Below are 230,686 nucleotides of genomic sequence, written 5' to 3'. Positions count from 1 at the left end.
ACCCTTCTTATTGACTCAGCGTTGAAAATTAAAGAGATAAACCTACCCAACGCCACCAGGTGTAGTAAAACACCAGAATTAAAGCAAAGTGAACAACAATCATCACTGAACTTAGCCGGAGTAAATCTGTTGGTTTAAAGCCTTCGTCTGCATCTTGGTAAACCATGAGTGCTTTAGAACTGACAGGGAAAGTGAGGCAATAGTCCATACCCAAGGTACTGAGAAACAATACTGCAACAGGATTGACATTTAAACTACTAGCGAGGTAAAGCAGCGGCGGAACTAAAGCAGCGGCTCTAGCGGTGTGAGAAGTCATATAAATATGAGAAGTTAGAGAAATAATTGCAATCAGTAGCAAAATCAAAAAATGCGATTTGGCACTGTTGATATCACTAAATCGAAAAATATTATTAATCAACCATCCTGAAGCACCAGAACTGATTAAAGCTCGACCTAAAACTAAAGTTGCACCGACAAAAATAATCAGATTCCACGAAACAGCTTTTACAGCATCTTTCCATTGAATCACTCCAAACTTTGGCGCAGTGAGAATCATTGCACCAATGACGGTGACAGTAGCAATTTCTAAACCATGCCATTGTTCAGTTATCCAAAGTGCTAACATCAACAAAACAATTAACAATGTTTTGCGTTCTGACGCAGATAAAGGTTCTGTTTGTAAATATTCAACATTTAACTTTTGTTGCAAGCGTCTTTTATCTAAAAACATCTGCATAATTACCCAGCAAGACGCATAACTAGCAACAACTCCAAAAGGTAAGCCATAAAGCAACCACTGGCTAAAAGATATATCTTTGTCAGAAATTTCTTGTAGTAAATCTTGAGCGACTAAATGTGAGCCTGCACCAGTTAAAGAAACAATCGTAGAAACTAAAATAACAGTGGGCATCAACAACGCTAGAGCGCGACGAGTCCTTTGATCTTCTGTAACATTGGCAATGCTGCGAAAAATTGGATGAGTAACAGCAGCCCGTCCAGAAGTGGAAGGAATTAAAAATGAAAGGGGAATTAAAACTGTAGTCAGAAGCCAAAATAAACTGCTGACATTATGTGCTTTTGCAGCAACGATTTGAGTTAGCCGTGTGGCTAAACCTGTTTGCTTAACTGCACTGCCTAAAATAAATGCACCTATCATTAACCAGACAACATCCGAACCCAAAGACTCAAAAAATTGTTCTTGAGAAATGCTTCCAGTTAACAGCAACAACAGCACTGAAACCATTGCAACATAACCAGCATTAATTGAGGTCGTTGACCACAAAATTACTGCTAGGAGAAACAGAAATATTGTCAACCGTCCTTGTATAGATAAGCCTTTCGGTAAAAATACTACTGCTCCAGATAGAGAAGTTAAAAATATTGCTAATAGTGTTTTAATCTGCCAACGGTTTGAACCCCGGAAAAATGCCAGAAATCTTTCTAGTAATGTATTTATAGAGTTATCCTTGTCTTTATCTACAGATAGTTTCATTTTCTAGTTTTTTGTTTGATTTTGCTTAGACAGGCTTTTTTTGGTTAGTGCCTCCTCAATGAAACTCCAGCCTGAACCAGTAGTGTTTAACTTTGACTTAATCTAAATTTAATTAGGGCTTTATGAGAAGATAATTAAGGAAATATGAGAAAAATCTCATGAAATGCTCAAATCCCCGACTTTTAAAAGAAGTCGGGGATCTAACTCCTGCCCATTTAACATTTAGTAGTTATTGATGAGTTGGGTGTAACGTATATAAATATTTTCTAAGTCTTCAGAATGCAAAAGTAAAGTTTAGTATCAAAGCCAATTCTTCTTATTTAGTTGTGATAATTTAGTAATTGAAGCTGAAAAGCTTCCCTGGCAGATTAACAGCCAATGTTCAAGCTAGTTAAGAGGTAAAAACGCTGTTTGATTTCAATCTGTCTCGTTCTAACAACAACACCCAACTCGAAAACTAATATTTCCTCTTCTTAGTAAACTGAGGCGTTCTAACTGATTGCTAAACATAAATCAGTACAAGCCTAAGATAAATGATGAATGTGAGGAAATCACTAAGTTAGTAGAAGCTTGGGTGTTGTTGTTTTAAGTATTTATAGTAGGGAACAGGTGACAGGTGACAGGTGACAGGTAACAGTAACAAAAACGTTGAATTTACTATCTTTCAACTTAGCAATTTACCATCCCCAAGTACCAGGCCCACCTTTAAATGGCCCGACAATATCACTAGTAACCCAACCACCATAAAAGTTTCCTGGTTGTGGTTGTACTTTTTCTTCATCTACATAACAAGCATCCATAAGATGGGCATAGAAAGCTACATGATCTTTAATGGATGCAAAACCTGGTGTTGGGTTGGTGTAATACCAAGCAGCATTTTGGGCTTCTTTATCGCCCACACGAATTGTATAGTAGCCAGCGCTGCCTTTCCACTCACAAAAACTAGATTTTGGTACTGCTATGAGATATTGCATTTTGATATCTGCTGGGGGGATGTAGTAAGAAGGCGGATGACTGGTTTCTAAAACACGTTTGGCGTTGTGGGTGTCTGCAATGGTTACGCCATTAAAAATAATCTGTATATGTTTGTTGGTAGGTTCTAAGCGCGGGGGACGAGGATAATCCCATACTGATTCTTGTCCGGGTGCAGGTTCGATGCGTTGAGGAAAAACCATACAAGTAGGTAAAAATAAATATGCGATCGCCTTTACTTTAGCGTAAAGTTACACTTTATGAAAATTCGATTGTTTCAGCCGCAAGATGCAGAACAAATAGCCCAATTATTCCACGAAACAGTACGCCAAGTTAATATTAATGACTATTCAAACAAGCAAGTCGCAGCTTGGGCTCCAGATGATATTTATTTTAGAAACTGGGCAAAAATTTGTTCAGAACGATTCACATACGTTGCTGATGATCAAGCCATAATAGCAGGCTTTGGTGAATTAGAGTTAAATGGACATATAGACTGCTTCTACTGCCATAAAAATTATCAACGGATGGGTATTGGTAGTAAAATTTATTCTGCAATTGAGGCAAAAGCTGAAGAATTAGGGCTGAATCGCTTGTATGTTGAAGCAAGTATTACCGCCAAGCCGTTTTTCTTGCACAAAGGATTCTCTGTCATTAAAGAACAACAGGTAGAACGTAGAGGAGAAACTTTTATTAATTATGCAATGGAAAAGTTTTTAATTGCCCGTTGATTTATATTAATGGGTTTTGCAAAAATAGGATGGGTTATGCGATCGCATAACCCATCCAAACAATAATTATGTCGAGTTAATTCAAAGTTCAAAAGCTGTACTTCTAGCGTACTTCTTTCAAACTTTCAACTTGTTTGGTAAACAATTCAGTAAACAGACTCATCACTGTTCTTTCTTCGCGCACCTTAATATTAGCTGTAATTGACATCCCTGATTGCAATGATAATTGTTTACCATTCATCTCTAGTGCTTGCTTATCTAAAGCTATTTTGGCTGGGAATCGGTAAAATTTATGAGTTTCATCTGGCGGTAAAGCATCAGAACCAATAGAAATTAATTGTCCTTTAATATCACCAAATTCACTAAAAGGAAAGGAATCAATTCTCACATCAGCCTTCATACCTTCCCGCACAAAACCAATATCTTTATTAGTAATGAATACTTCAGCAATATATTTTTCGTTAGGGACAATTTGTAGTAATTTTTGTGTAGAATTAGCTACAAAACCAGGATTTTTTGCCTGCATATCAAAAACTGTACCGCTTACAGGAGCGCGTAGTTCTTGATATCTTAAATTCAATTGAGATTGGGAAATTTTGCTGTTGATATCTGCTAAACGCTGTTCATTTTCTAGCACAATTCTGATAAATTGACTATCAATATCAGCGATGCGTTGTTTATTATCCGATATTTTTTCTAAAACATTTTTACCAGAAACAGCAACAGTATTAGTCAATTCTTGCCGTCCCTTTTCTATGTCATATTTGAGACGTTTGTCTTCTTCTTGTAATTGGGCGACTTCTGCTTGAAGCGTTTGTACTTGTTGTTGCTGATTAAGATATTGTAGCTGTGAAACTCCACCTTCTTCGGCTAAGATTTTTAGCTTATCTAGTATCTGCTGCTGAATAGCTAAACTAGATTGGGTATCAGCTATTTTGACTTGATTTTGTGTCAGTTGTTTTTTGATTTTTTCAACTTCTAATTGTGCCGCATTTGCACGGGTTGCTAATTCTAATTTAGAAATTTGCAGACGTTGTTGTTCATCTACTCCCAGTCCTTGAGTAGCTGTAGAATTTCTTAATTCTTTGCGCAACAATTCATTTTCGCCGACTAAAGCTGCTCGACTTTTTAAAAGAAAGACTGCATCTGTTGGTAGTTTACTCCGCAAAAATTCTAGTTCTGAGCCTACAGTATAGCTAGAACTCATCAATCGGCGATAAATTTGATTTTCTCTAAGTAAACTATTACGAACTTTAATTAAGGAATTTAATTCAGCTACGGTAGCAACAGTTTCAAAAGTTAGTAGTAAGTCTCCTTTATTGACTGTTTGTCCATCTTTGACATAAACTTCTTTAACTACGCCATTAACTGGTGCTTGCACATCTTTGACTGTTCCTTGGGGTTTTAATTGACCTGTAGCAGGTACAACTTGTTCTATTTTGGCAATACAAGCCCAAACAATACCAAAGCAAGCTAAAGCCATTAAGGTCAACATAATTGTTCGTGACCAAACTGGAGATTGGCGCAATACAACAGATTGCTCAAAATTATCAAATTTCTGATTAATTAAAGGCTGTTGAGAAACCTGAGATGGTGATGTTAATACAGGTGATTCGGTAGTGATTTCAGGATGATATTTACCATTACCATTATTGCCATTGAGCCGGTTACCATTAACTTGAGTCATAGTAGTTTTACCCTTTATTAATAAATAGCTATTGACCGTGCCAATTTTAGATTTTAAATTTTGAATTTTGGATTGTTTTTGGTAAAATTCCCGCCTCTTGTAGGCAAAACGAATCTAAAATCAAAAACTATTTGACTATTGACAATTGACGAATTACAAATTAACTTCTTGCTGTTGATAAAGGTAATAATAATGACCTTTAGCAGCCATTAATTCTTGATGACTACCTTGTTCTATGACTCTGCTTGCATCCATGACAACGATGGTATCTGCATGGCTGACAGTGTTAAGACGGTGAGTAATGAAAAATACTGTGCTACCTTGAAAGGCTTTGGCTAAGTTAAGACAAACTTGGCGTTCTGTGGGGTAATCTAAGGCACTAGTAGCTTCATCTAAGACTAACAGTTTTGGTCTTTGGAGTACAGAACGAGCGATCGCAATTCTTTGGCGTTGTCCCCCCGAAAGTCCTGCACCTCGTTCGCCGACGCGGGTATTGTAACCGTTGGGTAAGTTCATAATAAACTCATGGGCGCAGGCAACACGCGCGGCTTCGATAATTTCTTCGGTAGTTGCTTCGGGGTTAGTCAAAGCAATATTTTCTTGCACTGTACCGTCAAACAACAGTGTTTCTTGGGGTACTACTCCTATCTGTCTTCTTAAGGAGTAAAGTTCGACTTTGGCAATATCATAACCATCAATTAAAATTCTGCCGGACTCCACATCGTAAAGTCTCAGCAGTAATTTCATCATCGTACTTTTACCGGAACCACTTTGTCCGACAATGCCAACAAATTGTCCGGCTGTAAATTCAATATTGATATTAGAAAGTTGCAGTGGCCCACCAGCCGTAAAGCGGAAGGAAACGTTTTCAAATTTAACAGCACCGTTAATTGCTGGTAAAGGAATATTATCTCGGTCAGCTTCGCCTTCTTCTGGTGTATCCACAATGTCACTCAACCGTTCTAAAGATAAGGCGGTTTCTTGGAAGCTTTGCCAGAGTTGTGCTAAACGTAAAATTGGGCTAGTAACGTAACCTGAGATAATCCGAAAAGCGATTAATTCACCTAGGGTTAATTGTCCTTGTAATACCAGATAAGCACCAACCCATAAAACTAGTAAGCTACTCAGTTTATTAAGAAAATTACTAGTAGAATTAGCCAAGGTAGAAGTAACAACAGTTTTAAATCCAGCCCCGACATATCGAGCATAACGCTCTTGCCAAGAAAAGCGCGATCGCAATTCGATATTTTGTGCTTTGACTGTTTGAATACCCGACATCACCTCAACTAAATAAGACTGAGTATCGGAGTTGCGTTCGGCTTTGCTGCGTAACTGTTTACTAATCGTTGGTGATGCAATTAAAGTAATAACAATAAATATGGGTATTGTCCCTAAACCGACTAAGGTGAGTTGCCAACTGTAAAACAGCATGACAACAATATAAACTACAGAAAATACGGCATCTAGCCCTACAGTTAAAGCTGTACCTGTGAGGAACTGGCGAATATTTTCTAACTCGTTTATCCGTGTTGACAATTCCCCCACTGGTCGGCGTTCAAAATAGCGGAGTGGTAGCCTAAGTAAATGGTCAATAATTTGCGAACCCAAACCCATATCAATACGGTTTGTCGTATCAACAAACAGGTAAGTCCGCAAGGTACTAATGACAGCTTCAAATAACCCAACTACTAACAGTAATATTCCTAAAACATTCAGCGTGCTAATACTATTTTGGACAATAACTTTGTCGATAATCAACTGAATGACGAGGGGGTTAGCTAGTTGTGCTAACTGTACAAAGAAAGAAGCAATAAAGACTTCAATCAGAACTCGGCGGTAGCGAGATATATAAGGTAAAAACCACGATACACCAAACCTCTCTTGAGGTGTTTCTTTGGTAGCACTCAACAGCAATACCCGCATTTGTGGCGGATACTTGCTTTCGTCAATTTCTAAATTCTTGAGTAATTCTCCTGGTTTACAGCGTACCAAGCCTTGGGACGGCACACCAACAACCACATGATGTGCATCTGCTGCATATAACACGGCGTAAGTTTCCCGATAGCGAATTAGTGCTGGTGTGGGAATACGTGCAATAGTCGCAGTCGGTAAATCTACTAACTGTGCTTTTAAACCAATTAATTCTGCGAGATAAGCACAAGCTGGAAAAGATACACTACCTTGACGTTTAATTTGCTCAGATAAAATGCGGCGTACCACTTCCCGACGCAAGGGAATTTGCAAATGCTTCGACAGCATTTGAAAACATGCAAAGGTAGCATTTAACTCTCCTTTACCACGCACGAAGGGGAATTTTAGCTGTTTTTTTTGTGCTGGAGAGTCTACTAAAGTAACTTCGTCAGGTGCATAAGGAATATCTAACTCGTCTGTAAAACTTGGTTGAGTATCATTAATAGACACTTCCTCAGGCTGAGAATAGTTATCTAAAAATGATAAATCTGCTGGGTCAAAACCAATTAAGCGTGCAGGAGCTTTACCCGCAACTTCAATCGCTTCCTCATTGAATTCTACACGAGAACCAGGAGCAAAATTCTTGACTGCGCCGCCACTCACAAACCAAATACTGCTGCTATCTAGCTGATTATATGCAGTTTTTCCAGGGAGTAAGTAATGTATTTTTGCTTTTGCTAAAGCTTGCTCTGATACTTCTTGGAAATTTGCAACAGCGTTAGCTTGCTTGGCTACTTGGACACCCAAAACATCAAAAACTTCTGATATGTTGCTGCGATTTTTGCGGGTGTTGGCAAATTGAGGATATTCCGATAATAGGCGGAAATATTCTTCAACATCCAACGCTAAACATATCACTTCTGTAGAAGCGATCGCAATCTCACAGGCTACCTGACGCAAACAACTAATTTCCCCAATAATTGTTCCTGGTTTGAGCAATTGTAAAGTAATTGCTGTTTTTGTTTGGGGTTCGTATCCTAAAAGGCGAACTTGCCCTTCATAAAGCAGGATAATTTTTTGGGGTATGCTTTCGTTGCCAATAATTTTCTGTCCGATGCGGTAACGCCAAGCTTCTAATTTTTCCCCAAGATTGATGATTACTTCAGCAGGTAATTGTTCAAATCCCTCTAGTGTCGCAATAAATTCTTGAAATTTGCTTTTAATATATGTCATACTTTAAAACTCATGTTATTATAGTCAGTCTTTATTCATATTGGTTGCTACTTGAGCCTTGATATTCATCAATAATAATTAACAAAAAATTAATTTATATTATGATTAGGTTAAAAAGTAATATTTAGATGTTTCATAATCTTATTTTTTAATTTCAACTGAGAGTTGAATGGCTATTAATATTTTTTTACAAAGAAATCATAAACTTGCTAAAAATACGCAAATGGTTACTACTTTTATAGAATAAAAGTATCACAACCTTATATATAGAAATCGTAAATTATTGGTAAAAAATCTTATGTGTCAATCGGGTGGGCATTGACGCACCAGGACACATCCGAAAGGAACTAGATAAGGTCGAAGGAAAAGTATTATATTTTACTCAGTAAATAGCGGTAATTGAGTAACTTGTTCTAAAACTTTTAAACCTTGCAAGGAACCACGAATTAAGCGAGTAGCAGCTAGGGGTTGACTAATGAATCTCCATACTAAGGGTAAAGGTTGCAGTGAACCATTGGCACTAATAGCTGCGGTGAGGTCAGGAATATCGTGTTGACAGTCATCACTCACAACTCGCAACACTGCAACGGCTACCCCCATTTGCTGAAAAAACTTGATAGCGGCGAAACTTTCCATATCGACAACATCGCTGTCGGAAGTTTCACCTAAATAAGATTTTTCTGTAGCTGACCAGATAACGCGATCGCTTGTCAAGCCTTTGGCCAGAGATACTTTTTGGTGCAAGCGAGAATATAACTGCGTCGTGAAGGTGCGATCGCATTCTTGCACCTCTCCCTGATAAGTACAATGTTGATATAGCACTACATCCCCAACCGCATAACGCTGACGCAGGCTTCCACATAAACCCATCACCAGCACCCTTGATAACGACTGCGGCTTGTCCCATTTTTGTAAGTACTCAGTGAAAGGCTGCATTCCGACGGGTATTGACAAAACCTTTGGTATCGCTTCCTTCGTTGGACGTAAGCCACGACACACAGCTTTATACTCTGCACCCTGCGGCACTAAAATAATCGTGTTGAGCATGAATTGTATATTCGCTACGAAGAAGTCAAAAGTAAAAATCCAAAAGCAAAAACAAATACTTTTGACTTTTTACTTTTGACCTTTGACTTTAATTTATTTTCCAATCGACAACTTGAGGTTTGCGTTTTGGTAGTAACTGAAAAGTACCCAAAGCCATACTGGCGAGTCTTGGCAAAAGTTGCGGTTGCAGTATCCGCGAGTCAAACTTGCTCATCCGTCGTTGATTTTCTTGAATGCACACTTTGAGGAATTTTTCAATAGTTAAATCTTGGCTAAAAACACCGGCTCCGCTGGCGGTGAAGCCAGCACCATTGGGGTCAGCATCACCAAAGGCCTTGATTACAATACTGAGTGCTTTACCGTAATACCAGAGAGTTTTAGCACTCCGCAGAGGTAAAAATCCATCACCACGTTGAATTTGCAGATACGTAAACCAGTTGACAAAAAACACAATATGCCGGACTTCTTCATCTAAAATCGGGTCAAAGATTGTGAAGATTTGCTCAGGAAAAACTCTGGCTTCACGGGCAATTTCAAATAAACCAAAGGCAAAGAAAGAATCTAGGCACTCTTCAAAACCAAATTCGATGAAGGTTTGCTCCAGGTTTTTGGGAACTTCTATGGGTGGACAGGGAGGCATCGTGATACCGTAACGCTCAATGAGGATTTTCAGCAACCGCGCGTGACGAGATTCTTCTTCACCTTGGAGAGCGATCGCTGCTTGTAGAATGCGATCGTCTACAGTTTTGGCATATTCACTAACAATAACTCCAGCTTGACGCTCTTTATTCAAAGCTTGATCCCAGAAAGGTATGCCTCGCATCCGTGCCAAGGCAGCATCATCTAGATCAGGCCACGGGAGATGCTCAGGCTCATATTCCCTGTAACTCTCCATAAAACTACGACAGAATAATTCCTTATGGTCAACAGAACCAATTTTCATAAGTAAAGTTATGTGTCCTTAAAATTGCTGTCAGATCCAGGATGATGTAGTGAGTAATACAAGTTTGCTATCAGCCTACCGCAATCGAGTGCTAAGTACTGAGTGCTAAGTAATAATTATTAAGTGTTTGCGTAGAAGAAAATTTTTTACCCTTTATCCTTTATGCTTTTTTAAGAAACTTCTTAAGTAAAATTGCCCATTATCAGGAAACTAAACCAGCCAAACTTTAGACGATTAATGTAGCATGACAATTAATTGGGACACCAGCAAAATTTTCCAAGATGGTAAAGCTTAGTAGCGCAAAATCTGCACGAGAACGCTTCAATATTTCCAAATTGGCAATTGACTTCTCGTGGTTGACAGTCAGTTTCTGGATTGCTGTAACGGTAGCTGGGCTTTTAGCTTTCAGTTCCCTCAAGTATGCTTTGTTTCCAGATATTACATTTCCGGTGGTGGTAGTAAACGCAACAGCACCACTGACAACGGCAATAGATACAGAAGCAAAGCTCACTAAACCAATCGAAGAGCGCCTCCGCTCTCTGGAAGGACTAGATAATCTTCGTTCATCTGCCTATCCTGGTCAAACGGCTGTTAGCTTATCTTTTGCAGTTGGTACTGATTTAGAAAAATCCACTAGTCAGGTAGAAACTGCGCTCAAGCAGTTAAACCTGCCTCAAGGTGCAAATTATAAAATTATTCCTTTAAACCTGAACGAATCCGCAGCTGTTAGCTACACCTTAGAGAGTTCCTCGCAGAATCTCACAGATTTGGCAAAAATGGCGGAAGACAAAATTATCCCAGCCATTGAGAAAGTGCCAGGAGTTCTGAAAGTCAATTTGTTGGGAAAACCTAGCCCTACGCCAGCATTGCCGACAGCCCAAAATGCAGCAACAGATCTCCCCCAAGGCGGAGCCACATTAGTCCGGTTTAATGGACAAGATGTACTGGCATTTCAAGTGATCAAGCGTGGTAGCGCCAACACCTTAGAAGTGGTGAGTCGGGTTGAAAAAGAAGTTGAAAAGCTCAAAGCCAACTTGAAAGATGTCAAGCTCACCTTAGCTGCTACCCAAGCAGAGTATATCCACGACGCGACGCAATCAACCATAGATGCGTTGATGGAAGCGATCGTGCTGGCAATCGTCGTCATCTTTCCTTTCCTGCGTAACTGGCGAGCTACCTTAATTTCCGCCCTGGCGATTCCGACATCTTTGTTGGCGACGTTTATCGTCATGGCGATTTTCGGCTTCAACTTAGAGACGATTACGTTGCTGGCCTTGGCATTAGTTATTGGTAGCGTCATTGATGATGCCATCATCGATGTCGAAAACATCATGCGGCATATTGAAGAAGGAAAAAGTCCTCGTCAAGCCGCGTTCTCAGCCACCAGCGAAATAGGATTAACTGTTGTTGCTACCACGGCTACTGCTGTCGCGGTTTTTTTACCCATTGGTTTGATGGGTGGAGTAGTTGGACAGTTCTTCAAGCCATTCGGAATTACAGTTTCCGCTGCTTATATTGCTTCTACCTTAGTAGCCCGTACACTATCGCCAGTGTTGGCTACCTACTGGCTCAAACCTATGTCTGCAAATTCTCCTCAACGAGAAGGAAGGCTTTGGTCAGGCTTTGCGCAATCGTACCGTAACTTGCTGTATTGGTCATTAAATCACCGCAAAACCGTGATTTCCTTAGCCATTCTCAGCTTTGTTGCAGGTATTGCCCTGGTTCCATTCATCCCCAAAGGATTTATCCCTAAACTAGATCGGGGTGAATTTAATATTACCTATGTCACTCCCTTACCGAAAATACCTGATTTAGCAGCTTTACAAAAACAAGCAGCACAGGCAGCACAAGCAGGAATTGCCCTGCCATCTCAACCGCCAGTTTCTCTTCCCAATCCCCTCAATGAATCTTTGGAAGTTGCCAAGAAACTAGAAGCGGTGGTGAGAAAATCCCCAGCAGTAGAAACAGTATTTACTACTGTTGGTTCCCGCGAAGGCGAACCAAATAAAGGTACGCTTTACGTGAAGTTGAAGGATGACCGAGACATCAAAACGGCGGAATTACAAGACCAGTTACGCGCCCAGTTACCTAAGCTACCTGGTGTGACAACGAGTGTCGAAGACATTCAATTTGTTGATACTGGTGGGCAAAAACCGCTACAAGTATCGTTACGCGGCGATGACCTGCAAGCTCTCAACAAAGCTGCTCAAGCGATTAAAGAGCGCATCGAAAAAATACCAGGAATTGCTGATGTGACAGTAACAGGTGGCACGAAAAACCAGGGGACGATTTTTCAAATTGAGCGACTGAACAATCAAAGAGTAGCCTATGTCAGCGCCAATTTAGAAAAGGATTCGTCTTTAGGAAATGCCACAGACAAAATAGTCGCAGAAGCCAAAGAAATTTTACCTGCTGGTGTAACTTTAGACTTGGGAGGAGATTCTGCCCGCCAAAACGAAGTATTTAGCAGTTTTGCTTCTACTTTGGTGCTATCAGCACTTTGCATCATTGTGGTACTAATTTTATTGTTCAGAAGTTGGATAGACCCAGTAGTTATTGGGGTTTCTCTGCCTTTATCTATTGTTGGAGCTATGCTGGCTTTACTCTTTACCAAGAGTGATTTTGGCATGATTTCATTAATTGGCTTTGTATTTTTGTTGGGACAAGCAAACAAAAATGCGATCGTTTTAGTAGATTACATCAACCAACTGCGTCAAGCCGGTTTAAGTCGCAAAGAAGCAATCCTCAAAGCCGGGCCAGTGCGTCTTCGTCCCATTATGATGACAACTGCTTCCACAATTTTAGGGATGCTACCCATTGCCTTGGGTTTAGGTGCTGGTTCCGAATTGCGATCGCCTATGGCTGTGGCAATTGCTGGCGGACTCGTCACCTCAACAATTCTCAGCTTAATTGTTGTGCCAGTAGTTTACGCCATCTTAGATGACTGGTTCCCGCGCTTTCGTCAGGGGGCGAAAATTTAATGCAGGCTTTTGTCACAGGGGGAACTGGCTTTGTCGGTTCCCACTTGGTGCGGTTATTACTGCAACAAGGATACACAGTTAAAGCATTGGTACGTCCTAGCAGCAATCTAGCCAATTTACGCGGCTTGGATGTAGAACTTGTCAAAGGAGATTTGACTGACCCTGAGATTTGGCAACAAATGCAGGGTTGTCAATATTTATTTCATGTTGCCGCCCATTATTCGCTGTGGCAAGTAGATAAACAACTACTGTATCGCTACAACGTTATCGGCACGCGCAATATCCTAGAAGCCGCCTGCAAAGCTGGAATTGAACGTACTGTTTACACCAGTTCTGTATCAGCAATTGGAGTCGGGCCTGGTGGTAAAGTTGTCGATGAAACTTATCAAAGCCCCGTAGAAAAACTGATTGGCAGTTACAAAAAATCGAAATTTCTCGCTGAACAAGAAGCCAAACAAGCGGCTGCTAGAGGACAAGATGTCGTAATTGTCAACCCTAGTAGCCCGATTGGGCCATTAGATATTAAGCCCACACCCACAGGAGATATTATTCTGCGGTTTTTGCAGCGAGAAATGCCTTTTTATTTGGACACTGGGCTAAATTTTATCGATGTGCGGGATGTGGCTTGGGGACATTTACTAGCATTGCACAAGGGAAAGTCTGGCGATCGCTATATCTTAGGACACCAAAACCTCAGCCTCAAGCAACTACTCGAACAACTTGCCGAAATCACAGGTTTACCTGCACCCCAACGCACCATCCCTGCTTGGATACCCTTGAGTGTCGCTTGGATTGATGAGACAATTCTGGCACCTTTAGGAAAAACGCCCTCAGTACCTATAGATGGTGTGCGCATGGCTCAACAACATATGTACTATGATGCTGCCAAAGCCGTCCGAGAGTTGGGACTGCCTCAGTCTCCCTTGAAAACAGCACTTAAAGATGCTGTGGATTGGTTTATCGCCGAGGGCTACGTCAACTGAAAGGATAGAGGCTAGGGACTAGAGGCTAGTGTTTTTACTCAGCACTCAGCACTCAGCACTTTTTACTTATAAAAGAGGAGTGATAGGAAAGTGGGAATTAATCTACAACAAGCTATGGATATCGGGAAGTATCTTGTGACTCAGCGCTTATTAGGGCGCAAACGCTTCCCCTTGGTATTGATGTTAGAACCGCTATTTCGCTGTAATTTGGCTTGTTCTGGTTGTGGCAAAATTCAGCATCCCGTGGAAATTCTCAAACGCAATCTCACACCCCAAGAGTGCTTTGCCGCTGTGGAAGAATGTGGCGCACCTGTGGTTTCCATTCCTGGGGGAGAACCGCTACTCCATCCCCAAATTGATGAGATTGTTCGGGGATTAGTAGAACGCAAGAAGTATGTTTACTTGTGTACCAATGGTTTGTTATTAGAAAAAAGCCTCGACAAGTTTCAACCTTCGCCTTACTTTACTTTCAGTGTCCACTTAGATGGAATGCGCGAATGGCATGATAAATGCGTTGATCGCAAAGGTGTGTTTGATACTGCCGTACAAGCGATTCGTGCTGCCAAAGCCAAAGGTTTTCGCGTCACCACCAACACCACTATCTTTGAAGGTGTAGAAATCAAAGAAATGCAGGAATTCTTTGATTTCTTGGACAGCCTGAATATTGATGGGATGATGATTTCCCCTGGTTACAGCTATGAGTGGGCCCCAGATCAAGATCATTTCCTGAAACGGGAACAAACCCGCGCCCTTTTCCGGGAAATTCTCGCACCCCACACATCAGGTAAGAAAAACTGGAATTTCAATCACAATCCTTTGTTCCTAGACTTTTTGATTGGTGAAAAAGACTACGAATGTACACCTTGGGGAAGTCCCAGTTATAGCGTCCTCGGTTGGCAAAAACCCTGTTATTTGTTGAATGAAGGGCATTACAGCAGCTTCAAAGAATTGCTAGACAACACAGACTGGAGTAAGTACGGCCGCGCCAGTGGTAATCCCCAGTGTGCTGATTGTATGGTTCACTGTGGCTACGAACCAACGGCTGCAATGGATGCGATGCAACCACAAAACATCGCCCGTTCTTTAGGAACTGTATTTGGTAAGAGTTAGCAAGAATTATCTGCTTGTCAGTTGGCTTTAGTCCTGCTCGTCCATTAGCAACCGTTAGTCAGAAATACAATGTTACAAAATACAAAACGGCGCTCATTGTGGCAATTAGCACTCCAAGGATTGCGAGATGGTGGCCCTTCTACCTGTCAATTTGCCATTACCAGTGTATGTAATGCCCGTTGTGGTTTTTGTAACTTTGCTGTAGATCGGATGCCGATGGATGAGAGGCATTCTGTAACTCTGGAACAAGCCAAGCAGGCAGCAGAAATTCTCTACCGCAACGGGGTATATTTCATGATTTATGTGGGTGGTGAACCAATGGCTCACCCCCATTTAAATGAAATGATTGCTCATGCCTCTAGCATCGGTATGGCTCCGATGTTGGTAACTAATGGCTCTCTGCTTACACCAAAGCGAATTGATGAATTAGCTGATGCCGGACTAGTCAGCGTGATTATCTCGATTGATGCGGCTGATGTCCAGAAACACGAACAAAATCGTGGGCTGAAGGGAGTGTGCGATCGCATCCACCAAGCCAATGCTCATTTCCAAAGTCGGCAAATCAGTACAACTGCTTCAGTGACGATGAGCCGACTGATAGATGATTATCATCAACTACCCTCTTTCTTAAAATCATTAGGGTTTGATAGTGTTACCTTTTCCTATCCCCTAACAACTTTGGCATCTTCCTATCTTGGTTATGCAGAATCTAACTTAGTAGACTACACTGCTCAAGAGTTAGATCAGCGTTTCAACACTATCAAGCAACTGAAAAAAGAGTTTCCCGTTGTGAATCCAACTGCCTCAATTGAAGATATGCAGCGGCATTTACAAGGTAAACCAGAGCAATTTGGCTGTCTTGGTGGTTGGAAATTATTTTATCTAGACTGGCATCTCAATCTTTATCGTTGCCACAACTGGGACAAACCTATGTGCCACATCACCGAGTTTAATGGTTCGCAACGAGTGCGTGATGGTTGTACTGCTTGTATGATTGATTGCTACCGCGACTCTAGTGTGATGCAGCATATTGGTGTGGCTATTAGTGATGGGGTACAAGCAGCCGCGCAAGGAAACTTGAAACAAGCTTGGCAGCATTGGTTTAATCGTCAGAACTGGATATCTCTCCAAGCTGTCTTAGAACAGGCTACTTGGTTACGTCGCCTTTAATTTTGTATTTCTTCGACAGGGGTAAGAAATACTGTGGAAGAATCTTGTTCTAGGGCTACTAACTTACCTTCTTTAGTCAATTTTAGTTGCTGTCCGTGCCACTCAATAGTTCCACCGAAGCAGCCAAAACACCAGACAACAAAGTGAAGTAAATCCCACAAAGGAATCAACCACAGATACTTTTTGATCACCACATCATTCAATACAATCGCCCCAACTACCCAACCCATAACTAACCGCATTGTCCAAACTATTGCTAGACTAATCCAACTTAATGTGGAACCTTTTGTAGCCATCAACAATAGCAAACTACTAACTGTACCCTGGGTAAAAATCAGTCCTAAATATCCCCAAGGACGAGAAAATCTAATAGCACGCGCCCAGCGAATCTGGCGTTGTAAAGAATTTACAATACTGCTGCTGCCTAAAACATGTTCAACTACATAATCAGATAGGACAACTTTGTATCCTGCTTTCGCTGGTAAATTACCAAGTTGAAAATCGTCTGCTAAATAATCTGCGATCGCTTCAAATCCACCAATTTTTTCGAGGACTGATTGGCGAATGACAATTGTCGAACCAAAAGCGAATTTTATCCCTTCGATTTGATTGCTAACTAACACGCCTGCATGAAAATCTGTAGCTATCCAAATTGCTTCTAAGATTGCTACCCATCCTTTAGCTAGGGAACGATACAAGCAAGTCACAACCCCCACATTCTCATCTTGCAATGGTTGGATAACTTTTTGCAGGTAATCTGAGTTGACGCGAATATCACTATCAGCAATTACTAAAATTTCGTGTTTAGCTTGAGCTAAAGCATTGGCTAAATTACTGACTTTGAGGTTAGCCCCAATGATGCGATCGCTCACTACTAAATTAATATCGACATCAGGAAACTGCTGAATAATTTTGTCAACAACTTTGATAATTGGATCTTGGCGATCGCGCACAGCAAAAATAATTTGAAACTGCGGATAATCTTGCTGGCAAAAAGATACGAGGTTATCGTCAGCCTCACTATCTAGTCCACACAATGGTTTTAAGATAGTTACAGGTGGGTGAAATTCAGGATTACTTGTTTGGGGCTGATCCAAAAAAGCGATCGCTGCATAAATTCCATAACAGTAAAACAGCACCGCTGACAAGCACAAGCACCACAGCAGTAACAACATATTTATCCTTAATCACATTAAGTATTAATTTCAGCCACAATCAATCTGCTTTTTTGTATTTGCTTTAGTCTAACTAGTTATTATCTATACTTTTTTCATGTTGCTAATTGATATCAATTATTTTTTGCTGAAAACACATATATACTAAAAATAATATATAAAATACTTTTAGCTAATCTCTATAGTAGTTTAGATATTTTTCATAAAATAATTATGACTTTTAGATGACAAACTTATGACTTTGGTAGGATATAGGCAAATTTAATTATTATTAAATATTTTGGCTGTCTCTAGGAAAGAAAACTTAATTATTAGTTCAACAATTGTTATGTATCTGATTTACTTTCTGCTACGTTCTTCCTGGAAGATGGTGGCGATCGCAATTGTCACAGGATTTTTAAGTGGCGGTAGTAGCGCTGGACTCATTGCTTTAATCAGTAGTGCAGGTACTAATAGTACGCACCCATCATTGACAAACATTGCTTGGGGTTTTTTAGGATTGGTAATCGTCGCGCTGATTACTAGTATTATTTCTCAAGTAATGTTAATTCGCCTATCTCAAGATGCAATTTTGCAATTACGAATGCGTTTAAGTCGCCAAATCTTAACTTCTGAATTAAGCCATTTAGAACAGCTTGGTAATCCCCGACTACTAGCAATTTTGACAGAGGATGTTCAAGCAGTAGCTAATGCAGTGTATGTCATTCCTTTTCTTTGTATTGATTTGGCAATTGTTTTAGGATGCTTGGTATATATTACCTGGCTATCTTGGTTAATATTATTGATTCTTTGTGGTTTGATTGTAGTCGGAGTAGGTAGTTGTCAATGGTTAATGACCAGAGGTGGAAAATTTTTGGCGTTAGCTCGTGATGACCAAGATTTACTATTTAAAGAGTTTCAAACTATTACTGAAGGCGTGAAAGAACTCAAACTCAATTATCAACGCCGTCAATCCTTCATAGAAAGCAGTTTACAACCAACAGCCGTCAAGTTTCGTCGTCATAATGTTGAGGGTTTAACGTTATTTGCTGCCACAACTAGCTGGGGAAAACTGCTGTTTTTTTTCGCAATGGGTTTTTTACTATTTGCACTGCCAAAATTACTGACTATTACGCCTCAAACCATCTCTGGCTATATTCTGACTTTTACTTATTTGATGTTGCCAATGGACAATATTATTAGTAATCTTCCTCAAATTAGTAAAGCCAATGTCGCCTTAAAAAAGATAGAATCTTTAGGTTTGTCTCTTGCTAGTCGTGCCGAAGTCTCAACAGTGCCACCTGCATTAAAGACTTCATGGCATACCCTAGATTTTGAGAAAGTGACCCATAGCTACTATAGAGAGCAGGAAGATAAAGGCTTTATCCTCGGCCCCATCAGCTTGAGATTATATCCTCAAGAATTAGTATTTATTGTAGGTGGTAATGGCAGTGGCAAATCAACATTAGCTAAGTTAATTACTGGACTTTATATTCCTGAAAATGGGGAAATTGTGTTTGATGGAGAATTAATCACCGACCAAAATCGTGAGTGGTATCGGCAACATTTTGCAGTAGTATTTTCGGACTTTTATTTATTTGATGAACTTTTAGGATTAGGCAGTCCTGATTTAGATACTTTAGCTGAAGGCTACTTAGAGCAACTTCAGTTAGAGCATAAAGTGAAAATTCACAATGGTAAACTTTCTACTACTGCTCTTTCTCAAGGACAACGTAAACGTCTGGCTTTACTGACAGCGTATTTAGAAGACCGACCAATTTATTTATTTGATGAGTGGGCAGCTGACCAAGACCCATATTTTAAAGATTTATTTTATACCCAGTTATTACCACAACTGCGGAATAAAGGTAAAACAGTGCTAGTAATTAGCCATGATGACCGCTATTTTCATCTAGCAGACCGCATTATCAAACTAGACTACGGCAAAATTGAGGAAATCAAAGATGGCAGAAGCTAAAAACGTCCTAGGCACAGACTTGCAACTTTGCTGTACTTCGCCCATGACTGGATTTTATCGTGATGGTTTTTGTAGTACAGGTGGTCAAGATATTGGAATGCACGTTGTCTGCGCCCAAGTTACAGCCGAATTTTTGGAATTTACCAAATCTCAAGGTAATGACCTGAGTACACCAATGCCACAATATCATTTTCCGGGATTACGGCCTGGCGATCGCTGGTGTTTGTGTGCAGCACGTTGGCAAGAAGCCCTAGAAGCGGGTGTAGCACCGCCTGTAGTATTAGAAGCGACCCACGCCAGAGCCTTAGAAGTCTGTTCTTTGGCAGATTTAAAAAAATACGCCCTTACTGCGTCCTAAAGCATCTAATTGTCGATAGTTAGTCAACTCAAAATTATTTGCAATCAATAGTTTGCGTACTCGCTGGCTCAACAGGGCAGCTAGTTCAGCTTTCCCTGACCCTGGTGGGCCATTCAGTGCTTCTCCCGCCTGCACTTGGGCGGGATGACAATAGATTTCTATCAAATTTGACTGAATTTGAGGTATCAGTCCCAGCAAGTATTCCTCAGTTACATTACCAGTTTGCAATAACCCATAGACTTTATCAGCAAAATTAATGCTGTGAGATGTTAGCAAATTTTCACCATAACGGCGCAGTCCTGCAAACACACCTGACCAAATTAATTTAGTCAGTAATGCTTGACGATTGAGTTTGAGAGTTTTCGTCAGTTCTTCTGATGGTAGACGGATAAAACGGATATCAAACTCTGGCGCTAATTCAACCAAAATTTGCAACACAACTGGATGAACGTGCAGGTGTAAATGTCCATCTACATGAGAAAGTGGCAACCCAGAGGCTTGGAATTTGGTTAACTGGGCGCGAATTTCTTGACGCAGTTCCTCACGGGCGGCGCTTTGGAATTGGTAACGCAACCCAGCTAATAAAGAACTGTTGGGGAAGTTACCTTGAGAGTCAACCAAATGGGGAATTTGTTCTGGGGGAAGTACGGAACGACCACAAACTAAAACTAGATGTAAACCAACGGCTAAGTCGGGGTGAGTGCGGCCGAGAGCGATCGCTTCTTGGGCAGCATCACCAGTTACCATTAAGCTGGTGCTAGTGAGTATGCCTTGCTCATGGGCTTTAATAATGGCTTGATTTACACCGCGAGAAAAGCCAAAATCATCACCGTTAATAATGGCGAAACGACGAGGTGATTTGAAGGTTTCTGGAGGGTTCATGAAGTATGAAGTCTGAAATCTGAAGTCTGAAGTCTGAAAAGGCATAGACAAAACCAACTACACCATTTCATTAATTCAGAGTAATTAAGCCGCCCACAAGGGGCGGGGCTTTTAAACTTTTACCTCTAAATATTTAAAGCAAAATCACTTGATTAACTAGACTGCGCGTGGGCAATTGCTTGAGTCCGGCGTTCTTTGAGGTAGGAGAAGAATTCTGCACCCTCACGTAGACGACGCACCAGCATTTGGCGGTCAGTAATCATTTCCCGCACAATGGGGATGATAGCTTTAGGACGGAAGTAGAATTTGCGATACATTTGTTCAACTGCATCTTCAATTTCGGCACTGGAAAGGGTGGGATATTGCAATGTCGAGGTTTGAATACCAGAGTTAGCAACTAAAGATTGGTTGGTAAACCAGTTGTTCGCCTTGGCTTGTTCATAAAGTTCTGTCCCTGGATAAGGTGCAGCGATGGAAACTTGAATTGTATGGGGACTCAGTTCGCAAGCAAACCGGATAGTTTCTTCCACAGTTTCTTGAGTTTCAATTGGTAGCCCAATAATAAATGTACCGTGGACAGTAATTCCTAGTTTGTGGCAATTTTTCATAAATTCCCGCGCCACTTCTAACTTGATACCCTTTTTAATGCGGTTGAGAATGTCTTGATTACCTGATTCAAAACCAACTAAGAGTAAACGTAAACCGTTGTCCCGCAGTTGTTTGAGAGTATCGTAATCTAAGTTAGCACGGGCATTGCAACTCCAAGTCAACTTGAGTCGTTTCAAATGTTCACTAATTGCGATCGCCCGATGTTTATCAATGGTAAAGGTGTCATCATCAAACATATACTCCCGCACCTTGTCACCAAAGATAGCTTTGGCTTCGGCCATTTCCCGTCCAACAGCTTCCGGGCTTTTATGGCGGTAGAGATGACCACCAATAGTTTGCGGCCAAAGACAAAAAGTACATTTTGCCGGACAGCCGCGCCCAGTGTAAAAAGAAATATAAGGATGTTGGAGATAACCGATGAAATATTTAGTAATATCTAAGTCGCGGGCATAAACTGGTAGGACGCTAGGCATAGCATCCCAATCATGAATTAATGGTCGCTCTTCATTATGATGGATTTGCCCAAAGCGATCGCGGTAACTCAATCCTTTGATTTCTTCCCAAGGTTTACCTTCTGCTAGTTCTTTACAGGTATAATCGAATTCATTCCGACACACAAAGTCAATAACTTGGTTATCCCGTAAAGTCTCCTCTGGTAAGACTGCCACATGAGCGCCAACAAAACCAATCTCCACACTGGGATTTTTTGCTTTAATCGCTTCAGCACACTTTACATCATTCGCCAGTGATGGCGTACTAGTGTGCATAATAATTAACTCGTAATCTTGAGCAATTTGCAGCACATCATCCACAGTCTGGCTATGGGGTGGCGCATCTACCAATTTGCTACCAGGAACCAGCGCCGCCGGTTGCGCTAACCATGTCGGATACCAAAACGATGTAATTTCGCGCTTGGCTTGGTAGCGAGAACCAGCACCACCATCAAACCCATCGAAAGAAGGAGGATTAAGGAACAGAGTTTTCTTCACTGATATCTCTCCTTAATATTTATTTCAGCCAGATAGTTATCTATCTCACATATTGTTTAATTTACAGCAGTAGATTTCCTACAGTGGTTTATCAGTTAGTCATTAATTCTGACTTTCAACACTGCTGTAATTGATTTGGCATACTTAATTTTGGGCTTTGGTTGAAATACAGACGTGCATTAATCACGTCTGTACTCTATGGTTACTTGCTTTTTAGACTTACGATGTAGTTAAAAATTTGGGTTAATAACCAAAATACACCACTATCTAAAATCAGCACTATTAAACTTGAAATTACTTTATCAATCGTACTGATCAAAGTTATTAACTGGCTTTGACATTTACCGCATTTAATTTTTCCAGCAGGGCAATGACATCACTGCGGCTGAGTTTTTCTTTACCATTGGCTAGAGCATCAATCGTACCATGCGCCAAAGTTAAGGGAATTTGGCAAAAGTGTAAAGCAGGGCCAGCAGGCAAAGCTTGAGTGTAAGCATCCGCTAACGCTAAGTTGCGTAGGGCATACTCTTGCATTTCTGTTACAGTCCAGCCTTCAGGAAAGAAGCTGACACCCCGCCCCATATCTTCAATATGGTTGCGGAGAATGTTTACAGCTTGTAAGCCACGACCAAAGCCAATTGCTAGAGTTCGGTTGGTTTGTGTACCATCGTACCAAGTCCATAAATCAGAAAGTAACAATCCAACTGCACCTGCAACCCCAAAGGTGTAACGATCTAAATCAGACTCTGTTTCAATTTTCCAATTTTTTTCTGCCCAATAAGCCATCCGGTCAGCCATTGCTGCGGTTGCATCCCAAATTCGTGGTGCTATAGTCTCAGGGGCTAATAACGACCATTCCCTTACTCTCAGAGTTACTTCTGCTAAAACATTTTCGTAGCCGCTAAATCCTACGGAGAAAGCATCAACTGCAAAGCCATCAACTCCTGCCTGTAATGTCAGACTAATCTGGTGTAACAGTTGTGCTTTTGTAGAATTATCCAGTTCTGGATGATCTTCAATTTCATCAATGGCACGCATACATAAGTATGCTGATGCGACGGCTTCTTGCAATCCTGACGGTAAAATACTAATTGGAATATAAAAAGTTCGACTAGTTTCTTTGAGGATTTGCAAGGCATCACCACGTAAATCCATGTTTTCACTCCCCTCTGAGTTTTTACACCACATGCAGTTGAAAGTTTCTTGATGATACGGGATACAGTTTTTACTCAATCTGAAAATCTTTAGATGGGCTAGTTTTTCATCGAAAGATTAATAGTCTTTGTATCATAGTTGACGAAAAATTCAAACCTATCAAAGTCATGTCTAGTATATAGGACTTTGGTTACTGAAATTTGTTCTGTGTGATTTGATATATTGAGTCAGCATAATTTTTTGCTGTAAATATCAACAACTATGTTAAAATTTTGCCGTTTATATACCTTAGTTGTTCAGTAGCGATGAGCTAATTGATACGGGCAGATGTCTTTTAATTCTGAGGACATCACAAAACGCTAGACAAGATTTCTATATTGTAAAAATATTATGAAAAAACTAATAAAAGTTGTCTGGAAATGAGTATGCCTGTAGATACCAACAGGTAGCTTATTATAAACGATAGAAAAATTTTAGCTATTGACCAAATAGCTTTGTAGATACGATTTTAGACTAAATAAACAATTATTTAATCAAATTGCGAAGCTTAATTTAAGTACCTATGTTCCTTAAATTCGGAACATAGGTACTTAAAAAAGTGCTGAAGCTAATCCTTCACTATAGTTGAGTGGAGTCTTTGATAATTAAAATCTCATGTCACTTATTAAAGTGGCACAGAAACTAATGTTTCAGATTGATATGAGATACCAGCTTGCTTAAAGCGATGTAAAGCTTCACCCAAGCGATCGCAATCGGCAATCAAACTGATCCGCACATAGCCTTCACCTGCAACTCCAAAGGCATTACCAGGAGTTACTACAACGCCTGTTTGCTGTAATACATTCAAGGCAAAGTCGGTGGAACTAACACCCACAGGGCATTTCACCCAAAGATACATGGTGGCTTTGGTTTTGGGAATATCCCAACCCAACTCTCCCAACCCTTGAATCAAAAAGTCGCGGCGAGTGCGGTAACGCTGTTGCACTTCATGCAAATATACATCTGGCAATTGTAGGGCAGTTTCAGCAGCGGTTTGTAATGCGGCAAAAATCCCGTAATCCAAGTTTGTTTTCAGCGTCCGCAAACCTTGGATAATTTGACTGTTCCCAACGACAAAACCTACTCGCCAACCAGCCATGTTGTAAGTTTTGGATAAGGTATGAAACTCTACGCCAATTTCTTTTGCACCTGGAATTTCTAATAAACTGGTGGGTTGATAGCCATCAAAAGCTAACTCGGCATAACACAAATCATGTACCAAGAGAATTTCATATTTACGGGCGAAGGCAACAATTTCTTCAAAAAATTCTCGTGGCGCAGTGGCAGCAGTGGGGTTACTGGGATAATTGAAATACAGAATTTTGGCTTTTTGGGCAACTTCTTCAGGAATTGCCGCTAAATCAATCAACCAGCCATTCTCTGGTTTGAGAATCAAGTTGTGGACTTGCGCCCCAGCAATTACAGGCCCGCGAAAATGCGCTGGATACGCTGGTGAAGGCACTAACACTACATCACCGGGGTTAATATAGGCCATTGCCAAATGTCCCAAACCCTCTTTAGAACCGAGTAGTGGTAAGGCTTCGCTATCAGGATCAAGCACTACACCATAGCGGCGATTGTACCAATTGGTAATAGCACGGCGGAAACTAGCAGTTCCTTCAAACGGCGGATAACCATGATTTGCGGGATTTTGCAAAGCGGCGATCGCGGCTTCTACTACTGGCTGTGGTGTGGGGCCATCCGGGTTCCCCATACCCAAATCAATTAAATCCAGTCCTTGTTCCCGTGCTTTAGCTTTCAGTTCATCCAGACGGGCAAATACATAAGCAGGCAGTTTCTGTATGCGTTCTGCTGGGGCAATCCAATTCAGTGTCATTGATGTACCACTTCTTGATACAGTTGATTTGTGAATGAAATATTTCCAATACACCACAGTTGGCGGCTGTGGATAACTTTGAGAAAACAATGAGTTAGCAAAGAATCAAGTTTCATATTGCAAGCTGGAAGTATTTCATTCCTCAATTTCATCAATTGTCTTGACAGAAACTCGATGACTTGATTCTCTGCTATCTGTTGGTGCAGTGGTAGAAACCATTGCGGCCATCAGTTGTTCCAGCCCTACCTTGAACGGTAGGCGATGAATGTCAGAATTTGGTGCTAGAGAAATTTCTGCTGCGGTTTTTAATTCGCTTAATTTGATGTTGCCTAATCCCAAATCATCTAATTTTTGGGGTAAGCCAATCTCTGCGTAAAACTTCAACAACTGTTGCCTTGCAGTAGTTGCTAACTGATTACCCAGAATCATTTCTTCTAAACGCAGTTGCACCAAGATACCGAATGCGACTTTTTCGCCGTGAATGCTGCTGTGTCCAGCAATGTGAGTTAAACCGTTGTGTACAGCGTGGGCTGCAACGGTACGACACTGCGCCCCACCCAGTCCGCCAATGACTCCCGCTAGTAAAACGGTAGCATCGACAACTTCTTGCCAAACTTCACTGCCTGGTTTTTGTAGCGCTGCGGCTGACTTTTGGAATAAAATATCGCGCAAAACTCTGGCTTGTTGAACTGCGGCAATGATTAAAGTTTGCTGTAAGTGTCCACTACTCACTGAGGCTTCGTACCATTTAGCGATCGCATCACCAATGCCGGCTACTAATGTGCGTTGCGGTGCTGTTTGAATTAAGTCGTAGTCCAGAATTAATAAATCAGGACAGCGAGACAGCGCCACATCATACAAAAAAGCCCCTGCCTCAGAATACACGTTGGAAAGGGCTGTCCAAGCTGCACAAGTAGCTGCGGAAGTGGGAATTGTCACCACTGGTAACTGCAATTGATGGGCAACTAGTTTGGCTGTATCTAATGCTTTACCGCCACCAACACCGATAATGATATCGGCTTTGTGTTCCTTGGCTGCCTTCCTTAAAGATTTCAAACTAGCTTCTGAACAATCTGCACCATAGGAAGCTTGGGCAGTGTGCAACTGTTGTTTTTCTAAAATTGGTTGTAAAGTATTCTGGGTAATCGCCAGAGTGCGATCGCCAACAACTATCAACGGACGACTGCCCAAAAGTGCAATCTCCGCTGCTGCTGCTGGCAACACTTTAGATCCACGAATGACTTTTGCCGGGGCGATCGCCAGTGCTAGTAATGAACTAGATGTTTGAGTAGATAAATTAGTAGTGGATTGATCAGGCATATAACTAGTTAGGCAAGACCTTGATTTTTATCGATGCTAGTAGAATTACATATATTTACAAAAGGCAGCTACCTATCAACAAAACTCTCTATCACTTGCGACCAGCACCTACTAAGCTGTTAAACATTTAATTTGCACATTGAGACCGCAGGGGTGGCAGGAGGTTACTGAGCGTAGCCGAAGTGGGGCAGGGAGCCAGGGAGAGGGTTTGCAGCTTTTACTACCATGAAAATCGTGCAATTTAAATGACGATTAGCTGAAAAATTTTTCCATTGATGGAATTAGTAAGTAATATCTTAATCTAAAAATAATTTTTATTGTATAGTCAAATACAAAAAAAATTAATGTCTTTTCAAACACAAATTTTATAACGTTGCTTGTATGGGAATATACTTATAAATTAGACTAAATTGACTACAAAAAAACTGAAACAATCAGGAAAAAGCGATCGCCACACAGTAACCGACATAACACAATTAGTCTTGGCGCAGTGATCTTAATGTTAGAAGTGTATGGGTGCAAGTCAGCAAAACCCTTACACCCAATCTCAACAATTAAACTTTTTGCGTCAGTCCTAACCCTTAAGCAGTAGGTTTTGGCAATTGGGCAAATTTATCTGTATAAATCTCAATTGCCATCTCTTCATCTTCCCGTGAAGTCAGAGTGCGTTTGATTTGACCAAGATACAGAGGTACAGAAACCCCAGGTTCTGGATGTAAAAGAGTACGGGCGCGAATTGTCAGATAATTATCGCCTCGCTTACCCAAACGACCATAGGAATATAAATTACTCGCTGCTTGACGTAGGGTAGCCTCTACCTCTGAAGGTGAAATTTTTGGTGAAATAGCAATTACTGCTTGTGTAGAACCATTATCATAAACCAGAGTAAATTTTCCGGCTCCGGGAATCACTGTACGACTCAACGGTACTAAAGAAAGCGCAAATAACCCGCCTGTTAGCACCAGCATAAAGCCAGTTGTACCTACCAGCCGAAAGCGAATGCCCCATTTAAGAATAAAAGCCAGTACTGCTAAGGCAGCAAATACTAATGTGGCAATACCCGACCATTGGGTGTATTGAAGAAAATCAGCTGTTGAGAACATACAAATTGGCTACTTGGGTGTCTTCACATTTTTACAGACACACCTATTTTACCGAGTGCTTACACTTATGCTGTTATTTCTTCTCTCACGAACTACCCTTAGACAAGACGGGGACAAATCAAAATTTAACATTAAGCGATCGCGCTCATGACAGTTCCGGCGATCGCGGCTGATTGATTCTGCTACTTAACGCTTTCTAAATAAGCATCCAAGTTAGGGACATCCACCCAACTGCTAGTTTTATGGGATTGATGAGATAAATCCATCAACAACTGAGAATAAACACCTTCGCGCAAGGATGGAACTACTGATTGGTTTTGGTCAATTCCTTGTAGCCATTGGTCTACTACCCGAATGAATGCAGAAATGCGACCATCGGTAAAGTTTTGGGTAAACATTAACTGCTGTGGGATTTCAATTTCTGTGAGTGGTTGTCCTGCTTGAGAACCCCAAACACGAAAACCGTGAATGTAGTCTTTTTGATTTTCGCTGCCTAACACTAAAGTACCGCGATCGCCATACACTTCTACCCAATGAGTTCTCGGTGCATGAACTACAGCACTAATATTAAGTTGGCAAGGTGTACCATCAGCTAATTCCAGCGACAGCAAACAATTATCATCTGTATCCACTGGTTTTAATGCACCAGTGCTAGGATCAATACGATTCGGAATGGCTGTACTTAAATAAGCACTTAATCTGCGGACTGGGCCAAATAACCAATAAATATAATCAAAGGCGTGAGAACCTAAAGATCCCAATGCACCACCACCTTTTTCTTGAGAAGAATACCAATTCCAAGGACGGGAAGTATCAGCGCGAGAAGAACCCAACCAATCAATTCTAATTAAGCGTTTGTTTCCGACATACTCTGAAGCTAAAAGTTCAGCAAATAACTGCCATCCAGGAACAAAGCGAAATTCAAAATCTACCACAGCAGTCACACCATTTACCTTTGCTAATTGATATAATTTTTTAGCTTCGGTTGCATTTAAAGTTGTAGGTTTTTCTAACAATAAATGTTTGCCTGCTTGTAGCACAGTTTTTGCCATTTCATAGTGCAGAAATGGTGGTGTAGAAATACTAACTGCTTGGACTTCTGGTAATTTGACAATATCATCAACACTGTTACAAGCGTGAGGAATATTATTAGCATCTGCAATTGCTTGGGCTTTCTTAATATCTCGGTGATAAACCGCTACCACCTCAGTTCGGTGATGTGCTTTAAATCCAGGAATATGTACTTTTTGACCAAATCCAGTACCGACTACAGCAACACCAATTACATTTTGATTCATGGTTAATTCCGCACCCTTAAATTAATTGACTGCAAAAATCGAATTGTGGAAAAATGCAGTATTACAGCCGCAATACTGCATTCTATGTGATTTTGGGTAAACGAAGTTACGTGTCACTAAAATTCTTGAGGTTGAGAGCAACTGCTCCTAGTAAAAGCATCAATCCAGACAATTGAGTTGGCAGAATAGATTCATGCAGAATTAGTACATTTAGCATGACAGAGAATAGCGGAGTTAGCCAGGCGATCGCCGAACATATTGCGGTTGAACACAGATGCAATGCTTGATTCCACAGCAAAAAAGCGATCGCAGTAGGAAACCCTGCTAATCATCGCCATTCATAGCAAACATCTTTTAGTAATCACCCTGATTATCACCGATTTTGGCGAACAGCGCACCCTTCTATCATTGTACGTTCCCAGCGAATCGGAAAATTGCTGTATCAACAACTAGGAGCGAATCTGAAAAGTTTGCCATCAAAGATAAACTGAGATATTAACTCTAAAAATTTGCTCATATCAAGTTTTGTTCAAGATTTTTATTGATAATTTATCTCAAAATTCGCATTGTTAAAGGATAACGATAATGTTCTCCATGATAAGCTTTTATAGCTGCAAAACTGACCAGAAACAATTGTAATAAAAGTAATCCAATACTCAAAAACATCCAGACTAAAAGTAAACCATCTAAAACAGATTTAACTTCATTAACTGCACCATTGCTTGTGATAGCAATGCCACAGCTACCCATTACAAGTAGCAAGGAAAAAATAATCACAACTAAAGTATACAAAGTCAATGAGATTTGAAAGTTTAAAGATTCTCTACCTTGAAAGTCAATCCAAGGATATTTAGATTTTTTCAGTCGCCAAATTGCTAAAGGTAATAAAATATTCAACGGTAAATATAAAGGAATACCCAAAAAGACTAATCCAAATAACAGTAGCCATGCTAATAAAGCCGAAAGATGACATAACATTGCCCATGTACGCATTTGTTTTTGGACTTGTTTTCTCATGGCTTGTTAATTAGGATGTGGATGAATGAAATTCCTATTTACCACACTACCTTTAAACCAGCAGGACAAAAGTTTAAAATTTGAGTATTTCTCGCTCATAATTTTCTGGTAAAGCTTTTATTTCCTCAGTGTTACCCAACTCAAACCGCCAATAGGGTACGTCTGCTTCAGCTTGGGGTATTGTCCGATCATCAGGCCGAGATAATTGCCATGAGTTACTCGCTTTTGTGGGGACAGACAAAATGTAGGTAGGTGCGAATGAATTGTCCCAGATGATCAACCAGCGTTTTGCAAAAATTCTTCCAAAAGCTTGTGGTTGCTTTTGCGTAACTAACTTTAGTCGTTACGAATATCAATTTTTTGATACTGATGCAAAGTCTCGCAGATAGAAATTACTTCCCCAGTTACCTTGGTGAATCGTGACTATATGATTAAGCTTATTCACTGTCTACTTAACAAAAAGGCATTTATGTATCAAAATGGGTAGTACTGGACTCGAACCAGTGACATCCTGCTTGTAAGGCAGGCGCTCTACCAACTGAGCTAACCACCCGTTCGCGCTTTCCGTTTGCGCTCACAATTAAACAATATAGCAAAATATTTTTAATCGCGCTAGTATTTTTGAGAAAATTTTTTTGATAATTTTTGAGAACCTTTAAATGCCCTCTGGTCGAACGCACGATCGCATTACTTTGTGGGCTTTGCCGTTTGTGGCGGGTGTGACTTTTTGGCAGACTCGCAGTAGCAGCGTGACGTTGCTGGTGGCTGGTGGATTTATGTTTGGCGGGTTGATGTTTGGCCCCGACTTAGATATTTACTCTCGCCAATACCAACGCTGGGGCTATTTGCGCTGGATTTGGCTACCTTATCAAAAAAGCCTGCGCCATCGTTCTTTTTTATCACACGGGCCGATTATTGGGACAACGCTGCGGGTGATCTACCTTTGCTGCTTAATAGCGATCGCTGCATTTATCATTTTGGTAATTGTGGAAAAGCTGGGTAACACCACATTTAATTGGCAAGCTTTGGGTAAAAATATCGAGCGATCGCTTGTTGGTTATGGAACAGAATATCTTGCCTTATTTTTCGGTTTGGAACTCGGCGCGATGAGTCATTCTCTCAGCGATTGGGGCGGTTCGGCATACAAGCGTGTGCAGAAGCAGGGAATTCGGGGTTTATTTCCCACTAGCAAAGTCAAGAAACGTAAAGTCTCCAGTCGTGTTCGTCGGTCTAAACCCAAACCCAGCAGCAAAAAACCGAAGTTGTGAGGGTGTTGGCTGTTGACTGTTAACGGTTAACCGTCAATAAACCTTTGTGCTTAGTCCTAATATTGTTGCTTTCCCTCACAAGTTCCTCAAATTGTTCTTCTAAATTAAAAGTGTCAGCAGAATTAGCGATCGCTAATCTTGATTGCTTGACTCAATTTTGCACTAGCTAAAAGCAGACTTCAGCAAAAATCGGTCTGATGTTTGTTTATACTCACAGGATTTACAGGAGTTCGTTATGAAAACGCAACGCAACTATCCAGTATATCGAGAAGCGATCGCAGGTTTTGCACTAGTTACATTAGCAGTATCTGGAGGAACCGCTTGGTGGACTTGGCAAGCAACTAAACCGACATCAATCAATCAGCAAACTTCACCGACACAAGTGAATAAATCGCCAGTTGCTTCACTTCCACAAACAACTATTCCGCCAATAGTTGTTCCTCAAAGAGTAGAGGCAATTACACCCAAACCTATAGCACCAGCAGTACAACTAAAACCACAAACTTACTGGTTAAAGGTGGACAATAACCAAATTCACCTAGTACCCCAACCTGTGACTGTGAAAGCGGGAGTAACATCAGAAGAGGCTTTAAAAGTAGCATTTACTAATCTCTTAAATAGCCCTAAAACTTCTGAGTTGAGTACAACAATTCCGGCAGACACAAAGTTACTAGATGTCCGAGTTACTAAAGCAGGAATTTATGTAAATCTCTCACCAGAATTTAGTCAAGGTGGTGGTAGTACTTCAATGGCTTATCGTGTAGCACAAGTTATTTACACTGCTACTAGTATTGACCCAACAGCTAAAGTTTTTGTCTCAGTTGCAGGCAAACCAATTGATACTGATCATCCACTCGGTGGTGAAGGACTAATTTTGCGGCAACCAATAACGAGGCGACAATTTGTAGAAGATTTTTCTCTTTCATGATTTTTCTCTTTCAGGGTCTTTTTCTCAATATCTTAAGATGCACTACTATGTCTAAAAATAATCATTATATAATCAACAATTTTCTGATTTTATGGCATTTTATTAATCAGCCACTCTTCAATAATAAAAACACGATATTTTTAAATCCTTTCAAGTTTTGGCGGATTTACTATATGCGTGAAAAATTAGAAAAAAGCTGGAACTATGACACGATTAAGCTCCTAGAAAGATGTTGTAACTGTGACACAATTACCCTATTGGAGAGATGTTTGGAAATAAAAAATGAGGCTAACTAATATTAAAGAATAATCCAGAAAACAGAATTCAAAATTAATGGGGTAAGTACCTGAATTATCTATCATGGAAAATCACTAAATTTCTGATTTATTCGCTGGCAGACAGAAATTATGCGTAATTTTGAATTTCAAATCCTGCATTTTATTTAGATAAAGCCGTCGATATTTTTTTCAAAACACACATAAATTAGGAGAAGAATTTATGTCTATTTCCAAAATAATCAAATCAATTACAGATGGCGTAGGGCAAGTTATCACATATATCTCAAGTGCCGCTAGTAGAATTTTTAGCCCTAGAGATGATGACTATCCAGCAACGGGAGTGCAACCTTTTGAAGGTGATATTGCTGATGATAAACATAGGCATTAAGTTGTTATATGGGCGGCTAAATCAGTCGCCCTATTAAAGTAAGGCGGCAAAAATGGTCACTGTTAGGAAAATTAACGATGAGTTAGCGATCGCAGGACAAATTACCTTAGATCAGTTAAAACAATTGGCTGATGAGGGTTATAAGTCTGTACTCAACTTGCGATCGCCAGATGAAAAAAGCTTGCTAGATAACGAACAAGAAAAAGTTGAGTCGTTAGGATTACAGTATATTAATTTTCCAACAAACCTGGAAGAAATTAATCATCAAGCTGCACTCAATATCTTTCAAATTATCAATCAATCATCTAAACCTACTTTAGTTCATTGTGATGATTCCATCCGTTCAGCAGCAATAATACTTTTATATATTGCCACTAAACAAGGAATGGATTTTGAACAAGCACTGCAACAAACTATAAATTTAGGATTAATTTCGTGCCATTCATAAAAAATCCATTTTTATCAGCCAGTTATTTATGGTGAGCATGGATATCTATAAAAAATTATAATTTGGTGCATTTTCATAAAAACCTACAAATTTATAAAGGTATTTCATATGACTAAAACTCTCGTCAATCTTACAATATCCGTAGTTGTTAAAAAGCTCGAAAACATTTTAGAAACTTATCCGCATCATCCTTATCAGGAAGCTTATGCTAATCCTGATATTAGGCAAACTCTCATTGCTTATATTCTCAGCAGAATTCCTAATCAATATATCACTGTTGATGAAGAAGAAAAACTAGAATTAATTTGTTCAGACTCTCTAATTCGTTCTTTAGAGCGCACTCTGTACATAGAATCAATCATTCGCCAAGGAATTGAAAAAGTTTTGCGTGAACAGATAGAAGATGTTCATCGCTACATTCCAGAAGTAGTCGATCCCAATTTAGTTGCATCTCATTGGTTTGGCTAAGATGACAGTGGCTCTCATTTCTGCGTCGGAGAGAGGTTGGATGAGAACTCACCTTGAACTAGTAATTTTTTAGTTGTCAAAATTATCAACTCTACAAACCCGATTTTTAAGAAAAAATCGGGTTTTTCCTTTCTGGTACAGCATTGAAAAATACAGCAGAATTCAGGAGTCAGAATAAAAATAGGTTCTGTACCTAGCTTTGAAATTTAAATTGTATACTTCACGTAGTTGACATATACTGTATCAAGTATCGCAAAAAATAAAATTTATAGCAGTCAAAAGTTATACAAATAAAATTTTTGTTGATAAAGATAAGTCAGATAGTATGAAATACTAAAAGCAAACATTGTAAAAATTACAGGAATTAATTGCTTGAGTTCTAATTTACGTTTTTTGAGGATTTCCAGACAAGATATAGGTATAAGAAACGGCCAAAAAATAATTGTAATTAAAGACATAATAAAAGACAAAAATTTATCTTCTGGAGAAGATGTGGGATGACGAAGGGAAAATCTCAGCCAGTTGATAAAAAAATAGCAAGTCATTATTAGATAACCAATGACTAAAGTCAGTTGTATTTGATTCACTGTCAATCCTCCTGAAAGTTACAGTATTTTTCTGTTGAGTAAAGTAGTTTTTGTCAAGGGCGATAAGCGCTTAGACTAGAGGCTAGTTTAGTTGACATCATGGAGATGAAAAGTACTTTGTGAAATGCTCTATTCAATAGATACTGCATAAAATTATTTATTGAATTAGTAGTTCTTCTGAGGTCACGATAATATTGTGCAGCCAGCTAAATACTATGCTAAGGGTAAAAGCAGGTAAAACAGTAGTTATACTTAATGTGAAAAAAAATTGAGCAAGCTGATGATATGTAAATATCAATATCAGCTTGCTATTGATTAGGATTATGATACTTGTTCTCAAATTTACAAAAGGTTATTCTGTTTTGATTTTTTCAACAATTGTTGAGTGTAATTAAATTTACAATAATTCCAAGATATTTCCGAAACTTTAAAGCGGTTTTCATCAATTCAGATGATAGTTATTTATTGTTTGAGAGCAGCTCTAAGGAGCTACTCCATTTAGGGTGCTATAAAATCAAAGATGCAAGACAGATGTGTAGACACAAAATAGCTGAATACTAGACATCGCCTCAACTTATCACATCTTTCACTCCTATCCACCCAGTTATTTTTCTGTGTTGACTGCTATAACTTGTGACTTGAATATTTTCTCGAAGCTCAGGTTTACTAGGTATTTCTTCTCTAACAACTTCTGCTAACAAACCAGAACGCTTACAACTTAATACAGGCATATCTTGCCAGCAATGGCGACAAAACCAAGCAATTTCAGAACCACGCACATGTTGTAAAAGTACTTCGGAACAGCAAGGACAGTAATTCATATTGTTCTACAATTAACTAATATAAAGGTGGTTTTAAAAATCTAGGCAGTCACTTGATCAAACTGTTGTCATTCAAATAACTGTCTATACTTACGAGGATAGTTATGAAATATGAGAAAGTTGTGAAGAAAATAATATTAATAAATCATTCGTAATATTTATACAATATTGCTTAAGTATTAACCTCAGTTATCCTTGAATAAAATTTACAATTACAGATAGTAAAGTCTTTAATCTTACATAAATATATACGTACAAATGTGTGATGAAATAAAGTAGAAAGTAGATTACTAAAGCATTTACGACTGCTAGACAGTTTTCAATCAAAAAAAATGGCGATCGCATTTGTTCTAATCTTGGAGAACAAACGCGATCGCCTAATGCGGGTAATTCAATTGCGCTATTTTCTCGTATCAGGACGATTTTCTTCAGGCGGATGCGGTGGAACACCGAGTGCATCTTTTAACTGTTGTTCTGTAACACCTAACTTCGTCGCCGCAGCGGCAAAATCGGGGCGGGGAGGGCGTTGATTGCGATCGCCAGGAGGATTACCAGGAACACCGAGTGCATCTTTTAACCGTTGTTCCGTCACACCTAACTTCGTCGCCGCAGCGGCAAAATCGGGGCGGGGAGGGCGTTGATTGCGATCGCCAGGAGGATTAGCGGGAACACCGAGTGCATCTTTTAACCGTTGTTCTGTCACACCTAACTTCGTCGCTGCTGCGGCAAAATCGGGGCGGGGAGGGCGTTGATTGCGATCGCCAGGAGGATTAGCAGGAACACCGAGTGCATCTTTTAACCGTTGTTCCGTCACACCTAACTTCGTCGCTGCTGCGGCAAAATCGGGGCGGGGTGGTCTTTGCCTTTGTCCTTGGGGTGGTTCTGAAGCTTGGGCAATTTTCTGAACTTGATTAGCAGCATTTGCTTGATTGAAGGAAATAAAACCAACTGTGCTAACCAAAACAGGAATTGCAGTTATAACTAGTACTTTACGAACTTTCATGATCAATCACCAAACATTAGGTTGCTTACATTTCTGATTAAGCCAACCCAAAATTACAGGTCACTGTGCTGATTAATTACAATTTTGTAATTTGAGCTACAGAGTAATGAATTTAAAATAAAGCAATAAATAAAGTAATTAAGGCTTGTGAACGTTCTGTTTGTCGAAGATGAAGCAAAAATTGCTAACTTCGTCCGGGCTGGACTGAAGGAGCAGGGATTTGTCGTAGATTATTGCGACAACGGTGATGAAGGATATCTGCGGGCATTAGATAACGAATATGATGTGATTATTCTTGACATCATGGTTCCGGGAAAAGATGGGCTATCGATTCTCAAACAACTGCGACGAGAAGGGCGAAATGCACCGGTGATTTTGTTAACGGCTCGCAATGAACTAGACGATCGCTTACAAGGATTAAACTTGGGAGCCGATGATTACATTGCTAAACCCTTTTTTGTCGAAGAATTAGTAGCGCGGCTTCATGCGGTGGTGCGTCGGAGTGTAGGCGATCGCCAAAATTTGCTGGCGGTTGGGGCGCTGAAGCTTGATCGCATCACGCGAGAAGTCACTTGCAATCAACGAGCGATAGAACTCACCAGCCGCGAGTTTAATCTCTTGGAATATCTTATGCGCTCTCCCGGACGGGTTTTTACTCGTACCCAAATTCTTGAACATGTTTGGGGCTATGATTTTAACCCCAACACTAACGTTGTGGATGTGTGTATTCAGCGCATTCGCAAAAAAATTGACCCGATTGACGAAACAAATTGGATTGAAAGTATTCGCGGTGTGGGCTATCGGTTTCGCAAACCAGAATCTCAATCGTGAAACAACTGCGATCGTTTCGACTCCGCATTGCCTTATTATCGGCGACTCTAGCTGGCAGTACATTGGTAGGTTTTGGTGCAGTATCTTGGTTTCAGATTTACAATGCCAAAATCAGCCGCTTGGATGCCGAACTGTTAAATCAGTTGCTGCGGGCAAACCGTCCCCCAGTGGGAGGCGAAAGACCTCTCCAGCCAGAACTAAAACCTAGCTTTAGCACAAATACAAAAACCCCCATAGCCTTACTAATACTTGATGCTGACGGTAAGACACTCTATGAATTTAACTCCTTACCCACCGACATTGAGGTGAAGCGTCTACTGGTTCAACGTCTGGAGTTGACACCCGCACCTCCCCCTCCTCCAAGACAACTACCGCCATTTCCTTCCAGCACAAATCCATCAGTCAAACCACCACCCCGTCTTATCCCACCTGAATTCGTCACTGCACAAACAGCAACAGCAGCTTGGCGGATAGGTGCAGCTAAATTTCCTAATGCTCAGGTTGCTTTAGCGGTAAGTTTACAAGTTGTCAATCAAGAAATGGCAAGTATTCGGAATATCTTCTTGGTATCGATTCCGGGAGCGCTACTCCTAGTTGCCGTTGGGGCTTGGTTCGTTTCTGGTGGGGCTTTGCGTCCTATCCAGCAATTAACAGGCGTAATTCAACAAGTGACAGTCAAAGGGTTAGATCAGCGCATTCCGATTGAGACGACGGATGTGGAATTTGTCGAACTGATTCGCGTGTTTAACCAAATGTTAGAACGTCTAGAACGCAGTTTTACCCAAGCTTCGCGCTTCAGTGCTGATGCAGCCCATGAACTCAAAACACCACTAACTATTTTGCAAGGTGAATTAGAGCGATCGCTACAACAAGTTGAACCTGGAAGTGAAGTGCAGCAACGCTTAAGCAATCTGTTAGATGAAGTGCATCGCTTGAGTGGAATTATGCGCAAACTCTTGCTGCTGTCTTTGGCAGATGCAGGACAAATGAGCTTGTATCTGGTTGATGTGAATATGTCTGAGTTACTACTGGAGATGGTAGAAGATGCAGAATTGCTGGCTCCCCATTTAAGTGTGCAAACTGATATTCCTAATGGTATGAAAGTCAAAGGCGATCGCGATTTGCTCATGCAAGTTTTACAAAACCTGCTCAGTAATGCTATCAAATATAATCTTGCCGACGGTTGGATTAAGATTCAGGCTCGGCAAACCTCAACAACGCTCAAAGTTACAATCACTAATGCATCAAAAGATATTTTAGCCAGCGATCGCGATCGGCTTTTTGACCGCTTTTATCGCGGTGATCCTGCTCACACTCGCAAAATAGAAGGTATTGGACTGGGACTCAGCCTCGCCCGTGAAATTGTGCGGGCGCACCGTGGCGACTTGACGCTTGATTCGATAATTTCTGGTCAAACCGGCTTTACTCTCACTTTACCAATTGCATGACAGACTGACAGATTCAAACCTCAGAGGATGTCTGAAAAGTTGAAAATTATACTAATAACCCCTCTCCAAACCTCTCCCCGAAACGGAGAGAGGCTTTGAAACCCCCATTCCCTTGTAGGGAAGGGGGGCTAGGGGGTTAGGTTTCTAAGGCTTTGATGTTAACAAGAATACTTCTCAGACATCCTCTGATACCGTTTCACTTTAAGTTTGATACAAATACTGGAAAGCGTACTAATACAACAAAATGATCGATATCCAATTTTTGTCTAAGTTCTAATCCATAAGACACTACTTTATTGACTTATTCAAATGTTTGTTATTAATTAGAAAATCATTTTTATCATTTTTAGTTAAAATACCGTGTCAATTTTTGCTGACACTACCAGTAGTTAAACATTTCATTAAAAATCAGGGTAATTCTGCGAGGTAACAGAATTACCCTGATTTTTGATTAATAAGTCATCTAGATGCACTTTTGAGAGACCCTCCATTGCTAGAAAAACGTTCTACCTCGGAAGCATTTATCAGCTTGACAAAATCAGCGACCAATTAAACAAAGTGTTTGATAGCAACTTTTTTTGATTATTCTGCATGGAACAGGTCTTACACTCTGGATGTGGGCTTTAAAAATAGCCACGCCACAAAGAAAGTAGCTGCTGTAAATAGTTGCGTTAAATCTAAAGCTGAGAGATAGCCATCTGCAAATGATGCAATACTGCGATCGGTAATCCCAAATAACCAAGATGAGAGTCCAAACAGCCAAATCCCATTCTTGAGATTGCCTACGAACTCCTTAGACTCGGATGTTTGCTGGTCTTTCATGTCTTCTACTCCGATGGTGAAAAATCCAGTGTCTAAAAATAAGTAATTTTTGACTTTTGACACTGATTTACACCTATATTAATAAATATTTCATGGTATTGACTAAACTACCAAAAGATACATATAAAGATTCTGACAATCCATCTTGAGTAGTCTTACCAACAGATCTATCCAAAACGAGTATGTTAGGAGATCGCTTTGTACTACAATTTTTTTCGGTTCAGAATCCAAGGCAAAAGTTTGGCAATATTTCTAGCATCGTCAATGCCACGATGATGCGTTCCTGCCAATTTTATGTTTGCCAGTTGCAGTGCTTCTGCCATACCGTATCGCTTGGATAAGTTTTGGTTGTCACTAAACTGTTGCTTGAAATTGACATGAGGATAGGCAATAGGAAATGGAACGTTGTAAAACTTGCTATCTTGTGTAAATTGGTTACGATCATAGTCTCCCCATGAACCAAATACGGCATTCTGATAATTAGATAGCCATTGTTTGAGCATAGCGATCGCTTCCACATATCCAGGAGCCAGATCAATCTGCGTCTGAGTAATCGATGTCAATAATTGGCAGAATTCGGTAAGTATGGGGTGGCGAACAGGTTTGATAAAAGTTTGGAACTCATCAACCGTTGTTAGAGTTTTTGCCTCAACCATGACGGCTCCAATTTCGATGATTTCCATTTCATGTCTTTTGATAGTTCCTTTGTCACAACAAGTTGCTTCTAAATCGACTACTAAAAAGTAGTCACATTGACTCAAGTTCATCATGTTAATTAACATCCGCTCCAGCTAAAATTATTGTAGTATAATATTACATAAATTACAAATTCGAGAACAAGTTTAGTCACATTACCCAGCAGTGGCAAAAAGAATTTTATTGCCTATTTTCAGAACTCCTGAATTCTTTCTCAACAAACAAGCTTGCTGTAAGTCACAATAAGATTAGGCAATCATAGAGGGTGCTGCTATGGATCGTCTAATTCAAATTGTTCGCAACTTGTTTATTCGTCTAGAAGGCTATTTTTCGGTTGTTTTCAAAGCTTTTTTGAATTTTTTCAGCAGTATTTTTGGCTTTTTTGCTAAAGTTTTCGGTTTTACTAACTCCGGCTATTACTTGGAATCTGATACGGCGCAAAGTATCAAGCGAGGTTCCGAGGAACCACCAAAAAAAACAGAGCAAAATACAACTTTGGAAACTCCCACATTTACACGTCGTCGTTCTAAAACCAAAGTAGAGGATTATTACCTCAACATGGCGCGTGATGTTGGTAAGAAATAAAAAATTAATTTCCAATATCTGCTTTGTAGTGAACTGACACAGCTAATTTTGTTTTGTGTATAAATATAAATCTTGCGGTGTGGGCATATTGTCTGCACCGTAAGGTCTACAGAACTTAATTTCCGGGTTTTACTAATTCACGCACCACCACCAAGATTTTCGTATAAAAAAGCACTATGTAAGATGAATCGGTATGTTCATGGTATTGAATAACTGATTCACAAAGAAACCTCAACGAATTCAAAATTTTCCGCTAACTGCATCAAGGTCTGCCATTCTTATCGGAATATAAAGATTGATTAAGATAATGGCGTACTGAAAAATATGATAAAGATGTTAGCGGAAAGCTGGACTGAAATTGAAGCAAATTTACAGATTAATTGGCTGCTGGTAAATACCTGTTTGCAGTTTGCAGTTTGGGGAATTGTTTCTCTATTGCTGGCTGAGGTACTCAGAGACAGCTATCATGCTTTGTGTCACCAAGTCAGTTGGTTGGCTAAATGGCATAACAAGCATCATGCGGCATATCGCCGAGATTTATCAATAGTCTCTCTGAAACTTTATCAAGATTCCCAGCTTTACCACGACATTGTAGAGTCGATTCTTTTAGTAGTCATCTTGACAATAGTTGCTTTATTGGGACACCAATGGGGGTTATGGTTAGGAGTCACCTATGCCGGCACTTTCTTGTATGGTGCATCCTTGCGATATTTCCAAGGTAAAATTGATACCGACTACAACCACTTACCTGGCCCTTTAGAAATAATCCCTTCCATTTGGTGGGTGAATCGTGCTTACCATTGGCGGCATCATTTTGATGATGTTAACGCCTACTATAGTGGGGTTTTTCCGCTTGTGGATAAAATTCTTGGTACAGGACTTTCCCTCAAAGGTAAAACCATTGGAATTACTGGTGCATCTGGAACTTTGGGACAAGCATTAACAGCGGAACTTCTCAAACGCAATGCTAAGGTTTTAGCCTTCACTACAAATCCAGAGAAATTAGTCAGCCAACCAGGAGTTATGGTGCTTCCTTGGGAATTGGGCAATGAGGTGCAACTGCGGGATAGTTTACAAAAAGTAGATATTTTGATTATCAATCATGGTGTGAATGTCTATGGCGATCGCACAGCCCAAGCCATCAATTCTTCCTATGAAGTTAATACCTTTTCGGCATTACGCTTGATGGATGTATTTTTGACAACGGTGACAGGGCCACAAGACAAAGCCACTAAAGAAATCTGGGTGAATACTTCTGAAGCTGAGGTATCACCAGCCCTCAGTCCACTGTATGAACTGAGTAAACGCACATTGGGCAATATCGTTACTCTCAAGCGCTTAGAAGGGCATTGCATTATTCGCAAGTTAATTCTCGGCCCGTTTAAAAGTCAACTTAATCCTTATGGTGTGATGTCAGCAACACAAGTAGCGCAAGTCATTTTATTTTTAGCAGTCAGGGATTTCCGTAATATTGTTGTGACAATTAATCCTCTGACTTATTTGCTGTTTCCGATTAAGGAGACTAGTACATGGTTGTATTACCGAGTTTTTAGTAAAGCAAATCGGTAGAATTAGTGCGATCGCTTGACAAAGTTGGTTGGCGATCGCAAAATTCATTATTCTGTCTAATGTTCAGAAGTGGCGCACTATTTTTATCTCCTCGTAGTCATAAAAGAGGAATTACTTTCAAGAAACGCATCACTTACCTTTAGTGCAGAAAAATTGCATCTAACTAAAGTTAGATGTTTTTTACGTACTTAGAGAAGATTAATATACAAATTTATTTTTTACTTTAGATAGATGACTAGATTTGTAAATAAAATTTACTAATATTACAGCCATTAAAGTAATGGGAATTTTTACTTGTAAAGGCAGAATAAGTCTGAACAATACTTAAAAAGTCATTGAACCATGACAATATAGCAAAAATACATATTTATTAAGTATTTTTTTTAACTTTATTGCTTAATAAATTGCTGGTTTTAGCTGAAAGATGAATCAATACATACAATTAAAGTCAACACCAGTATATTTACTGTTTTAGTCATAGTTGACCAAGACTGTCTATGCTGTTATAAAGAGCATAAATCAGCTTTTTTGCGTAATTATTCTGAGGTTATTTTTGACAAAGTAGCATTTATTGGATAAAACATAAATTAATTAAGTGTATTTACTCTAAGTTTTTTTTAATATTTAATTAACAATTGTTCCAGGTACAGAGTTTATGACTCATATTACGTAGGTAGACAAAAAGGTTCGATATTCATTAATCTCTATTTGGCAAGACTTTTGGGTATATATTTGCTAAAAGTGATCGCATCTGAAAAAAGTGCAATCATAAATTTGTCGCCGACTCATAGATGTTTTAACTATCACAACAGCAATGTCTAACAGCAAGCTTCTGTGTATTTAGACATCCAATCTTTTAAGCATTAATCTGGGTAAAACTTCTGTTAAATCCTTACAGGATAAAGATTCTGGCATTAGAAATATCAAACTATCCTTCATTCTGCGGTATCTGGATTGAACTAAATACTGTGTAGCTTTAATCGCCACAAAAACAAATGTGGTGAAATTCAAGTTTGTCTAAAAATTATTATTTCAAACAAGTGGAGTCATGAATAAGAGTTTACGTGAGCGTCGCGTGTTAGTAACCGGGGCTTCTGGTTTCATGGGTTCGTGGCTCAGCAAGTATCTACTAGAGCAAGAAGCAACAGTCTTCACAATACTAGCTGACTGGAATCCTAAGAGTTATTTTGTGCAGAGTGGCCTTTTTCATCGTGTGCAGAATGTTATCGGCTCTATCGAAGACTACAACTTGCTGGAAAAGGTAATAGGTGACTACGGTATTGATACAGTGTTTCACCTAGCAGCAGTATCAGTTGAAGGTTTAGCCTTTGAGAAACCCCGACTAGCTTTTGAAATCAATATTCGCGGCACATATAACGTTTTAGAAGCTTGCCGTATACATTCTGATCTAGTACAGCAGGTAGTAGTAGCATCAAGTGACAAAGCCTACGGTGATAGCCCAATTTTGCCCTACACAGAAGATTTACCCACTATCGGGAAAAATCCCTATGATGCTTCTAAAAGCTGTGCTGACATGATTGCTCGCAGCTATCATCATAGCTATAAATTGCCAGTTGCTATAGGAAGGTTTGGCAACATTTACGGTGGTGGAGATTTAAACTTAAATCGATTAATTCCAAACACTATTCGCCGTCTTTTGAAAAATGAACCACCTATAGTACGGATGCCTGCACAAGGCAGTTTTAAGCGAGACTTTTTATTTGTTAAAGACGCTGTAAACTCCTACATAGCAATGTTTGAAGGTTTGCATAATCCCAATGTGCATGGAGAAGCATTCAACTTTGCAATGGGCGGAAGTTGGACAGTGCTAGAGATAGTCCAAAAGATTCAGCAAATTATGAACCGCCAGGATATAAAGCCGATGCTTGTGCCTCAAAGTCATGGAGAAATTTGGCATCAGCATGTCTCAACCCAGAAAGCACAAAACATTCTTGGTTGGACTCCTCGTTATTCCTTTGATGAGGGACTGAGAGAAACTGTCGAATGGTATTTAGAGTTTTTCTCCAGTCCAGCCCTTGCTAATGGTAAAACTCCATTAATAGCAGGTGTTTAAGGCAAAATTCATCTCATCAATCAGCAACGCAGACATATTTAAATCCATTCCCCGACATTTATCAGGATTTTCATTCATGTCAAAACACAATCAAACAATGAATTTGCCCATACCTACTTGTGATGACCGACTACTTTGGGATACATGGATGTCCATGTTCCATTTTCCGACTCTAACAGTAGCAGATGAACTAGGGTTGTTTCCGCTTTTAGAAAAATCTCCAGCCACAGCAGCAGAAGTAGCCCAAAACTTAGATTTAGGAAACCGTTCGACAGAAGCACTGTTAGGAGTTATGACATCGCTTGGTTATCTAGTGCAACAAAATGGGAAGTTTTCAATTACCGAAGTGTCTCGGAATTTCCTTTTACCTCAAAGTCCCTTCTATTGGGGTGGAATTCTGCATTTAATGCGAAGCACTCCTCTATCTCACTCATCTTTACTTGCAGCATTACGCAACGATAAATCTACCATCTACGAAGAAAAAGACATTTGGGAAACTCATGAGCTAGAACCAGAACAAGCCAAAGCCTTTACTCGCCACATGCACAGCCAAACAGTCTCTCCGGCTGTAGGTGCTGCTATGAGAGGAGACTTTACAGGAGTCAAACGCCTTTTGGATGTGGGCGGTGGTTCTGGTGCTTTTTGTTTTGCTTTGGCTCAACACCACCCAGAACTACGTTGCACAATCTTTGAACTACCAGTCGTGTGTAAGATAGCAGACGAATATATCGCGGCGGCTGGACTGCAAGCACGAATAGATACTAAAGCAGGAAACTTCTTCCAAGATCCTTTTCCTGCTGGTTACGACGCAATTTTATTCGGTAATATCTTTCATGACTGGGGACGGGAAAAATGTCTGCATCTAGCACGTAACAGCTTTGCAGCTTTGCCAAAAAAAGGCAAGATTTACCTCCATGAAATTTTATTATCTGATACCAAAGATAGTCCTTTGGTTGCCACTGCATTTTCAATGTGTATGGTTTGGGTAACTGAAGGTAAGCAATTCGCAGCCAATGAAGTTCAGCAACTGCTGACAGAGTGTGGATTTGAAGATATATCAATAACTCCAACCTACGGTTACTATTCCCTAATTAGTGGTACAAAGCCTTGATTTTTACTAGCTAATTATCTCTGCGAAATCGCTTCAAGTATTTTTTTGTTAATTCTCTTTTCTTAATAGAGGAAAAAAATGGTTCAACAACTCAGTAAACCCACATTTAGCCCGATTCAGCAACCACAAACAAACGGTCAGCAAGTTTGGGATGTCATCATTGGGTTGCACGCTTTTCCGACTGTCTTGGTTGCTCATGAGTTAAAATTATTTCCACTTTTAGCGGAAAATCCTCATACTCTTCAGGAAATTTGTCAAAGTCTTAACCTTGCGAGTCGGTCAGCTAGTGCGGTTTTATCTATATGTACATCTTTAGGCTTAGTGCAGTTTCAAGATAATTATTACAGCCTTACCATTGTAGCCCGCGAGTATTTATTAGAAAATAGCCCAACTTCTTTTTGTGGTTATTTCGATTTAATGATTGCTAATGCTAGTTCCTATTCTTATGAGGGCATTAGAAAATCAATTTTGACAGATGCAACACAAGTTTATGAGGGCGAAGATGTCTTTGAAGTTCATGAACAAAAAGATGAAATTGCCCGGAATTTTACACGAGCAATGCACTCTGCTAGTATCTCTGCTGCTTTGGCATGGCCGGAAAAAATCAATCTTACTAACTATCAACAAATGTTAGATATTGGTGGTGGTTCTGGCGCTCATGCTATTGGTGCAACGTTAAAATGTCCTAGTTTAAAAGCTACGGTTTTTGACTTAGCGCCTATATGTGATGTCGCACAAGAATTTATTAACCAACATGGGTTACAAAATCAAATCAATACTTATGCTGGTAATATGTGGCAAGATGATTTGCCTTCAGCAGATTTACACTTTTATTCTCTGATATATCATGATTGGAAACCAGAACAATGCCAATTCCTCACCAAAAAAAGCTTTGACAGTTTAGAGCCTGGTGGACGCTTAATTGTTCATGAATGGTTGTTTAATGATGATCGAACAGCGCCCCTTTCAACAGCTGCTTACAACCTGATTATGCTGCTTTGGTGTGCTGGTGGACAGCAATATTCAGGGTTAGAATTATCTACTATGATGGCAGAAGTTGGTTTTGTAGACATTCAAGTTATACCAACTTTCGGCTATTGGAGTATTGTGACTGGACAAAAGCCAAGGTAAACTTAAAGCAGGGAACGGGGAACAGCTTTGAAAGCCTCTTACTATATAGCTTTGTCGTTCAAATTTATACCTCATTCACTTGCAACCTGCTGTAAATCCACAGCCAACCAAGTGGTTTATCGTCATCGCCTGAAGAAATTAGCTAATTGGTAGTGTAAACCAAAATGTTGCGCCTGTTTCCAATCCACTTTGTACGCCGATTTCGCCACCATGAGCCTGGATGATTTGTTTGCACAAATATAACCCCAAACCTAAACCTAAAGAATAAGGGTTATTCTTGCCTCGGAAATATAAATCAAACAATCGTTGGCTTTGTTCGGGACTAATACCAACACCGTTATCACTGACGGTACAATAAATTGTCTCACTTTCCAGTATGGCGTTGATAGTAATTTGCAATCCTGGCAGATTATGTTTGATAGCATTGCCAATTAAGTTAGAAAATACGCGCCATAGTTGCGTTGAGTCGGCGTTGATTAATGGCAAATCTGCGGTGACTAAATTGATCAGATTGGTTTGATTTTTGCGCAGCATCGGTTCTAAATCTGCGATCGCATCTGCCACAATCGTATCTAACTGCACAGGTTGACGTTGTAAAACTAACCCTTGCGCATCATTGACATGGGCTTCCATCAACGAATTAATCAAATTCAATTGGCGATCGCCACTTTGTACCATCCGTTCTAAAATCGAGCGTGGTACTGGAATGAGATAACTTTCCCCTTCCTCTTGATTCAGCAAATTCGTCAATACCATTAAAGTACCCAACACTGGGTTACGTAAGTCGTGCGAAACTGCATGGAAAAAGACTCGCAATGCTTCTTCTGTACGCTGGCGATCGCGCAGTGCAGCTTGAAGTTCGCTAATATCTAAAATTACGCCTACTAACCCGCCCAAGGAACCATCTGCTTTAGAAAAAGTTGCTTTGTAAAATATGACATCATGTTTGGTTTGATCAGCAAACACCAAAAAACTTTCATAAGTTTGCACTTGTTGTTGCTCAAACAGTGCCATGTCGGCGTGATAGTATTGGTCAGCGAGTTCTTTAGGGGCTAGTTCATAATCAGACTTGCCTAAAATCTGTTCTTTTCGCAATCCTAAAACTGCTTCAAAAGCCGTGTTACAGCCAAGATATAAACCTTGGGGATTCTTATAAAAAATTGGCGTGGGTATTGTATCAATTAAAACTTGTAAAAAATCTAATTGTTCTTGTAATGCTTCCTCGGCTTTTTTGCGTTGGGTAATGTCTTCAATTAACCCTTCATAATAAAGTACTTTTCCTTCTGAATTACGCACTGCATAAGCTTTTTCCGAAATCCACACAATACTGCCATCTCGGCGATAAATTTGCGATTCAAATTCGGAAACCATGCCGTACTTTTCAATTAAAAGCACAAACTCAGCCCGACGGGTTGGATCTACATATAATTGATTTTCAATATCTGTGAAGTTGGCTGTTACCTCGTCTGGAGATGAATAACCATAAATCTTTGCTAGTGCGGGATTTGCTGTGATATATCTGCCATCAGTACTACTTTGGAAAATCCCTTCAATAGCATTTTCAAAAATACTACGATATTTCGCTTCTGCGATGACTAATTTTTTATTAGCTAATTCTAATTCTTTGCGGGCATGAAATTCAGAACGTTGGAGGCGATCGTATAAATAAACTCCCAAATCACAGATAACACAAAACCAGAATATATACAAAATAAATGTCACATTATATATTTCTGGATGTTCTGGCTCTAGTGTTTGTAACCCTAATGCTGTATTTACAACAAAATAATAAACTAAGATACTTACCTGAGACAGCAAATGGAGAGGCCAGCGTACTGGCATAAATATGGCTTGACTGAGAAATAGCAACGACCAACCGATGGTATCCGGTAAGGCAAAACCTTTAATGGTGGCAAACAACTGTGATGCAAAGCTAACTGACCAAGATGTGCCTAAAAATAATCTGCCTGGGTGACGATGACCAAAGGGAGTTTTATGTAAAGTAAAACAAACAAATAAACTCAGCAACATGGAAGCGTTAATCGCCAGTCCCTGAATTCGGAAGTTTCTTGGTAGCTGTGCTAATTCCTTTAAAGAAAAGAATAAGTCATAAATATCTCGGATAGTAAAAGTTAATAAACAAATAAAAGCCAGCCATAACCATAGGCGCAATCTCTGCCATAAAAAGTGATTACGCCAAGATTGATATTCCGCAGTGATTACATCTATTTTGGGTGCAGAAAAAACTTGTTTCCACCAGGTTCCGCATTTTTGCAATAAGTTAGCCATTAGTGTCTTACCAAGTTTGACCATACCATCGCAGGTGTTTTTCTATTTTCCAGCTGTAATCACACCCTCGTAATTATTATGGTGATTTATGGGGACATTTGGACGACTAATCGGCTACAGATAATGTGAACCAAAATGTTAAACCTTGTTTGCGGTTACTAATTACACCTATTTCACCACCGTGTGCTTGAATAATTTGGCGACACAGATACATCTTTAACCCTAGGATTGTAGAACAAGGTGCTTGCGGATCACGCACGTATAAATCAAAAAGGCGATCGCAATCTGCTTTACTAATACTTACACCGTTATGTTCAATTTGAATCCGCATCATGTTTTCGACAACGGTGGCTTTCAAAGATAACTTCAATCCTGGGGGATTTTGTTGCAAACTATAAATAAACAAAGTCAGCAACACGGTTTGTAACTGCGTGGGATCTGTCATTACCAATGGCAAATCTTTGCTGACTAAGTTCTCAAGTGTTGCCTGATTATCTCTTAGCAGTGGTTTTAACTCAGGAATAGTTCTCTCTATGAGTGTGTTTAAGTTTACTGGCTGAGGATGCAAGACAACACCTTGCTCCATACAGCAATGAATATCCAGCAAGGAGTTAATCATTGCCAATTGGCGATCATTTCCTTGAATCATCCGCTCGATAATCGAGCTAGGTACAGGAATTGACTGGGAAAAGGAACTGGGGCAGGGTGCAGGAGGTAAGGGGGAAATGTTATCCCCAACTCCCAACTCCCGACTCCCAATTCCCGCACTCTGGAGTAAATTCTTGAGTACCATCAAGTTACCCATAACTGTAGTGCGTAAATCATGGGCAACAGTGTGCAGCACCACGTCTTTGACTTGTTGCAGTTTTTCTAACTCCTGCATTTTTTGTTGCAATTGCGCGGTACGTTCTTCTACTTGGCGTTCTAAATTAGTGTTAAGTTCTGCGAGTTCTTGGTAGAGTTGAGCTTGTTGAATGGCGATCGCTAATTGCTCTGATAATCGCTGGAGTAAATCTATTTCTATAGGTAGCCAAGGACGAGTACCAGAACATTGATTGGCAACCAAAGCACCAAATAATTCTTCGCCTAACATAATTGGTACAGCCAATGTCGCCTTGGTCTGAAATTGTTGATAATGTGCTTGTAATTTAGGAGATACTGTTATTTTAGTAACATCTTCAACTACACGCACGCGATGAGTTGAAAAGATAGTTTTTAATTCTTGAATATAACTTTTATCATCGGTTGACCAACCTAATACCGATGGATATTTGGGGTCTACTGATTCAGCTACAGTTTTGGCTTTTACCTCGCAATCATTTAACCCAATAAAAACTCTATCGGCTTGCAAAAATTGCCGGACTTCCGACACAGTAGTTTGCAAAATTTGTTCTAAATTTAGCGAAGACCGAATTCTGACTAGACTTTCTGTCAACAAGCGATCGCGCTGTGCAGCCAAGCGCATTTGAGCTTCTGCTTGCTTGCGGGCGGTAATATCGTGATTGATGGCTAAAATACATGGTACGCCATCTAAATCAATCACATCGGCAGAAAGCAAAGTTGTGAGTATTTCCCCAGACTTACGCCGAAAAGCAAATTCTAAGTTGCGAATTGCGCCCTTGGTTTGTAAATGTTCTAATAATTGCGAGCGATCGCCTTCATTTACCCAAATTTTTAAATCAAAAGCAGTATGACCAATTACTTCATCTTCCTCATAGCCGGATAACTGTATAAAACTATCATTAACTTCAAGAAAGCGTCCTTCATTGAGAGTAGTAATACTAATTGGGTCAGGGCTACAACTAAAAGCTTTAGAAAATTTTTGTGCCAAATTCCGCAGCGAATTCTCTACTTGTTTGCGCTCTGTTATATCTCTAACAATAGCTAATACTTCATCAGAGCCGCTAACAACTAACCGCGCCTCATAATCTCGAATTCCTATCGGTGTGGGTAGTTGATATTCGCAAGTTTGCAAAGTTCCCGCATCTAAAGTTTTCACAATAGTTTCTTGCCCAATCAAGGCTATATCACTTGGTAATAAATCTCGCATATTTTTCCCAACTATCTCTTCTTTGATCAGAGAGAGATTTATGCCGTCACTTTTCAAATCGAGATATTCACCATCACGGCTTAATCGAAACATCAAATCAGGAATCGCATCCAAAATTGCTTGATACCTCGCTTCACTAGCCCGTAATTTTTCTTCTGTTTGTTTTCTATTAGTAATATCTATAACTAAGCCATTACACAAAATATCGCCATTTGCCTGGGGTTCTAGTTGGCAAGCTCCTTGAATCCACTTGAGTTTGCCACTAGGTGTCATAATTCGTCCTTCCCAACGCCAAGGTTTAAGAGTAGCAAAAGCCACAGCCAGAGATTTTTGGAACTTGTTTCTATCTTGGGGGTGGATTAGTTGGTATAAGATCTGCCAGTCTGCTTGAATGAGTTCTGGTTCTAATTCCGACAAAGCTCGACAGCCAGAACTCACATATAAAACAACCTGCGAACTATCCGCCTGTTGTCGGAATTGGAAAATCATTCCTGGTAAATTGGCTGCAATTTTTTCCAACAAAGAGATAGTCTCTGAGGGAAATTCTAGTTTATAAAGTAATTTTAAGGCTTCATCCACTCTTTCACCCTTTGATACACAAGCAACTGGCCAGATTTTCCAGCAGATGGTAACTATGACAACAATTTTGCCTCTGTGAACATGAGTGTTAACAGAAGTAAAACCTAGCCTTATTTCAGGTTAGTTCTTGATGCGGCGATCGCATTCACCCAATCGGGTGAACCCGTTGCTCATCCTGTTTTGCATTGAAGTCAAATAAAGAATTGAAGATAAAATTATTTTTACTGCTTCATCAACTCATGACTGTCGAATTTATACCTGAACAAGCCGGGATTTACGTCTTTGTCTTCCTACGGAGGAAGCAGGGGGAGTGTACTTACATGGATTCTTCCCCAGCTACCCCAGCCCTCCTTAAGTTGAATAAATAGCGCTGTGAGCAGCTTTGTTGACTTGGAGCAACAATTTCTCCTCTAATGAATATCTCATAAGCTTGATAAAATCATACTTTTTCTTCTTGACTCTCCAGGTAAATGGAGAGTTTAGTATAAGATTAGCAATCACATTTCACTAAAAGTTTGGTCAGTATGTTAGCTCAAGCAGAAGGAAAACAGATTGGTGTAGTTGCCAAAGAAAGCGGCGTACCTATTAAAACTATTCGCTATTATGAAGAACTTGGTCTACTCAAATCATCAGGTAGAACAGAAGGTGGATTTAGATTATTTAACTCTGATGTTTTGGCTCGACTGCACTTTATTAAACGCGCTCAAAGCTTAGGTTTAAGCTTATCCGAGATTAAAGAATTTTTAAATGTGCATGATAGTGGGAAATTACCTTGTGAACATATCAAAACTAAACTAGAAGATAAGGTAAAAGCTATTGATGAACAAATTCAACAATTACTGATTTTGAGACAAGAATTATCAGGATTACTTTCTGGTTGGGACATCAAGCCTGATAATTCTCATGCTACTATTTGTCCCATTATTGAAAATGAATAAATACAGCAAGTTCATTAGACTTATCTGAAAACGCCAAAGCCTGATTTTTCAAAGCTTGGCAACTAAACTTGATAAATTTGTACCTCAGCAATATGGGAATCGCTATATGTACCGCTGACACTGTTATCTTGCTGAATTACTGTTTATAAGCGCAACCTTCTACAACTTTGTTACCCAATATCAAAACAGCCGAGTAAGGATACTTTTTATCTGACATCCCATCACCACAAGCGCTGACTTTTTTGAGAATTAACATATTATTACCTCTCATCCGGTAAACTCTCACCAAATCAGCAGGACGGCCTTCGGCTTTCATAGGTGCAACGTAAGGAAATGTTTGTTTTTTCACCTCCGGCGAAGAGTAAACAATGCCATTTTTGCTGACAGAGACGCTCCAAAAAGGTTCTGTACCTAAAACGGCGAATTTTTCATTGCTAGAAGTTTGTGCTTGCAGGCTGGAACTATAAGTTAGTAAACCAGCACTTAATCCTAACAATGCAACACAAGATATCAAAGCTTTCATAAGTCAAGATTTTTATATGATGACTATTGAATAGATACACCTTGACTATTCCAATTCCGCTTAACAATAAAAAGCCCCAATAGAATCGGGGTGAGAAGAAGATGCTGTTTATTGACTATTTCCAAGAAGATAGGGGCGGGACTTGGGTTAATTCATGGCTGAGAATGTCATGAATGTAACCGTTAGTAGCAAGAATTCGACCTGAGTCTATTTGTAAGGGACTACCATCATAAGCAGTTACTTTACCACCAGCTTCTTGTAACAAAATTATCCCAGCAACTATATCCCAAGGCGAGAGTCCCCGTTCCCAGTAACCATCGACACGACCACAAGCTACGTGAGCCAAATCAATAGATGCTGCTCCACTACGTCTAACTCCTTGGGTAAGGTGAGTCAAGTGACAAAATTCGGCGTAATTATTATCTGAGGTTTCGCGGCGATCGTAAGCAAATCCACTTACTAATAAGCTTTTACGCAATTCATTTGTGTCAGAAACCTTTATAGCACGGCGGTTACGTGTTGCACCTAAGCCAGCCGCCGCGCGAAATAACTCATTATGAACTGGATCATAAATTACGCCTACCTGTGGCGCACCATTAATTAACAGCCCAATAGAAACCGCAAAAAAAGGATATTGGTGGGCGTAGTTAGTAGTTCCATCTAACGGGTCGATCGCCCAAAGAAATTCATTATCTTGATTACCTATTTTGCCTGATTCTTCCGCCAAAATAGAATGCTGAGGAAAGTGGCGGTGCAGAATTTCTAATACAACTGCTTCTGAGGCTTTATCCGCAGCAGTCACCAAATCACCAGGGCGGCCTTTTTCAATTACTGCGTCTTCTAACTTACCTAAGTAACCTTGTAAAACTGCACCCGCAGCTAAAGCCGCTTCCGTAGCAATGTCGAGAAAAATTTGTAGTTGAGTCATGGGCTTAGTCAAGAGTCAATGGTCAATGGTCAATAGTCCCATACTCAGCACTCATGACTCAACACTGAATCATACATCAGTAGTTCTGGTGAAGTTCAGGAATGCGATCGCCATACCTACCAAAAATATTTGTGTTCTTATCTATTCAAAAAGCGAAACTCAGCAGGCGTTTGACGCATGGGGTTTTCTGGATTCCAAATACCTTCTCCCATAATTCTTGCCCACTGTTGGGCGCGTTCTAGGCGTTTGTCGTATTTGTGATTAGGCGATCGCCCGATAAACAGCGCATATCCTTGTTTAACTATTTGCTCATTTAATAACTGGTTATCTTTCCAGACGTAAGCTAAAGTCCGCCCCAGTTTATCTTTATTTTCAATATCAAATTCCAGTTTGACCGATTGTTCTGTCCCACCAATTAACTTTTCTAAACTTTGTCTCGCTTCATCACCCCAGGGATTTTGCCGCAAATCCGGTGCATCAAGGCCAATTAACCGCACTGGAGATGCAAAATTAGGTTGTTCACCAATACCCAGCACTTCTAAACTTTGCCCACTCACCACACGCGCCACTTTCACCAACATTTGATTATCTGCTGGCTGATTTTTGGCTTGACAACTTACCAGTAGTAATAAACAAGCTAATATAGCTATTTTTCGCGTCCAAAACCCAAGACGCGCCGAAACTGTAGCGATTTGCATATTGGCTCCTGTTTCTAGTAGAAGCCAAAACGGCCTCTACTAGAAAAATTAACTTTTAATCTTCGTCTAATGGTAAACCTGCTTTCACCCTGCCTTTAGCAAAGTAACGCCCAAATTGGAGTTCATAGACTTCATCCTCGTCTTGTGTCTCCACTTCTAAATCAGAACGGGCGTAACTCACACACAGCAAAGCGTAACCTTGCCGACGTAACTCTAACGACAAGCCAACTGCCTCTGGTTGGTCAATTTCTCCCGACAACACTCTGACAGCGCAAGTGGTGCAAGCCCCATTACGACAAGAAAAAGGCAATTCCACCCCTTGTTTTTCGGCAGAGTGTAGGATGTAGCGGTCATCTGGGACTTGTAGGGTGTATTCTTTACCAGTGGCGCGATCGCGGACTTTAATTGTGTATGTACGGGACATCTTGATTTTAGATTTGGGTTTTTGACCTTTAGATCTCTACTCTAAAATGTCTTTGAATATATTTGCATTTTCTTCGATTTTATATTACAATAAAAAATTGTGACACCTGGAGAGATGGCCGAGTGGTTGAAGGCGCAGCACTGGAAATGCTGTTTGGGGGCAACTTCAACGAGGGTTCGAATCCCTCTCTCTCCGTTCTTTTAAAAATTTTAAACTTTATCTGGTTTAGTTAAATGGTTGAAGTATTGGTTGAATAGTAAAAAAGAATTTTAAAATTGTTCTAACCAATAATTTATAGAGGCTACAAACCCCGATTCCATCAGGTGTCAATCGAAAATTTCAAATCAAAAATCGATTGACTTATTCTAGGTGTGAGCCTCGTCACAGAAAATAAAAAGCTTTATCCTGAAACTAAAAATGTTCTTCAGTTGTCATAATGAGGAATGAGCATTTTTTGAGTATGGATATTTTTTAGTATGATCATGTACTCAAAATGTTATGTTCAAAAACTAAACAACAGGGTTTTGAGCGTCTATTGAGCATGAATGAGGGTTTGAAGACAAAAAATATTGATATTGCGTTACTTGTATGGAATTTCACATTTCCGTAACTCCAGTAGGGCAGAATGACTACTTGGTGCGGACGGAACAAGTCGCGCCTGGGGTGCCATTGGCAGAAGAACTGGTGACATGGCCTGTAGCTGATTGGTTAGCTGCGGCTGGACATCTGATGAATGACCCTTTGAGGTCAGTATTACAGGGAGATGCCTTGATGCAGTCCACAGCAGGCATCGCTAGAAACTCTGTAAACTTGGTGGCATTGGGTCAGCAGTTTTATAATGCTCTGTTTCAAGGTACTCTCAGAGATAGTTGGATTACTGCTCAAGGCATTGCCCAAAACCATCAACAAGTATTGCGGCTGCGATTAGGTCTCAAGGATACAAGGTTAGCACGTCTGCCGTGGGAAGTTATGCACGCAGGCGATCGCCCATTAGCTACCGGGCCTTATGTGGCATTTTCTCGCTACCAAAGCGGCATTCTCAATACCTCTCGCCTGCCTTCGAGAAATCTACCACAACTGCCAGAAGACGGTGTTGTGCGCGTTTTAATGGTGCTGGCATCTCCCACAGACCAAACACGTCTTGGTTTGTTGAAACAAGAAGCGCTGAGACTGCAAGCCGAATTACACCGTCATACCTCACGTACCACTGACAGTAGCATTCCCATGCCTGAAATAGAGCTAACTATTTTAGATCAACCAGGCAGGGAAGAATTAACCCAATCTTTGGAACAAGGTAGATACCAAGTTCTCCACTACTCCGGTCATAGTAATTTAGGGCCAAATGGTGGCGAAATTTATTTGGTTAGTAGCAGAACTGGCTTAACAGAAACACTCACTGGCGATGATTTAGCAGGTCTGCTTGTTAATAATAATATTCAAATGGCAGTGTTTAACTCTTGTTGGGGAGCATACACAGCCACAACCGACACTACAGAAGAAACGGGCGAACGCAACCTGACCGAAAGTTTAGTCAGACGCGGCATCAAATGCGTTTTGGCGATGTCAGAACGTATTCCTGATGAAGTTGCACTCACACTTACCCAACTTTTGTACCGCAACCTGAATCAAGGCTATCCGGTGGATTTATGTGTAAGTCGAGTGCGTCAGGGATTAATTTCGGCATACGGTTCGCACCAAACTTACTGGGCATTGCCAATTTTGTATCTCCAACCCGAATTTGATGGTTTTCTAGGGGCAGAACTTTCGACCTTCACCAGTACAGAGTCGCTGAATGAAAATAGCCGCAGTATCAAGGCAACTGCCACCACAACCTACTCTGTGATGACTGATGAAGCACAGATATCTTTACCCATCCAGGAAATGTTGCCGAGTTTAGGCAATGACACTTCTGAGTTGGATTGGTTGGGTGAAGAAACGTGGGGCGATTTAGTGGATGAAATTGAATATGATGATCCAAGTTATGCAGAAGATTCAGCTATAGTTTCGGATTTGTTTCGCCAGCTAGACCAGCAAACACCCACAAATAATGCTCAATCTCCGCTGACAGGAGAGGTGCTGTCAAATAACAGAGAAAATTCTTTTCAGACTAGACAAGTAAGTAGCGAAGTAACACCCATTGATAGACAAGGATCATGGGGAAATATGGGCGCAAAACCCAACGAAACTGCAACGAATCACGAAAAAGAGTGGATTAATAGCCATTTCGCATCGTTACCTACATCTCCTCCGAAACGTCGCCGCCGTGATTGGCGGAAAATTTTAGGTATTGTCGGAGTTGGTGCGATCGCTAGTATGATCGGTTTCGGTTGGTGGTGGCAAACTCGACGCACCCCAAATTTTGCCGAGATCCCGCAAATTCCTGTGCAGCAGTCTTTATCTAGCCAGAGTAATCAGAAAATTAACTTGCAAACTAGTCCCACAGCAGTTGTTGCTAGTAATGCAGCAGAGAAATTAAGCCAAGGTGATTTGTTGGCTGGGTTGGTAGCTACAGAAGAATTATTAGATCGTGGCGCATTGAAAGCTGCCCAAATTGCCTTAAATGTTGTGCCGCCAAAGCAAGTTAATGATCCTACACTCAACTTTTTTAGAGGCCGATTAGCTTGGCAGTTAATTCAAACTGGAGATCACAAATATACCATTGATGATGCCCGACGCTTTTGGGAGACTGCTGTTAAAGCAGAACCAGACTCGGTTTTGTATACCAACGCTTTGGGCTTTGCCTACTACGCAGAAGGCAATTTAGATCGAGCTAATGATGCTTGGTTTAAAGCCCTCAATTTAGCTTTAAATCAGCAAAATCGAATCTCTAGTACAGCAATATCAACGCAAACTTCTCCAGTGCCTCATGATGCCTTGACTGCCTACGCTGGTTTAGCAATGGGATTGTATAAATCTGCACGCAATCAACCTGCTGGGAAACAAGGACAGTATATGAATGAAGCCATTAAGCTGCGTAAACTGGTGCTAACTCAAGACCCAGTAAACTTTCAAGTAAATAAATTAAGTAATAATTGGCTGTGGACAGAAAAAGCCATTGCTGATTGGCGATCGCTCCTTCAGCAAAAAGCTGAAGAATAGCTATTACGTCTTGAAATTATCCAATTGAGGTTAGTTGACTGTCAGCAGTCAACTGCAAAAAAAGAAAATGTAACGATTTGTCTCTTATATGGAGAGCATGACATATAAGTTTCTGTAACATTTAATAATAATGTTCACAATTAAGGAATTACTTCATGCCCTACACGAATGAAGAAGGTGGTCGTCTAAACAATTTTGCCCAAGAGCCAAAGGTTTATCGAGCAGAACCTCCTACAGCAGAACAAAAGCGCAACTACATTATTCTTGGTGTCGCCGCTACAGTTTTAGTCGGCGGCTTAATTTTTGTCGCCTTTTCCGTTTCCAATCTCAGTTAAGTAAAAACTGTTTTTGTTAAAAAAAATTAATTTTCTTGTGGTGTTGCAGGTTTTCACTGTAAAGGGAACCTGTTTTTTATTGGTGATGTCAACAGCCTATAGTAAGAATATTGATATAGCAGTCGAAGCAGAGATAATGACAAAGACTCATGATCAAACATGGACACTGAGCGACTTTAAAGCCTGTTCCCTGTTCCCTGTTCCCTATTCCCTGCTATAAATATAGCCATGAAATTTTACGTTTGTGCTTGACAATTGCAGTCATAGTTCAATAACGTTCAGTAAAGAAGAATTGTAAGTAGGAAAGCCACTTGCGTGGTGATCCAGGGCTGTGGGAAGATGACCCCGAACTAGGCAGTTTTGCCAACTGAAATGCGCCCTGATAAGGTGATGTACACTGTTTTTTTGGCTATTTAGCCACCATGAGCGTGAATGACCCGGCACACACCGACAATTTTGCTTGGAATCGGCAAGTATATCACCGTTTGAAACTTGCCTTGAGTTTAGGCTTAAGACGACAACTTTTTTTAGCAGTATGTGATGATTTACAGTTACGAAATCAAGTAGCGGCGCGGTTGCACTCTACTTTGGCTTATCCAGTTGGGCAAGTTTTATATCAGCCCCAAGATGGAGTGGAAGCTATCAGTACTCCCGCTTATCCACGATTAGTAACTTTGCGTTTAAATTTAAATGATCCTAATCCCGTAGCGCAGATCAATCAATGGCTGGCTAGTTATCCCCCGCCAATTGTGGGTGCATCCAAAGACAACCCTGGTAGACCTTTACCAATACCGACATTTCAAATTGTGGGTGTAGAACAGCTAACCAAGCAACCAGTAGCAGTTCAACGGTTATTTTTACACTATCTGCGCCTCAGTGAAGAAGCTTTTTCTAGCCAAGAATCTAGCGGATTTCTCGAATCTAGTGTGCTGTTGTGGATATCGCGTCCTTGGTTGTCAGCTATTCAGCAATCAGCACCACAGTTTTGGCGTTGGCGTACTGGTATATTTACCTTTGCTGGAGAACCTACACCAGCAAAACGCAATCTAAATTATCCAGAACGTTTTTCTAATTCGAGAAATTTGGATTTCGGGAGTTTAGAGGGGACTAGTTTAACTGAATCAACAATTGAAGCACAACCCAAAGCCCCGCCAACCACAGAGCCAAAGTTCACAGAAAATGGTACTGTTCCTGTAGAAACAACAGCCAAGCAGGCTAGTAGCGTTTTGAAAATTCCACCTCCACCGCCGGGATTCGTCAAAAATGAGTCTCAAGTGGCAGAATCTCCTGTGAAAGCTAGTGAGACTACTAGCCCTATTCCATCACTGTCTTCTTTGTCGCATATTAGCCAGGAGTTAACAGAGTTAGTATTAGCAACTATTAATGCCAAAATTGCTCAAGAAGAGGAAGATAACTGGCAACCACAACAAATTCTGTTAGAAATTGAACAATTACATATTAAGCAAGCTACAAAAGAAGAGTTGGCAGCAGCTTACCATCAGTTGGGCAACTTATATCGCCTGCGGATTGAACAAGGAAATTCAACCCTAGAAAATTTGATGGTAGCAATTCTGGCTTATCAAGAAGCGATCGCCTATGATGAACAATCACCACAATTACCGGATATTCTCAATGATTTAGGCACACTTTACTGGATGTTGTACCGCACCCCACCCAACGTTGAGGCGGGACAAAATTACATTGAACAGGGAATTGAATTTTATCACTTAGCGTTAAAAATGATTTCACCGCAGACTCACCCAGAAACTTATGCGCGGGTGCAGAATAATCTGGGAACAGCCTACGGTGATTTGGCGAGATTTGCTAACCCATCGGAAAACTGGCAACAAGCGGTGTTAGCTTATATAGAAGCATTACGCTATCGTACTGTTGAGATGGATACGTTAAAGTATGCTGCTTGCCAAAACAACTTAGGTACAGCTTACTGGCATTTGGGACAATATAATCAACCAGTAGTGCATCTCAAAAAAGCGATCGCAGCATATAATCAAGCACTTGCTCACTACAATCCCGAACAGGAACCGCTCAAATATGGGATGATTCAAAATAATATTGGTACTGCTTACTGGAATTTAGCGCAATACGAACAACCAGCCGAGAATCTTCAGCAAGCTATTGATGTTTACTGCGAAGCTTTAAAATATCGCACTGCCGCCACTGTTCCGAGTGCTTGCGCGGCTACGCAAAATAATTTAGCTACAGCTTACTGGCATTTAGCTAACTTGCCGCAAACACCTAAAGAACGCAAGCAAAAGTTACTCAAATTATCAATTATTGCTTACGAAGAAGCCATTGCTTTAGCACATTCTTTGAATGGAATTCCGCTAAGTTTTGATTTGTTTGCTGCTCATAATAACTTAGGATTAGCCCATTATCAGTTAGTTACAGATAATTCTTTTAATGGCGATAAACCCACGCGATCGCACCATTTAGAAGTAGCATTAGATCACCATTTGCAAGCCTTAAATGGATTAAGCAAACAACCAGAAGCTTATCAAACCACCTTTGCTTATGTAATCAAAACAATCCGCGCCTTCCACAACGAATTAGGCATTCAAGGACAAAATCTAGCTTTATCAAAAGTTCCTGGTCAATTATTACCAGAAATTTTGGCAAAGTTGTGAAAAACACGATAAGTAGGGAATTAGTTTATATTATTCTTTTCCCCAAATATGTCTGTTAAGATTCAAATCTTCAACAATATCCAGCATGAGATGTATATTTTCAAAATATTCTCGCATCGGGGCGAAGCTTAATATTGTTTTAAACAGTTTAGGTTCAAAAATATCCTCTGGATACTCAATGGCTATGTAAATCATGCTTTGGACAAATGACACATAAATATTTTTTCGAGCTTTTTTTCTAAATTGAACTAGCTTGGACATCAAATTTGTAGACAAAACATATCTTGCTTCTACTTGGTCATCTCCGTAAACTGTAAAAAATTTTGCAAATTCAGGGTCTTCTAGTTTAATTAATTTTTCTTTTCTATTGTTTAAAGAATTAATATTTGCATTTAATAAATTTGGTAATACTATGGTTTTACCGTTAATTTTTTTATTAAAATCTGCTTGAAAAAATAATCCTTTGAATACAGTATTCCTCGAAACTTCGTTTTTTAAAACTTCTTCTTCAAAATGTCTATAACTTATTTTTTTACCTCGCACTATTCTACTAGCAATATAAGGAATACTTTTAACAAGTTTGATTATTAATAATATTGAATAGAGTGGTAGTAAAAATCCAAAAACCATTCTAATGATAAATGGAGGAACCATCATAGAACGTAACATTTTTAAATGATGGGAAAAACTTAAATATTTTACCCAACGGTGTTGTAATTCAACTTCTGCACAAATTTCGGAAAAAAAGATAGGAGTTTCATTGACTTGCCCAAAAATGCAGTCATTTTGCTGTATTCTATTGGGTTTTAATAAACTTTGAAAAATCTGGCTATGAACGAAAGCCGACATCGTATATTGATTATCTGCTGCGGAAGCGTAACTAGAATAGTTCAGATTTTTATTTGTATTAATAAAATCAAAAATGTTTTGGATAACTTTTGATTTAAACCCATTAGTATAAGTTTCCGTTGCAGAAGTATAAAAGGCAATCCAGCCCCATAAACAAGCTAAAAATCCTAATAAAAATAAAAAGATGACAAAATAAGGTAGGGTGATTTTATTAACCAAGCAAAAAATAATATATTCTACAGGAAAGAACTTAAGTAAAAAGCAAAATATTATAAATATAACACTACTAACTAATAAAACTGATATTAAAGTTTGTTTTCTGGCTGCTTCAAATTCTTTTAAATCATCTACTAAAGTATTTTGACAGAATGTTTTGAATTCAGTTAAACTTCTCATTCTCATTTTGACAGGAGCAGTTTTTTCTTCTGGCTGCATAGTTTGAGATTGAGAAGTTGATTCTGAAACAGTTTCTGAGGATGCGACAGAAGCAGTCGAATTGGCTGGTGCTAAAGTAGAAATAAACTGACGCGCCCAAATCTGCGTTACTTCTTGCTCACTATGAGTAAGTTGTTGACAAAGTGCGATCGCTTTTTCTAATTGTTCATTTCCTTTATAAGCTTTAACCAGCCACATCTGCGCTTGATTATATTCTTTTACTGTTGCATCAGTACCTTGACAATACTCCTCTAACGCTTGAACAGCTTCAGCATAGCGGCGAAATTTTAGGGCTTTATTTCCAGTTGCAAGTAATGCGGTTGCTTGTTCTGATGCGAGAACCGTCCGATTAGGAACTGCTGGAGTTGTTACCGCAGATTCAGCAGGTAAAGATTGAAGAATTCGCTGCGCCCAAGCCTGAATTTGTGCATTATTACTTGCTGCTAGTTTTTGACAGCGCAAACGAGCTTCGTAGTGTTGTTTGGTAAAGTGATATGCTTTGACTAAAGCTGCTTGTGCTTCAAAATATTCCTTAAACTTCTTTTCAGGACTAGTTTCGCAGATTTGACAAAAATTTTCTAACAAACTGACTGCGTCTGAGTAATGCTCTTGCTTGAGAGCTTCTAAGCCTGATTGTAATAGTTCTAAATCAGTCGGCATGAAACTTTCCTATAAAATTTTATAAATCACGTTATGGTTTATTGATTAAACAGATTCCTCACATTCAAATTTTGTTTTTCTTGTGGCGATGCTTGGAATTGAACTTTTAACTGATAGTTCATCCAAGATGCTAAGAAGTTTGTGGGAAACATTTCGATAATATTGTTATATTCAGTAACCGCACTGTTATAAAATCTTCTAGCGGCTGAAATCTGTTCTTCGATTTCGTTGAGTGAATACTGTAACTGAATAAAATGTTCGTTGGTTTTGAGTTCTGGATATGCTTCTACTGCAACTATAATATTGTCTAAACTTCTAGAAATTTGATCTTCGATCGCAACTCTTGTACTTTCACTTACTCGTTCTGATATAACTCTAGTTCTAAGTTTAGCAATTTCTGTTAAAGTTTTCTGCTCAAATTGCATATATTTTTCGGCAACCGCTACAAGATTAGGTATCAAATCCCATCTTTTTTGCAGCAACACATCAATTGTAGAGAAGGCATAATCAACCTGATTTTTTCTTGTAATTAAACTATTGTATAAATTGGCAAATATAAAGGTAATTGTTAGCCAAATAATAAATAATACTAAAGCTGGTGAAATAGACATACTGGTAACTGTAAATATATCAATGGAGTTTGACTCAACCAACTTAGATTTTAGTATCAATTAATGCTAGTTAATAACAGTAGTATTAGGGAATAAATTTCTTAAATTATCAGTTTATTCAGTATAAATAATGAAGAAATATATATTTCGTATGCTTATTTTTAGATTATCATTATTTAATATTCAGGAATTATTCAAACTAAAACATATTATTAACATATCTTGTGTAGAATTACGTAAAATACTAGACAATACTACTCAATTATTCCTGAACAACTACATTAGATCCCCAACATCTTAAAGAAGTCGGGGATTTGAATATCATGAGTCAACGGACAAGAGCAGTTGCTTGTTTTTTTAATTGATCAATTACTGCAAAACGAATATCACGTTTCTCTGCAATTAGCTTCATGTCTGGTTGTTGAAGATTTAAGAAATCTAATCGTTGTTCTTTCCCACTAATTAAGAAGTCATTGATAGCAACTGTATAAGTTTTTTGTAAGTCCAAGAGTTGACCATTAATCAACCAATTTCCTGAAGTTGGTTCTTGAGTAACTTTCGCTGTTTGGAGATAGCCGCCAGTTCCTTTATTCGCCTGTCCTTGATCTAGTACTCTTTTTAAGAGTGTACCTTTCATTTCTACTGCGACAACTTTGCCACCAAAAGGCAATATGCGTATGACATCGTATTGCGTAATTGACCCTGGCGGAATTACATCATCAACTCGAATTGAACCACCATTAAATATAGCTAAATCTGCATTTTGGACTTCTTGCAACATCGCTTCAGTAATTAACTGGGTTAGCAGTGTAGATTTGTTGCGAACACTCGCTTCTAAACCATCTAATGGAACTGAGATTTTAGCAACTTCTTGAGTTGGTTCAAAACCATTGTTACGAAAGGCTTGATAACCCCGGTTTACCCATTGTTTGACTACCTGTGCAGTTTTCGGTTCGTCAGGAATTTTATCGGTAATTGGCATTAAACGTGAGTTAATTTGCAGGCTACGCTTTTTAGTGTCGTAGCGCAATTGATGAACGTAAACTGTACGCGCATTAGCATCGGCTTTGAAAATGGGTGTAAAGTCTCGTCCTCGCCATTGTTGAATATTTTCATGCTCATGACCGCCGAGAATTAAGTCAATTTCTGGTATTGTTTCTGCAAGTATGCGATCGCTTTCTATAGGTAAATGAGTTACAGCAACTAAAATATCGACTTTTCCCTTCAACGCTGCTACCTGCTGTTTAGCCGTCATCAAGGGATCTGCATAACTAACGTACTTAGGTTTATTACTATCGAGAGTGACACCAATTAACCCGACTTTGACTATAGCACCGCGATCGCCTTTAACATTAAATACTATCGACCTAGGAACACCTTTGAAAGGTTGACCTTTACTATCCGATACATTACCAGAAAACCAACGAAACCGAGATTCTTGCAAACGTTGATAAAATAAATTTTCCGGTATGTCAAATTCATGATTACCAAAAGTTGCATAGTCTAAACCTAAAGCATTCATTACAGCTACCATCTGCTGACCCGCTAAAGGTGTATTGTTAATTTTGGCAGTTCCCAACGCCGAAGGACTTAAAAAATCTCCAGCCAACACAGTGTAGGTGCGAGGGTTTGCTTGACGCAGTTGTTTTCTTAAAGTAGCCACACGCGCCAAACCTCCACGTGTTCCGTCCTCCACTGGCGTAATTTCGTAGATGTCATTGAGTTGCAACAAGTTAATATTGACGATTTCAGCAAATACAGGAGTTGCAAAAGTAACTGTAACTAATACCTGTAAAACTATGCTGCACCCATTCCAAATCTGTTTCATATTTTATCGGCGCTGATCTGCGGTTGATTTTATCTAGATAATTGATCAACTCAGTTTTGTCACGCTATTACCTATATTTCAGAAATAATATATAAATTTACAAATAAAAGTTTTAAAAATCTGAAAACCCAGTTAATACCAAAAGATAGAAGATATTCCACACACAACAAATTTATTGTGGTAGCAAAACTTATATCTAAGGTTAATGATTGTGACAAAGAATGAAATTTTCTATCAGCAGCAACCACTGATTGTGGCTGGAATTATCTTGGGTCTTGGGTTAAGTGGCTTTATTGATGGAATTTTGCTGCATCAAATTTTGCAATGGCATCACATGTTGAGTAGTGTTAAACCTTTAACCAACGATTCAAATATAGATTTAAACATGGCCTGGGATGGCTTTTTTCATGTCTTAGACTTTGTGTTGACTGTGACCGGAATCATTCTATTGTGGCGTGCTGGCGGTCGTGAAAATGTTGATTGGTCAGGAAAAACCTTTTTTGGCTCTATACTCATCGGTGCTGGATTATTTGATGTAGTTGAAGGCATTATTGACCACCAAATTCTCGGTATCCATCATGTAAAACCAGGAACAAATCAGTTAGCTTGGGACTTGGGATTTCTCGTATTTGGTGCGTTGCTTGTTTTCGTTGGCTGGATAATGCTACAAAAGAGCAAAAAATAGCATTACTTATGTCCACTGATACCTTTGAAAAAACTAGCTGGAGTTGGCAGTTGTCTCAACTCCAGCAACAAGTCGGCGAATGGATAGAATACCAACTTGACCGCTTTCAAAATTCTTTACCGCGCTTGTCTCCAGGATGGAAAATTAGTCCTTGGTTGAGTAATTTGCTGACGTTGTTGTTTTGGCTGATACTTGCGTTATTTGTGGCTTTCGTGGTTTGGCGCTTGTGGCAAGAATTCAGTCCTTACATATATTCTTGGCTATCTAGGGGAAAAAATTCTTCTGATGCTGCGGCTAAAAATCGCGGCGATGATTTATCTGTAGCACTGTGGCTAGAGCGATCGCAAGAATTTTACCGTCAAGGCAACTACCGAGAAGCTTGTCGTTGTCTTTACTTGGCAATCTTACAACACTTGCATGACACTAAGCTCATCCCTCACAAATTCAGCCGTACCGATGGGGAGTATTTACAATTACTACGTTCCAATGTCACCCCAGTACAACCTTACGAAACTTTAATTACTACCCACGAGCAATTATGTTTTAGCAATGCTGAGATTGTGCCAGAAAATTATCAGCAATGCCAGCAAGCTTACCAAGAAATTGTTAATCAACAAAACAACTCAGCACTCAGCACTCAGCACTCAGCACTCAGCACTTAATTTATGAAAAATTCAAACCGCACTGCTTGGATAGGAGCGATCGCTCTTGGTGTAATAATTATACTTAGCTTATTTGCTGCACCTAACACGAAAATTTACGCTGGGTCTACTTACAGTCGGGCTGCTGATGGCTATGGTGCTTGGTATGCTTATATGCAACAGCAAGGTATTACTATTGGGCGCTGGCAAAAACCTCTTGATGATTTTAAAGATGAAAAAACTCCTGTGACACTGTTACGGGTGAGTAGTTCCCCTAGAGAACCTTATTTAAGGTTTGATGAACATGAATGGGTAGACAAAGGCAATAATCTGGTAGTTTTAGGTGTCAAAACACCCGTGACAGAAGCTAACTTTCACTCTCTGCAACAATCAGCTTTCGGTGATATTAAAATTGCTACGCGACGACGTAATATCAAAGTAGAAAAGCAGCAAATTTCTTTAGGCGATCGCTTTGGTGCTGTGGTTTGGGAAGAAAAAACTGCTAAAGGTAAAGTGATTTTTGCGACTACTCCTTATTTAGCAGCCAATGCCTACCAAGATAATTTAAGTAACTTCCAGTATCTTGCCAGTTTAGTCAACCAAAAAGGCAACAAAATATTTGTAGATGAATATATTCATGGTTATAAAGATGCAGATGTTAGAGAAAGTCAAGGCGAAGGCGACTTATTCAGCTATTTTGCAAAAACACCGCTGTTACCTGCACTAGTTCAAGTAGGAGTTTTACTATTAGTCTTAATTTGGGCAAAAAATCAACGCTTTGGTAAACCAATAGCTTTAGAGACTCCAGTCATAGATAATAGCCAAGCATATATTCAAGCACTGGCGGGAGTATTAGAAAAAGCAGAATCCAGCGACTTTGTTGTCGAAATGCTTGGTAAAGAAGAACAAAAACAACTACAAAAAACTTTGGGATTAGGCACAATACCATTAGAACGTCAAACACTGTTGCAAGTTTGGCAAGAAAAAACAGGCACAAGTGCAGCCGAACTAGATGCAGTCTTAAAATTATCCGCTCGAAAACAACGCATCAGTGAACGAGAACTGTTAAGTTGGTTGGCAAAATGGCGAAACCTGAAGGAAATTCAAAAATAAACCAGGAGTCAGAATACTCAACCCATCAACAAAGAAAGTTTTAAATCAACATGAGTTTGATGGATTAGATTTAACTTCTGTCCAAACGTCTCTTCTATAAAGCTACCGTGTATACACAAGTATTTTATAGTTGTCGCGCCAGTAGAGTAAGTTAATTTTTACAAGTCGATGCATTAACATTGCAAGTCAATGCATTAACATTGCAGGTCAATGCAATAACAATGTGAAGCGATACATTAACATTGCAGGTCAATGCAATAACAATGTGAGGCGATGCATTAACATTGCAGGTCAATGCAATAACAATGCGAGGCGATGCATTAACACATTACCAAGTAACGGGACTTGTGTTTACACCGTAGGTTATAGGAGAAGAAAACTGGAAGAGAGAGGTTTGTCAAACTCACGTTAATTTTAGGCGTTGTCCAGAATCGATACTAAATTCTTATTGATAAAATTATGAGCCAAAATCATTCTGTTTTAATTGAACTTGAACAAAAGCTAAATCAAATCATCGTCGGACAATCTAGCCTTATACAGCAGTTGCTAGTGGCGTTGTTAGCAGGCGGACACGTAATTTTAGAAGGTGTACCAGGAACAGGTAAAACACTATTAGTCAAAGTTTTAGCGCAGTTAATTCAAGGTGACTTTCGTCGCATACAACTTACCCCCGATGTTTTACCATCAGATATTACTGGGACAAATATTTTTGACTTAAATACTCGCAGTTTTACACTCAAAAAAGGGCCAGTCTTTACCGAAGTACTGCTTGCAGATGAAATTAACCGCACTCCACCCAAAACACAAGCGGCGCTGTTAGAAGCAATGGAAGAAATGCAAGTTACTTTAGATGGTGAAAGTTTACCCTTGCCAGATTTATTTTGGGTAATTGCAACACAAAACCCTTTAGAATTTGAAGGTACTTATCCTTTACCAGAAGCGCAGTTAGACAGATTTTTATTCAAACTATTAGTAGATTATCCTGACCAATCCGCAGAAAAACAAATGTTACTCAATCGTCAAGCAGGTTTTGCAGCGCGACGTATAGATATTAGTCGTTTACAACCAGTAGCAACAGTAGCTGATATTTTACAAGCACGACAAGAAGTTAAACAAGTGCAAGTATCTGAGAAGATTATCGATTATCTCTTAGGTTTAGTGAGAGCTTCGCGTCAATTTCCCGATTTAGCTTTAGGCGCATCACCCCGCGCGGCTGGTGCTTGGTTGCAAACATCGCAAGCAGCCGCATGGTTAGCTGGACGTGATTTTGTCACACCAGATGATGTCAAAGCTGTAGCTTCACCACTGTTGCGTCATCGCTTACTTCTCAAACCAGAAGCAATGCTAGATGGCTTACAAATTGATGCAATTATTGCGTCAGTAATTAATCAAGTACAAGTACCAAGATGAAGTGTGAAGTATGAAGTATGAAAGAGGAAAAGCCTGGTGCTTGGGATATTCGGGAAAGGTCGTTTGAATATGTGTTACGTGCGGTTAAATTATATCAGTTTTTGCAAGAAGGAAAAGACCAAGCGGGTTGGATTATTGGTAAACAATATCTTAGATCAGCAACTTCAATAGGAGCTAACCTTGAAGAAGCTAAATCAGGAGAAAGTAAAGCAGACTTTATTCATAAATATAGTATTGCTCAAAAAGAAGCTAGAGAAAGTTTATACTGGCTTCGCATTCTAAATAAATCAGAAATTGTTTCTAGCCAACGCTTACTACCCCTAATGAATGAAACAGAAGAAATAATTGCCGTAATCACAACTATCATCGTGAAAGCCAAAAGAAACAAACCCTCTTAATTTCATACTTCATACTTCACACTTCATACTTCAAATCACTTCATACTTCAAAAAATGGTTGCTTCTAAAAGAGTTTATTTTTTATTGATATCAGGAATTGCGATCGCACCAATCCTATCCCTATTTCTCTCCATTCCCGTCACCATCGCCATCACTTTATTATTTGATGCGATCGTTCTAGCGCTAATGATTGTGGATGGTGTGCGAGTCCGGCCTTTGCGTGTGCAAATAAAGCGCGAATTACCGCAACGGTTATCTATTGGGCGAGATAATCCGGTGATGCTGACGGTAACAGCCGCAAACACTGACGCAATTATTCAAATTCGTGATTACTACCCCCCAGAATTTGGCGTATCTACACCAACACTCAGCGCCATTATTCCCGCCAACACTACGCAAGAATTAACCTACACTGTCCACCCGACAGGGCGCGGCGAATTTCCTTGGGGGAATATTCAAGTGCGACAGTTGGGGACTTGGGGGTTAGCTTGGCATGATTGGCAGATACCGCAAAGTGTTTCAGTCAAAGTTTATCCTGATTTAATTGGGTTGCGATCGCTCTCAATCCGCCTCACTTTACAATCATCTGGTTCAATTCGCCAATCTCGGCGTATGGGTATCGGTACAGAGTTTGCAGAACTGCGTAACTACCGCACAGGTGATGATTTACGGTTTATTGATTGGAAAGCTACCGCCCGTCGCACTGGTGGTAATACACCGCCTTTGGTGAGGGTGTTGGAACCAGAACAAGAGCAAACCTTAATAATTTTATTAGATCGCGGTCGGTTGATGACGGCACGAGTTCAAGGCTTACAGCGATTTGATTGGGGTTTGAATGCTACTTTATCTTTAGCATTAGCAGGGTTACATAGAGGCGATCGCGTCGGCGTGGGTGTATTTGACAATCAAATGCACACCTGGGTTTCTCCAGAACGCGGACAATCTCATCTAGGTAAGTTAATTGATTATTTGACTCCAATTCAACCAGTTTTACTAGAATCTGATTATTTAGGCGCTGTTACCAATGTTGTGCAACGGCAAACTCGCCGCGCCCTTGTAGTAGTAATCACTGATTTAGTCGATGTAACTGCTTCTACAGAACTATTAGCTGCACTTTCGCGATTAGCACCGCGTTATCTACCATTCTGTGTCACCCTGCGAGATCCCCAAGTTGATCGCTTGGCGCATACATTTACTCAAGAAGTCACAGCCGCTTATAGTCGTGCTGTTGCCCTAGATTTATTAGCACAACGTCAAGTTGCTTTTGCCCAGCTAAAGCAAAAAGGTGTCTTAGTACTTGATGCACCAGCAAATCAAATTACTGATCAGTTAGTTGAACGATATCTGCAATTAAAAGCACGGAATCAATTGTAGCGGTTTAACATCGCCACATCTCTACAATTGTTGAAAATTTTCAATTGTTAAGAACAGTTCCTCATCAGCTTGTTGAAAGCTGTAGTCAATGTTGATTTGGGTGGGATAGCCAAGTGCAGAGTTGTATTGCACATCAATATTGTCTGCTTTACGAGCGATCGCATCAGCAATCACATTAAATAATTTCGGAATTGTTTTATATCTTTCAAAAAATTCTGGGTTACTAACTGGCTCACCTGTCGTTGTGGTAATAGATGTTGTGATGCCATTTTGAACTGTAATGACTACAGGCCCTCTAGCTTCGGGTATACAAAAGCAACTATTAGATAGTGTATAGCGGTAATTTTTGATATTTTGCTGATTCCATAACCTGCGGTTAATTCTTAATTGTCTTAAATCTTTGCCTGCTGCTTTTTGTGTTGTCTGTAGAATAGGTTGAGATATAGCAGGGGCATTTAAACTTAAAGGCATTAATAATGCGGCGCTAATCACAACAGGCCAGCGCAGTTGCATCCACTGAATTTCTAAATTTTTCAACATTGATTAATCTCCAAGTGTTTTTGCTGTCACAGCGCTTTGCAAAACACCTCAGAATTTAAACTTAACAAATTAGCTTGTCAAGTTATCCAGGCTACAAAAATACAAATATTAGCTAGATATTAGCTACCAGCTTCGACAGCATTTAGCCGCTTTGTCGGCACTTCCCATATATCTTGTTTGATTTGGTCTTTTTCAACTAATAGCTGAATTTTAATTGGCAATTTTAACGATGGTTTTACAGTCCAAAATACTTCATCCAATAATTCTCTTTCTAAAGTAATAGAGATCATTGGTTACTCCTTTATAGATTTCAGCTTGTAAATTCTTCCAAAAATTAGCAGTCAATAAATACCTAAGCGATTGATTAGTAAGCTCTTTGATAGATGAACTTTATCCACTCTAGATAAAACATTAAATAAACACTGCTTATCTATTTATCAAAATGCTTTGCTAATTTGTTTTAAGTAAAATACGATAAATCGATAAACAAACCGTATATTATGAATATACTTTCTCATAGACTGTTCTAAAAATCAAGTTATTAGCAATGGAACAAAGCAATTTATTGATGAATACAAGTGATGTGAAGTGTTAATTAGGACAAACAGATGGTCGGCAAACTAGAAGAAAAAGTAGTAATTATTACAGGAGCTTCCGCTGGTATAGGTGAAGCAACAGCGATCGCCCTAGCAGCGGAAGGAGCGCAAGTAGTAATTGCAGCTAGGCGTTCAGACCGTTTAGAGGCAGTAGCACGACGGATTGCCGAGAGTGGCGGTAAGGCATTACCGATAGTGGCAGATGTTACCGATGAAACTCAAGTAAAAAATTTAGTAGAAAAAGCGATCGCCACCTTTGGACGCATCGATATCTTAGTCAATAATGCCGGGATTGCAGTTATTGGCAACATTGATGGCGGTAATACAGCAAATTGGCGAAAGATGATTGATGTCAACATCTTGGGAGTGCTTTATGCAACACACGCCGTTTTGCCGATTTTGAAAGCGCAAAATTCTGGACATATTGTCAACATCTCCTCAGTGGCGGGTCGCACAGCCAGGGCTGGTATTGGGATCTACAACGCCACTAAATGGGGTGTGAATGGTTTCTCAGAAGCCTTGCGTCAAGAAGTTTGCAAACAAAACATCCGCGTCACCATCATCGAGCCAGGTTTGGTTGATACAGAAATCAACGACCATATTGACGATCCCATCATCAAGCAGCGTAGTGAAGAACGACGTAAAACCGTCACCCCACTACAAAGCGAAGATATAGCCGCCGCTATTGTCTATGCAGTGACTCAACCGCCACGGGTGAATGTCAACGAAATCCTCATTCGCCCCACACAACAGGACTGGTAACAGACTAAGCAAAATTTTTGAAATAGCAAAAATAAAAATGACAACTCAAACGACAGTATCTACCTGGGAAAATTTATGGGAAATTGCCCAAAAACACACCCCAGCGCGGCGGGTGCGTAGACCAGGACAGTCCCCTTCTACTGCGCCCATTCCCAGTAGTCTGCATAAACTACCACCAGAGACAACACCACCCGTATTACTTTACCGGGATACAAATTCTTGGTGTCCTTTCTGTGAAAGAGTTTGGTTTGCCTTAGAAGAAAAAGAAATTCCCTTTGAGACAGAGTTTATTGACCTAAGCAATAAACCCAAATGGTATACCGATTTAGTTCCCACAACCCTTGTCCCAGCGGCTAAAATTGAAGGTCAGTTAGTTTACGAATCCAAAGATATTCTTTTAGCTTTAGAAGCACAATTTCCTAGTCCGTCACTACTTCCTGAAGACCCAGAAGAAAACGCCGTTGCTAGACAGTGGGTGGAAGATGCAGAAACCAATGGTTTTCGCAATCTTGCCTATAAATTCTTGAGAGAAACTCCCACCGATGCGGATGAGTTAGCCAACTTACAAGCTACCTTTGAAGCGAAGTTAGAAGAACTTGAGCAAACTTTGGGCAAATATCCAGGCCCTTACTTTTTATCAACTTTTAGCTTAGTTGATATTATGTATAGTCCTCATCTAGACAGACTGGCGGCGAACTTACCTGTGTATCGGGGCTATCACATCAAAGGAAATTCCCGCTTCCCTCGGATTAATGCTTGGTTTGCAGCATTAAATGAACGCCCCGCCTATCATCGGGTGAGGTCAGACAGTACCACCAACAATTTACTTTTGCGGCGGAGATTTGGTGTTGAACCAACTGGGAATGCTTTACCTTTGGATGCAGCAGACAGCGAAGCTATTCAATATCGAGCCGAAGCAGCTGAAAGACTCAGCGATAACCATGAAGCTGCGATCGCAGATATTATCAAAAATTCAGGCGTGCAAGCATTAGCAACAGATGGTGATATTACCGCAATCAAAGAAGCAGTGGATTTGCATCTGAGATTACTGGCAGAATATTTGATTAGTGGTGATAGCGCACCCTTACCAGGCGGGCGGACTGGTGGCAAAAACAGTATAGAAACAACAGTATCAGCAGTTGGTGCGATCGCCCTGGCCTATGTCAGAAATCGTGTTTGTGCGCCCCGTGATATGAGTGCCGGTGCAGCCACTGCATTCCGAGCAGCAGCTGATAAAGTGTTGGCATCTTTGTATTAATCAGGGAGTGGTGAATAGGGAATAGGGAGTAGAAATTACTACTCCCTAAATTAACCGTAACCGCAAATTGTAGAACCTACTCTGAAGAAAAAACTTGTTTACGCCGCGTAAAAAACTAGTGTTCGTAACTCAATGCTTTCTCGTGGTGGTGCATCTGTTGCCTGTCCCCTTTGAATAATTCTTACTTTTGAGCCACTGCAACACCATTAGGTTCACCAAGAATCTTGGCAAATCTTTGCAAATAGAAATCCACAGGATTTGCTACTGCTTTGACCGACTCACGATTTTGCACTGCATTCCACCATTGCTGTAAGCGAGGTGTTTCCGTTGGTAATGTGAACTTGCGGAAGTGTTCGAGGACGGGTAAACGCTCAAACCAGGGATAAAAGCTGATATCAACTAAACTTAACTGCTCACCAAACCAGTAAGGGCCATTACCAGAAAGTTTACCTAATCCCTCTTGCTCAATGTATAAAAGAGCTTCAGTAAATTCTTTTCGCCCTTGTTCTTGTTCTTGAGCATCTTTACCACGCAGGAATTTGTTAAACGCAGGGACAAAGCGAGTATTGGCATAGTCAATCCAAATTCGAGCGATCGCTTTTGTCGTAGGATCATGAGGTAATAAAGCTGGCTCTGGAAAAACTTCTTCTAAATATTCATTAATAATGGCAGATTCATAAATTTCGACATCACCATGCTTGATTGCCGGAACCTTGCCATAGCGCGAAATCTGCGTGAACTCAGATGGTTTGTTCTGTAAGTCAATTTCAATCGGGGTAAAGTCGATACCTTTTTCTAGCAAAACTACGCGGGTTCTCTGGGAGAAGGTAGAGGCTTTGGCAAAGTAAAGTTGTAGGTTACTCATGAAATGTTCCCTCAGATGAAATACGACGGACTATGGCAATTTAAATGTCAGCCTCAAGCTCCAGCAAACTCCAGTTTACTTGTTGAGCCATTAAATTACGTTAATTCTATAGATTTACCGTAGAATAATCAAAAGTATTGCACATACTTTGGTGAAATACAAGCCAAATATTTAGCTATCAACTCGCTCTAGTCCGTGAGAACATACGTATGACTATAAAAAACCCTTACACCCCTTGACCCTTCTACTCGGCCAAATATGTAATACTTAGCAATAATGATTATTAGTAAATCTAACTATTACCCGTCTCTGATGGCTGGTTACAGTCAGGTAATTTTTTACATCAAAACATCGACCAAAACCAGATATGATGATGAAAGAAATATCACGTCGCCAATTTATCGCCACTGCCTCCCTAACGACAGGCTTTGTGTTAGCAGTACAGCCTGTGTTTGCCAAAGTGATTACCACCGATAGCAAGGGACTAACAGCTGGCGCGGTGAAAATTCCGGTTAAAAATGGCGAAATCCCTGCCTACAGAGCCGTACCTACGAAAGGTGAAAATTTCCCGATTGTTTTGGTGATTCAAGAAATTTTTGGTGTACACGAGCATATTCAGGATGTTTGCCGTCGTTTTGCCAAATTGGGGTATTTAGCGATCGCACCAGAATTATTCGTGCGTCAAGGCGATGTGTCAAAATTAAGCAACATAGACGAAATTCGGCAAGTAGTCAGCAAAGTTCCAGATGAGCAAGTACTATCAGACCTTGATCAGACAGTAAACTGGGCAGTGAAATCTGCAAAGGGTAATGCCAATAGAATCGGAATTACAGGCTTTTGTTGGGGTGGACGCATTACATGGCTGTACGCTGCACATAATCCCCAAGTCAAAGCAGGTGTAGCGTGGTATGGAAGACTAGTAGGCAATAGTACTGAACTGACACCCAAACATCCCGTAGATATTGCATCAACCTTAAAAGTGCCTGTACTGGGACTTTACGGCGGTAAAGATACAGGAATTCCTTTAGATACAGTAGAACAAATGCGCGATCGCCTCAAATCCAGCAGCAGCAAATCTGAAATTATTGTCTACCCAGATGCACCCCACGCCTTTTTCGCAGATTATCGCCCATCCTACCGCGAAGCAGAAGCAAAAGAAGGCTGGCAAAAACTCCAAGCGTGGTTTAAGCAGTATGGCGTGTGATATTGTGTCCCGCGAAAAACTCATCAATAGCTGAAATAGCCAGACAAAAACTAGTAAATTAAACCTGAAAGCTGATCAGGAGAAATTAAGGCAATGGCAACCACTGCATTAATTGTCGGTGCTGGTGATGGACTGAGCGCATCCTTAGCGCGTCTATTCGCAGGTGAAGGAATGAGCATTGGTTTAGCAGCACGACGCATTGATAAGCTCAGTAAATTGTCTCAAGAGATTGGCGCAGTTAGTTTTGCTTGTGATGCTTCTCAACCAAACGAAGTAAACCAACTGTTCAACGATGTAGAACAAAAACTGGGAGCGCCAACCGTTGTGATTTATAATCCGAGTTTGCGAGTCACAGGGCCACTGATTGAACTTGACCCCAGCGAGGTTGCTAAATCTCTGGAAGTTACTGCTTATGGTGGCTTTTTAGTAGCTCAAGCCGCAGCTAAACGGATGTTGAAATTAGGCGAAGGCGCAATTTTCTTTACAGGTGCATCGGCTAGTGTCAAAGGTTATCCGCGTTCTGCACCGTTTGCGATGGGTAAATTTGCCTTGCGGGGTTTAGTGCAAAGCATCGCGCGGGAACTAGCACCGCAGAATATTCATGTAGCGCACTTTATTATTGATGGTGTGATTCGTTCGGCGAAATATCAAGAACCAGCAGATAAGCCTGATAGTTTACTAGATCCTGATGCGATCGCTCAAACTTACCTCAACATTCTCCGCCAACCCCGCAGTGCTTGGACATGGGAAGTTGAATTACGACCTTGGGTGGAAACATTTTGATATATAGTAATCTGATTTGATTTCTGAACTTACTCGTGAAGGTAGGGAACAGGGAACGGGGAATAGAAAGTGTACCTAGCCTCGCAAAAATCAAATAGAAGTCCTATAGTAATGGCGTACAGATGTACGCCATTACTCATGATGTTTGCGGTTACAGTACAACACTAGAAACACAAATAATCCTAGTCCAGCTAGGTATTTAATTGGATCTGGCACATTAGGGTTAGGAGAAAAAAAGCCTTCAATCGTACCAGCAATAATCAACATTGGTACAATGCCAAAAACTAATTGTGCAGCTTGAGAACCATAGAACTTTAAAGCATCACCACGACGATATTTACCAGGAAACAAAATTGCTTTTGCTAATAACAAACCAGCACCGCCAGCAAAAAAGATAGCTGGTAACTCCAGAGAACCGTGAGGAAATACAAAAGCCCAAAAAGGGTAAGCCAGATTATTTTGACCGACTAAAGTACCAACAGCACCAATTAATAAACCATTGAAGACCATTAAATAAGTTGTGTATGCTCCCGCCGTGATTCCACCAGCAACCGCACCAAAAGATACGGAAAGATTATTAATCATGATGCTGCTGGATGCTAACGGTTCAACTCCTACAATCGACCCCATCCATAATTTATGCTCATCGCGTACTTGAGAAATTAAGTGTTGCGGTACTATCAGCGACATAAATGTTGGGTCTTGCCAAGCATACCACCAAGCCACCACAGCCCCCAGCAAAAACAAAGCTGTAGCCGTAGCAATGTAAGGAAACGTTTGCTGCACCACAGATGGTAAGCCCCAACGGTAAAATTCCAGCGCCGCCCGCCATTCTTGACGACGTGAACCTTGGTAAATCTGTGTGTAAGCACGAGTTGTTAAAATTTGTAGACTGTGGATTAAAGTTTGACCAACTTGTTGTGTACGGGCGCGTGCTAAATCAGCTGCTACTGAACGATATAAACTAGCTAATTCTCTAATTTCCTCTGCCCGTGCTGATTTCAGCCCTTTTTTTTCTACTTGCTTTAATAAGGCATCCAAACGCTGCCAATTTGGTTCTCGTCGTGCAATCCAACGTTGAATATTCATATAGTCAGTGGGAAGTAGGGAGTAGGAATTACGAATTACGAATTACGAATTACGAATTGCTATAACGTACCTTAAGATAGCCACAAATTTACCACTGTACTTTCAAGGAAATTTAGCATCATGTCTGGAAACATTGGTTCTCCCAGCCCTATGCAACCACTCAGTGTAGGGAATGTGGTTAGTGCTGGAATGCGGCTGTATCGTTCTCATCTGAAAGATTATTTTTTACTGGCATTGCGAGCTTACGTGTGGCTACTGATTCCAATTTATGGATGGGCAAAATTTTATGCCCTAACAGCACTGATTTCTCGCCTAGCTTTTGGCGAATTAGTCAATCAACCTGAGAGTATGTCATCGGGTGAGCGCTTTGTCAATTCTCGATTGTGGCAGTTTTTGCTGACGATTTTGTTAATGTTTCTAGTAGGTATTGGTGTTGGCATAGGTGCGTTAATTTTATTTACACTGTTAGGTGTTTTATCAGCAGCATTAGTTGGAGGAGTTGCTCAACAAGGAAATCCTGCCAGCTATGTTTTATTTGTGGTTATAGGTGTTGTGATAGGTATTGCGGCTTTTGTGGCAGTTTTGTGGCTTTTAACCAGATTTTACTTAGTTGAAGTACCCTTAGCTATTGAAGATAATGTTGAGGCTACATCAACTATTAGCCGCAGTTGGGAGTTAACCCAGGGTTACGTTTGGCGAATTTTATTTATTTCGTTTGTGGCCTTTTTGATTACAATACCTATTCAAATTGCAGTTCAGATTATTTCTACTATTCTTCAGTTTGCTTTTTTGCCATTAATTAGAGAAAATTCTGGATTTTTTACTCTAGTTTATTTTGTACTAGCTCTGGCTTTAAGTTTCACTGGTGGTGCTTTGATTCTGCCGTTTTGGCAAACAGTCAAAGCGGTGATTTATTATGACCTACGCAGCCGTCGTGAAGGGTTAGGCTTGCAGTTACGCGATCGCGAAATTTAAAAACTAGTACAAATATTATTATGGATATTTTTAACCGCGTTAAATTCCGCACCCCCGAAAGTGTCGAACTAGAATTTACACTCGCTGGTATAGGGAACCGTGCTTGGGCTTTACTAATTGACTATTTAGTATTAGCCGGAATTTTAGTACTATGCATCTATACCTGGATTACAATTTCTGGTCAGTTAGCTGATTTTTGGCAAGATAACAATACTTTTGGTTCCCAACTTGGACTTTGGTTAATTGCCATTACCTTCTTAATTCTCTTCGGAATTTACGCTGGTTATTTCGTATTTTTTGAAACTTTGTGGCAAGGACAAACCCCAGGAAAACGCTTGGTTAAAATTCGTGTCGTTCGAGATGATGGTAGACCTGTTGGGTTAGCACAAGCAACTTTACGTGCCTTACTGCGACCTTTAGACGAATTTTTATTTTTGGGGGCTTTTTTAATTATGTTTAGCCGCCGAGAAAAACGGCTTGGTGATTGGGCGGCTGGTACAATTGTGATTGAGTCCCAAACAGCCACGGCATCGGCGACATTCACAATTTCCGAACAAGCTAGGTTACTGTATACAGAATTGCTAGGCATTGCCGATTTATCACAACTATTACCAGATGATTTTGCCGTAATTCGGGAATATTTACAGCGACGCAGCGCAATGACCCCAAAATCAAGAATTGCACTTGCTTCTAAATTAACTCAGCAGGTTGCAGCAATTGTGAACTTAGACAAATTGCCAGAAGTTCCTCCTGATGTATTCTTAGAGGCTGTGTACTTAGCTTATCAACACAAAGAGTTCTAAAATTTTTTGGCTGGATGCGCGGATGGGTTGGTGTAGAAAATTAAGCTTGCAGAAAAATCATTGTGTTCCTTCCAGTACAAGCCTTTGCAGAAAAATTTAATTAAAACTATCCGCGCACCTTACATAGACTAGGTTTCAGCATTTTTGCGTAAATTAATTTAAATTTTGAGATGATAAAATCAGACCATCCGCGAAACCGAACCTTGAAAACCAAATACAGATTAGTTTTCCGGCTTCCGCTGTTGAAATTTCAAATAATCCCTATCAGGGATTGAAACGAAAGTGTCTAGCCCTTCCCTAATTATTTCTTCTGCTAAGGTTGAAATTTCAAATAATCCCTATCAGGGATTGAAACCATCAAACATACTTAAGCGAAAAGATTTTAAAAATTATACCAAGTTGAAATTTCAAATAATCCCTATCAGGGATTGAAACTTAGCAGAGCTAATCTAAAAAACTTGTGCTTTATGTTGAAATTTCAAATAATCCCTATCAGGGATTGAAACTTGGGAATCGACAACAGTGATATCGAGAAGGCAGTTGAAATTTCAAATAATCCCTATCAGGGATTGAAACTTTCCCGTTGTTAGTAAAGCATTATTAAGCTTGCGTTGAAATTTCAAATAATCCCTATCAGGGATTGAAACGTTGCAGTGTTGCTTGCTGTACTAGCAAGCCCTTTTGGGTTGAAATTTCAAATAATCCCTATCAGGGATTGAAACTCTAAAACTTGCCCTGATTTTTTGAGAGCATTACCAGTTGAAATTTCAAATAATCCCTATCAGGGATTGAAACTACTAGTTGCGATCCTTCTACAATGGGCAGCATAGTTGAAATTTCAAATAATCCCTATCAGGGATTGAAACGCCTCCAAAGCATTTGATACCCGCTTTGATTTTCGTTGAAATTTCAAATAATCCCTATCAGGGATTGAAACGAGCCATAGAGAAACGTGTTAACCTGCGTCATGTTGTTGAAATTTCAAATAATCCCTATCAGGGATTGAAACAGCTAATGCTTTTCAAGAACAAGTGTTAGCAGGTGTTGAAATTTCAAATAATCCCTATCAGGGATTGAAACTCATCCAACGCACAGCTAGGGACATCCTACATTGGTTAGGTTGAAATTTCAAATAATCCCTATCAGGGATTGAAACAGGAAGACAAGGCTGCTGCAACTCTCGCCCGCCAGTTGAAATTTCAAATAATCCCTATCAGGGATTGAAACTGCTGCTTTCTTAACTCCGACCAACACATCAAAGTTGAAATTTCAAATAATCCCTATCAGGGATTGAAACCTCAGCTACCAAGGCGCTCCCTCTGTTGACTTCAGCGTTGAAATTTCAAATAATCCCTATCAGGGATTGAAACATAGAGCGGGCGTATACCTCCACTCTCTTGTCTTGTTGAAATTTCAAATAATCCCTATCAGGGATTGAAACTCAAAGAAGATAGTCAATTGCCCGGAATCTTCTGTTGAAATTTCAAATAATCCCTATCAGGGATTGAAACAGCGATCGCTCAACAAATTGCACACACTGGCTAAACGGTGGAGTTGAAATTTCAAATAATCCCTATCAGGGATTGAAACTAGCTGGTTTTGTCAACCACCCTTCATGGTTGCGTTGAAATTTCAAATAATCCCTATCAGGGATTGAAACTTTGAGGCGAAAGATATCGCTTGTGCTGCATCCGGTTGAAATTTCAAATAATCCCTATCAGGGATTGAAACACGTTTTTCTTACCGTTTTGAGAATAGCCGCCCCAGTTGAAATTTCAAATAATCCCTATCAGGGATTGAAACAGCAGTTTTTAAAAACAGAATGATGCTTTAATTTGAGACGAAGTTGAAATTTCAAATAATCCCTATCAGGGATTGAAACAGATTTTGCCTCCCTCCTTAGACGTAGTTTGTGTGTTGAAATTTCAAATAATCCCTATCAGGGATTGAAACGTGTACAATCGTGCTTCCATCATTAGGAGTCCAGCGAAGTTGAAATTTCAAATAATCCCTATCAGGGATTGAAACAACTATATGGCGTTACCAAATGGGAGAAAATCACAGGTTGAAATTTCAAATAATCCCTATCAGGGATTGAAACAGATGGCGAAATTTTAGCGCTTGTAAAAATAGCTGTTGAAATTTCAAATAATCCCTATCAGGGATTGAAACAGCGTGTCTACCCTGCTTACTTTAGGTGGCCGCATTGAGTTGAAATTTCAAATAATCCCTATCAGGGATTGAAACGGAATATAAAAATTTTATGTTTCACGCAAAGGCGCAAAGGCGCAAAGATTGATAGAAAATTGCGGTGCTGCATTTTTGCGCGATGAATTAAGATTTTTGACTAAAACTCAAGATACATCCTTTGCGTCTTTGCGTCTTTGCGCGAGATAAATTTATTCTTGGATTCTGCAACGCCAAAATTTACTTTTATACCTATTTTTAAAACAGGTTTGCTGATATGAATGTGGAGATAAGGAAAATCAAGCTTAGTCTCCCTATCTCCTTCTCACTCAACCTTAAAAATCTAAACTCGGCCAGTCTGGTTCACGATAATAGCGCGTCATATCATCAAATTTTCGTAATTCAACACGGTTAACGAGAAATTCTGGAGAATCTTCTAGCCACTGCTGATTTAATTCCGAAAGCAGATCACCGAGTTTATTGCGGTCTAAATCAGGCGAAATTTCACCGAAATAGCTTAATGTAACATGGGCTATTAAGTGATAGTGCTGTTCAATACCCAAAGCGATTAGTTTGGGATTTTGATAAATTGTGCGGCGAAATTGAATAATCTGTTCGTAGCAACTTTCATCTTTAGGCACTAAACAAACGCCTAAAGCCCTTGGCATAACAATCAATCCCAGCATTTGCCAATAAATTGGGTTAGCTTTTGGTGTTATGGATTGTTGATATTGTTGAAAAATTTCCGCACAACAAGAGCGTAATTCTTGTTCAAATTTGGGATTTTTTTCACAAGCATCAAGATAAGCATGATCCCAAATCAAGTCTGCCAAAGTTAAATGAAAGCTGGCAGGTGGTACAGGGACAATCAAATCATGATTTATGGGCAACTGCAAAAGTTGCTGTTGGTAAGTTGCTAATTTGTCATAAAAAGCAGAATTTTCTGGTGCTTCGTCGTCGGCGGTGGGTGTAATTAGTGTATACCCAGGAAAAGGTGCTGCTTGTCTAGTTCCAGAATTGGGCTGGAATTTAGAAGACTCCTGGATATGCTGGGCTTGGGTTTTGTATGCTTCTGGTAGCATCATTCTTGCTACCCGGTTTAGGTAAGTTTGATAGTTGTCGTCCAATCTTGAATAGCCTCGCGTTCCTACTTGATAGATTTTAGGGAAAATTATCCTGTTGTGACTGAGTTGACTTAAAAAGTAATTAGCATTTGGAAAGGGGAGTGGTGAAAAGTATGAAGTGTGAAGTCTGAAGTGTGAATACTTCACTGCTTATAGTCTCTGAGATGCTATGAGGTTGATATATGCCAATCTTTGTTTACTGGGGTGAAGATGACTTTGCTATGGAAAAAGCGGTTACTTCGTTGCGAGATCGCATTTTAGATCCCCTGTGGACAGATTTTAACTATTCTTATTTTGCCCCTGATCAATCTGATGCGGCGATCACAGCTTTAAATCAAGCGATGACTCCTGCTTTTGGTGCTGGTGGACGTTTGGTTTGGTTGATAAACACCAACCTCTGTCAACAATGTCCTGAGAATGTTTTGGCGGAATTAACGCGCACTTTACCAGTTATCCCCGAAAATTCGTTTTTATTGCTTACCAGCCGCAATAAACCAGATGAACGCCTAAAAGCTACAAAGTTACTGAAGCAATTCGCCACGGAGTTTCGAGAATTTGCCCTTATTCCCCCGTGGAAAACCGAATTAATTATCCAAGCTGTTCAGCAAGCGGCTCAAACTTTAGGAGTCCAACTCACGCCTAAAACTGCTGAATTGTTAGCCGAAGCTGTTGGTAATGATACACGGTTACTTTACAATGAACTAGAGAAATTGCGGCTGTATCATCTAGATAGTAAAAAGCCTTTAGATGTCGATACTGTTAGTAAATTAGTCAGAAATAGTACGCAAAATAGTTTACAATTAGCAGCAGCAATTAGAACAGGTGATACAGGCAAAGCGTTAACTGTCTTAACTGAATTGCTGAATGCAGCCGAACCGGGACTGAGAATCGTGGCAACGTTAATTGGACAATTTCGCACTTGGCTATGGGTAAAAATTGTAACAGATAGTGGTGAGCGAAATCCACAAGCGATCGCTCAAGCTGCTGACGTTAGCAACCCTAAACGTATCTACTTTTTACAACAAGAAGTCAAATATCTGTCTGTGCAGCAACTAATTTCGTGTTTACCGTTGTTGTTAGAGTTAGAAGTCAGCCTTAAGCAGGGATCTGCGGAAATATCCACACTCCAAACAAAAGTAATTGAACTTTGTCAAATATGTAAAGGCAACTGAAATTACATATAAATTTTCGGTACACTGAAATTTCTTTGGAACTTCTCACTCCAAAAATAATTCACAATCAATAAAGCAACCCTAAGATTAAGTCCTGTGTCACAGACATTATGAAGAAAATCACTAATTTATTTTTCCGAAATACTTTGGACAATTTATTACCTAGAAATTTCTTTTTCGGAGTTATGGCTACTGCTAGTTTGTTCGCCAGCACTTTAACGTTTACAGCCAAAGCTGATGCTCAAACTCCAGCAGTGAACAATAATGAAGTTGTGAGCTATGCCCAAGCTGTCTTAGCAATGGAGCCATCGCGTCAACAAGCATTCAGTGAAATCAAAAAAATCATTGGTGGCGGCGACATTCCGCAGATTGTTTGTAACGACCCTCAAAGCATGAACAGTCTACCACGCAAAGCCAGAGATATTGCTGTTAACTACTGTAATCGCTCTCAAAAAATAGTAGAAGAAAATGGTTTAAGTATTGAACGTTTCAATAAAATTACTATGGAAATTCAAAATGACAGTAACTTGAAAAGGCAGATTTATAATACATTGATTCGTCTGCAAAAAAAATCTTAAGTCAAGCAATTTTCGATTTTAGATTGGGGATTTTGGATTGGTAATTACTGTCTGCTTCTAGGTTATGTTAATGTATCTGCCGCAGTAATTTTCAAAACAAAATTATTATCAGAATTCAGAAGTAAAACATTGTTTCTTTTGACTATTGACCCTTGACCATTGACTTTCATTCATATTCCGTGACTTTTACCAATTACCCAATGCCTGCGGAAAAATCGGGCTAAGGCTGACTCTTCTAGCGATAAATAGATAGGTCTGCCGTGGGGACAAGTACGGGGGTTACGAGTGCGTTGCCATTGGTCTAAAAGTGTTTGCATTTCTTGCAGGTTCAGTGGTGTGCCGTTACGAATAGCACTGCGGCAAGCGACAGCAACTTGAGCAGTTTGTAAGTCGCCTCCCCAACTGAGTTCTAAAATTGCTTCAGCACAGTCTTCACGCTGTTGTAAAAGGGCAGGTATATTACGGACTGCCCAAAGTTGTTCGCCAAAGGTTTCTATCTCTAAACCAATGCGTTGCAGTTGCGAAACTTGCGCTGGTGACAATTGATAAAGAATAATTGACGGTTCCACAGGAACGAGTTGCCAATTGTCACATATTTGTTCGTATAAAACTCGCTCGTGGGCAATATGCTGTTCTACTAGCCACATTCCACCAGGATGTTCGGCAACAATATAAGTGTTGCTAACTTGGGCGACAGCTTTTAAAGAGTGCTGAGTGCTGAGTTCTGAGTGCTGAGTATTTTCGGGTTTGGGGTTGATATGATAACCACCTTTTTCTTCGGCGGCTTTGAGTAATTTACTAACTCTGGTTGTATGGACAGCTTCTTTCAAAGTACCAGAATCAATACGAAGTGCTTGGTCAATGGCTTGAGTGATTTGCTCTTGCCAATAGTTTAGTTCATTGAGATATATTTCGGTTTTTGCGGGATTGCGATTCCAGTTGATTTGGTCAGGAGAAATTTCTAGATGTAATAAACAAATCGGATAGCGATCGCGTGGTAATGTTCTATGAAACGCTGATAAAATTGTTTGCTCCAGTTCTGGCGATTTCACCATCCTGCCATTAATAGCTATCCGTACCCAGTCTGGACGATGACGATGACAACGGTCTGGTAGTCCTACTACTAAAGAGAGTGCTGAGTTTTGAGTGCTGAGTGCTGAGTTTTGAGTGCTGGGTGCTGAGTTTTGGGGATGGGGAATTTCGAGTTTGAGTTCTTGCAAATCACCTTGCCGGACTTGCGGTAAGATTTGCGGCAGTAGTTGTCCTGTGGTGGTGGCGGGGGAAATGGTGAACCATACGCGGTCATTTTGCCAAAGTTGCCATGTTACTTGCGGATGACAAAGGGCAATTTGATGAATTGCGACTTGTACAGCTTTCATTTGCTGTGTCGCACTGGGTAAACCTTGGCGGCGAGATGGGCAATTTCCAAAAAGATTGGAGACTGTGACTACTGTACCAGGTGCGATCGCTGTTGCTTCGATTTCTTGTGCTTTGCCATCATCACCATAAACAACCCGCCAGCCCAAATTGCTATCAGCCGGACGACTCAAAATTTCCAAGTCTGCCAAAGTCGTCAAACTGTGTAAAGCTTCACCACGAAATCCCAAACTGTTAATTTTCCATAAATCATCACTAGAGCGAATTTTACTAGTGCTATGGGCTGTGGCGGCTTGTTGCAAATCCTCTAGGTTCATCCCACAACCATTGTCGGCAACGCGAATGCGCCACTGTTGCGGCCATAAATAAACCACAATTCTGGTTGCACCTGCATCGAGAGAATTTTCTACCAATTCCCTAACTACAGATGCCAAAGAGTCGATTACCTCACCAGCTGTAATGAGATATACGACTTCTGTTGGTAAAGCTTGAATAGTAGATGCCATAAATTACAGTTTAGGCCAGCCAGCAACCATTGAATAGGATAAGTATTTTTCTCTATGCCTAAACGCAATTTTTTATTAATTGTAAAGAAACCTCAATTGAAAGTCGATTTTTGATAGATTGCTTGTGAGGTTGTAAGCGAGAAATGCTTATGAGTAATAATTTAGCCGCCGATGCTCACGATTTGAAGTCTCGTTTGGAATGGGGTCAACCAGCTTTTACAATTATTGATGTGCGCGATCGCCACAGTTATAACCACGGTCATATATCTGGGGCAATCCAAATTCCTGTAGATGACCTGGAAAGCCGCGCCAAATCTGCACTACACAAAGAACGTCATATCTATATCTATGGCGATAATGACCAACAAGCAGCCCAAGCAGCACAAGTATTGCGCAGTGCTGGATTTACTGAAGTTGGTGAACTCAAGGGTGGTTTAATCGCCTGGAAAACAGCTGGTGGTGCTACCGAGGGTGTCGCTGCGTAACGCTAACTTCTAGGGAGTAGGGAGTGGGGAGTAGGAAGTAGGGAATAAATATTAAGCCTAAAACTAGTCTCTAGCCCCTAGTCCCTACTCCCTCCTCTATTAATCTTTCATCGCCATCACTTTAGGAGTTTCTGGTTGTAGTAACCCGTTTAACAGTGATGCGGGACGATGGCTATAAGGCCAAGCAAAGGCATGGCGAAAAGCAGCATCCTGACAAGCTTGTAGCTGTGCAAAGCTAATAATGTCGTAAGTCAAGAGATTTTCATATTCAAATGGCAAACGGACATTATGCAAACCAGCATTGTCAGTACAAATAGCAATATCTACCCCAGCATCAAAACAACGGTCAAAAACTAATTTGAGTTGGCGAATATCTTGTAAAGTGCCTGTTTTGATATATGTTGTCGGGCAAACTTCCAAACACTGCCCGCGTCTGGCTATATCTGGAAGTAATTCTGGATATAACAAAGGAATTTGGATACCGTGTCCAATGCGCTGGAGATAAGGTAAAAGTTCTGGGTAACAACCAGCGGTGGTTTCATAAAGGTGTCCAGTAGTATTAATGCCTTGCGATCGCGCATAATCATACAGACTAATCCATTCTTGCAGGCGATCGGCGTAGTAGCTATCACCCCCCGCTACATCTATCCCACACACATACTGTCTGTTCTGCACCGCCAAATCAATAATTGCCTTATTTACCTCGAATGGAAGGCGCGAGTGCATACACAAAATTTGGCTAGTCACAATAGGGCATTCTTGGATGTGACTGGCTTTGCCAACTACGTCCACAATTTCTGCCATTTTGTCAATTCTTTGCGACTGACTCAGATGTTCTGGTGTCCGTAGATAAGGTGTATAGCGCAGTTCGAGATAAGCCAAATTTTCAAATATATAAGCACCACGCACCAAGCGATAGATAAAGTAAGGCAAAGTCTCTACAGTTTGCACACTTTCAACTAAGGTATGCAATTCCAAATACTCATCTAAAGTGTTGCGGGGTCTGGTATAAAAATCTTCAAATTCTTCGTAATTAGGAAAGCCAGCAATTAATTCCGTAGAATGTCGTTCAAAATATCGCCATAAAACACGCGGTACGACCGAACCGCCCAGATGTCGATGCAATTCAGCGTGTAAAGCCATAATATTATTTTGGATAAAATTTCAATTATCTTAACAAAAATATAGAAAGAAAAAATATTCGCTGTCAGAAAAGTTGGGAAAGTTACGGTTAGCCAAAGCAGCGATCGCCTTGAAGTTGAGATCAAGAGTTTTTAATATAATCAAAACGCCGTATTAAATAAAAAATGACCAACAGCGAATCTCAGTGCAAAGTTAGTTGTCAAAAAGCTTATCTACAACTGTTGTCTTAATTCTTCAAAAGAATTGACAGTTTTGATAGCTTGTTGAATTTTCTTTAATTGCGACAAATCAGTGATTTGATCAATAAAAGGCATTAATTCTAAACCAGGACTACCAAATTTAATCTCCAAAGCCAACTCAATACCTGACAACAATCCTTGTCGTAGTCCCCGTGCTTCTCCCCGTGCTTCTCCCCGTGCTTCTCCCCGCGCTTCTCCTCGTGCTTCTCCTTCACGTAAAATTTCTTGATACCAAGGTGATTCTCTTAACACAGCCATATCCCACCTCATAATTTCTTGAACTAAAGCGCTTTCTAGTACAAACGTAGCAAAAAAAGCTAAGACTGTTTCTAGTTGATTGAGTTGTTTATCAGCACGTAGCATTTGCAATGCTTCTCGAATTATTGGTTCAGAATTGCCGCCTTTGAGAATCGGTACAAACGGTAGTAGAGATGGTAGAGGTTCTTGAAATGGAATTTTGACATCCACCTCCCACAGATTAATTACCCGATAATCTTGTACTGCCCGTAATCCGGCAATGTTTGATATGAAACTTGTGGGTATTTCTACATCACTCGTAGGCAGAATATTGATTAATACAGGATATGTAGGTAATTGATATTTTTCTTCTGCCAATGCAGCATAAGCACGCATTCGCCTTGGCATTTGGGTTTTATAACGCAGTTGTAATTCGTTAACAACAAGAAATTTCCCGTATTGTTGGCTTTCGACGTTGATTAAAACGTCACTTTCTCGACTAATCCACTGAAATTCTGTGTTGAGAATTTCTCCTGCAACAATGTCAGGAATCTGTGTTACCCATCTTACCCAGTTACTGGGTGCAAGACTAATTAATTTTTTGGTGCTGACATCTGCGGGTTTCGCCATCGGTGTAGAGTACGCAATCACAAAAAATATACAAAAAGCTTACAGTACTCAGTATCTTTCTATTTACTAAATTGAAAATTTATCCCTATGACTTCGCCTCAAAAATGTCTTTGACTTTGGAGAAAAAAATTTAATTTTCAGAAAATTCTTGACATAATTTGCAGTATATGTATATAATAGCGGTTTGTGGAAACTTTACCTCTTAATATAAACGCTTGGCTAACGTTATTGTCATAGGTGCTCAGTGGGGCGACGAAGGGAAAGGTAAAATAACCGACTTACTCAGCCGCTCCGCAGATGTAGTGGTACGTTACCAAGGGGGTGTCAATGCTGGACATACGATTGTAGTCCAGGATCAAACTTTTAAACTCCACCTGATTCCCTCTGGTATTTTGTATCCAGATACCGAGTGCATCATTGGCTGTGGCACAGTCATTGATCCACAGGTCTTGATTGCAGAACTCGACCAACTAGAAAAACTTAACATTTCCACTGCCAAACTGTTGATATCTGAGACAGCCCACGTCACGATGCCTTACCATCGGTTGATTGACAAGGCATCAGAAGAGCGACGGGGAACCCATAAAATCGGCACAACAGGCCGAGGAATTGGCCCTACCTACGCTGATAAATCAGAGCGTACAGGCATCAGAGTTTTAGATTTGATGGACTCAGAAGGTCTGCGCGACCAGTTAGAGTGGACAATCAATTATAAAAACGTCATTTTAGAAAAACTTTACAACCTGCCGCCCCTAGATCCCCAAAAAGTCATTGATGAATATTTGGGGTATGCCGATCGCTTGCGTCCTTACGTGATTGATACATCGTTGAAAATATACGATGCCATTCTACGGCGACGCAACATCTTATTTGAAGGAGCGCAAGGCACACTCCTTGACTTAGATCATGGGACTTATCCTTATGTTACCTCCTCTAACCCTGTAGCGGGTGGAGCTTGCGTCGGTACAGGGTTAGGTCCGACAATGATAGACCGGGTAATTGGGGTATCCAAAGCCTACACAACCCGTGTGGGAGAAGGGCCTTTTCCCACAGAATTAGATGGAGAGTTGGGAGAACATCTGTGCGATCGCGGTGCGGAATTCGGCACAACCACCGGACGTAAGCGGCGTTGCGGCTGGTTTGATGCTGTTATCGGTCGCTATGCCGTCCGCATCAACGGTATGGATTGTATGGCAATTACTAAACTTGATGTCCTCGACGAGTTAGAGGAAATTCAAGTTTGTGTTGCTTATGAAATAGATGGCGAACGTTGCGAACACTTCCCAACCAGCGCCCGTCAGTTTGCCCGTTGTCGCCCCATCTACAAAACCTTACCAGGCTGGCAGAAGTCCACAAGCGACTGCCGCACCCTAGAAGACTTGCCACAGCAAGCACTAGACTACCTCAAATTCTTAGCAGAATTGATGGAAGTCCCGATCGCGATCGTCTCTTTAGGCGCAAGCCGCGATCAAACCATAATTGTAGAAGACCCCATTCACGGCCCCAAACGTGCATTACTGCACGCTGACGGCACACCTGCCTCCTTGCTGAGTGCTTAATATTTAGTCAATAGTCCCAAAGTCAATAGTCCATAGTAAAAAATATGACCATTGACCATTGACCATTGACCATTGACCATTGACAAAGGACAAATAAACATGACTCTAACAGTTGAATCTCAAAAGCGCCCAGAAGGTAGTAAACCAAATGCATTGCGTCGTTCTGGCTTAATCCCCGCCAACTTGTACGGACATAATGGAGCCGAATCTATTTCTTTGGTAGTTGATGCCAAAGTTGTTGAGCGTCTGCTCAAAAAAGCTGCCGTTAATAAGACAGAAATTGAACTCAACATTCCTGATCTTCAATGGACTGGTAAAACAGTCCTCAAGGAAGTGCAAGTTCACCCAGCCAAAGGTACACCTTACCACTTGAGTTTTTATGCCTCTGCTAAAGGCTAAAACAGATATATAGTCTGTTTTTATAAATACTCCAAGTTTGAAATAATTGCTGAATCAGCCAGGGGTAAAACCCTGGTTTTTTATTAAGCTACAAAAGTTGGAGAGTGGGAACTAGTTATTAATGAAACACACTCATTTCTAGTCCCCAATCAGCAATACCACTCATTCATATCCAGTAGTCAATAAACCCTGATGATTTGAGATAATAATCTGCGGTTTAAAAACTCATACTGGCAATTATGACAGACGTAACTCTTCCAGCTTTAATTCAGCAGATGTTACAGCCCGAATTTTATCCCCATCCTGTAACAGAACCTATTAGACTCAGCCAAACCCACATTTCTTATGTGCTACTTACGGGAGATTACGCCTATAAGGTGAAAAAACCAATCAACTTCGGGTTTTTAGATTTTTCTACCTTAGAAAAGCGTCAGCATTTTTGTCAGGAAGAGTTGCGGCTAAATCAGCGAGGAGCGGCTGAACTGTATTTGGAAGTGTTACCTGTGACGCTGGAAGGCGAAAAATATCAGCTAGGCGGAACGGTCGAACCTGTAGAGTATGTAATTAAAATGCGGGAGTTTCCCCAAGACACTTTATTGAGCAACTTGTTTGCCCAAGGCAAGTTAAATGAGGCTCATTTAGAAGAATTGGGGCGGGTTGTAGCTCAATACCATGCCAAAACCGAGACAAATGATTACATTCAAAGTTTTGGCGAAGTATCGCAAGTGCGGGCTGCATTTGATGAAAATTACGAGCAAACTGAGAAATATATTGGTGGCCCCCAAACACAGCAGCAGTTTGACGAAACCAAAGCTTATACAGATAAGTTTTTTGCTGAAAAGCCAGAATTATTTCAAAAAAGAATTCAAAATCATCGTATTCGGGAATGTCACGGAGACTTACACCTGCGCAACATTTGTCTATGGCAAGACAAAATTCTACTATTTGATTGCATAGAGTTTAACGAACCGTTTCGCTTTGTCGATGTGATGTTCGATATTGCTTATGCAGTAATGGATTTAGAAGCACAAGAGCGTCCAGACTTAAGTAATGCTTATTTAAATACTTATCTAGAGCAGACAGGGGACTGGGAAGGCTTAGAGGTACTGCCCATATATTTGAATCGACAGTCTTATGTCCGGGCAAAAGTAACTTCATTTTTATTAGATGATCCTGGTGTACCAGTAGAAGTTAAAGAAGAGGCGGCAAAAACCGCAGCCAAATATTACAAACTAGCTTGGGAATATACTCAACCCAAACAAGGACGGCTGATTTTAATGTCGGGGTTGTCAGGTTCTGGGAAGAGTACAACAGCAAAATATTTAGCTCGACAATTTAATGCCATTCATATTCGCTCAGATGCAGTGCGCAAGCATTTGGGGGGAATTCCGTTGTCCGAACGCGGTGGTGATGATTTGTATACACCGGAAATGACTCAGAAAACTTATGCCCGGTTGTTGAACTTGGGAACTATACTAGCTAATCAAGGTTTCACAGTAATTTTAGATGCTAAGTATGACCGACAACAACAACGACAAGAAGCGATCGCCCAAGCCGAGAAGTATCAGCTTCCGCTCCAGATTATCCAATGCACAGCACCCGTAGAAGTTATTCAAGAACGTCTTGTCAACCGTACTGGTGATATTGCTGATGCTACGGTAGATTTATTAGCATCACAACTCAAACAAGCTGAACCCTTTAGCGAATCGGAACAACCCTACGTTCATACTTGGGATACAACTCAACCAAACGAGACACAATTAAAACTTCTGAACGAGAAAAGGGTTTAAAGAGCAAGGGGGTAAGGTATTAGTTAAAATTTCCTCCCTACCCCTACACCCTTACACCCCTTATACCCTTACCCCCTTAGAAACTCATGTCTAAAAATAACAACTTATTTAATTTCACCCCTGACTTTATTTCTCAACTAATATTTGGGTCATTTTTAACGTTCATTTTAATCACAACAGGTTCGCCTGCATCCCTGAGTATTTTCTTGGGGATTATTGGTGGTTTCACCTTGGGTTGGATTAATAATGCTAGTAAAAATAGTCCCCAACCGCCAACGGTAGCTTCCTCTGATGGCATTGATGCTGGACTCAAATACTGGTTATTGTTCTTGCTAGGCTTTGTCTGGTTGGGGTACTCCGCACCGATGAGTATCTTACTGGGTGGAATAGGTGCTATTGGCGGCGGCTGGATTATTGCGTGGTGGGGCAGTAAAGAAGAAACTAGAACTCAGTTACCAGTAGAAGTTTTAGAAGAGGGAGACGAAAGACCAAGCCAAAGATCTACTAAACAGCAAAAAAGAAGAGCTACTCGCCGCTTCCGTCGCCCCAGAGGTATTAATTTTAGGTTTTGGCAAAGGTAATGAAAAAGTCAAAAGTCAAAAGATTTTTTTCTTTTTACTTGTATCTTTGAAGTTACATGTAATAACTAATTATGTTTCTATATCTCTCCAAGTTATTACCACTGTTTTTTTATCCCTTAGGGTTAGCCAGTATAAGTTTAGTAGTGGCTTTGATAACAGTATGGAAACAACCACGCACAGCGACAGCAGCGATCGCATTTTCTTTAATTTTATTACTAGTTTGCAGTAACGCTTGGGTGGCTAAGGCATTGGTGCGATCGCTCGAATGGCAAAATCTCCCACCTCAGCAAATGCCTAATGCGGAAGCAATTGTAGTTTTGGGTGGTGCAACGAAATCAGCCTTTTATCCTAGACCAGATGTCGATTTAAGTGAACAAGGCGATCGCATAATTTATGCAGCACAGCTATATCGTCAAAAAAAAGCGCCTTTAATTATTCTCAGTGGTGGTCGTATCGATTGGCGCAACGGTGGTACAGCAGAATCGGCAGACATGGCCAGTATTTTGACAGAAATTGGTGTACCGTCACAGGCAATTATTCAAGAACCAATATCCCTCAACACTTATCAAAATGCCGTGAATGTCAAGAAAATTTTGCAGTCTCGTAGTATTAAAAAAGTATTATTGGTGACTTCGGCTATACACATGCCGCGATCGCTTAAAATTTTCCACCGTCAAGGTATTGATGCTATCCCTGCACCTACAGACTTTCTCGTTACTCAAGGCGAACTACAAGAACTTGGTAGCACTCCCAAGGCTGCCTTACTCAATTTTTTACCCGATACAGATAACCTACACCAATTTACTAGTGCTTTGAAAGAATATATTGGTAGTTTTATCTATCGCCTACGTGGTTGGCTTTAGAAGACAGCCTTCATCAGTCTTTCACCGGACAGGTACATAGCAGGGAACAGGGAACACTTCGACAAGCCCTTCAGCTACGCTCAGGACAAGCTCCCTTCGACAAGCTTAGGGCATACTCTACATTTTATTGTGAGCTACTGAAATTGCAAATTTGACTGTTAACCATCAACAGTCAACATTAATCAGCTTTTTTTCCAAACATTGTTGAATAAATCGCTGTGGAATTTCTTCACTAGTTCCCCAATGTAAATGTACATAAGAAGCGTGAAGATTGATAGGTAAATTCCAACCTTCAAACCCCATATTTTCATCACAATCGTAGCGGTAAGTTTCAAACAATGGTTGATGGGAATTTGCGCTTAAATTTGAGCGATGAAATTCATGTCCATAGATATTTGTCCCGGCTTTTACTAACAAACTATCTTGCAAAGCTACCGCTCGACGATAACCTAAAGTTAAACGTCCACCCATACAAGCAGAAGTTGGTATTAGTCCCACCATTGGGTAAGATTTACCTTCAAAATCGATGATTTCTTCGCACAAGTACATCAATCCACCACATTCGGCAATTGTGGGCATACCTTGAAGAATAGCTGTTTTTACAGCCTCAAGAACATTGGTATTGGCAGCTAATTGTTGAGCAAATACTTCCGGGAAACCACCGCCAAAATACATTCCTTGTATATTTTGAGGTAATTCTGCATCTTCTAAAGGACTCCAAAAAACTAACTCTGCACCTAATTGTTGGAGTAAATCAAGATTGTCTTGGTAATAAAAATTAAAAGCGCGATCGCACGCAACGGCAATCCTCAAAGAGGCGGGAGGTGGTGAAAGTGGGGGAGGCGGGGGAAAAGATTGTGATTTTAATAGAGGTAATAAACGTTGCCAGTCAAAGCAAGTATCACCTAAATCAGCTAGGCGTTCGATGACTGCATCCAGTTCGCTAAGTTCGTCTGTAGGGACTAAACCAAGATGGCGGTCAGGAATTGTAATGTTATCTTGACGACGCAATACACCGAGAATCGGTAATTGTAGAGATTGTAAAGCATCTTTGAGTAGAGAGAGATGGCGATCGCTCCCGACACGATTTAATACTAAACCAGCTATTTTAATTTTGGGGTCAAAAGAACAATAACCGTGAGCGATCGCCGCCACAGAACCCGACAACCGACTGCAATCAATTACCAACACTACAGGTAAATTGAGTAACCGTGCAATATGAGCCGTACTAGCAAAAGTGAATGGGTGTAGAGTATTTTCTTCCCCACTCCCTACTCCCCACTCCCCACTCCCTATTCCATCAAACAACCCCATCACCCCTTCCACCAAAGCGTATTCACTCGCTTGGCTATGACGGGTAAAACATTGCTGAACGTAAGCTTCTGAAGTCAGCACTGGATCTAAATTGCGACAAGCAAGACCAGTAACGTATTGGTGAAACATTGGGTCAATGTAGTCTGGGCCGACCTTGAAAGATTGCACCAAGCCACCACGACGACATAAAGATGCTAAAAGGGTGAGTGTGACTGTTGTCTTACCCACCCCACTACGTTCTCCTGCAATTACTAAAGCCATAACAGAAACAGATGAGGTATTTAAGATCTGGCAAAAACCAACTAATGTGTTCTTCCAAGCACAAGGGTTACTGCCTTTTGCTGTTTTCAGCCAGATTAATAATAGTAACCTAAGTTACTAGTTGCAAAAATGCTTCCTCTACTGCCTCTAATATCGTGTCTAGTAAAAGACTGATCATTAAGACCGCAAGAGTGCAGGAAAGAAAGTTTTCTCATTCCTGCACAGATGCATCGAATACACCTACACATCTACACTCTTAACCGCCCAAACCTTGATTTTTCGTTTTCATGGGCAAGTCCAAGTCCTAATGATATGACTGACGAAATCAATTATCCATAAAGGTATGAATCTACAAAGGACACAATCGTCGTGTACGATGTGTCCTGTAGAAATTAACTACTCTGCACCGATGGCACGAGCAAGAATGTGAAATAAATCAGTTTGGTCGAGTACACCAACAACGCTTCTCCCTTGTGGCCCTTGTGCCGCAATGCGTACCTGAGTACCAGTATGTTCCTGAGATTGAGCCGGAAGATTTGTTGCATAATTTACCGTCATTTCTGCTTCATCAGCAGTGATGAGCGTACTAAACTTACCAGGACTATGATCACTAGCAGTTGGGGTAGGAATAATTTGACTGGTATGACCGTGATCTGCGGTGACAACTATCAGCGTGTCAGGATGCTCCTTGGCATACTCAAGTGCTACCTTGACTGCTTTATCAAGTGCAACTGTCTCTCCGATTTGTTCGCAAGGATTACCAGCGTGATCACGTTTGTCGATGGAAGCTCCTTCAACTTGTAAGAAGAATCCACCTCTACCTGCTTTTTGTTCAAGTAAACTAATTGCTTTGCTTGTCATATCAGCCAAGCTCGGTTCGTTGGCTGGTCGCTGATTTTCTAGACAGCGCTGCGGCCCGCTACCAGGATAAATCATCGCTGGTTGCCCAGCCCATTCAAGGCTCATATTGCCTGGGTTAAATAGACCCAGTAACTTGCTTCCTGGTTGTGCTGTTTGCAACTGAGCAGCGTTAGTTATAACTTGATAACCTCGTGCTTTTGCGGCATCAATGACAGTCTTGCCTGCATATTTACCGCCGTCAATTATTTGACTATACCGCTGTCTGCCACCACCCAGGAGTACATCAACATCATGGTCGATAGATTGTTCGGCAATGGAACCAGGCCCACCTGCTGACTTCTTATCTTGCGGACAATTAGCCATATCTTGTGGGCCTTGGCAACTGCGATCGCTCACATGGGAAAATAGCACCGCTGGCGTAGCATCAGTTAATTCTGCGGTACTAACGTCACCAGTTTTATAGCCTCTTTCCTTAGCTAGTTCTAGTATTGTCTTTAAATCTAGATCTGTACCAGCAGTAGTCGAGATTCGACCATTGGAAGTTTTATTTCCTGTCGCCCAGCCTGTTCCCGAAGCCGCTGAGTCAGTTACATAGTCAGGTAATTTTGGATTTTTTTCTTGCAGAGAATATGTTGTATACTCGCCTGTAAATGGTAGAGTATCGATTGCAAGACGACCAGCTGCACCAACTGAGTAGTTACGGGCAACAGTAATTTCTGAATCACCCATTCCATCGCCAATGAACAAGATAACGTTCTTAGCGCGGCCGCCAAACAAAGGCTGACTAGGGCGATCAGGATATTTGGGGTATTGGTGTTTGGGGTATTTAGGATAATCTGCATTGCCAGTGCTTGCTGTACCAAAAGCAAGAATTATGGCACCAACTACGGTATTAAAAAAGAATTTGCGTTGTTTGAACAAGAACATACTATCTTCCTGATGCGTAATTGTGAGAGAATGCCAGAAAATTTACATCCGACACTAGTCGCCATAACCTAAAAAGTTAATGCAACAATAGCTGTATTCAACTCCCTTTTAGACTGTGTTTTATTTAGCCCAAAATACAAAGCATCTTGGAACTGAGATACTTTAATAAGAGGGTTTTTTAGGAAGAATGACTATCTAGAACAAATTCGCTGTAGTGTAATTGGTTGCTTCAAATCGTATGCTTTTTTTGGGTTACTAAATCTTCCCAAATTGTGAATAGAGCTAATTAACTTATCCCAACCAAGAAAGAGATTAGTTAGTTAACAATATTGAAATTTAGATAAACAATATTAAGAAAAGATTAACGAATAATTAACATTAATTATTTATTAAGCAAAATTAAGTACAAAATTAGTTTATTTAACACCAATTTGAAAAATGTTTGCGACAGATGAATTGATAGAAGCTATACGCAGAGAGCAATTCCCAATCCAAAATCTAAAATGGTATAACCTATGCCATATCAACAACCAGAATGAATACAGAAAAGCCTCCCGCTTCGTGTAACAGGAGGCTCTATGGAAAAATTTACTGAAATTAACCTAACTCTTCGTTGCCAATTTCAGAATTTGGGCGATAACTCCCAAGCTGTCTTCAAATAAATTCTCACGTCCCCAGCGTTGTACTTGCTGACTCAGCAGCGCTTCCGCCTTTTGTTCTGAAAGTGAACTGACTTGTTGGAACAAACCAGCAGTTTGAGCGCCACCGTGAGTTTCCATCCGCATACAACCGCCAGTTTCTGTGCAAATTAACGTGCTACAGTCTGCTTTTGGATTTGTGGAACTGAGGCGTAAAGCAATTAAGTCTCCAGCAATATCGCCCACATCAGCAACTGGAACTCCAGCTAACTCGGCTTCTATTTGTTTTTGGTCTTGAGCCACAAAGCGAATCCGCATAATATCGTAGTCATCGCTTTCCTTGTGGTAGGAAATCGGCATCCATTCTAAGCGACTAGCTAACCAACCTAAAAATAGTAGTGCTTGGGCAGGGTTGCCTTTTTCATAATCAATCATTACGCGGTCAATATCCTTCAAGGCCGCACGACGATGCGGTGGGTCGTAAGCTTCCGCAGTCAACTCTTGCCATGCAGACAAACGCCGCCAATTGAGGTCAGCTAAAGGTACATTGGTTTCTACCAATTCTTGTAAGCTGAGTAAATCATGTTCTGGCTCGTTAAAGTTGCAAGAATCAACGATAACGTTATTGCAAACTGCTGCTAGTCGCTTAAATAATGCGTTGTTGGGGTCGGGAGTAGCTTTCCACCACAGGAACTTCGGCAGACCACCAATTAATAATGCCGGAATCATCCCGCCAATTCTTTCTAAAGCAGAGGTCGTACCGGAGAGAGTGATGTATTCGCAACAAACCAGAGTACTGGAAGCTTGCTTTTGGATAGGACAGTAAGCAGAAACTTGGGCTTTTACTCCTTCATCTTCACCTGCAATGGGACACAGGGCTATGATGCGGCAGGGGTTACGTAAAGCAATTTCATCAGCAATTTTGGGGCTGGTGAGATTAAAGTTATACCCGCCGTTGCCATTACCATTTTCGGAAACGGCTCCATTGCCTTGGCGTTTGCTATATTCTTCCCGCAATTTCGCTAAAGTTTCTGGTGTAGCCGTGCCAGTTTCTGGCAGTTCATATTTTTGTTGTGCTAACCGCAGTGCTACGTCTGTCTGTGGCCCTAAAATTCCATCAATGGGGCCATTATAAAATCCCAAAGATGCCAAGAGATACTGGGTTTCTTCTGGTTCGTAAACCACTAAGGTAAAAGTTGTGGCACGAGTAGCCGCAGGTAGCGCACCATCTTCACCTGTGATGCCGTAACTTTGCCAAATTTGATTCAGTTCCGCTTCGATTTCATTCAGCGAAATGTCTTTGGGTGCTTGAAGTGAAAAAATTGTAGGAGCTTGGGTCATAGCTTTTGAAGTATGAAGTATGAAGTATGAAGTATGAAGTGTGAAGTACGAAGTGTGAAGGCTGAAAATTTTTTCATACTTTAGCCTTCAGCCTTCATACTTTTACAGTCTGCGCCAGCGACGGCCGTCTTGGTTTATCAACAATTCGGCTTCTGCGGGTTCCCAAGTACCTGCTTCGTACTGGGGAATGGTGGCTGGGTCGGCGGGCGCATCCCAAACAGAAAGAGCAGGGGTGACTATTTGCCAAGCTGCTTCCACTTCGTCAGCCCTAGTGAACAATGTTTGGTCGCCCATCATACAATCTAAGAAGAGGCGATCGTAGGCATCAGAAGTGCCGGAAATCCCGAAGGAACCGTAGCTAAAATCCATATCTACGGAACGGGTGCGAAATTCTGCCCCTGGCATTTTCACATCAAAACGCAAAGAAATTCCTTCATTAGGTTGAATCCGCATGGCCAAAATGTTGGCGTTTCTCTGTTGCGCGGCGGACTGGAACATCCTTGAAGGAACTTCGCGGAAATGAATCGAAATTTCGCTGACTTTTTTCGGCATCCGTTTGCCAGTCCGTAGGTAGAAGGGTACACCTTGCCAACGCCAGTTATCCACCATAAACTTCATGGCTACATAGGTGGGTGTGCTGGAGTTGGGGTCAACACCTGGTTCTTCTCGATACCCTGGCACTGGTTGTCCTTTCATCCAACCAGCGCTGTATTGACCACGAATAGCAGAACGAGACAAGTTGTGGATATCTGCAAGGCGAGTAGCTTGGAGTACTTTAACTTTTTCTGTACGAATACTGTTAGCATCCATTGAGTTGGGTGCTTCCATTGCCGTCAAGCAGTAAAGTTGCATTAAGTGGTTTTGCAACATATCTCGGAGTGCGCCGGCTTTTTCATAGTAACCAGCCCGGTCTTCTACACCTACGGTTTCGGCAACGGTAATTTGTACGTGGTCAACAAACTGACGGTTCCATAAAGGTTCAAAAATTGCATTGGCGAAGCGGAACACGAGCAAGTTTTGAACGGTTTCTTTACCCAAGTAGTGGTCAATACGATAGACTTGGTTTTCTTTACAATACTTCTGCACAACAACGTTGAGGCTCTGAGCAGAAGCCAAGTCTCGACCAAAGGGTTTTTCAATTACTAAGCGGTGTTTTTCCGGGTTGTCTAGCATTCCGCCTTCCCCTAGTTGCCTGATGGCTTCGGGGAAAAAGTTGGGCGCGACGGAAAGGTAGAACATACGATTACCGCGTGTACCCCGTTTCTCGTCTAACTCTTTCAAGAAGTTTTTCAGTTTTTGGTAACTTTCTGGGTTATCTATATCACCAGAACAGTAGAACAAACCTTGAGAAAAGTCTTGCCATAGTTCTTCTTGCTCGACACCACCGTGTGCTTCTTCCATACCTTTACGCATTTGCTCACGGAAGTAGTCGTGGCTCCATTCCCGACGTGCTACACCGACAATGGTAGTTTCTGGCGGAATGCGCCGTTCCCGCCGTAGTTTGTATAATGCTGGAACTAGTTTGCGCCAGGTAAGGTCACCAGAAGCGCCAAAGATAACTATAATTTGGGGTTCGGGCATCCCTTGCTGTTGTAGACCAATGCGCAAGGGATTTTCTAGCAGACTGACCATAACAATTTTTCGATCTTGGAATTGAGATTTGGAATGGGATGAAGTGTGAAGTATGAATTATGAAGTATGAAATTTCAGACTACCCTTCGGGAACGCCAAAGGCGAACAGACTTCAAACTTCAGACTTCCTACACAGGTGACAATAGCTTGACTTTGTTTTCTAAAGAGTTCATCAAGGACTTGAAAGGTTGAACGAATTTATCAATACCTTCAACTAACAGTTCATCCATTACGATATTGATATCAATGTTTATGTCTGGATCTTTCAAGCTTTCGATGAGTTGATAAGCTTCTGGGACTTTTGTTTCCACGCGATCGCCTACATCGCAGTGGTCGTCACAAGCTGCTATTGTCGAGGGTGGTAAGGTGTTTACGGTATCGCGGCCAATTAACTCATCAACATACATAACATCGCTGTAGTTGGGGTCTTTGGTGCTGGTACTCGCCCAAAGTAACCGTTGTACTTTTGCTCCTTTGGCTGCAAGGGCTTGCCATTGTTCGCTTTCAATAATTTTTTTGTATTCTTGATAAGCTATCTTGGCATTAGCGATCGCTACTTTGCCTTTTACGGCTCTGAGTTTGGCTTCTAGGTTAATATCATCAACGCCACGCTGCAATTTAGCATCGATTTTTGCGTCAATGTTACTATCTATGCGACTGAGGAAAAAGCTGGCTACAGAAGCAATGTTGCTGATGTCTTTACCCTCAGCTAAGCGTTTTTCTAAGCCTCGAATATATGCCCAAGCTGTATTGATATAGCTTTGTACAGAAAATAACAAAGTAATATTGACGTTGATGCCGTCGGCTATTACTTGTTCTACGGCTGGCAAACCTGATTCTGTACCGGGAATTTTAATCATGATATTTTCCCGGCCAATTTCTTGAAAATAACGGCGGGCTTCGTTGATGGTGGCTTGAGTATCATGAGCAATGGTTGGTGGTACTTCGATACTCACATAACCATCGAGTTTATTCGAGGCTTCATATACAGGGCGCAGAATATCAGCGGCGTTGCGGATATCTGCAAAAACTAAAGATTCGTAAATTTTTTCGGTTGGTAATCCAGCACGAACACCTGCTTCTATGTCCGCATCATATATTGCATTATTGGCGATCGCTTTTTCAAAAATGGCTGGGTTCGAGGTGATTCCGGAGATTCCTTGATTTTCTACCAGGTCTTTCAGTTCCCCTGATTGAATAATGTCACGCGTCAAATTATCAATCCAGATACTCTGACCGTATTGTTTAATCTCCTGTAGATGATTGGTGGCCATAGCTATAGTTCCCTCCGTTTAATGATGTCTCCAAGTGAACTTGGCAATCCATCCTGTGATGGGTGACCTTTGCATTTTGGCTTTGCCAATCACTTATCGCATCGACCAGCTGAAATAATCTCTACTTCATCCGCTGTAGTAGAGATATTTTCTTTTCCTCATCCCAAGCAGACACTAGTAAACCACGGCAAATATAACTTCACGGTAAGAAACAGTTAAAAGTGAATGGTCAATAGTCAATGGTTATCGGTAAATAAAATTTATTTTTGACTTTTGACTTTTGACTTTTAAAACTAGTGACCGTTTTGAATAAAAGACTCAACTTTTGCCACAGACTCTTTACTACCAATAATCAGAGGTGTACGCTGGTGTAGTTTTTTCGGCACTACGTCGAGAATATCTACTAGTCCGGTAGTAGCACGACCACCTGCTTGCTCAATCAAAAACGCCAAAGGAGCAGATTCATACAATAAGCGTAACTTGCCTTCTGGCTTTTGAATTGTCCCTGGGTAGAGAAATACACCGCCTTGAATCAAGATTCTGTGGATATCACTTACCATCGCGCCGCTATAGCGAGCAGAGTAGCCTTCTGTACGATGAACGTACCGAACATATTCACGAATTGACTCTTCCCACTGCCAAAAATTTCCTTCATTCACACTGTAAACAGAGCCGTGGTTAGGAATGCGAATATTTTCTTCGGTGAGGATAAACTCTCCTAAGCTGGGATCAAGAGTAAATGAATGCACCCCTTTACCTATACTATAAACCAGCATAGTACTTGGCCCATATAGTATGTAGCCAGCAGCAATTTGCTTGCGTCCATTAGTCAGTAAATCGGTGGCTAAACCATCAGCATCGGTTCCTTCTTGTTGGCGAATTGCAAAAATGGAACCTAAACTGAGATTGGTATCGGTGTTAGAAGAACCATCTATGGGGTCATACAACAACGTATAACGACCTATAGGACAGTTTTCGGGAATATAATAAGGTTTTTCCATTTCCTCGGAAGCTAGGCGACAAACCAAGCCACTTTGCTTAAACACCGAGATAAAAACATCGTTGGCATAAACATCCATCTTTTTGACAGATTCCCCCTGGACATTCACATCCCCGGTAAATCCGAGAACGCCTTCCATTAAGCCTGCACGGCTGAGGTGACGGGCAATTAATTTACCGGCAAGAGCGATACGATTCATCAGCGCACTCAAATCCTGAGCATCAGGCGAAAAACTTTGAAGTTGCTGAAGGACATGACGAGATAAAGTCGTACAATCACGATCTAAGCTTTTATCTGTATGCTCGTCGATTGGCAACTCTAGAGATTCCGGCGCTTTAGCCATTTTTACGTTCTCCCTAGCGACTGGTTAATAGTTGGGTTGGTAAAGTCATACGTAGCAACTTATAGCTGCTGCTTCTATCTTAGAAAGGTAATTTGATAACCTGGATGTGGCTTTAGACAAACTAAAGAAATGGCTCAATTTTTGCTGAATCTATCAAGGCAGAAAAGTGTCGTTGCCGATTGAAGCGTTGGCCCGAAAAAATGCTCAACAAGGTAAATTTACTTAATCTGAGCAACAATCTTAAACTCAGTTACGCCAAGTTTTCGCTATACACCAAAGTTGGCAATATCACCCCAATAAGCTGTTAAGCACCTAATTTGCAGTTTAGACCGCAGGGGAACAGGGGAGCAGGGTAGCAAGGGAGAGGGTTTGAAGTGTTTAGCCACAGTCTCAATATTGCAATTTGTATGCACACTAGCTTACCTAACCTCTCCGTAAAAAACCGACTGCTTGTGAGATTCGTCTGTAGCTCACAACAGCCGGGTTTAGTTTTCCTTTATTGTTTAATAATTATTAACTAGGTGAGATACAGCCTGAATATCTCAACACCAGATGTCATTCTGGTTGCTAACTCCTGTAATTGCTCCTAGTCAACTTTAGCAAGTGCGATTCTTGCATAACAGCAAAACAATCTGCTATTATTGCTTTCCACCTTGTTTAGATTTCCTGTTTGTTCGCCCAACCACCTCGCCGGTTATCATCTCGTCTGTTGTCTTCTCGTGGTTTTGCTTTGTTGACTCTGAGTTGACGACCCATCCATTCTGCTCCATCTAACTCAGTGATAGCTGCATCTTCTTGAGCATCTTCTTCCATTTCAACAAAAGCAAAGCCTCGCATCCGTCCTGTTTCACGATCAGTAGGTAAGACAACTCTTTTGACCTCGCCATAGTCTGCAAATACTGCTTTTAAATCTGCTTCAGTAGCGCGGTAGGAGAGATTTCCAACGTAAATAGTCATGTGGGATCACGTAATTTTCAACAAACAGCGATTAGTTCAGCGAGAAAACAGATCTAAACAAACTGCAAATCTTGCATCGTCGCTTCTGATTCATTTTCATTAATGGCGAATGTTGTAGCGCAGCAATCTGAATGCTGGCGTGACTTCAACTAAACTGTCCATGCGGCTGAACTTACGCTTACGCTCATAATAATAACTGATCGTGACATTTTTCCAAGTATGGGATATTACAATCCCAAATAACATAAAATAAGCCAATCTTATATATTTTCTATATAAAAACTTTTTTTGTTAAAAAATATTTATATTATTTAATTTTTGTTACTTAAAATGTAAATATTTATACGCTAACTAGATAAATCTTTACATTTCAGTTTGTTTGAGAATTATTTGTCAATATTTAAAATGTACCTGCAACTCTTACTCTCAGAAGTTTATGAGAGTAAGAGTTGCAGGTACAAAAAGATTAATTTGATTTGAAATTAGCGACAATTTTATTCAATGGAAATTGTCTGCGGGCCACTGGCTTTGCCATTATTAGCTTCGGTGGTGGAAGTGGAGTAGGTAGTTACACCTCTCTGTTGATCTAGCCAGCTTTTAACAGGATCATCTTTAAGATTAAGCCGCAGCACTCCAGAGACAAAGCCACCGAGAAATGAAACTGGGTGCTTGGTGAACTCTTTAAATATTGGTGACAATTCATCAAGAAACATTAAAAATCTCCTGGCACTGCCGTAAAAAATTATTACTTTTTTATCAATCGTAACGAAAAGTATGAAGTGTGAAGTATGAAGTCTGAAATTTATACTTCATACTTCATCCTTCAGAATTTCCTAGTTGGGTTGCTGATCTGGGAACATACACTTATCAGAATCGCAACCACTAGGGCCTGCTTCTGTTAACTCGCCAGAATCGTAGCGGCTGAGGACAGCACAGAAATCATCGGTTTTGCGTCGCGCCAGCACTTCTTGAGATAAACGCTCGTAAGTAGCTTTGTCGATTGGCTCAAATGGTAAGCGGGGGAATGATTGTAAATCGTCAAATCTTGCCAATAACGCGGCGGAAATATAACCCTCATCATTTTGGATGGCTTCGTAAATTCGTTGTCCTAATGGTTCAACTTCATCAGCCCGTAGTTCTAAGGTAGCGGATGTGTTGTGGGTGACGTAATGACGTTGCACTTGCATGACAAAATCAAATTGGGCTAAGACAGAAAACTTAGAAACATCAATTTGATCAGCGCCAGGTAAATCAGCCCAAGGTACGGCGACAGGAATTTCCACTAGCCATTCACTCACACGGGGATCAAAGGGATCGTTCAGTAAATTACCCTGTTCATCCTTGTCAGATTGGGAGGGAATGACATTATAGCCGTAGTCGATACAAGCTAAAGCTACGGGGTCATTTTTGCGGAAAGTAATCCGGCGAATAAATCTTTGGGCTTTGGGTGGATGCCAACCAGAACTAGCACCAGATAACAGAGATTTAGTACCACTGGGTTGGACGGTGGTACAACGATTAGGACGTTTGAGATTATGGCGATCGCAATAATCCCATACTGCCTTCTGCACTACTTCTCTCCAAAAGCTGAGATATTTTTCTTCTTGGTGCTTAAATGCCAACCCTTGGGATGTTGCAGGTCTACCTTCAGCCCACCAGCGCAGCCAGTCCACCCCGAAAGCATGGACAAAGAAATCAAATAATCCAGTAAAAGAAACCCCAACAATTGGGTCTAATTCCCGACTGTATTGATAGCGCGGTTCCAAAAATTTATGATTCAAAAGTGTGGCTACAGATAACGCGCCAGCAGTGAAAGCTTCCTCTTGTTCTTTATAGTTAAACGGGTCAATTTGATTGAGATGAATCTCTGAAAGATTACAGTGGAAGTTACTACCAATAATTTCTCCACAAGGATTAAGCCCAAAACGAGCTAAACGATGTTCCAACTCATCAGCATTAATATAAGGATATTTTTGTTGTAACCAATCTTTAGCTGTTCCTTTTTCGTAAGCTTGTAAAAACTCTTTTTTTAATGCTTGGGTAGAAAGCAAATCGCAGTTAGCTCTAGCGACAGCTTCTCCTGCCCATTGAATAGCACCTTCGCCACTGTAATATTGTTTCTGAACAGCATCTATTGACTCTTGTAAAGTTGGCTTACGGTGAAACACACGGGTATGATTCGCCATCCGTAAAGCATCACGCTCAGGATCAATGCGCCAGTTACCGCTTTCATCCTGTTGCCAGAGGTTATCTTTAGCAGTAGCTCCGAGTTCATCGTCAGCAGTAAACTGACGCATACCAGCTGACCTCCGGATGTTACCTGCAACAATTGTTACAGCAGCTTGATCAATTAATAAGCAGCACTCAACAGAGTTTAATTGTCTGCCTAAAGCTTTATTCAAAATGTCAGCACAACGCTGATACAATCCAGGTAATTTTACAGGATTGGCAACGCCACCAAAACCGTTGAGGGTTTCTCCAGCTTGACGGACATCGCTAATATCAACAAATACTTCTACTTCACCAGTAAATCTTTCATCTGTGGAGAGTTCCAACAGGGTTTGATAAGATTTAACCCAACCTTCCCGGCTATCGCCCACATGAATGGTAACGCTATTGCCTTCTATATCGGTTTGTGTAAATTCACGACGTAAGTTTTTCGGAGTGCTGCCGATTTCGCCTTTTACAGTGACATTGAGGCGATTACGGATGGCAGGCAGTTGATTAATATATTGAGGTTCGATGATGGCTCCTGTACCATTAAACTAAGCAACACCCTCACGAGTGGTACTCGTCTCCAGAACCGGACATGAGACTTTCATCTCATCCGGCTCCTCAGAAAACATACCCTTGTCATGGGAGCTACTCAGACTACCATCTTTGGCGGTCTTTTGGTCGTGGCAATGTCTATGCAATGCTTGAATATTATCGAACTTTCTTTTCCCGCCTAAACTGGTTGGTATAATGTGGTCAATTTCAATTTGGTCTTCTAGTGTAAAAGTTAGACCGCAATAAGCACATTTACCTTTTTGCTTGTGAAGGGTTTTTGCAAGTAAAGAAGGAATTTCTTTGCTCTTTCCAGTTCTTGTTCCCCAGTAGACGAAATCACCGTTGAATGGTGAAGCATCGCCTTTAACCTTAGTGTGGCGGACGATTTTTCTCCATGTATGCTTTGAAAGGATATATCTTTCTTCTGTGTCTGGGTTATTGTAGGCAAATACCCAGTTATCGCCATTTAGGGTTATCCAGTATTTGTCAACTACCCATTTAGCACCTTTGTTAGGGTGTCTGTATCTTGCCCATGATGTTAATTTGGTATAAATCATGTGATTTAAGTCACGAAAAGCATCAGTGGAGCAAGCGGATGAGTAGTAGTTTGCCCAACCTTGAATAATGGGGTTGAGTTTCTGGATAAGCACCTTTTGCGGTGCTGCCTTATGGGAGTTGATGATTTTAGATATAACCTGATAGTGACGCTGTAATGCTTTCTTGCTGGGTTGGATGATTGTCTGGAATCCCAAAATTTCACCTGACCTTGGTGCTTTTGCGCTCATCCCATCATTGACCGGGAATTGTCGAATATTAAAACCTAAGAAGTCAAATCCAGGGTGTTTCCCATCATATTCTTCAAAGGTGTGACAAATTCTGGTCTTGCTTGGCTTGAGTTCCAATCCGATGTCTTTTAAGAAACCTTCGATTACAGCTTTTGCCCCTAATACAACATTGATGTCTTTGTGGATAATCACAAAGTCGTCGGCGTAACGAATTAAACTGAGGGCATTACGGTTTTGCTTTCTCCCATGATTCCTGTTAGTAGGTAGGGTGTTGGCATATTCCTTAATTGCCTCTTCCATACCGTGGAGTGCGATATTTGCCAGTAGCGGAGAGATGACCCCACCCTGTGGTGTACCCATTTCAGTCGGGAACATATCGCGTTCATCCATAAATCCTGCTTTTAACCAGTTGCGGATTAACCGTCTCATGGATGGGTATGTGTTTAATTTGTCCAGTAGCTTTCGATGGTCAATATTGTCAAAACATTTGGATATATCGGCATCTAACACGTACTTAGCTTTACAGTGTATTGCTAAGTATATTGCTTCGATGGCATCGTGTACCGCCCTTCCTGGCCTGAACCCGTAACTGTTCGGCTCGAATTTTGCTTCCCATTCTGGCTCTAGGGCTAACTTGGCTAGTGCCTGTAATGCTCTATCTGCCATTGTGGGAATTCCCAAGGGTCGCTTTTCGTCTGTTCCTGGCTTAGGAATCCAGATTCTACGGGTTGGTTTTACCTTAAGCGCATTCCCTAGATTTCTAGCTAGTGCCAGACGTTGAGTGTATCCTAGTGATTTTACTCCGTCTACCCCTGCTGTATTCTTACCCTTATTGTCTTGGGTTACTGTTCGCGTTGCTAGTAGCTTGGCGTACCAGGATTTCATCAAGGTTTTCTGGAGTCGTCGCATTGCTTTGACATCCCCACGTTGAGCAGCTTTATGTATGCGCTTTTGCAACTTAAACACCATTCTCTGGATTTTCTTCCAGTTGATGTTGTTCCATACCACCGTAGTCTTAAAACTCGTTTTAGTCCTCTTCATTGCTACTTGTACCTACATATATCTGTTTTCCGTGAGTCCGTCAGCATATCCTACGCATTACCGCAGGCGTTAGCTTCTGACTCAATCTCGCCACACAGTTCATCCGGTTAGCACCTACTCAGGTATCGACCTGCCTGAGAGAATCTATGTGGTTACTTCGTTCCTGATAGTCATTGGTTGAGAGTTTAGGTTTCTACTGTTCACCGGGGCTATGAGTGGTGCAGACCGAACGGATGCGATTCCGGTCACTCTACCCTTGCCTTTTGGCACAGCCTATTAGTCCACTAGGCTGTTTTGTATGATCACGATGATTCAGACGTAGATTCGCTTTCGCTAACCATGTTCTCCTGCTAGTTGGAGTCGAAGCCTGGACTGGCTTTTTACCACCGTTCATTCCCGCTTCACGGATTGATGACTAGTCGCTACCGTGGGGAACGTGCTTTCACCCTTGCACTGAGGGGGTTGGACTTCATCGAGTTTAATTATGTCTTTTGGGTTAACCATTGGATTTTTCTATAGATTTACCCTTTGTTAATTTCGATGTCACCAACATGACTATCAAGTTGTCAAGGCTCTTACCTTTTGGGTAGATTTACCTTGCGGCTAATCCTCCAAAACCCTTATCAGGCTTGGTTTCTAGCCAACGAATCGCACGCAGCCCATCATCGCTAAATCCATCATTAAACCGAAGGCTTTCCAGTCTTGGAGATTGGTGGAAGTGCAATTATACCCACCGGAAAAATTCTTAGGTTTGGTTATCCAATCTGTACCGCCTACCCAGAGCCAACGGCCACTGGGCAAAGCTTTGAGTTGGCGTTGTGTTTTTTCTAAAAGGGCAATTTCTTCTGGTTTCAGCTTACCTAATTCTATTAAGCCTTGGATGGTGCGATCGCACACTTCATCCCACGACTCTCTCAGTCCTGCCCCAGTCCGGCGGCTATAAGTCCTGAAAAATACAGGATTCGCTGCTGGCGCAGTTTCTGGAAACGTAACACCCTGACGTTTTCTTTCTAACTCTCGAACCATAATCCAGTATTGTTGCTTTGGAACAGATTACGACTATACGCCAAGTAGGTTGAGGATAAAAGATTGCAAAATTTTCCACTTTGCGCTACGTCTGTAGCTGTACCAATTGCAACGAAACTACACAATGTCCCTTGCTCCTTGGCGAAGTGCGATCGCTCGCGCCCTGCATCGCAACCGTAGTCTGATATACGCTCGTTACCTACAATTGGCTACAGTCCGGGCAGATAGTCGTCCTACTAACCGGACTGTTGTCTTTCGTGACTTTCTTCAAGATAGCAATCAGCTAAAATTTATAACTGATACTCGTAGTGATAAATTTGACCAAATCAAAACCCAACCTTGGGCGGAAGCCTGCTGGTATTTCCCCAACACGCGCGAACAGTTCCGCATTGCCGGCCGTTTGACTTTGGTAGATAGTAATGATTCTTTACTACAATCAGCCCGTATCACTACTTGGCAAGCATTGAGTGATGCCGCACGGTTACAATTTGCTTGGCCTCATCCTGGTAAACCAAGGGACACAGCGCCAGAAGCTTTTACACCGCCAGCGCCCGATCCTTTGCAACCAGTATCCAATTTTTGCTTACTATTACTTGATCCCGTGCAAGTTGATCATTTAGAGTTGCGAGGCGAACCACAAAATAGAAGCATTTATCAGCTTGATGAAAATCAAGAATGGTTTTGTGAGGAGGTTAATCCTTAAGAAGAGACTAGAAGCTAGTATTATTACTCAGCACTCAGCACTCAGCACTTAGCACTTTCTTACCACTTCTTATACGGTAAGAACTTGCCATTCATTGTGACTTTAACGCGATCGCCTTTGGGGTCTTCTACTTTTTCAATGTCTAAAGTAAAATCAATTGCACTCATAATCCCATCACCGAATTTTTCTTGAATAACTTCCTTGATGGGCATTCCATAAACTTGCATGATTTCGTAAAAACGGTAAATTAAGGGATCGGTTGGTACAACAGGGCCTAAGCCTTTTGTAGGATAACTGACTAGTTCTGCAACATCTTCTGAATCAAGCCCTAACAAATCAGCAAGTTTCTGTGCTTCGTCCAGAGAAGCTGTTGCTTGACGATAAAACAAAGCAGCAATCCAGACTTCATCACGTCCTAAAATTTGCTCTAAGTCTGCAAAGCTTAATCCTTTGACTTTTTTAGCAGCAAGCAGCTTTTTAGTTAATGGTGGAATCGACATAATACACTCTGGTAAGTCTGCTGGGCAGAACGCTCATATATTGAACAAGGGATAGTATACTTTGCCAGAACAGTTTGTATGTTGAGCTTACGGTAAAATTTCGACTACTGTACCTTTTTTTACCCATTGATACAGTTCATCTACATCTTGATTTTTCAAAGAAGGACAACCTAGAGTCTAATTGAGCTATCAAACCCAACCTAAATAAAAGCTAATAAAGTAAAGAGCCACTGATTAGAAATAATAGGATAATTATTTCCTGCTGACGATGCCGAGAAATTTTTTCAGAGGCTCTTGTTTCATCCATTTAGTTTGATAATTTAAATCCCTGCGCCATCGAGAAATTGTTGTATGGCTTTATCTCTAAGGCTGCATAAAGGAGCTTCTGGTTGTGGTTCCGGCTCGTTGACAGCTATAACACCAACCAAAACAGGAGTTTTAGCAGCAGGTTGTAGTTGTTGTAGAGTTTGGATTTGTTGTTCTAATGCTTCAATGCGATCGACTAAAGCGCGAATTACTTCAGCTTCCGAGTCTGGTAAGTTGTTGTGTTCTAGCGGCGCAACCCGAACTCCCGAACGATAAACAATCCGTCCGGGAATGCCGACCACTGTACAATCAGAAGGCACATCTCTGAGAACAACTGAACCAGCGCCAATGCGGACGTTATTACCAATGTGAATATTGCCCAGTACCTTTGCGCCAGCACCAACTACAACATTTTCCCCCACTGTAGGATGGCGTTTACCACTTTGTTTACCAGTCCCACCCAAAGTGACACCTTGATAAATTAGAGCATAATCACCCACGATCGCAGTTTCACCAATCACCACACCCATACCGTGGTCAATAAATACACCTTGTCCGATTGTTGCACCTGGGTGAATTTCGATACCAGTCAAAAACCGTGATAGGTGAGAAATGAAGCGAGGGATAAAGGGAAGACCAAGATGATGTAGCCAGTGAGCCAGTCGATGGAAAAGCAGGGCTTGCAAGCCAGGGTAACAAATTAATACCTCTAACCAGTTACGGGCGGCTGGGTCACGTTCAAAGATGATGCGAAAATCGGCACGTAGAGTAGATAGCACGCAATAGTACCCTCGAAAAGCAAACGAGCTACCCTACCATATTATCTTTTTCAGTGCTTACTTGAGAAAGTGCTGAGTGCTGAGTGCTGAGTTATCATTCTTTCCTGGTTTCCCTACTCTCTATTTACTCAGCGCTGGAATCTCCCCATTCTTTGATTGCGGAAAAGATTGATGAATAATCATCATTAGCGAATGACATTTTCATCGCTGTATATAAAATGTGTCGCACAGACTCAATACTGCTGAGATCTAAACCTAAAGCTTTGGCTTCTGAGATAAACAAATCTGTATCTTTGAGCAAATGTTTCGTAGGAAAATTGGGGTTAGCGTAGTTTTCCTCTAACATTCGTTGCAGCTTTTTATCAAAGGTAGGTGCATAAAGAGAACTTTGGCGTAAAACTTGCATAAAGGATTCTACATTCACACCTTGACGCTGCAAAAAAGCCAGACTCAGGGCAAAGCTAGTTGTTAAAGAAGCAATTAATTGATTGAGGGCTAATTTCAACGCCGCCGCTGTTCCTACTGGCCCGATGAGTAAAGGTTCTGAACCGAAATTTTGTAGTAATTGTAAATGGCTTTGGTATTGTTCTGGTGTTGCGCCTACCATAACAATTAACTTACCGCTTTTTGCTTCTGGGATGCTGCCTAATACAGGTGCTTCTATATACTCACCGCCACCACCAACTACAGCATCTCGAATCTCTTGGCTTTCTGTGGGTGTAATTGTCCCCATTTGAATAATGGTACGTCCTTCTAGGGTGCGCCAAGCCGTATCTGAAAGCAAGACTTGATAAATTGCTGCGGCGTTAGTCAGCATCAAAATAATGCAATCAGCAGCACGAATGGCGTGACGGGGATGGGTGACAATTTCTGCGCCAGCTGCTTGTAATGGTGCTAATTTTTCTGGGGTGCGATTGTAGGCAACTACTTGTATATTGGCTGCTAACAACCTTTGAGCCATCGGTTGTCCCATCAGTCCAGTTCCCAGAAATGCCACCTTCATTGTTCACTTTCCTTTGATAAAACGTAGGCGAAGTTTGTCTTAGACATCGCGTTTCCATCATTTGATTGTAATTGGCTGGCGAGTTGTGATTTGAGACTTAAGATGCCATCCTAAATCTCAAATTCACTCAATACGGCTAAGTACTCAGCACTCAGCACTTTAAATTCAGCCGCCAGCAGCAAAAGTCGCCATAATAACAACAGATAGTAAGATACCGGGTGTAAGTAGCATTACTAGCATCAACAAGTCATGAGTATTCATAGTTATTTGTTGTTTTTCTAAACACAGGATTTCGCAGTAATCAATAGTAATGCTAGTCCATATAACTGTAATGCTGCCGACTTACAGAGAGTTTTAACTTTTCCCCTTTACTTTTACTTTGGCACAATTAATCCTTTCAGGGGTTGAGAAATTTCATGATTTTGGAGTCCTTTATTTTGGACTAACACTCCAAAGCCACCTAATCCTGTGGGATCAATAAGTTTGTGGAGTGACTCTCGTCGTTGCAACAGTTGGGCGATCGCTATGTTTTGATCAGAAAGAGATGCTATTCTTTCTCCCAAACCCAACGCCATTAAAAATAAACCTTGTTGCGTAAACCCAACTTTGGTTAAACCACACTGCTCACCCCAACGTTCCAAGGCGGTAAAGTCAACATGGGCAGTGATATCTTGTCGCCCAATATTGATGTAGGGGTTGTTATGGTAGCGATGCTGGTAGTAGCACTGTAGCGTTCCTTGCGATCGCCTGGGGTTATAGTAGCGATTCGCAGGATAGCCATAATCAACTGTTACCACATACCCGCGCTGCAAGCGGTCTGCTACTATACTCAACCAGTCTAATGCGGCTAAATTAATTTCGCTGCGGTAGCCATCAGGGTAAACATTGGCAGATAAATCGATACCTATCAAATCAAAATATTTTTGCAACTGCGGCGTAGAATTTTCCCCAATTACTTCGCCAAACTCTCCTTCTAGAAGAAGATAATTCTCATTTTGCTCAACAAAAGTTGGTGAGGTGACATAAATTTCTCGCAGTTTCCCAGCTTCTAAAATAAACTGATGCACTGGTAAAGCATCCACTAATTCGTTAGAAAAAAAGCAGCCAGTTATAGAGTTGCTGGGTATATCTTCTAAATTGCACCAATGCACAGGGTAATTTTGCAAACGTTGCTGTTGTTCTTGCTGTAATTCGGGAGATTTTTCGACTATGACATACTCCAATCCATCTAAAAAATCTGGATAATGTAGCTGATAATAGCTGAGGATATGCAAAGCCAGTAATCCTTGTCCAGCCCCCATTTCTACTAAAGAAAATGGTCTTGGTCTTCCTAAAATATCCCACAGTTGCACAAATTGTTCTGCTAGTAACTCCCCAAAGTCAGCACCGAGACTAGCAGATGTGAAAAAATCACCGCCCTTAAAGCCGATGTTGACTGCTTTGCTGGAATAGTAGCCGTGTTCAGGGTGATATAGCACCATGTCCATGTATTCGGCAAAAGTAATTCGCTTTTGGGGAGTAGTAGTAATGCGATCGCTTATGGCTGCACACAATGCGGAGTTAGAATTCATAAAGTGTATTAATGTGTAATTTCTAATTTAGAAAGTTGTAGCATTCTTAAATCATTCATGAACTACAAAATCCCCGACTTTTTTCAAAAAACCGGGGAGATAAGTAAGGGTGATTTTTCCAAATCACATAAGATTGCTATATGTAATTGTAAAATCGGTCTGCAATGCGAATGTGACAGCTGACATTACGAATGTGACGGTTGACATGATGAATGCGATGACTCACATTACGAATGTGACGGTTGACATGATGAATGCGATGACTCACATTACGAATGTGAAGACTTAGATTGCAAATGCGATGACTTACATTACGAATGCGTAGACGCAATGTGGCTTGTCGTCAGACATCGCCACTGTCATAGAAGCTTCTCAGATATTCGGCAAGAAATAGCACCTTGAGCAAAACAAGAGAAATTTGGGAATACTCATAGTGTTTCGCACCGATTGCTTTGGTTAGGCTCATGCTATGAGAGCATTGAAGATCATTTTTCTGGGATTTGGTTATGTTTTGTGTGTTTGTTTGATATTTATTTCAGTATCGGCAGGATATGCAACAACATCAGCATCAGTTGATACTTTACGACAACAGCAGCAACAAATTAATCAAGAACGCCAGAATGTGATTCAGGAACGCGATCGCTTGACCAATTTGCAAAATGCTGCTCAAAAACGCTTAACTGGAATTAACCAAAATATCAACACAACAAATAATCAAATTAAAGATAGTGAATCGCGCTTAGCACAAGCAACTCAACGTCTGCAAAAGTTAGAAGCCGATTTAGCTGTAGCGGAACGTACCTATGAAGAACGCCAAATCGCCACAGTTGCAAGGTTGCGATATCTCCAGCGATCGCACGCTAGTCAAGGCTGGGCAGTGTTAATGCAAAGCCAAAATATTAGTGACTTTATCAGTCGTCGCCATCAACTAAAGCTAGTGTATCAGGCAGACCAGAAAATCTTAGCCAAACTCAACACTCAAGCCATCCAAATAAATCAGCAAAAAACTGATGTAGAACAGCAAAAAAATGAAATTGCCTTGATTCGTCAGCAATTACTGGCGCAGAAAGCCGATTATCAAACTCAAGCACAGTCGCAAGCAGAATTAATTCAACGTTTAAATACCGATCGCCTCGCCCTAGAAGCAGCCGAAAATCAATTAGAAAGAGATTCTCACAATCTGGAAAACTTGATTCAAGAAAAGGTAGCAGCCCTAGAAGGACAAAGCAAAACCAACAGTCGCACCAATATTATCATTCGCGGTACGGGAATGTTTGCTTATCCTAGCAATGCTCCGACTAGCAGTCCCTTTGGCTGGCGGATACACCCGATTCTTGGCTATCGCCGCTTTCATGCTGGTTTAGATTTTGCAGCTAGTTATGGTAGTACAATTCGCGCCGCCGATTCCGGAACTGTGATTTTTGCTGGGTGGTATGGTGGCTATGGTAGAGCCGTAATTATTGATCACGGTAACGGTATTACTACCCTCTACGGACACACTAGTGAATTGTTTGTTTCTGAGGGACAAGCAGTGCAACGTGGACAAGCGATCGCGGCTGTTGGTTCCACAGGTTTTTCTACCGGGCCACACCTGCATTTTGAAGTGCGTCGTCATGGTACACCCGTCAATCCGGCTGATTATTTTTAGGCGATCGGCAACTTTTATCACAACCGTGCTATAATGCAAAAGACTAAGGGCGCGTGGCTCAGTGGATAGAGCAACAGATTCCGGTTCTGTGGGTCGGGGGTTCAAATCCCTCCGCGCTCGTTTTTGTAAATTAACGTCCCAATGATGCAGCATTGAAAGCTGATTGGCAATGCCCGTGAAAATCTGTTGGCTTAGGTGAAATCGCACGGGAGCTTTTAGAGGGAGAGTTAAAAATAAATGAGAACTAACAATATCAAAAACGATGCTTTGGAAAGATAGATAAAACCTAAAATAGTTATAGGCAATTATCGCTTCATTTCCTCAAAGTGATGAACAATAAAATCAAACCTGATTGGGCTGGTGAAAGCATACTCTCCAAGTTCGTTAACCTGCTGATCCAGACCAAACCTGTTTACAATGTGATGAAATACCAAGCTAGGCAAGTATTAATCACAACAGCTGAAAAGAACGGTATTCCCTGGCGCAAAAACGCTGAAGCACTGCAAGGGCTGATGACAAAACAACTTCTAGGGGCAGTTACTAATCCCGAAGTTGTGTATCCAGAATATTACAAAGTCCCATTTCATGCTTACGCTGACGGTAATCTTTGCTGGGAAGCGGCTTTTGAAGCGGAGTCAGCAACCTACGCTATGTCTTTGCGTGTTTGGCCGCAAGAAAATTTGACTTGGGAAGCGTCTCATGCCAGACTCAGAGGTACTTTTCATGATGTTTTGGCAGCCTATGGCCCTGTGCAGGTGAGGGAAATCCTGGATATTGGCTGTTCAATAGGTCTGTCTACTATGGCATTGCACCGTTACTACCAACAAAAACAAGACCAGCCAATTCGCACCATTGGTTTAGATTTGTCGCCATATATGCTGGCTGTCGCCAAAGCTAGGGATGTGAATAATGAAATTTCCCAGTGGGTTCATGCTAGAGCCGAAAATACAGGACTACCAGACAACTCTTTTGATTTAGTAACACTGCAATTTGTCTGTCATGAATTGCCTAGCTACGCCAGCAAAGAAATTTTCACAGAAGTTAAACGACTACTACGACCTGGTGGTTACATTGCCTTGGTAGATAATAACCCGCGATCGCCTGTGATTCAAAATCTTCCTCCTGCTCTGTTCACTTTAATGAAAAGTACGGAACCTTGGACTGATGATTATTACGGGTTCGACATTCAAGCAGCCTTGGAAGAAGTAGGCTTTTCACCCACAATTGAAGTTGCCAGCGACCCTCGTCACCGCACTATTATTGGTAAAAAGCCGTTATAAGTGCTGAATGAACCTTAAATTGTAGTGGCGCGATCAGACTAATTTGTATTGTTTTAACCTGGTCGTGCCACTACCATAGTACACATAGCGAATTATGAAAATCTGAGCATTTTTGCATTAAAAATTAGCAACGAAAAACTAAGAGTTATGAAAACTGTTGACAAGAATCAATTAAAAGCTAATTTGCTAGAATTTTTGCAACTTGTAGAATTAGAAGGTGAAGAAATTTTAGTAACTGATGGAAATAAACCAGTCGTGAGAATTTCTCAGTATGACAAAGCTTCTTCAACGGAAGAATTATTTAAGGATATGCGCGGTAAAGTTCAATATTTTGAAGATTTAACTACGCCAACTACAGAAGAATGGACGGAAGTATAAAGATTGTCCTTGATACCTGCGCTCTGATTTGGTGGAGTTTAGATCCAGAAAAACTTTCGCAACGAGCAAAAGAAGCTTGTCACGAGATGGAACAGAATAAAAATGGTTTAATTCCATCAACAGCAATCTGGGAAATAGCTATTAAGATAAAAAATCGTAAATTAGATTTGGGAGTAAATCTTGATGACTATATCTCAACTCTCAAAAAGTCAAATGTCATCAATACTATCCCAATTGATGAGGAAATTTGGCTGGAAAGTGTTTAATTAGAATGGGAACATCGAGATCCAGTAGATAGAGTAGTTGTAGCAGTTGCCAAAAAACATCAAGCTTCTATTATTACAGCAGATCAAAAAATTGCTAGTTTCTACTCTTCAGTCATTTGGTAATTCTATGAGTACTAATTAAATACAGCCAATATCCTTGAGCATTTCTATATGCTTGCCTACAGGGGCAAGGGTATTAGCAACCATCATCCCACTGGCGGCGACGGCTGGCAAACCGATACCGGGAAATGTCGAATCACCACAACACATCAACCCGGCTAGGGGTGTAGTGGGACTAGGGAATAAACCAACATCAGCGGAAATTGCTGGGCCATAAGAACCGCGATGACGACGCAAAAATCGTTCGTGGGTGAGGGGTGTACCTACTAATGTGACTTCGCAACGAGAGCGAATATCGGGAATAATTCTTTGTAGTGCTTGCCACATTATTTGAGAACGCGATCGCTTTTGTTGTTCATACTCTACACTTTTCCTATCCATTCCTTCCCAAAACTGGTAGGGTTCATTGCCAGGGGTATAAACATGAATTACGTGCTTACCTGGAGGTGCAACAGATGAATCAATTATGGATGGAATCGACACCAGCACAAGATTTTGCGGTGCAGTGATTCCCTTGTCCCAATCATTCACAATGATATGATGACACGCTAAATTAGGCGGCAACCCTTGGGCATCAATACCTAAATGGAGGTGCATAAAACTATCACATTCAGGTGTGGCTTGACGTTGGCGGCGATACTTATCTGGTAATGCTTCTGGGGGTATTAACTTGAGGGTATCCCAAACCGAAGCATTAGAAACTACCGCCCGCCGCGCTCGAATTTCTGTACCGTTACGCAGACGTACACCTACCGCTCGTTTACCTTCTACCAATACTTGCTCAACATGCGCCCCCAGCATCAACTCACCGCCATGTTTTTCTAATCCCTGAACGAGGGCATTTACTAAAGCACCACTCCCACCAACTGGATAGTCCAGCTTGACTCCTGGGCGATACCAGTCAGCAAACATAAATGCTACCTCTGCGGCATTAGTTCCTGATGCTGGCAGTCCAGAGAGAAGAAAACACAGCATATTTAGCCAGTTGTGGATAAACGAGTCACTAACAACACCATCCATGATGCGGGAGAAGGGGCCTGTTAGTTTCAAAACATTGGCTGCATGACTGGTTAGGGAAGGCGCAAAACGGCTAACAGTGACAGCAGCACCTATATCAAAGCGTAACGCAGCTGGCGGCAGAGCGATCGCAGCTTTAGCTAAAGGCTCCATGACTCGTTGCAACTGTCGCCATTGTGCTACAGCATCATCACCACGAAGTCTTGCTAAAACCTCACAAAATTGTTCTGCCCCTACTGATGTGTCAAAATCACCTTCTGGTAAATAGCAACCCCAAGTATCGTAGGTGACGCACGGTAGCTGTGAATCAATTGCATCTAGCACTTGCCGCAATGGGTTAGGCGAAGGACTATAAGATAATCCAGAGTAAAGGGAAGGGCCAGAGTCAAATTTATATCCGTTACGCTCAAAAGCGTGTGCTGCACCACCAGCAATAGTATGGCTTTCGCAGACAATCACATCAAAGCCATACCGTGCCAAAATAGCCGCACAACTTAAACCACCGATACCGCTACCAATAACTACGACATCTGTTTGTTTCACAGCTTTCCCTAAAACAACACCCCAGCTTTTATTAGCTTAATACTGAAGTTTATAAATCGAAATATAGGTTAGCTTTTTGATAAAAAGCCAAGTTTTGGCAATTAAGTCAGTGTTATTACGTCTGTTCACTTCTTTTTAGTAAATATCTGCCCCCAAATTCTTTAGTAATGTCTATCCTGGAATAGTAGAGGAATCACTGTAGCGTAAATTGCCAACAGGTGTTAGATGCTGCAAATAGAACAGATATTACACCACCGTTATCAAATCCAACGGCAACTCGGTAATAATGGCATTCGCCAAACTTGGCTTGCCAAAGATTTACAAGCTGCTGATGGGGAAGAATCATTAGTTGTGGTCAAACTCTTGGCTTTCGGCGGGACTGTCCAGTGGGATGACTTGAAGTTGTTTGAGAGGGAAGCACAAATTCTTAAACAACTCAAACATCCGCGCATTCCGCAATATATTGATTATTTTTGTGTTGATGACCGCACATTGTGGTTTGGCTTAGTACAACAATATATTCCTGGAGAATCGCTAAAAGAAAAACTAGCAGTTGGTAAACGCTGCACAGAAAAGCAAGCGAGGAAAACTGCTACTGAAGTTTTAAAAATTCTGATATATCTGCATGAGTTGAATCCTGGTGTGTTGCATCGGGATATCAAACCAAGTAATTTAATTTGGGGCGAAGATAATCAGATTTATTTGGTAGATTTCGGCGCAGTACAAGACAAAGCTGCTAAGGAAGGCGTGACTTTTACTGTGGTTGGAACTTACGGTTATGCACCGATGGAACAATTTGGTGGTAGGGCTGTTCCTGCATCTGACCTTTATGCGTTGGGAGCGTCGTTAATTCATTTATTAACTGGTATTCCGCCTGGTGATTTACCTCAACAAGATTTGCGACTGCAATTTGCTGACAAAGTTAACGTCAGTCCTAGTTTTGTGCGATGGCTGCAAAAGTTGACTGAACCAGCACCAGAACAACGTTTTAGTAATGCCCGCCAAGCACTTGATGCCTTAAAATCTGGTTTGGCTGTCCAACCTGTAAGCCAGAAAGTAATTCACAATAATTCTGGTTGTGGCATCAATTCTCCAGAACCGGTACCAGAGGAAATTTTGGGTTGGAATTGGGGTGCTTTTTTGTTGCCTTGGTTTTGGCTGTGGACTAATCAAGTATGGTGTGGGTTGTTTTGTTTTGTACCACAAATTGGTTGGTTTATGGCGATCGCTATGGGTGCAAAAGGCAATGAATGGGCTTGGAAAAGCCGACAGTGGCGCAGTATCGAACAGTTTAAAGAACATCAACGAGGCTGGGCGATCGCTGGTATTATCTTCAGCATCCCCGCTAGTATTATGTTGTGTAAGTTGATGTTTAAATTTCTGGAATACATCTTTTAAGAAAGTAGGGAGTGGTGAAGAGGAAACGAGGCAGGGGGTAGGGAGAAAAGGCGAGAATTCACAAGTTTTTTTCACCTCTGTTCCCTGCTTCAAGTCTCCCCTGCCTCTTCTTCTCCTGCTTTGTTACTTCACTTCCGCTTCAAATACACCTATAGGACAAGCAACATTTGTCCCGCCTAAACCACAATATCCGTTGGGGTTTTTGGCTAAGTACTGCTGATGATATGCTTCCGCATAGTAAAATTCCGGCGCATCTAAAATTTCTGTGGTAATTTCGCCATACCGCGCCTTAGTCAGTTCTTGTTGATAAGCATCGCGGGATGCTTCAGCTTGCTGTTTTTGGCTTTCAGAATAGACGTAAATCCCAGAACGGTATTGTGTACCAACGTCGTTACCTTGGCGCATTCCTTGGGTGGGGTTATGACTTTCCCAAAAGACTTTTAGTAATTGGGCGTAACTAATAACTTTAGGATCAAATACAACCAATACCACTTCATTGTGACCAGTCATACCAGTACACACTTCTTCGTAGGTAGGGTTGGGTGTAATTCCCGCTGCATAACCTACAGCAGTGGTATAAACTCCAGGAAGTTGCCAGAATTTACGTTCTGCACCCCAAAAACAGCCTAATCCAAACAAAGCCTTTTCCATACCTGCGGGGAAAGGTGGTTTTAGGGGATTGTTATTCACATAGTGATGCGCAGGTACTGGCATTTCTTTTGCCCGTCCTGGCAAAGCTTCTTCAGGAGTGGGGAGAGCCAGCTTTTTTTTACCAAATCCAAATAGTACCATTGTGCCTAAGTCTAAGGTTTGATATACATTCTCACTGTAGTTAATATTCTAACGATTCTGGCGATCGCTACGGATTTGACCAAATTTTGAATGAAAAATTCTACTGAATACACTGAGACACGACAGTTCCAGAAATTCGTCAAGCCTCAAGCTACCTCGGAACCAACAGAGACACAAGTATGTACCAACGGTAAAAGAGGCCCTAGTTGTTCTTGCCCATTGACGGCTAAATCGCTGTGACACAAATAAACTTTTTCGGATACACGCGATAACAAATCTGCCAAAATTCTGCGTAGTCTTTGTTGTTCTGTGAATTTTTCATCTTCTGCTGTCCAAGGTTGCCCTAATCTGTCTTGCAAGAATAACGGCGCACCAAATAAAGTTGCTGCACCACCTTTTGCCCACAATGGTGAACCAGCATCTAGCCAAAAATGCCAACGATGCGATCGCCGACTCGAACGATATTGGAAAATGGTTGCTAAGGTGACGGCTTTTCTCGACAAGCCAATAGAACGCAGCGGATAGGGATTTGCGGTAATTGTCCCCCGTCGCAGCAATTGAATAAATTCAGCTAAGGTAGTGCTGAGTGATGAGTGCTGAGTGCTGAGTGCTGAGTGCTGAGTAAATATTTCTCCCTGCTCCCTGCTCCCTGCTCCCTTGCTTACATCCTGCCTTAGTCTTGTATCAATTTCCCAATAATGTTGGGCAGTTTCTAGCAGTTCCCGTAATGCTGCCATTTGGTCGTAGGGTGGGTTGCTGTCTTTACACAGAAAGTCTTGAATTGCCAGATATAACAACGAAATTGGACTAGGAATTAAACGCTGTTCTTGTTGCGATCGCTGCTTTTCAATCCACTGTAGTATCTGAGTATAAGTTGTAGTCGCCGCATAGCCGATTCTATCCCAGCGCTCGAAGGATGTGACGGGTAATAAGTTGGGTTTGTCAGGATGAGGTACAAAGCAATAATCAGCAATTAAACCAGCCCGTACTGGGTCAATATGAGTGTTGAGTGAGGAGTGTTGAGTAAATATTTCCCCCTGCTCCCCGCTCCCTGCTCCCCTGCCTAAATCCTGCCTTCTACTCAGTACCACCAACATCTCGGCAACTGCATCTCGGTCTACTAAGCGTCCCAAACCGGGATAAACTAGTGCCAGCATCGTTAACAATGCCCTGATCATCGGTGAACTAATCAACGGACGTTGGTCATTGAGTGATTCGACAGGGATGTTTTGCTTGGTGAGAATTTCGATGAGGGTGTAACGGGCGATCGCATCTAAACCTGGTGCTATAATTGCAATTTCTTCTGGTTGTATTCGTCCTGATTTGATAGCCTTGCCAACTACCTCTGCTGTAGTTCGTAACAGTTCCGCACGGGAGGTTGTCTGAATCGATTGTACTGTTGCAGGTAACTCTAACATCACCATTGGTTGGGTAATAAATTCTACCATTGATGTAGCTAGACTCTCTGCCAAGGATGCTTCGACAGGTTCAAACAAAGTTTCTATGCGACAATACTTGGCTAACCCTTCCAAATAGTTGGGATCTGCTCCTAATCCCCAGCGCACGGCTCCATCCGGGTTGTAGGTAAATGCACCAGTTGCACCACGCTCTAAAAGAGTTTCAAACAATAAACGCGCTGCGGCTGGATAATCATCAACATCATCAGCTAATATAGCCTGATACCTTTGAATAAGACGTTCTTGGTAATGGCGATCGCTTAACAAGTACTGAGTGTAGAGTTCAGTTATAATTCCATAAGTGAGTAACCCTCGCTCTAAACACCAGTTACGCCAATCTAGTAGCAAAGATGCTAAAAATTCCGGCTCTAGATTTATGCCATTTTCCTCTAAACCTTTTTGTAAAACTTCGGCAATGCCTTCACAAGGTGTGCCACTGTAAGCAGCTAATTGTAATAAATCCAAAATCCGTCGTACTAACCGATATTCATTCACTCCCGCACGACGCAAAACTTCTGCATCCAATCGCTCACGCCAGAGTTTTGTTGCCAATTCCTGTTCAGTTTCTGGGCGTAATCTTACCGGAAATTGTGCCTTAAGATGTAATAATTCTATCAGTAAAGGCCAAAATAAAATAACTTCATCCTGAAAAAAACCGAGTGGAGTTTTACCACGAACTGGATACTTTCCTAATGTTTTTTTCACAATTTTATCAGATAATTCTCGACGATTGTCGTCATTGGCAGCCAAGACCAAAACCCCTGGTTCTGTTTGTTTCAAAACTAATGGTTTCGAGATGGAATGGTCTGCTTTTTTTGCTACTTTTTTAGTATAAAATGATCCAAAGTTACTATTTTCTATTTGTAGCCAACGACAAAAATGTTCTACTAAACGAGTTGTCTTACCACTGCGGCTAGTGCCGACAATCCAAACAGAATGCGAAACCACAAACGTTCTCCCTGTAGATTTGGTTAGTATATCTCTTGCGTTAACTTAGGGTTAAGTATCACTACAAAAAGGCTGGATAATTGCCTACAATGAATAATTCTGCTTTTGGCCAAAAAATTTACTCTTACTTACTAGCTGCTTACCGTTGGTACTTATTAACGCCACAGCGCTCTCTTGATGAGGCGTATAAAGCAGCATTACACATTAAATCTATAGAAGATGAGCATTTTAATGGCAAGAAGATAGAAGCTGACTCAGCCATTTATAGCAGTAGCATGATGGACTATTTTGAGATAGACCTCAAAAAACAGTTAAAAACTGCTCGGATGCGCCTGACAGAGTTTCAAGCCAGCCGTTGGTTTTCCAACGAATCTAATCAAAAAGCAGCTCGAAAAACAGGTATAGAATATCCCAGCGCTGCTCTAATTTTAGAAAAGTTAAGATTCATTGATGAAGTCATATCAAAATATACCGTAGCTGATATTGATACCAATGCTGCGATCGCTACTCAACCACAGATAGTTAAAGTTGATGAGGTAGCTCATCAAAAATTGCCTGCGCCATTATCTACACCATTACTTAATAGAAATCCTAATAAAAATATAGAACCAAAAATACAACCAAGGCGTAAAGCTGATACAACGGGTGTATTGCCTCGCTCAATTTTAGGTACAATTAGCCGCTTACAAGTTGAGTTAGATCCTAATTCAGAGCAAGATGTTGTTAAAAACTTTCGTCAAGCCCAAAGAAGAACGATCATATCTATCAGATTTATATTGTTATTAATTATTATACCTCTTTTAGCACATCAACTATCAAAAGCTTTGATAGTTGGGCCATTAATTAACCATTTTAGACCCCCGGAAAAAGCAGAAGTCTTCCTAAATTTTGAAATGGAAGAAGAAGCTTTAGCAGAGTTACAAAGATATGAAGAAAGAATTAAATTTGAAAACTTAATCGTTAATGCGCCGCCTCTGAATGCTGAAGAAATAGAAAATCGACTAAAAGAAAAAGCAGCGGAACTTGCTGAAGAATTTCGTGGCGAAAGTGCCAATGCAATTAAAAATGTTTTTGCCGATATTTTCTCTGTGGTTGCTTTTGTCTGGTTGCTGCTTGTTAGTAAGCAATCTATCGCAGTGTTAAAAGATTTCTTTGATAATATTGTCTATGGTTTGAGTGATAGTGCCAAGGCATTTATTATCATTTTATTTACCGATGTGTTTGTCGGCTTTCACTCTCCCCACGGCTGGGAAGTTATTTTAGAAGGTGTATCTCGTCATTGGGGTTTACCAGCCAACCGCGATTTTATCTTTTTGTTTATTGCGACATTTCCAGTGATTTTAGATACGATTTTTAAATACTGGATATTCCGTTACCTCAACCGCATTTCGCCTTCTGCTGTTGCGACATACCGCAATATGAATGAGTAATACAGCAGAATTCAGGAGGCAGGAGACAGAATAATTTTAGATTTTAGATTGCCGATTTTAGATTGAAAGATTGTCCTAATCCAAAATCCAAAATTGAAAATCCAAAATTGATGCACTCAGCACTTTGCCATCAATGAAATACAAATTAGAAACTATCATTAGCCCACCAGTATTTCTGTTGATTTTTTTGGTGGGGATACAACCATTGGGATATCGGGAACTAATTTCACCAGCCTGTCGAGTGAAGAAGTGGGATATACCAGAGTCTTTGCAAAGCCAACCACAACTAAAACTACAACAGTCAATCCTCATTAAGCGATCGCCTGTTAGTTGTTGTCAAGATGATCTTTCTTGTTTAGATCATGTCCTTTATCAACCCGAAAACAATCAATTAGCAGATAGAAAAGCTTTAGTAACTTCTATTGACCGCAGTTTACAATATTTGCAAACATCACCAGCGATCGCAGCTTATCAACGCTATCAAGTAACTGAAATTACACGCGATCGCGTCATCAAAAGTTTAAACAGATTCCGCGAACTTTTACTTAACTCTCAATCTGCGCAAGAATTACATCAAGCCATAGAACGAGAGTTTGTTTATTATCAATCTGTCGGTAAAGACCAAAAAGGCACAGTTTTATTTACCGCTTATTATGAACCACTTTATCTTGCCAGTCGCACTCCAACAGCAGAATTTCGCTACCCTGTTTATCGATTACCTCCCGATTTCAACTCCTGGCCTCGGCCTCATCCTACCCGCTTAGAACTCGAAGGTGCAGATGGTTTACAAGCTAAACAAGGAAAATTGCGGGGATTAGAGTTATTTTGGTTCCGCGATCGCTTGGAACCGTATATGATTCAAATTCAAGGTTCAGCACGGCTTCAGTTGACGGATGGAACTCAGACAACCATAGGTTACGCAGGTAATACTGCTTATAACTATAAAAGTATTGGCCGAGAACTAGCCAACGATGGCAAATTACCTTTGGAAGGTATGACAATGCCAATTATCCTCGACTATTTTCAACAGCATCCCCCAGAATTAAACATATATATCCCCCGTGATCCAAGTTTTGTCTTTTTTAAAGAAAACCAAGGCGCACCAGCCCAAGGTTCAATTAATGTACCATTGACAGCAGAACGTTCCATCGCTACAGATAAGTCTCTCATGCCTCCCGGTGCTTTAGCTTTGATTCGCGCTGCTTTTCCTTTTGTTCAAGCTAACGGCGAGATGGAACATCAAATTGTTAGCCGTTATGTGCTGGATCAAGATACAGGCGGAGCGATTAAAGGTGCTGGTAGAGTCGATTACTTTTTAGGTACTGGGAAAATAGCAGGCGATCGCGCTGGTGTTACTGTCAGCAATGGACAATTGTATTATTTGTTACTGAAACAATAGTATAACTGATGCTGTAAATCGAAAAATTAGAGTTTTACTTGCTACACTTCACACCCTCATACTCTTAAATTAGGAACGTAACAGCAAACAGATTTGGAATTTGGAACCAATAAAATCATCGTCCGTCATGATTGCTGATAGTCAATATTCAGCGGAGCTATGTTCCAGCCTGTTGGATTATTTGAGTATTTAGAATGATAGTTATGTGGGATGAGGTACTTGACCGTATCTTATATTTTTATAACAAATTAGTTGCTTATCTTAATATTTCGCAAAAAAAAATGGAAAATCAAATCTGAAATAATGATAAATTCGCTTGTATTTGATTATGTAATTTTAAGTTACCGTTACGAAGACTAATGCTCGTTTATATTAGCATCCCCTTTATTCTCAATTTTTGCGATCGCTGGTTAACCACAAAATAACTTATTGCTCACTACGCTTCACTTTCAGGGGCGCATGTTTATTGGTTATTAACCACTTATTAGTTGCATTTATTCAGTCCATCATGGGAGTTGAAAGTGTTCAGGATTTTAGTTGATGCCGATTTAATTTTAGATGCTTTGATCAATCGCAACAAATTAACAGAAGATGTCAGAGAATTACTAGATGGAGTACATCCATCAATTAAGATGTATTTAACAGATATTGGTTGGCAAAAAATAGCTGCTTACACTAGCCGCTTACAAAACAGTCAAATTGCGGAGATAGTAATTGATTGGTTGCGAGAAAAAATTCACATTTGTATTGTTGACCAGCAAATTCTGCAAATAGCACGCTCGTTACCCTTAAGAGATTTTGAATCTGCTGTAGAGTTAGTTTGTGTTAGTGACCAAGTGCTAGATGCGATCGTTACTCATAAAGCAGAGGATTTTGCACAAGCGCCAAATCAGCTGTGGGTTTGGTCAGTATCCGACTTATGGTTGCGAGCAAACTTAGAAAGACAGTTACAGAAGTGTCTTTAATGAGTTAAGAGTCAATGGTCAATAGTCAATAGTTTGATTATTTATTCTCCTGGGCTTCCTGCACTTTTGCCGCTTTCACACCTGCTTTTTTAAGAAAGGTGGTTTAAAATAAAGTTTTTTTAGGGATTTTCTAGGCGCGGGTTTTTTTTGGTGCTAGGATCTAGCACTATATATTGAGATAAAAGTGCTGTAGCTGTGAAACAAAAGCCAAAACCGAGGATTGCTTTGCTTCGTGAGAGAGCAGGGCTGACCCAGCTTGAATTATCGCGTCTTGTTGGCGTAACTGAAAGCACTATTCAAAACTGGGAAAGCGGCAGAACTGGGACAGATCACATTGAAAGAATCATTAGGTTCTGCAAGGCCTTAGATTGCCAAGTGGAAGACCTAATAGAATATGTGAATGAACCATCAGAAGAACCTGTAGCAAAACCAAGTTCAATAAACGAAATACATCAGATATTAGGCACTGAGGCAGCAGCCTCAGCCTTAAATTCTGAAGGTGAAGTTGCTCAAAAGCGCAAAGCCACAAGCGGCTAACATAGCTCTTATATAAAAGGGAACAGGGAATAGGGAACAGGGAACAGGAAACTGGAAAGTCTCTTGGTATTCCTGTTTGATGGTGAGTTTCTGTCTTATCTAACTCCAACTGTTGTCAATTCCCTAGGCTAACCGATGGGTCATCTCTTAAGAGTCTTTGACCTGAGATGATCTGTCGGTGGTTTTTCAATACTTAGTTTGAATGAATTTGATTGTGTTGCCATAAATTATCTACAGTGACAAACTGATAGCCTTGTTGTAGGAGTTGGGGAATTAAGACTTCTATCGTTGCAGCTACGTCTTGTCCGCCACAAATACCATCATGCAAAACAATGAGTGAACCGTTTTTTACTTGTTGTAGAACTCGTTGCACTACATTGGTAATTCCTGGCCTTACCCAGTCTTCTGGTACAACACTCCACATTACCGGACGGTAATTCCATTGACGGAATAATCTTAAAGTTTTTGGTGTAAATAAACCATTGGGAGGCCGAACATCGCGTACTTGTTCGGGTAGTAGGTTGCAAGTATCGTAAATAGCAGCTTGAGTTTTTTCTAAACTTTCCTTGAGTTCATTGGGACTCAGCAAAGGAAAGGAACGATGATCGTAGCCATGCAAGCCAATCCAGTGGCCGCTTTCGCTAACTGCTTTCGCAATATCTGGTGAACGGTTGACACAAGCACCCAACCAAAAAAAACTGGCTGTAATATTGTAGCGGTCTAAAACTTGCAATACTTGGCGTGTGTATTGTGGATGGGGGCCATCATCAAAAGTCAATGCGATCGCTTTAAAGTTGCGATCGCCATGCCAAAGACAATGCGGAAAACTCGGTTGAAGAATCCGATAAATAAAAGGAAAGAAGGGAGCGAACTGCATTACCTATTTTTTCGTAGCTTTCCCTAGTCTAGCTCTAGAATCTTGTCAATGTTTGCTAACAGTATGGGTTGTTTCTTCAAGATTGAGTCGTACTTTGCTCTTGTGTTTTCACCAATTTTGTTGGTAATATTGCATTGCCCGCAATAACACGCAAATTTAAGGCTGCATAGATACATAAATAAAAGCAGTAAATGGTTGCAATATACTTTGTAACCACCATTTCACTACAACTATTTTTTGTTACTTAGAAAACAAAAAATCTCAGCACGAATCATCAATCAATGAACAATCTAACTATTGCCTTGATCGCAGGACTCTCATCTAGTCTTGTGTTATCTAGTCCTATTTATGCTGCCAGTCTTGGCACAAATTTAATTGTGAATGGTGATGCCGAACAAGGGCTAGGAGACCCCATTGGTAATGCTGTTGGGGATAATATACCTGCGATTCCTGGCTGGACTCCAAGTGGTAGTTTTAGTGTGTTGCAATACGGTGCAGCAGGTTTTAGCTTTACCAACCCATTAGGGAATTTAGTAAATGTAACTCTCCCTGGTGTTGATGTTCCTGGGCCAAGCGATCGCGGCAACAATCTATTTTTCGGTGGTGCAGATAGAGCCTCTTCCAGCGCTACGCAAGTAATTGATGTGACTGACTTAGCCTCAGTTATTGATGCAGCTCAAGGTGCTTTTAACTTGAGTGGTTGGCTGGGTGGATATGAAACCGATACAGATAGCGCCGCACTTAATATTAATTTCTTCAATCAGGCTAACCAACTTCTTGGTTCAGCTAGTATAACTGCACCAACTCCAGAGCAAAGAAACAACTCCACAGGCTTGTTTTTGCAATCAACAAATGGGTTTGTACCTGTAGGTACACGTCAAATCAATGTATTGCTAAATGCAACTTATGGCAGAGGTAGAGTAAACGATGCTTACGCCGATAATCTCTCGTTAGTAATTACTCAAGTTCCAGAACCAACGACTTCAGGCTTCACACTTATAGGTACATCTTGTTACTTCGCCTGGAAATTACGGAAAAAACGCAACTTATTCCAGTAAAAATACAACAAAGTCAACATAGAAAAATCTCTCTGCGCCTTTGCGCCTCTGCGTGAGCCAATCATCCTGTAAAAATTACTTTCCTTCTGGATTCAACTCTCCAAACTTAGGACTCCACCAACCTTTGGCTGTACTAAAATAAGCCACATCTTTATGCTTCTTATCCTGACGAGATGCAGCAGAACAACGCAGCATTGTTTTACTCTGTCCGTCTTTGGTGTAGCTATACTCTTCTAATGGTTTTTTACAGACTGGACAGGGATATGAGCTTAACTTCACAGGAGACTGGGAGTGTTTTTCGGTTTTGGCTTCTTTGGTGCGCGGTGGTTGCCAAGTTTTGCTAAATTCATTCCAAAACAAGACTATATTTTCACAGCCGCTTGTGCATTTAAGGAAATATTTTTTCTTGACTTTGCTGCTAGGTATCTTGGCTAGAAAATTATTACATTCAGGGCAAAGAGTTTTAGAAGTTTCATATTTGCGTTCAACATTTGCAGCTTTAGGATTTGAGGAACTCACAACTACAGTTTTAGCTTTAGCTAATGCTGGTGCGAAGTAATTTTTATTCCAAGCTGTTAAGTATTGCTGCCAACTTTGTTTACCTTCAGCGATCGCATCCAGAGCGCTTTCCATTTTGGCTGTAAACTCAGCTTCTAGTAAATCTGGCAAAGCCTTCTGCAAAAAATCATCAACTTCTAACCCCAGAGTTGTGGGTTGCAGATTTCCCTTAGTTAACTGCACATAACCCCGCTTCTTCAGAGTAGCAACAGTAGGTGCATAGGTACTGGGACGACCGATACCTTTGCGCTCCATTAGCTGTACTAATTTCGGTTCGCTGTAACGTGGTGGCGGCTGAGTCTGTTTTTTCTCGAAATTAGCATTTTCCAGAGTTAATGCTTGTCCCTGCTGGACAACAGGTAACACACTATCTTTACTGAGGTTATTCCAGTACCGAGCGTAACCATAAAATTCGACTACTTGACCTCTGGCTTGCCACAACAAAGAACCAGACTGCGTGATAATCTGAGTTTTACGGAGTTGAGCCGCACGACATTGAGATGCGATCGCTCGTTTCCAAATCATCACATACAAGTCAAATTCATCAGCAGGTAATTCTTGACGTAGCTGGACTGATGGACGAAACACATCTGTAGGGCGAATCGCTTCATGGGCTTCCTGCGCTGTTTTGGCGCTGCGATGCTTGGCAACTTGCTGTGGTACATTCTGCGGATCATGTTCTTCCAACCACTGACGAGCGCTGCTACAAAACTCAGGACTTAACATAACTGAGTCTGTCCGCATATATGTAATTAACCCAGCCTCATACAGCTTTTGCGCTAAGAGCATAGTTTTGTCAGGAGCCAATTTCAGCTTAGAACCGGCTGCTTGTTGCAATGTGGAAGTAATAAATGGTGGCGGTGGTTGACGATAAACAGTTTTACCTTCAACTTGAATTACTTGATGGGGATGCTGTCGTGCTGATTCAACTAAACGTATTGCTTCGGCTTCTGAAAGAACCCGCTTAGACTCTGGGGCTTGGGTGCTATTACTTGCGGCATCGTCGTGGGTTTCGGTTTCTGCTTCTGGCGCATCTGTAGGAGAATTGGCTGTGCCTTTGTAAAAAGCCCGGAACCCTTCAGCATAGTCCACCCACACACTCCAGTAGTCTTGGGGTACAAACGTAACAATCTCGCTTTCTCGCTGACAGATGAGATGCAGCGTCGCACTTTGAACTCGGCCGACACTTTTCGCGCCATTGTTTAACGCCCAAACTAGAGGACTACCTTTGTAACCGACAAGCTTATCGAGACAGTCACGGCATAGTCCAGCACCGACTAAGTTAGAATCCAGCTTTCGAGGATTGGCGATCGCACTTCGCACAGCCGATGCGGTAATTTCGCTATAGATAACTCGTTTCGGTTCTCGTAATCCCAGCACTTCTTTTAAATGCCAAGCAATTGTTTCACCTTCTCTGTCTGGGTCTGTGGCGAGGACAACTTCATCAACTTGTTTGGTAACAGCTTTTAGCTGCTGAATAGTCTCTTTAGAGCGTTGGTCACGCGGTACATAGTTGCACTTGACATTACCATCATCTATGACGAACCCCAAGGAATCTTCTCCGGTATCACTGAGTTCGCGGATGTGGCCACAACTAGCTCGCACAATCCAATCAGAACCCAGAATTTGACTGAGTTTTTTGACTTTTCCAGGAGATTCGACAACTAAAAGGCGTTTTGGCATAGTTTCTGTTGATAACTGATGATTGCAGCCTTTGATTAATAATTATTTTGCAATTATTAGCAGAATAGCTCGATAGTGAAAGTCACAACCACTTATTTGGGAATCATAAGCTTGACAAACTTTGTTAAGGGTTAGTGTCCTTCAGCCATTCGCACGGAGACAAACTATGATAAAGCGGCTATTTCCAGTCAAGCTTGATCGTCCATTTATAATAGCAGCTTTAATTATTCCTATTGTTCATTTCTGTCTTGGATACATAGGGTTATCGATGACTTTCGTCGGTGGTGCGTCAGCATTTTGGCCATCACTCGGTGTATTTGTCGCAGGAATGTTATTGGTAGGCTATCGAGTCTGGCCTATTTTATTTGTGAGTGATTTTATTGTTAGTTATATTCTTTTTTTTAAACACAATTTTTTAATTAGTATTATTATTCCTGCCGTCAATTTAATTACGCCTTTTGTCGCAACTTTTTTAATTCATAAGTTTATCAAGCGTCGTTATTTCTTAGAGCGATCGCAAGATATTTTTAAATTTATCTTCCTGACTATACCCAGCCCTCTCATCAGTTCAATACTAGCAGCACTAACGCTATGTATCAGTGGGATTGCACCTTGGTCAGTATTTGGCAATATTTGTCGAACTTGGCTAACATCAGACAGCACAGGTATTTTGGTTGTGACACCTTTAGTGCTGGCATGGTTGCAAAAATCTCCATCGCCAACAGGCTTGCGTCGGCGACAAATTATCGAACTGGCATTTGTCTTAATCTCAATGATGGCAGTTGTTCGGATTGCTTTTTCTGGGGGATACCCCATTGAATACATGATTATCCCTCCGTTAATTTGGACGGCATTTCGATTTGAAGCCCGGATATCGACTTTATCTGTACTTATTGTGTCAGCGATCGCGGTTTTTGGTACTGTGAAAGGCTTCGGTTCATTTGCTAAACAACTCTCGCCTAATGAATCACTTATCTTGCTGCAATCATTCATTTGTGTCATCGCTATCACTACTTTTTTAATATCTGCATTCACTAGCGACAACCAGAGATCACAAATGATTCTTCGACAAGCCAATGATGAACTAGAAAGACGAGTTGAAGAACGAACGGCTGAACTCAAAGAGGCAAGAAATATTGCTGAAATTGCCAATCAAGCCAAAAGTGAATTTCTGGCCAACATGAGTCACGAATTACGAACTCCGCTCAATGGCATTCTCGGTTACACTCAAATCTTACAACGGACTGAAACCTTGACAGAAAAAGGATACAAAGGTGTTGAAATCATCCATCAATGCGGCTTTCATTTATTAACTTTAATTAATGACGTGCTGGATTTATCTAAAATTGAAGCTCGCAAAATGGAGTTGCATCCTATCGATTTTCATTTTCCCTCATTTCTGGAGAGTGTTGTAGAAATTTGTCGCATCAAAGCTGAACAAAAAGTAATTGATTTGAATTATCAGCCCGATGTTCAACTCCCTATTGGTATCCATGCTGATGAAAAAAGACTGCGGCAAGTTCTAATTAATCTTTTGGGAAATGCCATCAAGTTTACAGATAAAGGAAAAGTGACTTTAAAAGTAAATGTTATTAGTCAAGAAACACAACAAATGACTAATTATAAAATTCGGTTTCAAGTGGAAGATACAGGGGTAGGAATGACATCGGCGCAATTGCAGAAAATCTTTCTGCCTTTTGAGCAAGTAGGCGAAATTAAAAGACAGGCAGAAGGAACCGGATTAGGTTTAGCTATTAGTCAAAAAATTGTCCATCTCATGGGCAGTACTTTAGAAGTTGAAAGCGAACTTGGTAAAGGTAGTAATTTCTGGTTTGAAGTGGAATTACCAGAAGCAAAACAATGGGCTGAAAGTTCCCGATTTACGCAACAAGGAACTATTACAGGCTATCAAGGCCAAAAACGTACCATTTTAGTTGTAGATGATAAGTGGGAAAACCGTTCGGTAATTCTCAATTTACTAGAACCCATTGGATTTGAGTTAATAGAAGCTAGTAACGGACAAGAAGGAATTGAGCAGGCTGTGGCATATCAACCTGACTTGATTCTCACTGATCTAATCATGCCTGTAATGGATGGTTTTGGACTGATTCGGCATATTAAGCAATCTGAGCAGTTACAAAATGTAGCAATAATTGCTTCTTCTGCGAGTGTGTTTGAAAGTGATAAAAATCAAAGCTTAGATGTCGGTGCCAATGCTTTTTTATCTAAACCTATTGTCGCAGAAATGTTGTTAGAACTCCTCAGAGTTCAGTTAAATTTAGCATGGATATATGCCCCAAAATCGGAAATTAATTTAAGACAATCTGATTCTCAGGAGATTTCTTTACCTTCTATTGATATCTTGATTGGCTTGTATGAATTGGCAAAAGATGGCAATCTTGATGGCGTAGTGCATGAAGCTAACGAATTGAAAAATAATTATCCTGTTTATTTTAATTTTGCTCAACAAATAATTCAACTGGCTGAAAATTTTCAAGTTAAAAAATTGCGAGAGATGTTAAAAGAATGGATGGCACAATCTAAACAAGTTGGCAATAATTACTGATTAATTTAAACTTTTTGTTTTCATATTTTGGATAAAAAACATTTTTAAATCAATGAAAAACTCTGATTTTATTTTAATTGTTGATGATAATCCAACTAATTTGTCTGTACTATCACAAGCCTTAAAAAGTGCAGATTTAGCGGTTCGAGTCGCCGAAGATGGAGAAAGTGCAATCGAAATGGTGCAGCATAAACTGCCTGCTCTGATTTTGTTAGATGTGCAAATGCCGGGAATAGATGGGTTTGAAACTTGCCAGAAACTTAAAGCTGATCCATTAACGCAAAATATCCCGATTATTTTCATGACAGCGTTGGCAGATACGGAAAATAAGGTGAAAGGACTTTCGTTAGGAGCGGTTGATTACATTCCTAAACCTTTTGAACAAGCAGAAGTGATTGCCAGAGTAAAAATGCATTTACAACTCAAGCAACTGACTGATAATTTGGAACAAAAGGTATTAGAAAGAACGGCAGCTTTAGAACAAGCACAATTACAACTGGTACAGCAAGAAAAGCTCTCAATGCTTGGTCAATTAGTTGCAGGTGTAGCACATGAAATGAATAATCCGATTAGCTGCATTATTAGTAATATTCATCCTGCGCAAGAATATATTGCTGAACTCAGCCAAATTCTGCAATTATGTCAACAATATTATTCTCAATTACCAGATGCAGTTCAGGATGCGATCGCTCAAACAGATTTAGATTTTATCTTAGAAGATTTACCAAAGCTGCTCAATTCTATGCAGGTGAGTACAGAACGAATTAAAGATATTTCTGTGTCACTAAGAAACTTTGTCCGCGCTGACACATCTGTAAAAATTGAGTTTGATGTTCATGAGGGACTTGATAGTACATTATTAATTTTGCGGCATCGTCTGAAAAGCTTAGGACAGCGCCCGGAAATTCAAATCTTCAGACAATATGCTTCTTTACCAAAGGTTGAGTGCTATCCAGGGCAACTTAATCAAGTGTTCATGAATATCTTAGCTAATGCTGTTGATGCTTTAGAAGATGCTTGGCAGCAGAACAAGCAAGTTAATAATTCCCTAGTCATCAAAATTTGTACCGAGATGACTAGCCCTGAATCTGTAACGATTCGGATTTCAGATAATGGTATTGGTATGACAGACGAGGTGAGACAACGGATTTTTGACTGTCTATTTACCACAAAAGCTGTTGGTAAAGGGACTGGATTAGGATTAGCGATCGCTCATCAAATTGTAGTAGAAAAACACGGCGGTTCACTGCAATGTCACTCCTCTTTTGGTCAAGGGACAGAATTTGTCATTGTCATCCCAATTCGACATTAATCTCATATCAAATTATTAGGATATGCTTTAGTCATTTATCTCTACTATTGAATTAAAATAATTGCTTCTTGAACTTTAGTTGCAAGCGCTTTTTGCAATCCTTGTTCAACTTTTTGGGTGAGTTGTTCAAAAGCTGCTTGATTATTAGTTAATTGTTCTCGAAAGACATTTTCTAATTCCGGTTTTATTTGAATGTACATATCTGCTATTTTCTGATCGTTCATCAAATTAGAACGAATCCAACTGGGGATATCGAAATTTTTCTTGATTGTTTCTTGGACTGTTTTACGATTCAATTCCATCCCTGCGGCCATCACAGAAGCACCGTAGACTAATGCGATCGGCCAAGTCAAGTGTCCTGTGAGAATGAGAGTGATGATACTTGCTAAAGTGCCGCCACCAATGACAACATTCACAATGAAGGCCACTGTGTCAGCTAAGATAGCATCGCCAATTCGTAGTTCTGGGTTAACAAAAGCTGGCTCAATGCTATCTTCAAACCTTAAACTGCTTCTGGGTATCTGAAATTTGCGGCAGATGGGGTCGGTGACTGCGGCTAAGTCTGGTTGAATTTTGTTGTTAAACCAACGAATACATTGATTGTTAATGATCTGCTGGGCGGCGTTGCTTTTTAACCACTGTTCTGCGCGATTTTTCATTGATGTTTCCAAATCGGCTAAAGTGCGGATTTTGTTTGTTTGCCAGTCTTTTACTCCTGGTCTAACTGCGTGATCAATCAAATTATCTGCTAATGGCTGAGTCAATAATTCAATTAACTCTGGGATATGTCTCTCAATCAATTCTTTGAGTTTTTGTGAATCTAATAGTTGATTGACTTCTTGTTGGAAAGCAGCCGCACGCAAATCCCATCTGCCAACTCGCGCTAAACCCAAGGCAATGCAGCGTTCTGGTTCAGGATCAGGGCGGAGTTGAGTTGCTGGTTCGGGAAAAATTTGCTGACAAATTTGGTGGGTAAATTTCATTCGGGATGCACCACCAGTCATCAGCACAAGTTTTGGTACTGTATCAAGTTGTTCTAGTTTGGCTTTGGCTTCGCTGACAGCATCACGAAAAGCCTGAATCCAACTTTTATTTCCCAGTTCTGGTAAAGGTTGGTGCAGAATTTCCTCCATCATCAATTTGTTGACTTGGGGAATAAAATAAATCTGTTCGTTGATAGACTCAAAGCCACGCGCAAACGATTGCGGGTCGTTATATAGCTGTTCATTAGAAAAATAATCTTCTTTGGCTTTGCGACAGGCTAGTTCACAACGCGCTTGATGATGGGGATATTCTTGAAATACTTTTTCGAGTAATGTTCTTTGTTCGTGTTTGGCGAGGGTACGGGCAAAAATCGCTTTGTCTATTAAGGATGCGCCTAAAGCATTACTACCGAAATCTAAGGGAATTTCATGTAAGCTTTTGACTAAGGTAAAATCTGTAGTCGAAGAGCCAATATCGACAATCAGCACCGATGCTAGGAGTTTCTCATATTCCAACTTCCCGCCTTCTTTGGCTTGCATAAAAGCTGCACGGGACTCTGGGATGACGTTTAGGTGGGAAATACCAGCTTCTTGAAGTAGCTTTTGATATGCTTGGCGATCGCTCATTGACCATCCTGAAGGGCAACCAATGTAAAAATAACTACTTTCGCCGCCTTCTATTTGTTTACTTTCTTGCAGTTTGTGGTAGTAAGTCGCTAGAAAAGTCGAAATTGTTTTTCTGTAATTGGGATCGTTGTTAGGTTTTTGCTTGAATGAGATTGTCAATTGAGTCACACCAGCTTGAATTAAAGCTTGTTCTCCCACAAGATAACCAAGTTTGGGATGCCAACCTAAAGCCGTAATTTGATTTTTCTTATTATTAATTTCTAGCATTTGGGGCGGTTCGATGCTTTCAACTATCGCTTTCGCTACTGCTGTCTCACCGTGTCCCAAATCAAAACCAATTGTTTCTAAAATTTTCATACCTTTACAGCAATTTTCCTCTAATCCCTAGCCTCTAGCCTCTCTCCTATTCTCTCGCCTCAGAGTACGCTGGCTCAATTACGCGACCGCGCCGGAGTAAGCGATCGCCTTTTAATAATGCAGGTGTGATGGTAACGTAATCTTTGGTGTCAGGGTCGATACTTGGCTCAAAGTCAAAATATTCTCGTTCACTTTGCGATGCTTGCTGTTGGTAAATTTGAGCGCGAATTCCCTGAGACATCAAAATTTGGGGCAAAATTTTCGCTAATGCGATCGCCATTTGGGGTTGATCAAGAAATGATGCACCCATGAGCCTTTGGAGAAAATTTAATAACTCTGGTAGTTCTTCTAAGGTGCGCTCGTCTTCTATTTTGTTTCCTTCTGCAAACCTAGCAACTGCTATATCAATTGTGTTCAGCGCATCAGCCAAGTTATCTAAAAGAACTTTGCTATCAACGCGCAACACAGGTTGAGGTATTTCTAACAATTCAGCAGAGGTGGAGTTTTTTTTGTCAAGTTGAAGCACAACTTCCAAACCAAGAAGTAGGGAAGTTAGTAAAATACCCATCCACGCACTAATGCTAATTTTAGTTAACGAAATTAAAGAGCCTAAAATACCTATATAAATAAGTGCCTTGAGCAGTTTTAAGATTAATCTGTTGGGGGAAAAACTTGTAGCTACGTTAATAATTTGCTTTTGCTCTTTTGACTCAACTAAAGACTGGTTAACTACAGTCAAAGTAGCGATCGCTTGTCGCAGCATATCCAAAAAAAAGGATGCTAAACGTACTTGAGTTACATTTAGCTCGCTAATATAAGTTCTTTCTAAATTATCAAGTCGATTCTGAACTAGTTTAACTACTTCCTCAACACTAGTTATATTTTCAATATCTGCCTGAAGTTGGTTACGTTCTTCGTTAAAAAGTGTACTTATATTTTTCATTATTAAACGTTAATGATCGCACCTTAACTTTTCTCAATTTAGCTTATAGCTATTCCCTCATGGGTGAGTACAGCAAAAAAATTAACCGCCGTTACAAGAAAATAAACGTGGATAAAAAATTAGTCTAGCTTGATCTATTAAAAGTTAAAAGCTAAAAGTGAGGATTTATTGCCATTCCTCACTTTTAGCTTTTTAGCAAGTTGTAGATTATTAAGACTAATGTACAAAGATTAACAGCTAAGACGAGTTGTAAGATTAATATTCAGCCAAACCATTGAGAAGGTTCACAACCAGGTTCAACTGTGTCACACAGATGATTGTTAATCCAAGCTGATTTATCTTGCATAATCGCAAAAATGCCTTGATGAATTAAGTTTTGTATATGTAGTTTTTGCTCTAATGGACTACGAGGAAATTTTTGCTCTGTAGGAAAATCTAGTGGAAATTCTCTGTCAAACTCCACGTTGTAAAAGCAGGGAATGCGGCTGATTACAAAAACAATCAGTTCTTGACGTAATTCTGGAATTGCAAAGGTTGCTTGATAAGGATGGTAGGAATAAGTATCTAAAACGCTTTCAATTTCGCTAATTACTGATTCTCGTGTTAAATTAACTACCGTTTTCATAAGTTTTTATCCCCTTTTAAATACCGTTGAGTTTTGTTTTAAAGACTCAGTTCTACTAATCAGCCAAAACCGTTTCACCTGAATTGGTTTTTATACCCCGAACTTCACCTTTTGTTTCGGTACAAAACCAGAATATTTAGTCGGAATTTTAAAGTTAAATTTTATACTTTATAACTCCGAATCCTGACTATAAATTCAAACAATATGGTACAGCACCGAGACTTGAGATTCACAATGCCAATTATTTCAAATTTCTAGCTGTTTGGCGAAAATCTACACAAAACGCAGCATAAGCCATAAGGGATCAATTTTAAGATTTTATTAACAACATCCTTGAGAAGGAAATATTTAGGTAAGTAAAACTTGCTAAGTAATTTACATTACTTATTGATTCATCACCCATTGTCTCGCAATTATCTATCTTTTATTCTATGTATTCTAGAAAACAAATTATTGAGACAAAAGTGTAGCAAATCCTGAAAAAAAAGACCTGGCTACGCAGAGCAACCAGTCTAACGATAGATGTAATTAAAAGGTAAAAATTTTGAAAAAGTTCACACTAGTGAGAGTAAATTGGCGCAGATGATGATTAATTGCAACGGACGCAGCTAGTCCAGACAGCATTGCACCTTCGACAAGATTACCACCGCACCAATCACCACAGCAAACCAAGGGTAGAGACGTATTAGCTGATAAAACACTTTCTGGCCAAGGATGACTAGGAAATGCATAACGCCAACGATGTACTTGCATCCATTGGGGTGTTTCTAACCAAGGAAGCGCCAGAGTTTGGGCGGCTTGCTGCAACATTTCTTGTCCTACAAGTTGTAAATCTGAGGCTTCGAGATGCAGGTGGGCAAACTTAGCACTGCTTTGCACTACAAATACAGGTTGTTGCGGCTGAGGACGCTTGGTACTATCTAAACCAATCCATCCCAAAACAAAATCATTCTCAAAACTTTGAGCTTTCCAATCTGGTAGTAGTGTGGAATCAGCAGAATAGCCTGCGATCGCACTAATACAAGGAGCAAATTCTACAGCCCGCAGGTTAGTTAAAAAGTCTGTTCCTAATAACTCTTCTCCCAAGGGTTCGAGCAACATCACAGCCTGGGGTGCAGGAATCGCCAGCACGATAGCCTTGGCTGTGATTTCTTCATCGCTGGATTCTAGAGTTAGTCGCCAAGTATTTTCGGGAGTTGGATGAATAGCAATAACGCGTTGATTCAGCAGGATATCCAAACCTTGAGCCAAAAATTTAGCGATCGCACTCATCCCCGCAGGTGCAATATAACGGGGTGCAGCGTTTGGGAGTTCCTCATGATTCCAAACTGTGAGAATTTGGCGATCGCACAATAAATCTACAAACTCTCTGAAAAATTCACCCTTGGGCTTCAGATAACAAGCCCCATGATCTGCCCAAGTTTCATACAAGCGGCGTGTAGCTACTCTTCCTCCCAAACCACGAGATTTTTCCACCACTAACACCGAATATCCTGCTTGCTTTAACTGCTGCGCACAAACTAAACCCGCCATGCCAGCACCAATCACTGCAACATCTATCATTAGATATGTAATCCTTATTCTTGAGTCTTTGGTTATTATCCAATGACAAAATACAGATGATGAAGGATAAAAAGACTACTAAAGACCGCCAAAAGCTAATAGTAGAATAAAGTACAGACAAGCTGCACGGAAGGGAGGAAGAAACATTGGATGAACTCAGGGCGGCCTTAGAACTGGCAACAGATGATGAATTACAAGATTTAACTGCCATTTTGTTTAGTCGGAAGTTCAATCCCCTAGATTATGTTCAAACACCTGAACCCATCGAAGTTCAAAGCCAGAACCGCCAAGCTTGGTTAGATTCTCTAGAAGAGCGTTTTCGGTTTTTGGCCGCAGATGGGGTAACAGTACTGCGAGGACGTACAAATCAAGTAACTTACCGCCAAGCATTAATTCAAGTTTGTAAATATTTAAAAATTCCTTACTCAGATCATTTAACAACTGTTGATTTAGAAGCAGAGGTATTTTTGCATCTGCTAGGGCAGGTATGGAAAAAACTGCCAGAAAAAGAAAAACAAAAATTGACTGTCAAAGTACAACGCCATCTGGTGAAAACAGAACTTAAAGAACCATTACCATTAATGTTGCAGCGTGACCCCTTGGGATTACTGTTTAAAGGTGGTAGTGCTTTAGCTGTTACCTCTGTAGTTCAACCATTCATCCTCAAACAAATTGCTCGACAATTTGCTATCCACTTTGCCACCTATCAAGTAGCAAAACAAGCTGCAATGACAGGTTCAACAATCGCAAAAACCCAATTTGAAACTTATGTCGCCTTGCAGATGGCGCGGCGAGGCATGACTATGAGTGCAGCACGTTATGGGGCAGTTCGCACTGTATTTGCTTTTGTTGGCCCAGCTATGTGGACTTGGTTTTTAGCAGATTTAGGTTGGAGAGCGATCGCAACTAATTATGGTCGCATCATTCCGACTATTTTTGCTTTAGCACAAATTCGTCTCACTCGCACTGAATGTTGGGAGCCAGCTTGAAAATAGCTTTTGATCATCCCAACCCTAAAAGCCAATTTGCCTGGAATTCTTTCCAAATCGGACTGTTGATTTTTCCCCTAAGTCCATTTGTTGGGGCGGTGGCGGTCATTTTGGCATCTTTAATCACTTGGTTGCAACAATACCGCACAATTATTCGCCGCCCCATCAATCGGGGATTTGCGCTGTTTACATTATTACTTGTGATTACGGCAGTATTTGCCACGAATAAAACAGATGCTTTTTTAGGTTTATTTAATTTAATCCCTTACTTATTAATTTTTGCTGGCTGGAGTGCCTTAATTCAGACAATTGCCCAATTGCGCCACATCGCGTGGATTTTGGTAATTGGTTCTGTACCAGTCATCATTATTGGTTTTGGGCAGTTGTTTTTGGACTGGGCTTTAAAATTACAGTTTTTATGGATTGTCGTGGATTGGGCGATCGCACCTGGAGGAGAACCACCAGGCCGGATGGCGGCTTTATTCATGCACGCTAATCTTTTGGCAGCTTATCTAGCAATTATCTTTACCATAGGGTTAGGACTATTGCTAGAACAATGGCAATTGCAAATCAACAAGTTAAAAGTAAAAAGTCAAAATGCCAAAAATTCTTTTCTTTTTACTTTTAACTTTCGCTTTTTGACTTCTTCGCCACTCCCTTTTCTTTCATTAATTGTCATTGCCAGTTTTGCTGCCTTGATTTTAACCAACTCGCGGAACGGATGGGCGATCGCCATAGTTGCCTGTTTAGCTTACGCACTTTATCAAGGTTGGCGAATCTTAGTTAGTGGCGTTGTGGCTGTGGTAACAACCATTCTTTTGGCAGCTTTTGCACCTTCTCCCATTGCCCAAATTTTTCGCCGAGTTGTTCCGGCTTTCTTTTGGGCGCGGTTAAATGATGAAATGTATCCAGACCGACCAGTGGCTTTAATGCGAAAAACTCAGTGGGAGTTTGCTTGGTCTTTAGCACAACAGCATCCTTGGACGGGTTGGGGTTTACGTAGTTTCTCCGCACTCTACAAAGCCAAAATGCACATTGATTTAGGTCATCCGCATAACTTGTTTTTAATGTTATCTGCTGAAACAGGATTTCCTACTACTCTTTTGTTTTGCGGTTTACTGGCTTGGATATTAATTGCAGGTATTCAACTGTTACGGCAATCTAATTATTTGCCTAAAGCGGATAAGTTAGTATTCTTCAGTTATCTTTTGGTATTTGGGCAATGGATACTATTCAATACAGTTGATGTAACTTTATTTGATTTTCGAGTGAATACGCTCTCCTGGTTATTTTTAGCAGCTATTTGTGGAGTTGTTTTTCACTATCATCAAAACAAAAAGCCTTTAGCCAATGAAAACTAGTTATATAAGCAATTTCGCTCAAAAATAGCATTCAAATACTGGGTTTAGTTTCAGTGGTTATACTGGCGGCATTCGTAATTTTTAGTTAATAAAATTACTAGTAAGTGTAGTTAATATGTGATTAATCAAATATTAACTACTGTTGCTGATAGTTGGGAAGGTGTAAGGACAACCCTTTTGGGGGTTTCCTACATGACGGGCATCTAATCTTTAGATGCCCTTTTGTATGTTTTTTTAATCAGTTAAGCACTATTTTTAATTTTACTCATCAGATTAGAAACTGTTAGATGAAATAATTTTCTCAGGGATTTACATTATTAATCAACCCTAATAGTTATACTCATCTCAACTCTGCTGAGAGATAGTTTGGGTTTTTTCCATCTTCATAAAACCAAAAAGATGAGGAAATCACTTTTTTCCTCATCTTGCGTAAGCCCTAAATTTACTTCGCCATTAACACCATATCAATTCCTAGACTTATATCAACTATTTAATATAAGTGTTCAGTAGCTGTTAAAAAACTACAGCTTGGGCTTTACCGTATAAAGGTGTAACTATGTATGTCTGTGTCTGTCCTTGATTAAATGACGGGATGGTTGAGAAACGGTTTGTAGTAACAATACCCTTAGTCACAATACTAGCTTCGTTGCTTTGCCCCAGGTTGACTGCGGGTATCAGCAAGCTGAATGTAGTAGAGCCATTATCTACTGTCTTGCGGATGGTGACTGTTACCAACTTGCCGATTTCTGTCTCTGTAGTCCGAATTTCGTCTCCAGAAAAGTGCAATGTTTGTTGTCTGTCTTGATAATCTAGACGTGCTTCACCAGTAAAGCTAGTTGTTGAGTAAGTAACTTTGATCTGCGGGTTTTGCAGTTGATACAAAGTTGGGATTTTTGCTTCTTGGGCCTGAGATGGCATGACAGGTATGGTTGTTAATGCCATACCTAGGGTTAATAATGAGCCTAAATGTTTTGTTTGCATCTTTCAAAAAATGATTGCGATTTGGGTAATAATGTGATTTTTGTAACTGAAATTATTCAACAGCATTATAGCTTGATAGTATTAGGTTAAAATCAAAATGCTTTCTTAAGTTCTTTCATGAGATACAAAATATATTGTGTCTGGCAGCTATTAAGATGAGGTTAAAAATTCAGTATTAGTGCTGAGATGGCTCGTCAATCTTATTCAGTTAGCGATCGCACCTGATGTCACAGTATGCTAACTTTCATGCAGAGCCATTAGCATAATATTATGCTGCTGCAAATTGCTAAGTCCATCTTCCGCCGCCAACTAACTAGTGCGATCGCCCTTCCCAGCGTTCTACTATTGTTATTTTCAGGCGTTTCGCTTTGGCAAGTGAACCGCCTCCTCTCAGCACTGCAATGGGTAGATCATACAAATCAGGTAATTGCTCAAGCTTACCGCACCCATAAACTCCTGTTAGATGAACAGACAGGATCGCGCGGCTACATCCTCACAGGAAAATCAGAATTTCTCGAACCTTTTCATGAAGCGAGGCCAGTCACTGGTGCTGCTTTTCTAGAATTGCAACATTTAGTTGCGGATAATCCTCCGCAAGTTCAACGTGTGCAGCAAATGGAGGCGTATTATCAAGAGTGGAATCGTCTGATATCGCAAGCAGTAGAACTTCGCCAGCAAGGAAAGGTTGAACCTTTGGTAGGATTTGAAGTGCGTCAGCAGAAGATGGATGCAATGCGCCACCAAATGGCGAATTTTATTGTTACAGAAGAACAACTACTTAAGCAGCGCAGCCAAGCAGCTCGTAAAACAACACAGCAAGTGACTGCAACTAGTATCATTCTGGCATTAGTTATTGGGGTCACTCTTGCTCACTATATCCGGCAACAAATCTTCAAGGTATCGCAAACTTATGGAAATGCCTTGAAAACTGCCATCGACCAAAATGAAAAAGCGCAACGTTCCGCTCAACGCTTGGCTGATTTACATAAAATTGACCGAGCAATTTTATCGGCTCAACCTGATGTCACAATTATCAGGGATGCTTTGGGCAGGTTGCGTCAACTGATAAATTGCCAACAAGCTTTTTCTATCTTGTTTAATGTTGAGAATAAAACAGCAGAAGTGCTTGCAGGTAGTGCGGATGGCGAATTACAACTAGCTGAAGGTACTATACTACCAATCAGCGATTTTGCTTTTGTAGAAGTTCTACAGACTCCACAAATTTTTGCAGCAGATAATCAACATCCACCAATTGTTAAACGACTGCTGGCTACAGGGTTAAGGAGTTGTCTGATTATACCCATGCAGGTAGAAGATACTGTGATTGGTCAAGTAATTCTAGCTCAATCTCAAGCAACAACTTTTAGTAGTGAACTTGTAGAAATTGCCACTGAAGTCTCAGCACAATTAGCGATCGCTATTCAACAATCTCAACTCCGCCAACAACTCCAAGATTATGCCACAGAATTAGAGCAGCGAGTATCACAACGCACTGTCCAACTCCAAGAAGTTAATCAAGATTTAGAAGCTTTTAACTATTCTGTTTCTCACGACTTACGCGCTCCTTTGCGTACCATGCAAGGTTTTGCTCAAGCTTTGCTAGAAGACTATAGCAACCAACTAGACTCTTTTGGTCAAAGCTACCTCAACTATATTGCTGAGGGAGCGATGCAAATGGATACCTTAATTACGGACTTGCTGAATTACAGTCGTCTTGGTCGTGTGCAAATTCAAATTCTGCCTGTTGACTTAAATACTGTAGTTGCAGAAGCACTGAAACAATTAGACGCACAAATTAAAGAACACCAAGCTCAAATTAAAATTGACAATTCTTTACCACAGGTTATGGCACATCGCTCTACCCTAGTACAAGTGCTAATCAATTTATTGAGCAACGCCATCAAGTTTATTAAGCCCAATGATATACCTATAGTGCAGATATACTCCGAAGAGTATATTCAAGAAGGTACTAGTTGGATCAAGTTGTGGGTTGCCGATAATGGCATTGGTATTGCACCAGAACATCAAGAGCGGGTTTTTCGGGTTTTTGAACGGCTTCACGGCATAGAAGTTTATCCTGGTACAGGTATTGGACTAGCGATCGTGCGGAAAGCCTTAGAACGAATGGGCGGTTTGTGTGGCGTAGAATCCCAGCTAAATACAGGTAGCCGCTTCTGGATTGCTTTACCAAAAGCTGTTTTTCACCGCCAAGACACCATAGATAGTTAATGACTATCTACGTAGGATATCTTTTTCATGTAACTTCGATAACTCTTGCGGTAGAAGACAAAAACAGAGAAATTGCTCAGGATGATAATAGGTGGTTTTAAATGTGATGCAAATTCGCATAGCAGTTTGTAAGAATCAGGAGTGAACTATATGAGAAATCAACTAATTTTAAAGTATAAATTAATACAAATATATGAATTTTGGTTTGTTCTGTCAAAAGCAACGAAATACCAATGAATACCTTATCCACAGGAGAGACAATTTTACTAGTAGAAGATAATCCGCAAGATATTCTCCTTGTGCAGAGAGCGTTTCGCAAAGCAGGCATTACTAACCCACTACAAGTAGTACATGATGGGGATGCAGCCGTGCTTTACCTTTCTGGAGAAGCAGCTTATAGCGATCGCAGCCTTTATCCAATACCTGCGTTAATTTTGCTCGATTTAAAACTACCACGTCGTTCTGGCTCTGAAGTGTTGACGTGGTTAAGACAACAACCAGGTATCAAGCGTCTACCAGTTGTTGTTTTGACTGCCTCTCAAGAATATACAGATGTTAACCGTCTGTACGATTTAGGTGCAAATGCTTACATGGTTAAACCTGTGGCTTTCGATAATTTAGTCGAAATTGTCACGATTATTAATCAACATTGGATGGTTTTTAACCAAAAACCAGAACTTGGTACTTCTTAAAGAAATTAATTATAAGTTCGATGTTACGCATTCTTCTGATTGACGACAATCCCCACGATCGCTTGTTGGCAATTCATGCCTTAGAGCGAGAGTTTGCCGACCTTCAGATCAAGCAAACTGCTCGCCCACAAGAGCTTGAGCAGGCATTATCAACCGGAGAATTTGACTTAGTAATCACTGACTACGAACTGCGCTGGAGTGATGGCATAACCGTGCTGCGGGAGATCAAAAGCCGCTACCCAGAAATACCTGTAGTGATGTTTACTAACAGTGGCTCACAAGAAATTGCGGTAGAGGCGATGAAATCAGGCTTGGATGACTATGTAATTAAGTCTCCGAGTAACTATATGCGTTTACCTGTGGCGGTGCGTCTGGCACTCAAGCAAGCTACAACTCAACACCAGATGAAAGGGTTAGAAATGCGCTTTCAAACTCTACTCAATCAACTTAAAGTGGGAGTTTACCGCATCACATCTGATGGGATTGTCCTAGAAGCGAACACAGCATTTTTACAACTGCTGGGTTTAGATTCATTAACTGAAATTCCGAGCGATCAAACCCTTGAGTCTTATTTTCCATCAGAAGATGATGCCCGACTCCTGCAACAACTGCGGACGAATGGAAGTGGACGAGAGCGCGAATTATTGTTGCATCGTATTGATGGTAGTGAAATTTGGGTAAGGATTAGTCAAACTTTTACAACTAACAGCGATACTACAATCATTGATGGCATTATTGAAGACATTACTGAGCGCAAGTATGCCGAAAAAGCTCTCCAGGAAAGTGAAGCTAGGTTCAGGTGGATATTTGAATCAAATGTAATTGGGATTGCTTTTTGGGATATTGATGGCAATATTACAGAAGCGAATGATGCTTATTTACAACTTGTTGGTTACACACGCGCAGATATGGAAACAGGAGGTTTACGTTGGACAGAAATCTCCACGGCTGAGTACAATGAGCAAGATTTGCAGATCATTGAAGAACTAAAGCAGTGTGGAATTTCGACTCCTGTAGAAAAGTATTATATTCACAAAGCAGGTTATCGCGTTCCTATTCTCATGGGTTGTGCGTTTCGGGAAGGTTCTCAAACAGATGGTTTTGCTTTTGTAGTTGATTTGACAGAACGTAAACAGGCAGAACAAGAGCGAGAACAACTGTTGCAACGAGAACAAACAGCACGCCAAGCAGCAGAATCAGCTAATAGAGTTAAAGATGAATTTCTCGCTATTTTATCCCATGAATTGCGATCGCCACTTAATCCAATTTTGGGTTGGTCTAAGTTACTCACCAGCCACAAATTAACCGAAGCTAAAAGAGCAGAAGCTTTGGCAACTATTGAGCGCAATGCTAAGTTACAAGCTCAACTAATAGAAGACTTGTTAGATATCTCGCAAATTCTGCGGGGTAAACTCAGCCTCAACATTGCCTCTGTTGATTTGGGTTCAGTAATTTCGGCAGCCTTGGAAACTGTACAGTTAGCAGCGCAAGCTAAAAGCATTCAAATTCAAACGACATTATCACCAAATGTTGGCGCTGTTTTGGGAGATCCGGTACGTTTGCAGCAAGTAGTTTGGAATTTACTTTCTAATGCTGTGAAGTTTACCTCTTCTGGTGGTCGTGTAGAAGTCCGCTTAGAGCAAGTTGGCAGACAAGCGCAAATTCAAGTTATCGACACAGGCCAAGGAATTAGTCCAGAGTTTTTGCCTTATGTGTTTGATTATTTTCGCCAAGCAGATAGTCAAACTACTAGAAGATTTGGTGGATTGGGATTAGGGCTGGCAATTGTCAAACATTTGGTAGAGTTACATGGTGGCTCAGTTTGGGCAGCCAGTCCCGGCGAAGGACAAGGAGCTATCTTTACTATCAGAATACCGTTAATCAAAAATCAGACTCAGCTATCTCAAAGTACTGAACAGTCTGATATTTACCCAGAGTTAACGGATATTCGCATCTTAGTAGTAGATGATGAAGTAGACTCGCGGGAAGTGGTGACTTTTATGCTCAAAGAATGTGGCGCAGAAGTCATCGCAGTTGGATCGGCGGCGGAAGCACTGTTAGCTTTTAACCAATTCAAACCAGATATCCTCGTCTTTGATATTGGGATGCCAGATGTCGATGGTTATATGCTAATGCGTCAAATTAGAAATCTACCGCCAGAAAAAGGTGGACAAATTCCGGCGATCGCCCTAACAGCTTATGCAGGAGAATTAAATAAGGAACAAGCACTATTAGCTGGTTTTCAAATGCATTCCTCTAAGCCAGTTGAGCCGAATGAGTTAGTCAAGCTAATTACTCAACTAGTTAAATCATAGAACTTCTTCTTCCCCCTATACCCCTACACCCTTACACCCAGCCTCAACAAACAATTTTTGTGTGTAATTTCTCCTGTATTTAACGTGGGTGAAATTCCACTGCTGTTTGTAAAATCTTGATGTCGTAGTTGCCGAAGAAATCGTGACCAAGTAATCCAATACCGGCTCTGGATGCGATCGCCACTTCCACATTATTTGCTACAATGCCACCCGCAGCTATAGACTTTATCTTTGCTGTCGGAAATTGTACTTGGCTACCGTCAGCAGTTTGAGCTTGAAGTGTACCCGTAGGTTTGATTTGCAAAGCATTCGCCATTGCTTGCGTAATTAAAGTTCCGTTAGCACCTGTATCAACAACCATTTCAAAAGTTTTTTGGTTATTAAAAGTGACATCAATCACTGGAGTTCTGCCAAAGTGGCGTTTGATAGGCACTCGAAAAATTCTATCTTGTGAAGTTGTCTTGGCTCTATTTGTATCGTTGCAAAGCTTTGCTAACTCCACCGTCATACCGGAAGGAGTCACCATAAAACATCCGCCTGTATCTTCAGCTATTGCTCGGTACGTCAATACTGAAAATATTAGCGTTGGCATTACTGCAATCAACGCTAAGTTAATATTAGTAATTGCCCGCTTCCAAGCACAGTTCATTTTATGGCGCTCTCCAATTTTTTATAAATATCAAAATAAATTTTTATTAAAAATCGCAATCTATTTGATAACTTACCTAATTCCACTTATTCATGAATAAGTTTTCTAGTTTATCCAACCATATTTTTATAATAAATCCGGTGTTTTTTAGGATTTATTTATCTTCAAAATATGAAGTTTTACCTAATAAGACTATATTATCTAGATTGAGGAAAAGCTAAGTTAAAGATTAAGTAAAGAGTGGATGAAAATACTGAGGTTATATTTAAAGTTAAGCACAATAATTAGTGACTGCATGAATAGCAGTTGCGATCGCATTTCCTACTGCAACCTCTTTATGTTCTAAAACTATTCCCTCATCAACAGTACGTTGCGCCACCACACCGCAAATAGCAGCCGCCGCAAATTTATAAACTCCTGACATTTTGAACAGTGTGCCGCATTCCATTTCGTAGTTCAAGATATTTAACCGCCGATATTCTTCAGTGATCCCACGTAGCGATCGCATTAAATCAGGATTTGCCGAATCAGTTCGTTCTTGTCCTTCATAAAAAGTATCTACAGAAGCGGTAATTCCTAAATAATGCTCAAATTCTAATTCTTGTGCGGCCTTAACTAAAGCCACTGTCAAAAACGGATCGGCTGCTGCGGGATACTCCACAGGTGCAATATCATTAGCTGCACCTTGACGACATAAGGCTGCACTACTAATCACAATACTGCCAACTGGTACATAAGGTTGAATTGAACCACAAGTCCCGATGCGAATAATTTGCCGAATTCCTACTTGTACTAGTTCATTCACCACAATACTTAAGGAAGGCGCACCCATCCCACTCGTTGCAGATAAGATGGGGCGATTATTAGGTAAATATCCTAGATAACTATCAAGTCCACGATTTTCCGACAATAAACGCACATCTTGTAAATAATTTTGGGCAATGAGACGGGCGCGATCGCGATCGCCTGATAATAAAGCAATCTGAGGAGGCGATGCGCCTAAATCGTCTTGCCCAAAACCAATATGATAAAAGAGTTTATTTGTCATACATATCTGGTTAAAGCCAGCAGCTGGATTTGAACCTGCGACCTTCCGATTACAAGTCGGATGCACTACCACTGTGCTATGCTGGCATCTTGCTCACCGATTTCCAATTATAGCACAAGCAAAATATTTGTCTAGAGGATGCGGCTAAATTTAATCATTTGATTTAGAAACTACTGATGGAGGCGGGGAATGGGGAAGAGATTTGTTCGGATCTCATTTAGAAGTATGAAAAATGTGATGCAGCCCAAAAAATCCTTGATTTGATTTGCCGATAAAGTTGATAAATTAATATTCATAGCAAAAGCTAACTAAAAATCCTGGGCTGGACGCAAAAAGATTGAATACAGTTGAAAGCTGTATTTTTTTTGACACGGCTAGGTAAAGAAACAGCAATAGATAATTGTTCTTTACAGATTAAAAACATGGCAGTGTTAATCGGGCGAGATTTGTTAAGTCTGGCGGACTTCAGTCCAACGGAACTGCAAGAAATTCTGCAATTGGCAAGCCAACTGAAATCACAACAGTTAAAATTGCGGTGTAATAAAGTGTTGGGTTTGTTGTTTTCTAAAGCTTCAACACGTACACGTGTCAGTTTTACAGTGGCGATGTACCAACTGGGTGGACAGGTAATCGATCTTAACCCGAATGTCACGCAGGTAAGTCGGGGTGAACCTGTTCAAGATACAGCACGAGTGTTAGATCGATATTTAGATATTTTGGCAATTCGGACGTTTGCCCAACAGGAGTTAGAAATTTTCGCTAACTATGCCAAAATTCCCGTCATTAATGCCTTGACTGATGCAGAACATCCTTGTCAGGTACTGGCTGATTTATTAACAATTCAAGAATGTTTTGGGACGTTGGCTGGTTTAACTTTGACTTACGTGGGTGATGGGAATAATGTAGCGAATTCTCTAATGCTGGGTTGTGCTTTGGTGGGGATGAATGTCAGAGTTGCTACTCCCAAAGGATATGAACCAGATGCCAAAATTGTAGAACAAGCACGAGCGATCGCTAATGGTAAAACTGAAGTTATGCTCACCCATGACCCGGAATTAGCCGCAAAAGAAGCATCTGTACTTTACACTGATGTTTGGGCAAGTATGGGTCAAGAACAAGAAGCTGATGACCGAATGCCAATTTTTCAACCTTATCAAATTTCTGATCAACTGCTGAGCTTGGCTGATAAAGATGCAATTGTTTTACATTGCTTACCAGCCCATCGCGGTGAAGAAATTACTGAAGAAGTAATTGAAGGTTCACAGTCACGAGTTTGGGATCAGGCTGAAAATCGTCTGCACGCACAAAAAGCCTTGCTGGCTAGTATTTTGGGGGCTGAGTGAACAGTAAATTAAAGTGCTGAGTGCTGAGTATAAACCCAGTTCCCATAAGCCTTTGAGTAATATATTCTGTCTCAAAATATCTAACTGCATCAGTAAAAGCTGAAAAGATAAAAGGCAAAAGAACAAAAATTTTTCTTTCTTTTGCCTTTTATTTTTTTAATTTCACCTTGTTATATGGAATTTTTTGTAGTACTAATGTTCTAGGGACATTTGTATTTACTTCCAATAATTATTATGGAACGACTAACAGAAGCGCAACAAGAATTATATGAATGGCTGGCAGAATATATCCGAATGCACCAACATTCTCCTTCAATTCGCCAAATGATGCAAGCGATGAATTTGAAGTCGCCAGCACCTATTCAAAGTCGCTTAGAACATTTACGAAATAAAGGCTACATTGAATGGACTGAAGGGAAAGCCCGCACAATTCGGATTTTGCATCCTCTTAAACAAGGTGTACCAATTTTAGGTAATATCGCCGCTGGTGGTTTAATTGAACCTTTTACGGAAGCTGTCGATTATCTCGACTTTTCTAATTTATCTTTACCGCCACAAACCTATGCTTTACGGGTAACTGGCGACAGTATGATTGAAGACTTAATTGCTGATGGAGATTTGGTATTTTTACTGCCAGTACCAGAACCAGATCAATTAAAAAATGGCACAATTGTCGCCGCGAGAGTTGAAGGGTATGGTAGTACATTAAAGCGCTTTTACCGTAATGGCGATCGCGTCACTCTCCAACCAGCCAATCAAAAGTATAACCCCATTGAAGTTTCAGCGATGCAGGTACAGGTGCAAGGTTCTCTTGTCGGCGTTTGGCGTGAATATAACTGAAGTATGAAGTATGAAGTATGAAGTATGAAGTATGAAGTATGAAATCTAAATCTCATCCTTTATCGTTCACACTTCATACTTTTTATTTGGGTTCATCACCAATTTTGTTTTTGAGATTTTATGTACCTGACGCAAAATTCAGTGCAGCAACTACCCACTTTCCGGCTAAAAATACCATTTGCTAGGGAAGACAAGGGCAAGTACCATCACCAACCATTACCAGGATGCCCAAGAATACCGCCATCTCTGCAATTGCGCCAGTATCAGCGCCAAGCTATTACTAACTGGTTTGCTAATAACGGCAGGGGAACTTTAAAAATGGCAACTGGTAGTGGTAAAACTATTACTGCACTGGCGATCGCTTGTGAATTGTATCAGCAAATAAACTTACAAGTGCTGTTGGTGGTGTGTCCCTATCGCCATCTTGTTACCCAATGGGCGCGAGAATGCGAAAAATTTAATTTACAACCGATATTAGCCTTTGAGAATGTCCGCAGTTGGCAAAGTCAACTTTCTACCCAACTTTACAATCTGCGTTCTGGTTCTCAAGGCTTTATCACCATCATCACTACCAACTCCACATTAATTGGTGAAGGTTTTCAATCGCAACTAAAGTATTTACCGCCTAAAACATTAATTATTGGCGATGAAGCCCATAATTTAGGCGCACCAAAATTAGAAGAAAGTTTACCCCGGCGTGTTGGGTTGCGATTGGCTTTATCTGCTACACCAGAAAGATATTTTGATGATAGTGGTACACAATCATTATTTGATTATTTTGGCCCAGTTTTGCAACCAGAATTTACATTAAGAGATGCGATCGCTCAAGGCGCATTAGTACATTATTTGTATTATCCGATTCTGGTGGAATTAACTGAAGCCGAGAGTATTGCTTATTTAAAGTTAACCAAAAAAATCGGCCGTTCTCTACTCTATCGAGAACGCAAAACTGGAGACTCGCCAAACTTTGAAGATAACGAAGATTTAAAGCCGTTATTAATGCAACGGGCGAGATTAATTGGTGCAGCCGTCAATAAATTAACTGCCTTACGTCAATTAATGGCAACCCGCCGCGACACGACTCACACACTTTTTTATTGTAGTGATGGTTCCTTGGAAACGGGACGTTCATCTCTGCGTCAACTGAAAGCCGTTGTCAAAATTCTTGGAGGGGAATTAGGCTACAAAGTCAGTACCTACACAGCCCAAACTCCTTTAGCTGAAAGAGAAGTTTTACGCCGTCAATTTGAAAGCGGCGAGTTACAAGGTTTAGTAGCAATTCGCTGTTTAGATGAGGGAGTTGATATTCCTGCAATTAAAACGGCGGTAATTTTATCGAGTTCTGGTAACCCTCGCCAATTTATTCAGCGACGAGGCCGAGTTTTGCGTCCTCATCCCAGTAAGGAACGTGCCATTATATATGACATGATTGTTTTGCCGCCAGATTCAGATCGGGAAACCATCGAAGTTGAACGTAATTTGTTAAGAAAAGAATTGCGGCGGTTTATCGAATTTGCAGATTTAGCTGATAACGCTGGGGAAGCGAGGATGAAACTGCTAAATTTACAAAAACGTTACAGTTTGTTAGATATTTGAGAGTCTACAGACAATGTAAAGAAGGAGGAAAGCATTTGCTGATAGTGAGGAGAAAAACTTCTATAATTGGGTAGAAATTTTGTATTAAAAATATATATTACAAAAAACGTGTTAACTACCATATACAATAGTCAGCATTAATATCAAAATTTATTTTTCCAGAGAGTAAAAGTCAGCTTTTTAGCTAAAAAGCTGGTATGTTTGAGCTTAATTCTTACTACTAGGGCTTTTAAGATAACTTTTTGAGAAATTACTGAAAAGCTGAACAATGGAGTCACTGTATGTCGAACTTCGGCAAGCCAACCAAAGGTTACAGCAGGAGATTATGCAGCGTCAACAGGCTGAGGAATCGCTGCATCAAGTCCAGCAAGAGTTAGAATTGCGCGTGGCGGAACGCACGGCTGAACTAGTTCTAGCAAATCGGCGTTTGCAACAAGAAATTGAACAACGTAAACAAGTAGAAGCGGCACTCCGACAGCGTGAAAGTCAGTGGCAAGCTTTATTTGAGCATACTCTTGATGCGATCGCCATTGTAGATGACGCAGGGCGCTATGTAGATGTCAATTCGGCAGCTTGTCAATTGTTTGGCGTATCCAAAGAAGAACTTTTGCGTTCTCAGATTGCGGATTTTGCCGAACCAGGCTTTGATTTTGCCCAAGCTTGGCAACATTTCAACCAACAAGGCCAGATGTGTGGAGAATTTTCTATACATCGTCCCGATGGCACAATTCGAGAAACAGAATTTGCTGCGGTTGCTAATTTTATACCCCATCGTCATCTTTCAATTTTGCGAGATATTAGCGAACGCAAACAAACGCAGCAAATTCTCCAAGAAAGGGAGGAACGGTTACAACTAGCACTTCGGGCTGGTAGCATTGGCATTTGGGATTGGAACCTCAAAACAAATAAAGTTATATGGTCGGAGCATCTGTTCTCTTTATTTGGTCTGACTCCCGATACATTTGATGTTAGCTATGAAAATTTTTTAGAGATTATCCATCCTGAAGATCGTGAATTCTTAAAGCAGTCAGTTATCCAAGCTGTTCATGAGCAAGCACCTTACGACATCGAATTCCGGGTAATTTGCCCTGATGGTACAGTTCGCTGGTCAGATTGTAAGGGTAAGGTCTTCTACGATGATACTGGTCAGCCACTGCGAATGATTGGGGTGAATATAGACACCACCAATCGCAAGCAAGCAGAGAAATCATTACAGGAAAGCGAAACTCAGTATCGCCAAATTGTGGAAACTGCCACAGAAGGAGTCTGGCTACTAGATAGCGAGGGGAAGACGAGTTTTGTCAACCAGCAAATGGCAACCATGTTGGGATATACAGTTGACGAAATGTTCGGAAAATCACTGTTTGAATTCATAGACAAAGAGCAGCAAGAAACAGCATCTCAACTTTGGGAACACCGCAAACAAGGCATTCCAGAACAACACGACTTTAAATTCCGCCGTCGAGATGGTTCTGATTTGTGGACAATTGTCTCGGCAAGTCCTATTTATGACGCTAATGGTAAATGTATTGGTGGTTTAGGAATGATCACTGATATTAGCGATCGCAAACAAGCAGAACAGAAAATCCGTGAACAAGCAGCGTTGATTGATATTACCACCGATGCGATTTTTGTCCAAGATTTGGAAAACCACATCCTGTTCTGGAACCAAGGTGCTGAACGCTTGTATGGTTGGACAGCAGAGGAAAGCTGTGGTCAAAAATCTCGTGAGCTATTTTACAGAGAGTCTGTACCTCAACTCCCAGAGGCTCTCAATGCTACCCTCGAATCTGGTTACTGGTATGGGGAATTAAAGCAAATTACCAAAACTGGTCAAGCAATTATCGTAGCTAGTCGCTGGACACTAGTACGAGATGAGTCAGGAAAACCCCAATCCATCTTAGTCGTCAACACCGACATCACAGAAAAAAAACAGCTAGAGCAACAATTTTACCGCGCTCAACGGTTGGAGAGTGTAGGAACTTTGGCCAGTGGCATTGCTCACGACTTGAACAACGTTTTTGCTCCTATTGTGATGATTTCCCAATTGTTGCCGAAAAAATGCCGAAATGTTGATGCGCGAACTCAAGAACTTTTCCAAACACTAGAAACTAGCTCTAAACGCGGAGCTAACTTGGTTAAACAGATTTTAGCCTTTGCCCGTGGCACAGAAGGTAAACGCATCCTCTTGCAAACTGGACATCTGCTCAAAGAGTTAGTCAAAGTCATCCAACAAACATTTCCCAAATATATTGAAATCCGCACTGATATTCCCATAAATACTTTGTCGATGGTGCAAGGAGACCCCACACAACTAGATCAGGTGTTCATGAATCTGGTAGTAAATGCCCGTGATGCCATGCCCAATGGCGGTATCATGAGCATCTCTGCCGAAAATCGCTTTATAGATCAAACTTATGCTCGGATGCACCTTGATGCGCACGTCGGCAGCTACGTTGTTGTTACTGTCTCTGATACGGGAACGGGAATTCCGCCAGAATACTTGGAACGAATTTTTGATCCATTTTTTACAACTAAAGAAGTTGGTAAAGGTACAGGACTAGGACTATCAACGGTTTTAGGTATTGTTAAAAACCACAATGGCTTTGTGCAAGTATCGAGTCAAGTCGGCAGAGGTACTCAATTTCAAGTGTTTTTGCCCATAGCTGAAGGAACAGCCACCGTGGCAGAAATCGAAGCAGATCTGCCCAGTGGTCACGGCGAATTGATTTTGCTCGTAGATGACGAAAAAGTAGTGCAACAAACCATCAAGGAAATGTTAGAACATTATCACTACAAAACCCTAGTGGCTAATGATGGTATAGAGGCGATCGCACTTTATGCTGAGTATCAACAAGAAATCAGTATTGTATTAATAGATATACTCATGCCCAATATGGATGGATTAACTGCTATCCGCACCCTGCGAACCCTTAACCCAAGAGTGAAGATTATTGCCACCAGTGGAATACCTAATAATGATCAACAAGCCATTGCTACTGGTGCGCAGGTCTTTTTGCCAAAGCCCTACACAGCGCCGGATTTATTGAATCATTTATCCCAACTAATTGCAACCACTGATGAATCTGCTAATTAATTTTCGACAGTAATTTTGAGAAAATTTTACTTGAGGTATTTCAAAAAACTCTATTATAAAAAATAGCTGAAATTATTAAATCATATCAGTAAATAAAGCCAATTTTTTCAAAAAGTGTTTAAATTTTTCTACTAAAATTTGCAGATATTAAAGCTAAGACTAATAGTGGCTTTACGGATGTAAAATCAGCCAGAGAGACGGCTAAAATAGAGAAAAACTTATTGCCAAACCGAGATGTTGCCAGAGCAAAATATCGATGATGTGCAAGAGCCAATTACTAGCGCTCCGCCAGAAGTACGGCAAATAATTGAGCGGGTATGGAATCTAGAAAAAAGCAGACTAGATAAGAAAAGTAACAGCCCCATCAACGATGATATTTTGGCAATTGTCAAGGAAGCCGTACAATGAAACTCACCTCAATTAAACTGTGTAATTTTCGCTCTTTTTATGGTAGAACACCAGAGATAGTTTTGGCTGGAGGAGATATTCTCAACACCACGATTATTCATGGTAATAATGGAGCCGGAAAAACCAGTTTGCTGAATGCCTTTACCTGGGTATTATATGAGAAGTTTAGTGCTGCTTTTGCCTCGACAGAACAGTTGGTGAATAAACGGGCGATCGCTGAAGCTAAAACTGGACAATCAGTAGAATGTTGGGTAGAAGTAAACTGGGAGCATGAAGGTAAACGCTACAACGCCAAGCGCCAATGTCGGATTTATAAAGATAAAACTGACTTCGACTCGCTCAAAACAGAATTATTAATGCAAGTTGCTGGGGATGATGGTAGATGGTATTTCCCCCTCCAAAAACCAGAAGAAATCATTGGGCAAATTTTACCAGCAAGTTTACATCAATACTTCTTCTTCGATGGTGAACGTATTGAAGAAATAGTCCGTTCCGATAAAAAAGCTGAAATTGCCGAAGCTATCAAGATTTTCTTGGGTGTAGAAGTAATTAACCGTTCCATCAAGCATCTCGGTGAAGCTAAAAAAAGTCTAGAAAATGAATTAAAAGCAATTGGTGATTCAGAAATTAGACAACTTTTAAAAGAACAAGAAAAGTTAGAACAAGAAATTGCCCAAATTAATACAAGACAAGACGAAATTAAGCAAGAATTAGAATATCAACAAAGCTTTAAAAAAGAGACAGGCAATCGTTTGCTTGAACTTAGTGCTGCCAAAGAACTGCAAGACAGACGGCAAGAATTAGAAAATCAAAAAACATCTAATCAAGAAAGTCTGCGCCAAACTAGAGACGCACTGAAAAAAATTATTTCTGCACGCGGTTATACAATTCTGCTGTCAGATACTACAGCCCAATTTCGCTCAATTCTCCATGATTTGAAAGCAAGAGGTGAATTAACATCAGGGATTTCACGAGAATTTATTAGCGAATTACTCAATAGTCAACGCTGTATTTGTGGTGCTGAATTAAGTGAAGGTAGTCATAACCATACAAATGTGAGCCTCTGGTTAGAAAGAGCCGGTTCTTCAGTTGTTGAAGAAACAGCAATTCGGATGAGCGCCCAAGTAGACGAAATTGACAAACAAGCCATAGCATTTTGGGAAGAAGTCGATAGAGAACAAGCCAGAATTAATCAGTTACGTCAAAATATTTCCCAAATTGAAATTGAATTAGATACGATTCAAGAACGGTTGCGTAAAGATGCTAACGAAGAAATTAGTAGTTTGCAAAAACGCCTAGATGAAATTGAAAGTAAAATTGATGAATTAAATAGAGAACAAGGTGCAAATCAACAGCGTATTTCGCATCTTAAAACAGAAATTGATGCTTTAGTAAAACAAATAGCCAAACAGAAACTCAATGAAGAAAAGCAATTATTAGCACAAAGGCGGATTAGCGCCACCCAAGATGCTATTGAACGCTTAACTGAAGTCAAAAACCGTCAAGAAAAACAGTTTCGTTGGCAATTAGAAAAGCGGTTGCAGGAGATATTTACCTCTATATCTTTTGCACCTTATCTCCCAAAAATTAGCGATAAATATGAACTTACTTTAGTAGAAAATACATCGGGAATAGAATCACTCGTTGCAGCTTCCACAGGTGAAAACCAAATCCTCAGTTTGTCTTTTATTGCCAGTATTATTGATAAAGTCCGCGAATGGAGTGAAAAGCGCAAAGTTTTAACTGTACCTAATAGTAGTACTTTCCCAATTGTGATGGATTCTCCCTTTGGGAGCTTGGATGAAACTTATCGCCGCCGTATTGCTCAAACACTTCCTGAGTTAGCAAATCAGTTAATTATTTTAGTCACTAAAACTCAATGGCGCGGTGAAGTAGAACAAGAAATGGCGAATAGAATAGGGAGAGAATATGTCCTTACCTATTATTCATCTAAGCCAGATTGCGAACAAGATTATATTGATTTAGGTGAAGAAAGATATCCTTTAGTCAAGCAAAGTCCGAATGAGTTTGAATATACTGAGGTGATGGTGGTTGAGCGTAATTGGTAATTGTGTTCAAGAATATTTGAACAGTCGAAACTAGGCAAAAATGATGCTGCTTATCTGACCATCAACTGTTTTTTGACACAGATACTACCAGTTTTCTAACATCAGCCCGTCTACATAGCCAAAGTCTGAATCATCTGTTACCAACCGCCAACTATGTTCTAAACACTGGGCCGCAATCCAAACATCATTCATTGGAATCGGTCGCCCTTTCTGCTTCAATGCCAATCGAGTTCTAGCATATATTACAGCGGTTTCTCGACCTAATTCTACTACCTGGCAGGTTTCAATAAACTCTAAATAACGCGGCAGATTTTGCAAAGGACGACTGGAATTTTCTGCTCCAAATAATAATTCACCCACAACAACAGTTGGTAAAATCACTGTTGTCAATGCTAATACTTTAGCTACAACTGCTTCATCACCATTTAAAAACCGCACAGAAACAGAAGTATCTAAGGCTACACTACCATTCATTTGTGTCTATCTGCTCAAACTCTTTAGCAATTACCTGTTGTAATTCTCTAGCTTCAGAATCACTTAAAATTCCTGCAAACTTCGCTAAAGGATGTTCTTCTTGCGGTGTCAAATTAGTGTCTGGTAACTGACGCAGAAAATTAGTAATAACATCAGAAAGCGATAGTTGTTGCTGTTGCGCCCAACGTTCTGCTTTTTGCAGCAAGGCTTCATCAATATCTAATGTAATCTTGCTAGTCATTGCTGTGCATAGTCTTAGACTTTTTAATTTTAGCGCGTAAACCAGCTAAAACATGGCATACTTCAACATGATGGCAAGGTAAACTGGTGGAATTGACTGATGTGATGCTTGTCCTATGCCTAGTTTTTTATTAGAAGTTGGTACAGAAGAACTACCTGCAAATTTTCTGAGTGATGCCATAGTACAATGGCGATCGCGCATTCCCCAAACTCTTGCAGCCAACAGTCTCAGCAGTGACGCTGTAGAAGTTCACGGTACTCCCCGACGCTTGGCGGTACTCATCAAAGGTCTACCCGCCCAACAACCAGACCGGGAAGAAGAAATTAAAGGCCCTCCCGCCCAAGCTGCTTTTAAAGATGGTCAACCAACACCAGCCGCCGCAGGCTTTGCGAAAAAGCAAGGTGTGGAACTCGACGCGCTACAAATTCGCCCCACTGACAAAGGAGATTTTGTCTTTGTCAACAAAAAAACTCCTGGTCGTCCCGTCGCTGATATTTTGACAGAACTAGTTCCGCAATGGATTTTGAATTTAGAAGGTAAGCGGTTGATGCGCTGGGGTGACGGCGATGTCAGATTTTCTCGCCCGGTGCGTTGGATGGTTGCTTTGTTGGATGATGCAGTTTTGCCGATAGAATTGGTAAATGGTTCAGAGAAAATTAAGAGCGATCGCATCTCTCACGGCCATCGTGTTTTACATCCCGAACCTATAACTATTAATCACGCAACTGATTACGTCGATACTCTACGTTCTGCCTACGTAGTAGTTGATGACAATGAACGTTCAACTACAATTCAAAAAGAAGTTCACGCCGCAGTTAATTCTGTCAATGGTTCCACAGAAATTTATCCCGACTTGTTAGTAGAAGTAACTAACTTGGTAGAATGGCCTTCGCCAGTTGTTGGGAAATTTGACTCAGACTTTTTGAACTTACCCACAGAAGTAATTACAACTGTGATGGTAAGTCACCAGCGATATTTCCCTGTTTTTAAAGGAGAAAATCATCAAGAATTACTGCCTCATTTCATCACAGTTTCTAACGGCGACCCGACTAAATCAGATATCATTGCTAAGGGTAATGAACGAGTCATCCGCGCCAGATTAGCAGATGGACAATTTTTCTACAATGCTGATATATCCAAACCTTTAGAAAGCTTTTTACCGCAGTTAGAAAAGGTCACTTTCCAAGAAGATTTAGGTTCATTGCGTGCCAAGGTTAATCGCATTGTCAATATTGCCGAGCAAATAGCCACACAACTAAACCTAGCCGAAACCGACAGCCAAAATATTCAACGTGCTGCTTTATTGTGTAAAGCTGATTTAGTTAGCCAAATGGTGTATGAATTTCCAGAATTGCAAGGCATTATGGGACAAAAATATGCTTTGGCAAGTGGTGAAAATGCAGCAGTGGCAACAGCAATTTTTGAACATTATCTACCACGGGGAGCCGACGACATTTTACCGGAAACTTTAACAGGTCAAGTCGTTGGTTTGGCAGATAGATTAGATACCTTAGTCAGTATTTTCGGCTTGGGGATGATTCCTTCTGGTTCATCAGATCCCTTTGCTTTACGTCGGGCAGCGAATGCCATTGTGAATATTACTTGGGCTGCGAATTTAGGAATTAATTTAGATAAGTTATTGCAGCAAACAGCCGCTAACTTTGCCCAAGAATATAACAAAGAACAAGGGCAATTAGTCACAACCTTGCAAGAATTTTTCTTGCAAAGAATTCGGACATTACTGCAAGAAGAAAAACAAATTGATTACGATTTAGTAAATGCCGTTTTGGGAGAAAATGACCCAGAATATACAGAAAGGGCTTTGCAAGATTTATTAGATGTCCGCGATCGCGCCTTATATCTGCAACAAATCCGCAACGATGGTACTCTAGATAAAATCTACGAAACCGTCAATCGTTCTACCCGCCTCGCAGCCCAAGGTGATTTAGATACCAAACAGCTAGAACCAACAGGTTTAATTCGTCCTGAACTATTCCAAAAGTCATCAGAAAAAGCATTTTACGATGCCATTGTGGAATTAGTACCCCAAACCCAAACCGCCCAGCAGTCACGGAACTATCAATTGTTAGTTGCAGCGTTAGAAAAAATTGCACCTACCGTGAGCAACTTCTTTGATGGGCCAGAGAGCGTGTTAGTGATGGATTCTGATCCAGAAATTAAGCGCAATCGGTTGAATTTGCTAGGATTACTGCGAAATCATGCACGAGTGTTAGCTGACTTTGGTGCGATCGTCAAAAATTTGTAGCGTAGATCAACAAAATGTGGTGTAAATATTGCCAATTAGCGCTAGTATAGGGAGTGCTTAACCAGGGGTCTCTGCTACAGTCTATGTCCAAAGCTCATGTAATTGGATTAGGTAAGTCCGGTGTTGCTGCGGCGAGATTGTTGAAACGGGAAGGCTGGGAGGTGGAGCTAGGAGAGCGAAACACCTCTGAAACCTTCCTGCAACAACAACAAGAACTTGCTGCCGAACAAATCACTGTCAAACTAGGGTATTCCCTAGATTTGGAAGGTGCTGATTTACCCCAGTTAATTGTTGTTAGTCCTGGCGTACCTTGGGATATCCCCGTGTTAGTCAAAGCACGAGAACTGGGGATTGAAACCATAGGCGAAATGGAACTTGCTTGGCGACATTTAAAGTCGCAGCCTTGGGTAGCAATCACTGGTACAAATGGCAAAACTACCACCACAGCCTTAATCGCAGCCATTTTCCAAGCAGCGGGATTTGATGCTCCCGCCTGCGGTAACATTGGCTATGCAGCTTGTGAAGTCGCCCTTGCACCAAAGCTTCCCGATTGGGTGATAGGCGAAATTAGCAGCTATCAAATAGAATCATCCTCATCTTTAGCACCCCGCATCGGCGTGTGGACAACATTTACACCCGACCACCTCGCCCGTCATAAGACTTTAGAAAATTACTACAACATCAAAGCCAAGCTGTTGCAGCACTCGCAATTGCAAGTATTTAACGGTGACGATGCTTACTTAAATAAGGTAGGTCTTAGCCATTGGCCGGATGCCTATTGGACAAGTGTTAAAGGCAAAGATTTTTTAATTGGCGAAAAAGGTTTTTATATCGAAGATGGCTGGGTAGTCGAAAAACTGGACGCAACCTCAACACCAGCCAGAATTGTCGAAGCCTCTGCACTGCGAATGGTAGGAGAACACAATCTCCAAAACCTGTTAATGTCCGTAGCCGCAGCGCGGTTAGCAGAAATTCCACCCGATGCAATTACCAAAGCAATTAGAGAATTTCCTGGCGTTCCCCACCGCTTAGAACATATCTGCACTTGGGAAGGTATTGACTTTATTAACGATAGCAAAGCCACCAACTACGATGCAGCCGAAGTCGGGTTAGCATCGGTGAAGAGTCCCACAATTTTGATTGCGGGGGGAGAAGCCAAACCTGGTGATGATGCAGGTTGGTTAGCCAAAATTCAAGCCAAAGCCGCTGCGGTGTTATTAATTGGTGCAGCCGCACCAGCCTTTGCCCAGCGCTTACAAGAAGTCGGTTACACCAATTACGAAATCGTCGAAACAATGGAAAAGGCAGTTCCTCGGTCAGCAAAACTAGCCAAACAGCACCAAGCACCTGTAGTCCTGCTATCTCCCGCTTGTGCAAGTTTCGACCAGTATCCCAACTTTGAAGTGCGTGGTGACGACTTCCGCCAGTTATGTCTAGCTTGGACAGGGCGTTGAATATAGCCTTTCCTAGTCTGCTGATGTACAAAATTTATCTGCGTCCATCTGCGGTTAATTATTCCTGTCTAGTACCTCACTAGAGTAAGAAATGCAATAAACAAACCAGCTTGACGAATTGCTTGTTTTAATGCTTTTTGTCAACTATTTTCATGGCTGCTTTATGTTCCGACTTTAAGAGAAAAGGGCATTCTATGTTTAGAAAGCAACGTTGAGATCAAGCAGCCACTAAACGGATGATTCAACCAAAATCCCCTATATTCTCTCATGAGCTAAGGCAAATCGGAGGCACTGTTGTTTTGGCGATCGCCTACTATGGAATGGCTGAAATATCACGTCATCTTGCCTCCACGCCTCAGGATGTGACTCCAGTTTGGCCGCCGGATGGAATTGCTGCTGGGGCTGTTCTGTTGTTTGGTAACTGGATCGGGTATGGTGTATTACTGGGTTCATTTTTCGCCAACTTCTGGGCGTTCCGAGATGCAACAAGTTTGTTATCCTTAGTGATTTCAACGCTGCCAGTGCTGGGAATTGCGATCGGTACAACTTTGGGGACTATGTTAAGTGCCTTCTGGCTGCGGAAAACTACCAACCTTCGCTATCCCTTAGAACGTGTCGCCGACGTATTCAAATTTTTGATTTTAACTGGTATGGTTGGGCCGCTGATCAATGCAACTGTTGGAGTGGCTTGCTTGGCGTTGAGTGGTAAAGTTCCCTGGATGGCCTATGGAACAGTTTGGTTAACCTGGTGGATTTCTAATGTTTCGGGAATTTTGATTGTCACTCCAATTCTGCTGAGTTTTGGACAATTCATTCAAAAAAACCGATATCCAATCTGGCAATGGTTATTCCGCAGTTTAATGTTAAAGGATTCTGAAAATCTCCCTCAAGCAAACTTACACTATTTAAGATTCTGCTTAATTGTAGTAGAGCCAGTTATCCTGATAGGGTTAGTCATTCTTATCGGCAAAGTTGCTTTTGGTGAGGGATATCATCTGGAGTATATGTTAATTCCGATGTTGATTTGGTCTGCTTTTCGATTAGGTCAACCGGGTGCAACGCTGTTAACTTTTATTGTGGCTGCGATCGCTGTAATCGCAACCGTCAATGGTAAAGGTGGTTTTGTGAGCAAGGATCTCAACCAATCTTTGCTCCAACTACAATCGTTTATCGGCGTGATTACACTCACCATTCTGGTGCTGACAGCGACGATCGCAGAACGAACACAAGCAGAAACCAAACTGCGTTTAGCTTTTGCCGAATTAGCCAAAACAAATGAAACTCTGGAAGTTCGCGTTCAGCAGAGAACTGAAGAATTGAACGAAAAAAATACAACTCTGAAGCAAACCCTACAAACGCTGAAACAAACTCAATTACAGATGCTTCAAAGTGAAAAAATGTCTGCATTGGGACAGATGGTGGCAGGGGTTGCACATGAAATCAATAACCCGGTTAATTTTATTGATGGTAACTTAATTTATCTTTCTGAGTATATCCAAGATCTGCTGAGAGCATTGCAAGTTTACCAACAGCACTATCCAAATCCACCTCAAGCCCTGCAAGCAGAATTGAATAAACTTGAACTGGATTTTTTACGTGAAGATCTAACCAAGATTCTTCAATCCATGAAAATTGGTACTGAGCGCATTTGTAATATTGTGTTATCGCTGCGGAACTTCTCGCGCTTGGATGAAGCAGAATGGAAAGCGGTAGACATTCATCAAGGAATTGATAGTACCTTGGTAATTTTGCAACATCGATTGCAAGCAACAGGCGATCGCCCAGAAATCCAGGTTATTAAAGAGTATAGTCAGTTACCACTAGTTGAATGTGATGCTGGCTCCCTTAATCAAGTGTTTATGAATATTTTGAGCAATGCTGTTGATGCATTAGAAGAATCTAATCAAGGGCGTTCATTTCAAGACATTTCAGCTAACCTCAATACCATTTGGATTCAGACTCGTCAAATCGATACAAACCAAGTGATGATTATAATTTCTGACAATGGAATAGGTATTCCAGAAGAAATTAGCTCTAAACTATTTGATCCTTTCTTCACCACCAAACCTGTTGGCAAAGGCACTGGCTTAGGTTTGTTTATGAGCTATCAAATTGTAACCCAGAAGCATGGAGGTAATCTTTGGTGTAACTCCACACTTGGTCAAGGCACAAAGTTTGTCATTGAAATTCCTATAAAAGCTCAGATGATTGCTTGATTTCGCTGTTCTAGTTATTAGCAACTTTACAAATTGCCATAATATGTGATGAATACTTGTTAGTAGTGTAGTGAACAAGTTGTAGTCCAGCACTTTCTAACTCTTGAATAAGTTCAGGCATTTCATACTTATGATGTCTCCAAATAGTAATTTCTTTACTTTCGGGGATTTCAATCTGCTTATTTATTCCCTTAAAACTGAAATTTATAGTGTAATTATGTCGAAATTTGATATTAGCAACTATACTATCTGTTGCTAAATCATACTTTCTGATAAGTTGACAATCTTGAGATTTAAGTCCAAATTTATTTTTGATTGAGCGATATATTTCTTCTGCGTGATACTTGCAGCCACCTCTTGCTATTCCATCCCATTGAGAGTTAGAACCAATTTCGTTAGTAAATACTAAAAAATCATTCTTATCCATACTAGATTTAAGGTTATTGAGTACCTTATTTCTATTGTAATGATTGCCCATTGTCACACCTAAGTGCAAAATGATTGTTGCTGTATTTCCGGTTTTAAGATTCACTTGTTTTTCTGATAAAACTTCAGGTATGCTGCTACTTTCTATATCAATTTGTTGATTGATATACTCGATTGTCGGAAACCAACTTGTAAAATTTTTTCTGGATACAGCTAATAAGCCTTCACTAATATCTAAGGCAATATATTTATTAATTTTATTTAATTGATGAAGTCTAGTAATAAATTCTTTAGCTGGATATGAATTTCCTGCGCCCAAATCGATAACATTAACTTGGCTAAAATTTTGTGTATTACTATGAATATATTCAAAATTATCTCTTAAAAGTTCAATTTCAACATTTGATTTGCGATACCATTTGGGACTAACAAATTTTTGATAAAAATCATGCCAAATTTTTGCGCCTTGACCTTTATAAGAATATTTCAGAGGAATTTCCCATCTAGTTTCTAATGCGTGAATGATTTCTAAAACTTCTTCTTGGGAAAAAACAGAGTAGAACTCAGAACTTGGCTTTGCTATGCGAGTCTGAAAAATTGAGTTATCCGAGGAAAGTTGTGAATTGCTATGAAACTTTTTAGCCATTAGTCCTTGTTCTTATGTATTTTCAACTATAAAAACCAAATAGATTGGTCAAAATAAAGACTAATATTGTATTGTCTCATGCTCTTGCCCCAAAAAAAATATTCGCTCTAAATTTACCTCAAGGACAACTCACCGCAACATTAGGCAAAGATAAAAATCGTGATCGCCTTGCACAAAGAGCTAAAATTCCTCCAAAGCCAGGACAGGAAGAGATTCAAGCTAAACTTCAGGCTTGGAAAGCTAAACTGGGTCTGATGTTGCGATCGCGCTAAAATATTGCTTAGAAGCTGAATGCTAAAGGATGAGCTTAATGTCAATTGTTGTAACCCTTAGCCCAGAATTAGAAGCGTTATTACGTGATAAAGCTGCTCGCCAAGGTCAAGATATTAGTATTGTTGCATCTGAGTTACTAGCAAGTTTCCTAGAGTGGGAAGCACAGGAATCAGAAGAGGCTGTAAAAGGTATTCAACAAGGATTAGATGATTTTGATGCAGGGAGTTTTCGGTCTTTTAATGAGTTGGTTATTGAACGTGCTGTGAGTCAACTTTCACCAGAAGAACTGTCTGCTTTTCGTAATTGGTTTGCAGAATTTGATGCAGCTATTTGGGATCAAAAGTTTGAAAAAGATGTACAAGCAGGAAAGTTAAATAACCTTGCTCAGAAAGCATTAGAACATCTGCGGAAAGGAAACTGTACGGATCTGTGATATACAAAGCAACTCCAGACTTTTGGTATCACTACCGACAGTTACCACGCAATATTCAGGAACTCGCTGATCAGTGTTATGCTTTGCTCAAGCAAGATCCCTGGTATCCATCACTGCATTTCAAGAAAGTAGGGAGTTTTTGGTCTGCACGAATCGGCTTACACTATCGAGCATTAGCTGTTCAAGAAGATAACAAAATAGTCTGGTTTTGGATTGGCTCACATTCAGAATACGATAAACTTCTAGGGCAGTAGCACAAAAATAAATTACTGAGACTGTATCTGTAATGCGATTGCCTGTGGTGATTTTGTGTGATCGCTGCTAGTTAGAATGCTGCATTACACCTGGTAAGCGTAAATGTAGCAGAGATAAAAACTCTGTCAACTCGACTAACCCTTCCGCTTCCCTTTGTTCTGCATGGGTAAGCATTTCACCTGTATCTTGGCGATCAAGTAGAACTTGAAGACGTTCTTGCACAGCTTCGGGAAGTTTGAAATGAGTTAGTTCAACTGGTATCTCGATAATTTCAGGCATACACAGTATGTCTAGTAAAATTGCCACCACTTCTAAAGTGTAACTTAATAGCTATGAATATTGATGCGTTTATAGTAAATTATAAAAAATAAGGATTTATATATGAATGAGCATCGTAGCACAACCTTAAGTTTCAAAATATTGTTACAAAGTTTCAATGAGCATAAAGGATATTATAATCTCGATAATTTAGGCTTAGGAAAAGCGATTGAACAATGGAATCTTTTAGAAGAAGAAAATAGAGAAAATATCGAAATAATTGCACATTATCAAAAATGGTATTTTACAGCCAGTTTTCTACAAATGCTTAATGCTTGGCAATGGTTTTTCTCAGGTATATTGCTTGGAAGACAAGCGTACTTACCTGCTCAGATATTACAGATGTATTATTACTCTATCTTCTTTTCTTACGGCGCTTTTCTATCTGCTCAGTTTAAAGGGCATTACACATTAAATATAGAAATTGGAAAAGATAAAAAAGTTATAAAAACGCGTAAAGAAGTTTGGCTAAGTGAAAAAAATAATAATTTAAATATCTTTCTAAAAGATAAAGGTAGAGGTGGAGAACACGAAATTAGAGCTAATTGGTTTTACGAGGTTTTCAAAAATTGGGATTTTAAGTGTGATCATCCACAAGTTTTAGCATTTATGAGTGGTGCTGATTTTCATTCTGATTCTCGCAACACGTATACATACTCTTTAAGTGATATAGCTGAAGAACTATACTCAGTACCAAAACTACGATCATCTCCATCTAACGATGTATTAATTAGTTTGTGGAAAAGAGAAATAGAATGGATTGATTATTGTCCAGAAGAGTTTTGGGCGCTAGAGCATATAAAGGTTGTTGTTGACCTTCATACAAGATTGTTAAAAGGATATGAGAGAAAATCTCCATATAGTGAACAGCAGATTTTATTATTAAGAAACTTATGTAATCACCATGTAAATACCGGATTAGTTGAAATTCTTAGAATTGCAATGCCTACAATATTGCAGATGTTAGAGTAGTGAATTGTTCGGATGGATGAACGAACAGGAAATATATTCTTGCTGGCGGGCGAGGAAAATATTATAGAAATATACCCTAACGGACGGTGGAGATACATCGGATGAGTAAGCCTAACTTTCAAGCTATGAGTCAGAAAGAATTACATGATTATGTTCTTGCTCATCGGGATGACCAAGAAGCTTTTTATGCTTATATAGATAAATTACACGCGGAAGCAAACTGGATTGAAATGCCACCATTAGAATCATTGCAGGATTTGGATAATTATCCTGAATTTGTTGAACGTTTTCGTGGCAACTCTCAAACCTGAATACTTGATAAGCTAATGACTAAATAACTAGCCATTAGCCATACTCATATAAAACCCTCCGCGCACCTTTGCGTATACCTCCGCGCCACTCTGCGTTTAAACCTATGCCGTCCGAAAACGCGCCAACTCCTCACCAGTCTTCGCATCGTGGGCGTGAACTGTACACACCAAACAAGAATCAAAAGTACGGGCAACGTGACCAACTTCCACTGGGTCTTTAGGATCAGCAATAGGTGTCCCTACTAACGCTTCTTCAATCGGGCCGCGTTTACCTTCACCATCACGGGGGCCGATGTTCCAAGTACCAGGTGCAATTACTTGGTAGTTCTTAATCTTACCGCCTTCTATATCTACCCAGTGACACAAAGCACCCCGCGCTGCTTCCGTTGCACCCCAACCTTTGCCATCTTTTTCTTTGGGTTTAATATACCAAGGGTCGTTTAACTTGAATTCACGTAAACAGCGTTCGGCTTGGCGATACAGTTTCACTAGTTCATGCAGTCTGGCTAACTGACGGACGTGAATATTTGCACCGCCCATCTTTTTAAACACATCCAAGATAAAACCATCCTGGTGTTGCCAAGATTCACCGTGATTACCGCCTGCTACTAACTGACGTGCTAAGGGGCCTGCTTCTAAGCGTCCGAAGTCTTTGTGTAAGACTGCACTTGCCCAAGAATAGGCGTTGTCGAAGTCTTTTGTATTGTTAGCGATGGGTTTTGTAGTGCGATCGCTCGGATGAATATCTGCTGTCCCTTCATCGTACCAAGAATGGGTTAAATTCTCACGAGCGAAGGATTGATCCATTAAAGTGTGAGTGTCTGTGAAGCTATCATACACGCCACTCTTCATAATCATGGCTGCATTACGGTCTTCAATGGTTGGCTTTTGGTATTTATCCTCATGGGCTAAATATCCCCAAGTGACGTATTTACCAACACCTGCGCCATATTTATCTAGACCTATATCTAGACCCATACGCCAATAAAAACCTAAATCAGACTCACGATGTTTGATGTCTTCTTCTAACCAGTTCATGAAGTCATCGTAAGTCTGGATTTCTTCGTAGCGTTCTAAAGAACAGCCTAACCAAACTGGCTCTAACCAGTTGGTGCGGAAGTATTCAAGAATTGCCCAGGCGCGGGTAATGTCGGTGAGGGTGGGGGCGCACATTACACCACCAGGAACCATATAACTAGAGTGAGGCCACTGTCCACCCAAGAGGGCGTAAATCTCCACAGGTTTGGCGGAAATGGTTACACCGAGTTCGTAAGATTTCCCGGTGAAGGCAGAAAAGCGGCGGACTGCTTCATCATAGAAGCGACTACTACGGTAGTTTTTATTTGTTAGGTCAATGGCGAACAATCCATAAAAGTAGCGCGGAATACTTTGGATAGTTTCGACGATTTGACCGAGGTTTCTGGCTAAGATGGCGTTGCGTGGCACTTCTGTACCCCAGGCTGTATCCAATGCCCAGGATGCAGATGTGAGGTGAGAACCACCGCAAATACCACAAATGCGCGGTGTAACAATTAATCCGGCTTGGGGGTCTTTGCCACGTAAGATGATTTCAAAGCCACGAAAGAGTTCAGCGTGAGTCCAGGCGTTGACTACATAACCATCAGCAATTTCTACGCGAACATCTAAATCGCCCTCGACTCTACCGACGGGCGATATATCTAATGTTTGTTTTCCCATTTTTTTGTCCATAGTCAATGGTCAATGGTCAAAAGTCAATTGTCAAAAGCTTTGGACTATTGACTGTGGACTTTTGACTAAACAGTAAAAAAGTCTTCTTCTGCCCATGCTGGTGCTGCATCTTTGGCGACCATTGTGAGGAGGGCGTAGTCTTTTTTGTTCACCCCTGGTGGTAGTTCTTTGGGAACCCCCATGACGGTTTGGGTTTTAAATACGGTTCCGGGTTTGAGGTCAAAGAAGGGAAATTCTGGTTCTGTACAACCTAAACACGGCATTCCGGCGCGGGTTTTGGAGGAGACGCGGTTCCAGAGGATGCGGTTGCAGGATGAGTGTGTCATGGGGCCGCGACAGCCTAAGTCGTAGAATAAACAGCCTTTACGTTGACCAAATTCGGCGGTTGTGGCTTTGTAAGCAAAATGGACGTTGCGAGTACAACCTGTTTGGGTAAAGGTGTTGAAGAAGGTTTGCGGACGATTAAGTTCATCCAAAGCAATATCAGCGATGCGTCCGGTAGCGATCGCCACTAATATCTGCGTTATCCAATCAGGGTGTGCGGGACATCCAGGGATGTTGATCACAGGTAAACCAGATTTGGCGCGGAAATCTTTACCTAAAAAGCCGCCTTCTTGCCGTTTGAGAAATTGTAAGCCTTGAGATTCGCTGGGGTTAGGAGACATTGCGGGGATTCCGCCCCAAGTCGCACAATCTCCCACAGCAACAACAAAGCTTGCAGCTTTAGCAAGGTCTGTTAGCCAATCTTTCATCGGGCGATCGGCGAACCGATTCCATTCACCTGTACCGTTGGGGGCGTTAACTACACTGCCTTCAAATACCAAAATATCCAAAGGAGTTTTGCCTAAAATGCAGTCCCACAGTAGAGTTTGTAAGTTGTTGCCTAGTTCCAACCCTAATGAAGGATGCCAAAGCACTTTAATGCCAAAGTCAGCTATGAGGTCGCAGACTGTCGGTTCTTCGGCATTTAGAAACGACATGGTGTTGCCTGAACAGGCACCACCTTGCAGCCAGAGTACGTTAGTCATTGGCTATCTGTGTTTATTTTTTATTCAGGTGATAAGCGTTGTAGAGTCTCACCTGTCTTTGATGTTTATTATTCACCATAATGTATTTTTTTATTTAATTAATTCTTATTAAAGAAAAATTAATTATTGGGAGATATTATGAGGTTAGTAAAAGGTCATAAGTAATCTAATTTAGGAAAATATTACGCAGAGTCGCATACTTCGACTGCGCTCAGTAACCAGAGGCGCAGAGAGTTTAGGAGTTTGGATTTGAAGTAGGTATTTTTATCTGATAAATATATGTTTTGTTCGATGACTATACAAAATATATTTTTGATGAAGTGAGTGTTGTATTTTGATAATAATATTGTTAATTACCCTCTAGAATTTTGGAAATAGAGTGTTTTATAGTAAGGAAATCGGGAAGGAAAGGATGAAGTATGAAATTTGAAGTCTGAAGTTTGAAGCCTGAAGTATAAAATTTATGCTTTTATTTTTTATATAGCACACCACAGCATAAATAAAGTAACCGTGTCAATTGCTATCAAGCTAAATATACGGGTTTCTTTATTTCATACTTCATAATTCATACTTCATACTTACTTAGCCCTTGATTGTGAGGAAATTTTTGTGTATTTCGAGGGCATTGAAAGAGTAATTTTCTTAATAGCTAGAGTAGGGTAATTATGACACCTAGCATAACAGATTCGGCTGTGAAAGCAGCTGTGGCAGCGATCGCTTCGGAGTCAGCAACGACGGCAGAAAAAATCCAGATGCTGATTGAAATGGCACAAGGTTTTCAAAAGAAGCCGAAAACTGCCCAGGATTTGCGGAATGCTGTTGGACTGTATTATCGGGCTTATGAAATGTCTGGTGAGGAGTATCCGCTGCTAAAGGCTAAAGCCCAGGTGGGGATGGCTGGGACTTTACAGATCATTCCTCATACGGATACGGAATTGTTGCTGCAAGCCAAGGCTGGTTATGAAGAAGCATTGCCAATTTTACAAGAGTTAGGCACGCCTGAAGAGGTGGCAGAGGCGCAAATGAATTTTGGGTTGGTGTTACAGTCACTAGCGCCGTATAATTTAGCTCGAATTAGTGATAGTATCCAGGCTTATCATGAAGCTTTGCGGGTGTTTACCTGGGAAGATTACCCGCAAGATTACGCGATTTTATACAACAATATTGCGATCGCTTACCTTTCGATGCCAATGGCTTCAGAACGGGAATATTTACGTCAGGGGTTAGCAGTTCAATCATTTGAAACTGCTTTGAAGCATATTAATTTGATTGACCATCCTAGAGAATATGCCATGCTGCAAAATAATTTAGGTAATGCTTTGCAGTATTTAGTTAGTTCTCATCCTGTAGAAAATAATTTACGGGCGATCGCTGCCTATGATGAAGCTTTAAAAGTGCGTAACTTTAGAGATACACCTTTAGAATATGCTAACACAATTTCTAACAAAGCTAACGCTTTATTCAACTTACCTGATCATCCCGAAAAACCAGAACTAGGTAATCCCCAAAATCTTTTACAAGCACGTGTTTACTATCAAGAAGCTTGGTCAATCTTTACAGAACATCAACAGATGGAACAAGCTGAATTAGTATCTCAGGCACTAAAAGATGTGGAAGCAGAAATTAGGATTGGGGGAGTAGGTTGAAAATACATCTAATAGCTAAAAAAGGACAAGAGAAAATGAGTGAGTTTTTGACAAGTATGGTGGCTAGTGACATCACCATAGTTACAGGATTAGCGTGGTTAGTTATAGCAACAATTATCTCGATGATTGGTGGGGCAATTGGAGGAATGATATTAGCTGGTAAAGATATTGGTTATTCTTTTTCAGCTATGTTAGGCGCATTATTTGCCCCGGCTGGTGCAATTCCCGCGCTGTTATTAGGTTTTGCTTTATTAGCATTGTTGAAAAACTATTAGGAGAGACAATGTTGGAATTAGGTTGGTATTCTGTCAAGTTATTTTTTAAAGGCAAGCTATTTCGCGATCCTATTCATTTTGTGCAACAAACATCAATTGGAATTGGCGTTGGTTTGCTATTACTAATGACACTTGCCCAAGTAGATATTCCCTTGTGTATTCCAATAACTGTGTCTAGTTTATTTTCGGGTATGCTGATGCCTTTTCTACTTAAAGATTTCAAAATGAAATAATTCAGTAGTTAACAGCACAATAATTTCATACTACCCTTCGGGAAGCCGCGCATAGCGCGTCTACATACTTCACACTTCATACTTTTTTGATGACCAACCTCGAAGAATTCATTGAAGAAATTAACCGCTTTGAGGCAATTATCTCTGAGTGGGATGAAAGTCAAAGGTGTGTAGCTGTCGGTCTGAAACGAGCGATTGAAGCTTTGCATAAAGAAGCATTGACACGGTTGATTAAACGCCTCAAACAAGAATCAATTTCAGCTTTGCGTCAGGCTGCGGATGATGAAGTTGTGTATGCGGTTTTGCTGTATCACGACTTAGTTAAACCACCACTACCACCAATATTACAACGTATTCAAGCCGCCCTAGAAGAAGTACGCCCAGGGTTAAAAATTCACAATGGCGATATAGAATTAGTTGCTTTTAAACCACCAGATACTGTGGAAGTTAGGTTAATCGGAACTTGCAGTAGTTGTCCAGCTTCTAATTTGACGTTATCTCAGGGAGTTGAACAGGCAATTAAGAATTATTGTCCAGAAATTACAAAAGTGGTTGCAGTTAGCGATCGCCCTACGGTTGATAATACCAATACTGGTTTAACTAGTCCCTTTGCTTCCGCAATCAAAACTGCTTGGGTAAGGGTAGCAACTGTAGAACAAATTCCAGATGCGGGAATATTTGCTACGAAAGTTGCTGGACATTCACTAATTTTATATCGTCAAGGCGATCGCATTACTTGTTACCGCAACACTTGCTCTCATCTTGCATCACCACTGGACGACGGGAAGGTGGAAGATGGTATCATCACCTGTCCTGCACACGGGTTTCAATATCAATTAGATACTGGGCAATGTTTGACCGCTGATGTATCTTTACAGTCATATCCGGTTCAGATGAAGGGTGATAAGGTTTTTGTGCAGTTGTCTCGGTGATTATGTGAGTAATGTTTTTAAACGCAGAGGGGCGCTGAGGTAAACGCAAAGGTACGCCGGTTAACTCAGCATCCGCAAGACTGTAGGGGTGTATAGTTGCTACATCCTTACATATTTTTGCATTGATACAAACCAGCGATGTTGTGTATTCGCTTGTATATTTGGGAACTCTAGATTATGGAAGCATACGGGAGAATAATTTCTATGTCTAGAAGTCCAATTAGTGCAAGTTTAGCTCAGCAAGATAGAGATGCTTTGTTGCAAGCTATTACTACTATTAAAGAAAAGCTACCATTTTTAATTGATTTGAGTAATGAGGAGCGCAAAGCTTTACCCAAGATGGGTGATAAAAGCCGCGCCTTTGTTAGTAAAGCATTGGAGGTGGCGACACAGAACCCAGAGTTTTTACCACGTTCTTTTGAGTTAGAAGAGATGCGGAAGGATGTGCAATTATTTGAAGCGTTGTATCCATTATTGCTGGCGTTGACTCAGTTGCAAGAATTGGTCGATGATACTTCTTTGGCGGTGGGTAGTGAAGCTTATGCAGCCGCGTTGCAAGTATATAACTATGCCAAAGCTAGTGGACAAACCGCAGGATTAGATACAGTAGTAGACGAAATGGGGCAAAGATTTGCGCGTAAATCTCGGAAGGCCAAGCCCCAATCAGCAGCGTTGTAGAAAATAACTCGACAGTTGTACCTTTGAAGTGCAATGTTAAAGCTCAGAACTCGGATGTTGGAGTAAATTGCTCGGCGTTTCGGGTTCTGAGCTTGATTTTTGGAGTAAATTGCTCGACATTTCGTGTTTGGAAGTGGAAGTTTCGAGTAAAAAGCTCGACGTTTCGTGTTCGGATGTTGAAGGGTGAAGTTCAGAAGGCGATGCCTACGGCGGGCGTGCGATTCGTTCAGTCGAAATAAGTAGCAATACTTAGGGATGACTGGCTTTTATTGGGTAACCCATCCTGGGTTGAGTTCGCACTTTAATCCCCAATAAAATGACAACTCATATATCCATGTAGGTGAGGGAATCTAGTCTAGCTACAAGCTGAGAAAACTAGAGAGGAAAAGAAAAGTAGAAGTTCACACTAACACTATAACTTACCCCAAAATACACCAAGTCCTACTGTCCTAGTGCGGGATTAAAAGCACACAGACTACCAGAGGCAACTTTGGTAGCCCCCACATCCGAGACCGATTATCAAAGATGCGAAGCAGGGGTGAAAGCAGTCAATGCGGTAATTGCTGAAAGCGTATACTGCAAGCAAGAATCCTATGGGTAGAACAAGCAAAGTGCCGTTTAACCATCGTTAGCAGGCTCCAGGGGGAATAAGCTTCTTTGGAACTAACTTCCAAACCGCCTGGGTCGGGAATATCCGACATAAAAGAGTCCACTCGGTATGCCCGACCGAGATGGCGCACTACTCTCACCCGGTGGAAAGGCACGCCCTAAAGGATTCAAACATGGATGATGGGAACGAAACAACCCCTGATGTTCTCCTGAAAATACAGGTAGGTATCAGCCATAAGACATAAGGGAGAAGGATGGTACAAAAAGCAAATGCCCAACCTGAATTAACAGGTAAAGCCGGAAAAAGGATGGCTGTAATCGCCGGGATAAGCTGACGTGTACCGCAGTGTGGGAAAGGCTAAAGGTAACAGTAGCAATGAATAAGCCTAAATTGGACTCAGTTTCACTGAATACCGAGGGATGGAAAACTATCAATTGGCTCAAAGCCGAAAGATATGTCTTTAAGTTGCAAAAACGCATTTATGCTGCTTCCCGCCGTGGCGATGTTAAGCGATGTCGCAAACTCCAAAAGACGCTGATGAGGTCTTGGTACAACAGATTACTATCGGCTCGTCGGGTAACCCAAGAAAACCAAGGTAAAAAGACGGCAGGAGTGGATGGCAAAAAAACGCTGTCCCCAGAAGCACGTATGAAACTGGCAAGGGAACTAAAACTTACTGGAAAATCCAAACCCACTCGTAGAGTATGGATTCCAAAACCAGGAACACAAGAAAAACGCCCATTAGGAATACCCACAATGTACGACCGTGCATTACAAGCCGTAGTAAAATCTGCACTAGAACCTGAATGGGAGGCAGTCTTTGAACCAAATTCCTATGGTTTTAGACCAGGAAGGTCTTGCCACGATGCAATTAAACAAATCAAACTCTGTATACAGAATCAGGCAAAATTCGTACTAGATGCGGACATAGCCAAATGTTTTGATTGCATTAACCACATAGCCCTACTTCAGAAACTTAACATCAGAGGAAAAGCTAGGCAACAGATAAAAGCTTGGCTCAAATCTGGGGTCATAGACCAGGGGGCATTTACGGCTACATCTCTTGGAGCACCGCAAGGTGGTGTTATTTCACCACTACTGGCAAATATAGCCCTCCACGGCTTAGAAAATGCACTCAACAACTTTGCCACAACACTCGATATTCGTGATAAAAACGGTAAAAGAGTGTCACGTCAAGAAAGAATCAAATCACTTAGCTTTATACGCTATGCAGATGATTTTGTTGTGTTGCACAAAGATAAGGCTATAGTCCAAAGATGCCGAGAAATCATCTCGGAGTGGTTAAAAGACATAGGCTTAGAACTTAAACCCGAAAAAACCAGGCTAACTCATACACTCACCAATGAACTGAGTGAAGATGGTAAAGCTGGATTCAACTTTCTTGGTCACCATATCCAGCAATACCCAGCAGGGAAGTACCGCAGCAATAAAAATGCTGAGGGAAAAATACTTGGTTTTAACACCCTCATCACCCCATCCACGAAGGCGAGTAAGGCACATCAAGAGGAAATCGGAAGAATCATCAGAAAACACAGGTCTTCGCCCCAAGCGGCACTAATCAAAGACCTCAACCCTGTAATCAGGGGATGGACTTCCTACTACTCAAACTCCGATGCCCAAACTATCGGAGAATTATCAAAACAAGACAACCTCACATACCTGAAACTTCAACGATGGGCAACACGCCGATGTGGAACTACAGCAAAAGGACATACCAAATACTGGACATCCATAGAAGGCGTTAACTGGGTATTCGCAACAAGAGTTGGGGATGCGAACCCCCTTCGGTTACTAAAACATAACCAATTCTCTTGCAGTAGCACTAGTTATGTAAAAGTCAAAGGTGATAAAAGCCCCTACGACGGCGACACAGTTTACTGGAGTTCAAGACTAGGGAAACACCCTCAAATGCCTAGTCGTAAGGCTAAGTTGCTAAAACTTCAAAAGGGTAAATGTCCCTGGTGCGGATTAAGCTTCCAAGAATGGGATGTAATTGAAATAGACCATCAAATCCCCAAAGCACTAGGCGGTAAGGATGAATGGAAAAACCTGCAATTATTACATCGGCATTGTCATGACGAAAAGACCGCAATTGACCTTAAAGAAATTCGGAATAAAGACCACTCCAAATTCCAAGAATTGCTCTCTAAATTTTGGGAGAAATTCGACTGGGAATGGCTAAACGATATTCCAAACTTTCTTGGTCATGCTGTTAGGAAGTCCGACATGACAAATGGACAACACACTGAGTAGCCGTGTGCGGTGAAAGTCGCACGCACGGTTTCGGATGGGAGGGGTGATGCAGTAATGCACACCTCGACCCTACCTACGCCTACGCACCAGTATTTTATCTAAAAAAAGCTCATCACTCAGCTTTACGGAATAAAAACTCGACCGACTCCTAGATAGTTTTCTATATCAAACACAATCTCAATTAGGCGAGTAGCACACTTTTGCCGATAGTTACGCTCATCAAGTCTATCAGGGTTTCCAATTGTCAAAATTGGTAGGGAAGTTGGTGTATTTTCCTCACGTATTGTCTGTTCCAGAGAATCATCTCCCTTCATATTTCGATTTGCTGTAATCAAAATCATCTGGTTGGTTTGAGCAAATTGCCAAACAACTCGATCGCTACTATCCATCGGCAACCCAACTTCCTGAAACGTAAAAAAGCGGATGGGTAACAAATCAAGCCATCCTTCAGCCGAGAGTGTTCCCCAGAATAAAACAGCATCGCCTGTCAAGTTGTAGTCAATCAGAAAGTTCATGACTGGGCTTCAATGCGGGCTTTCCAGGCTTGCAGTTTTGCACGCAGGGCTTCCTGTCCAGATTTAGGGGGCATTGCTGCGATTTTTGCAAAGTGTTCTCGATTTCGCTCTTCCCAATATTCGCGAATTTCCTCTGCCGTTTGCAGACCTTCTTGGTATTCTGCCTCAACTTCAACGTGATGGGTTTCAATGTACGCTAGAGCTGAATGAATCTGCTCATCGTTAAGACCAAGCTTCTCACGAATCAGCTTTGGTGGATACTGAGCCTTGAGGTAATCTATCACGTCGTAAAGTGTGATGCGTGTTCCTGCGATCGTCAATCCACGTTCTGTCCGAATTATTGCTGGTTCGTGGCTAGATGCTGCTGCCATAAGGATTTTTAATCAGAAGCTATTTTAATCATAGTAAAAAGCGCGAGGTCAAATTAAGAAGGCGACCATATCAATAAAATCATCAATATTCATCATTGCTCACTCTTGTTATGCGGCTGGCAATACTCAGATACTTAACTACCTGATTGTAGCCAGCCTTTTATAGCTGCTTTAGCAACTTTCAGATACTTGTTTTCTAAAATAAACTCATCAATTGCAGCTTCCCCGGTAGCCTGTAGCGCACCAACTACACGGCGCTTAAAGCTAGGCTTCGTTTCATCATTGATATAGGCAATTTGCTCATCCTCAGTAGCAGTTGGATTTGTTTGCTCTAATTTTTTGAGCAGTTCCTGAATTTCCGCTGCTGCATCAGCTAACGTCTTATTTTGCTCAGACTGGAAGAAGGTATTGTTATCAGATCTGGCATATTTTCCTACAGATCCAGCCTGACCAACATTGTATGTATCCCCATTATTCATACTTAATTCTCCAACGATGGTAATATTTGTTCCTGCCGATTTTTCTGTGACAATTTGATTCACAAGAATCTCTACTAAGTCTTTATCAATAAAAGATTGCTTGTCATATAGCTTTGAACACATATCACATACTTTTAAAGCATCTGTATCAGGATTCATCAACGCTTTGACAGGAAAAGATACATCTTCAAAGCGAGGAGCTACCTCATCAAAATCAGTCAAAATCTTGCCGCCATATAGCCCTTGAACATAGCTTTTTTCCATCCAGTCAACGCATTGCTCAATTGTGTAATCAAGACTATGGCGTTTTGCTGGATTAAAATGGGAATACACAAAAAACGTACCTTTTTTCTGTTCTACAGTTCCTCGGAATAAAACTGCCGCAGTTACATCAAAATTATTAAACTCAGCCCTTGGTAAAGGAACAAGTTTTTTAACGTAGAGATACATTCTGGGAATGTGTCTAGGAGTACATGTTGGCAACATATCTTCACTTGACCAGTAGCGAATTTGTCCGACAATATCGCAACAGACTCCTCCAAATCGCTCTATGTCCCCGATTATCTTTGCGTATAAATTTTCTCGTAAGGCAACTATTAAACCTTTATGACTAACTCCAGAAGAAGTTGCACATAAAAAGTGTAGAGTTTCGTTTCCTACCTGCTTTTGGGCTAACCTTAAACATCCAACGCCACCCTTAACCATTTCATTTTTACCATAAGGATCAAAAACTATGTGATTTTTACTTTGAAATATGATGGAGTTTCCAGCCATATCACGACACTGTTGAGCTTCTGAGGAGTAATACTGACCTGGCGATCTTGGAATCCATTGGGTTAAGAAAAATTTTTTAAGCTTTACCTGACAAGTTTCGTATATTTTCTTAGAAAGAATCACATCTTGCCAAAACTGCTCCTCGCTCCAATATTCAACTATCTTTCCTCCTTGCTCTGAAACGAAGTCTTGTTTGAGGAGTCCTCTTGACTGAAGATACTCCTTGATAAAATGCAAAATATTGTCATCAGCTCGACTAACGTTAAGCGACATAACGCTTCAGTACTAATAAATATATCTGCTCCAAACTAACAAGTAGCATTTGGCTTGTCTACACCCCACTTTATTCTGTATATCAAATTTTGGGCTTCACCCAAGCTACATTTAGTTTTGACTTTACACAATTCAGGAAGAGACGAGATTTGATTACTACCAACAACTTGCCTTCCGAACACCATCATTCAACTTCAGAACTCGGAAGTTTTACTTCTGAACACAAAATTTTGACCTCAGAACACCAACATCCGAGCAAAAATCTCGAAACTTCCCCTTCCGAACTCGAAGTTTCACCTTCCGAACATCAACGTTGCACTTCTGAACTCGAAATTCCGACTTCAGAACTTGAATCTTCACCTTCCGAACTCAAACATCCGACTTCAGATGTCCAGGGCAAACGCATCTAAAGTACAAGAATCTTTTAATAGCAAGGGTTTTGGCGTTTTATAATTTAGCCTATTTTTTGCTCAATATCCTTATACAGTAAGGGTTTCAGAAAAACCGTGCGTTCGCCCTGTTCAGATGTCAAAGTGTCAAGCAAAAAACTCGGAATGTGAGTTACAAAAGATATAGCTTGATGGCAAAAGGGTTAGACAATGAGTGAAACTCAAACCCAGTTACCCACAGACACATGGCTTCCTGCTTCTTGGCAAGAATATTTACAAACGCTTGCTGAACTACAGACTGATAAGGCGAAAAGTTATTATTACAAAGGATACATGAGACTGGAAATGCCACCAGTTAGTTTTGATCATGGTCAAGATCATGTGATACTTATATTTGCAGTGACTCTATTTGCCACACTGAGAGGAATTTTAGCTACAGGTTTAGACACTACCACCTTTCGGAAGACTGGAGTTCAGGATTGTCAGCCTGATGTGGCATATTATCTCAGGGAACGCGCCCAAAGCATCCCAAGTGGTACAGGAATTGTCAACCTTGACAGCTACCCACCACCAGATTTAGTGATTGAGATTGCGGAAAATTCTCTGCTTGATGACTTGGGAACAAAACGCTCTCTCTACGAAGAATTAGGTGTTGCTGAATATTGGGTAGTAGATGTGCAGAATGCCCAAATCATTGCATATACTATGGCAGATCAGGGGAGTAAACGTATTCAAGAATCGCAAGTTTTGCCTGGGTTGGTAATTGCAATTTTAGAAGAAGCCTTACGCCGTAGCCGTGAAATGACTCAATCTGAAGTTTGCGCTTGGTTAATGTGCCAGTTTCAGAAATAGAAGAGTTAAAAGTTGCAGTTTTGTGCATTGGATATAAGAACCCCTCTCCAAACCTCTCCCCGAAACGGAGAGAGGCTTTGAAACGCGAAATACTTCTGCCCCTTTCTGCGTCGGAGAGGGGTTGGGGAGAGGTTCATCGCACTTATCTTAAAACATTCTGACGATCGCTCCCCGAACTGGCACAAGTTGAGCCAAGATATACTTTACCCAATTCAAGATTTAAGTATATACCTACACGGCTGCTGCTTATGTCATCATCTCCAGAGCGCCCGTTAAAAATTCACCTGACGCTACCATCCTCCCATCCGCAATTATTGGAAGGATTAGATTTGTGGCTACGCTTAGGTTTGATTTCTGATGCCCAAGTTAAGCAGCTGTGTCGAGAATATCTCACGTGTACAGTGGTGTTACAGCCGCAAGTCTCACCGGAACCACAGGTAGCGGTTGTAACTGCGACACAATCAGAAAAACCATTAATCGCTTATTCGCCAGCACAGCCCAAAAAACCTTCTCAACCCAATTTTGTAACGAGGATGTTGCAATCTCTGGGGGAAGAATTAAGTGTTCGCTGGCTACTTTTCTTAGGAGTATTTTTAGTAGTCTTATCCTCTGGCGTATTAGCAGCGAGTCAGTGGGAAAGATTTCCCGCAGCGGGACAGTACGGTGTTTTATTTGCTTATACTTTAACTTTTTGGGGTTTAAGCTTCTGGACTGGGAGACAAGAGAATCTGAGATTAACAACTCAGACTTTGTTGATTGTCACCTTATTTCTCGTGCCTGTGAATTTTTGGGCAATGGATAGTTTCGGGTTGTGGCAAAATCCGCTTAACTGGTTGACAGTTGCGATCGCTGCCCCTATCCTGACCATCATTACAGTTTTACTCTGCAATAATCGTACAGTTTTTCCCAACTCTCGCACCAGGAAGTTACCGTTAATCAATATTCTGGCGCTGAGTTATTTACATTGGGGTTGGAAAATCACAGTTTTTCCCTTAATTGCTGTGTATGCGGCGATGATTGGCACAACTATACTTACTGTCTATCACATTCATCGTCAACAACGAACCACCACTGCAAATCAACTCAGTTTATTTGCCACCGTCATTGTTTATTCGCTGATATTACTGCTGTCACGGGCAATTTTTGTCGCTGGGGTAAATGTCACACAACTAGGGTTAGCAATTGGTATCTGTGGTTGGTTGATTACTTGGTTAGTACAGCAAGAGGCGGGAGGCAGCAGGCAGGAGGCAGAGGTATCTAACACTCAGCACTCAGCACTCAGCACTCAGCACTCAACACTTCACCCTGCTTGGGAAATCTTGGGAAGTATTTTACTATTCTTCGGTTGGGCTGTTTCGGTAATCGATTATCCTGGGCAAGCTTTGGCTGTGAGTGGTTTGGCTTTGTGGTATGTCAGTCAGCGTTTGCAGAGATATAGCCTTCAGGTTGATTTAGCGGCGCTGTTTGTTATCGGCTTACAGTCAATTTGGCTAAGTTGGCGATTAGTCCCACCAGGAATGCAAAAATGGACGATCGCAATTGCCACTAATCTCACTCAATCACAAAATGAACCTTGGGCGTTGCTGAGTGTGGCATTATTTCCTTACCTAATATTTATGGTATGGTTTTGCGATCGCTTACGTCATGCCGAAAAAGGAGATTTGGCGAAGTTTGGCGAAGCATTAGCACTGATGTTCGGCAGTTTTTTAACTTTCATTGCCACAATCAATCCTATCTTGCGATCGCTAAATCTAATTTTTTCTACCATTACTCTGGTTGTTGTCAGCAAACGCCGTTCGCCATCTTCCACACCTTTAATATACCTAACTCACTTCATCGGCATACTGGCACTTTTCTCAACCATTGATTGGTTCTTCCCAAATCTCCCTAATTACCTCTGGGCAAGTGTTGTGTCTGTTGTGATGGTGGCAGAATGGGGATTTAGTCTTGGTAGTGGTGTATGGGCGCGTAGTGCTTGGCACTTCGGGTTAGGATTATCTATCCTCAGTTTTGTTTTATTTTGGGATGCAGCTGTTAACCAACAACCTTGGGGAGTGATTTGGTTAATTACACCTTTATCTTTGACGTTTTTAGCTAGTCGCACCACAGCACAACCCCGCTTTATTAGAAGTTTCTTGAGTCTGTTAACTGTATTCGCGGCGCAATTCTTAACTATAATTCTCCCGCAAACTAGATTCATCGGCTTGGCGGTAGGTACAGCTGTGATGTATCTCAACACCCGCTATTTAAGAAATGAAGGATCTGCCGCATTTACCATTGGTTTGGGATTAAGTTTTGTCGCAGCCTTGTTATGGGAAGGTATACCAGGTTTACCTCACCTCGCTATAGCAGGCTGGTTAGTAGTTGGTGCGATCGCTACTTTTAGTTTATGGTTAATGCGGAAAATCCTGCAACAACGCAACCATGAATTAGCAGGTATATATGCAGAAGCTAGTGATAAATGGGCGATCGTTTTATGTTGTGCAGTATTATCAACCCTGACTCTACACTCATACTTAGTTTATGATGCCACCGTTGCCCCAGGATTATGGTATTTAGTAGCAAGTGCATTAACTTTAGTAGCCATTGCTTATCGTAGTTGGCGAGAACCCACAAATTGGGCATTTTACGGCATTGCTTGGTGTGTGGAATTATTCATTGCCGAGGTGTTGGGCTTTGGCGAACGTTCTATAATTAGGGTTGCGATCGCTAACATCGCTTTAGGTTTATTCACCCAACTTTTAGGCGAATGGTGGCGACGAAAATATCAACCAGAAAGACTTCCCAGCAGTTTGCATATTTTGCCATTAATCTATGGCGCATTGAGTGTTTTACTGCGTTTAAATACTTTCACCGAGTGGACAGGTTTATTTACCTTGGGTGTCGCGTTAATTGTCATCGGTGTAGGTAGACGACACCCAGACTTCAAACCTTTGCTGTACTTCGGCATTATTGGCGTATCAATTTCTGCCTATGAATTATTGTTTTATCAAATGTCCCAAGCTAGAGGTGGTAGTTTAGGCGATGGTTTAATTGCTATGTCAGCTTTAGGTGCAAGCATCATGCTAGTTTATAGCAGATTAGCACCTTGGTTGAGCCAATACCTACGCCTTTCCCTAGCAGAAATCAAAGGCATCGCTCATCTACACTGGGCTTGGAGTAGTGTACTATTAATGGCTGCCATTACCCTCCCAATTCAAGCTAACCGCCTTGTAGGGTTGGGTACAGGGGGATTATTAATTATGTATGCCATCTTCCAAGGACGAGGTACTTCTAATTTGCCACGTGTTTTTGGCAGAATTACCACAGAAGAAATGTGGGTTTACCTCGGCTTATTACAAGTAATTGGGATGCGAGTTTACTGGCGAGAAACCGCAGTCGGACAGTGGTTAGCCGGGCCTTTAATACCTTGGAATGGTGCGATCGCTTGTTTGATAGCATATTTCTTATACAGCCTACCCTGGGAAAGTTGGGGTTGGTCAAAAAAACCGTGGCAACTTGCGGCATACATTCTGCCATTGATCATTTTGTGGGAAACCAGACTGCAAGTTTACCCAATTACTTTACTAATCGCGGCTGGATTTTATTTCATCTTAGCCAAGGTGAGTAAAAATATCCGCGTCACGTATATTAGTATTGCCTTAATTGACTGGGCGCTTTTGGGCTGGTTATACCAGTTAAATCTCACTGATGCTTTGTGGTACGTCACAGCAATTGGATTATCACTGTTATACATTGCCCAAGTCGATCCCCAACTCAAATCACCAGACTATAAAGCATCTCGCCACGCTTTACGGCTTATAGGTATTAGTTTAATTTGTGGCTGGGCAGTTTTATTTCATCAAAATACAGTCGTCGTCCCCGGAATTTTCAGCCTGATTGCGATTTTTGCCGGATTAGCTTTGAAAATTCGGGCTTTTCTTTATGTTGGTACAGCCACTTTTATTATTACCAGCATCTATCAATTAGTAATTTTCAGCTTACGTTACCCATTTTTAAAATGGATTGTTGGTTTGTTAGTTGGCATTTTACTGATTTATATCGCTGCTAACTTTGAAACTCACCGCACCCAACTGAATAGCCTACTGCGCAACACCAACAATGAATTTCAAGAATGGGAATAATCTTGTAGTATCTACATCTACTATGGTTAGTTCTGTGCGTCATATCAAGTGGACATGATATGAATCCAGAACACTGATACTATAAGTTCTACTAAGTCGCGTTCAGACATAATTATTGTTACTCCCTACTCGCTACTCCCAGCCCAAATTACTATCTTTGATAGCAACTCGGTATTAACTGAAATACTGACTCGCTGTAGTCAACTAATCTTCATTTCACCTGGCTACTGGTTGGATACTTAAACCGTGCGTTAACCTTGCTGACAATTGAACCTAAGTGTTAACTAGCACCCAACTGAAGACTATAGAGATTGGCATAGACTCCTTGCTGAGCCATGAGTTCTGTATGAGTACCTTGTTCTACAATTTGCCCTTGCTGAATTACTAACACCTGATCAGCTTGAGTCACTGTGCTGAGACGGTGAGCAATCACAAAACTGGTTCGACCTTGTAACAAACACGCGATCGCACTTTGTACTAATGCTTCTGTACGAGTATCAATACTACTGGTTGCCTCATCTAAAATCAAAATTTTGGGATTAATCAACACTGCACGGGCAATACTAATCAGTTGTCGCTGTCCCTGACTTAGAGGCGCACCTCGTTCACCTAGTTGTGTGGCGTAACCTTGTGATAGTGAGGTGATGAATTCATGCACATTTGCCAATTTTGCTGCACTTTCAATCTCGGCTTGGCTGGCGTAGGGAGCGCCAAAAGCAATATTTTCAGCTACAGTTCCACTAAACAAAATATTATCTTGCAAAACAATGCCAATCTGACGGCGCAAACTAGCTTGAGTGACACTACGCACATCAATGTTATCAATTTTGACTGCACCACCAGACACATCGTAAAAACGCAATATCAAATTAATGATTGTCGTTTTACCGGAACCTGTCGGCCCTACTATTGCAATCATCTCTCCCGGACGAGCGTGTAAATTCACCCCTTTGAGAACCAGTTGCTCTGGGTTATAGCCAAAGGTGACATTCTCAAATCTCACCTCACCTTGAATAGGTGGCATTTCTTCAGCATCCGGTGCGTCTTGGAGTGATGCTGGTTCATCTAACAGCAAAAAAATTCGCTCTAGACCAGCAAAGGCTGATTGTGCTTGGGTGTAAAACTGGCTGAGAATTTGGATGGGACGGAAAAATTGCTGCACGTACAGTAAAAACGATGTCACCACACCAACTGTTGCAGCTCCAGTAACAGCAAGATAACCACCATAAGCTAGTACGCCTGCGGTTGCGAGGGTGTTAAGAAAATCAATTGACGGTAAAAAGGCCGCAGTAATAGCCACCGCCCCGACATTAGCATCACGATTGGCGGCGTTGAGAATGTCGAATTCTTGAATGTTGATGTGTACGCGATTAAATGCTTGGGCTTCGCGTACACTGCTAATATCTTCTTCTAACTTGGCGGAAAGGTCGCCAATTGTTTGGCGTGTGATGCGAAATCTAGCTCTTGCCCAACGGGCAAATAAGCTGGTGGTAAAAATCATCAGTGGCACAACTAAGTTGCTCAACAAGCCAAGTTTGAGATTAATCGAGAGCATAGCAATAGCAATGCCGACCAAACTGAAAATGTTACCTAACATTTGGGCGATCGTTTGTCCAAATGCCTGATTTACAGTATTAACATCATTCAGCAAACGGCTCATCAAATCGCCCGCTTCACTGCGGTCAAAAAAACTGAGTGGTAGACTCTGGATTTTCAGAAAAATATCTTGCCGCAGTTGCGCCAGCAATCGCTGCATAATCCAGCCGACACGAATAATTTGTCCACGGGTTGCCCAAATACCAAACACGTAGATTAGTGCTAGTAGCCCTAAAAGCAGTAGTAAACCGGGCAAATTCCCTTTGGCAATGAGATGATCAATTGACCACCCCAGTAAGAACGGCCCGAACGCCTGAGTTGATGCACCAATCAAGACTAATGTCAAGGCAATAGGAATTTCTTTGCGATAGGGTCGCAGATATTGTAAAAAGCGACGTAACGTTGAGAGTTGTTGAGTTGCCTGTTGCTCGGATGCAACAATTGGGGCTGTACCTCTCATAAGAATTTTGGATTTCGGATTTTGGAGTTTGGATTGGGAGTTGCTGTCTGCGGCTGGTTTAAAGTCAAGTTATGTGTCGCAACTATTTTTTAAATTGGTATGATTTCTGTTTTATTCGACACAGTAAGTAAAATTATGACACAGATATGCAATGCCAAAATTTTCTCCTACCAAGTTCTAAAATAAAGGTGCAGTCAAGCGAGGTTGTCAAATGCCTTCCCCGTTCCCTGGCATGAACCCATATCTTGAAGGCTATTTATGGAGTGACGTACATAACGCCCTTGCTAGTAAAATTCGTGCCTTCCTCGCGCCACAACTGCGTCCCAAATATGTTGCGCGGCTGGAGATATACGTTGTCGAAGATATTTCTCCAACAAGTGAAATCGGTATTTTGTACCCCGATGTCGAGGTATTGCAAATCAAACAACGCCGCGATTCAAATCTTGCTCACCCCACATCGAATATTGCCATAACTCCCGCACCCCTAACCTTACCAGTTATCCAACCAATCGAAGTCCGCATCCCAACAGTCGAAATTCGAGATACAGCCAACAACGTCCTGGTAAGTTGTATCGAAATCCTCTCCCCCGTCAACAAACGCGAACCAAATATTACTGACTACCGCAAGAAACGCCAACGTTTATATAATGCCAACGTCCATCTGATTGAAATTGACTTGCTGCGTCGGGGAAATCGACCATTTAATCACCCGCGCCTGCCAGATGTTCCCTACTTAATTACTTTAACGCGATCGCACTCTGGACTAATCGATGTATGGCCTGTGACTTTACAAGATCCTCTCCCGACTATACCTATTCCTTTGGGTGAAGGCGACCCCGATGCGGTACTAGAGTTGCAAGCCGCCCTCAATGCTATCTACGACGAGGCTGGGTATGATTTATCGATAGACTATACCCAACCCCCGCCTCCACCACCATTAAGTGATGCAGATATTCAGTGGATGTCTACACTGTTGAAGACGTAGGTTCTTTCTGCTTGATTTGAGATTCCAAAATCGCACCATAGAACGGACTAGTTTGCATCAATTCCTCATGGGTTCCTTGGGCTACCAATTCTCCTTTATCGATTAACAAAATGCGATCGGCATTCTTGACGGTACTGATGCGTTGCGCCACAACAAAGGTGACACAAGCTTTTTGCCGCATTAAATCATCGAGTTCAGCTTGAATTTGGGCAGCGGTTTTGGCATCAACCGCAGAGGTACTATCATCCAAAATTAGAATACTGTAATCGGTGAGTAAGGTACGGGCGATCGCTATGCGTTGTTTTTGTCCTCCAGATAAACCTACGCCGCGTTCACCGACGATTGTGTCGTAACCATCGGGCAAGCTGGTAATAAAATCATGAATTTGGGCTGTTTTCGCTACTTCAATTACCTGCTCTAAGGTGGCATTGGGTTTAGCGTAGGCGATATTCTCGCGGATAGTACCAGAGAATAAGGTGGTTTCCTGAAATACAATGCCGATGTGTGATCTCAGACTTTGGAGTGTAAAATCCCGCACATCCCGCCCGTCAATTAAAATTGCTCCCCCAGTCACATCATAAAAGCGCGGGATCAAGTTCATAATTGTGCTTTTGCCGGAACCTGTCATGCCAAGAACAGCAATTAGCTCTTTGGGTTTGGTTTCAAAGGAAACATTTTTTAAGGCTGCGGTTGTGGCTCCTGGATAGCGAAAACAGACGTTTTCAAAGGTAATTCTGCCGCCGCAAGTTTCAAATGTTGTAGCATTGGGGCGATCGCGGATCTCAACTGCTGCATCTACTACCTCAAAAACTCGTGTCGCCGAGGCTGCTGCTTGGGCGATCGCCGGGGCCGCAAAGCCAATTAATAATACTGGTTGAAAAATTAATACTAAGTAGGAATTAAACGCCACTAATTCCCCAACGGAGAAGCTACGACCAATTACCTGCACACCCCCATAGCCAAAAACTGCCAGTGTCACCAAATTACTCAGTAAAAAGATAAAGGGGAAGGTATTGCGAATGGCACGAATTGTCTGCATGTTGGCGGTGATGAGGCCATCATTGAGCGTTGTGTAACGCGATGTTTCGGCAGACTCCCGCACAAAGGCTTTGACTACTCGTATCCCCAACAAATTTTCTTGCAAGACAGCATTGAGATTGCCTAATTGCTCTTGGATTTGCCCAAACAGTCGGTTATTTCTGCTGACGAATCTTGCCATCAACCATGCTGTGACTGGAACTACCGATAAGGTAATTAAAGCTAGTTGCCAGTTCATCACTAGTAAAATGACGGCAATAGTCACCAATGTTACTAATGCGCCAATGACTTGAATTAAGCTTGTACCGACAAATGTGCGGATTTGTTCAATGTCACTGGTGACACGGGTTAAAAGTTGGGAAGTCTGGGACTGATCATGATAGCTAAAACTCAGATGTTGAATTTTGCTGAAAATTTTGTTGCGTAAGTCATAGGCGACACCTTGAGAAGCGGCTTCTGCCAAATAGCTTTGACCAAAGTTAAATACACCACGAGCGATCGCTGCTACAACCATCCAAGCTGCACTGTACATTACTATTTGTAAGTTTTGCTGGCCAATGCCTTGATCAATTCCCCAGCGGAATAATTGGGGAGTCAGAGCATTTGCCACTGTTAATAGTAATAGACTAGTGATCGCACCGAATGAAGTCCATCGGTATTTGCTTAAACTCTCCAGTACTCTCTGGATTGCCCGCATCGACGAATTTTGCTGAATTTCTAGTTGTTGCACCAATGGTTTTCACCTCACACTAGATTTCTTTTGACTTTTGCCTTCTTACTCCCCCTTCGGGTTCGCAGTCGCCTGCGGAGGGAAACCCTCCCGCAGCGCTGTCTCACCACTCTCTATTTTCAAACTAGTAACCACAGGTAATTGTACTGTTACAGTAGTACCTGATGCTGCATCCGAATGAATCGAAAATTCCCCACCATGAGCATTGACAATGCGTTTTGTAATTGCCAATCCTAGCCCTGTACCACCAACTTTGGTAGAGAAGAATGGTTGAGTTAGTTTAGCGAGAATTTCTGGAGGAATTGACTCACCACCATTGCAAACATTAATGCCAACTTTACCTGGAGATAAACTTTTTACTTCCCAGATAATTACATCGCCTGGAGTAACGGCTTCACAGGCATTCCGCACAATATTAATAAATACTTGTTTGAGTTTATCTTTATCTCCTAAAATTTTGACTTTAGCTGTACTTGGGATAAATTCGATTTTTCGTGCAAGTGCTTCTGGCATTTCCCAAATTAATTTCAGCAACTCTTGAATGAATTCATTCACATCTAATTCACTCAATTGCAACACTTGCGGTTTAGCGTAAAGTAAAATTTCACTCAGCAGATTTTCTAAACGAGAAGCTTCGCTTAGTGCTAAGGATAATCGCTCTTTGGCTGCTGAGGTTAAAACTGTTTTTTTGAAAAACTTTAATCCCATGATCATTGTGGTCAAGGGATTACGAATTTCATGCACAATCATGGCAGCAAATTCACCAATGGCTGCTAATCGTTCTTGTTCTACAAGCTTGGCTTGTGCTGCTCTTAGTTCGGTGGTGCGTTTTTCTACCTCAGATTCTAAAGCTTGATTAAACTGGCACTGTTGTTGGTAGAGATGATAATTATCAATTGCTGTAGCTGCTCGTTCCGCAAATATTTCTGCAACTTGGATTTCTTCTGGTGTAAATTCTCGTGGCTGGCGATGAAAAGAGCAAACACTCCCAATCACTTTTCCTTCAGCCGTCCGCAATGGTATGCCCAAATAAGCACAGTAACCTTGGGGAATTTCTCCATACTCTGGATGAGTGATGGCATTTTCCACTGCTAAGGGGCGGCCAATTTCAATCACAGTCCCCACGAGTGAACCATGCAGTGAATAAACATGCTCACCTTCACCCATATCAATGCTACTGGCTAGTACCCTCTCAAAACCTTTTTGGCACACGGTTACTACTGACCAATCTACTTCTAGCAATTCGCTCACTCCACAGGCAATGCTATGCAGGTAGCTACAGAGTTCCCCAGATCGATAGTTCAAACAGGATAAATATGCGATCGCTCTTCTTTCGCGCTGCCATAGTTGCTTTTGCAACAAACTTGTTTCACTACTGGCTTTGCTCATATATGCCTGTTGCAGAAGTTAATAAATTGTTAAAAATCATGAATCCTAAGTTTAAGATTTTTTCTAGTAACAATTCTAGATATTTAGAATAATTTAATTAACTTTGGATTTCTAGATTTAATCATTGAAATTCTACTAAAAATATATACTATTTACATCAACTCTATTTATAAATATTTATTTTTAAATTTTAATAAATTTTCATAATAGCTCAAAGTGAGCCATCAATAGATAGTAATTTTATTTACAAATTATTTACATTTGATTGAACGATTTCATAAAGCAACGGTATTATGACTGCGATACCAGGGAGAAATAAGAATTATTTTATTTCTCCCCACTGTCTTTATCTAAATAAATTTCCGTGCTTCTGCAAAGCGCTTGTTAATCTCATCCCAGTTAACCACATTCCACCATGCTTCTAAATAATCAGCGCGGCGGTTTTGATAGTTGAGATAATAGGCGTGTTCCCATACATCATTGCCGAGAATGGGATATTTACCTTCGCTAATGGGATTATCTTGATTAGCTGTAGTTGTGATTTCTAGCTTGCCATTGTTGTTACGGACAAGCCAAACCCAACCACTACCAAAACGTGCTGCACCAGCTTCGTTAAATTGCTTTTTGAAAGCGGCAAAATTACCAAAATTTTGATTAATTGCAGTGGCTATTTCTCCTGTTGGTTCCCCACCTCCATTTGGCTTCATTATTTTCCAGAACATAGAGTGGTTGACATGACCACCGCCATTATTGCGAACTGCGGTGCGAATATCTGCTGGAACTTTGCCAAGTTTGCGTAATAGTTCTTCAACAGTTTTGTTTTTGAGTTCTGGGTGTTTGTCTAACGCAGCATTCAAATTTTTCACATAAGCCGTATGATGCTTATCGTGATGAAACTGCATTGTTTTAGCGTCGATATGTGGTTCTAGTGCTTCATAGGCGTAGGGTAAAGGTGGTAGTTCAATTACGCCTTTGGTACTTGGTGTTTGACTAATCGGTGATTTGTCTGCCAATGCAAAAGAATCTAATGCAAAAGCACCTGTACCTGCACCTAGTAAAAATAAGAAATGTCTTCGGTTAAGAGTCATAAGAGTTTTTTGCAGTAAATCTACGCAATTTGTTGTCAATTTTTATTGTCATAGATTTAGGCTACAAAAAATTGCCTACTATGGTTTGAAGGTGAAATGATTATGACTGGTTAAATACTATCAGGGTCTACACCTAAAGCTTTTAATCTCTCTGCTAGTAATTGAGCGCGTTGTTCTGCTTGTTGTGCCACTAAAAGGCGTTGTTGTTTGGTAGATGCAAGGTTATCCGCTGGTGTATCATCTTCAGTTATTAGTAGATTGGCATCTGGTACATTACAATCATCAATATCTTTGATTAGAACTTGATCAACCATGATTTATCCACTACTGAAGGGCTTTATTTATTATAAGTAAAATTATTGAGATAAGGCGGGAAAATTCGTGGCGCTGATTAACTAAAGTCAACGAAAATATTTGATGTTTAATTTAATGTAAATTGTGAGCGATCGCCTCTCAGAAAACCAGGGTAAGAGCATCTCAATTAGGCTTGAAATAAAGACTGTGAAGAATCTAATGTAGAGTCAATCAAACAAGAACTGAGAACTTGAATCATATAATTATTGTCCATAGTAGTGCGTTTCATTATAGGAAATATTTGGTTACAAACAAAAACTTGGGTTTGACGTTTTTACGTTTTAATTTCAACCTTCTCTCATTTAAACTCAAGGTTTGAGACGATTATCGAAGGCAGTACATTTGATTTTCTGTCTTTAGTGCGCTGGGATTAGTCTTTCTTCGATCCCTTTGGAGTGAGTGCGCCTTCCTTAAACATATCCGAAAGGTCATTGGTGGCTGGTGAGTTTGCATCATTTAAAAATCCGCCGCCTGGTGGGTAGACATCGAAGAGTTCTTCCCAGCTCTTCAAATCAGATGAGTGGGTGTAATTGATAGTGCTGTTATAGGCGTTGCCCTTGGCTAGAGGTGAGATCACAATTTCCTCTATGGTATGACTGAAATCGTTTTGGTTAGTACCTTCAGTCTCATCCCACCAGATAATGATCGCGCCATCATCCTTGTAAGCAGCTGAGTTCATAATCATCGGCACGATCTTAGAAAGAAAGTTATCACCCTGTGCAATTGCCGCCTGATCGCCTGTGTAATGCACACCATTATAGTCAAAGCCACCAGACAACGCAGTGTGTGAATCGTTGTATTGATCTGGTGTAATCAGGTTATAACTAGCAACTTTATTATGAGCCAGGTCTTCTTCTAATTGTTGCAATGGTGCATATTTACTAGCTAGAGGATTGTTTGGTGTAGGATCATTACCGCCGTTGCTGTCTGTGAAAAACAGATGACCGTCGTGTTTGGCAGCAAAGTTATATTGATGACTACCATTGTAGGGGTTGGTGTAATCAGGTGATGTACCACTGAAGCTGCTTAGAGGGACAGTCCACTGGTCTTGAGGTAGAACTGTACTGGTTAGCTGACCACTAACATTTTTGGCTAAATCAATATCTTCCTGATAGGATTTCCAAGATATACCAGCTTGATCAAGTAAAGCACTTAGATGCGTCGTATTTCGGTACGTGACACCAGCCGGAGCATTCTTGAAAGGATCGTTAGTGCCGCCTGGAACTTTGAAAGGATCGTTATCATTCAACACGCCGAAATTAGAACCAGCTTCCTGCCAAATATAGTTTGGCTCAGACGGGTGGATGCTTGGATTATTGCCGGACGGTGTAGCCAGTACGTTATGGTAAGCACTGGCATAAGAGACCTGAGCAGCATTTGGATGTCCAGGGGTGATGAGACTGTTTTGATACGGAGCTGCGGGATTGTTGAATATTTGGTTGGGTGCCTTTGTGTCGGAACTTGGTTGGGTGAAGTTGTGGTTCTCCATATCTATAATGAAGAGATGTTTGAGCCTTCTGCCCTTTTCGACTCTGACACCATTTTCGATACCTTGAATGTTTTGTGCCATTACCATCTGTACTGTTGGGAGGCTTGTTGCCACCAGCACAACCGGAACAAGCGCCAACTTAAACCAATTCAGTTGCATGAGTGTTAATAAAGTGATTTTACGCCTCACAACTGTACGGAAAATAGTTTAAGGGCTAACTATTAGTGCTTTAAGGAAATATTAACTAAGGAATATTAACTGTAGCGAGATGTTATCAATTCATAATTCGTGATATTAAGTTATTGGGCGGGGAAGACCCGCCCAATAAAATTAACCGAAATGTTGAATGATTGCGTCGGCAAATTCAGAACATTTTAGCGGTTCGACGGGTGGTTCCATTAATCGTGCTAAATCGTAGGTGACTTTTTGGTTAGCGATCGCATCTCCTAAACCTTTCTTAATTAAGTCGGCGGCTTCTTGCCAACCCAGATATTCCAACATCATCACGCCAGATAAAATCACTGAACCAGGGTTAATTTTGTCTAAGCCTGCGTGTTTGGGTGCTGTACCGTGAGTTGCTTCAAAAACGGCGCACGCATCGCCAATATTCGCGCCTGGCCCCATACCTAAACCACCAACAATGGCGGCGGCTGCATCTGACAAATAATCGCCGTTGAGGTTCATTGTCGCCAGAATCGAATACTCATCTGGTCTGGTTTGAATTTGTTGAAAAATACTGTCAGCAATTCGGTCATTGACCATGACTTTATCTTTCCACTGGCCATTGCCGTGACTGTCCCAAATTGAGTTAAGAACTGTTTCCACTTCCTTGACAATTTGAGCTTTTTTCTCTTGGGTAAGGGCATCAAATCCAGGATCAATTTGACGGGCGTTGTCTTCCAAGGAAATGTTAGGATTTTTTTCTTTGTTGCTTAAAATCCAAGATTCCCGTTCGGTAACGCATTCTTGACGAAACTCTGTGGTTGCGAGTTCATAACCCCAATCGCGGAACGCGCCTTCGGTGTACTTCATGATGTTACCCTTATGCACCAGAGTTACCTGTTGCTTGTTTTTGGGCAATTGTAGGGCGTGTTTGATAGCGCGACGTACTAGGCGCTGAGAACCAGTTTTGCTGATAGGTTTGATGCCAATACCAGCATCAAGAGGAATTTGCTTTTTACCGTGTTCTGGGGTGGCGGGGATGAGTTCTTTGTTGAGGATAGAAATTAAGCGTGAGCCTATTTCACTACCTTGTTTCCACTCAATTCCCAAATAAATATCCTCGGTGTTTTCCCGATAGACAATTACATCCAGTTTTTCAGGGTTTTTGTGGGGTGAAGGCGTACCAGCATAATAACGGCAAGGACGCACGCAAGCATATAAGTCAAAAATTTGACGTAGTGCTACGTTTAAAGAACGAATCCCACCACCAATTGGAGTAGTCAAAGGCCCTTTAATTGCTACACCATATTCTTTAATTGCGGTGAGAGTATCTTCTGGTAAATACTGATAAGTCCCGTATAAATCACAAGCCTCATCGCCAGCGTAAACCTTAAACCAACTGATTTGGCGTTTACCCTGATACGCCTTAGCTACCGCCGCATCTAGTACCTTTTGGGTAGCAGGCCAGATATCAATACCTGTGCCATCGCCCCGAATAAACGGGATAATTGGATTGTCAGGCACAACTGGCTCACCATCTTTAAAGGTGATTTTTGATCCACTAGTCGGGGGGGTAATCTTTTCGTACATAGTTCAAACACTCCAGAAAAACATAAAAAGTATGAAGTTTGAAGCATGAAGTATGAAATGTCAAATATAAATTTCACCTTCAACCTTGAGCCTTCATCTTGCTTAGGTTCTAGCCTTTAGTCTCTAGCCTAAGCGCCCCTAAATATGCAGATTTTCCCCCTATTCCCCTTTTACAGCATTTGGGGATTAAGTGAAACTGTCGCAATTTTGTACGATCAAAAATAGTAAACTACTTTTCGCTATCAGTGTTTCATTATCAAAAACCCTTGATAGCGATCGCTTGTTCACTGACCGCTAACACGAGTAATGGCATGACAGACCCAATGATTGTATCAGGCACTGCTAATGACATCGACTCCCTTCGACAACGCTTAATCGCTGGGTCTCTTCAAGTCCAACAACAGATCATCCCACAATTGGCCGACTTAGGTAACGAGGGATTAGAAGTGTTGATGGAATTTTTGCTGAAACGTCGTGAGTCCCCAGCGACTTGGATTGATGGGAAAGCTTACCAAGTCCTTTACAACTCTGATGCACCTACTGCCAGAGAATTTCTCCAAACAAATTTTCCTGAAGGCATTGTACCTCTAAAATCAGACGCAGGGATCAATTACAAACCTTTACAACAGTTACTTGCTGCTCAAGACTTCCAAGCAGCCGATCGCATGACTATTGAGAAAATGTGCGAAGTAGCAGGGCCAACGGCTGTCAAACGCAAATGGCTGTATTTTACGGAAGTTGATAATTTTCCGGTGACTGACTTACACACCATTAACAATTTGTGGTTAGTTCACTCCGAAGGGAAATTTGGCTTTTCCGTACAGCGGGAAATTTGGCTAAGTCTCGGCAAAAATTGGGATAGTTTCTGGCCGAAAATTGCCTGGAAAGATGGTAATAACTGGACACGCTACCCCAATGGATTTATTTGGGATTTAAGTGCGCCGAAGGGACATTTACCTTTATCCAATCAACTGCGAGGAGTGCGGGTCATTGCGTCTTTATTTGCTCATCCAGCGTGGACAAAGGAAGTGTGAAGTGTGAAGTGTGAAGTATGAAATTAATAGACTTGTAAAACTAAATTATGCTGAATAACATCAAACGCGAATTCTACGTCATTATTGAACGGGATGAAGATGGCTATTATGTCGGAGAAGTCCCGCAGCTAAAAGCCTGTTACAGTCAAGGAGAAACAATTGATGAGTTGATGGCAAATATTAAAGAAGTCATTGAACTTTGTCTAGAAAAAGAAAGTGATGACACAATCCCAGAGTTTGTAGGTATTCAAAAAGTAGTAATTTAATGCCAAAACTACCAAGCCTAACTGGTAAAACAGTTATTAAGGCACTAGAAAAAGTAGGATTCCAAGAGGTGCGCTAAAAAGGCAGCCATGTGCAAATGGAACATGAAGATGGACGTTTAGTTACTATTCCTGTCCATACTGGTAAAACAATTGGTAGAGGATTGCTACGAAAAATACTACGAGATGCCGAACTTACTAGGGAGGAATTTATAGTATTGCTGTAATGAAAAAATAGGGTAGTATTCCCAGCAATTGCAAATTCAAAATATCAGATTGAATAATGGCTAAAGTACGTCTAGAAGATATTAAACGTCGATTTAACAACGTTACCGCAATCGAAGATATTACCTTTGAAATTCCCGATGGCGAGTTTTGGGTGTTAGTCGGGCCGTCGGGTTGCGGGAAATCGACAATTTTGCGGACGATCGCAGGTCTAGAAACTGCCACTTCTGGCAAACTGTTTATAGGCGATCGCTTAATGAATAACATCCCAGCTAGACAGCGGGATGTGGCGATGGTGTTTCAAAACTACGCCCTTTACCCGCACATGACGGTGGCGCAAAATATCGCCTTTGGCTTGCAAATGCGGAAGGTGGACGCGAAGATTATTCAAGAACGGGTAGTGAATGTAGCGCGATCGCTTTCTTTGGAACATCTATTAGATCGCAAACCCAAACAACTTTCTGGTGGGCAACAACAACGGGTAGCATTAGGGAGAGCGATCGCTCGTGAACCTCAAGTCTTTTTATTAGATGAACCTTTATCTAATTTAGATGCTCAATTACGCGATGACACCAGAGCCGAATTAAAACAACTGCATCAAGAATTGGGAATTACAACTGTTTATGTTACTCACGACCAAGTTGAGGCAATGACCTTAGCTGATAAAATTGTTGTGCTAAACCGGGGACGAATTCAACAAATTGGCGATCCCCAAAGCATTTACGCACGTCCAGCTAATCTAATGGTGGCAACTTTTTTAGGTAGTCCACCAATGAATATATTGCCAGCAAAATATACCAATAATGGTTTTGATGTTGGTGAACAACTAATAACAGTTCCTGCTTTTATACAGGAGAAATTACAACTGCGTCCAGGTCAAAATTTTGATTTAGGCATTCGTCCAGAACATATCACAATTACTAATGACTCAGCACTGGATACTCAGCAAGGGCTAAACGCCCCGCTACCGCTAACAGCACTTTTAGTAGAAGTAAAAGTAGTTGAGCCGTTGGGAAGGGAAACTTTAATTCGTGCGAGTTTACCTAATTCGACAGTGTTATTGAATGTTCAAATAGGTGGAAATGTACGGATAAATTCAGGCGATCGCCTATATCTCCAATTAGATTTAAGTCAGTTATTTGTATTTGATTCTATTACTGGAGATAGAATATTTCCTGAGCAATAGAATTCAAATTATTAGTTTTATATCTTTGCTTAGAAAGATTTTTTACTCACTCAAAACTTCCATCTTGGTAATGATTGATTCTTTTTTAGTTTTGCCACATGGTTCAGCACTTTGACAATCACTTACCGATTCAATTGTGTAAGATGCATGAACTTTTTTGTTTAAAAATTTTGCCGATTCTGCACAAATCTCAAAAGATGCACCTACATGATGTTCAATTTCTTGTTCATCAGTTAATGTGGCATAACACAATAAATCACCGTTGACTAGTTCTTTCACTGTACCAATGGTTGGTAGGACAGTTGTAGATGTTTCTGGATTTTGTGACGGAGAAACCTCTGTTGTTGGAGTTGCTTGCAAAGATGCGGTAACTGCTGAGTTTTTGGTAGGAATCTGCGTAATTTCAGAGTTAGTCTGTTCAGAATTATTTGTAGGGGTTTCTTTGTTAACTTTTGTAGAGGAATTAGTACAACCGGTAATCCAAATCAGACAAATAATGAATCCAGTTATTAAGCTAAGATTGTTCATGGGTAAAATGATTGTGAAGAATTAATGAGATAATATCAACTAAGTTTACAGAAAGTAGAGACGTTACATGTAACATCTCTACATAATTTTGGGTTTTACGCTTGTACCTCATTTACCCAAAATACGCTGTAGGTAAACAACATTATCCTTTAGTCTCTCTATCAAGATTTACTTTACTCTATTCAGAAAGGCTGTAAAACTAAACTTCCCGATTCCACAACTCCGAGTGCATTTGGCTTGTTAAAACGCCAATGTTGTTGATATCTATTAAGGAAGTTTTGACCGATAATACCTTCTACACCTGGAAGTTTTAAAATTTTACTTTGCGCGACAATAACAGCATCAATTTCAGTTGCTTGATGTTGCTGAATTTGAAGTTGATTCAATTTAATTTTTTTGACTGTTTCATGTCCACCCAAACCAAAGATTTCTGCTGTTGGGGCGTTGCGATCGTCAATTCCTAATTTTTGAGCTACATATTTAGAAACTGCTATTGTATACGCTCCTGTATCCACAGCAAAGGTAAAAGGCCCTTGACCGTTAAGATAAACTTGGGCAGTCAAAATCCCAAAGCTGCCTTTTAAAGGGATAACACCAGCAACAGACTCAGAAGGTGGCAAAAGTTGTAATTGTTGTGTTTTCGGATTGAGTACAACATCGAATTTGCTCAGAAAATCTAATCCTAAAACTCCAGATATATCCTTTGGTAATGCTTGTGTAGGTAATTCTAAGCCGTAAATCCCAGAAACAGTGGCAGAGTTGACACCTAAAACTGGTAAGAAATGAGTCTTAACTTCCAGGTTCTTGAAGTTATTGCCAATGACTGGTTTATATTCCAAAAGTTCATTAGGAATAGGTTTACTATTCAGTGCTAATTGTTGAGCAAGTTGAGTATTGATAATTGTTTGACCGCTACCAGTATCTAAGATAAAAGTTTGAGTTTTTCTACCAATGCGGACGGGAATTCTAAACACAGAACTCTCACTATCTAATTTCAGTCTTATGTTGGCTTGTCCTTGACCAATGCTTTGCGGGAGTTTCACACCAACTGCTTCCATAAAAGCTGCAACACGATCAAAAGCATCAGGACGAAATTCTCCATTTGAACCTAAAGTAAGAATTTGTAAAGCACACTTCGTAGCAATAGCTTCTGATTCGGCTTGATCAATTGGCTGTTGATGATAAGTTTTAGTCTCAGCACATTTTGAGACTTCTTGTAAAAGTTGCTGACCAAGGCTGTTAGTTTTTGATTGAGATAAAGGAACTTGACCAGCGGCGGGTGTTGGTAGGAAAGGGCAAAGACTGCTGAAAAAAATGCCTGCCATAAATATATGAGAAAGCAGGCTTTTGCGTCGGTGTGAATTTTGGTTTGTTTTAATCTGATATTTTATCCACCGAGGCTGATTTGCAATTGGCATAAAAACAGTGATGATAGCTAGTTAAAACACTGTTTTAACTGGTACTTAGATAAATCACCAGGTGCAAATGCCCCGTTTTCTGTAATTATGGCTGTGATTAACTCGGCTGGGGTGACATCAAAAGCAGGGTTGTAAAATTCCACACCTTCAGGTGTCAGTTTTGTGTCACCAACTTGATAAATTTCCTCTGGGTGACGTTCTTCAATGGGGATTTGGCTTCCATGAGATAAGGCAAAATCAACAGTCGAAAAAGGTGCGGCGACAAAGAAAGGTATATTGTGCGCTTTGGCAACGATCGCTAAACTATATGTCCCAATTTTATTCGCTGTGTCACCATTCGCTGCAATCCTGTCAGCCCCCACAACTACAGCGTGAATCAAACCCCGTTGCATACAATGGGCTGCCATATTATCAGTAATCACTGTCACCGGAATTCCTTCCTGCACACATTCCCAAGCTGTAAGTTTTGCACCTTGCAACCGGGGACGGGTTTCATCAGCAAACACACGTTCTAACCGCCCTTCGCGCCAAGCAGAACGCACCACTCCCAAGGCGGTACCATAACCCGCCGTTGCTAAAGCGCCTGCATTACAGTGAGTTAGTAGAGTTAGCTTTTCGGGAGTTTTAGGCAACACAGTTAAACCATGATCGCCCATCGCCTGACAAGTTTGCAAATCTTCACTATTAATAGCTTGGGCTGTTTGGAATAAAACTTGTTTGATATCTTCAACAGTTCCCTCAGTCGCGTAGGCAGTTTTTAACATCCGGCTAATTGCCCAGAACAAGTTTACCGCTGTGGGACGAGTAGAACGTAATAATTGCGCGACAATTTCTAATTGGTTTAAGAATTCAGTGCGTTCGCTGGTTGTAATTTCTCTCGCGCCAAGATACATCCCATAAGCCGCAGCCACACCAATAGCTGGCGCACCCCGCACTATCATAGTTTTAATCGCCTGTGCCATTTCTTCACTACGATGAATTTCCACAAAGGCGTACTCACTAGGTAAGCGGGTTTGATCAATTAGCGATACAGAATCGTTGTGCCAAATGACTGGATAAACTTGGTTTGCAGAGTTTGTCATAAAACTATGTAGCTATCATGAACTGTGTACACAAAAATAAATGAAAACGAAACGCTTAGGCTAGAGACTAGTATTTTTACCCAGCACTCAGCACTTTTTCAAGTTAGGCGATCGCAAAGGTGTGAAAATTTAAAGACTGCAATTTTGACAGTCAATTATTAACCATACCAAGCATGATGAAACGCCGAAAAATTTTAAATACAGCTGCTTTAGCCACAGCAACTGCTACTACCCTAGCTGCTTGTAGTCGGAGTGCGACATCCCCCGGTGTACAAACTGGACTTCCAACTGTCCGCTGGCGTATGGCCACTAGTTGGACTAAAAGTTTAGGGACTTTTATCGGTGCAAAAATAGTGGCACAACGAGTCAAGGAAATGACCAACGGCCGTTTTACAATTACCCCCTTCGCCGCTGGAGAGTTAGTCCCAGGATTGCAAGTTTTAGATGCTGTGCAAGCTGGAACTGTAGAATGCGGTCACACATCCAGTTATTATTACATCGGTAAAAGTCCGGCTTTAGCTTTCGCCACTTCTGTACCCTTTGGTTTAAATGCCCAACAGCAAAATGCTTGGTTATATCATGGTGGCGGCTTAGAAGCTATTCAAAAAATCTACACTAATTTCAACATTATTAATTTTCCCGCCGGCAATACTGGGGCGCAAATGGGGGGATGGTTTAAAAAAGAAATTAAAACTGTAACCGACCTCAAAGGTTTAAAAATGCGGATTCCCGGCTTAGGTGGACAAGTAATGTCGCGTTTGGGTGTGAATGTGCAAGTTTTACCAGGAGGCGAAATTTATTTGTCACTCGACCGGGGTGCAATTGATGCTGCTGAGTGGGTAGGCCCTTACGATGATGAGAAACTAGGTTTACATAAAGCTGCGAAGTATTACTACTATCCAGGTTGGTGGGAACCAGGGCCATCTTTGGATGTATTAGTAAATCTTAATGCCTGGAACAAGTTACCCAAAGAATATCAACAAATTTTAAAGGCAGCCACTTTTGAAGCCAATATGAATATGCTCACTGAGTACGATGCGTTGAATGGTGCAGCACTTTCGAGGTTGATTGCTGGCGGTACGCAACTAACTCCTTATAGCCAAGATATTTTACAAGCCGCACAGCAAATTGCTATTGAGATATATGAAGAAAACGCTAGTAAGGATACTAACTTTAAACAAGTTTACGAACAATGGAAAAACTTTCGCCAACAAGTTTATAACTGGAACCGTGTCAACGAATTGAGCTACGCCAATTTTGTCACTGCTAGTAATAACAAGTGATATCTTCCCCACACAAGCATAGCAGCGTGTGGGGATATGAATTGACTGTTGAGTACGGTTGTAAAGGGATGCGATCGCACCAACAAAAACGGTCAATCAAACTAGTTTATATGTATTAGGATGATGATAGTGTAAACAGTATTCCCTACCTAAAATTTGTACAACTATCAACTTCATCTTGCAAATACGCTACACCTCAACAAATATTAAAAAATTATTTAAAAAATTTTATAAATAGCACAATATAGGACTCATATTTGATTAGTGAAAGAAATCAGTACACATCTAACTTACCTCTTATCTGTTCCCCGTTCCCTGTTCTCTACCTACACAAGGATTTTCAGTAATCAAATCGGATTCCTATAGTTCCTTAATAACTTACTGAGTTCAAGATTTAGCTCACGCAAGTGACAAAATAAATATGAGTATTATTCTTACCGACTACAATCTCATCAAAGTTATCTATAATAACACTAATACCTGTATTTATCGGGCTTTTAAAGAATCAGAACAAATATCAGTAATTATCAAAACTCTCAAAACTGAGTATCCCACAATAGAACAAATCGCCCGCATAAGATACGAATATCAAATACTACAATCTTTGCCAATAGCAGGAGTAATTCAACCTCTAGCCTTAGAAAACACACAAAATGGCATAGCACTTATCTTAGAAGATTTTCCAGGAGAAAATCTTCATGATTTTATTAACACAAACAATTTAGAATTAAACAATTTTTTGCAGATAGCCATTCAATTAGCTATCATCCTATCTCAGTTACATCAAAATAATATTATTCATAAAGATATTCAACCTCATAATATTTTAATCAACCCCAAGACAAATCAAATAAAAATTATAGACTTTAGCATTGCTTCACGCCTATCTAGAGAAAACCAGACAGTTAATGATCTCAATTTACTCGAAGGTAGTCTTGCTTATATGTCACCAGAACAAACTGGGAGAATGAACCGTTCAATAGACTATCGAACTGATTTTTACTCTTTAGGTGTGACATTGTATCAAATTTTAGTTGGCAAACTTCCCTTTGCAGCCAATGACCCATTAGAAATAATTCATTCTCACATTGCTAAAATACCTAAACCACCTCAAGCATTAAATCCTCAAATCCCTTCAGCAGTTTCTAATATTATTATGAAATTATTAGCTAAAACTGCTGAAGAAAGATATCAAAATGCCTTGGGTTTAAAAGCTGATTTAGAATTATGTTTACGCCAGCTACAAACATCTTGTGAAATTACGGACTTTGTTATTGGTCAACTTGATTTATCTAGTCAATTTTTGATTCCCCAAAAACTTTATGGACGGGAAAAAGAAGTTGCTAAATTGATGAATGCCTTTGAGAGGGTTAGTTCGGGAAAAACTGAGTTAATGCTCGTTAGCGGTTATTCTGGAATTGGTAAATCTTCGTTAGTCAATGAAGTTCATAAACCTATCATCCGTCAACGAGGATATTTCATTTCTGGAAAGTTTGATCAGTATAAACGTAATATACCTTATGCTTCACTAATACAAGCTTTTCAAGAATTGATGCGGCAGATATTAACAGAAAGCACCGAAAAAATCACAACTTGGAAAAGAAAACTTTTAGAAGCAGTTGGAATCAATGGTCAAGTTATTATTGATGTGATACCTGATGTTGAAAAAATTATTGGTTCTCAACCACAAATACAATCATTAGGAATTAATGAATCGCAAAATCGCTTTGATAGATTATTTCAACAATTTCTTCATGTATTCTCTCAAGCCGAACATCCATCGGTAATTTTTTTGGATGACTTACAGTGGGCAGATGCAGCTTCTCTTAAGTTAATTCAACTGCTGATAAGTGACCCTGAGAATAAATATTTATTACTCATAGGTGCATATCGTGACAATGAAGTAAGTCCGACTCATCCATTAACTTTAACTCTAGAAGAACTACAAAAATCTGGCGCAAATATCAACAATATTGTTCTCCAGCCTTTGCAGATTTTCCATGTCCAGCAATTAGTTAGTGATACCCTGCGTAGTTTCCCAAAAGATTCACATGAGTTAGCTAATTTAGTGTTTCAAAAAACGCAAGGCAATCCATTTTTTGTTACTCAACTCCTCAAATCTCTTCACCAAGATAACTTGTTATTTTTTAATTTTGATACAGGTTATTGGCAATGGAATATTGCACTAATAAGAGATATTGAAATTACCGATAACGTTGTTGATTTGATGGTTAATCAAATTCAAAAACTATCACTAACCACACAGAAAGTATTACAGTTAGCAGCCTGTATCGGAGATAAATTTACTTTAGATGTTTTGAGTATTGTTAACCAGAAATCGTTCTCAGAAACAGCACAAGAACTCTGGGAAGCTTTACAAGCAGGATTAATTTTACCTTTAAACTCATCTTATAAAATACCTCTGGTGTTTAGTGAACAGGAAGGAGAAGCACAATTATTAACTGACACACCACAACACACAATAACATACAAATTCTTACATGACCGTGTACAACAGGCATCTTATTTTCTGATTCCCGATATCCAAAAAAAAGAAACTCATTTCAAAATTGGTCAATTACTTTTACAAAATACTTCAGTTGAAGAGCGAAAAGAAAATATTTTTTATTTAATCAATCACCTAAATTATGGCATTGATTTACTAACTTCAGAGTCGGACAGATATGAGTTAGCAGAACTGAATCTGATAGCTGGACAGAAAGCAAAAACAGCAGCAGCCTATGAATCTGCTATGCGCTATTTAAAAATAGCTTTGAGCCTGCTGACAACTTCTAGCTGGAATCAGCAATATGAACTGATATTGACAGTGCATCAGGAAGCAGCAGAAGCGGCATTTCTGAATGGTGACTTTGAGCAAATGGAGTTATTAGCTGAAGTAGTGCTGCAACAAGCTAAAACGCAACTGGAAAAAGTGAAAGTTTATGAGTTGCGGATTAAAAGTTGTGAAGTGCAAAGAAAATTAATTGAAGCAGTGCAGCTTGGTTTACAAGTTCTAGAGATGTTGGGAGTACAAATTAACCAATCACCAACTGAGTTAGATATTCAGCAGGCTATTCAAGCAACCACTAATAGTTTAGCAGGTAAAGGAATAGAAGATTTAATTAATTTGCCTTCAATGACAAATCCTCACAAACTAGCTGCTATGAGGCTGATAGCTACTTTAGTTCCTGCTGCTTATCAATCTGCACCTGCATTATTTATTTTAATGGCTTGTCAGGAAGTAAATTTATCTATTCACAATGGAAATACGCCGTTTTCAGCTAGTGGTTTTGCTGATTATGGAATAGTTTTTAGCGGGTTATCGCAAGATATTGAAGCTGCTTATCAAATCGGAAAATTAGCTTTAAATTTATTAGAGCGTTTGGATACTTATGAAGTTAGAAGCCAAGTTTTATTTAAAGTTGCAACTTTCATAATTCATTGGAAACATCATGTTAGAGATACTTTGCCACTTTTAGAAGATGCTTACTTGAGTGGATTAGACTCTGGGGATTTAGTACATACAGGATATTCTGCTAGTAATAAGTGTCAATATTCATACTGGAGTGGTGCAGAATTAAAAAGCCTAGAACAAGAAATGGCAAGATATAGTAATGCGATCGCGCAAATTCATCAAGAGACTGCGCTGAAATGGCATCAAGTATTTCACCAAGCAGTTTTGAATTTAATCGGCTTATCTGAAAACCCTTGCCTATTAATTGGTGAAGCTTACAATGAAGCGCAATTATTGCCACTGCACATCCAATCAAATGAGCGCACAGTAACTCACTATGTATTTCTCAATAAATTAATTCTATGTTATCTATTTGGTGAGTTTGAGCAAGCTGTAGAAAATGCTATCCAAGCAGAACAGTATTTAGATGGAGTAACAGGATGGTTAAATGTGCCATTATTTTATTTCTACGCTTCTCTAGCACAACTGGCAATATATCCATCGACTTCATCTGTACAGCAAGAATTGATTCTCAATAAATTAGAAATTAATCAACAAAAAATGCAAAAATGGGCAAGCCATGCACCCATGAACTTTCAGCATAAATATGAGCTTGTAGAGGCTGAAAAAGCGCGAGTATTAGGTCAATATTGGCAAGCAATGGAATATTATGACAAAGCTATTGCTAAAGCTAAGGAGCAAGGATATATCCAAGAAGAAGCTCTCGCCAATGAACTAGCAGCAAAGTTTTATTTTGAATGTGGTAGAGAAAAGGTAGCTCAGATTTATCTGACAGACGCTTACTATGGATATAGTAACTGGGGCGCGATCGCAAAACTGAGAGATTTAGAAGTCACATATCCCCAAATTTTCGCGCGGCTGTCGGAACAAAAAACGCACAATTCAGAAAAAAACCGCATTATCCACTCATTAAACAAAAATATGAGTGGAGCTTTAGATTTAGCAACAGTGATGAAAGCCTCGCAAGCTCTTTCTGGCGAAATTGTTTTAGAGAAATTACTAGCTAAATTAATGCAAATTTTGCTAGAGAATGCTGGTGCAGAAACAGGATGTTTAATTTTAGCTCAAGCAGAAAATTTATTTATCGAAGCATCAGGTAGCTTTGGTAACACTGAAATCAATGTGCGACAATTAACTCCTGTAGAATCGAGTCAGCAATTACCAGTCTCGATAATTAATTATGTGCAGCGGACTTGGGAAAATGTAGTACTCAACGATGCTACCTGTGAGGGAGTATTTACAACAGATAACTATATTCTTGAACAGCAACCAAAATCTATTTTATGTAGCCCGATTATTCATCAGGGTAAATTGGTTGGTATTCTTTACTTAGAAAATAAATTAATTGCTGGGGCATTTACACCAGAACGATTAGAAGTTTTACATCTTTTATCATCTCAAGCTGCCATTTCCTTAGAAAATGCTCGTCTTTATAATGATTTAGAAAAATATAATCGGACATTAGAAACAAAAGTTAACGAACGCACCCTAGAATTACAAGCTAAAAATTTACAATTACAACAAGAAATTCAGGAACGACAAAGAGCCGAAGAAGCAGCCGCATCTGCTAACCGTGCTAAAAGTGAATTTCTCGCTAACATGAGTCACGAACTGCGTACACCTTTAAATGGTATTTTGGGTTATACTCAAATATTTAAAACAGATACATCTTTGACTAGCCAACAAAGAAATGGCGTAAATATTATTCATCAATGTGGTGAACATCTGCTCACATTAATTAATGATATTTTAGATATTTCTAAAATTGAAGCTCGGAAAATGGAGCTTTATCTTAAAGAGTTTAATTTTCCGGTGTTTTTAGAAGGTATTGCAGAAATTTGTCGGCTACGTGCAGAAATAAAGGGAATAGCCTTAGTTTATCAACCTGTTCATCCTTTGCCCAGGCTAGTTTATGGTGATGAAAAACGTTTACGTCAAGTTTTAATCAATTTATTAAGTAATGCCGTTAAGTTTACAAAAAAAGGTAATATAACTTTTAAAGTAGGCTATGTAACCCAGAATGGAGACTGGATATTAGATGCAGAAAAAATTGCCAGCCAATCTCAACAACTGAAAATTCGTTTTTTAGTAGAAGACACAGGAATTGGCATTGCTCAGGAGCAATTAGAAGACATATTTCTGCCGTTCAAACAAGTGGGTGAGGATAGTCTTAAGACTGAAGGAACCGGATTGGGCTTGACAATTAGCCGTCAATTGGTTCAGATGATGGGTGGCGAATTATATGTTAAAAGTGAACTGGGTAAAGGCAGTGTTTTTTGGTTAGATTTGGAATTACCAGAAGTTCATCAACAGACAAATATTGCTATTAATGAACTGACAATTATTGGTTTTTTAGGCTCTAAACGCAAGATTTTAATTGTAGATGATAAATGGGAAAATCGTTCGGTATTGGTCAATATTTTAGAGCCTTTGGGTTTTGAGATTTTGGAAGCAAGTGATGGCTTAGACTGTCTGCATAAAGTGCCTGAATTTCAGCCAGACTTAATTTTACTGGATTTAGTCATGACAGGAATGGATGGTTTTGAAGCTACCCGTCGCTTGAGATTGTTACCAAACTTGAAGGAAGTAATAGTAATTGCTGTCTCAGCTAGTGTTTTTGAATTTGATCAACAAGAAAGCCGAAAAGTAGGATGTGATGACTTTCTGCCGAAACCTATCCAAAAAGCCGAACTTTTAGAAAAGTTACAAGTTCACTTGGGATTGGAATGGATCTATGAAGAGAAGGTAAGAAAGATGAAGGATGAACACAAAAGTCAAATGAATATTTTAGACTTGACATCTCAGGCTTCGATTGTGCCTCCTTCAGCAGAAGAATTGGCAATTTTGCTAGATTTGGCTATGCGGGGTGATTTAAGAAGTATTGCGGAACGATCGCTAAAATTAGAAGAACGAGATGAGGAGTTAGAGCCTTTTGCCTCTTGTTTATATCAACTGGCTAAAGGTTTTAAAAGAAAACAAATCTTGGAGTTTCTCCAAAAGTATTCTGAGGCTTTATGAAAAATGAGTTTACTAAATCTGGTGTCATTTTAATTGTTGATGACACTCCCATCAATTTGGAAATGCTATTTGATTTTTTAGGCAAAGCCGGATTTACGGTGTTGATTGCTGAAGACGGTGAAAGCGCAATTTCTATAGCAGAATACGGTACACCAGACTTAATTTTGTTAGATATCCTCATGCCGGGAATCGACGGCTTTGAAACTTGTCGTCGTCTGAAAGCCAACGAATCAACCCAAGATATTCCTGTGATTTTCATGACTGCACTTTCAGAAACCATAGATAAAGTTAAAGGTTTTGATTTAGGTGCAGTTGATTACCTCACCAAACCACTTCAGCACCAAGAAGTATTAGCCAGAATTCAACTGCATCTCAAGTTGCGAACTCTTACCAAAACACTGCAAGAGCAAAATCTGCGGTTAGAAACCGAAATTGCAGAACGTTTGCAAGTCGAAGAAAAAATCCGCGAACAAGCGGCTTTGTTAGATATTACTAGCGATGCAATTATTGTTAAAGATTTTGATAATCAAATTTGTTATTGGAACCAAGGCGCTGAACATTTATATGGCTGGAAAGCAATAGAAGTAATGGGACAAAATGTCAATCAAATTTTGTACCCACCAGAAACTTTATCGCAAATTGAAAATATTTATGCAAATATAGCTGAATCTGGCTTTTGGCAAGGGGAATTAAAACAAGTTAACAAACAAGGACAAGAGGTGATTGTTGCTAGTCGTTGGACATTAATGTGCGATCGCAACGGTGAAGCTAAATCAATTTTGACCATCAATACTGATATTACAGAAAAAAAACATTTAGAAAGTCAAATTCTCCGCGCTCAACGTCTAGAAAGTATCGGCACACTAGCGAGTGGTATCGCCCACGACTTGAACAATATCCTGACTCCGATTTTGACAGCCGCACAACTGCTGCAACTCAAAATGCCCAATACTAACGAGCGCAATCAGCAGATGTTAAAAACCATCGAAAATAATTCTAAACGTGGGGCAGCTTTGGTCAAGCAAGTCTTGCAGTTTGCGCGGGGAGTTGATGGTCAGCGTAGCATTGTGCAAGTGAGCCATTTGTTCTCAGAAATTCAGCAAATTGTTCAAGAGACCTTTCCCAAATCGATTGAATTGGTAGCAAATGTTCAGCCGGGACTTTGGGCGGTGATTGGAGATGCTACACACCTACATCAACTACTGATGAATTTAGTAGTGAATGCTCGTGATGCTATGCCTAGAGGCGGTCATATCAAGATATCTGCTGAAAATCTTTTCATCGATGAACAGTATGCGCGAATGAATTTGGATGCTCGTGTTGGCGCTTACATTGTGATGACTGTTGCAGATACAGGTGTGGGGATGCAACCAGAGATTATTGATAGAATCTTTGAGCCGTTTTTCACCACCAAAGACATTGGTAAAGGTACGGGATTGGGTCTGTCTACCGTCAGAGGTATCATCCAAAGTCACGGTGGTTTTGTGAATGTCTCCAGTCAAGTTGGTAAAGGTAGTGAATTTAAAGTTTTCTTGCCAGCAGTGGAAGTCGCCAAAACATCACTAGGGGAAGATTTAGAATTGCTCAAAGGTAACGGAGAATTAATTTTAGTAGTTGATGACGAAAGTGGAATTTTAGAAACTACCAAAATTTCTTTAGAAGCTTACAACTACAGAGTTTTAACAGCGAGTAATGGGATTGAAGCGATCGCACTTTATGCTCAACACGAAGACGAAATTAGCTTAGTGTTGATGGATATGATGATGCCATCAATGGACGGTGCTACTGCTATTAGTGCGCTGCAAAAAATGAATTCCCAAGTCAAGATTGTTGCTGTTAGCGGTCTAGCAGCTAGTGGTAAATTAACAAAAATGCCGGGAGTGAAGAAATTTATTCCTAAGCCGTATACAACTAAAGATTTATTGCAGACCTTACACAGCATTTTGGTGCAGAAATCTAGAAACCCGGAAGGTGCTGCTAAAGCCTAAATAATAGAGGCGTTGCAATACAACGTCTCTACACGATGTTAACTTCCCAAAGAAGGTAAAAAACTGACAATTTGCGGGAATACAATAATTAACAATACAACCAACAACTGAAGCAGAATAAATGGTATGACACCACGATAAATATCAGATGTGGTAACTTCTGGAGGTGCAACACCGCGCAGATAAAATAAAGCAAAGCCAAAAGGTGGTGTTAAAAATGAAGTTTGCAGATTTGCACCTAGCACTACACCATACCAAACTAAATCAATACCTAACTGCTGGGCCACTGGTACAAACAACGGTATCACAATAAAAGCAATCTCAAAAAAGTCAATAAAGAAACCAAGGATAAACACCACAACCATACTGACGGCTAAAAAGCCGACTTTACCGCCAGGAAGATTGGCGAGGACATCAAACATAAATTGATCGCCATTTAATCCCCGGAATACCAAACTAAAAGCTGTCGAACCAAACAAAATAAACATCACCATACAGGTGATTCGCAAAGTAGTATCACAGACTTGACGCAGAGATGCCAAAGTAAGTTGACGGTTAGCCGCAGCCAATGCGATCGCACCTACACAACCAACTGCACCTGCTTCTGTTGGGGTGGCAATGCCAAAAAAGATACTACCTAATACCAGTAAAATCACGATTAAAGGCGGCAACATCACCTGCATTACCCTTGTTCCCAAAGCTTTACCGCCAATTTCCCGAACTTCCGCAGGCAAAGCTGGTGCGGCATCTGGTTGTAAAAATGCCACAATTAGCACATGGATCGCAAAAGCACCTGCCATCATCAAGCCGGGAATCACCGAACCAATAAACAAATCTCCTACAGATACACCGAGTTGGTCGCCTAAAACTACCAAAACCACACTCGGCGGAATAATTTGGCCGAGAGTTCCTGATGCTGCAATCACACCCGTAGCTAATTGTTTGTTGTAGCCGTAGCGCAGCATAATTGGCAGAGAAATCAAACCCATCGCTACCACTGTGGCGGCTACCACACCTGTAGTTGCAGCCAGCAGCGCTCCCACCAACACCACCGCTAACGCCAGTCCACCCCGCAAGCGTCCCAACAAAATCCCCATCGTTTCTAACAGCCGTTCTGCTATGCCAGATTTCTCCAGCATTGACCCAAGAAAGATAAAGTAAGGGATAGCTAAGAGGGTGTAATTAGCCATAATGCCAAAAATCCGCTGGGGCATAGCGGTGAGAAATATCGGGTCAAATACATCCAAACTAATTCCCAATAAGCCAAATAAAATCGCCACACCACCCAGCGAAAATGCTACGGGATATCCCAGAGATAACAACACTAAAGCACCCGCAAACATCATTGGCCCCAGCCATTCATAAGCCAGTGTCACGTTGTTCCTCCCCAACTTCTAGCCTGCCTTGGAGAATTGCCCAGTTTTTAATTGCCTGAGAAATTCCCTGAAAAATGAGCAATACAAAAGCGACAATAATCATCGCTTTAATTGGGTAGCGCGGTAAACCACCAGGATCAGGGGAATTTTCCTGAATCTGCCAAGAAGCAATGATTGTATCCCAGGAAAAAATTATCACCATCACGCAGAAGGGAATCAGGAAAAATACTGTACCTATCAAGTCTGCCAAGGCTTTGCGCCGACGTTGCCAATTACTATAAAAAATATCGACGCGGACGTGTTCATTGTGCTTGAGAGTGTAAGCTGCCCCCAGCAAAAACACTAAATCGAAAATATACCATTGAGCTTCTATATAAGCGTTGGAAGTGAGGTTACTGCCACTAAATCGCCCCAAATATCGCCCGACAACATTCCATACCCCAAGTATGACCATGACTAGCACTAGCCAACTGGTAAATCGACCGATAAATTCAGTACAGGTATCAATAATTTTTGAGATTTTTAAGAGTTTCTCCATATGAAGTATGAAGTTTTATTCTTCTGTTTTCTAACTCGATTGTCGCCAGTGTGTGGGGGCTTCAATATCATCAGGTAGACGGGTTGTGCGATCGCCTACTGCCATGCCAATCTGTTGAGAGTCTAAATTTTTTACCCCGGTGAGAATTGCGCCTTCAAGTTTGACATCACACAGGTTTGTGCCATATAAATTCGCACCGATGAGGTTAGCGCCAGCCAAGTTGGCTTCATATAAAATTGCCCGATTCAAGTTAGCTCCCATGAGGTTGGCTTGATGTAAATCAGCTTCTGTTAAACTCGCCTCGGTGAGGTTGGCAAAGAAGACTTCTGTTTGTTGGAGTTTGGCAGCATTTAAATTTGCTCCAGAAAGGTTAGCGCCATTCAAATTGGCTCCTTGCAAGTTAGCGCCAATTAGTCCAGCTAGATGTAAATTAGCTTTACCCAACTTTGCCCCTTGTAAATTAGCCAAAAACAGCTTTGCGCCGGAAAGGTTAGCAACTTTCAATGTTGCCCCTTGTAAGTTGGCTTTATAAAGATTTGCTCCTTGCAAGTTGGCTGTACGCAGACTTGCGTTTTGAAGATTAGCCGCACGCAAGTTTGCCCCACAAAGGTTTGCTCGATTTAAGTTAGCCCCTTGTAAGTTGGCTTCCCGTAAATTCGCTTTTAGTAAATTGGTTTCATAGAGAATTGAGCGAGTTAGTTTTGCACAGTTCAGGTTCGCGCCAGACAAGTTAGAACCGCGCAAATCTGCTCCGGAAAGGTCAGCACCGCGTAAATCTGCTCTTTCTAAATTGGCTCCTAGTAGATCTGCTCGCCTGATATCTATGTTACGTAAATCTAGTTTTTGACTTTCCAACTCTAATAAAGAATTACGCCTACCAATGATTGTCAGTGCGGCTTGTACATCCCGGCGAATTTTGGGGGCTTCTTCATTGCTATTAAGTTCTTCGTGTTTTGTAGTCAGCGCCCGACTTTTTGGTTTACCCCAATATATTGGTTGTGAATCTTCTTTGATGAGTTCGGCTTCTGTTTTAATCCCTGTATTCTCCCGCACAAAAGCCGCGAGGATTTCCATAATTGTCCAGTGTTCTTTGGGAAAATCCTGAGCAATGCGTTCTAGAACATAAATTGCACCGATGCGAGTTTCAATTCTTTTATGACCTAGTTGCGTGATCGCAGCCATAAATCTGTCTGCAATCAACCTATCTTGAGAAATTTGAGCATTTTGCATACTCACTTCGACATTCTTTTCCGAGGCGATCGCATTTTTCTGCATTGCCTCTGCACGTTTACCTGCATAATAGGCATTAATCATGACTGCCAATCCTAAAAACATGATTGCAGTTGTTGTTAATGCTTGCGTTCTATATTGCATTTGCTGCGGAATTGATAACTCCTGTTTATTGGAGGCAGCAAAAACAATTATATTCAGTGCGATCGCGAATATAACTGTCGTACCTATCAACCAACGCAATATTTTGTCTGTCTTATTTGCAGACATAGGAGTAATATTCCTCACAATACAGAATTATTACTTAGAGATTTGCACGAGTATAACATTTCGCCAAAATTTTGAATATGCCGTCGCTAATTTTCATTGATGTCACTATCATTACTTAAAATCGTCTTTGTAATGATACTTTGACAATCAAGATTAAATAGTTCATTTTTTCTTTATACTTAGGAAACTTTCATCCTGATTAGTAAAGGCATCAAGCCTTCTGCTTCTACTTTATGCTTTCATTAACTGAATATAGCTGTAATTAATAGTAATTTCGCGGAAATCAATCAAATTGCCAGCAGAGTCAAGTAAATCATTGAAGGCTCAAAGTTAGGTAGAAAGCTTACTCTGAATTCTACTGTTGTACTTTATTCAGCATTTACCATCGCTTGTCCGGAAAATTTTGCCTCTCGGAAATTAGCTCCATCAAAGATAGCATCTTGAAGATTAGCTTGATACAAATTAGCTAGATAAAAGTTCGCTCTGCTCAGATTTGCGGTTGTGAGGTTAGCCTTAGACAAATTAGCAGCACTGATAATTGCATTTGAAAGGTTCGCACCAGTCAAGTTAGCCTCAGATAAGTTTGCTGCACTCAAAATTGCACCAGTCAGGTTGGCACCAGCAAGGTTTGCACCTGATAAATTGACTTGGTAAAGATTAGCACCAGCGAAATTAGCTTCACTGAGATTTGTGTTTCTTAAGTCTGTATAACTTAAATCAATTTGTTCAGATTCTGAGGATTTTTGGGTGTGTATTTTACTGATAACACTCAAAGATGCCTGAATATCTGGATGAATCTTGAATACTGGAATAGCCTGACATTCCGTGTGCGTTTTATGAGGAGCATGTTCACGCACAAAAGCAGTGAGGATTTCTATTATTTCCCAATTATATTGGCAATAAGACGTTGCTAATTTTTCTAATTCTAAAATTCCCGCTAATCTTTTCTCGACTGTTTGATGATATAGCTGTTCAACTGCCATCATTAAATGTTTTTTGATGCTGGCTTGAGAAACATAAGGCTGTTTTGCTTGGCTGTAAACTATCCCAAGTATGATATTGATCAATAAATTCCTATTCCTTGAATATTTTTTGGCTAGATTCCAAGTATTTATTATATGCATGAACTTATAAAGGTCTAAATAACATATTTATTTGTCTTATTGTCCATGCATTGCGCAAATTTCGTCATTCGTAAATATAATGATTATTCCCAGCTAATGGTGAGAAAATATCACCATATGTAGAGTAATAAATTAAAGTAAATACTTTGAATATTTTTTACACTTATTTGTTACATAACTTTTTATCTCAGTTAAGTATATTATGGTTTAATTGACTATTTTATACATAAGTGCCACTTAATTTTTGTTAAGGGCAGAACGTAAAAAACCTACACCTGTCAGGGTTGGGGGGTTAGGTTTCATGTTAGTTTTTCCACATAACATGGAAAGTCAGGTCTAATAATGTGATAAAAGTAGAACTTTACATCTGGTACTTTTTACCTGATATTTTGGTGTAGTGCGGAGTGTCACTCTTAAATTTTTACAAATAAAATTATGATTGCTATATAAAATTCCTATTTGATTCTATCCTTTTCTCTGTTACCGACTTCCACAAATAATTCAGGACTCAAATTAGCATACTTATATTTTGATATTGATTACTTAATATTGCTAATTATTAAATATTTTTTTGCTTAAATGTCTTAACTGTCCAATTAACTGTCTTAACTGTCTTAACTGTCGTAATAGCCTTAACATATTTACTTATTAACTGTCTTAACTGTCCTTGCACACATATTTAATTACTGGTATATATTTAATGGCAAAAACAGTTTCCGTCAGGAAAAACACCATGTCTACAAAGACAGTTAAAAAAGCGAACGTTGCAGTAGTACCATTCTTTGCGCGTTTCTTGGAAGCACAATCTGCTGAAGGTGAAGGAACAGAAACTCCTTCTGTTCCATTTCCTTGGACTTTCAAGTTTCCTTCAGATGCAGAAGACGCAGCATCGTAGTCTTCATCTGTAGTTAAGGAAGTAGCTGTGATTTATTGAAGAATCCAAAAGTCAGAATTCAGAAATCAGAATGAATTAGTGGGGTATTCCAACCCGTCACTAAATTTAGCTGGCTAAATTTTTAATTTAGTGGAGGTATTAAACCCTTGCAATTCATCCACCAGTTGCACAAGCAGCTGCTCTATGTCTATATACTGAATTCTAACTCCTGACTTCTGAATTCTATTGAAATAACTGAAAGCTACTCTTGGGAAGTCGATCGCTTTCATATTACCTAAGACATAACATGGAAGCGATCGCGTTTCCTACATCCCTTACTTCTTCCGCAAGCTGGAGATATAGCCAGGAATTTGTTTAGTATTTCTTAATATTTACCTCTTAAAAATTATCAGGCAAAATATTTTATGCACCTGTCTCGTGATGTTGTATTATTAATCACCCATAGTGGTGATTTCTTTACAATAGATAGAGTAGCAGAAGCCTTGTCAAAAAAAGGGGCGCAACCATTTCGTCTAGATACTGACAAGTTTCCTCTAGAACTACAGTTAACAGCACATTTTGACAAGGTTAAAAGCTACCACACCATAGAATACAACAACCACTCTATCAGCACAGAACAGGTGCAAGCTGTATGGATGCGCCGCATTTGGGAACCACAACTGAGTCAAGAATTAGCACCACAGTTCCGAGAAGCTTGTGTGAGAGAATCACAAGCAACATTAGATAATTTTTGGGACAGCCTCAAAAAAGCTCGTTGGGTAGATGATTTAGAGCGGATAAATTATGCAAATAACAAACTGCGTCAACTAAGAATTGCATCTGAAGTAGGTTTTGTTATTCCTCAAACTCTTGTCACCAACAAAGCAGAAGCAGCACGAGAGTTTTTCCAGCAAGTCAAGGGAAAAATGGTGAGCAAATTACTAACTCCACTTTCCCGCAGTATGGAATACACCTCGTTCTTTTTGTACACCAGCATCGTCCAAGCAGAAGACTTAGAAGATGCTGAGTCTCTGCGCTACTGTCCAATGGTTTTTCAAGAGCAAATCCCGAAGCAACAAGAATTACGGGTGGTGTATGTAGATGGTAATGTATTTGTGGGAGCGCTAAATGCAGATGTATATGCAGCAGCCAAAGTTGATTGGCGTAAACCTGGTGTTGAGGTTGGTGCATGGCAACATCACCAGCTTCCTGATGAAGTAGTTCGTCGTCTGCAAGCTTTTATGGGTAAATTTGGGCTTTCATTTGGCTCATTAGATTTTATCCTCACACCATCAGGCGAATACGTCTTTTTGGAAAATAACCCCGTAGGTGAGTGGGGAATGTTAGAGAAAGATTTAGATTTGCCAATTGCAAGTGCGATCGCAGATACCCTACTTCAGAGAAAAGATTAATAAATATATTTAATATTTCACACTTCATAATTCATACTTTTTATGACAGTTTTAATAGTTACTTTTAGCAAAGACAACGAAAGCATTCCTTTAGTCATCAAAGAAATAGAGGCTAGAGGAGAAAAAGCATTTCGGTTTGATACAGATAGATATCCTACTGAAGTCAAGCTAGATATTTATTCCGGTGATACTGAACGAGTAATTATTACGGATGGCGAACAAAAACTCGATTTGAGTGAAGTGTCTTCAGTTTGGTATCGGCGGATGCGCTACGGACAAAAAATTCCCGACTCAATGGATAGACAATACAGAGATGCCTCAATTAACGAATGTCGCGCCACGATTAGAGGAATGATTGCCAGCCTGCCAGGATTCCACTTTGATAAAATGTCAAATGTGGATCAAGCTAATAATAAGCAACTACAGTTGAAAGTTGCAAAAAAAGTTGGACTTTTAACTCCACGTACTCTGACTTCCAACAATCCCGAAGCCGTCAAACAATTTGCTCAAGAGTGTCCGCAAGGCATCATCACCAAGATGCTTTCTTCCTTTGCTATTTATGATGAGCAAGGGCGAGAAAACGTTGTGTTTACCACTCCAGTTACAAACGATGATCTGGAGAATATGGAAGGGCTGTGTTTTTGTCCGATGACGTTCCAAGAAAACGTGCCGAAGGCGCTGGAGTTGCGCACAACTATTGTGGGACACCGTGTATTTACAGCCGCAGTAGACTCCCAAAGCTTAGAAGGCTCTACTTACGACTGGCGCAAAGAAGGAAGAGCTTTAGCCAAGAATTGGCAACCCTACACCTTGCCAGAAGATATTGAGAAAAAGCTGCTCAAATTGATGGTTGAGTTTGGCTTAAACTATGGAGCAATTGATATGATTGTTACCCCTGATGGTCGGTATGTATTCCTCGAAATTAACCCAGTCGGGGAATTTTTTTGGCTGGAGATATATTCACCCTACTATCCTATTTCGCAGGCGATCGCCGAAGTATTGTTAACTAATAAAAATTAAGTACAGAGTATTGATTTGTTATTAATATTTAAACATCTATTTTTAATTACCAATTATTTTATTTATTTGGAGTTTAAAATTTTGTGACCAACCAGCTACATACTCAATTAGTTTTGACATTTGATGGCATAGATGATTATATAGACTTTGGCAGAAAGGATATTGATGGTGTTTTTGCCCAAGGAAGTTCAGCCTTTACAGTTTCAGGATGGATCAATCCTCATCAATTAACAAATAAAGCTACTAGCTATGGAACGCGTAATGTATTTTTTGCCCGTTCTTCAGACCGATATAGCGATAATTTTGAGTTCGGTATCAGTGAAACAGGAAGCTTAGATATCTTTATTGATGAAACTGTTAGCAAGGGTATCAAAACCTTCGGCCAAGGAGAATTAACAATAGGACAATGGCACTTTTTTGCCATTGTTTTTGATAATGGTCAACTAACCGTGTACCTTGATGATCATGAATACAATGATTCTCTGAGAGGTTCATCTTTAAACAAAGCCACAAGTGCTATAACTCTGGGTGCAACTTTACACAAACAAGTATATTTCGCCGGACAATTAGCTAACATTAGCGTTTGGAATTATCCTTGTACTCAAGAACAAATTCAGACTCATCGTTGTGGGCTAATAGTTGGGAATGAAGCAGGATTAGTAGCTTACTGGAAATTAGATGAAGGCCAAGGAACAACGGTTAAAAATCAAGCAGGAGATTCCCATGAAGGAAAATTACGTGGTAATCCAACTTGGGAATTAGCCCAAATTCCATTTGCAATCCAACCATTGTATCAAGAAGAAATTTCAACTGAAACAGCAACTATTTCTCCAGAAGAAACACTAACCACAACTACAACTTTATTAGCAGCAACAGTACCATTAGCCAGCAACGACGAAGAACAACCACAAGAAATTCCCCAAACACAAACTAACAACGAAGAAGCTGATAGTATCCTAAACCTGATAACTCTCCCGCTACAAATTGAAGAACCCAAAATAGAACAACCTAGTCAAAGCGAAGTTCCAACCAATATTCACGCAGCAGAAGTACAAACACTCTCTCAGCAGGAACCACAAGAAACTATGGAACAGACAGCTAAACCCAAATATAAAATACTTGCTATTGATGGAGGCGGTATCAGGGGTATTATCCCAGCGCTTTTATTAGCAGAAATTGAAAGGCGGACACAAAAGCCGATATATAGTTTGTTTGATTTAATTGCTGGTACTTCCAGTGGTGGAATTCTAGCCTTGGGACTCACTAAACCCCGATTAAGTTCAGAACAATCTGATCACCTGTCGCAAGCTGAATACACCGCTGAGGAGTTACTGCAACTATTTCTTGAGTATGGTGTAGAAATATTTTATGAGCCATTCTTTGAAAGAATACTTGGCCCCATAGAGGATATATTTCTCCAACCAAAATATCCAGCCAAAGGCAGAGAAGAAATTCTCAAGCAATATTTTGGTCACGCATCTCTAGAAAATAATCTCAAAGAAGTTTTTGTAACTAGCTACGATATCGAGCAACGAATTCCCATATTCTTTACAAATCAACTGCACAAACAACAGATCGAATCTAAAAATTTTCGCAAATTGTGTGGAGATTTTTCCCTCTTAGATGTAGCATTAGCAACTAGTGCCACTCCATCTTATTTTGCTCCCCATCGCATTCCAACTTCCCACAATACCAACGGCTTTTATACTTTAATTGATGGGGGAGTTTTTGCTAATAATCCAGCCCATTTAGCTATTATCGAAGCACAAATTAGTAGTAAAAAAGAAACCAACAGAGTTCTCAATATCGAAGATATCTTAGTAGTTTCTTTAGGGACAGGTTCGCTGACGAGTGTCTACCCTTATAACGAAGTCAAAAATTGGGGACTCTTGCAATGGGGTAGACCACTTTTAAATATTGTGTTCGATGGTGGTAGTGAAGTGGTGTCTGGAGAATTAGAACGGTTGTTTGAACCTAGCGATACAGAAGCTAAAAGTTCTTACTATCGGTTTCAACCATTTTTAGATGAGGAACTAGAAGAAATAGATAACATCAAACTCAAAAATACACGTCAACTACAAGCTGTAGCCCATCGAATGATTGCTGAAAACAGCGAAAAAATCGATGAATTATGTAGTCTTTTGTTGGGCTAAATGCAAATGAATAATTTCTGTTTTTCAGAAATTATTCGTCAATTTCTTAGTCATGTTTTCACCTAAAATACAAGGATTGATAGGTAAGTAAAATGGATGAACTAGTCAAAAAAATTGCTGGTTTAGGTCTTCCTGGCATACTTTTCGTGATTGCAACGGCTTCATCAGGAGGTAGTGTCGCTGCCGTTGTTGCCTTACTTTCATCATTAGGCGGGCCGTTGGGACTATTGGGTGGTTTAGGTCTGCTTGGACTAGTAGGCGTTTTAACAGAATATATTACAGGATTTGGCATTGAAAACATTCTCAAACTTATTTATACAGAACGTAGCAAAACTGAATCTGTGAGATTTCTGCTCAAAGAAATTCAAGATTTACCAATTACAGATGAGCTAAAACTCAAGCTCAAAAATCATATCAACCCAGTAGTTGTTACTGAATCTGACGAAGGTACATCTCCGAAAACAATCGAAATTGTTGATGAGGAACCAGTAACCTAGTACATTTGATTGGATACCCATAGCTCCCTTTTTTCATGGGGAGCTAAAAATCTTTAATATCTAAAACTAAAAATGGCCTCTGAGTCAACTTAATTCTCAAAGGCCATTTCAAACTGACTAGTTTAATTAAGAACGGCTACATTTTGAAAACATGCAAACTTCATCTGTACGTGAGCAAAAAATAACAAATCCTTTTTCAGTGTTGGCTCAATTTTGGGAGGATGTGAAAGTAGTTGCTCAACCTTATTGGTATCCAACAAAAGCAGAAGGAAGAGCATTTGCAGATGTGATTCGTTCATGGGGAATGCTCATTCTCTTATTATTATTAATAGTTGGAGTTGTAGGTGTAACTGCCGCTAATAGCTATTGGAATCGTTATGTAATTGATATTGTTATTGAAGAGAGAAACCTTGAAAAATATAATAGCACGTTATGGCTATCTACTCTCATTGTTGTAGTGATAGTCATTTTAGTAACTGCTTTAAGATATGTCCGAAAAAAAATAGCTCTTGATTGGTACAAATGGCTAAATAATCAAATTTTAGAAAAATATCTGAGCAATCGAGCTTATTATAAAATCAATTTTAAATCTAATATAGATAATCCTGATCAACGCCTATCCCAAGAAATAGAACCGATTACTAGCCTGGCTGTGAGATTTTCAGAGACTTTTCTAGAAAAAGTTTTGGAAATGGGAAGCTCTCTGATAATTTTGTGGTCAATTTCTTGGGATATTGCCATTTATTTGGTTATTTATACAATTATAGGTAATCTTATAGCTATTTTCTTAAATCAAGCAATAAATAAAATTAATCAGGAAGAAATTCAATTTAAAGCGGATTTTGCTTATTGCCTAACTCATGTTCGTAATCACGCTGAATCAATTGCATTTTTTCAAGGAGAAGCGGAAGAATTAAATATAATTCGACGCAGATTTAATAATGTTCTGACAACTGCGGAACGCAGGATGAATTTTGAAAAAGGACAAGATGCTTTTGGGAGAGCATATCAATCTGCGGTTGGTATATTTTCGATGTTTATTCTCACACCTTTATTTCTGCAAGATCAAATTGATTATGGAGAAATAAATCAAGTTAGTGTAGCTTGCTTTATGTTTTCTAATGCTTTGGGTCAACTAATAGGTGAGTTTGGGGCTTCAGGGCGATTTTCTAGTTATGTAAAGCGTTTAGCTGAGTTTTCGGATGCTTTAGACGCTGTTAGTAAACAACCAGAGAATATCAATACTATTCAAGTCCTAGAAGAAAAACGTTTAGCTTTTGAGAATGTCACATTAAAAACGCCAAATTATGAGCAGGTGATTGTGGAAGATTTGTCACTTGCTGTTCAGCCAGGTGAAGGTTTATTGATTGTTGGCCCTAGTGGTAGGGGTAAAAGTTCATTATTGAGAGCGATCGCAGGTTTATGGAATGCGGGAAATGGCCGTCTGGTGCGTCCTCCTCTGCAAGAAGTGTTATTCTTACCCCAACGACCTTACATAATATTGGGTACTTTGCGCGAACAGTTACTGTATCCGCATACAGACAGAAAAATGAGCGATCGCGAACTTGAACAAATCTTACAACAAGTTAATCTGCAACACTTGCTTACCCGTGTAAATGGCTTTGATACAGAAGTTCCTTGGGAAAATATATTGTCTTTAGGAGAACAACAACGCCTCGCTTTTGCGCGACTATTAATTACACATCCTAGTTTCACGATTTTAGATGAAGCAACAAGCGCTTTAGATTTGAATAATGAAACTAATTTGTATCAACAGTTGCAAGACACAAAAACAACTTTCATTAGCGTTGGACATAGAGATAGTTTGATGAATTATCATCAGTGGGTATTAGAACTTTCACAAGAATCTAATTGGCGACTTGTTTCTATAAAAGATTATCAAAAGCAAAAAGGAATTACCATCGAACCATTACCAAAGGAGCAAATCACCATAGATATTTCCCCTAAAGATGAATTCAAACAAAGAACAGCCACAATTGTAGGTCTTTCTCATGAAGAACTGAAAAAATTAACAAATTATTCTCTTAGCACAATCAAAACTAAGGCTAGTCAAGAAAAGCCGATTACTACTAAGGATGGTGTGACTTTCCACTATAATAAAGACCCGCAAGTGTTGAAATGGGTAAGAAATTAGGTATGTTCATACTTTTCAAGATTTTATCCTTTTACCATACCAATTTATTTAGTGCCTTTTAAACTGGAATTTGAAATGGCTAAATAGTTAGCAGCTACTTATATTTTTTAGAATCAGTGATGGGAGTTAGACAGCACAAACAACTAATTACTTATGAATCTATTACGATTTATGATAAGAAATATAAATTTCCGATTCTCAAAAATTCCAAATTAAATAAAGTTCAAAAAAAAATTAGAAAATGCCAAAACTTAATAAAGTCAGGTAATAAATCTCATTCTTATGTTTGGGGAATCATTAAACGCCAACAAAAACTTAGTCAAGGAGAGATTTTAGCAGAGGTAAAATTATTAATTAGAGATTACACTCAACTGCTTGATTTTTTAGAAAATTACAAAGATAGTTATCAAGATTTTTTATTAAAATTTATAGATGACTGGAAAAATCTGTTTAACCAAAAATATCTAGAAATCAGAAAAATTAACGAAGAAAGAAATAAGTTAGAAGTCAAAAATCATCATAATCCTCAAATTATTGAAAAATTAACCTGGGAAAAGGAAGAAAATTTAAAATCCATTTTACTGTTAAGTAATACTAATCTTTTAATTTTAGAAAAAGTAAAATTGCTGAGTGAGGGAATTAAAGATTTAGCAGAAGATACTAAAAATCAAAAGTACGCTATTCAGCAAATAGTTAAAGATATAGAGGTATATCAAGAGATTTATGAATATCAAATTAAAGCTACAAAAATTCGTCAAGAAATAGCAAAAATAGCTGAAACAGCAATTAATCTGGAAAACTCTCTGCAAGATTACTTTAGTCCGTTTCAATCTTTAATAGATGAGGTAGTCAAAGTAGATGCAGATTTTTACGCAACTGTAGGAGAAATTCAAAATTTAGCAAGTAGTACTTTAAATGCGCAATCAGATTTATTAACAATACAAGATACTCATCAAATTTCTCATAATATCCTCAATTTGTTAGTGGCAAGTTATGAGAAAAAAGATAGGTTACAAGAGGCTTTTTTCCAGGCACAGTTATTAGATGAGCAAGTTTATAATTTTGATTTAAGCAGAAATGAAATAACTTTAAACCAAGCGATTTGCTTAATCTCTGATTATATGTCTACACAACTGGTTGCGCAAAAAAAAGTACTAGGAATAGTAGAAACAGATGTTATTTCTTCTCCTGCTCAACTTGCTGCTGAAAAAATAGAATTAGTAGAACCAATTTATAATGATATTGAGTTTACCAAAGAATTTAAATTTACTACAGCTATTGATTACAGTCAATTACAAAATCTGCTGGCACAACACAAGTGGCAAGATGCTGATATTGAAACTGCAAAATTAATGCTGCAAGTTATGGGTAAGTATGATTGGCATGAAGTTTATAGAGAAGATATTCTCAATTTTTCTTGTGAAGCTTTTCATAAAATTGATCAACTTTGGCAACAATACAGTCATGGTTATTTCGGCTTTAGTATTCAGCAAAGTATTTGGGCTGAAATCGGTGGAC

The 230,686-nt window shown here is 40.5% G+C and carries 191 protein-coding genes, 4 tRNA genes, 2 pseudogenes and 1 CRISPR repeat array (1 of these 198 only partly in view); of the genes and pseudogenes, 103 read left to right on the top strand and 94 right to left on the bottom strand.

Annotation, left to right across the window (positions count from 1 at the left end; genetic code table 11):
* Nucleotides 1–28 precede the first annotated feature (28 nt).
* Both ACMX3D_RS06665 and ACMX3D_RS06660 read right to left on the bottom strand, forming a co-directional pair.
* On the bottom strand, nucleotides 29–1,492 hold the full coding sequence (locus ACMX3D_RS06665; protein ID WP_482750657.1) for an SLC13 family permease: 1,464 nt from the start codon (nucleotides 1,490–1,492) through the stop codon (nucleotides 29–31).
* A 677-nt stretch (nucleotides 1,493–2,169) separates the two neighbouring features.
* Nucleotides 2,170–2,667 (bottom strand): DUF427 domain-containing protein, encoded by a 498-nt coding sequence (locus ACMX3D_RS06660; RefSeq protein WP_482750656.1) that lies wholly within the window; start codon nucleotides 2,665–2,667, stop codon nucleotides 2,170–2,172.
* 57 nt (nucleotides 2,668–2,724) lie between these two features.
* On the opposite strand from ACMX3D_RS06660, the gene ACMX3D_RS06655 reads away from it, so the two are divergent.
* Nucleotides 2,725–3,195 carry a GNAT family N-acetyltransferase gene (locus tag ACMX3D_RS06655; RefSeq protein WP_482750655.1) on the top strand — a complete coding sequence of 157 codons (471 nt, stop codon included), beginning with the start codon at nucleotides 2,725–2,727 and terminating at the stop codon, nucleotides 3,193–3,195.
* 103 nt (nucleotides 3,196–3,298) lie between these two features.
* Here the strand turns inward: ACMX3D_RS06655 and ACMX3D_RS06650 are convergent, their stop codons facing one another.
* The 4 genes from ACMX3D_RS06650 to ACMX3D_RS06635 all read right to left on the bottom strand — a co-directional run bounded on the left by ACMX3D_RS06650 (nucleotide 3,299) and on the right by ACMX3D_RS06635 (nucleotide 10,016).
* Nucleotides 3,299–4,882: a beta-barrel domain-containing protein gene (locus ACMX3D_RS06650; RefSeq protein ID WP_482750654.1), complete on the bottom strand. Its 1,584-nt coding sequence runs from the start codon at nucleotides 4,880–4,882 to the stop codon at nucleotides 3,299–3,301.
* A gap of 153 nt (nucleotides 4,883–5,035) precedes the next feature.
* Nucleotides 5,036–8,026: a peptidase domain-containing ABC transporter gene (locus ACMX3D_RS06645; protein ID WP_482750653.1), complete on the bottom strand. Its 2,991-nt coding sequence runs from the start codon at nucleotides 8,024–8,026 to the stop codon at nucleotides 5,036–5,038.
* Nucleotides 8,027–8,404: 378 nt separating this feature from the next.
* Nucleotides 8,405–9,073, bottom strand: a complete 669-nt coding sequence (locus ACMX3D_RS06640; protein ID WP_482750652.1) for a 5'-methylthioadenosine/S-adenosylhomocysteine nucleosidase family protein — start codon at nucleotides 9,071–9,073, stop codon at nucleotides 8,405–8,407.
* Between the two features lie 88 nt (nucleotides 9,074–9,161).
* On the bottom strand, nucleotides 9,162–10,016 hold the full coding sequence (locus ACMX3D_RS06635) for a ferritin-like domain-containing protein (protein ID WP_482750651.1): 855 nt from the start codon (nucleotides 10,014–10,016) through the stop codon (nucleotides 9,162–9,164).
* A 281-nt stretch (nucleotides 10,017–10,297) separates the two neighbouring features.
* On the opposite strand from ACMX3D_RS06635, the gene ACMX3D_RS06630 reads away from it, so the two are divergent.
* From ACMX3D_RS06630 to ACMX3D_RS06615, 4 genes are all read left to right on the top strand, one after another.
* Complete coding sequence (locus ACMX3D_RS06630) at nucleotides 10,298–12,997, top strand: efflux RND transporter permease subunit (RefSeq protein ID WP_482750650.1); 2,700 nt, start codon at nucleotides 10,298–10,300, stop codon at nucleotides 12,995–12,997.
* On the top strand, nucleotides 12,997–13,980 hold the full coding sequence (gene hpnA / locus ACMX3D_RS06625) for a hopanoid-associated sugar epimerase (RefSeq protein WP_482750649.1): 984 nt from the start codon (nucleotides 12,997–12,999) through the stop codon (nucleotides 13,978–13,980). The genes ACMX3D_RS06630 and hpnA overlap by 1 nt, the downstream gene beginning before the upstream one ends.
* A 90-nt stretch (nucleotides 13,981–14,070) precedes the next feature.
* On the top strand, nucleotides 14,071–15,090 hold the full coding sequence (gene hpnH, locus ACMX3D_RS06620) for an adenosyl-hopene transferase HpnH (protein WP_482750648.1): 1,020 nt from the start codon (nucleotides 14,071–14,073) through the stop codon (nucleotides 15,088–15,090).
* 69 nt (nucleotides 15,091–15,159) lie between these two features.
* The gene (locus tag ACMX3D_RS06615; RefSeq protein WP_482750647.1) at nucleotides 15,160–16,260 is read left to right on the top strand and encodes a radical SAM protein; all 1,101 of its coding nucleotides are present in this window, start codon (nucleotides 15,160–15,162) and stop codon (nucleotides 16,258–16,260) included.
* Here the strand turns inward: ACMX3D_RS06615 and hpnI are convergent.
* Nucleotides 16,257–17,435: a bacteriohopanetetrol glucosamine biosynthesis glycosyltransferase HpnI gene (gene hpnI / locus ACMX3D_RS06610; protein ID WP_482750646.1), complete on the bottom strand. Its 1,179-nt coding sequence runs from the start codon at nucleotides 17,433–17,435 to the stop codon at nucleotides 16,257–16,259. The genes ACMX3D_RS06615 and hpnI overlap by 4 nt on opposite strands.
* Before the next feature lie 328 nt (nucleotides 17,436–17,763).
* On the opposite strand from hpnI, the gene ACMX3D_RS06605 reads away from it, so the two are divergent.
* Together ACMX3D_RS06605 and ACMX3D_RS06600 are read left to right on the top strand one after the other, a co-directional pair.
* A complete protein-coding gene (locus tag ACMX3D_RS06605; RefSeq protein ID WP_482750645.1) occupies nucleotides 17,764–19,392 on the top strand; it encodes a cyclic peptide export ABC transporter in 1,629 nt (542 codons plus the stop codon).
* Nucleotides 19,379–19,750, top strand: a complete 372-nt coding sequence (locus ACMX3D_RS06600; protein WP_482750644.1) for a DUF2237 family protein — start codon at nucleotides 19,379–19,381, stop codon at nucleotides 19,748–19,750. Before ACMX3D_RS06605 ends, ACMX3D_RS06600 begins: the two co-directional genes overlap by 14 nt.
* Here the strand turns inward: ACMX3D_RS06600 and hpnK are convergent.
* From hpnK to ACMX3D_RS06570, 6 genes are all read right to left on the bottom strand, one after another.
* Nucleotides 19,721–20,632 (bottom strand): hopanoid biosynthesis-associated protein HpnK, encoded by a 912-nt coding sequence (gene hpnK / locus ACMX3D_RS06595; protein WP_482750643.1) that lies wholly within the window; start codon nucleotides 20,630–20,632, stop codon nucleotides 19,721–19,723. The genes ACMX3D_RS06600 and hpnK overlap by 30 nt on opposite strands.
* 152 nt (nucleotides 20,633–20,784) lie before the next feature.
* Nucleotides 20,785–22,230 (bottom strand): hopanoid biosynthesis associated radical SAM protein HpnJ, encoded by a 1,446-nt coding sequence (gene hpnJ, locus ACMX3D_RS06590; protein WP_482750642.1) that lies wholly within the window; start codon nucleotides 22,228–22,230, stop codon nucleotides 20,785–20,787.
* A 324-nt stretch (nucleotides 22,231–22,554) separates the two neighbouring features.
* Nucleotides 22,555–23,385 (bottom strand): squalene/phytoene synthase family protein, encoded by an 831-nt coding sequence (locus tag ACMX3D_RS06585; RefSeq protein WP_482750641.1) that lies wholly within the window; start codon nucleotides 23,383–23,385, stop codon nucleotides 22,555–22,557.
* 664 nt (nucleotides 23,386–24,049) lie between these two features.
* Nucleotides 24,050–25,261 carry an aspartate aminotransferase gene (locus ACMX3D_RS06580; RefSeq protein WP_482750640.1) on the bottom strand — a complete coding sequence of 404 codons (1,212 nt, stop codon included), beginning with the start codon at nucleotides 25,259–25,261 and terminating at the stop codon, nucleotides 24,050–24,052.
* A gap of 135 nt (nucleotides 25,262–25,396) precedes the next feature.
* Complete coding sequence (locus tag ACMX3D_RS06575) at nucleotides 25,397–26,581, bottom strand: iron-containing alcohol dehydrogenase (protein ID WP_482750639.1); 1,185 nt, start codon at nucleotides 26,579–26,581, stop codon at nucleotides 25,397–25,399.
* A 581-nt stretch (nucleotides 26,582–27,162) separates the two neighbouring features.
* A complete protein-coding gene (locus ACMX3D_RS06570; protein WP_482750638.1) occupies nucleotides 27,163–27,684 on the bottom strand; it encodes a DUF2518 family protein in 522 nt (173 codons plus the stop codon).
* 17 nt (nucleotides 27,685–27,701) lie between these two features.
* On the opposite strand from ACMX3D_RS06570, the gene ACMX3D_RS06565 reads away from it, so the two are divergent.
* Nucleotides 27,702–27,857, top strand: a complete 156-nt coding sequence (locus tag ACMX3D_RS06565; protein ID WP_482750637.1) for a hypothetical protein — start codon at nucleotides 27,702–27,704, stop codon at nucleotides 27,855–27,857.
* A 9-nt stretch (nucleotides 27,858–27,866) separates the two neighbouring features.
* Here ACMX3D_RS06565 and ACMX3D_RS06560 read toward each other — a convergent pair whose 3' ends face one another.
* The 6 genes from ACMX3D_RS06560 to ACMX3D_RS06535 all read right to left on the bottom strand — a co-directional run bounded on the left by ACMX3D_RS06560 (nucleotide 27,867) and on the right by ACMX3D_RS06535 (nucleotide 30,552).
* A complete protein-coding gene (locus ACMX3D_RS06560; RefSeq protein ID WP_482750636.1) occupies nucleotides 27,867–28,982 on the bottom strand; it encodes a Gfo/Idh/MocA family protein in 1,116 nt (371 codons plus the stop codon).
* Nucleotides 28,983–29,088: 106 nt separating this feature from the next.
* Complete coding sequence (locus ACMX3D_RS06555; protein WP_482752288.1) at nucleotides 29,089–29,241, bottom strand: hypothetical protein; 153 nt, start codon at nucleotides 29,239–29,241, stop codon at nucleotides 29,089–29,091.
* A complete protein-coding gene (locus ACMX3D_RS06550; protein ID WP_482752466.1) occupies nucleotides 29,174–29,320 on the bottom strand; it encodes a hypothetical protein in 147 nt (48 codons plus the stop codon). The genes ACMX3D_RS06555 and ACMX3D_RS06550 overlap by 68 nt, the downstream gene beginning before the upstream one ends.
* Nucleotides 29,321–29,531: 211 nt before the next feature.
* Entirely contained in the window at nucleotides 29,532–29,999 is a 468-nt protein-coding gene (locus tag ACMX3D_RS06545) for a DUF4870 domain-containing protein (protein WP_482750635.1), read from the bottom strand.
* 73 nt (nucleotides 30,000–30,072) lie between these two features.
* Complete coding sequence (locus ACMX3D_RS06540; RefSeq protein WP_482750634.1) at nucleotides 30,073–30,240, bottom strand: hypothetical protein; 168 nt, start codon at nucleotides 30,238–30,240, stop codon at nucleotides 30,073–30,075.
* A 239-nt stretch (nucleotides 30,241–30,479) separates the two neighbouring features.
* Nucleotides 30,480–30,552, bottom strand: a tRNA-Val gene (locus tag ACMX3D_RS06535).
* A gap of 106 nt (nucleotides 30,553–30,658) precedes the next feature.
* Between ACMX3D_RS06535 and ACMX3D_RS06530 the strand changes: the two genes are divergently transcribed.
* The 5 genes from ACMX3D_RS06530 (at nucleotide 30,659) to ACMX3D_RS06510 (ending at nucleotide 33,777) form a co-directional block, all read left to right on the top strand.
* Nucleotides 30,659–31,267, top strand: coding sequence for a metal-binding protein (locus ACMX3D_RS06530; RefSeq protein WP_482750633.1), 609 nt, complete (start codon nucleotides 30,659–30,661; stop codon nucleotides 31,265–31,267).
* 235 nt (nucleotides 31,268–31,502) lie between these two features.
* The gene (locus tag ACMX3D_RS06525; protein WP_482750632.1) at nucleotides 31,503–32,195 is read left to right on the top strand and encodes a GerMN domain-containing protein; all 693 of its coding nucleotides are present in this window, start codon (nucleotides 31,503–31,505) and stop codon (nucleotides 32,193–32,195) included.
* Between the two features lie 498 nt (nucleotides 32,196–32,693).
* On the top strand, nucleotides 32,694–32,861 hold the full coding sequence (locus ACMX3D_RS06520) for a hypothetical protein (RefSeq protein ID WP_482750631.1): 168 nt from the start codon (nucleotides 32,694–32,696) through the stop codon (nucleotides 32,859–32,861).
* 52 nt (nucleotides 32,862–32,913) lie between these two features.
* Nucleotides 32,914–33,309 (top strand): protein tyrosine phosphatase family protein, encoded by a 396-nt coding sequence (locus ACMX3D_RS06515; RefSeq protein WP_482750630.1) that lies wholly within the window; start codon nucleotides 32,914–32,916, stop codon nucleotides 33,307–33,309.
* A gap of 108 nt (nucleotides 33,310–33,417) precedes the next feature.
* Nucleotides 33,418–33,777, top strand: coding sequence for a hypothetical protein (locus ACMX3D_RS06510; RefSeq protein ID WP_482750629.1), 360 nt, complete (start codon nucleotides 33,418–33,420; stop codon nucleotides 33,775–33,777).
* A 275-nt stretch (nucleotides 33,778–34,052) separates the two neighbouring features.
* Here ACMX3D_RS06510 and ACMX3D_RS06505 read toward each other — a convergent pair whose 3' ends face one another.
* From ACMX3D_RS06505 to ACMX3D_RS06495, 3 genes are all read right to left on the bottom strand, one after another.
* Complete coding sequence (locus ACMX3D_RS06505) at nucleotides 34,053–34,364, bottom strand: hypothetical protein (protein ID WP_482750628.1); 312 nt, start codon at nucleotides 34,362–34,364, stop codon at nucleotides 34,053–34,055.
* Between the two features lie 569 nt (nucleotides 34,365–34,933).
* Nucleotides 34,934–35,185, bottom strand: a complete 252-nt coding sequence (locus ACMX3D_RS06500) for a hypothetical protein (RefSeq protein ID WP_482750627.1) — start codon at nucleotides 35,183–35,185, stop codon at nucleotides 34,934–34,936.
* 400 nt (nucleotides 35,186–35,585) lie between these two features.
* Entirely contained in the window at nucleotides 35,586–36,188 is a 603-nt protein-coding gene (locus ACMX3D_RS06495; RefSeq protein ID WP_482750626.1) for a hypothetical protein, read from the bottom strand.
* A 147-nt stretch (nucleotides 36,189–36,335) separates the two neighbouring features.
* Between ACMX3D_RS06495 and ACMX3D_RS06490 the strand changes: the two genes are divergently transcribed.
* Nucleotides 36,336–37,019 carry a response regulator transcription factor gene (locus ACMX3D_RS06490; protein WP_482750625.1) on the top strand — a complete coding sequence of 228 codons (684 nt, stop codon included), beginning with the start codon at nucleotides 36,336–36,338 and terminating at the stop codon, nucleotides 37,017–37,019.
* Entirely contained in the window at nucleotides 37,016–38,467 is a 1,452-nt protein-coding gene (locus tag ACMX3D_RS06485) for a sensor histidine kinase (protein WP_482750624.1), read from the top strand. Before ACMX3D_RS06490 ends, ACMX3D_RS06485 begins: the two co-directional genes overlap by 4 nt.
* A 603-nt stretch (nucleotides 38,468–39,070) precedes the next feature.
* Here the strand turns inward: ACMX3D_RS06485 and ACMX3D_RS06480 are convergent.
* Nucleotides 39,071–39,289, bottom strand: coding sequence for a hypothetical protein (locus ACMX3D_RS06480; RefSeq protein ID WP_482752287.1), 219 nt, complete (start codon nucleotides 39,287–39,289; stop codon nucleotides 39,071–39,073).
* 203 nt (nucleotides 39,290–39,492) lie between these two features.
* Nucleotides 39,493–40,059 (bottom strand): 3'-5' exonuclease, encoded by a 567-nt coding sequence (locus ACMX3D_RS06475; protein ID WP_482750623.1) that lies wholly within the window; start codon nucleotides 40,057–40,059, stop codon nucleotides 39,493–39,495.
* Nucleotides 40,060–40,258: 199 nt separating this feature from the next.
* Between ACMX3D_RS06475 and ACMX3D_RS06470 the strand changes: the two genes are divergently transcribed.
* The 5 genes from ACMX3D_RS06470 (at nucleotide 40,259) to ACMX3D_RS06450 (ending at nucleotide 46,455) form a co-directional block, all read left to right on the top strand.
* Nucleotides 40,259–40,570 carry a threonine dehydratase gene (locus ACMX3D_RS06470; protein ID WP_482750622.1) on the top strand — a complete coding sequence of 104 codons (312 nt, stop codon included), beginning with the start codon at nucleotides 40,259–40,261 and terminating at the stop codon, nucleotides 40,568–40,570.
* Nucleotides 40,571–40,894: 324 nt separating this feature from the next.
* Nucleotides 40,895–42,139 carry a bifunctional sterol desaturase/short chain dehydrogenase gene (locus ACMX3D_RS06465; RefSeq protein WP_482750621.1) on the top strand — a complete coding sequence of 415 codons (1,245 nt, stop codon included), beginning with the start codon at nucleotides 40,895–40,897 and terminating at the stop codon, nucleotides 42,137–42,139.
* Between the two features lie 1,048 nt (nucleotides 42,140–43,187).
* Entirely contained in the window at nucleotides 43,188–44,213 is a 1,026-nt protein-coding gene (locus ACMX3D_RS06460; protein WP_482750620.1) for an NAD-dependent epimerase/dehydratase family protein, read from the top strand.
* A gap of 76 nt (nucleotides 44,214–44,289) precedes the next feature.
* Entirely contained in the window at nucleotides 44,290–45,324 is a 1,035-nt protein-coding gene (locus ACMX3D_RS06455) for a methyltransferase (RefSeq protein ID WP_482750619.1), read from the top strand.
* A gap of 78 nt (nucleotides 45,325–45,402) precedes the next feature.
* Entirely contained in the window at nucleotides 45,403–46,455 is a 1,053-nt protein-coding gene (locus ACMX3D_RS06450) for a methyltransferase (RefSeq protein WP_482750618.1), read from the top strand.
* A 138-nt stretch (nucleotides 46,456–46,593) separates the two neighbouring features.
* Here the strand turns inward: ACMX3D_RS06450 and ACMX3D_RS06445 are convergent, their stop codons facing one another.
* Both ACMX3D_RS06445 and ACMX3D_RS06440 read right to left on the bottom strand, forming a co-directional pair.
* Nucleotides 46,594–48,744, bottom strand: coding sequence for a sensor histidine kinase (locus ACMX3D_RS06445; RefSeq protein WP_482750617.1), 2,151 nt, complete (start codon nucleotides 48,742–48,744; stop codon nucleotides 46,594–46,596).
* A 106-nt stretch (nucleotides 48,745–48,850) separates the two neighbouring features.
* The gene (locus tag ACMX3D_RS06440) at nucleotides 48,851–51,373 is read right to left on the bottom strand and encodes a sensor histidine kinase (RefSeq protein WP_482750616.1); all 2,523 of its coding nucleotides are present in this window, start codon (nucleotides 51,371–51,373) and stop codon (nucleotides 48,851–48,853) included.
* A 524-nt stretch (nucleotides 51,374–51,897) separates the two neighbouring features.
* Here ACMX3D_RS06440 and ACMX3D_RS06435 point away from each other — a divergent pair.
* Nucleotides 51,898–52,311, top strand: a complete 414-nt coding sequence (locus ACMX3D_RS06435) for a heavy metal-responsive transcriptional regulator (protein ID WP_482750615.1) — start codon at nucleotides 51,898–51,900, stop codon at nucleotides 52,309–52,311.
* Nucleotides 52,312–52,447: 136 nt separating this feature from the next.
* Here the strand turns inward: ACMX3D_RS06435 and ACMX3D_RS06430 are convergent, their stop codons facing one another.
* The 4 genes from ACMX3D_RS06430 to ACMX3D_RS06415 form a co-directional block, all read right to left on the bottom strand.
* Nucleotides 52,448–52,834, bottom strand: a complete 387-nt coding sequence (locus tag ACMX3D_RS06430) for a COG3650 family protein (protein WP_482750614.1) — start codon at nucleotides 52,832–52,834, stop codon at nucleotides 52,448–52,450.
* 115 nt (nucleotides 52,835–52,949) lie between these two features.
* Complete coding sequence (locus ACMX3D_RS06425) at nucleotides 52,950–53,762, bottom strand: inositol monophosphatase family protein (RefSeq protein ID WP_482752286.1); 813 nt, start codon at nucleotides 53,760–53,762, stop codon at nucleotides 52,950–52,952.
* A gap of 137 nt (nucleotides 53,763–53,899) precedes the next feature.
* Nucleotides 53,900–54,460 (bottom strand): thermonuclease family protein, encoded by a 561-nt coding sequence (locus ACMX3D_RS06420; RefSeq protein ID WP_482750613.1) that lies wholly within the window; start codon nucleotides 54,458–54,460, stop codon nucleotides 53,900–53,902.
* A 55-nt stretch (nucleotides 54,461–54,515) separates the two neighbouring features.
* The gene (locus tag ACMX3D_RS06415; RefSeq protein WP_482750612.1) at nucleotides 54,516–54,884 is read right to left on the bottom strand and encodes a 2Fe-2S iron-sulfur cluster-binding protein; all 369 of its coding nucleotides are present in this window, start codon (nucleotides 54,882–54,884) and stop codon (nucleotides 54,516–54,518) included.
* Between the two features lie 108 nt (nucleotides 54,885–54,992).
* Between ACMX3D_RS06415 and ACMX3D_RS06410 the strand changes: the two genes are divergently transcribed.
* The 4 genes from ACMX3D_RS06410 to ACMX3D_RS06395 all read left to right on the top strand — a co-directional run bounded on the left by ACMX3D_RS06410 (nucleotide 54,993) and on the right by ACMX3D_RS06395 (nucleotide 60,963).
* A tRNA-Ser gene (locus ACMX3D_RS06410) sits at nucleotides 54,993–55,079 on the top strand.
* Between the two features lie 393 nt (nucleotides 55,080–55,472).
* Nucleotides 55,473–57,983, top strand: a complete 2,511-nt coding sequence (hetF, locus tag ACMX3D_RS06405) for a cell division protein HetF (RefSeq protein ID WP_482750611.1) — start codon at nucleotides 55,473–55,475, stop codon at nucleotides 57,981–57,983.
* A gap of 155 nt (nucleotides 57,984–58,138) precedes the next feature.
* On the top strand, nucleotides 58,139–58,318 hold the full coding sequence (gene psb34, locus ACMX3D_RS06400; RefSeq protein ID WP_062291392.1) for a photosystem II assembly protein Psb34: 180 nt from the start codon (nucleotides 58,139–58,141) through the stop codon (nucleotides 58,316–58,318).
* A 422-nt stretch (nucleotides 58,319–58,740) separates the two neighbouring features.
* Nucleotides 58,741–60,963 (top strand): tetratricopeptide repeat protein, encoded by a 2,223-nt coding sequence (locus tag ACMX3D_RS06395; RefSeq protein WP_482750610.1) that lies wholly within the window; start codon nucleotides 58,741–58,743, stop codon nucleotides 60,961–60,963.
* Between the two features lie 30 nt (nucleotides 60,964–60,993).
* Here ACMX3D_RS06395 and ACMX3D_RS06390 read toward each other — a convergent pair whose 3' ends face one another.
* The 3 genes from ACMX3D_RS06390 to ACMX3D_RS06380 all read right to left on the bottom strand — a co-directional run bounded on the left by ACMX3D_RS06390 (nucleotide 60,994) and on the right by ACMX3D_RS06380 (nucleotide 65,346).
* Nucleotides 60,994–62,907 carry a DUF3137 domain-containing protein gene (locus tag ACMX3D_RS06390; protein ID WP_482750609.1) on the bottom strand — a complete coding sequence of 638 codons (1,914 nt, stop codon included), beginning with the start codon at nucleotides 62,905–62,907 and terminating at the stop codon, nucleotides 60,994–60,996.
* A gap of 38 nt (nucleotides 62,908–62,945) precedes the next feature.
* On the bottom strand, nucleotides 62,946–63,518 hold the full coding sequence (locus ACMX3D_RS06385) for a LemA family protein (protein WP_482750608.1): 573 nt from the start codon (nucleotides 63,516–63,518) through the stop codon (nucleotides 62,946–62,948).
* Between the two features lie 328 nt (nucleotides 63,519–63,846).
* Entirely contained in the window at nucleotides 63,847–65,346 is a 1,500-nt protein-coding gene (locus tag ACMX3D_RS06380) for a bifunctional metallophosphatase/5'-nucleotidase (RefSeq protein ID WP_482750607.1), read from the bottom strand.
* A 211-nt stretch (nucleotides 65,347–65,557) separates the two neighbouring features.
* Here ACMX3D_RS06380 and ACMX3D_RS06375 point away from each other — a divergent pair, with 211 nt between their 5' ends.
* From ACMX3D_RS06375 to ACMX3D_RS06350, 6 genes are all read left to right on the top strand, one after another.
* Nucleotides 65,558–66,031: a DUF2243 domain-containing protein gene (locus tag ACMX3D_RS06375; RefSeq protein ID WP_482750606.1), complete on the top strand. Its 474-nt coding sequence runs from the start codon at nucleotides 65,558–65,560 to the stop codon at nucleotides 66,029–66,031.
* An 8-nt stretch (nucleotides 66,032–66,039) separates the two neighbouring features.
* Nucleotides 66,040–66,693 carry a DUF4129 domain-containing protein gene (locus ACMX3D_RS06370; protein WP_482750605.1) on the top strand — a complete coding sequence of 218 codons (654 nt, stop codon included), beginning with the start codon at nucleotides 66,040–66,042 and terminating at the stop codon, nucleotides 66,691–66,693.
* Nucleotides 66,694–66,696: 3 nt separating this feature from the next.
* The gene (locus tag ACMX3D_RS06365; protein ID WP_482750604.1) at nucleotides 66,697–67,785 is read left to right on the top strand and encodes a DUF4350 domain-containing protein; all 1,089 of its coding nucleotides are present in this window, start codon (nucleotides 66,697–66,699) and stop codon (nucleotides 67,783–67,785) included.
* A gap of 459 nt (nucleotides 67,786–68,244) precedes the next feature.
* On the top strand, nucleotides 68,245–69,195 hold the full coding sequence (locus ACMX3D_RS06360) for an AAA family ATPase (RefSeq protein ID WP_482750603.1): 951 nt from the start codon (nucleotides 68,245–68,247) through the stop codon (nucleotides 69,193–69,195).
* A 17-nt stretch (nucleotides 69,196–69,212) separates the two neighbouring features.
* A complete protein-coding gene (locus ACMX3D_RS06355) occupies nucleotides 69,213–69,593 on the top strand; it encodes a four helix bundle protein (protein ID WP_482750602.1) in 381 nt (126 codons plus the stop codon).
* A gap of 54 nt (nucleotides 69,594–69,647) precedes the next feature.
* A complete protein-coding gene (locus tag ACMX3D_RS06350) occupies nucleotides 69,648–70,967 on the top strand; it encodes a DUF58 domain-containing protein (RefSeq protein WP_482750601.1) in 1,320 nt (439 codons plus the stop codon).
* 21 nt (nucleotides 70,968–70,988) lie between these two features.
* Here ACMX3D_RS06350 and ACMX3D_RS06345 read toward each other — a convergent pair whose 3' ends face one another.
* Together ACMX3D_RS06345 and ACMX3D_RS06340 are read right to left on the bottom strand one after the other, a co-directional pair.
* The gene (locus ACMX3D_RS06345; protein WP_482750600.1) at nucleotides 70,989–71,507 is read right to left on the bottom strand and encodes a DUF6174 domain-containing protein; all 519 of its coding nucleotides are present in this window, start codon (nucleotides 71,505–71,507) and stop codon (nucleotides 70,989–70,991) included.
* Nucleotides 71,508–71,626: 119 nt separating this feature from the next.
* Entirely contained in the window at nucleotides 71,627–71,797 is a 171-nt protein-coding gene (locus ACMX3D_RS06340) for a hypothetical protein (protein ID WP_482750599.1), read from the bottom strand.
* Nucleotides 71,798–72,115: 318 nt separating this feature from the next.
* On the opposite strand from ACMX3D_RS06340, the gene ACMX3D_RS06335 reads away from it, so the two are divergent.
* Together ACMX3D_RS06335 and ACMX3D_RS06330 are read left to right on the top strand one after the other, a co-directional pair.
* Nucleotides 72,116–72,865, top strand: coding sequence for an SDR family oxidoreductase (locus tag ACMX3D_RS06335; protein ID WP_482750598.1), 750 nt, complete (start codon nucleotides 72,116–72,118; stop codon nucleotides 72,863–72,865).
* Nucleotides 72,866–72,902: 37 nt separating this feature from the next.
* Complete coding sequence (locus ACMX3D_RS06330; RefSeq protein ID WP_482750597.1) at nucleotides 72,903–74,123, top strand: glutathione S-transferase family protein; 1,221 nt, start codon at nucleotides 72,903–72,905, stop codon at nucleotides 74,121–74,123.
* 181 nt (nucleotides 74,124–74,304) lie between these two features.
* Here ACMX3D_RS06330 and ACMX3D_RS06325 read toward each other — a convergent pair whose 3' ends face one another.
* A complete protein-coding gene (locus ACMX3D_RS06325) occupies nucleotides 74,305–74,988 on the bottom strand; it encodes a glutathione S-transferase family protein (RefSeq protein WP_482750596.1) in 684 nt (227 codons plus the stop codon).
* A gap of 373 nt (nucleotides 74,989–75,361) precedes the next feature.
* On the opposite strand from ACMX3D_RS06325, the gene ACMX3D_RS06320 reads away from it, so the two are divergent.
* Nucleotides 75,362–76,192: a dienelactone hydrolase family protein gene (locus tag ACMX3D_RS06320; RefSeq protein WP_482752285.1), complete on the top strand. Its 831-nt coding sequence runs from the start codon at nucleotides 75,362–75,364 to the stop codon at nucleotides 76,190–76,192.
* Between the two features lie 93 nt (nucleotides 76,193–76,285).
* Nucleotides 76,286–76,975 carry an SDR family NAD(P)-dependent oxidoreductase gene (locus ACMX3D_RS06315; protein WP_482750595.1) on the top strand — a complete coding sequence of 230 codons (690 nt, stop codon included), beginning with the start codon at nucleotides 76,286–76,288 and terminating at the stop codon, nucleotides 76,973–76,975.
* 132 nt (nucleotides 76,976–77,107) lie between these two features.
* Here ACMX3D_RS06315 and ACMX3D_RS06310 read toward each other — a convergent pair whose 3' ends face one another.
* Nucleotides 77,108–78,064: a stage II sporulation protein M gene (locus tag ACMX3D_RS06310; RefSeq protein ID WP_482750594.1), complete on the bottom strand. Its 957-nt coding sequence runs from the start codon at nucleotides 78,062–78,064 to the stop codon at nucleotides 77,108–77,110.
* Nucleotides 78,065–78,184: 120 nt separating this feature from the next.
* Here ACMX3D_RS06310 and ACMX3D_RS06305 point away from each other — a divergent pair, with 120 nt between their 5' ends.
* Nucleotides 78,185–79,039 carry a DUF975 domain-containing protein gene (locus ACMX3D_RS06305; RefSeq protein ID WP_482750593.1) on the top strand — a complete coding sequence of 285 codons (855 nt, stop codon included), beginning with the start codon at nucleotides 78,185–78,187 and terminating at the stop codon, nucleotides 79,037–79,039.
* A gap of 20 nt (nucleotides 79,040–79,059) precedes the next feature.
* On the top strand, nucleotides 79,060–79,842 hold the full coding sequence (locus ACMX3D_RS06300) for an RDD family protein (RefSeq protein ID WP_482750592.1): 783 nt from the start codon (nucleotides 79,060–79,062) through the stop codon (nucleotides 79,840–79,842).
* Between the two features lie 241 nt (nucleotides 79,843–80,083).
* Nucleotides 80,084–82,089: direct repeats of the CRISPR family, unit length 37 nt; unit sequence GTTGAAATTTCAAATAATCCCTATCAGGGATTGAAAC.
* 275 nt (nucleotides 82,090–82,364) lie between these two features.
* On the opposite strand, the gene ACMX3D_RS06295 is transcribed toward ACMX3D_RS06300, so the two are convergent.
* On the bottom strand, nucleotides 82,365–83,156 hold the full coding sequence (locus ACMX3D_RS06295) for a DUF1868 domain-containing protein (protein WP_482750591.1): 792 nt from the start codon (nucleotides 83,154–83,156) through the stop codon (nucleotides 82,365–82,367).
* 179 nt (nucleotides 83,157–83,335) lie between these two features.
* Between ACMX3D_RS06295 and holA the strand changes: the two genes are divergently transcribed.
* The gene (holA, locus tag ACMX3D_RS06290) at nucleotides 83,336–84,325 is read left to right on the top strand and encodes a DNA polymerase III subunit delta (protein ID WP_482750590.1); all 990 of its coding nucleotides are present in this window, start codon (nucleotides 83,336–83,338) and stop codon (nucleotides 84,323–84,325) included.
* 110 nt (nucleotides 84,326–84,435) lie between these two features.
* A complete protein-coding gene (locus tag ACMX3D_RS06285; protein WP_482750589.1) occupies nucleotides 84,436–84,903 on the top strand; it encodes a DUF4168 domain-containing protein in 468 nt (155 codons plus the stop codon).
* Nucleotides 84,904–85,073: 170 nt separating this feature from the next.
* Here ACMX3D_RS06285 and mutL read toward each other — a convergent pair whose 3' ends face one another.
* Nucleotides 85,074–86,786 carry a DNA mismatch repair endonuclease MutL gene (gene mutL, locus ACMX3D_RS06280; RefSeq protein ID WP_482750588.1) on the bottom strand — a complete coding sequence of 571 codons (1,713 nt, stop codon included), beginning with the start codon at nucleotides 86,784–86,786 and terminating at the stop codon, nucleotides 85,074–85,076.
* Nucleotides 86,787–86,935: 149 nt separating this feature from the next.
* Between mutL and ACMX3D_RS06275 the strand changes: the two genes are divergently transcribed.
* Nucleotides 86,936–87,271: a rhodanese-like domain-containing protein gene (locus ACMX3D_RS06275; protein ID WP_482750587.1), complete on the top strand. Its 336-nt coding sequence runs from the start codon at nucleotides 86,936–86,938 to the stop codon at nucleotides 87,269–87,271.
* Between the two features lie 99 nt (nucleotides 87,272–87,370).
* On the opposite strand, the gene ACMX3D_RS06270 is transcribed toward ACMX3D_RS06275, so the two are convergent.
* Complete coding sequence (locus tag ACMX3D_RS06270) at nucleotides 87,371–88,414, bottom strand: adenosine deaminase (protein WP_482750586.1); 1,044 nt, start codon at nucleotides 88,412–88,414, stop codon at nucleotides 87,371–87,373.
* A gap of 212 nt (nucleotides 88,415–88,626) precedes the next feature.
* The gene (locus ACMX3D_RS06265) at nucleotides 88,627–89,520 is read right to left on the bottom strand and encodes an Rpn family recombination-promoting nuclease/putative transposase (protein ID WP_482750585.1); all 894 of its coding nucleotides are present in this window, start codon (nucleotides 89,518–89,520) and stop codon (nucleotides 88,627–88,629) included.
* Between the two features lie 215 nt (nucleotides 89,521–89,735).
* Here ACMX3D_RS06265 and ACMX3D_RS06260 point away from each other — a divergent pair, with 215 nt between their 5' ends.
* The 5 genes from ACMX3D_RS06260 to ACMX3D_RS06240 all read left to right on the top strand — a co-directional run bounded on the left by ACMX3D_RS06260 (nucleotide 89,736) and on the right by ACMX3D_RS06240 (nucleotide 94,712).
* A complete protein-coding gene (locus tag ACMX3D_RS06260; RefSeq protein WP_482750584.1) occupies nucleotides 89,736–91,079 on the top strand; it encodes an adenylosuccinate synthase in 1,344 nt (447 codons plus the stop codon).
* 99 nt (nucleotides 91,080–91,178) lie between these two features.
* Nucleotides 91,179–91,478, top strand: a complete 300-nt coding sequence (rplY, locus tag ACMX3D_RS06255; RefSeq protein WP_482750583.1) for a 50S ribosomal protein L25 — start codon at nucleotides 91,179–91,181, stop codon at nucleotides 91,476–91,478.
* Between the two features lie 239 nt (nucleotides 91,479–91,717).
* Nucleotides 91,718–93,268, top strand: a complete 1,551-nt coding sequence (locus tag ACMX3D_RS06250) for a bifunctional aminoglycoside phosphotransferase/ATP-binding protein (RefSeq protein ID WP_482750582.1) — start codon at nucleotides 91,718–91,720, stop codon at nucleotides 93,266–93,268.
* Between the two features lie 86 nt (nucleotides 93,269–93,354).
* Nucleotides 93,355–93,849 (top strand): hypothetical protein, encoded by a 495-nt coding sequence (locus ACMX3D_RS06245; protein WP_482750581.1) that lies wholly within the window; start codon nucleotides 93,355–93,357, stop codon nucleotides 93,847–93,849.
* Nucleotides 93,850–93,920: 71 nt separating this feature from the next.
* Nucleotides 93,921–94,712 carry a YdcF family protein gene (locus ACMX3D_RS06240; RefSeq protein ID WP_482750580.1) on the top strand — a complete coding sequence of 264 codons (792 nt, stop codon included), beginning with the start codon at nucleotides 93,921–93,923 and terminating at the stop codon, nucleotides 94,710–94,712.
* A 165-nt stretch (nucleotides 94,713–94,877) separates the two neighbouring features.
* On the opposite strand, the gene ACMX3D_RS06235 is transcribed toward ACMX3D_RS06240, so the two are convergent.
* The 11 genes and pseudogenes from ACMX3D_RS06235 to ACMX3D_RS06185 form a co-directional block, all read right to left on the bottom strand.
* On the bottom strand, nucleotides 94,878–96,287 hold the full coding sequence (locus tag ACMX3D_RS06235; protein ID WP_482750579.1) for a cobyrinic acid a,c-diamide synthase CobB: 1,410 nt from the start codon (nucleotides 96,285–96,287) through the stop codon (nucleotides 94,878–94,880).
* 396 nt (nucleotides 96,288–96,683) lie between these two features.
* The gene (locus ACMX3D_RS06230) at nucleotides 96,684–98,075 is read right to left on the bottom strand and encodes an alkaline phosphatase (protein WP_482750578.1); all 1,392 of its coding nucleotides are present in this window, start codon (nucleotides 98,073–98,075) and stop codon (nucleotides 96,684–96,686) included.
* 602 nt (nucleotides 98,076–98,677) lie between these two features.
* Nucleotides 98,678–100,054 (bottom strand): glucose-6-phosphate dehydrogenase assembly protein OpcA, encoded by a 1,377-nt coding sequence (opcA, locus tag ACMX3D_RS06225; RefSeq protein ID WP_482750577.1) that lies wholly within the window; start codon nucleotides 100,052–100,054, stop codon nucleotides 98,678–98,680.
* Between the two features lie 102 nt (nucleotides 100,055–100,156).
* Nucleotides 100,157–101,686 carry a glucose-6-phosphate dehydrogenase gene (gene zwf, locus ACMX3D_RS06220; protein WP_482750576.1) on the bottom strand — a complete coding sequence of 510 codons (1,530 nt, stop codon included), beginning with the start codon at nucleotides 101,684–101,686 and terminating at the stop codon, nucleotides 100,157–100,159.
* Between the two features lie 128 nt (nucleotides 101,687–101,814).
* Nucleotides 101,815–102,960, bottom strand: a complete 1,146-nt coding sequence (gene tal / locus ACMX3D_RS06215) for a transaldolase (RefSeq protein WP_482750575.1) — start codon at nucleotides 102,958–102,960, stop codon at nucleotides 101,815–101,817.
* Nucleotides 102,961–103,253: 293 nt separating this feature from the next.
* Complete coding sequence (gene fbp / locus ACMX3D_RS06210) at nucleotides 103,254–104,303, bottom strand: class 1 fructose-bisphosphatase (protein WP_482750574.1); 1,050 nt, start codon at nucleotides 104,301–104,303, stop codon at nucleotides 103,254–103,256.
* Between the two features lie 657 nt (nucleotides 104,304–104,960).
* Complete coding sequence (locus ACMX3D_RS06205) at nucleotides 104,961–105,260, bottom strand: RNA recognition motif domain-containing protein (protein WP_482750573.1); 300 nt, start codon at nucleotides 105,258–105,260, stop codon at nucleotides 104,961–104,963.
* Nucleotides 105,261–105,754: 494 nt separating this feature from the next.
* Complete coding sequence (locus ACMX3D_RS06200; RefSeq protein WP_482750572.1) at nucleotides 105,755–105,973, bottom strand: ssl0294 family protein; 219 nt, start codon at nucleotides 105,971–105,973, stop codon at nucleotides 105,755–105,757.
* 120 nt (nucleotides 105,974–106,093) lie between these two features.
* Nucleotides 106,094–108,007: a ribonucleoside-triphosphate reductase, adenosylcobalamin-dependent gene (nrdJ, locus tag ACMX3D_RS06195; RefSeq protein WP_482752284.1), complete on the bottom strand. Its 1,914-nt coding sequence runs from the start codon at nucleotides 108,005–108,007 to the stop codon at nucleotides 106,094–106,096.
* 18 nt (nucleotides 108,008–108,025) lie between these two features.
* A complete protein-coding gene (gene ltrA, locus ACMX3D_RS06190; protein WP_482750571.1) occupies nucleotides 108,026–109,855 on the bottom strand; it encodes a group II intron reverse transcriptase/maturase in 1,830 nt (609 codons plus the stop codon).
* A gap of 654 nt (nucleotides 109,856–110,509) precedes the next feature.
* Nucleotides 110,510–110,881: pseudogene (locus ACMX3D_RS06185) on the bottom strand (ribonucleoside-triphosphate reductase, adenosylcobalamin-dependent); the annotation flags it as partial.
* Nucleotides 110,882–111,005: 124 nt separating this feature from the next.
* Here ACMX3D_RS06185 and ACMX3D_RS06180 point away from each other — a divergent pair.
* Nucleotides 111,006–111,584, top strand: coding sequence for an Npun_F5749 family FMN-dependent PPOX-type flavoprotein (locus tag ACMX3D_RS06180; protein ID WP_482750570.1), 579 nt, complete (start codon nucleotides 111,006–111,008; stop codon nucleotides 111,582–111,584).
* A gap of 59 nt (nucleotides 111,585–111,643) precedes the next feature.
* On the opposite strand, the gene cynS is transcribed toward ACMX3D_RS06180, so the two are convergent.
* The 6 genes and pseudogenes from cynS to ACMX3D_RS06150 all read right to left on the bottom strand — a co-directional run bounded on the left by cynS (nucleotide 111,644) and on the right by ACMX3D_RS06150 (nucleotide 116,074).
* Nucleotides 111,644–112,084: a cyanase gene (gene cynS / locus ACMX3D_RS06175; RefSeq protein WP_482750569.1), complete on the bottom strand. Its 441-nt coding sequence runs from the start codon at nucleotides 112,082–112,084 to the stop codon at nucleotides 111,644–111,646.
* 87 nt (nucleotides 112,085–112,171) lie between these two features.
* Nucleotides 112,172–112,246, bottom strand: a pseudogene (locus ACMX3D_RS06170) (L,D-transpeptidase family protein); the annotation flags it as partial.
* A gap of 158 nt (nucleotides 112,247–112,404) precedes the next feature.
* Nucleotides 112,405–113,169, bottom strand: coding sequence for a serine O-acetyltransferase (gene cysE / locus ACMX3D_RS06165; protein ID WP_482750568.1), 765 nt, complete (start codon nucleotides 113,167–113,169; stop codon nucleotides 112,405–112,407).
* A 124-nt stretch (nucleotides 113,170–113,293) separates the two neighbouring features.
* Nucleotides 113,294–114,172, bottom strand: coding sequence for an NAD(P)-dependent oxidoreductase (locus ACMX3D_RS06160; protein ID WP_482750567.1), 879 nt, complete (start codon nucleotides 114,170–114,172; stop codon nucleotides 113,294–113,296).
* Nucleotides 114,173–114,546: 374 nt separating this feature from the next.
* Nucleotides 114,547–115,743: a class I SAM-dependent methyltransferase gene (locus ACMX3D_RS06155; RefSeq protein ID WP_482750566.1), complete on the bottom strand. Its 1,197-nt coding sequence runs from the start codon at nucleotides 115,741–115,743 to the stop codon at nucleotides 114,547–114,549.
* Nucleotides 115,744–115,879: 136 nt separating this feature from the next.
* Nucleotides 115,880–116,074 (bottom strand): hypothetical protein, encoded by a 195-nt coding sequence (locus ACMX3D_RS06150; RefSeq protein ID WP_482750565.1) that lies wholly within the window; start codon nucleotides 116,072–116,074, stop codon nucleotides 115,880–115,882.
* Nucleotides 116,075–116,212: 138 nt separating this feature from the next.
* Here ACMX3D_RS06150 and ACMX3D_RS06145 point away from each other — a divergent pair, with 138 nt between their 5' ends.
* The 5 genes from ACMX3D_RS06145 (at nucleotide 116,213) to ACMX3D_RS06125 (ending at nucleotide 119,315) form a co-directional block, all read left to right on the top strand.
* Nucleotides 116,213–117,391, top strand: a complete 1,179-nt coding sequence (locus ACMX3D_RS06145; protein ID WP_482750564.1) for a murein hydrolase activator EnvC family protein — start codon at nucleotides 116,213–116,215, stop codon at nucleotides 117,389–117,391.
* 47 nt (nucleotides 117,392–117,438) lie between these two features.
* Nucleotides 117,439–117,511: transfer RNA gene (locus ACMX3D_RS06140), tRNA-Arg, on the top strand.
* 209 nt (nucleotides 117,512–117,720) lie between these two features.
* The gene (locus ACMX3D_RS06135) at nucleotides 117,721–118,671 is read left to right on the top strand and encodes a class I SAM-dependent methyltransferase (RefSeq protein WP_482750563.1); all 951 of its coding nucleotides are present in this window, start codon (nucleotides 117,721–117,723) and stop codon (nucleotides 118,669–118,671) included.
* A gap of 147 nt (nucleotides 118,672–118,818) precedes the next feature.
* Nucleotides 118,819–119,049 carry a type II toxin-antitoxin system Phd/YefM family antitoxin gene (locus ACMX3D_RS06130; protein WP_482750562.1) on the top strand — a complete coding sequence of 77 codons (231 nt, stop codon included), beginning with the start codon at nucleotides 118,819–118,821 and terminating at the stop codon, nucleotides 119,047–119,049.
* Nucleotides 119,034–119,315, top strand: a complete 282-nt coding sequence (locus tag ACMX3D_RS06125) for a type II toxin-antitoxin system VapC family toxin (protein WP_482750561.1) — start codon at nucleotides 119,034–119,036, stop codon at nucleotides 119,313–119,315. The genes ACMX3D_RS06130 and ACMX3D_RS06125 overlap by 16 nt, the downstream gene beginning before the upstream one ends.
* A 138-nt stretch (nucleotides 119,316–119,453) precedes the next feature.
* Here ACMX3D_RS06125 and ACMX3D_RS06120 read toward each other — a convergent pair whose 3' ends face one another.
* Nucleotides 119,454–120,995 (bottom strand): phytoene desaturase family protein, encoded by a 1,542-nt coding sequence (locus ACMX3D_RS06120; RefSeq protein WP_482750560.1) that lies wholly within the window; start codon nucleotides 120,993–120,995, stop codon nucleotides 119,454–119,456.
* A gap of 225 nt (nucleotides 120,996–121,220) precedes the next feature.
* Here ACMX3D_RS06120 and ACMX3D_RS06115 point away from each other — a divergent pair, with 225 nt between their 5' ends.
* Nucleotides 121,221–122,393, top strand: a complete 1,173-nt coding sequence (locus ACMX3D_RS06115) for a serine/threonine protein kinase (RefSeq protein ID WP_482750559.1) — start codon at nucleotides 121,221–121,223, stop codon at nucleotides 122,391–122,393.
* A gap of 123 nt (nucleotides 122,394–122,516) precedes the next feature.
* On the opposite strand, the gene msrA is transcribed toward ACMX3D_RS06115, so the two are convergent.
* The gene (msrA, locus tag ACMX3D_RS06110) at nucleotides 122,517–123,185 is read right to left on the bottom strand and encodes a peptide-methionine (S)-S-oxide reductase MsrA (protein WP_482750558.1); all 669 of its coding nucleotides are present in this window, start codon (nucleotides 123,183–123,185) and stop codon (nucleotides 122,517–122,519) included.
* 146 nt (nucleotides 123,186–123,331) lie between these two features.
* The gene (locus ACMX3D_RS06105; protein ID WP_482750557.1) at nucleotides 123,332–125,590 is read right to left on the bottom strand and encodes a PD-(D/E)XK nuclease family protein; all 2,259 of its coding nucleotides are present in this window, start codon (nucleotides 125,588–125,590) and stop codon (nucleotides 123,332–123,334) included.
* Nucleotides 125,591–125,679: 89 nt separating this feature from the next.
* On the opposite strand from ACMX3D_RS06105, the gene ACMX3D_RS06100 reads away from it, so the two are divergent.
* The 4 genes from ACMX3D_RS06100 (at nucleotide 125,680) to ACMX3D_RS06085 (ending at nucleotide 129,921) form a co-directional block, all read left to right on the top strand.
* Entirely contained in the window at nucleotides 125,680–127,020 is a 1,341-nt protein-coding gene (locus ACMX3D_RS06100) for a proton extrusion protein PcxA (protein ID WP_482750556.1), read from the top strand.
* A 133-nt stretch (nucleotides 127,021–127,153) separates the two neighbouring features.
* Entirely contained in the window at nucleotides 127,154–128,419 is a 1,266-nt protein-coding gene (gene mltA / locus ACMX3D_RS06095) for a murein transglycosylase A (RefSeq protein ID WP_482750555.1), read from the top strand.
* A gap of 521 nt (nucleotides 128,420–128,940) precedes the next feature.
* Complete coding sequence (locus ACMX3D_RS06090; RefSeq protein WP_482750554.1) at nucleotides 128,941–129,384, top strand: hypothetical protein; 444 nt, start codon at nucleotides 128,941–128,943, stop codon at nucleotides 129,382–129,384.
* Between the two features lie 195 nt (nucleotides 129,385–129,579).
* Nucleotides 129,580–129,921: a helix-turn-helix transcriptional regulator gene (locus ACMX3D_RS06085; RefSeq protein ID WP_482750553.1), complete on the top strand. Its 342-nt coding sequence runs from the start codon at nucleotides 129,580–129,582 to the stop codon at nucleotides 129,919–129,921.
* A gap of 193 nt (nucleotides 129,922–130,114) precedes the next feature.
* On the opposite strand, the gene ACMX3D_RS06080 is transcribed toward ACMX3D_RS06085, so the two are convergent.
* Nucleotides 130,115–130,798, bottom strand: a complete 684-nt coding sequence (locus ACMX3D_RS06080) for a polysaccharide deacetylase family protein (protein WP_482750552.1) — start codon at nucleotides 130,796–130,798, stop codon at nucleotides 130,115–130,117.
* 281 nt (nucleotides 130,799–131,079) lie between these two features.
* Between ACMX3D_RS06080 and ACMX3D_RS06075 the strand changes: the two genes are divergently transcribed.
* Nucleotides 131,080–131,856 carry a PEP-CTERM sorting domain-containing protein gene (locus tag ACMX3D_RS06075; RefSeq protein WP_482750551.1) on the top strand — a complete coding sequence of 259 codons (777 nt, stop codon included), beginning with the start codon at nucleotides 131,080–131,082 and terminating at the stop codon, nucleotides 131,854–131,856.
* Nucleotides 131,857–131,931: 75 nt separating this feature from the next.
* On the opposite strand, the gene topA is transcribed toward ACMX3D_RS06075, so the two are convergent.
* A complete protein-coding gene (gene topA / locus ACMX3D_RS06070) occupies nucleotides 131,932–134,097 on the bottom strand; it encodes a type I DNA topoisomerase (protein ID WP_482750550.1) in 2,166 nt (721 codons plus the stop codon).
* Between the two features lie 166 nt (nucleotides 134,098–134,263).
* On the opposite strand from topA, the gene ACMX3D_RS06065 reads away from it, so the two are divergent.
* Both ACMX3D_RS06065 and ACMX3D_RS06060 read left to right on the top strand, forming a co-directional pair.
* Nucleotides 134,264–136,663, top strand: a complete 2,400-nt coding sequence (locus tag ACMX3D_RS06065; RefSeq protein WP_482750549.1) for an MASE1 domain-containing protein — start codon at nucleotides 134,264–134,266, stop codon at nucleotides 136,661–136,663.
* A 52-nt stretch (nucleotides 136,664–136,715) separates the two neighbouring features.
* On the top strand, nucleotides 136,716–137,975 hold the full coding sequence (locus ACMX3D_RS06060; protein ID WP_482750548.1) for a sensor histidine kinase: 1,260 nt from the start codon (nucleotides 136,716–136,718) through the stop codon (nucleotides 137,973–137,975).
* 44 nt (nucleotides 137,976–138,019) lie between these two features.
* Here the strand turns inward: ACMX3D_RS06060 and ACMX3D_RS06055 are convergent, their stop codons facing one another.
* The 4 genes from ACMX3D_RS06055 to ACMX3D_RS06040 all read right to left on the bottom strand — a co-directional run bounded on the left by ACMX3D_RS06055 (nucleotide 138,020) and on the right by ACMX3D_RS06040 (nucleotide 143,073).
* Entirely contained in the window at nucleotides 138,020–139,942 is a 1,923-nt protein-coding gene (locus tag ACMX3D_RS06055) for an Hsp70 family protein (RefSeq protein WP_482750547.1), read from the bottom strand.
* A 46-nt stretch (nucleotides 139,943–139,988) separates the two neighbouring features.
* Nucleotides 139,989–140,885, bottom strand: a complete 897-nt coding sequence (locus tag ACMX3D_RS06050; protein ID WP_482750546.1) for a hypothetical protein — start codon at nucleotides 140,883–140,885, stop codon at nucleotides 139,989–139,991.
* Nucleotides 140,886–141,147: 262 nt separating this feature from the next.
* Nucleotides 141,148–141,510: a hypothetical protein gene (locus ACMX3D_RS06045; protein WP_482750545.1), complete on the bottom strand. Its 363-nt coding sequence runs from the start codon at nucleotides 141,508–141,510 to the stop codon at nucleotides 141,148–141,150.
* A 528-nt stretch (nucleotides 141,511–142,038) separates the two neighbouring features.
* A complete protein-coding gene (locus ACMX3D_RS06040) occupies nucleotides 142,039–143,073 on the bottom strand; it encodes an NAD(P)/FAD-dependent oxidoreductase (protein WP_482750544.1) in 1,035 nt (344 codons plus the stop codon).
* 146 nt (nucleotides 143,074–143,219) lie between these two features.
* Here ACMX3D_RS06040 and ACMX3D_RS06035 point away from each other — a divergent pair, with 146 nt between their 5' ends.
* Both ACMX3D_RS06035 and ACMX3D_RS06030 read left to right on the top strand, forming a co-directional pair.
* Entirely contained in the window at nucleotides 143,220–144,062 is an 843-nt protein-coding gene (locus tag ACMX3D_RS06035) for a YaaW family protein (RefSeq protein ID WP_482750543.1), read from the top strand.
* On the top strand, nucleotides 144,044–145,423 hold the full coding sequence (locus ACMX3D_RS06030; protein ID WP_482750542.1) for an O-antigen ligase family protein: 1,380 nt from the start codon (nucleotides 144,044–144,046) through the stop codon (nucleotides 145,421–145,423). Before ACMX3D_RS06035 ends, ACMX3D_RS06030 begins: the two co-directional genes overlap by 19 nt.
* A 513-nt stretch (nucleotides 145,424–145,936) precedes the next feature.
* Here the strand turns inward: ACMX3D_RS06030 and ACMX3D_RS06025 are convergent.
* Nucleotides 145,937–146,404 carry a hypothetical protein gene (locus tag ACMX3D_RS06025; protein ID WP_482750541.1) on the bottom strand — a complete coding sequence of 156 codons (468 nt, stop codon included), beginning with the start codon at nucleotides 146,402–146,404 and terminating at the stop codon, nucleotides 145,937–145,939.
* Between the two features lie 270 nt (nucleotides 146,405–146,674).
* Between ACMX3D_RS06025 and ACMX3D_RS06020 the strand changes: the two genes are divergently transcribed.
* From ACMX3D_RS06020 to ACMX3D_RS06010, 3 genes are all read left to right on the top strand, one after another.
* A complete protein-coding gene (locus tag ACMX3D_RS06020) occupies nucleotides 146,675–148,633 on the top strand; it encodes a sensor histidine kinase (protein WP_482750540.1) in 1,959 nt (652 codons plus the stop codon).
* Between the two features lie 233 nt (nucleotides 148,634–148,866).
* Nucleotides 148,867–149,325, top strand: a complete 459-nt coding sequence (locus ACMX3D_RS06015; RefSeq protein ID WP_482750539.1) for a response regulator — start codon at nucleotides 148,867–148,869, stop codon at nucleotides 149,323–149,325.
* A gap of 20 nt (nucleotides 149,326–149,345) precedes the next feature.
* Nucleotides 149,346–151,640 (top strand): PAS domain-containing hybrid sensor histidine kinase/response regulator, encoded by a 2,295-nt coding sequence (locus ACMX3D_RS06010; protein ID WP_482750538.1) that lies wholly within the window; start codon nucleotides 149,346–149,348, stop codon nucleotides 151,638–151,640.
* Nucleotides 151,641–151,719: 79 nt separating this feature from the next.
* On the opposite strand, the gene ACMX3D_RS06005 is transcribed toward ACMX3D_RS06010, so the two are convergent.
* The 3 genes from ACMX3D_RS06005 to ACMX3D_RS05995 all read right to left on the bottom strand — a co-directional run bounded on the left by ACMX3D_RS06005 (nucleotide 151,720) and on the right by ACMX3D_RS05995 (nucleotide 153,423).
* Entirely contained in the window at nucleotides 151,720–152,289 is a 570-nt protein-coding gene (locus ACMX3D_RS06005) for a retropepsin-like aspartic protease family protein (RefSeq protein ID WP_482750537.1), read from the bottom strand.
* A 271-nt stretch (nucleotides 152,290–152,560) separates the two neighbouring features.
* Nucleotides 152,561–153,337, bottom strand: coding sequence for a nucleoside phosphorylase (locus tag ACMX3D_RS06000; RefSeq protein ID WP_482750536.1), 777 nt, complete (start codon nucleotides 153,335–153,337; stop codon nucleotides 152,561–152,563).
* A gap of 14 nt (nucleotides 153,338–153,351) precedes the next feature.
* Nucleotides 153,352–153,423: transfer RNA gene (locus ACMX3D_RS05995), tRNA-Thr, on the bottom strand.
* A 336-nt stretch (nucleotides 153,424–153,759) separates the two neighbouring features.
* Between ACMX3D_RS05995 and argF the strand changes: the two genes are divergently transcribed.
* The 6 genes from argF (at nucleotide 153,760) to ACMX3D_RS05965 (ending at nucleotide 162,690) form a co-directional block, all read left to right on the top strand.
* Nucleotides 153,760–154,680, top strand: a complete 921-nt coding sequence (gene argF / locus ACMX3D_RS05990) for an ornithine carbamoyltransferase (RefSeq protein WP_482750535.1) — start codon at nucleotides 153,760–153,762, stop codon at nucleotides 154,678–154,680.
* A gap of 234 nt (nucleotides 154,681–154,914) precedes the next feature.
* Nucleotides 154,915–155,520 (top strand): transcriptional repressor LexA, encoded by a 606-nt coding sequence (gene lexA / locus ACMX3D_RS05985; protein ID WP_482750534.1) that lies wholly within the window; start codon nucleotides 154,915–154,917, stop codon nucleotides 155,518–155,520.
* A 120-nt stretch (nucleotides 155,521–155,640) separates the two neighbouring features.
* Complete coding sequence (locus ACMX3D_RS05980) at nucleotides 155,641–157,116, top strand: DNA phosphorothioation system restriction enzyme (RefSeq protein ID WP_482750533.1); 1,476 nt, start codon at nucleotides 155,641–155,643, stop codon at nucleotides 157,114–157,116.
* Between the two features lie 268 nt (nucleotides 157,117–157,384).
* A complete protein-coding gene (locus tag ACMX3D_RS05975; RefSeq protein WP_482750532.1) occupies nucleotides 157,385–160,213 on the top strand; it encodes a hybrid sensor histidine kinase/response regulator in 2,829 nt (942 codons plus the stop codon).
* Nucleotides 160,214–160,447: 234 nt separating this feature from the next.
* Nucleotides 160,448–160,621 (top strand): hypothetical protein, encoded by a 174-nt coding sequence (locus tag ACMX3D_RS05970; RefSeq protein ID WP_482750531.1) that lies wholly within the window; start codon nucleotides 160,448–160,450, stop codon nucleotides 160,619–160,621.
* A complete protein-coding gene (locus tag ACMX3D_RS05965) occupies nucleotides 160,618–162,690 on the top strand; it encodes an AAA family ATPase (protein WP_482750530.1) in 2,073 nt (690 codons plus the stop codon). Before ACMX3D_RS05970 ends, ACMX3D_RS05965 begins: the two co-directional genes overlap by 4 nt.
* Before the next feature lie 84 nt (nucleotides 162,691–162,774).
* Here ACMX3D_RS05965 and ACMX3D_RS05960 read toward each other — a convergent pair whose 3' ends face one another.
* Together ACMX3D_RS05960 and ACMX3D_RS05955 are read right to left on the bottom strand one after the other, a co-directional pair.
* The gene (locus ACMX3D_RS05960) at nucleotides 162,775–163,164 is read right to left on the bottom strand and encodes a PIN domain-containing protein (RefSeq protein ID WP_482750529.1); all 390 of its coding nucleotides are present in this window, start codon (nucleotides 163,162–163,164) and stop codon (nucleotides 162,775–162,777) included.
* Entirely contained in the window at nucleotides 163,154–163,405 is a 252-nt protein-coding gene (locus tag ACMX3D_RS05955; RefSeq protein ID WP_482750528.1) for a DUF6364 family protein, read from the bottom strand. The genes ACMX3D_RS05960 and ACMX3D_RS05955 overlap by 11 nt, the downstream gene beginning before the upstream one ends.
* A gap of 115 nt (nucleotides 163,406–163,520) precedes the next feature.
* On the opposite strand from ACMX3D_RS05955, the gene glyS reads away from it, so the two are divergent.
* From glyS to ACMX3D_RS05940, 3 genes are all read left to right on the top strand, one after another.
* Entirely contained in the window at nucleotides 163,521–165,671 is a 2,151-nt protein-coding gene (glyS, locus tag ACMX3D_RS05950; RefSeq protein WP_482750527.1) for a glycine--tRNA ligase subunit beta, read from the top strand.
* A gap of 83 nt (nucleotides 165,672–165,754) precedes the next feature.
* A complete protein-coding gene (murD, locus tag ACMX3D_RS05945) occupies nucleotides 165,755–167,125 on the top strand; it encodes a UDP-N-acetylmuramoyl-L-alanine--D-glutamate ligase (RefSeq protein WP_482750526.1) in 1,371 nt (456 codons plus the stop codon).
* A gap of 236 nt (nucleotides 167,126–167,361) precedes the next feature.
* Nucleotides 167,362–169,341 (top strand): MASE1 domain-containing protein, encoded by a 1,980-nt coding sequence (locus ACMX3D_RS05940; RefSeq protein WP_482750525.1) that lies wholly within the window; start codon nucleotides 167,362–167,364, stop codon nucleotides 169,339–169,341.
* A gap of 10 nt (nucleotides 169,342–169,351) precedes the next feature.
* On the opposite strand, the gene ACMX3D_RS05935 is transcribed toward ACMX3D_RS05940, so the two are convergent.
* Nucleotides 169,352–170,413 (bottom strand): L-histidine N(alpha)-methyltransferase, encoded by a 1,062-nt coding sequence (locus ACMX3D_RS05935; RefSeq protein ID WP_482750524.1) that lies wholly within the window; start codon nucleotides 170,411–170,413, stop codon nucleotides 169,352–169,354.
* Between the two features lie 44 nt (nucleotides 170,414–170,457).
* Here ACMX3D_RS05935 and ACMX3D_RS05930 point away from each other — a divergent pair, with 44 nt between their 5' ends.
* The 3 genes from ACMX3D_RS05930 to ACMX3D_RS05920 are packed head-to-tail and all read left to right on the top strand — an operon-like array spanning nucleotide 170,458 to nucleotide 171,373.
* Entirely contained in the window at nucleotides 170,458–170,685 is a 228-nt protein-coding gene (locus ACMX3D_RS05930; RefSeq protein WP_482750523.1) for a hypothetical protein, read from the top strand.
* A gap of 38 nt (nucleotides 170,686–170,723) precedes the next feature.
* A complete protein-coding gene (locus ACMX3D_RS05925) occupies nucleotides 170,724–171,119 on the top strand; it encodes a hypothetical protein (protein ID WP_482750522.1) in 396 nt (131 codons plus the stop codon).
* A complete protein-coding gene (locus ACMX3D_RS05920) occupies nucleotides 171,116–171,373 on the top strand; it encodes a ParE family toxin-like protein (RefSeq protein WP_482750521.1) in 258 nt (85 codons plus the stop codon). Before ACMX3D_RS05925 ends, ACMX3D_RS05920 begins: the two co-directional genes overlap by 4 nt.
* Nucleotides 171,374–171,440: 67 nt before the next feature.
* Here ACMX3D_RS05920 and ACMX3D_RS05915 read toward each other — a convergent pair whose 3' ends face one another.
* Nucleotides 171,441–171,653, bottom strand: a complete 213-nt coding sequence (locus ACMX3D_RS05915; RefSeq protein WP_482750520.1) for a hypothetical protein — start codon at nucleotides 171,651–171,653, stop codon at nucleotides 171,441–171,443.
* Nucleotides 171,654–171,755: 102 nt separating this feature from the next.
* Here ACMX3D_RS05915 and ACMX3D_RS05910 point away from each other — a divergent pair, with 102 nt between their 5' ends.
* The 3 genes from ACMX3D_RS05910 to ACMX3D_RS05900 are packed head-to-tail and all read left to right on the top strand — an operon-like array spanning nucleotide 171,756 to nucleotide 172,975.
* Nucleotides 171,756–172,664 carry a hypothetical protein gene (locus ACMX3D_RS05910; RefSeq protein ID WP_482750519.1) on the top strand — a complete coding sequence of 303 codons (909 nt, stop codon included), beginning with the start codon at nucleotides 171,756–171,758 and terminating at the stop codon, nucleotides 172,662–172,664.
* A gap of 12 nt (nucleotides 172,665–172,676) precedes the next feature.
* Complete coding sequence (locus ACMX3D_RS05905; protein WP_482750518.1) at nucleotides 172,677–172,769, top strand: DUF6888 family protein; 93 nt, start codon at nucleotides 172,677–172,679, stop codon at nucleotides 172,767–172,769.
* The gene (locus ACMX3D_RS05900) at nucleotides 172,766–172,975 is read left to right on the top strand and encodes a DUF6887 family protein (protein ID WP_482750517.1); all 210 of its coding nucleotides are present in this window, start codon (nucleotides 172,766–172,768) and stop codon (nucleotides 172,973–172,975) included. The genes ACMX3D_RS05905 and ACMX3D_RS05900 overlap by 4 nt, the downstream gene beginning before the upstream one ends.
* Nucleotides 172,976–173,077: 102 nt before the next feature.
* On the opposite strand, the gene ACMX3D_RS05895 is transcribed toward ACMX3D_RS05900, so the two are convergent.
* Together ACMX3D_RS05895 and ACMX3D_RS05890 are read right to left on the bottom strand one after the other, a co-directional pair.
* Nucleotides 173,078–174,673: a nickel-dependent hydrogenase large subunit gene (locus ACMX3D_RS05895; RefSeq protein ID WP_482752283.1), complete on the bottom strand. Its 1,596-nt coding sequence runs from the start codon at nucleotides 174,671–174,673 to the stop codon at nucleotides 173,078–173,080.
* Nucleotides 174,674–174,750: 77 nt separating this feature from the next.
* Complete coding sequence (locus ACMX3D_RS05890) at nucleotides 174,751–175,713, bottom strand: NADH-quinone oxidoreductase subunit B family protein (protein WP_482750516.1); 963 nt, start codon at nucleotides 175,711–175,713, stop codon at nucleotides 174,751–174,753.
* 665 nt (nucleotides 175,714–176,378) lie between these two features.
* Between ACMX3D_RS05890 and ACMX3D_RS05885 the strand changes: the two genes are divergently transcribed.
* The 6 genes from ACMX3D_RS05885 to ltrA (ACMX3D_RS05860) all read left to right on the top strand — a co-directional run bounded on the left by ACMX3D_RS05885 (nucleotide 176,379) and on the right by ltrA (ACMX3D_RS05860) (nucleotide 182,361).
* The gene (locus ACMX3D_RS05885; protein ID WP_482750515.1) at nucleotides 176,379–177,359 is read left to right on the top strand and encodes a hypothetical protein; all 981 of its coding nucleotides are present in this window, start codon (nucleotides 176,379–176,381) and stop codon (nucleotides 177,357–177,359) included.
* Nucleotides 177,360–177,394: 35 nt separating this feature from the next.
* Nucleotides 177,395–177,634 (top strand): asr0689 family protein, encoded by a 240-nt coding sequence (locus ACMX3D_RS05880; protein ID WP_482750514.1) that lies wholly within the window; start codon nucleotides 177,395–177,397, stop codon nucleotides 177,632–177,634.
* 8 nt (nucleotides 177,635–177,642) lie between these two features.
* Nucleotides 177,643–177,867, top strand: a complete 225-nt coding sequence (locus tag ACMX3D_RS05875; protein WP_482750513.1) for a hypothetical protein — start codon at nucleotides 177,643–177,645, stop codon at nucleotides 177,865–177,867.
* Between the two features lie 89 nt (nucleotides 177,868–177,956).
* Nucleotides 177,957–178,799, top strand: a complete 843-nt coding sequence (locus ACMX3D_RS05870) for a NifU family protein (protein ID WP_482750512.1) — start codon at nucleotides 177,957–177,959, stop codon at nucleotides 178,797–178,799.
* A gap of 204 nt (nucleotides 178,800–179,003) precedes the next feature.
* On the top strand, nucleotides 179,004–179,477 hold the full coding sequence (locus tag ACMX3D_RS05865) for a hypothetical protein (RefSeq protein ID WP_482750511.1): 474 nt from the start codon (nucleotides 179,004–179,006) through the stop codon (nucleotides 179,475–179,477).
* A 985-nt stretch (nucleotides 179,478–180,462) separates the two neighbouring features.
* On the top strand, nucleotides 180,463–182,361 hold the full coding sequence (gene ltrA, locus ACMX3D_RS05860; protein ID WP_482749175.1) for a group II intron reverse transcriptase/maturase: 1,899 nt from the start codon (nucleotides 180,463–180,465) through the stop codon (nucleotides 182,359–182,361).
* Between the two features lie 122 nt (nucleotides 182,362–182,483).
* Here ltrA (ACMX3D_RS05860) and ACMX3D_RS05855 read toward each other — a convergent pair whose 3' ends face one another.
* From ACMX3D_RS05855 to ACMX3D_RS05845, 3 genes are all read right to left on the bottom strand, one after another.
* Nucleotides 182,484–182,876: a DUF5615 family PIN-like protein gene (locus tag ACMX3D_RS05855; protein WP_482750510.1), complete on the bottom strand. Its 393-nt coding sequence runs from the start codon at nucleotides 182,874–182,876 to the stop codon at nucleotides 182,484–182,486.
* Entirely contained in the window at nucleotides 182,873–183,247 is a 375-nt protein-coding gene (locus ACMX3D_RS05850) for a DUF433 domain-containing protein (protein ID WP_482750509.1), read from the bottom strand. Before ACMX3D_RS05850 ends, ACMX3D_RS05855 begins: the two co-directional genes overlap by 4 nt.
* Nucleotides 183,248–183,381: 134 nt before the next feature.
* Nucleotides 183,382–184,773 carry a hypothetical protein gene (locus tag ACMX3D_RS05845; RefSeq protein WP_482750508.1) on the bottom strand — a complete coding sequence of 464 codons (1,392 nt, stop codon included), beginning with the start codon at nucleotides 184,771–184,773 and terminating at the stop codon, nucleotides 183,382–183,384.
* A 149-nt stretch (nucleotides 184,774–184,922) separates the two neighbouring features.
* Here ACMX3D_RS05845 and ACMX3D_RS05840 point away from each other — a divergent pair, with 149 nt between their 5' ends.
* The 3 genes from ACMX3D_RS05840 (at nucleotide 184,923) to ACMX3D_RS05830 (ending at nucleotide 190,138) form a co-directional block, all read left to right on the top strand.
* Complete coding sequence (locus ACMX3D_RS05840; RefSeq protein WP_482750507.1) at nucleotides 184,923–185,183, top strand: hypothetical protein; 261 nt, start codon at nucleotides 184,923–184,925, stop codon at nucleotides 185,181–185,183.
* Nucleotides 185,184–185,372: 189 nt separating this feature from the next.
* Nucleotides 185,373–186,014: a Uma2 family endonuclease gene (locus tag ACMX3D_RS05835; protein WP_482750506.1), complete on the top strand. Its 642-nt coding sequence runs from the start codon at nucleotides 185,373–185,375 to the stop codon at nucleotides 186,012–186,014.
* Nucleotides 186,015–186,262: 248 nt separating this feature from the next.
* A complete protein-coding gene (locus tag ACMX3D_RS05830) occupies nucleotides 186,263–190,138 on the top strand; it encodes a DUF2157 domain-containing protein (RefSeq protein ID WP_482750505.1) in 3,876 nt (1,291 codons plus the stop codon).
* A gap of 280 nt (nucleotides 190,139–190,418) precedes the next feature.
* On the opposite strand, the gene ACMX3D_RS05825 is transcribed toward ACMX3D_RS05830, so the two are convergent.
* Nucleotides 190,419–192,194, bottom strand: coding sequence for an ABC transporter ATP-binding protein (locus ACMX3D_RS05825; RefSeq protein WP_482750504.1), 1,776 nt, complete (start codon nucleotides 192,192–192,194; stop codon nucleotides 190,419–190,421).
* Nucleotides 192,195–192,405: 211 nt separating this feature from the next.
* On the opposite strand from ACMX3D_RS05825, the gene ACMX3D_RS05820 reads away from it, so the two are divergent.
* Nucleotides 192,406–193,179 (top strand): DUF4058 family protein, encoded by a 774-nt coding sequence (locus ACMX3D_RS05820; RefSeq protein ID WP_482750503.1) that lies wholly within the window; start codon nucleotides 192,406–192,408, stop codon nucleotides 193,177–193,179.
* On the opposite strand, the gene ACMX3D_RS05815 is transcribed toward ACMX3D_RS05820, so the two are convergent.
* From ACMX3D_RS05815 to ACMX3D_RS05790, 6 genes are all read right to left on the bottom strand, one after another.
* Nucleotides 193,160–194,914 (bottom strand): ABC transporter ATP-binding protein, encoded by a 1,755-nt coding sequence (locus ACMX3D_RS05815; RefSeq protein ID WP_482752282.1) that lies wholly within the window; start codon nucleotides 194,912–194,914, stop codon nucleotides 193,160–193,162. The genes ACMX3D_RS05820 and ACMX3D_RS05815 overlap by 20 nt on opposite strands.
* A 78-nt stretch (nucleotides 194,915–194,992) precedes the next feature.
* Nucleotides 194,993–196,336, bottom strand: coding sequence for a GAF domain-containing sensor histidine kinase (locus ACMX3D_RS05810; RefSeq protein WP_482750502.1), 1,344 nt, complete (start codon nucleotides 196,334–196,336; stop codon nucleotides 194,993–194,995).
* Between the two features lie 350 nt (nucleotides 196,337–196,686).
* Nucleotides 196,687–197,424 carry a superoxide dismutase gene (locus ACMX3D_RS05805; protein ID WP_482750501.1) on the bottom strand — a complete coding sequence of 246 codons (738 nt, stop codon included), beginning with the start codon at nucleotides 197,422–197,424 and terminating at the stop codon, nucleotides 196,687–196,689.
* A gap of 110 nt (nucleotides 197,425–197,534) precedes the next feature.
* Nucleotides 197,535–197,738 (bottom strand): hypothetical protein, encoded by a 204-nt coding sequence (locus tag ACMX3D_RS05800; RefSeq protein WP_482750500.1) that lies wholly within the window; start codon nucleotides 197,736–197,738, stop codon nucleotides 197,535–197,537.
* Nucleotides 197,739–198,148: 410 nt separating this feature from the next.
* Nucleotides 198,149–199,426, bottom strand: coding sequence for an alkaline phosphatase family protein (locus tag ACMX3D_RS05795; RefSeq protein ID WP_482750499.1), 1,278 nt, complete (start codon nucleotides 199,424–199,426; stop codon nucleotides 198,149–198,151).
* Between the two features lie 171 nt (nucleotides 199,427–199,597).
* Entirely contained in the window at nucleotides 199,598–201,019 is a 1,422-nt protein-coding gene (locus tag ACMX3D_RS05790; RefSeq protein WP_482750498.1) for an NADP-dependent isocitrate dehydrogenase, read from the bottom strand.
* 311 nt (nucleotides 201,020–201,330) lie between these two features.
* Between ACMX3D_RS05790 and ACMX3D_RS05785 the strand changes: the two genes are divergently transcribed.
* The 4 genes from ACMX3D_RS05785 (at nucleotide 201,331) to ACMX3D_RS05770 (ending at nucleotide 203,727) form a co-directional block, all read left to right on the top strand.
* Nucleotides 201,331–202,053 carry a GUN4 N-terminal ARM-like repeat domain-containing protein gene (locus tag ACMX3D_RS05785; protein WP_482752281.1) on the top strand — a complete coding sequence of 241 codons (723 nt, stop codon included), beginning with the start codon at nucleotides 201,331–201,333 and terminating at the stop codon, nucleotides 202,051–202,053.
* 47 nt (nucleotides 202,054–202,100) lie between these two features.
* Nucleotides 202,101–202,319, top strand: coding sequence for a type II toxin-antitoxin system HicB family antitoxin (locus ACMX3D_RS05780; RefSeq protein ID WP_482750497.1), 219 nt, complete (start codon nucleotides 202,101–202,103; stop codon nucleotides 202,317–202,319).
* 89 nt (nucleotides 202,320–202,408) lie between these two features.
* Entirely contained in the window at nucleotides 202,409–202,543 is a 135-nt protein-coding gene (locus ACMX3D_RS05775) for a type II toxin-antitoxin system HicA family toxin (protein WP_482750496.1), read from the top strand.
* A 56-nt stretch (nucleotides 202,544–202,599) separates the two neighbouring features.
* Nucleotides 202,600–203,727: an ABC transporter ATP-binding protein gene (locus ACMX3D_RS05770; protein ID WP_482750495.1), complete on the top strand. Its 1,128-nt coding sequence runs from the start codon at nucleotides 202,600–202,602 to the stop codon at nucleotides 203,725–203,727.
* Nucleotides 203,728–203,769: 42 nt separating this feature from the next.
* Here ACMX3D_RS05770 and ACMX3D_RS05765 read toward each other — a convergent pair whose 3' ends face one another.
* The 3 genes from ACMX3D_RS05765 to mtnA all read right to left on the bottom strand — a co-directional run bounded on the left by ACMX3D_RS05765 (nucleotide 203,770) and on the right by mtnA (nucleotide 206,755).
* Entirely contained in the window at nucleotides 203,770–204,255 is a 486-nt protein-coding gene (locus ACMX3D_RS05765; RefSeq protein WP_482750494.1) for a hypothetical protein, read from the bottom strand.
* A gap of 182 nt (nucleotides 204,256–204,437) precedes the next feature.
* On the bottom strand, nucleotides 204,438–205,580 hold the full coding sequence (locus ACMX3D_RS05760) for a retroviral-like aspartic protease family protein (protein WP_482750493.1): 1,143 nt from the start codon (nucleotides 205,578–205,580) through the stop codon (nucleotides 204,438–204,440).
* Nucleotides 205,581–205,690: 110 nt separating this feature from the next.
* Nucleotides 205,691–206,755, bottom strand: a complete 1,065-nt coding sequence (gene mtnA, locus ACMX3D_RS05755) for an S-methyl-5-thioribose-1-phosphate isomerase (RefSeq protein ID WP_482750492.1) — start codon at nucleotides 206,753–206,755, stop codon at nucleotides 205,691–205,693.
* A gap of 176 nt (nucleotides 206,756–206,931) precedes the next feature.
* Between mtnA and ACMX3D_RS05750 the strand changes: the two genes are divergently transcribed.
* The 3 genes from ACMX3D_RS05750 to ACMX3D_RS05740 all read left to right on the top strand — a co-directional run bounded on the left by ACMX3D_RS05750 (nucleotide 206,932) and on the right by ACMX3D_RS05740 (nucleotide 216,519).
* On the top strand, nucleotides 206,932–208,038 hold the full coding sequence (locus ACMX3D_RS05750; protein WP_482752280.1) for a TRAP transporter substrate-binding protein: 1,107 nt from the start codon (nucleotides 206,932–206,934) through the stop codon (nucleotides 208,036–208,038).
* A gap of 421 nt (nucleotides 208,039–208,459) precedes the next feature.
* Nucleotides 208,460–214,531 carry a hybrid sensor histidine kinase/response regulator gene (locus ACMX3D_RS05745; protein ID WP_482750491.1) on the top strand — a complete coding sequence of 2,024 codons (6,072 nt, stop codon included), beginning with the start codon at nucleotides 208,460–208,462 and terminating at the stop codon, nucleotides 214,529–214,531.
* On the top strand, nucleotides 214,528–216,519 hold the full coding sequence (locus ACMX3D_RS05740; protein WP_482750490.1) for an ATP-binding response regulator: 1,992 nt from the start codon (nucleotides 214,528–214,530) through the stop codon (nucleotides 216,517–216,519). Before ACMX3D_RS05745 ends, ACMX3D_RS05740 begins: the two co-directional genes overlap by 4 nt.
* A gap of 38 nt (nucleotides 216,520–216,557) precedes the next feature.
* Here ACMX3D_RS05740 and ACMX3D_RS05735 read toward each other — a convergent pair whose 3' ends face one another.
* From ACMX3D_RS05735 to ACMX3D_RS05720, 4 genes are all read right to left on the bottom strand, one after another.
* Nucleotides 216,558–217,895 carry a TRAP transporter large permease gene (locus tag ACMX3D_RS05735; RefSeq protein WP_482750489.1) on the bottom strand — a complete coding sequence of 446 codons (1,338 nt, stop codon included), beginning with the start codon at nucleotides 217,893–217,895 and terminating at the stop codon, nucleotides 216,558–216,560.
* Nucleotides 217,879–218,433 carry a TRAP transporter small permease subunit gene (locus ACMX3D_RS05730; RefSeq protein ID WP_482750488.1) on the bottom strand — a complete coding sequence of 185 codons (555 nt, stop codon included), beginning with the start codon at nucleotides 218,431–218,433 and terminating at the stop codon, nucleotides 217,879–217,881. Before ACMX3D_RS05730 ends, ACMX3D_RS05735 begins: the two co-directional genes overlap by 17 nt.
* A 30-nt stretch (nucleotides 218,434–218,463) precedes the next feature.
* Entirely contained in the window at nucleotides 218,464–219,933 is a 1,470-nt protein-coding gene (locus ACMX3D_RS05725; RefSeq protein ID WP_482750487.1) for a pentapeptide repeat-containing protein, read from the bottom strand.
* A gap of 368 nt (nucleotides 219,934–220,301) precedes the next feature.
* Nucleotides 220,302–221,000, bottom strand: coding sequence for a pentapeptide repeat-containing protein (locus ACMX3D_RS05720; RefSeq protein WP_482750486.1), 699 nt, complete (start codon nucleotides 220,998–221,000; stop codon nucleotides 220,302–220,304).
* Between the two features lie 790 nt (nucleotides 221,001–221,790).
* Here ACMX3D_RS05720 and ACMX3D_RS05715 point away from each other — a divergent pair.
* From ACMX3D_RS05715 to ACMX3D_RS05685, 7 genes are all read left to right on the top strand, one after another.
* Nucleotides 221,791–221,952 (top strand): microviridin/marinostatin family tricyclic proteinase inhibitor, encoded by a 162-nt coding sequence (locus tag ACMX3D_RS05715; RefSeq protein WP_482750485.1) that lies wholly within the window; start codon nucleotides 221,791–221,793, stop codon nucleotides 221,950–221,952.
* A 404-nt stretch (nucleotides 221,953–222,356) separates the two neighbouring features.
* Nucleotides 222,357–223,343, top strand: coding sequence for an MvdC family ATP-grasp ribosomal peptide maturase (locus ACMX3D_RS05710; protein WP_482750484.1), 987 nt, complete (start codon nucleotides 222,357–222,359; stop codon nucleotides 223,341–223,343).
* A gap of 42 nt (nucleotides 223,344–223,385) precedes the next feature.
* Complete coding sequence (locus tag ACMX3D_RS05705) at nucleotides 223,386–224,363, top strand: MvdD family ATP-grasp ribosomal peptide maturase (RefSeq protein WP_482750483.1); 978 nt, start codon at nucleotides 223,386–223,388, stop codon at nucleotides 224,361–224,363.
* Nucleotides 224,364–224,446: 83 nt separating this feature from the next.
* The gene (locus ACMX3D_RS05700) at nucleotides 224,447–226,516 is read left to right on the top strand and encodes a patatin-like phospholipase family protein (protein WP_482750482.1); all 2,070 of its coding nucleotides are present in this window, start codon (nucleotides 224,447–224,449) and stop codon (nucleotides 226,514–226,516) included.
* 92 nt (nucleotides 226,517–226,608) lie between these two features.
* Complete coding sequence (locus ACMX3D_RS05695) at nucleotides 226,609–227,013, top strand: hypothetical protein (RefSeq protein WP_482750481.1); 405 nt, start codon at nucleotides 226,609–226,611, stop codon at nucleotides 227,011–227,013.
* Nucleotides 227,014–227,164: 151 nt separating this feature from the next.
* Nucleotides 227,165–229,168 (top strand): ABC transporter ATP-binding protein/permease, encoded by a 2,004-nt coding sequence (locus ACMX3D_RS05690; protein ID WP_482750480.1) that lies wholly within the window; start codon nucleotides 227,165–227,167, stop codon nucleotides 229,166–229,168.
* Nucleotides 229,169–229,287: 119 nt separating this feature from the next.
* Nucleotides 229,288–230,686, top strand: partial view of a GUN4 domain-containing protein gene (locus tag ACMX3D_RS05685; protein WP_482750479.1) — the 5' portion only. The gene runs 284 nt beyond the window's last position; 1,399 of the gene's 1,683 nt are visible here — the first part of the coding sequence; its start codon is at nucleotides 229,288–229,290; its stop codon lies off the right edge, out of view.

This window comes from Anabaena sp. TISTR 8404 (assembly GCF_056847745.1).
The sequence above is the reverse complement of the archived record's forward strand: the minus strand, read 5'-3'. Positions and strand labels throughout refer to the sequence as shown.

Coding starts and splice junctions, on each gene's coding strand:
- ACMX3D_RS06665 (WP_482750657.1), bottom strand. CDS start 1,492: ATGAAACTATCTGTAGATAAAGACAAGGATAACTCTATAAATACATTA.
- ACMX3D_RS06660 (WP_482750656.1), bottom strand. CDS start 2,667: ATGGTTTTTCCTCAACGCATCGAACCTGCACCCGGACAAGAATCAGTA.
- ACMX3D_RS06655 (WP_482750655.1), top strand. CDS start 2,725: ATGAAAATTCGATTGTTTCAGCCGCAAGATGCAGAACAAATAGCCCAA.
- ACMX3D_RS06650 (WP_482750654.1), bottom strand. CDS start 4,882: ATGACTCAAGTTAATGGTAACCGGCTCAATGGCAATAATGGTAATGGT.
- ACMX3D_RS06645 (WP_482750653.1), bottom strand. CDS start 8,026: ATGACATATATTAAAAGCAAATTTCAAGAATTTATTGCGACACTAGAG.
- ACMX3D_RS06640 (WP_482750652.1), bottom strand. CDS start 9,073: ATGCTCAACACGATTATTTTAGTGCCGCAGGGTGCAGAGTATAAAGCT.
- ACMX3D_RS06635 (WP_482750651.1), bottom strand. CDS start 10,016: ATGAAAATTGGTTCTGTTGACCATAAGGAATTATTCTGTCGTAGTTTT.
- ACMX3D_RS06630 (WP_482750650.1), top strand. CDS start 10,298: ATGGTAAAGCTTAGTAGCGCAAAATCTGCACGAGAACGCTTCAATATT.
- hpnA (WP_482750649.1), top strand. CDS start 12,997: ATGCAGGCTTTTGTCACAGGGGGAACTGGCTTTGTCGGTTCCCACTTG.
- ACMX3D_RS06615 (WP_482750647.1), top strand. CDS start 15,160: ATGTTACAAAATACAAAACGGCGCTCATTGTGGCAATTAGCACTCCAA.
- hpnI (WP_482750646.1), bottom strand. CDS start 17,435: ATGTTGTTACTGCTGTGGTGCTTGTGCTTGTCAGCGGTGCTGTTTTAC.
- ACMX3D_RS06605 (WP_482750645.1), top strand. CDS start 17,764: ATGTATCTGATTTACTTTCTGCTACGTTCTTCCTGGAAGATGGTGGCG.
- ACMX3D_RS06600 (WP_482750644.1), top strand. CDS start 19,379: ATGGCAGAAGCTAAAAACGTCCTAGGCACAGACTTGCAACTTTGCTGT.
- hpnK (WP_482750643.1), bottom strand. CDS start 20,632: ATGAACCCTCCAGAAACCTTCAAATCACCTCGTCGTTTCGCCATTATT.
- ACMX3D_RS06585 (WP_482750641.1), bottom strand. CDS start 23,385: ATGGATTTACGTGGTGATGCCTTGCAAATCCTCAAAGAAACTAGTCGA.
- ACMX3D_RS06580 (WP_482750640.1), bottom strand. CDS start 25,261: ATGACACTGAATTGGATTGCCCCAGCAGAACGCATACAGAAACTGCCT.
- ACMX3D_RS06575 (WP_482750639.1), bottom strand. CDS start 26,581: ATGCCTGATCAATCCACTACTAATTTATCTACTCAAACATCTAGTTCA.
- ACMX3D_RS06570 (WP_482750638.1), bottom strand. CDS start 27,684: ATGTTCTCAACAGCTGATTTTCTTCAATACACCCAATGGTCGGGTATT.
- ACMX3D_RS06560 (WP_482750636.1), bottom strand. CDS start 28,982: ATGAATCAAAATGTAATTGGTGTTGCTGTAGTCGGTACTGGATTTGGT.
- ACMX3D_RS06550 (WP_482752466.1), bottom strand. CDS start 29,320: ATGGCGATGATTAGCAGGGTTTCCTACTGCGATCGCTTTTTTGCTGTG.
- ACMX3D_RS06545 (WP_482750635.1), bottom strand. CDS start 29,999: ATGAGAAAACAAGTCCAAAAACAAATGCGTACATGGGCAATGTTATGT.
- ACMX3D_RS06530 (WP_482750633.1), top strand. CDS start 30,659: ATGCCCTCTGGTCGAACGCACGATCGCATTACTTTGTGGGCTTTGCCG.
- ACMX3D_RS06525 (WP_482750632.1), top strand. CDS start 31,503: ATGAAAACGCAACGCAACTATCCAGTATATCGAGAAGCGATCGCAGGT.
- ACMX3D_RS06520 (WP_482750631.1), top strand. CDS start 32,694: ATGTCTATTTCCAAAATAATCAAATCAATTACAGATGGCGTAGGGCAA.
- ACMX3D_RS06515 (WP_482750630.1), top strand. CDS start 32,914: ATGGTCACTGTTAGGAAAATTAACGATGAGTTAGCGATCGCAGGACAA.
- ACMX3D_RS06510 (WP_482750629.1), top strand. CDS start 33,418: ATGACTAAAACTCTCGTCAATCTTACAATATCCGTAGTTGTTAAAAAG.
- ACMX3D_RS06500 (WP_482750627.1), bottom strand. CDS start 35,185: ATGAATTACTGTCCTTGCTGTTCCGAAGTACTTTTACAACATGTGCGT.
- ACMX3D_RS06495 (WP_482750626.1), bottom strand. CDS start 36,188: ATGAAAGTTCGTAAAGTACTAGTTATAACTGCAATTCCTGTTTTGGTT.
- ACMX3D_RS06480 (WP_482752287.1), bottom strand. CDS start 39,289: ATGAAAGACCAGCAAACATCCGAGTCTAAGGAGTTCGTAGGCAATCTC.
- ACMX3D_RS06475 (WP_482750623.1), bottom strand. CDS start 40,059: ATGATGAACTTGAGTCAATGTGACTACTTTTTAGTAGTCGATTTAGAA.
- ACMX3D_RS06470 (WP_482750622.1), top strand. CDS start 40,259: ATGGATCGTCTAATTCAAATTGTTCGCAACTTGTTTATTCGTCTAGAA.
- ACMX3D_RS06465 (WP_482750621.1), top strand. CDS start 40,895: ATGATAAAGATGTTAGCGGAAAGCTGGACTGAAATTGAAGCAAATTTA.
- ACMX3D_RS06460 (WP_482750620.1), top strand. CDS start 43,188: ATGAATAAGAGTTTACGTGAGCGTCGCGTGTTAGTAACCGGGGCTTCT.
- ACMX3D_RS06455 (WP_482750619.1), top strand. CDS start 44,290: ATGTCAAAACACAATCAAACAATGAATTTGCCCATACCTACTTGTGAT.
- ACMX3D_RS06450 (WP_482750618.1), top strand. CDS start 45,403: ATGGTTCAACAACTCAGTAAACCCACATTTAGCCCGATTCAGCAACCA.
- ACMX3D_RS06445 (WP_482750617.1), bottom strand. CDS start 48,744: ATGGCTAACTTATTGCAAAAATGCGGAACCTGGTGGAAACAAGTTTTT.
- ACMX3D_RS06435 (WP_482750615.1), top strand. CDS start 51,898: ATGTTAGCTCAAGCAGAAGGAAAACAGATTGGTGTAGTTGCCAAAGAA.
- ACMX3D_RS06430 (WP_482750614.1), bottom strand. CDS start 52,834: ATGAAAGCTTTGATATCTTGTGTTGCATTGTTAGGATTAAGTGCTGGT.
- ACMX3D_RS06425 (WP_482752286.1), bottom strand. CDS start 53,762: ATGACTCAACTACAAATTTTTCTCGACATTGCTACGGAAGCGGCTTTA.
- ACMX3D_RS06420 (WP_482750613.1), bottom strand. CDS start 54,460: ATGCAAATCGCTACAGTTTCGGCGCGTCTTGGGTTTTGGACGCGAAAA.
- ACMX3D_RS06415 (WP_482750612.1), bottom strand. CDS start 54,884: ATGTCCCGTACATACACAATTAAAGTCCGCGATCGCGCCACTGGTAAA.
- hetF (WP_482750611.1), top strand. CDS start 55,473: ATGGAATTTCACATTTCCGTAACTCCAGTAGGGCAGAATGACTACTTG.
- psb34 (WP_062291392.1), top strand. CDS start 58,139: ATGCCCTACACGAATGAAGAAGGTGGTCGTCTAAACAATTTTGCCCAA.
- ACMX3D_RS06395 (WP_482750610.1), top strand. CDS start 58,741: ATGAGCGTGAATGACCCGGCACACACCGACAATTTTGCTTGGAATCGG.
- ACMX3D_RS06390 (WP_482750609.1), bottom strand. CDS start 62,907: ATGCCGACTGATTTAGAACTATTACAATCAGGCTTAGAAGCTCTCAAG.
- ACMX3D_RS06385 (WP_482750608.1), bottom strand. CDS start 63,518: ATGTCTATTTCACCAGCTTTAGTATTATTTATTATTTGGCTAACAATT.
- ACMX3D_RS06380 (WP_482750607.1), bottom strand. CDS start 65,346: ATGAAACAGATTTGGAATGGGTGCAGCATAGTTTTACAGGTATTAGTT.
- ACMX3D_RS06370 (WP_482750605.1), top strand. CDS start 66,040: ATGTCCACTGATACCTTTGAAAAAACTAGCTGGAGTTGGCAGTTGTCT.
- ACMX3D_RS06365 (WP_482750604.1), top strand. CDS start 66,697: ATGAAAAATTCAAACCGCACTGCTTGGATAGGAGCGATCGCTCTTGGT.
- ACMX3D_RS06360 (WP_482750603.1), top strand. CDS start 68,245: ATGAGCCAAAATCATTCTGTTTTAATTGAACTTGAACAAAAGCTAAAT.
- ACMX3D_RS06355 (WP_482750602.1), top strand. CDS start 69,213: ATGAAAGAGGAAAAGCCTGGTGCTTGGGATATTCGGGAAAGGTCGTTT.
- ACMX3D_RS06350 (WP_482750601.1), top strand. CDS start 69,648: ATGGTTGCTTCTAAAAGAGTTTATTTTTTATTGATATCAGGAATTGCG.
- ACMX3D_RS06345 (WP_482750600.1), bottom strand. CDS start 71,507: ATGTTGAAAAATTTAGAAATTCAGTGGATGCAACTGCGCTGGCCTGTT.
- ACMX3D_RS06340 (WP_482750599.1), bottom strand. CDS start 71,797: ATGATCTCTATTACTTTAGAAAGAGAATTATTGGATGAAGTATTTTGG.
- ACMX3D_RS06335 (WP_482750598.1), top strand. CDS start 72,116: ATGGTCGGCAAACTAGAAGAAAAAGTAGTAATTATTACAGGAGCTTCC.
- ACMX3D_RS06330 (WP_482750597.1), top strand. CDS start 72,903: ATGACAACTCAAACGACAGTATCTACCTGGGAAAATTTATGGGAAATT.
- ACMX3D_RS06325 (WP_482750596.1), bottom strand. CDS start 74,988: ATGAGTAACCTACAACTTTACTTTGCCAAAGCCTCTACCTTCTCCCAG.
- ACMX3D_RS06320 (WP_482752285.1), top strand. CDS start 75,362: ATGAAAGAAATATCACGTCGCCAATTTATCGCCACTGCCTCCCTAACG.
- ACMX3D_RS06315 (WP_482750595.1), top strand. CDS start 76,286: ATGGCAACCACTGCATTAATTGTCGGTGCTGGTGATGGACTGAGCGCA.
- ACMX3D_RS06310 (WP_482750594.1), bottom strand. CDS start 78,064: ATGAATATTCAACGTTGGATTGCACGACGAGAACCAAATTGGCAGCGT.
- ACMX3D_RS06305 (WP_482750593.1), top strand. CDS start 78,185: ATGTCTGGAAACATTGGTTCTCCCAGCCCTATGCAACCACTCAGTGTA.
- ACMX3D_RS06300 (WP_482750592.1), top strand. CDS start 79,060: ATGGATATTTTTAACCGCGTTAAATTCCGCACCCCCGAAAGTGTCGAA.
- holA (WP_482750590.1), top strand. CDS start 83,336: ATGCCAATCTTTGTTTACTGGGGTGAAGATGACTTTGCTATGGAAAAA.
- ACMX3D_RS06285 (WP_482750589.1), top strand. CDS start 84,436: ATGAAGAAAATCACTAATTTATTTTTCCGAAATACTTTGGACAATTTA.
- mutL (WP_482750588.1), bottom strand. CDS start 86,786: ATGGCATCTACTATTCAAGCTTTACCAACAGAAGTCGTATATCTCATT.
- ACMX3D_RS06275 (WP_482750587.1), top strand. CDS start 86,936: ATGAGTAATAATTTAGCCGCCGATGCTCACGATTTGAAGTCTCGTTTG.
- ACMX3D_RS06270 (WP_482750586.1), bottom strand. CDS start 88,414: ATGGCTTTACACGCTGAATTGCATCGACATCTGGGCGGTTCGGTCGTA.
- ACMX3D_RS06265 (WP_482750585.1), bottom strand. CDS start 89,520: ATGGCGAAACCCGCAGATGTCAGCACCAAAAAATTAATTAGTCTTGCA.
- rplY (WP_482750583.1), top strand. CDS start 91,179: ATGACTCTAACAGTTGAATCTCAAAAGCGCCCAGAAGGTAGTAAACCA.
- ACMX3D_RS06250 (WP_482750582.1), top strand. CDS start 91,718: ATGACAGACGTAACTCTTCCAGCTTTAATTCAGCAGATGTTACAGCCC.
- ACMX3D_RS06245 (WP_482750581.1), top strand. CDS start 93,355: ATGTCTAAAAATAACAACTTATTTAATTTCACCCCTGACTTTATTTCT.
- ACMX3D_RS06240 (WP_482750580.1), top strand. CDS start 93,921: ATGTTTCTATATCTCTCCAAGTTATTACCACTGTTTTTTTATCCCTTA.
- ACMX3D_RS06235 (WP_482750579.1), bottom strand. CDS start 96,287: ATGGCTTTAGTAATTGCAGGAGAACGTAGTGGGGTGGGTAAGACAACA.
- ACMX3D_RS06230 (WP_482750578.1), bottom strand. CDS start 98,075: ATGTTCTTGTTCAAACAACGCAAATTCTTTTTTAATACCGTAGTTGGT.
- opcA (WP_482750577.1), bottom strand. CDS start 100,054: ATGACCCAAGCTCCTACAATTTTTTCACTTCAAGCACCCAAAGACATT.
- zwf (WP_482750576.1), bottom strand. CDS start 101,686: ATGGTCAGTCTGCTAGAAAATCCCTTGCGCATTGGTCTACAACAGCAA.
- tal (WP_482750575.1), bottom strand. CDS start 102,960: ATGGCCACCAATCATCTACAGGAGATTAAACAATACGGTCAGAGTATC.
- fbp (WP_482750574.1), bottom strand. CDS start 104,303: ATGGCTAAAGCGCCGGAATCTCTAGAGTTGCCAATCGACGAGCATACA.
- ACMX3D_RS06205 (WP_482750573.1), bottom strand. CDS start 105,260: ATGACTATTTACGTTGGAAATCTCTCCTACCGCGCTACTGAAGCAGAT.
- ACMX3D_RS06200 (WP_482750572.1), bottom strand. CDS start 105,973: ATGTTTCTTGATGAATTGTCACCAATATTTAAAGAGTTCACCAAGCAC.
- ltrA (WP_482750571.1), bottom strand. CDS start 109,855: ATGAAGAGGACTAAAACGAGTTTTAAGACTACGGTGGTATGGAACAAC.
- ACMX3D_RS06180 (WP_482750570.1), top strand. CDS start 111,006: ATGTCCCTTGCTCCTTGGCGAAGTGCGATCGCTCGCGCCCTGCATCGC.
- cynS (WP_482750569.1), bottom strand. CDS start 112,084: ATGTCGATTCCACCATTAACTAAAAAGCTGCTTGCTGCTAAAAAAGTC.
- ACMX3D_RS06160 (WP_482750567.1), bottom strand. CDS start 114,172: ATGAAGGTGGCATTTCTGGGAACTGGACTGATGGGACAACCGATGGCT.
- ACMX3D_RS06155 (WP_482750566.1), bottom strand. CDS start 115,743: ATGAATTCTAACTCCGCATTGTGTGCAGCCATAAGCGATCGCATTACT.
- ACMX3D_RS06145 (WP_482750564.1), top strand. CDS start 116,213: ATGAGAGCATTGAAGATCATTTTTCTGGGATTTGGTTATGTTTTGTGT.
- ACMX3D_RS06135 (WP_482750563.1), top strand. CDS start 117,721: ATGAACAATAAAATCAAACCTGATTGGGCTGGTGAAAGCATACTCTCC.
- ACMX3D_RS06130 (WP_482750562.1), top strand. CDS start 118,819: ATGAAAACTGTTGACAAGAATCAATTAAAAGCTAATTTGCTAGAATTT.
- ACMX3D_RS06125 (WP_482750561.1), top strand. CDS start 119,034: ATGGACGGAAGTATAAAGATTGTCCTTGATACCTGCGCTCTGATTTGG.
- ACMX3D_RS06115 (WP_482750559.1), top strand. CDS start 121,221: ATGCTGCAAATAGAACAGATATTACACCACCGTTATCAAATCCAACGG.
- msrA (WP_482750558.1), bottom strand. CDS start 123,185: ATGGTACTATTTGGATTTGGTAAAAAAAAGCTGGCTCTCCCCACTCCT.
- ACMX3D_RS06100 (WP_482750556.1), top strand. CDS start 125,680: ATGAATAATTCTGCTTTTGGCCAAAAAATTTACTCTTACTTACTAGCT.
- mltA (WP_482750555.1), top strand. CDS start 127,154: ATGAAATACAAATTAGAAACTATCATTAGCCCACCAGTATTTCTGTTG.
- ACMX3D_RS06080 (WP_482750552.1), bottom strand. CDS start 130,798: ATGCAGTTCGCTCCCTTCTTTCCTTTTATTTATCGGATTCTTCAACCG.
- ACMX3D_RS06075 (WP_482750551.1), top strand. CDS start 131,080: ATGAACAATCTAACTATTGCCTTGATCGCAGGACTCTCATCTAGTCTT.
- topA (WP_482750550.1), bottom strand. CDS start 134,097: ATGCCAAAACGCCTTTTAGTTGTCGAATCTCCTGGAAAAGTCAAAAAA.
- ACMX3D_RS06065 (WP_482750549.1), top strand. CDS start 134,264: ATGATAAAGCGGCTATTTCCAGTCAAGCTTGATCGTCCATTTATAATA.
- ACMX3D_RS06060 (WP_482750548.1), top strand. CDS start 136,716: ATGAAAAACTCTGATTTTATTTTAATTGTTGATGATAATCCAACTAAT.
- ACMX3D_RS06055 (WP_482750547.1), bottom strand. CDS start 139,942: ATGAAAATTTTAGAAACAATTGGTTTTGATTTGGGACACGGTGAGACA.
- ACMX3D_RS06050 (WP_482750546.1), bottom strand. CDS start 140,885: ATGAAAAATATAAGTACACTTTTTAACGAAGAACGTAACCAACTTCAG.
- ACMX3D_RS06045 (WP_482750545.1), bottom strand. CDS start 141,510: ATGAAAACGGTAGTTAATTTAACACGAGAATCAGTAATTAGCGAAATT.
- ACMX3D_RS06040 (WP_482750544.1), bottom strand. CDS start 143,073: ATGATAGATGTTGCAGTGATTGGTGCTGGCATGGCGGGTTTAGTTTGT.
- ACMX3D_RS06030 (WP_482750542.1), top strand. CDS start 144,044: ATGTTGGGAGCCAGCTTGAAAATAGCTTTTGATCATCCCAACCCTAAA.
- ACMX3D_RS06025 (WP_482750541.1), bottom strand. CDS start 146,404: ATGCAAACAAAACATTTAGGCTCATTATTAACCCTAGGTATGGCATTA.
- ACMX3D_RS06020 (WP_482750540.1), top strand. CDS start 146,675: ATGCTGCTGCAAATTGCTAAGTCCATCTTCCGCCGCCAACTAACTAGT.
- ACMX3D_RS06015 (WP_482750539.1), top strand. CDS start 148,867: ATGAATACCTTATCCACAGGAGAGACAATTTTACTAGTAGAAGATAAT.
- ACMX3D_RS06010 (WP_482750538.1), top strand. CDS start 149,346: ATGTTACGCATTCTTCTGATTGACGACAATCCCCACGATCGCTTGTTG.
- ACMX3D_RS06005 (WP_482750537.1), bottom strand. CDS start 152,289: ATGAACTGTGCTTGGAAGCGGGCAATTACTAATATTAACTTAGCGTTG.
- ACMX3D_RS06000 (WP_482750536.1), bottom strand. CDS start 153,337: ATGACAAATAAACTCTTTTATCATATTGGTTTTGGGCAAGACGATTTA.
- argF (WP_482750535.1), top strand. CDS start 153,760: ATGGCAGTGTTAATCGGGCGAGATTTGTTAAGTCTGGCGGACTTCAGT.
- lexA (WP_482750534.1), top strand. CDS start 154,915: ATGGAACGACTAACAGAAGCGCAACAAGAATTATATGAATGGCTGGCA.
- ACMX3D_RS05980 (WP_482750533.1), top strand. CDS start 155,641: ATGTACCTGACGCAAAATTCAGTGCAGCAACTACCCACTTTCCGGCTA.
- ACMX3D_RS05975 (WP_482750532.1), top strand. CDS start 157,385: ATGGAGTCACTGTATGTCGAACTTCGGCAAGCCAACCAAAGGTTACAG.
- ACMX3D_RS05970 (WP_482750531.1), top strand. CDS start 160,448: ATGTTGCCAGAGCAAAATATCGATGATGTGCAAGAGCCAATTACTAGC.
- ACMX3D_RS05965 (WP_482750530.1), top strand. CDS start 160,618: ATGAAACTCACCTCAATTAAACTGTGTAATTTTCGCTCTTTTTATGGT.
- ACMX3D_RS05960 (WP_482750529.1), bottom strand. CDS start 163,164: ATGAATGGTAGTGTAGCCTTAGATACTTCTGTTTCTGTGCGGTTTTTA.
- ACMX3D_RS05955 (WP_482750528.1), bottom strand. CDS start 163,405: ATGACTAGCAAGATTACATTAGATATTGATGAAGCCTTGCTGCAAAAA.
- glyS (WP_482750527.1), top strand. CDS start 163,521: ATGCCTAGTTTTTTATTAGAAGTTGGTACAGAAGAACTACCTGCAAAT.
- murD (WP_482750526.1), top strand. CDS start 165,755: ATGTCCAAAGCTCATGTAATTGGATTAGGTAAGTCCGGTGTTGCTGCG.
- ACMX3D_RS05940 (WP_482750525.1), top strand. CDS start 167,362: ATGATTCAACCAAAATCCCCTATATTCTCTCATGAGCTAAGGCAAATC.
- ACMX3D_RS05935 (WP_482750524.1), bottom strand. CDS start 170,413: ATGGCTAAAAAGTTTCATAGCAATTCACAACTTTCCTCGGATAACTCA.
- ACMX3D_RS05925 (WP_482750522.1), top strand. CDS start 170,724: ATGTCAATTGTTGTAACCCTTAGCCCAGAATTAGAAGCGTTATTACGT.
- ACMX3D_RS05915 (WP_482750520.1), bottom strand. CDS start 171,653: ATGCCTGAAATTATCGAGATACCAGTTGAACTAACTCATTTCAAACTT.
- ACMX3D_RS05910 (WP_482750519.1), top strand. CDS start 171,756: ATGAATGAGCATCGTAGCACAACCTTAAGTTTCAAAATATTGTTACAA.
- ACMX3D_RS05905 (WP_482750518.1), top strand. CDS start 172,677: ATGGATGAACGAACAGGAAATATATTCTTGCTGGCGGGCGAGGAAAAT.
- ACMX3D_RS05900 (WP_482750517.1), top strand. CDS start 172,766: ATGAGTAAGCCTAACTTTCAAGCTATGAGTCAGAAAGAATTACATGAT.
- ACMX3D_RS05895 (WP_482752283.1), bottom strand. CDS start 174,673: ATGGGAAAACAAACATTAGATATATCGCCCGTCGGTAGAGTCGAGGGC.
- ACMX3D_RS05890 (WP_482750516.1), bottom strand. CDS start 175,713: ATGACTAACGTACTCTGGCTGCAAGGTGGTGCCTGTTCAGGCAACACC.
- ACMX3D_RS05885 (WP_482750515.1), top strand. CDS start 176,379: ATGACACCTAGCATAACAGATTCGGCTGTGAAAGCAGCTGTGGCAGCG.
- ACMX3D_RS05880 (WP_482750514.1), top strand. CDS start 177,395: ATGAGTGAGTTTTTGACAAGTATGGTGGCTAGTGACATCACCATAGTT.
- ACMX3D_RS05875 (WP_482750513.1), top strand. CDS start 177,643: ATGTTGGAATTAGGTTGGTATTCTGTCAAGTTATTTTTTAAAGGCAAG.
- ACMX3D_RS05870 (WP_482750512.1), top strand. CDS start 177,957: ATGACCAACCTCGAAGAATTCATTGAAGAAATTAACCGCTTTGAGGCA.
- ACMX3D_RS05865 (WP_482750511.1), top strand. CDS start 179,004: ATGTCTAGAAGTCCAATTAGTGCAAGTTTAGCTCAGCAAGATAGAGAT.
- ltrA (WP_482749175.1), top strand. CDS start 180,463: ATGAATAAGCCTAAATTGGACTCAGTTTCACTGAATACCGAGGGATGG.
- ACMX3D_RS05855 (WP_482750510.1), bottom strand. CDS start 182,876: ATGAACTTTCTGATTGACTACAACTTGACAGGCGATGCTGTTTTATTC.
- ACMX3D_RS05850 (WP_482750509.1), bottom strand. CDS start 183,247: ATGGCAGCAGCATCTAGCCACGAACCAGCAATAATTCGGACAGAACGT.
- ACMX3D_RS05845 (WP_482750508.1), bottom strand. CDS start 184,773: ATGTCGCTTAACGTTAGTCGAGCTGATGACAATATTTTGCATTTTATC.
- ACMX3D_RS05835 (WP_482750506.1), top strand. CDS start 185,373: ATGAGTGAAACTCAAACCCAGTTACCCACAGACACATGGCTTCCTGCT.
- ACMX3D_RS05830 (WP_482750505.1), top strand. CDS start 186,263: ATGTCATCATCTCCAGAGCGCCCGTTAAAAATTCACCTGACGCTACCA.
- ACMX3D_RS05825 (WP_482750504.1), bottom strand. CDS start 192,194: ATGAGAGGTACAGCCCCAATTGTTGCATCCGAGCAACAGGCAACTCAA.
- ACMX3D_RS05820 (WP_482750503.1), top strand. CDS start 192,406: ATGCCTTCCCCGTTCCCTGGCATGAACCCATATCTTGAAGGCTATTTA.
- ACMX3D_RS05815 (WP_482752282.1), bottom strand. CDS start 194,914: ATGCGGGCAATCCAGAGAGTACTGGAGAGTTTAAGCAAATACCGATGG.
- ACMX3D_RS05810 (WP_482750502.1), bottom strand. CDS start 196,336: ATGAGCAAAGCCAGTAGTGAAACAAGTTTGTTGCAAAAGCAACTATGG.
- ACMX3D_RS05805 (WP_482750501.1), bottom strand. CDS start 197,424: ATGACTCTTAACCGAAGACATTTCTTATTTTTACTAGGTGCAGGTACA.
- ACMX3D_RS05800 (WP_482750500.1), bottom strand. CDS start 197,738: ATGGTTGATCAAGTTCTAATCAAAGATATTGATGATTGTAATGTACCA.
- ACMX3D_RS05795 (WP_482750499.1), bottom strand. CDS start 199,426: ATGCAACTGAATTGGTTTAAGTTGGCGCTTGTTCCGGTTGTGCTGGTG.
- ACMX3D_RS05790 (WP_482750498.1), bottom strand. CDS start 201,019: ATGTACGAAAAGATTACCCCCCCGACTAGTGGATCAAAAATCACCTTT.
- ACMX3D_RS05785 (WP_482752281.1), top strand. CDS start 201,331: ATGACAGACCCAATGATTGTATCAGGCACTGCTAATGACATCGACTCC.
- ACMX3D_RS05780 (WP_482750497.1), top strand. CDS start 202,101: ATGCTGAATAACATCAAACGCGAATTCTACGTCATTATTGAACGGGAT.
- ACMX3D_RS05770 (WP_482750495.1), top strand. CDS start 202,600: ATGGCTAAAGTACGTCTAGAAGATATTAAACGTCGATTTAACAACGTT.
- ACMX3D_RS05765 (WP_482750494.1), bottom strand. CDS start 204,255: ATGAACAATCTTAGCTTAATAACTGGATTCATTATTTGTCTGATTTGG.
- ACMX3D_RS05760 (WP_482750493.1), bottom strand. CDS start 205,580: ATGGCAGGCATTTTTTTCAGCAGTCTTTGCCCTTTCCTACCAACACCC.
- mtnA (WP_482750492.1), bottom strand. CDS start 206,755: ATGACAAACTCTGCAAACCAAGTTTATCCAGTCATTTGGCACAACGAT.
- ACMX3D_RS05750 (WP_482752280.1), top strand. CDS start 206,932: ATGAAACGCCGAAAAATTTTAAATACAGCTGCTTTAGCCACAGCAACT.
- ACMX3D_RS05745 (WP_482750491.1), top strand. CDS start 208,460: ATGAGTATTATTCTTACCGACTACAATCTCATCAAAGTTATCTATAAT.
- ACMX3D_RS05740 (WP_482750490.1), top strand. CDS start 214,528: ATGAAAAATGAGTTTACTAAATCTGGTGTCATTTTAATTGTTGATGAC.
- ACMX3D_RS05730 (WP_482750488.1), bottom strand. CDS start 218,433: ATGGAGAAACTCTTAAAAATCTCAAAAATTATTGATACCTGTACTGAA.
- ACMX3D_RS05725 (WP_482750487.1), bottom strand. CDS start 219,933: ATGTCTGCAAATAAGACAGACAAAATATTGCGTTGGTTGATAGGTACG.
- ACMX3D_RS05715 (WP_482750485.1), top strand. CDS start 221,791: ATGTCTACAAAGACAGTTAAAAAAGCGAACGTTGCAGTAGTACCATTC.
- ACMX3D_RS05710 (WP_482750484.1), top strand. CDS start 222,357: ATGCACCTGTCTCGTGATGTTGTATTATTAATCACCCATAGTGGTGAT.
- ACMX3D_RS05705 (WP_482750483.1), top strand. CDS start 223,386: ATGACAGTTTTAATAGTTACTTTTAGCAAAGACAACGAAAGCATTCCT.
- ACMX3D_RS05695 (WP_482750481.1), top strand. CDS start 226,609: ATGGATGAACTAGTCAAAAAAATTGCTGGTTTAGGTCTTCCTGGCATA.
- ACMX3D_RS05690 (WP_482750480.1), top strand. CDS start 227,165: ATGCAAACTTCATCTGTACGTGAGCAAAAAATAACAAATCCTTTTTCA.